The sequence below is a fragment of the Stenotrophomonas sp. As-7 genome (genome assembly GCF_030291015.1).
GTDB classification, from domain to species: Bacteria; Pseudomonadota; Gammaproteobacteria; order Xanthomonadales; family Xanthomonadaceae; genus Stenotrophomonas; species Stenotrophomonas lactitubi.
Genome location: NZ_CP127405.1, coordinates 4407788 through 4638473 on the forward strand (window position 1 = coordinate 4407788; position 230686 = coordinate 4638473).

201 protein-coding genes, 2 tRNA genes and 2 pseudogenes (2 of these 205 cut by a window edge) are annotated in these 230686 nt (G+C 66.9%); 83 read left to right on the forward strand and 122 right to left on the reverse strand.

All coding sequences use genetic code 11. The features are described 5' to 3' along the window. The 3 genes and pseudogenes from QP457_RS20140 to QP457_RS20150 all read left to right on the forward strand — a co-directional run. Positions 1-1343: pseudogene (locus QP457_RS20140) on the forward strand (YifB family Mg chelatase-like AAA ATPase) (it extends 165 nt beyond the left edge of the window). A gap of 99 nt (positions 1344-1442) precedes the next feature. Then, positions 1443-1895 (forward strand): hypothetical protein, encoded by a 453-nt coding sequence (locus QP457_RS20145; protein ID WP_205405247.1) that lies wholly within the window; start codon positions 1443-1445, stop codon positions 1893-1895. Positions 1896-1931: 36 nt separating this feature from the next. Continuing rightward, positions 1932-6275 carry an AAA domain-containing protein gene (locus QP457_RS20150; RefSeq protein WP_205405248.1) on the forward strand — a complete coding sequence of 1448 codons (4344 nt, stop codon included), beginning with the start codon at positions 1932-1934 and terminating at the stop codon, positions 6273-6275. A 39-nt stretch (positions 6276-6314) separates the two neighbouring features. Here QP457_RS20150 and QP457_RS20155 read toward each other — a convergent pair whose 3' ends face one another. The 3 genes from QP457_RS20155 to yidA form a co-directional block, all read right to left on the reverse strand. Continuing rightward, on the reverse strand, positions 6315-6623 hold the full coding sequence (locus tag QP457_RS20155) for a hypothetical protein (RefSeq protein ID WP_286040901.1): 309 nt from the start codon (positions 6621-6623) through the stop codon (positions 6315-6317). A 192-nt stretch (positions 6624-6815) separates the two neighbouring features. Continuing rightward, the gene (locus QP457_RS20160) at positions 6816-9131 is read right to left on the reverse strand and encodes a TonB-dependent receptor (RefSeq protein WP_205405250.1); all 2316 of its coding nucleotides are present in this window, start codon (positions 9129-9131) and stop codon (positions 6816-6818) included. Between the two features lie 363 nt (positions 9132-9494). Next, positions 9495-10328 carry a sugar-phosphatase gene (gene yidA / locus QP457_RS20165; protein ID WP_180165142.1) on the reverse strand — a complete coding sequence of 278 codons (834 nt, stop codon included), beginning with the start codon at positions 10326-10328 and terminating at the stop codon, positions 9495-9497. A gap of 172 nt (positions 10329-10500) precedes the next feature. On the opposite strand from yidA, the gene QP457_RS20170 reads away from it, so the two are divergent. Then, a complete protein-coding gene (locus tag QP457_RS20170; protein ID WP_025877405.1) occupies positions 10501-11163 on the forward strand; it encodes an exopolysaccharide biosynthesis protein in 663 nt (220 codons plus the stop codon). Positions 11164-11276: 113 nt separating this feature from the next. Here the strand turns inward: QP457_RS20170 and QP457_RS20175 are convergent, their stop codons facing one another. Continuing rightward, entirely contained in the window at positions 11277-12587 is a 1311-nt protein-coding gene (locus QP457_RS20175; RefSeq protein WP_205405251.1) for a sorbosone dehydrogenase family protein, read from the reverse strand. Next, positions 12580-13020, reverse strand: a complete 441-nt coding sequence (locus QP457_RS20180; RefSeq protein WP_089237509.1) for a DUF2231 domain-containing protein — start codon at positions 13018-13020, stop codon at positions 12580-12582. Before QP457_RS20180 ends, QP457_RS20175 begins: the two co-directional genes overlap by 8 nt. A gap of 317 nt (positions 13021-13337) precedes the next feature. Here QP457_RS20180 and QP457_RS20185 point away from each other — a divergent pair, with 317 nt between their 5' ends. Then, positions 13338-15104, forward strand: a complete 1767-nt coding sequence (locus QP457_RS20185; protein ID WP_205405252.1) for a S8 family serine peptidase — start codon at positions 13338-13340, stop codon at positions 15102-15104. Then, positions 15104-15685, forward strand: a complete 582-nt coding sequence (locus QP457_RS20190) for a DNA breaking-rejoining protein (RefSeq protein WP_205405253.1) — start codon at positions 15104-15106, stop codon at positions 15683-15685. The genes QP457_RS20185 and QP457_RS20190 overlap by 1 nt, the downstream gene beginning before the upstream one ends. 182 nt (positions 15686-15867) lie before the next feature. On the opposite strand, the gene QP457_RS20195 is transcribed toward QP457_RS20190, so the two are convergent. From QP457_RS20195 to cyoA, 5 genes are all read right to left on the reverse strand, one after another. Then, positions 15868-16554: an SCO family protein gene (locus QP457_RS20195; RefSeq protein WP_180165138.1), complete on the reverse strand. Its 687-nt coding sequence runs from the start codon at positions 16552-16554 to the stop codon at positions 15868-15870. A gap of 114 nt (positions 16555-16668) precedes the next feature. Further along, on the reverse strand, positions 16669-17001 hold the full coding sequence (gene cyoD / locus QP457_RS20200; RefSeq protein WP_025877422.1) for a cytochrome o ubiquinol oxidase subunit IV: 333 nt from the start codon (positions 16999-17001) through the stop codon (positions 16669-16671). A 1-nt stretch (position 17002) separates the two neighbouring features. Further along, entirely contained in the window at positions 17003-17638 is a 636-nt protein-coding gene (gene cyoC, locus QP457_RS20205) for a cytochrome o ubiquinol oxidase subunit III (protein WP_205405254.1), read from the reverse strand. Continuing rightward, positions 17635-19611 carry a cytochrome o ubiquinol oxidase subunit I gene (gene cyoB / locus QP457_RS20210; RefSeq protein WP_191077671.1) on the reverse strand — a complete coding sequence of 659 codons (1977 nt, stop codon included), beginning with the start codon at positions 19609-19611 and terminating at the stop codon, positions 17635-17637. The genes cyoC and cyoB overlap by 4 nt, the downstream gene beginning before the upstream one ends. Positions 19612-19616: 5 nt before the next feature. Next, a complete protein-coding gene (cyoA, locus tag QP457_RS20215; RefSeq protein WP_205405255.1) occupies positions 19617-20522 on the reverse strand; it encodes a ubiquinol oxidase subunit II in 906 nt (301 codons plus the stop codon). Between the two features lie 183 nt (positions 20523-20705). On the opposite strand from cyoA, the gene QP457_RS20220 reads away from it, so the two are divergent. The 4 genes from QP457_RS20220 to QP457_RS20235 all read left to right on the forward strand — a co-directional run bounded on the left by QP457_RS20220 (position 20706) and on the right by QP457_RS20235 (position 24595). After that, complete coding sequence (locus QP457_RS20220) at positions 20706-22121, forward strand: PLP-dependent aminotransferase family protein (RefSeq protein WP_180165133.1); 1416 nt, start codon at positions 20706-20708, stop codon at positions 22119-22121. 72 nt (positions 22122-22193) lie between these two features. Further along, on the forward strand, positions 22194-22454 hold the full coding sequence (locus tag QP457_RS20225) for a hypothetical protein (RefSeq protein WP_205405256.1): 261 nt from the start codon (positions 22194-22196) through the stop codon (positions 22452-22454). Continuing rightward, complete coding sequence (locus tag QP457_RS20230) at positions 22454-23056, forward strand: DUF6436 domain-containing protein (RefSeq protein WP_100462102.1); 603 nt, start codon at positions 22454-22456, stop codon at positions 23054-23056. Before QP457_RS20225 ends, QP457_RS20230 begins: the two co-directional genes overlap by 1 nt. A gap of 9 nt (positions 23057-23065) precedes the next feature. After that, entirely contained in the window at positions 23066-24595 is a 1530-nt protein-coding gene (locus QP457_RS20235) for a PLP-dependent aminotransferase family protein (protein WP_205405257.1), read from the forward strand. A 142-nt stretch (positions 24596-24737) separates the two neighbouring features. On the opposite strand, the gene QP457_RS20240 is transcribed toward QP457_RS20235, so the two are convergent. The 3 genes from QP457_RS20240 to QP457_RS20250 form a co-directional block, all read right to left on the reverse strand. Next, complete coding sequence (locus QP457_RS20240; RefSeq protein ID WP_205405258.1) at positions 24738-26039, reverse strand: aminotransferase class V-fold PLP-dependent enzyme; 1302 nt, start codon at positions 26037-26039, stop codon at positions 24738-24740. Beyond that, positions 26039-28444, reverse strand: a complete 2406-nt coding sequence (locus QP457_RS20245; protein WP_205405259.1) for a TonB-dependent receptor — start codon at positions 28442-28444, stop codon at positions 26039-26041. Before QP457_RS20245 ends, QP457_RS20240 begins: the two co-directional genes overlap by 1 nt. Before the next feature lie 142 nt (positions 28445-28586). After that, positions 28587-29189 (reverse strand): hypothetical protein, encoded by a 603-nt coding sequence (locus QP457_RS20250; protein ID WP_240196541.1) that lies wholly within the window; start codon positions 29187-29189, stop codon positions 28587-28589. Here QP457_RS20250 and QP457_RS20255 point away from each other — a divergent pair. From QP457_RS20255 to QP457_RS20265, 3 genes are all read left to right on the forward strand, one after another. After that, positions 29158-29985: an AraC family transcriptional regulator gene (locus QP457_RS20255; RefSeq protein ID WP_205405260.1), complete on the forward strand. Its 828-nt coding sequence runs from the start codon at positions 29158-29160 to the stop codon at positions 29983-29985. The genes QP457_RS20250 and QP457_RS20255 overlap by 32 nt on opposite strands. Before the next feature lie 16 nt (positions 29986-30001). Continuing rightward, positions 30002-31081 (forward strand): alpha/beta fold hydrolase, encoded by a 1080-nt coding sequence (locus tag QP457_RS20260; RefSeq protein ID WP_205405261.1) that lies wholly within the window; start codon positions 30002-30004, stop codon positions 31079-31081. A 118-nt stretch (positions 31082-31199) separates the two neighbouring features. Next, the gene (locus tag QP457_RS20265) at positions 31200-31871 is read left to right on the forward strand and encodes a VOC family protein (RefSeq protein ID WP_205405262.1); all 672 of its coding nucleotides are present in this window, start codon (positions 31200-31202) and stop codon (positions 31869-31871) included. Position 31872: 1 nt separating this feature from the next. Here the strand turns inward: QP457_RS20265 and QP457_RS20270 are convergent, their stop codons facing one another. The 3 genes from QP457_RS20270 to QP457_RS20280 form a co-directional block, all read right to left on the reverse strand. Beyond that, a complete protein-coding gene (locus QP457_RS20270) occupies positions 31873-33285 on the reverse strand; it encodes a TPM domain-containing protein (RefSeq protein ID WP_205405263.1) in 1413 nt (470 codons plus the stop codon). Then, entirely contained in the window at positions 33282-35120 is a 1839-nt protein-coding gene (locus tag QP457_RS20275; RefSeq protein WP_205405264.1) for a M3 family metallopeptidase, read from the reverse strand. Before QP457_RS20275 ends, QP457_RS20270 begins: the two co-directional genes overlap by 4 nt. Before the next feature lie 72 nt (positions 35121-35192). Next, complete coding sequence (locus QP457_RS20280) at positions 35193-35705, reverse strand: hypothetical protein (protein WP_205405265.1); 513 nt, start codon at positions 35703-35705, stop codon at positions 35193-35195. 81 nt (positions 35706-35786) lie between these two features. On the opposite strand from QP457_RS20280, the gene QP457_RS20285 reads away from it, so the two are divergent. Continuing rightward, positions 35787-36413: a YiiX/YebB-like N1pC/P60 family cysteine hydrolase gene (locus QP457_RS20285; protein WP_205405266.1), complete on the forward strand. Its 627-nt coding sequence runs from the start codon at positions 35787-35789 to the stop codon at positions 36411-36413. Positions 36414-36467: 54 nt separating this feature from the next. On the opposite strand, the gene QP457_RS20290 is transcribed toward QP457_RS20285, so the two are convergent. Then, the gene (locus tag QP457_RS20290; protein ID WP_165378361.1) at positions 36468-36629 is read right to left on the reverse strand and encodes a hypothetical protein; all 162 of its coding nucleotides are present in this window, start codon (positions 36627-36629) and stop codon (positions 36468-36470) included. A gap of 308 nt (positions 36630-36937) precedes the next feature. Here QP457_RS20290 and QP457_RS20295 point away from each other — a divergent pair, with 308 nt between their 5' ends. Continuing rightward, complete coding sequence (locus QP457_RS20295; RefSeq protein ID WP_205405267.1) at positions 36938-38602, forward strand: AMP-binding protein; 1665 nt, start codon at positions 36938-36940, stop codon at positions 38600-38602. 76 nt (positions 38603-38678) lie between these two features. Here QP457_RS20295 and QP457_RS20300 read toward each other — a convergent pair whose 3' ends face one another. Continuing rightward, positions 38679-40103 (reverse strand): TIGR00366 family protein, encoded by a 1425-nt coding sequence (locus tag QP457_RS20300; protein ID WP_205405268.1) that lies wholly within the window; start codon positions 40101-40103, stop codon positions 38679-38681. Between the two features lie 170 nt (positions 40104-40273). Next, complete coding sequence (gene ubiA / locus QP457_RS20305; protein WP_080149621.1) at positions 40274-41167, reverse strand: 4-hydroxybenzoate octaprenyltransferase; 894 nt, start codon at positions 41165-41167, stop codon at positions 40274-40276. Positions 41168-41316: 149 nt separating this feature from the next. Here ubiA and QP457_RS20310 point away from each other — a divergent pair. Then, a tRNA-Arg gene (locus QP457_RS20310) sits at positions 41317-41393 on the forward strand. 57 nt (positions 41394-41450) lie between these two features. Here QP457_RS20310 and QP457_RS20315 read toward each other — a convergent pair. The 10 genes and pseudogenes from QP457_RS20315 to QP457_RS20360 form a co-directional block, all read right to left on the reverse strand. Continuing rightward, on the reverse strand, positions 41451-41942 hold the full coding sequence (locus tag QP457_RS20315) for an adhesin (RefSeq protein WP_205405269.1): 492 nt from the start codon (positions 41940-41942) through the stop codon (positions 41451-41453). Positions 41943-42042: 100 nt separating this feature from the next. Continuing rightward, the gene (locus tag QP457_RS20320; protein ID WP_240196542.1) at positions 42043-42672 is read right to left on the reverse strand and encodes a hypothetical protein; all 630 of its coding nucleotides are present in this window, start codon (positions 42670-42672) and stop codon (positions 42043-42045) included. 32 nt (positions 42673-42704) lie between these two features. Beyond that, on the reverse strand, positions 42705-43073 hold the full coding sequence (locus QP457_RS20325) for a hypothetical protein (RefSeq protein ID WP_205405270.1): 369 nt from the start codon (positions 43071-43073) through the stop codon (positions 42705-42707). Continuing rightward, positions 43063-43440 (reverse strand): hypothetical protein, encoded by a 378-nt coding sequence (locus QP457_RS20330; protein WP_205405271.1) that lies wholly within the window; start codon positions 43438-43440, stop codon positions 43063-43065. Before QP457_RS20330 ends, QP457_RS20325 begins: the two co-directional genes overlap by 11 nt. Before the next feature lie 423 nt (positions 43441-43863). Further along, a complete protein-coding gene (locus QP457_RS20335) occupies positions 43864-44229 on the reverse strand; it encodes a hypothetical protein (RefSeq protein WP_205405272.1) in 366 nt (121 codons plus the stop codon). Between the two features lie 469 nt (positions 44230-44698). Beyond that, positions 44699-45562: pseudogene (locus QP457_RS20340) on the reverse strand (RHS repeat-associated core domain-containing protein); the annotation flags it as partial. Between the two features lie 705 nt (positions 45563-46267). Continuing rightward, positions 46268-50971 (reverse strand): RHS repeat-associated core domain-containing protein, encoded by a 4704-nt coding sequence (locus QP457_RS20345; protein WP_286040907.1) that lies wholly within the window; start codon positions 50969-50971, stop codon positions 46268-46270. Positions 50972-51253: 282 nt separating this feature from the next. Next, a complete protein-coding gene (locus QP457_RS20350) occupies positions 51254-52609 on the reverse strand; it encodes a Gfo/Idh/MocA family oxidoreductase (protein ID WP_205404478.1) in 1356 nt (451 codons plus the stop codon). A 64-nt stretch (positions 52610-52673) separates the two neighbouring features. Next, positions 52674-55649 (reverse strand): TonB-dependent receptor, encoded by a 2976-nt coding sequence (locus QP457_RS20355; RefSeq protein ID WP_205404479.1) that lies wholly within the window; start codon positions 55647-55649, stop codon positions 52674-52676. A 132-nt stretch (positions 55650-55781) separates the two neighbouring features. After that, on the reverse strand, positions 55782-59141 hold the full coding sequence (locus QP457_RS20360; RefSeq protein ID WP_205404480.1) for a TIM-barrel domain-containing protein: 3360 nt from the start codon (positions 59139-59141) through the stop codon (positions 55782-55784). 321 nt (positions 59142-59462) lie between these two features. On the opposite strand from QP457_RS20360, the gene QP457_RS20365 reads away from it, so the two are divergent. The 6 genes from QP457_RS20365 (at position 59463) to QP457_RS20390 (ending at position 66803) form a co-directional block, all read left to right on the forward strand. Then, complete coding sequence (locus tag QP457_RS20365) at positions 59463-60617, forward strand: SIS domain-containing protein (RefSeq protein ID WP_205404481.1); 1155 nt, start codon at positions 59463-59465, stop codon at positions 60615-60617. Then, entirely contained in the window at positions 60610-61548 is a 939-nt protein-coding gene (locus tag QP457_RS20370; protein ID WP_180165097.1) for an ROK family protein, read from the forward strand. The genes QP457_RS20365 and QP457_RS20370 overlap by 8 nt, the downstream gene beginning before the upstream one ends. A 17-nt stretch (positions 61549-61565) precedes the next feature. Then, positions 61566-62900 (forward strand): D-tagatose-bisphosphate aldolase, class II, non-catalytic subunit, encoded by a 1335-nt coding sequence (locus QP457_RS20375; RefSeq protein ID WP_205404482.1) that lies wholly within the window; start codon positions 61566-61568, stop codon positions 62898-62900. A 33-nt stretch (positions 62901-62933) separates the two neighbouring features. Further along, positions 62934-63710, forward strand: coding sequence for a DeoR family transcriptional regulator (locus tag QP457_RS20380; protein ID WP_099819958.1), 777 nt, complete (start codon positions 62934-62936; stop codon positions 63708-63710). Then, complete coding sequence (locus QP457_RS20385; RefSeq protein ID WP_108265764.1) at positions 63707-64822, forward strand: amidohydrolase family protein; 1116 nt, start codon at positions 63707-63709, stop codon at positions 64820-64822. Before QP457_RS20380 ends, QP457_RS20385 begins: the two co-directional genes overlap by 4 nt. Positions 64823-64991: 169 nt before the next feature. After that, the gene (locus QP457_RS20390) at positions 64992-66803 is read left to right on the forward strand and encodes an MFS transporter (RefSeq protein ID WP_205404483.1); all 1812 of its coding nucleotides are present in this window, start codon (positions 64992-64994) and stop codon (positions 66801-66803) included. A 1-nt stretch (position 66804) separates the two neighbouring features. On the opposite strand, the gene QP457_RS20395 is transcribed toward QP457_RS20390, so the two are convergent. From QP457_RS20395 to QP457_RS20410, 4 genes are all read right to left on the reverse strand, one after another. Next, on the reverse strand, positions 66805-67299 hold the full coding sequence (locus QP457_RS20395) for a hypothetical protein (protein ID WP_205404484.1): 495 nt from the start codon (positions 67297-67299) through the stop codon (positions 66805-66807). Then, positions 67299-67850: an HdeD family acid-resistance protein gene (locus tag QP457_RS20400; RefSeq protein WP_180165087.1), complete on the reverse strand. Its 552-nt coding sequence runs from the start codon at positions 67848-67850 to the stop codon at positions 67299-67301. Before QP457_RS20400 ends, QP457_RS20395 begins: the two co-directional genes overlap by 1 nt. Positions 67851-67908: 58 nt before the next feature. Next, on the reverse strand, positions 67909-68604 hold the full coding sequence (locus QP457_RS20405; protein ID WP_205404485.1) for a ComF family protein: 696 nt from the start codon (positions 68602-68604) through the stop codon (positions 67909-67911). Positions 68605-68854: 250 nt separating this feature from the next. Beyond that, positions 68855-69145 (reverse strand): hypothetical protein, encoded by a 291-nt coding sequence (locus QP457_RS20410; RefSeq protein ID WP_205404486.1) that lies wholly within the window; start codon positions 69143-69145, stop codon positions 68855-68857. A 101-nt stretch (positions 69146-69246) separates the two neighbouring features. Here QP457_RS20410 and QP457_RS20415 point away from each other — a divergent pair, with 101 nt between their 5' ends. After that, positions 69247-69726 carry an H-NS histone family protein gene (locus tag QP457_RS20415; protein ID WP_286041639.1) on the forward strand — a complete coding sequence of 160 codons (480 nt, stop codon included), beginning with the start codon at positions 69247-69249 and terminating at the stop codon, positions 69724-69726. Positions 69727-69901: 175 nt separating this feature from the next. Beyond that, entirely contained in the window at positions 69902-70465 is a 564-nt protein-coding gene (locus tag QP457_RS20420; RefSeq protein WP_100553928.1) for a fasciclin domain-containing protein, read from the forward strand. 115 nt (positions 70466-70580) lie between these two features. Here QP457_RS20420 and QP457_RS20425 read toward each other — a convergent pair whose 3' ends face one another. Then, positions 70581-71201: a hypothetical protein gene (locus QP457_RS20425; protein ID WP_205404487.1), complete on the reverse strand. Its 621-nt coding sequence runs from the start codon at positions 71199-71201 to the stop codon at positions 70581-70583. A gap of 20 nt (positions 71202-71221) precedes the next feature. Continuing rightward, positions 71222-71650 carry a hypothetical protein gene (locus QP457_RS20430; protein WP_205404488.1) on the reverse strand — a complete coding sequence of 143 codons (429 nt, stop codon included), beginning with the start codon at positions 71648-71650 and terminating at the stop codon, positions 71222-71224. 131 nt (positions 71651-71781) lie between these two features. Here QP457_RS20430 and bioB point away from each other — a divergent pair, with 131 nt between their 5' ends. The 5 genes from bioB (at position 71782) to bioC (ending at position 76621) form a co-directional block, all read left to right on the forward strand. Further along, entirely contained in the window at positions 71782-72825 is a 1044-nt protein-coding gene (bioB, locus tag QP457_RS20435) for a biotin synthase BioB (RefSeq protein WP_205404489.1), read from the forward strand. Positions 72826-72892: 67 nt separating this feature from the next. Then, the gene (gene bioF / locus QP457_RS20440) at positions 72893-74116 is read left to right on the forward strand and encodes an 8-amino-7-oxononanoate synthase (protein ID WP_100553932.1); all 1224 of its coding nucleotides are present in this window, start codon (positions 72893-72895) and stop codon (positions 74114-74116) included. A 19-nt stretch (positions 74117-74135) separates the two neighbouring features. Further along, the gene (gene bioH / locus QP457_RS20445; RefSeq protein WP_205404490.1) at positions 74136-74915 is read left to right on the forward strand and encodes a pimeloyl-ACP methyl ester esterase BioH; all 780 of its coding nucleotides are present in this window, start codon (positions 74136-74138) and stop codon (positions 74913-74915) included. 29 nt (positions 74916-74944) lie between these two features. After that, on the forward strand, positions 74945-75724 hold the full coding sequence (locus QP457_RS20450) for an SDR family oxidoreductase (RefSeq protein ID WP_205404491.1): 780 nt from the start codon (positions 74945-74947) through the stop codon (positions 75722-75724). Between the two features lie 12 nt (positions 75725-75736). Further along, on the forward strand, positions 75737-76621 hold the full coding sequence (gene bioC, locus QP457_RS20455) for a malonyl-ACP O-methyltransferase BioC (protein ID WP_099819814.1): 885 nt from the start codon (positions 75737-75739) through the stop codon (positions 76619-76621). A gap of 143 nt (positions 76622-76764) precedes the next feature. Here the strand turns inward: bioC and QP457_RS20460 are convergent, their stop codons facing one another. Together QP457_RS20460 and QP457_RS20465 are read right to left on the reverse strand one after the other, a co-directional pair. Next, positions 76765-77397: a YdcF family protein gene (locus QP457_RS20460; RefSeq protein WP_180165076.1), complete on the reverse strand. Its 633-nt coding sequence runs from the start codon at positions 77395-77397 to the stop codon at positions 76765-76767. Next, positions 77394-78356 carry a pyridoxal-phosphate dependent enzyme gene (locus QP457_RS20465; protein WP_205404492.1) on the reverse strand — a complete coding sequence of 321 codons (963 nt, stop codon included), beginning with the start codon at positions 78354-78356 and terminating at the stop codon, positions 77394-77396. Before QP457_RS20465 ends, QP457_RS20460 begins: the two co-directional genes overlap by 4 nt. 159 nt (positions 78357-78515) lie before the next feature. On the opposite strand from QP457_RS20465, the gene QP457_RS20470 reads away from it, so the two are divergent. The 9 genes from QP457_RS20470 to QP457_RS20510 all read left to right on the forward strand — a co-directional run bounded on the left by QP457_RS20470 (position 78516) and on the right by QP457_RS20510 (position 89100). Beyond that, positions 78516-78998 (forward strand): hypothetical protein, encoded by a 483-nt coding sequence (locus QP457_RS20470; protein WP_180165072.1) that lies wholly within the window; start codon positions 78516-78518, stop codon positions 78996-78998. 628 nt (positions 78999-79626) lie between these two features. Beyond that, entirely contained in the window at positions 79627-81516 is a 1890-nt protein-coding gene (mnmG, locus tag QP457_RS20475) for a tRNA uridine-5-carboxymethylaminomethyl(34) synthesis enzyme MnmG (protein ID WP_205404493.1), read from the forward strand. A gap of 176 nt (positions 81517-81692) precedes the next feature. Next, positions 81693-82223: a gamma carbonic anhydrase family protein gene (locus tag QP457_RS20480; protein ID WP_205404494.1), complete on the forward strand. Its 531-nt coding sequence runs from the start codon at positions 81693-81695 to the stop codon at positions 82221-82223. 124 nt (positions 82224-82347) lie between these two features. After that, entirely contained in the window at positions 82348-83037 is a 690-nt protein-coding gene (locus tag QP457_RS20485) for an RDD family protein (protein WP_205404495.1), read from the forward strand. Beyond that, a complete protein-coding gene (locus QP457_RS20490) occupies positions 83034-84026 on the forward strand; it encodes a stage II sporulation protein M (RefSeq protein ID WP_099819820.1) in 993 nt (330 codons plus the stop codon). The genes QP457_RS20485 and QP457_RS20490 overlap by 4 nt, the downstream gene beginning before the upstream one ends. Further along, positions 84016-85641 carry a DUF4129 domain-containing protein gene (locus QP457_RS20495; protein ID WP_205404496.1) on the forward strand — a complete coding sequence of 542 codons (1626 nt, stop codon included), beginning with the start codon at positions 84016-84018 and terminating at the stop codon, positions 85639-85641. The genes QP457_RS20490 and QP457_RS20495 overlap by 11 nt, the downstream gene beginning before the upstream one ends. Next, positions 85638-86822, forward strand: coding sequence for a DUF4350 domain-containing protein (locus QP457_RS20500; RefSeq protein WP_205404497.1), 1185 nt, complete (start codon positions 85638-85640; stop codon positions 86820-86822). The genes QP457_RS20495 and QP457_RS20500 overlap by 4 nt, the downstream gene beginning before the upstream one ends. Further along, a complete protein-coding gene (locus QP457_RS20505) occupies positions 86819-87805 on the forward strand; it encodes a MoxR family ATPase (protein WP_100553942.1) in 987 nt (328 codons plus the stop codon). Before QP457_RS20500 ends, QP457_RS20505 begins: the two co-directional genes overlap by 4 nt. Next, the gene (locus QP457_RS20510) at positions 87802-89100 is read left to right on the forward strand and encodes a DUF58 domain-containing protein (RefSeq protein WP_205404498.1); all 1299 of its coding nucleotides are present in this window, start codon (positions 87802-87804) and stop codon (positions 89098-89100) included. Before QP457_RS20505 ends, QP457_RS20510 begins: the two co-directional genes overlap by 4 nt. A gap of 129 nt (positions 89101-89229) precedes the next feature. Here the strand turns inward: QP457_RS20510 and QP457_RS20515 are convergent, their stop codons facing one another. The 3 genes from QP457_RS20515 to QP457_RS20525 are packed head-to-tail and all read right to left on the reverse strand — an operon-like array spanning position 89230 to position 91632. Next, entirely contained in the window at positions 89230-89877 is a 648-nt protein-coding gene (locus tag QP457_RS20515; protein ID WP_205404499.1) for a hypothetical protein, read from the reverse strand. Continuing rightward, a complete protein-coding gene (locus QP457_RS20520) occupies positions 89877-91055 on the reverse strand; it encodes a glutathionylspermidine synthase family protein (protein ID WP_205404500.1) in 1179 nt (392 codons plus the stop codon). The genes QP457_RS20515 and QP457_RS20520 overlap by 1 nt, the downstream gene beginning before the upstream one ends. A gap of 7 nt (positions 91056-91062) precedes the next feature. Beyond that, positions 91063-91632, reverse strand: a complete 570-nt coding sequence (locus QP457_RS20525) for a DUF1190 domain-containing protein (protein WP_032976852.1) — start codon at positions 91630-91632, stop codon at positions 91063-91065. 497 nt (positions 91633-92129) lie between these two features. Here QP457_RS20525 and ilvD point away from each other — a divergent pair, with 497 nt between their 5' ends. Further along, the gene (gene ilvD, locus QP457_RS20530) at positions 92130-93968 is read left to right on the forward strand and encodes a dihydroxy-acid dehydratase (protein ID WP_180165054.1); all 1839 of its coding nucleotides are present in this window, start codon (positions 92130-92132) and stop codon (positions 93966-93968) included. Between the two features lie 100 nt (positions 93969-94068). Continuing rightward, entirely contained in the window at positions 94069-94668 is a 600-nt protein-coding gene (locus QP457_RS20535; protein WP_205404501.1) for a hypothetical protein, read from the forward strand. A 21-nt stretch (positions 94669-94689) separates the two neighbouring features. Here QP457_RS20535 and dinG read toward each other — a convergent pair whose 3' ends face one another. The 3 genes from dinG to aroE form a co-directional block, all read right to left on the reverse strand. Next, on the reverse strand, positions 94690-96792 hold the full coding sequence (gene dinG / locus QP457_RS20540) for an ATP-dependent DNA helicase DinG (RefSeq protein WP_108265743.1): 2103 nt from the start codon (positions 96790-96792) through the stop codon (positions 94690-94692). Between the two features lie 152 nt (positions 96793-96944). Next, on the reverse strand, positions 96945-97295 hold the full coding sequence (locus QP457_RS20545; protein WP_108265742.1) for a hypothetical protein: 351 nt from the start codon (positions 97293-97295) through the stop codon (positions 96945-96947). A gap of 3 nt (positions 97296-97298) precedes the next feature. Continuing rightward, entirely contained in the window at positions 97299-98144 is an 846-nt protein-coding gene (gene aroE, locus QP457_RS20550; protein ID WP_205404502.1) for a shikimate dehydrogenase, read from the reverse strand. 48 nt (positions 98145-98192) lie between these two features. Between aroE and QP457_RS20555 the strand changes: the two genes are divergently transcribed. Further along, positions 98193-99056, forward strand: coding sequence for a PD40 domain-containing protein (locus tag QP457_RS20555; RefSeq protein WP_205404503.1), 864 nt, complete (start codon positions 98193-98195; stop codon positions 99054-99056). Between the two features lie 121 nt (positions 99057-99177). Here the strand turns inward: QP457_RS20555 and QP457_RS20560 are convergent, their stop codons facing one another. The 4 genes from QP457_RS20560 to QP457_RS20575 form a co-directional block, all read right to left on the reverse strand. Beyond that, positions 99178-99447 carry an SHOCT domain-containing protein gene (locus tag QP457_RS20560; protein WP_205404504.1) on the reverse strand — a complete coding sequence of 90 codons (270 nt, stop codon included), beginning with the start codon at positions 99445-99447 and terminating at the stop codon, positions 99178-99180. Between the two features lie 33 nt (positions 99448-99480). Continuing rightward, entirely contained in the window at positions 99481-100470 is a 990-nt protein-coding gene (gene hemB / locus QP457_RS20565) for a porphobilinogen synthase (RefSeq protein WP_025877543.1), read from the reverse strand. Between the two features lie 19 nt (positions 100471-100489). Continuing rightward, a complete protein-coding gene (locus tag QP457_RS20570; protein ID WP_100462056.1) occupies positions 100490-101407 on the reverse strand; it encodes a bestrophin family ion channel in 918 nt (305 codons plus the stop codon). Between the two features lie 123 nt (positions 101408-101530). After that, positions 101531-101779 (reverse strand): hypothetical protein, encoded by a 249-nt coding sequence (locus QP457_RS20575; protein ID WP_032952021.1) that lies wholly within the window; start codon positions 101777-101779, stop codon positions 101531-101533. A gap of 182 nt (positions 101780-101961) precedes the next feature. Here QP457_RS20575 and QP457_RS20580 point away from each other — a divergent pair, with 182 nt between their 5' ends. Continuing rightward, positions 101962-102426, forward strand: coding sequence for a hypothetical protein (locus tag QP457_RS20580; RefSeq protein WP_089237661.1), 465 nt, complete (start codon positions 101962-101964; stop codon positions 102424-102426). A gap of 83 nt (positions 102427-102509) precedes the next feature. Here QP457_RS20580 and QP457_RS20585 read toward each other — a convergent pair whose 3' ends face one another. From QP457_RS20585 to QP457_RS20600, 4 genes are all read right to left on the reverse strand, one after another. Beyond that, on the reverse strand, positions 102510-104312 hold the full coding sequence (locus QP457_RS20585; RefSeq protein WP_205404505.1) for a DUF885 domain-containing protein: 1803 nt from the start codon (positions 104310-104312) through the stop codon (positions 102510-102512). A 76-nt stretch (positions 104313-104388) separates the two neighbouring features. Beyond that, positions 104389-104904 carry a cytochrome c oxidase assembly factor Coa1 family protein gene (locus QP457_RS20590; protein ID WP_100553952.1) on the reverse strand — a complete coding sequence of 172 codons (516 nt, stop codon included), beginning with the start codon at positions 104902-104904 and terminating at the stop codon, positions 104389-104391. A 25-nt stretch (positions 104905-104929) separates the two neighbouring features. Continuing rightward, complete coding sequence (locus QP457_RS20595; RefSeq protein ID WP_205404506.1) at positions 104930-107155, reverse strand: DPP IV N-terminal domain-containing protein; 2226 nt, start codon at positions 107153-107155, stop codon at positions 104930-104932. A 210-nt stretch (positions 107156-107365) separates the two neighbouring features. Further along, the gene (locus QP457_RS20600) at positions 107366-108055 is read right to left on the reverse strand and encodes a glutathione binding-like protein (RefSeq protein ID WP_180165037.1); all 690 of its coding nucleotides are present in this window, start codon (positions 108053-108055) and stop codon (positions 107366-107368) included. 113 nt (positions 108056-108168) lie between these two features. Here QP457_RS20600 and QP457_RS20605 point away from each other — a divergent pair, with 113 nt between their 5' ends. Beyond that, positions 108169-108798 (forward strand): TIGR00645 family protein, encoded by a 630-nt coding sequence (locus QP457_RS20605; protein WP_100553955.1) that lies wholly within the window; start codon positions 108169-108171, stop codon positions 108796-108798. Between the two features lie 200 nt (positions 108799-108998). Further along, entirely contained in the window at positions 108999-110006 is a 1008-nt protein-coding gene (locus QP457_RS20610) for an energy transducer TonB (RefSeq protein ID WP_180165035.1), read from the forward strand. Positions 110007-110080: 74 nt separating this feature from the next. On the opposite strand, the gene QP457_RS20615 is transcribed toward QP457_RS20610, so the two are convergent. Further along, entirely contained in the window at positions 110081-110335 is a 255-nt protein-coding gene (locus QP457_RS20615; RefSeq protein WP_180165033.1) for a hypothetical protein, read from the reverse strand. A 75-nt stretch (positions 110336-110410) separates the two neighbouring features. Between QP457_RS20615 and QP457_RS20620 the strand changes: the two genes are divergently transcribed. Then, positions 110411-111214 carry a helix-turn-helix transcriptional regulator gene (locus QP457_RS20620; protein WP_205404507.1) on the forward strand — a complete coding sequence of 268 codons (804 nt, stop codon included), beginning with the start codon at positions 110411-110413 and terminating at the stop codon, positions 111212-111214. Between the two features lie 74 nt (positions 111215-111288). Here QP457_RS20620 and QP457_RS20625 read toward each other — a convergent pair whose 3' ends face one another. The 4 genes from QP457_RS20625 to QP457_RS20640 form a co-directional block, all read right to left on the reverse strand. Next, positions 111289-112473, reverse strand: a complete 1185-nt coding sequence (locus QP457_RS20625) for an ABC transporter permease (RefSeq protein ID WP_100553959.1) — start codon at positions 112471-112473, stop codon at positions 111289-111291. Then, the gene (locus QP457_RS20630) at positions 112470-113216 is read right to left on the reverse strand and encodes an ATP-binding cassette domain-containing protein (protein ID WP_100462046.1); all 747 of its coding nucleotides are present in this window, start codon (positions 113214-113216) and stop codon (positions 112470-112472) included. The genes QP457_RS20625 and QP457_RS20630 overlap by 4 nt, the downstream gene beginning before the upstream one ends. Beyond that, positions 113213-114739 (reverse strand): alpha/beta hydrolase, encoded by a 1527-nt coding sequence (locus QP457_RS20635; RefSeq protein WP_205404508.1) that lies wholly within the window; start codon positions 114737-114739, stop codon positions 113213-113215. Before QP457_RS20635 ends, QP457_RS20630 begins: the two co-directional genes overlap by 4 nt. A 119-nt stretch (positions 114740-114858) precedes the next feature. After that, complete coding sequence (locus QP457_RS20640) at positions 114859-116022, reverse strand: GGDEF domain-containing protein (protein ID WP_205404577.1); 1164 nt, start codon at positions 116020-116022, stop codon at positions 114859-114861. A gap of 165 nt (positions 116023-116187) precedes the next feature. Here QP457_RS20640 and QP457_RS20645 point away from each other — a divergent pair, with 165 nt between their 5' ends. From QP457_RS20645 to QP457_RS20660, 4 genes are all read left to right on the forward strand, one after another. Next, entirely contained in the window at positions 116188-116673 is a 486-nt protein-coding gene (locus QP457_RS20645) for a DUF1203 domain-containing protein (protein WP_205404509.1), read from the forward strand. A gap of 236 nt (positions 116674-116909) precedes the next feature. Next, on the forward strand, positions 116910-118079 hold the full coding sequence (locus QP457_RS20650; protein ID WP_205404510.1) for a lytic polysaccharide monooxygenase: 1170 nt from the start codon (positions 116910-116912) through the stop codon (positions 118077-118079). 216 nt (positions 118080-118295) lie between these two features. After that, entirely contained in the window at positions 118296-119450 is a 1155-nt protein-coding gene (locus QP457_RS20655) for a lytic polysaccharide monooxygenase (protein ID WP_205404511.1), read from the forward strand. An 81-nt stretch (positions 119451-119531) separates the two neighbouring features. Then, entirely contained in the window at positions 119532-119819 is a 288-nt protein-coding gene (locus QP457_RS20660; RefSeq protein WP_205404512.1) for a DUF1883 domain-containing protein, read from the forward strand. Between the two features lie 17 nt (positions 119820-119836). Here the strand turns inward: QP457_RS20660 and QP457_RS20665 are convergent, their stop codons facing one another. Further along, the gene (locus QP457_RS20665) at positions 119837-120586 is read right to left on the reverse strand and encodes a ferredoxin--NADP reductase (RefSeq protein WP_089237690.1); all 750 of its coding nucleotides are present in this window, start codon (positions 120584-120586) and stop codon (positions 119837-119839) included. Between the two features lie 84 nt (positions 120587-120670). Here QP457_RS20665 and QP457_RS20670 point away from each other — a divergent pair, with 84 nt between their 5' ends. From QP457_RS20670 to QP457_RS20685, 4 genes are all read left to right on the forward strand, one after another. Beyond that, a complete protein-coding gene (locus QP457_RS20670) occupies positions 120671-121639 on the forward strand; it encodes an ABC transporter ATP-binding protein (protein WP_162291996.1) in 969 nt (322 codons plus the stop codon). Next, positions 121636-122436, forward strand: a complete 801-nt coding sequence (locus QP457_RS20675; protein WP_099819852.1) for an ABC transporter permease — start codon at positions 121636-121638, stop codon at positions 122434-122436. The genes QP457_RS20670 and QP457_RS20675 overlap by 4 nt, the downstream gene beginning before the upstream one ends. A gap of 664 nt (positions 122437-123100) precedes the next feature. Further along, the gene (gene panE, locus QP457_RS20680; protein WP_180165021.1) at positions 123101-124039 is read left to right on the forward strand and encodes a 2-dehydropantoate 2-reductase; all 939 of its coding nucleotides are present in this window, start codon (positions 123101-123103) and stop codon (positions 124037-124039) included. Positions 124040-124043: 4 nt separating this feature from the next. Then, positions 124044-124967, forward strand: coding sequence for an NAD-dependent epimerase/dehydratase family protein (locus tag QP457_RS20685; RefSeq protein ID WP_205404513.1), 924 nt, complete (start codon positions 124044-124046; stop codon positions 124965-124967). Positions 124968-124980: 13 nt separating this feature from the next. On the opposite strand, the gene QP457_RS20690 is transcribed toward QP457_RS20685, so the two are convergent. After that, entirely contained in the window at positions 124981-125778 is a 798-nt protein-coding gene (locus tag QP457_RS20690; protein WP_205404514.1) for a TatD family hydrolase, read from the reverse strand. A 68-nt stretch (positions 125779-125846) separates the two neighbouring features. Here QP457_RS20690 and hrpB point away from each other — a divergent pair, with 68 nt between their 5' ends. Both hrpB and QP457_RS20700 read left to right on the forward strand, forming a co-directional pair. Further along, on the forward strand, positions 125847-128354 hold the full coding sequence (gene hrpB, locus QP457_RS20695; RefSeq protein ID WP_205404515.1) for an ATP-dependent helicase HrpB: 2508 nt from the start codon (positions 125847-125849) through the stop codon (positions 128352-128354). A gap of 128 nt (positions 128355-128482) precedes the next feature. Next, a complete protein-coding gene (locus QP457_RS20700; RefSeq protein WP_093819471.1) occupies positions 128483-128872 on the forward strand; it encodes a hypothetical protein in 390 nt (129 codons plus the stop codon). A gap of 105 nt (positions 128873-128977) precedes the next feature. On the opposite strand, the gene QP457_RS20705 is transcribed toward QP457_RS20700, so the two are convergent. Continuing rightward, the gene (locus QP457_RS20705) at positions 128978-129517 is read right to left on the reverse strand and encodes a pseudouridine synthase (RefSeq protein WP_180165013.1); all 540 of its coding nucleotides are present in this window, start codon (positions 129515-129517) and stop codon (positions 128978-128980) included. A 176-nt stretch (positions 129518-129693) separates the two neighbouring features. Beyond that, a complete protein-coding gene (locus tag QP457_RS20710; protein WP_205404516.1) occupies positions 129694-130551 on the reverse strand; it encodes a class I SAM-dependent methyltransferase in 858 nt (285 codons plus the stop codon). A 169-nt stretch (positions 130552-130720) separates the two neighbouring features. On the opposite strand from QP457_RS20710, the gene QP457_RS20715 reads away from it, so the two are divergent. After that, a complete protein-coding gene (locus tag QP457_RS20715) occupies positions 130721-131677 on the forward strand; it encodes an aldo/keto reductase (protein ID WP_099819859.1) in 957 nt (318 codons plus the stop codon). 66 nt (positions 131678-131743) lie between these two features. Here the strand turns inward: QP457_RS20715 and QP457_RS20720 are convergent, their stop codons facing one another. Together QP457_RS20720 and QP457_RS20725 are read right to left on the reverse strand one after the other, a co-directional pair. Further along, on the reverse strand, positions 131744-132649 hold the full coding sequence (locus tag QP457_RS20720; RefSeq protein WP_205404517.1) for an NAD(P)/FAD-dependent oxidoreductase: 906 nt from the start codon (positions 132647-132649) through the stop codon (positions 131744-131746). Further along, the gene (locus QP457_RS20725) at positions 132639-133094 is read right to left on the reverse strand and encodes an Rrf2 family transcriptional regulator (protein WP_100553970.1); all 456 of its coding nucleotides are present in this window, start codon (positions 133092-133094) and stop codon (positions 132639-132641) included. Before QP457_RS20725 ends, QP457_RS20720 begins: the two co-directional genes overlap by 11 nt. A gap of 183 nt (positions 133095-133277) precedes the next feature. On the opposite strand from QP457_RS20725, the gene QP457_RS20730 reads away from it, so the two are divergent. Then, a complete protein-coding gene (locus QP457_RS20730) occupies positions 133278-135398 on the forward strand; it encodes a methyl-accepting chemotaxis protein (RefSeq protein ID WP_205404518.1) in 2121 nt (706 codons plus the stop codon). A gap of 91 nt (positions 135399-135489) precedes the next feature. On the opposite strand, the gene QP457_RS20735 is transcribed toward QP457_RS20730, so the two are convergent. Beyond that, entirely contained in the window at positions 135490-136392 is a 903-nt protein-coding gene (locus QP457_RS20735) for a LysR family transcriptional regulator (RefSeq protein ID WP_205404519.1), read from the reverse strand. 105 nt (positions 136393-136497) lie between these two features. On the opposite strand from QP457_RS20735, the gene QP457_RS20740 reads away from it, so the two are divergent. Together QP457_RS20740 and dkgB are read left to right on the forward strand one after the other, a co-directional pair. Next, on the forward strand, positions 136498-137712 hold the full coding sequence (locus QP457_RS20740; RefSeq protein WP_205404520.1) for an MFS transporter: 1215 nt from the start codon (positions 136498-136500) through the stop codon (positions 137710-137712). An 85-nt stretch (positions 137713-137797) separates the two neighbouring features. Then, the gene (gene dkgB, locus QP457_RS20745; protein WP_099819865.1) at positions 137798-138607 is read left to right on the forward strand and encodes a 2,5-didehydrogluconate reductase DkgB; all 810 of its coding nucleotides are present in this window, start codon (positions 137798-137800) and stop codon (positions 138605-138607) included. Between the two features lie 116 nt (positions 138608-138723). Here the strand turns inward: dkgB and QP457_RS20750 are convergent, their stop codons facing one another. Beyond that, positions 138724-139431, reverse strand: coding sequence for an alpha/beta hydrolase (locus QP457_RS20750; protein WP_180165000.1), 708 nt, complete (start codon positions 139429-139431; stop codon positions 138724-138726). 45 nt (positions 139432-139476) lie between these two features. Between QP457_RS20750 and QP457_RS20755 the strand changes: the two genes are divergently transcribed. After that, a complete protein-coding gene (locus QP457_RS20755) occupies positions 139477-139857 on the forward strand; it encodes a YbjQ family protein (RefSeq protein WP_205404521.1) in 381 nt (126 codons plus the stop codon). A gap of 48 nt (positions 139858-139905) precedes the next feature. Here QP457_RS20755 and QP457_RS20760 read toward each other — a convergent pair whose 3' ends face one another. Next, positions 139906-142632 carry a bifunctional acetate--CoA ligase family protein/GNAT family N-acetyltransferase gene (locus tag QP457_RS20760; protein WP_205404522.1) on the reverse strand — a complete coding sequence of 909 codons (2727 nt, stop codon included), beginning with the start codon at positions 142630-142632 and terminating at the stop codon, positions 139906-139908. 123 nt (positions 142633-142755) lie between these two features. After that, the gene (mgtE, locus tag QP457_RS20765; RefSeq protein ID WP_025877611.1) at positions 142756-144126 is read right to left on the reverse strand and encodes a magnesium transporter; all 1371 of its coding nucleotides are present in this window, start codon (positions 144124-144126) and stop codon (positions 142756-142758) included. Positions 144127-144470: 344 nt separating this feature from the next. On the opposite strand from mgtE, the gene QP457_RS20770 reads away from it, so the two are divergent. Further along, positions 144471-146249, forward strand: coding sequence for a monovalent cation:proton antiporter-2 (CPA2) family protein (locus QP457_RS20770; RefSeq protein WP_180164995.1), 1779 nt, complete (start codon positions 144471-144473; stop codon positions 146247-146249). 119 nt (positions 146250-146368) lie between these two features. Here the strand turns inward: QP457_RS20770 and QP457_RS20775 are convergent, their stop codons facing one another. The 26 genes from QP457_RS20775 to QP457_RS20900 form a co-directional block, all read right to left on the reverse strand. Beyond that, on the reverse strand, positions 146369-149707 hold the full coding sequence (locus QP457_RS20775) for an ankyrin repeat domain-containing protein (RefSeq protein ID WP_205404523.1): 3339 nt from the start codon (positions 149705-149707) through the stop codon (positions 146369-146371). After that, entirely contained in the window at positions 149700-149960 is a 261-nt protein-coding gene (locus QP457_RS20780) for a YcgL domain-containing protein (RefSeq protein WP_165378427.1), read from the reverse strand. The genes QP457_RS20775 and QP457_RS20780 overlap by 8 nt, the downstream gene beginning before the upstream one ends. A gap of 159 nt (positions 149961-150119) precedes the next feature. After that, entirely contained in the window at positions 150120-150560 is a 441-nt protein-coding gene (locus tag QP457_RS20785) for a hypothetical protein (RefSeq protein ID WP_025877987.1), read from the reverse strand. A gap of 37 nt (positions 150561-150597) precedes the next feature. Beyond that, complete coding sequence (locus QP457_RS20790) at positions 150598-151836, reverse strand: beta-ketoacyl-ACP synthase (RefSeq protein WP_205404524.1); 1239 nt, start codon at positions 151834-151836, stop codon at positions 150598-150600. Further along, on the reverse strand, positions 151836-152567 hold the full coding sequence (locus QP457_RS20795; protein WP_205404525.1) for a 3-ketoacyl-ACP reductase FabG2: 732 nt from the start codon (positions 152565-152567) through the stop codon (positions 151836-151838). Before QP457_RS20795 ends, QP457_RS20790 begins: the two co-directional genes overlap by 1 nt. Next, a complete protein-coding gene (locus QP457_RS20800; RefSeq protein ID WP_205404526.1) occupies positions 152564-153022 on the reverse strand; it encodes a hotdog family protein in 459 nt (152 codons plus the stop codon). Before QP457_RS20800 ends, QP457_RS20795 begins: the two co-directional genes overlap by 4 nt. Beyond that, on the reverse strand, positions 153019-154206 hold the full coding sequence (locus QP457_RS20805) for a beta-ketoacyl-[acyl-carrier-protein] synthase family protein (protein ID WP_205404527.1): 1188 nt from the start codon (positions 154204-154206) through the stop codon (positions 153019-153021). Before QP457_RS20805 ends, QP457_RS20800 begins: the two co-directional genes overlap by 4 nt. Next, the gene (locus QP457_RS20810) at positions 154203-154757 is read right to left on the reverse strand and encodes a DUF3261 domain-containing protein (protein ID WP_180164983.1); all 555 of its coding nucleotides are present in this window, start codon (positions 154755-154757) and stop codon (positions 154203-154205) included. Before QP457_RS20810 ends, QP457_RS20805 begins: the two co-directional genes overlap by 4 nt. Continuing rightward, positions 154745-156019, reverse strand: coding sequence for an NAD(P)/FAD-dependent oxidoreductase (locus QP457_RS20815; protein ID WP_180164981.1), 1275 nt, complete (start codon positions 156017-156019; stop codon positions 154745-154747). Before QP457_RS20815 ends, QP457_RS20810 begins: the two co-directional genes overlap by 13 nt. Positions 156020-156081: 62 nt before the next feature. Continuing rightward, on the reverse strand, positions 156082-158427 hold the full coding sequence (locus QP457_RS20820; protein WP_205404528.1) for a hypothetical protein: 2346 nt from the start codon (positions 158425-158427) through the stop codon (positions 156082-156084). Continuing rightward, positions 158420-159049, reverse strand: a complete 630-nt coding sequence (locus tag QP457_RS20825) for an outer membrane lipoprotein carrier protein LolA (protein WP_205404529.1) — start codon at positions 159047-159049, stop codon at positions 158420-158422. Before QP457_RS20825 ends, QP457_RS20820 begins: the two co-directional genes overlap by 8 nt. Beyond that, positions 159046-159477 carry an acyl-CoA thioesterase gene (locus tag QP457_RS20830; protein WP_033832524.1) on the reverse strand — a complete coding sequence of 144 codons (432 nt, stop codon included), beginning with the start codon at positions 159475-159477 and terminating at the stop codon, positions 159046-159048. The genes QP457_RS20825 and QP457_RS20830 overlap by 4 nt, the downstream gene beginning before the upstream one ends. After that, positions 159464-161014, reverse strand: a complete 1551-nt coding sequence (locus QP457_RS20835; RefSeq protein ID WP_180164976.1) for an aromatic amino acid ammonia-lyase — start codon at positions 161012-161014, stop codon at positions 159464-159466. Before QP457_RS20835 ends, QP457_RS20830 begins: the two co-directional genes overlap by 14 nt. Continuing rightward, positions 161004-161945: an acyltransferase gene (locus QP457_RS20840; protein WP_205404530.1), complete on the reverse strand. Its 942-nt coding sequence runs from the start codon at positions 161943-161945 to the stop codon at positions 161004-161006. Before QP457_RS20840 ends, QP457_RS20835 begins: the two co-directional genes overlap by 11 nt. A 1-nt stretch (position 161946) precedes the next feature. Next, complete coding sequence (locus tag QP457_RS20845; RefSeq protein WP_205404531.1) at positions 161947-162717, reverse strand: glycosyltransferase family 2 protein; 771 nt, start codon at positions 162715-162717, stop codon at positions 161947-161949. Continuing rightward, complete coding sequence (locus QP457_RS20850; RefSeq protein ID WP_205404532.1) at positions 162707-164392, reverse strand: AMP-binding protein; 1686 nt, start codon at positions 164390-164392, stop codon at positions 162707-162709. The genes QP457_RS20845 and QP457_RS20850 overlap by 11 nt, the downstream gene beginning before the upstream one ends. Further along, entirely contained in the window at positions 164385-164936 is a 552-nt protein-coding gene (locus tag QP457_RS20855) for a hypothetical protein (protein ID WP_099819884.1), read from the reverse strand. The genes QP457_RS20850 and QP457_RS20855 overlap by 8 nt, the downstream gene beginning before the upstream one ends. Positions 164937-164958: 22 nt before the next feature. Continuing rightward, a complete protein-coding gene (locus tag QP457_RS20860; RefSeq protein ID WP_025878014.1) occupies positions 164959-165216 on the reverse strand; it encodes an acyl carrier protein in 258 nt (85 codons plus the stop codon). Between the two features lie 16 nt (positions 165217-165232). After that, a complete protein-coding gene (locus tag QP457_RS20865) occupies positions 165233-165490 on the reverse strand; it encodes a phosphopantetheine-binding protein (protein WP_005411610.1) in 258 nt (85 codons plus the stop codon). Further along, on the reverse strand, positions 165477-166274 hold the full coding sequence (locus QP457_RS20870; RefSeq protein ID WP_205404533.1) for a lysophospholipid acyltransferase family protein: 798 nt from the start codon (positions 166272-166274) through the stop codon (positions 165477-165479). Before QP457_RS20870 ends, QP457_RS20865 begins: the two co-directional genes overlap by 14 nt. Further along, entirely contained in the window at positions 166267-167013 is a 747-nt protein-coding gene (locus QP457_RS20875) for a beta-ketoacyl synthase chain length factor (RefSeq protein ID WP_205404534.1), read from the reverse strand. The genes QP457_RS20870 and QP457_RS20875 overlap by 8 nt, the downstream gene beginning before the upstream one ends. 230 nt (positions 167014-167243) lie before the next feature. Next, positions 167244-168257 (reverse strand): cytochrome d ubiquinol oxidase subunit II, encoded by a 1014-nt coding sequence (gene cydB, locus QP457_RS20880; RefSeq protein WP_205404535.1) that lies wholly within the window; start codon positions 168255-168257, stop codon positions 167244-167246. Between the two features lies 1 nt (position 168258). Beyond that, complete coding sequence (locus tag QP457_RS20885) at positions 168259-169656, reverse strand: cytochrome ubiquinol oxidase subunit I (protein WP_180164962.1); 1398 nt, start codon at positions 169654-169656, stop codon at positions 168259-168261. A gap of 246 nt (positions 169657-169902) precedes the next feature. Next, on the reverse strand, positions 169903-170118 hold the full coding sequence (locus tag QP457_RS20890) for a hypothetical protein (protein ID WP_100462005.1): 216 nt from the start codon (positions 170116-170118) through the stop codon (positions 169903-169905). Continuing rightward, positions 170115-170768, reverse strand: a complete 654-nt coding sequence (locus QP457_RS20895; protein WP_205404536.1) for a sigma-70 family RNA polymerase sigma factor — start codon at positions 170766-170768, stop codon at positions 170115-170117. Before QP457_RS20895 ends, QP457_RS20890 begins: the two co-directional genes overlap by 4 nt. Before the next feature lie 37 nt (positions 170769-170805). Further along, a complete protein-coding gene (locus tag QP457_RS20900) occupies positions 170806-171135 on the reverse strand; it encodes a hypothetical protein (RefSeq protein WP_100554000.1) in 330 nt (109 codons plus the stop codon). A 167-nt stretch (positions 171136-171302) separates the two neighbouring features. Here QP457_RS20900 and QP457_RS20905 point away from each other — a divergent pair, with 167 nt between their 5' ends. The 7 genes from QP457_RS20905 (at position 171303) to QP457_RS20935 (ending at position 180187) form a co-directional block, all read left to right on the forward strand. Beyond that, complete coding sequence (locus QP457_RS20905) at positions 171303-173675, forward strand: S9 family peptidase (protein WP_205404537.1); 2373 nt, start codon at positions 171303-171305, stop codon at positions 173673-173675. Beyond that, a complete protein-coding gene (locus tag QP457_RS20910) occupies positions 173672-174091 on the forward strand; it encodes an NUDIX domain-containing protein (protein WP_180164950.1) in 420 nt (139 codons plus the stop codon). Before QP457_RS20905 ends, QP457_RS20910 begins: the two co-directional genes overlap by 4 nt. A gap of 30 nt (positions 174092-174121) precedes the next feature. After that, entirely contained in the window at positions 174122-174685 is a 564-nt protein-coding gene (locus QP457_RS20915) for a hypothetical protein (RefSeq protein ID WP_205404538.1), read from the forward strand. A 34-nt stretch (positions 174686-174719) separates the two neighbouring features. Further along, positions 174720-175865: a hypothetical protein gene (locus QP457_RS20920; protein WP_205404539.1), complete on the forward strand. Its 1146-nt coding sequence runs from the start codon at positions 174720-174722 to the stop codon at positions 175863-175865. Further along, positions 175765-177606: a hypothetical protein gene (locus tag QP457_RS20925; protein WP_205404540.1), complete on the forward strand. Its 1842-nt coding sequence runs from the start codon at positions 175765-175767 to the stop codon at positions 177604-177606. The genes QP457_RS20920 and QP457_RS20925 overlap by 101 nt, the downstream gene beginning before the upstream one ends. Before the next feature lie 40 nt (positions 177607-177646). Beyond that, positions 177647-178543 carry an oxygen-dependent coproporphyrinogen oxidase gene (hemF, locus tag QP457_RS20930; protein WP_180164942.1) on the forward strand — a complete coding sequence of 299 codons (897 nt, stop codon included), beginning with the start codon at positions 177647-177649 and terminating at the stop codon, positions 178541-178543. Between the two features lie 123 nt (positions 178544-178666). Further along, complete coding sequence (locus QP457_RS20935) at positions 178667-180187, forward strand: hypothetical protein (protein ID WP_205404541.1); 1521 nt, start codon at positions 178667-178669, stop codon at positions 180185-180187. A 55-nt stretch (positions 180188-180242) separates the two neighbouring features. Here the strand turns inward: QP457_RS20935 and QP457_RS20940 are convergent, their stop codons facing one another. Together QP457_RS20940 and polA are read right to left on the reverse strand one after the other, a co-directional pair. Next, positions 180243-180725, reverse strand: a complete 483-nt coding sequence (locus QP457_RS20940) for a YetF domain-containing protein (RefSeq protein WP_089237785.1) — start codon at positions 180723-180725, stop codon at positions 180243-180245. Between the two features lie 315 nt (positions 180726-181040). Continuing rightward, positions 181041-183815 carry a DNA polymerase I gene (gene polA / locus QP457_RS20945; protein WP_205404542.1) on the reverse strand — a complete coding sequence of 925 codons (2775 nt, stop codon included), beginning with the start codon at positions 183813-183815 and terminating at the stop codon, positions 181041-181043. A gap of 97 nt (positions 183816-183912) precedes the next feature. Between polA and QP457_RS20950 the strand changes: the two genes are divergently transcribed. Beyond that, a complete protein-coding gene (locus QP457_RS20950; RefSeq protein WP_099819903.1) occupies positions 183913-184197 on the forward strand; it encodes a DUF2782 domain-containing protein in 285 nt (94 codons plus the stop codon). A gap of 211 nt (positions 184198-184408) precedes the next feature. On the opposite strand, the gene QP457_RS20955 is transcribed toward QP457_RS20950, so the two are convergent. The 5 genes from QP457_RS20955 to QP457_RS20975 all read right to left on the reverse strand — a co-directional run bounded on the left by QP457_RS20955 (position 184409) and on the right by QP457_RS20975 (position 189477). After that, positions 184409-184855 carry a universal stress protein gene (locus tag QP457_RS20955; protein WP_025878044.1) on the reverse strand — a complete coding sequence of 149 codons (447 nt, stop codon included), beginning with the start codon at positions 184853-184855 and terminating at the stop codon, positions 184409-184411. A 219-nt stretch (positions 184856-185074) separates the two neighbouring features. Further along, on the reverse strand, positions 185075-186091 hold the full coding sequence (rtcA, locus tag QP457_RS20960; RefSeq protein ID WP_205404543.1) for an RNA 3'-terminal phosphate cyclase: 1017 nt from the start codon (positions 186089-186091) through the stop codon (positions 185075-185077). 82 nt (positions 186092-186173) lie between these two features. Continuing rightward, positions 186174-187400, reverse strand: a complete 1227-nt coding sequence (locus QP457_RS20965; RefSeq protein ID WP_032976791.1) for an RtcB family protein — start codon at positions 187398-187400, stop codon at positions 186174-186176. An 83-nt stretch (positions 187401-187483) separates the two neighbouring features. Then, positions 187484-187626 (reverse strand) — tRNA-OTHER (locus tag QP457_RS20970). A 303-nt stretch (positions 187627-187929) separates the two neighbouring features. Beyond that, positions 187930-189477 (reverse strand): RNA-binding protein, encoded by a 1548-nt coding sequence (locus tag QP457_RS20975; RefSeq protein WP_205404544.1) that lies wholly within the window; start codon positions 189475-189477, stop codon positions 187930-187932. Between the two features lie 187 nt (positions 189478-189664). Between QP457_RS20975 and rtcR the strand changes: the two genes are divergently transcribed. Together rtcR and QP457_RS20985 are read left to right on the forward strand one after the other, a co-directional pair. Then, positions 189665-191260 (forward strand): RNA repair transcriptional activator RtcR, encoded by a 1596-nt coding sequence (rtcR, locus tag QP457_RS20980; protein ID WP_205404545.1) that lies wholly within the window; start codon positions 189665-189667, stop codon positions 191258-191260. Positions 191261-191335: 75 nt separating this feature from the next. Then, positions 191336-191482, forward strand: a complete 147-nt coding sequence (locus tag QP457_RS20985; RefSeq protein ID WP_205404546.1) for a hypothetical protein — start codon at positions 191336-191338, stop codon at positions 191480-191482. 94 nt (positions 191483-191576) lie between these two features. Here QP457_RS20985 and QP457_RS20990 read toward each other — a convergent pair whose 3' ends face one another. Both QP457_RS20990 and QP457_RS20995 read right to left on the reverse strand, forming a co-directional pair. Next, entirely contained in the window at positions 191577-192131 is a 555-nt protein-coding gene (locus QP457_RS20990) for a hypothetical protein (RefSeq protein WP_205404547.1), read from the reverse strand. 105 nt (positions 192132-192236) lie between these two features. Continuing rightward, positions 192237-192563: a low molecular weight protein tyrosine phosphatase family protein gene (locus tag QP457_RS20995; protein WP_100461988.1), complete on the reverse strand. Its 327-nt coding sequence runs from the start codon at positions 192561-192563 to the stop codon at positions 192237-192239. A gap of 135 nt (positions 192564-192698) precedes the next feature. Between QP457_RS20995 and QP457_RS21000 the strand changes: the two genes are divergently transcribed. Beyond that, entirely contained in the window at positions 192699-193409 is a 711-nt protein-coding gene (locus QP457_RS21000; protein WP_180164926.1) for a hypothetical protein, read from the forward strand. Between the two features lie 107 nt (positions 193410-193516). Here QP457_RS21000 and uvrD read toward each other — a convergent pair whose 3' ends face one another. From uvrD to dnaQ, 6 genes are all read right to left on the reverse strand, one after another. Then, a complete protein-coding gene (gene uvrD / locus QP457_RS21005; protein WP_205404548.1) occupies positions 193517-195709 on the reverse strand; it encodes a DNA helicase II in 2193 nt (730 codons plus the stop codon). A gap of 9 nt (positions 195710-195718) precedes the next feature. Beyond that, on the reverse strand, positions 195719-197140 hold the full coding sequence (locus tag QP457_RS21010) for an FAD/NAD(P)-binding protein (protein WP_205404549.1): 1422 nt from the start codon (positions 197138-197140) through the stop codon (positions 195719-195721). Between the two features lie 24 nt (positions 197141-197164). Next, a complete protein-coding gene (gene cls / locus QP457_RS21015; RefSeq protein ID WP_205404550.1) occupies positions 197165-198583 on the reverse strand; it encodes a cardiolipin synthase in 1419 nt (472 codons plus the stop codon). Between the two features lie 205 nt (positions 198584-198788). Further along, a complete protein-coding gene (gene rpmG / locus QP457_RS21020) occupies positions 198789-198956 on the reverse strand; it encodes a 50S ribosomal protein L33 (RefSeq protein WP_170272460.1) in 168 nt (55 codons plus the stop codon). Between the two features lie 10 nt (positions 198957-198966). After that, positions 198967-199203, reverse strand: coding sequence for a 50S ribosomal protein L28 (gene rpmB / locus QP457_RS21025; protein WP_005411638.1), 237 nt, complete (start codon positions 199201-199203; stop codon positions 198967-198969). Between the two features lie 238 nt (positions 199204-199441). Continuing rightward, the gene (gene dnaQ / locus QP457_RS21030) at positions 199442-199951 is read right to left on the reverse strand and encodes a DNA polymerase III subunit epsilon (RefSeq protein WP_205404551.1); all 510 of its coding nucleotides are present in this window, start codon (positions 199949-199951) and stop codon (positions 199442-199444) included. A gap of 203 nt (positions 199952-200154) precedes the next feature. On the opposite strand from dnaQ, the gene QP457_RS21035 reads away from it, so the two are divergent. After that, complete coding sequence (locus tag QP457_RS21035; protein ID WP_205404552.1) at positions 200155-201387, forward strand: glycosyltransferase; 1233 nt, start codon at positions 200155-200157, stop codon at positions 201385-201387. On the opposite strand, the gene QP457_RS21040 is transcribed toward QP457_RS21035, so the two are convergent. Beyond that, positions 201356-202249, reverse strand: a complete 894-nt coding sequence (locus QP457_RS21040) for a LysR family transcriptional regulator (protein ID WP_205404553.1) — start codon at positions 202247-202249, stop codon at positions 201356-201358. The two genes, QP457_RS21035 and QP457_RS21040, sit on opposite strands and share 32 nt — an antisense overlap. A gap of 110 nt (positions 202250-202359) precedes the next feature. Between QP457_RS21040 and QP457_RS21045 the strand changes: the two genes are divergently transcribed. From QP457_RS21045 to QP457_RS21065, 5 genes are all read left to right on the forward strand, one after another. Continuing rightward, entirely contained in the window at positions 202360-202758 is a 399-nt protein-coding gene (locus QP457_RS21045) for a RidA family protein (protein WP_205404554.1), read from the forward strand. A 284-nt stretch (positions 202759-203042) separates the two neighbouring features. Further along, positions 203043-203387 (forward strand): hypothetical protein, encoded by a 345-nt coding sequence (locus QP457_RS21050; RefSeq protein ID WP_205404555.1) that lies wholly within the window; start codon positions 203043-203045, stop codon positions 203385-203387. A 56-nt stretch (positions 203388-203443) separates the two neighbouring features. Then, positions 203444-204697, forward strand: coding sequence for a TolC family protein (locus QP457_RS21055; protein WP_205404556.1), 1254 nt, complete (start codon positions 203444-203446; stop codon positions 204695-204697). Further along, positions 204694-205893, forward strand: coding sequence for an efflux RND transporter periplasmic adaptor subunit (locus tag QP457_RS21060; RefSeq protein WP_205404557.1), 1200 nt, complete (start codon positions 204694-204696; stop codon positions 205891-205893). Before QP457_RS21055 ends, QP457_RS21060 begins: the two co-directional genes overlap by 4 nt. Before the next feature lie 9 nt (positions 205894-205902). Further along, a complete protein-coding gene (locus QP457_RS21065) occupies positions 205903-209112 on the forward strand; it encodes a CusA/CzcA family heavy metal efflux RND transporter (RefSeq protein WP_205404558.1) in 3210 nt (1069 codons plus the stop codon). Positions 209113-209213: 101 nt separating this feature from the next. Here QP457_RS21065 and QP457_RS21070 read toward each other — a convergent pair whose 3' ends face one another. The 9 genes from QP457_RS21070 to QP457_RS21110 all read right to left on the reverse strand — a co-directional run bounded on the left by QP457_RS21070 (position 209214) and on the right by QP457_RS21110 (position 217525). Continuing rightward, a complete protein-coding gene (locus QP457_RS21070; RefSeq protein ID WP_205404559.1) occupies positions 209214-210986 on the reverse strand; it encodes a DUF885 family protein in 1773 nt (590 codons plus the stop codon). Between the two features lie 371 nt (positions 210987-211357). Then, positions 211358-211705 (reverse strand): lipid-A-disaccharide synthase N-terminal domain-containing protein, encoded by a 348-nt coding sequence (locus QP457_RS21075; RefSeq protein ID WP_032973852.1) that lies wholly within the window; start codon positions 211703-211705, stop codon positions 211358-211360. Continuing rightward, complete coding sequence (locus QP457_RS21080; protein WP_180164907.1) at positions 211705-212427, reverse strand: glycosyltransferase family 2 protein; 723 nt, start codon at positions 212425-212427, stop codon at positions 211705-211707. Before QP457_RS21080 ends, QP457_RS21075 begins: the two co-directional genes overlap by 1 nt. 90 nt (positions 212428-212517) lie before the next feature. Next, positions 212518-213483 carry an NAD-dependent epimerase/dehydratase family protein gene (locus QP457_RS21085; protein ID WP_205404560.1) on the reverse strand — a complete coding sequence of 322 codons (966 nt, stop codon included), beginning with the start codon at positions 213481-213483 and terminating at the stop codon, positions 212518-212520. A 64-nt stretch (positions 213484-213547) separates the two neighbouring features. Beyond that, positions 213548-214273: a suppressor of fused domain protein gene (locus QP457_RS21090; RefSeq protein ID WP_205404561.1), complete on the reverse strand. Its 726-nt coding sequence runs from the start codon at positions 214271-214273 to the stop codon at positions 213548-213550. A 144-nt stretch (positions 214274-214417) separates the two neighbouring features. Further along, the gene (locus tag QP457_RS21095; protein ID WP_089237881.1) at positions 214418-215338 is read right to left on the reverse strand and encodes a ParB/RepB/Spo0J family partition protein; all 921 of its coding nucleotides are present in this window, start codon (positions 215336-215338) and stop codon (positions 214418-214420) included. Continuing rightward, positions 215338-216135: a ParA family protein gene (locus QP457_RS21100; RefSeq protein WP_205404562.1), complete on the reverse strand. Its 798-nt coding sequence runs from the start codon at positions 216133-216135 to the stop codon at positions 215338-215340. Before QP457_RS21100 ends, QP457_RS21095 begins: the two co-directional genes overlap by 1 nt. Before the next feature lie 112 nt (positions 216136-216247). Beyond that, positions 216248-216886 (reverse strand): 16S rRNA (guanine(527)-N(7))-methyltransferase RsmG, encoded by a 639-nt coding sequence (gene rsmG, locus QP457_RS21105; RefSeq protein WP_033832551.1) that lies wholly within the window; start codon positions 216884-216886, stop codon positions 216248-216250. Positions 216887-216925: 39 nt separating this feature from the next. Beyond that, a complete protein-coding gene (locus QP457_RS21110) occupies positions 216926-217525 on the reverse strand; it encodes a 4'-phosphopantetheinyl transferase superfamily protein (RefSeq protein ID WP_089237883.1) in 600 nt (199 codons plus the stop codon). Positions 217526-217609: 84 nt separating this feature from the next. Between QP457_RS21110 and QP457_RS21115 the strand changes: the two genes are divergently transcribed. Continuing rightward, positions 217610-217861, forward strand: coding sequence for a GlsB/YeaQ/YmgE family stress response membrane protein (locus QP457_RS21115; RefSeq protein ID WP_025878785.1), 252 nt, complete (start codon positions 217610-217612; stop codon positions 217859-217861). A gap of 50 nt (positions 217862-217911) precedes the next feature. Here QP457_RS21115 and xth read toward each other — a convergent pair whose 3' ends face one another. The 4 genes from xth to QP457_RS21135 all read right to left on the reverse strand — a co-directional run bounded on the left by xth (position 217912) and on the right by QP457_RS21135 (position 223718). Next, complete coding sequence (gene xth / locus QP457_RS21120) at positions 217912-218679, reverse strand: exodeoxyribonuclease III (RefSeq protein WP_205404563.1); 768 nt, start codon at positions 218677-218679, stop codon at positions 217912-217914. A 173-nt stretch (positions 218680-218852) separates the two neighbouring features. Next, positions 218853-220259: a coniferyl aldehyde dehydrogenase gene (locus tag QP457_RS21125; protein WP_205404564.1), complete on the reverse strand. Its 1407-nt coding sequence runs from the start codon at positions 220257-220259 to the stop codon at positions 218853-218855. Between the two features lie 270 nt (positions 220260-220529). Further along, the gene (locus QP457_RS21130) at positions 220530-222185 is read right to left on the reverse strand and encodes an MFS transporter (RefSeq protein WP_205404565.1); all 1656 of its coding nucleotides are present in this window, start codon (positions 222183-222185) and stop codon (positions 220530-220532) included. A gap of 111 nt (positions 222186-222296) precedes the next feature. Then, entirely contained in the window at positions 222297-223718 is a 1422-nt protein-coding gene (locus QP457_RS21135) for a DcaP family trimeric outer membrane transporter (RefSeq protein WP_205404566.1), read from the reverse strand. Between the two features lie 245 nt (positions 223719-223963). Between QP457_RS21135 and acs the strand changes: the two genes are divergently transcribed. The 4 genes from acs to QP457_RS21155 all read left to right on the forward strand — a co-directional run bounded on the left by acs (position 223964) and on the right by QP457_RS21155 (position 228283). Then, on the forward strand, positions 223964-225907 hold the full coding sequence (acs, locus tag QP457_RS21140) for an acetate--CoA ligase (RefSeq protein ID WP_205404567.1): 1944 nt from the start codon (positions 223964-223966) through the stop codon (positions 225905-225907). Positions 225908-226028: 121 nt separating this feature from the next. After that, positions 226029-226694: a response regulator transcription factor gene (locus QP457_RS21145; protein ID WP_006477308.1), complete on the forward strand. Its 666-nt coding sequence runs from the start codon at positions 226029-226031 to the stop codon at positions 226692-226694. 260 nt (positions 226695-226954) lie between these two features. After that, entirely contained in the window at positions 226955-227347 is a 393-nt protein-coding gene (locus QP457_RS21150) for a hypothetical protein (RefSeq protein ID WP_205404568.1), read from the forward strand. A gap of 360 nt (positions 227348-227707) precedes the next feature. Next, positions 227708-228283, forward strand: coding sequence for a manganese efflux pump MntP family protein (locus tag QP457_RS21155; protein ID WP_205404569.1), 576 nt, complete (start codon positions 227708-227710; stop codon positions 228281-228283). Between the two features lie 78 nt (positions 228284-228361). Here QP457_RS21155 and QP457_RS21160 read toward each other — a convergent pair whose 3' ends face one another. Continuing rightward, positions 228362-230686 carry the 3' portion of a PAS domain-containing hybrid sensor histidine kinase/response regulator gene (locus tag QP457_RS21160; protein ID WP_205404570.1) on the reverse strand. 1128 nt of this gene lie beyond the right edge of the window, so the window shows 2325 of its 3453 coding nt (coding positions 1129-3453); the start codon falls outside the window, past its right edge; the stop codon is at positions 228362-228364.

Consider the following 230686-nt stretch of genomic DNA (forward strand, 5'->3'; position numbering starts at 1 on the left):
GCGCGCTTCGACTTCCCGCAGCGGCGCATCACCTTGAACCTCGCGCCCGCCGACCTGCCCAAGGAAGGCGGTCGCTATGACCTGGCGATTGCCTTGGGTATCCTCGCCGCCAGTGGCCAAGTCGATCCGCAGTCGCTGCTGCAATACGAGTTCCTCGGCGAGCTGGGCCTGACCGGCGAGCTGCGCCCGGTATCCGGCGCGCTGCCCGCCGCCATCGCCGCCGCCGAAGCCGGGCGCATCCTGATCGTGCCGCCGGGTAACGCTGCCGAAGCCGCCCTCGCCCAGCACGCCGATGTGCGGGTGGCGCGCACCCTGCTGGAATGCTGTGCGGGGCTGGGCAACCCGCGCCTGCTGCCACAGGTGGAACGCGTGGACACCACACCTTTGCCGCTGCCCGATCTGGCAGACGTGCGCGGGCAGGCGCTCGCACGCCGGGCACTGGAAGTGGCGGCGGCCGGTGGTCACCATCTGTTGCTGATCGGCAGCCCCGGCTGCGGCAAGACCCTGCTGGCCTCGCGCCTGCCCAGCCTGCTGCCGGATAGCGAGGAGATCGATGCCCTGCAGTTGGCGGCAATCACCTCGGTCAGCGGCGAAGGACTGGACCCGAAGCGCTGGCGACAGCGGCCGTTCCGCGCCCCGCACACCACAGCGCGAGTGCAGCGGCGCTGGTGGGTGGCGGTAATCCGCCCTGCCCTGGCGAAATCTCGCTGGCGCACCATGGCGTGTTGTTCCTGGATGAACTGCCGGAGTGGAACCGCAGCGCGCTGGAAACTCTGCGCGAGCCGCTGGAATCGGGCCATATCCGCATCTCCCGCGCGGCGCGAAGCGTTGTCTATCCCGCGCGCTTCCAACTGGTGGCGGCGATGAACCCGTGCCCCTGCGGCTGGGCGGGCGATCGCAGCAACCGCTGCCTGTGCAGTGACGAGCGAATCACCCGCTACCGCGCGCGGGTATCGGGCCCGTTGCTGGACCGCATCGACCTGCACATCAACGTGAGTCGCCTGGATGCGGTGGAGCTGCGCGAGAGCACACCGCTGGGCGAGCCCAGCGCCAGCGTACGTTCGAGGGTGGAAGCGGCGCACGCGCGGCAACAGGCGCGTGGTGGCCTCAACGCGCACCTGCCGCCTGCCGCCCTGCGTGCGTGCACGCGCTTGAGCGAAGCCGATCAGGACCTGCTGGAGCAGGCGATCGAGCGACTGCAGCTGTCGGCGCGGGCCATGCATCGCATCCTGCGCGTGGCACGCACGATCGCTGACCTGGCCGAAAGTGGAACCATCCAGACCGCGCACCTGGCCGAGGCCATTGGCTACCGGCAGCTGGATCGGGGCAAGCCAGGTACCTAGCACGCTGCTGCATGCACGAAGGAATCAGATTCATCTGATATCTGCCATGCCACCTGCGCCCTGACCATTTCCGCGAGCCCATACACAAGGAGACGCGGTTTGCTCAGGATGCTCATCATGGGCGGGCAGGAGGCCGCCCGTCAGCGGATATCACGGACGATAGGACGGCGCGGCCTCATCCGCATGGAATCGATCTACAGCGTGGACAGCGGCCTGTCGGTGCTGGAGTGGCGCAACTACGACCTGGTGGGAACGTTCCTGGCGGCTGGCCTCGGCACGCGCCTGCAGGAGTCGTTCGTGCTGCGCGATGCGAAGGTACAGCTGGTGCTGTTCGGTATGGGGCTGAGCGAAGAAGTGGCCAGCATCCGCCTGCGCCTGCGCGCGCAGGGCCTGCCGTCGCCAATTCTGGTCCGGACGGACTTTGACAGCTACGACGAGTCGCTGTTCTGGCGATCGCTGACGGCGCACATGATCCTGCCGTCGGTGCAGGAGGGCGCTGTCCCCCTCCCCGCCACGGGCGACGCGTGCGACCATGCAGGGCCCAGTCCCTAGCGGTGCCTGCCTCGCCAGGTGCCCGCCCAGTCATTCATGAGCACTCCCCAGCCGCCGCACCTGCCGACCTCCGATGCATCCACCCCGCTGACACCTGCGGCAACCGGCGGCGGGCCACTGGGTGAAACGAAGATGCGCGAAATCGCGGTGCGGATCTCGCAGTACTTCCGCGATTTCCTCGAGTCCGATTTCAAGCGCGCGCAGGCCCCGCGGCGCCGCATCGTGCTCACCAGCGATTCCGGCTTCCGCGCGGGCATGCGCACCGCGCCCTACCCGGCGTTGGACAAGGAGCTGTGGAAGCTGCTCAGCCGGCCCTCCGGCGAGGAGCTGTCGTTCACCATCGGCCCGCGCAGCTATACCCGGCCCATCAGCGCGACGCTGCGCCGGATTGTCGAAGAGCAGGTCAACGCCATCAGCGAGACCGCCATCGCCACGGTGCGCGTGGCCGTGCTCGACAAGGCGCGCGCCAGCATGGCCGGTGCACTGGAAGACCCGGAAGCCTGGGTGGAATCGGTGCAGGGCAGCCTGGTGGATGCGATGTGCGTTCAGGTCGTGCGGCCGCTGATCGCGCATCTGGCCGGCCCGCTGCAGGGCCAGGCGTACTGGGTGATGGATTCGCTGCACGCGGCGGAATCGGACCTGGTCACCCGTTCCGTTGTCGATCTGTACCAGACGCTGCCGGAAGTGCTGGCACGCCAGCTGGCCACCGGTGATGAGCTGCCGCTGCAGCAGGCCTGCGAGCACCAGTTGACCCGCGACGGCACGATCAGCGCGCTGATGGCCTTCTTCGAGAACTTCGTGGCGGCGGACGCCTTTCATGAGTTCCGCGACCTGGAAACCTATGTCGCCACCGGTGATGGCCTGCAGCTGTATCTCTACGTGGGCACGCTCAAGTACGCGGGCGTGCAGTACCCGGTGTTCTACCTGCCGCTGGACGTGGTGCGGGCCAAGGATGGGTCCGGTTACACCCTGACGCTCAGCAACCGTCTGTTCGCCAACCGCCGTGCGATCGACTTCGTGCTGCAGGAGCTGGCGGTGGGCATGGCGCGCGAGTGGGTATCGCCGATCCAGGAGCGCATCCAGTACCTCGACCCGGCACAAAGCCTGTTTGAAGTGGCGGCATCTCTGTTCCGCCAGGTGGCCAATGCGGTGGATCTGGGCGGTGAAGTCTCGCTGTCCTCGTCCGCCAGCGAGGCGTCCACCGCCACCGTGGCGCTGTCGCCTGCGCTGCACCTGGCTGCGTTCGAGCGCGCCGACGAGGCGCTGCTGAACGATTTCGAAGAGATCATCGACCAGGCCCGCAATGGCGGGTCGAAGCTGGTGGATCTGTTCCACGGCATGGTGGAAGGCGTGCTGATGCGCAACCCCGAGCCCATCGGGGAGCGGGTGGAATCGGCCTGGAATGCGCTGCCGCTGGTGGAGCGCATGGTGTTCGATTCGCCCATCCCGTTGAATGAAGAGCAGCGCAAGATCCTGCTGGCCGTGCGCGAGCCGCAGGGGCGGATCGTGGTGGTCGAAGGCCCACCCGGCACCGGCAAGTCGCACACCATTACCGCCATTGCCGCCGACTGTGCGTTCAACAAGAAGAGCTGCCTGGTGCTGTCGGACAAGACAGAAGCGCTGGACGTGGTGTACGACAAGCTGTCCGATGCGATGAGCCGGGTCCGCCATGATCGCGATTTCCCCAACCCCATCCTGCGGCTGGGCCAGCAGGCAGCGAACTTCAAGCGCCTGACCTCCACCGGCACCATCAGCCAGATTTCGGCCTTCGCCAAGGCCATGAAGGCCAACCAGCCCGCTCTTGAGAGCGAGCGCCAGGACACCGCACAGACCCTGCGGCAGGCCATCTCCAGCACCGTGCAGACGCTGGGGCGCGTCTCGCTTGCCGCCGTGAAGACCATGCACGAGCAGGAAGCGGAGCTGGGCGAACGCGCGCCTGCGGTGCTACAGCAGGTGCACGCGGTGATGGATGCCAACGTGCTGACCGAGCTGGAAGCGGTGACCGCACAGGCGGACGTGCTTGAGGCCTATCTTGCCGATCTGTTCGGCAGTACCGATTACACCCCGGCGTCGCTGGACGAGCGCATCCGTCGCGATGCGGTGACAACGGCCTTCCTTGCCGACCGACCGGTCGACGGCTGGGACCTGTTCGAGTCGTTGGATGCCGAGCAGGTGCGGCTGCTGGGCACGCTGCTGCTGCAATACCAGCAGCTGAAAATGCCGGTGCTGGGCTATCTGCTGCGCGGCAATGCGGTACGCGGGCTGGAACTGCAGCTCAACCAGCTGGGCACCACACGGCCGCTGCTGCTCAAGCACGATGCAGCCGCCCTGCAGGCCACCGTGCAGGGCGCAAACGCACTGCGCATGAAACTGGAGGCCGAAGACCTGGGCGCACAGCTGCCGGCCAGCTACCGGCAGATCGCCCACGGCGCCGCGCCGGGACCGGGTGCGGCGGTTGCACGGCAGGCAATGACCCTGCTGGCGCGGCTCAATCCGGCCATCGTCGAGACCCTGCTGGCCGAGCCGAAGGACGACCCTGCGCTGTGGGCGCTGACCCTGCGCTTCCTGCAGGGCTGGATGGCCACGCGCAAGGCCTTCGTCGATGCACCGCAGTACGACTATGTCGGCACCAAGACCAAGCTGGAACGCCTGAACACCTCGGTGATGAATGCCCACGTGGATGGGCGCCTGATCAGCTTCATGGATCATCACCGTGCCGACGCGCGGGCATTGGCGGGCGTGATCGCCAACCGGCAGAAATTCCCGGTGGACAAGTTCGAGAGCGTGCGCGAGTCGTTCCCGGTGATGATCGCCAGCATCCGCGAGTTCGGCGAGTACATGCCGCTGGCACCGGACCTGTTCGACGTGCTGGTGATCGATGAAGGCTCGCAGGTCTCGGTGGCGCAGGCACTGCCGGCGCTGCTGCGCGCGCGCAAGGTGGTGGTGCTGGGTGACTCCAAGCAGTTCTCCAACGTCAAGGCCGCCAACGCCAGCATCGCGCTGAACGACAAGTACCGCTCGGATCTGGTCAACTACTTCCGCGCCAACGTCAGCCAGCAGGCCGACGTGCTGGAACGGTTGGCCATGTTCGATGTGAAGCGCTCGGTGCTGGAGTTCTGCTCGCTCTCGGCCTCGTACTCGGTGATGCTGCGCAAGCACTTCCGCAGCTATGCGGAACTGATTGGTTTCTCGTCCTCCACCTTCTACAACCACCAGCTGCAGGCACTGAAGATCCGCAGCCGGCCGCTGCAGGAGGTGATCCGCTTCAGCCAGGTCGATGCCAGCGGGCACCGTACCAGCCGCAGCACCAACGACGCCGAAGCGGCGTTCATTGCCGAGCGCCTGGCCGAACTGCTGGATACGGAGGCGCCGCCCACGGTGGGCATCATCACGCCTTTCCGCGAGCAGCAGACGTTGTTGTCCAAGGCATTGTTCAACCATCCGCGCGGCCGCGAGTTCGAAGAGCGGCTTCGCCTGAAGGTGATGACGGTCGACTCCTGCCAGGGTGAGGAGCGCGGGCTGATCTTCTATTCGATGGTGGCGACCGCCGGCCAGGATGCGCTGAACTACATCTTCCCGGTCAGCCTGACTGGCGCGGTGGATGCGGTAGAGGACAAGCTGAAAGTGCAGCGCCTGAATGTCGGCTTCTCCCGTGCGCAGGAGGCGATCTGGTTCGTCCATTCGATGCCGGTCGATGCGTTCCGCGGTGCGATCGGCAATGCGCTGCGTTACTACGCCAGCCAGTTGGATCGCCCCGCGCCCGACGCCGCGCAGACCGACGCGCGCAGCCCGATGGAATCGAAGGTGCTGCAGTGGCTGCAGCAGACGCCCTTCGTGCTTGCACATGGCGACGCGGTGGAAATCATTCCGCAGTTCCCGGTGGGCGACTACCTGCGCCAGCTCGACCCGACCTACCAGCACCCGGCGTGGCGCGTGGACTTCCTGGTGACCGTGCAGACCGTGCGCGGCGCGCTGCAGATCGTGATCGAGTACGACGGCTTCGAGTTCCATTTCCGCCGCGACAAGCCGGTGCATGTGGGCAACCACGAGCGCTATCTGGTGGAGGCCGATGTCGAGCGCCAGCTCACGCTGGAGAGCTACGGCTATCGCTTCCTGCGCATCAACCGCTTCAATCTCGGCAGCGACCCGGTGCAGACCCTGTCCGACCGGCTCTATCGCCTGATTGAAGTGGCCGGCACCGAGATTCGCTCGGCAGCGGTCGATCAGGTGATCGAGCAGGTGCAGGGGCTGGAATCGAAGGAGAAGAAGGTCTGTAGCCGCTGCGGGCAGATCCGCAGCCAGGAGGAATTCTTTGACCCTGACCTGCGCGCAGGTGCTGGCGGCGTGGGACGGATCTGCATGCCCTGCAAGGTCAGCTGACGGAGACGATGTCGCGCGTGGTGGGTGATGCGGGACGGATCAGGGCGCCGTCCTGCGGAAAGAATCCTGGCCGCGTACCGCCACCGCCGCCAGCCTGCGGCTGGCCAGCGCGTAGAGTTCTTCCAGTTCGGCCGCCCGCGCGTCGGTGATGTTGGTACCGAACAGCACGCGTGACAGCGCGAGCTTGTGGGTGTCGGCGGGATAGCGCGCCCGCGCCCGGTACACGGACTGCAGCACCAGCCAGGCCAGGCGGAACCCGCCCCCGGGCAAGGGGCGGACCACGCGGTCATAGACCTGCCAGAACTGGTACTCGGCCTCCAGATCGACCGTCGGTGCGGCGAACGGCACCGGACGCGGACGTCCATGGGCGCGCCTGCGGACTGGAGGAAAACGGGGGTTCTGCTGTGCCATGCGTACAGGATGACCCAGCAACATTGTGGGAACCTTGCGCTGGTGCCACGAAATCAGTGCAGATCGTGCAAACAGCGGGTGGGGTCGGAACCCTTTGCGTGGCAGAGGGATCCGACCCCGGTCCGCAGTTCAGAACGACATCGAGGTGCTGAACATCACCTGCCGTGGTGCGCTGCGCTGCAGGGTCTGGTAATCCCCCGAGAACGACGAACCGGCGATGGTGGCGGTGCCGATGTTGTTGCGGTTGAACAGGTTGCTCACGTCCAGCCGCAGCTCCAGCCCCGGCACCAGGCTGTCCGGCCCCAGCTTGTAGGCCGTGTATGCGTTGACCTGCCAGAACGTCGGCACGCGGATGTCGTTTTCATAGGTGAAGGGCTGGCGCAGGTACGAGGTGCTGGTGGCACCGAAACGCCAACCGCCGAAGTGCGCGGACAGGTCGCTGACCAGCGACAGCTGCGGATAGCCCGGCTGTGCGTTGCCCTTGATCGGGTACACGGTATCACCCACCACGAAATCGCTGTCGTAGTACGAGCGCGCAAGCGCGATGCCCTGGTAGAACTGCAGGTGATCGGTGAGGTCGGCGGTGATGCCGAGGTCGGCGCCGATCACGTGCATCTTCGGCATCAACCGCACCGTGTTGATCTGTGCGAACTGGGTGCCGATCGCCGCCGACAGCAGCCGGTTGCGGATGTCGTTGTAGAACACGTCCGCCGTCACCGTCAGCCGGTCGAAGCGATGGCTGGCACCGACGGTCAGGTTCCAGTTCTTCTCCGGCCGCAGGGTGCCGGCCACGCGGTCGAACTCTTCCTGGTCGGTGATGGTCCAGGCCGAGGCGGTGTAGCCGATGTTGCCGCGCTGGGCCACGCGATAGCCGTTCATGGTGTTGGCCAGGTCGATGAAGGCATCGGTCTTTTCTGTCGGGCTCCAGTACAGCGATACATGCGGCAGGAAGTTGCTCTTGGCACGCAGCGCGCCGTTCACCGGCCGCTCCGGCGCATCGCCGATGCCACCCCCGGTGGTACTGAAGTCCACCGCCTTGAAGCCCAGCCCCAGCACCAGCGTGTCGGTGACAGCGTAGTTGTCATGCAGGTAGAACTGCCGTGAACGGGTCACCCAGCTTGATGCATTGTCGGTCTGGAACGCCGGCCCATACACATCGAACGGCCCGGTGGCCTTCAGTGGTTTGCCCTCCCCCAGCAGCGGCTGCTGGTACCACTCGGTCTTCGCCGCCGCCTTGCTCTTTTCCTGCCAGAAACCGGTGGTGATGGTGTGCGCACCGGCCTCGAACTGCAGGTTGAACATGCCGCCCAAGCGGTTGAGGTGCGGCGTCTGCACCTGTTCGGAGAAGGGCGCACCGTTGGGTGACGGCACGGTCGGGTCGGTCAAGGTGGCCTGGGTGTGGCTGTTGGCGTTGTACAGCTGCACGTTGCCACTGAGCGCGGGCGTGATCTGGAAACGGTGGTTGATCGAGGCGACGCGGTCGCGGGTTACCTGGCCGGTGTCGTACGGAATCAGTTCGGACAGCTCACCGCAGGTGTAGGCGCCGCAGGATTTGTCAGCGTTCTCCGGCGAGGCCACGTAGTACGCCCACGCATAGTCCGGATAGAAGCTGTCGGCCTTCCAGCCCAGCTTGCGGATCATGTCGAAGGAGATGTTGTTGTAGCCCCACACCGCGGCCTTGCTGTCGGACAGGAACACGGTGAAGTCACCCCACGCCACATCCTGCTGCGCCTTGAGGTCGCCGCGCAGGAACTTCTGCGTGCCCGCGCCCTGGTACTTGTCGGCCGACACGCGCTGCAGGTCGACCAGCAGCTTCGGGCCGTGCTCGCCCAACTGGCCGCTCTGGCCCGAGACCGTGGTGACCAGCGTGTTGTTGCTGCCCACGCCCTGCTTGATGCGCAGGCTGGGCGTGTCCTGCAGCTCTGCCAGACGGTACTCGAGGCTGCCGCCATTGACGCTGCTGGAGAACACGCTGACTGGCGCACCGCCCGGGCTGACCGTGATCGAGCCGATGCCATCGGGCACGCCGACATTGACCACGCTGGTGCCGGTAAGCGAGAGGAAGCCGTTGTCGTTCAGCGGCACGCCTTCGAAGGTGATGCCCATTTCATTCATGCGGAAACCGCGTACGAACAGGCTGGTGGCGGAGATGTCCAGACCGAGACCGTCGGTGGCGGTGTAGCTGGCGCCCGGCACATTCTTCAGCATCGACAGGCCGTTGTTGCCGGACACCATGGCGTCCAGGTCGGTGGCGTTGATGACGTAGCGGTTGGGGCCGACCACCTGGGTGGGGGCGACAGCAGCACCGCGCGGCGTGGCGATGACCTGCAGCGCGTTCAGGGTGGTGGGGGTCTCATGGGCGGCGTCGGTCGATTCGGCAGCGTGCAGTGGTGCAACGAGAGCGGTGCCGATCGCCAGGGCAAGAAGCGTAGGTGGAGTGTTCATGGCCAGATCCAGGGTGCAGGGGAAAAGTGGCGCAGGCGCACGCCCAGCGCGATGCAGCGCCGGTGTACGGCGCGCTGGCTGGCGGCGATTGCGATGAAGGAATGACGGCGCGGTGCGCGCCGGTCAGAGGCGGATGGAAGCGGTGGTCTTCCGGGTGATGCGGCGGGGTGATTTCGACGTGCGGAATTCTTGCATCGCACTGCTGCATACGCCATTGCACCGTGGTACAGCGCCAATGGCGATAGGGATGGCCGGGCTATACGTGGGTATAGCCCTGGCGTGGTAGAGGCCGACCTTGGTCGGCGCTTGCCGTCTGCGTGTGCCAACCAAGGTTGGCAACTACCTGGGCAGATCGACGTGCGGTTACTGCAGGACGAAGCGCTCGATCGCCTTGGCCACGCCTTCATCGGCGTTGGTCGCGGTCTCGAAACGCGCGGTCGCCTTCACCGCATCGATGGCATTGCCCATCGCCACGCTGGTACCGGCGTACTGCAGCATGGTCAGGTCGTTTTCCTGGTCGCCGATGGCCATCACGTTGGCGCGGTCGATGCCCAGGTGCTCGGCCAGCTTCTGCAGGCTCGGCCCCTTGCCGGCCTGGCGGTCGAATACTTCCAGGAAGAACGGCGCGCTCTTCAGCACCGCGAAACGCTCGGTCAATGCGGTTGGCAGGCGCGCGATGGCAGCGTCCAGCACCTCTGGTTCGTCGATCATCATCAGCTTGATGAAGGACATGCCCGGGTCCATGTCGGCCACGCGGCGGTACGACAGTGGCATGCGCGAAAGATGCGAGTCGGCCACGGTGTAGATGCTGATGTCCTGGTTGGGCGTGTACATGCGCTGCGCGTCCAGTGCCTGGAAATGTACGCCGATCTCGCGGGCGACCTGTTCGCAGTACACGAAGTCGTCGAAGCTGAGCGGGTACTCGACCACTGTCTCGCGCGGGCCGATGCGCTGCACCAGGCCACCGTTACAGGCGATGCAGTAGTCATCGTCGCCCTCGATGCCAAGTTCATGCAGGAACGGCGCCAGCCCCGGCACCGGACGGCCGCTGGTCAGCACGATGTGCACGCCCAGCGCGCGCGCCTCGGCGATGGCCTGTTTTACCCGCGGAGTAAGCTTGTGGGCGGGGTCCAGCAGGGTGCCATCCATATCGATGGCGACCAGTTCGATGGTCGATTGCCTGCGACCCATGTCCATCATCTTCAACCATTGCGGGGGACGCCCATTTTAGGCCAGGCTGCGGGGCACTGCCGGCCTCATGCCCGGTTCACCTCCGCGCCGCGCTGGCCGGAGATACTCATGGGGCCTGTGCGTCCCCCACCGCAGGACGGCCCTATCGACCGCCCTTCCCTGGACACTTCTTCGACGCATGACCTACCAAGCGCCTGACGCCACCGACACCGCCCCGCTTGCCCAGCAGATTGAAGACCTGATTGACGGGCTGCCCGGCGACCATATCCGCGTTGGCACTCTGCTGCATGCACTGGGCGACGAGGGCCTGATGCTCGTGGTGATCCTGCTGTCGGCGATCTTCCTGATTCCGGTGTCGATTCCCGGGCTGAGCACGGTATTCGGTGCGTCCATCCTGCTGATCGGCCTGAGCCGCGTGCGCGACCGTCCGTTGTGGGTGCCGCAGCGCTTGGCCGACAAACAGATCGCCACCGACAAGCTGAAGGCCAATCTGGGCCGTGCCCTGAAATGGGTGCACCGGATGGAGCGTCTGTCTCGGCCGATGCGGCTGGCAGCGATGGTGCGCTCGAAGAAGATGATGCGGTTGAACAATCTGGCGCTGGTGTTCGCCACGATCCTGCTGATGCTGCCGGCCGGGCCGATTCCCTTCAGCAACACGCTGCCGGCGCTGGCGTTGATGTCCTTTGCGATCGGCTTCATCCAGCGCGATGGCGCCGCGGTGGCGGCCGGCTACGGCTTCGTGGTGGCGTCGGTGGTGTACTTCGGCGTGCTGCTGGGCGGTGTGGGCTTTGCGGCCGAATCGGTGTTCAGTGGCTTCCGCAGCGGGTCGTCGGCGCTGTAGAGCCGAGCCCATGCTCGGCTGCTCTTCCATCTGGGCGTGGAAACTCCGCGCTGCGCACGTCAGCCGAGCATGGGCTCGGCTCTACAGAAAGCCTGCGAAGTGCGGACGGCCGGCTACTTCGCCGACACCCGCCACACCATGTCGCCCACATCGTCGGCGACCAGCAACGCGCCTTCGGCATCGATGGCCATGCCGACCGGCGCGCCCATCAGCGTCTTCTCATCCTTGGACGCGAACCCGCTCACCACCGCTTCCGGGCGGCCGGCCGGCTTGCCGTCCTTGAACGGCACGTACACCACTTCGTAGCCGCTCAACGGCGAGCGGTCCCAGCTGCCGTGCTCGCCGATGAAGGCACCGCCGTGGTACTTCGCCGGCAACGCCTGGCCGGTGTAGAACAGCAGGCCCAGCGGTGCCACGTGCGAGCCGATGGCGAAGTCCGGGCGGATCGCCTTGGCCACCAGGTCCGGCCGCTGCGGCTGCACGCGCTCGTCCACGTGCTGGCCGTAGTAGCTGTAGGGCCAGCCGTAGAACCCATGCTCCTGCACCGAGGTGAGGTAGTCCGGCACCAGGTCGGCACCGATCTCATCGCGCTCGTTCACCACTGCCCACAGCTTGCCGGTGCTCGGCTCCCAGTCCAGGCCGGTGGGATTGCGCAGGCCCGAGGCGTAGATGCGGCTGCCGCTGGTGGCCACGTCCACTTCCAGTACCACCGCACGGCGGTACTCGACGGCCAGGCCGTTCTCAGTGATGTTGCTGTTGGAGCCCACGCCCACGTACAGCTTGCTCCCATCGCGGCTGGCCAGCAGTTCCTTGGTCCAGTGGTGGTTGATGGTGCTTGGCAGGTCGGTGAACTCGCTGCCCTTGTCGGACATGCGGGTTTCGCCGGGCACGTAGTGGTACTTCATGATGTTGCCGGTGTTGGCCACATACAGCGTGTCACCGATCAGCTGGATGCCGAACGGCGAGTGCAGGTTCTCGATGTACACATGCTGGGTCCAGGCGTTGGTACCCGGCGTGCGCCGCAGCAGGGTGACCCGGTTGCCGCCCTTGCCGGCCTTGCCCGAGCGCGCCTTCACCTTGCCGGCGATCCACTGCTTGGGCGTGGTGACCGGCTCTTCGCCCGGGCCATTGCCTTCCACCACCAGCACATCGCCATTGGGCAGCGACAGCAGCCGGCGCGGATGCTGCAGGTTGGCGGCGATGCGTTCGATCTTCAGGCCATCGGCTACCGACGGTGACTGGCCCTCGGCCCAGCCCACGCCCTTGGGCACCTGCATCGGTGGCATCAGGTAGTTCTGCGGCGCAGGCAGCGGTGGCTGCGCACCGGATTGATCGGCCGGGTGGTACTCGGCTTTGCCGGCACAGGCGGCCAGCGCCAATGCCAGCGAGAGCACGCCCACGACGGGCAGGATGCGCTTAGCCATGACGGGCTCCTTGCAGCACCGGCTGCTGCAGCGAAAGCAGGATGAAACCGAGCGCGATCAGTGCCACCGTCAGCGCGGAAAGGAGGGTGCCCGGTACGGCCGCCGCATAGGCGTCGCGGCTGTGCACGAAGGCGTTCCAGATGGCCAGCACGATGGCGACCAGGTTGAGCAGGAAATCGAGGCGGTCGGTGCCGGTGGCGGTGCCGTTGCGGCGCCAGACCGCGAACAGGTTGATCAGGCGTGGCAGGATCGCGATCAGCAGGCCGAACGTGATCAGCCACGCCGCCGACTTGCCCCACATCACCTCGGCGGTGTTGAGGTAGAGGATGTCGAAGATGAGGCCGGCCACGAAGAAGCCGAACGGTATCGGGTTCAACAGGCTGAAGAGTGTAGTGCCGAGGCCGCGGTGGGCCTGGGCGACAGGGTTGACCATGGTCGTGCTCCGTACGGGGAAGGGCTGCACGGGTTGTAGTAGCACAGGGGGGTGGGAGGGGGTGCGATGACCTCGTAGATCCACACCATGCGTGGATGCCTGGTGCCAACCAAGGTTGGCAACTACCGAAGCTCAGGCTAGAGCGGCGCAGTCGTGATTACCAGGCGGCATAAGTGTTTGTGACGCAATTGGCACATCAGCACATTGCCGGCGTGAAGAGGTAGGGGGTTGTTCGTTGTGTCGCGTTTGGCTCGTTGCGATGGGGCAGATCCGCCCCGCCGTCCTGCCATGCCGATTCACAACAGAAGGATTCGTGTATGAAGCGACACACGCAACGCTCCGCGCCACCGCGCTCTGCGCGCCTGGCCCTGGCCACTGCCCTGGTACTGGGCAGCCTGGCCCTTACCGCCCAGGCGCAACAGGCCGACCCGCTGGCGGGTATCCAGTGGCATCTGCTCAATACCGGGCAGACGGTGCCGGCCGATACGCTGCCGGTGGCCGGCAACGATCTCAATGTCGATGGCCTGTTCCGCAATGGTATCCGTGGCCAGGGCGTGGTGATCGGCATTGTCGATGACGGCCTGCAGATCGCCCACCCGGACCTGGCCGGGAACGTGGCGGCGGTGGCCGGCAAGAACTTCGCCAATGGCTCCAACAACCCCACGCCTTCCAATCCCGATGCCGACAACCACGGCACGATGGTGGGCGGCATCGCCGGTGCCGTGGGCGCCAACAACCTGGGCGTGCGCGGCGTAGCCCCGGCGGCGACGCTGAAGGGCTTCAACGTGCTGGCGTCCAATGCGCAGGGCAACCAGCAGAGCAACATCGAATACGCCTGGTGGGATGGCGCAGAGTCGGCCGATGTGCAGGTGTTCAACAACAGCTGGGGCGCAGGCCCTGGCAACCCCAACCTGCCGGTTGCCTACAGCCAGAATACGGTGAGCTCGTACGAGCAGGCACTGTCGGGTACCCGCGGTGGCCGCGGCGGCATCTACGTGAAGTCGGCCGGCAACAACTTCAACAACGCCTCGATCAGCCAGACCCAGGACGTCTGCACCACCGATACCAAGAACCGCAACACGGGCTGCGTGCCGGCCGGCCGCGATCCGCGCAACAACCTGTTCAACGTGATCACCGTGGGTGCAGTGCGCGCCGACGGCGTGCGCTCGTCGTACTCGTCCACCGGTTCGGCACTGTGGGTGTCGGCCTTTGGCGGCGAGTATGGCCTGCAGGCGCAGTACGCGCCGAACCTGGTGGCACGTGCGTACGATCCGGCCATCGTCACCACCGACGTGACCGGCTGCACCCAGGGCAGCAACAAGAACACCAACCGCCAGAACACACTGGACAGCAACCTGTCGGCGATCGACAGCACCTGCAACTACACCGCGAAGATGAACGGTACGTCGGCGTCGGCGCCGATGGTATCGGGCGTGGCAGCACTGGTGCTGGAAGCGAATCCGAACCTGTCCTACCGCGATGTGAAGTACATCCTGGCCACCACCGCTACCCGCAATCACCCGAACCAGCCGGCAGTGACGCTGGCCGACGGTCGCACGCTGGTGCCGGGCTGGACGGTGAACGCTGCCAACCGCGCGTACAGCAACTGGTACGGCTTCGGTGTGGTCAACGCGGCGCGTGCGGTGCAGGTCGCCGAGACCTTCCAGTCGCTGGGGCCGCTGCTGGACACCGGCTGGCGCACCACCACGCGCACCGTTGCCATCGGCAACACCACCAACGCTGCCGCGCGGTTGACCTTCCAGGTGGCCAATGGCGCACGCAACATCGAGTCGGTGCAGCTGGGCTTCCGGGTCAACCACAGCAACACCCGCCAGCTGCAGTTCGTGCTGGTTTCGCCCAGTGGCACGCGCAGCGTGGTGCAACCGGCGTTCACCGCCATCGGCTCGGGTACAGGTGGCGTGCAGCGCAACTTCACCAACTGGGATCTGCTGTCCAGCAATGCCTTCCTGGATGAAAGCGCCACCGGCACCTGGACGCTGGAAGTAACCGACATGGGGCAGGCCGCGAACGCTGCATCGCGCGGCAACCTCGAATTCTTCAAGATCCGCGTTCTGGGGCACTGATGATGAAGACGACCATTCTGTTGAGCACGCTCGCCTTCGCGGCGATGACCTCCCCTGCCTGGGCACAGAGCTCGGGGCAGACCCCACCGGCCAGGAGCCTGTCCACCGTGGATGCGCAGGAACTGAAAGCCTCCGCCACCGGCCGATCGTTCGATGTGGGCGGCGCGCGTTTCCAGCTGTCTCCTTCGACCACCGTGAAGCAGGCCGCCGGCGGTCAGTTCACGATCACCCCGCAGGCGGCGGCGAGCACGACCGGCGCGCGCAGCAAGCGTTCGCTGGATGGTGCAGCAGCAGGCGGCGCTGATGCCGGTGCCGGCAAGTTCGCGGCGGCGGTATCCAATGATGGTGCGCCGGTGGTGGCGACCTCGCGGGTGAAGGTGTTCTTTACCGATGCGGCGTCTGCACAGCGCGCGGCGAAGGCCACTGGTGGCACCGTGGTGAAGGTCTCCAAGGCCGCAGGCCTGGCCATCGTGGAGTACCCGTCGGTGAACGCGGCGCTGGATGCGAGCACCCGGCTGCTGTCGACCGCGGGCGTCAAGGCGGCCGAGCCGGACGTGGTGCAGTGGGAAGAAACCAAGTAAGGCGTTGAGTGGTGCCCCGGCCGGTTGGCTCTCCTGGCCGGCCGGGGGATTGGCGCATGGGTGATCGTGTCGACCAAGGTCGACACCTACCAGAGCGAACATCGTGTCGACCAAGGTCGACACCTACCAGAGCGGGCATCACCCACCGGAGCGGGCATCACCCACCGGAGCGGACGCGTCGCTCAGCGGGCGGCGATGCTGGTGTTGTGCGGCAGTTTGCATGCGGCCAGTGCTTCGCTGCCGGCAGCCGGATGTTCCGGCTCCAGCAGCAACCGCTGCACGTCCGAGAACAGCTGTTCCACCGGCATGCCATAGGGTGCGAACAGGCGCAGGCGGCCCTGGCGGTCGAACACGTAGCCACCCGCGATGTGGCTCATCGTGTAGGTATCCGGCAGCTGCCCGGGCTCTTTCTCGTAGAACGCCTTGAAGTCACTGGCCATCGCCGAGAGCTGCGCTTCATCACCCACCAGCGCGATCGCCTTCGGATCGAACGCGTGCACGTAGGTGTGTGCGACTTCGGGTGTATCGCGCGCCGGGTCCACGCTGACGAACACCACCTGCAGCTGGTCGGCATCCTTGCCCATCAGGTGCTTGACCTGGCTCAGTTCGACCATGGTGGTCGGGCACACGTCGGGGCAGCTGGTGAAGCCGAAGAACAGGTAGGTCACCTGCCCCTGCAGGTCCTTCGGGCCACGCAGGGTGCCGGCGCTGTCGGGCATGGTCCAGTGCTGGCCCAGTTCCTCGCAGGCGATGTCCTTGGAATAGAAATCCATGCGCGACTGCGCGCTGCAGCCGGCCAGCAGGCCGAGTGCCAGGCCTGCGGCAAGCAGCGGCAGGCGAAGGGAACGAACAACGGAAGCAACACGCATCACGGGTACCACCAACACGAGGTGGGCGCGGTCTCGGTCAGGCCTGCCCTGGGGGGAGTGAGGGCTGAGGTGCCAGGGCGATCGCGCACTCCTTGCCGATCGCCCCGGCCACGGTCAGTTGATCATCATGTGGTAGTGCATGCTCCAGATGATCCAGATCGACAATGCGACCACGATGAACAGGATCACCAGGGTGAACACGAAGCTGGCGAGGTTCCAGCCACCTTCGGACTTGCGGTCCATGTGCAGGAAGTACACCAGCTGCACCAGGATCTGCGCGACGGCGAAGCCGACCAGCAGGAACAGCGTCACCGGCCGCGAGAGCACCGGGTTCATCACCAGAGCGAACGGCACCACCGTCAGCAGCGCGCACAGCACGAAGCCGATCAGGTAGGACTTGGTGGAACCGTGCGCATTGCCGGCGCGCGAGGTTTCGACGTGGGCCATGTCAGAAGGCTCCGATCAGGTAGACGAAGGTGAAGACGCAGATCCACACCAGGTCCAGGAAGTGCCAGAACAGGCTCAGGCAGGACACGCGGGTGATGTTGGTCGGGGTCAGGCCACGGCGATACACCTGGTGCATCACCACCGCCATCCAGATCAGGCCGCTGGCCACGTGCAGGCCGTGGGTGGCGACCAGGGCGAAGAACGCCGACAGGTAGGCACTGGTGCTGGGGCCGGCACCTTCATGGATCAGGTGCGAGAACTCGTACAGCTCCATGCCGATGAATGAGGCACCGAGCACGAAGGTCACGCCCAGCCAGCGCAGCACCGCGGCCTTGTCCAGGCGGTGCATGGCCAGCACGGCCTGGCCGTAGGTGATGCTGGACACCAGCAGGATGAAGGTCTCGGCCATCACGAACGGCAGCGAGAACAGCTCCTTGCCGGTGGGGCCGCCGGCGTAGGCGGTGCTGAGCACCGCGTACGAGGCGAACAGCGAGCCGAACAGCACCAGGTCGGACATGAGGTACACCCACATACCGAACACTTTCATGCCGCCCTGTTCGTGGGCATGGTCGTGCTCATGTTGGTCGTCGTGGACCAGCGCATCGCTGTCCAGCTGCGGACGGGTCAACAGGTTCATGCGCGTGCCTCCTGCAGCTTGGCGTGGTTGGCCGCTTCGGTACGCGCCACCTCCTCGGAGCTGACGTAGTAATCCACGTCCTCGTTGTAGGAGCGCGCGATCAGGGTGACGATCATCGCGATGAAGCTGGCACCGGCCATCCACCAGATGTGCCAGACCAGGGCGAAGCACAGCACCAGGATCCAGACGTTGAGGATCAACGGCACGCCGGTGTTCTTCGGCATGTGGATGGGTGCGTACTTCTTCGGCGGCGGCGGCAGGCCGCGCTTCTTCGCTTCGTGGAAGGCATCCAGCTCATCGGCCTTGGGCACCACGGCGAAGTTGTAGAACGGCGGCGGCGACGGCGTGGCCCATTCCAGCGTGCGTGCATTCCACGGGTCGCCGGTGAGGTCGAGGTTGCGCTTGCGGTCACGCACGCTGACGTAGATCTGCACCAGCATCAGGATGATGCCTGCGAACACGAACAGCGCACCAATGAACGCAGCGATCAGGTACGGCGTCCACGCCGGGTTGTCGTACTGGTTCATGCGTCGGGTCATACCCATGAAGCCGAGCATGTACAACGGCATGAAAGCCAGGTAGAAGCCGATCACCCAGCAGGCGAAGGACCACTTGCCCAGGCGCTCGTTGAGGGTGAAGCCGAACACCTTCGGGAACCAGTAGACGAAGCCGGCCAGGTAGCCGAACAGCGCGCCGCCGATGATGGTGTTGTGGAAGTGGGCCACCAGGAACAGGCTGTTGTGCAGCAGGAAGTCCGCGCCCGGGATGGCCAGCAGCACGCCGGTCATGCCACCGATGGTGAAGGTGACCAGGAAGGCGATGGTCCACAGCATCGGCACGCTGAACTCCACGCGGCCTCCGTACATGGTGAACAGCCAGGTGAAGATCTTCACGCCGGTGGGGATGGCGATGATCATCGTCATGATGCCGAAGAAGGCATTGACGCTGGCACCGGAACCCATGGTGAAGAAGTGGTGCAGCCACACGATGAAGGACAGGATACCGATCGCCAGGGTGGCGCCGACCATCGACTTGTAGCCGAACAGCTTCTTGCGCGAGAACGTGGCGGTCACTTCAGAGAAGATGCCGAACGCCGGCAGCACCAGGATGTACACCTCCGGGTGGCCCCAGGCCCACACCAGGTTCACGTACATCATCGGGTTGCCACCCAAGGTGTTGGTGTAGAAGTTGAAGTCCAGGTAGCGGTCCAGGGTGAGCGCACCCAGGGCCACGGTCAGGATCGGGAAGGCGGCGATGATGATCACGCTGGTGACCAGCACGGTCCAGGTGAACACCGGCATCTTCATCAACGTCATGCCCGGCGCACGCATGCGCAGGATGGTGATGAACAGGTTGACGCCGGTCAGCAACGTACCGATGCCGGACGCCTGCAACGCCCAGATGTAGTAATCGACACCCACGCCTGGACTGAACTCGATGCCCGACAGCGGCGGATAGGCGACCCAGCCGGTCATGGCGAATTCGCCAACGCCCAGCGAGATCATCATCAGCGCAGCGCCGACCACGAAGATCCAGAAGCTGAAGGCGTTGAGGAACGGGAACGCCATGTCGCGCGCGCCGATCTGCAGCGGCACGATGATGTTCATCAGGCCGACCACGAACGGGGTGGCCACGAAGAAGATCATGATCACGCCGTGCGCGGTGAAGATCTGATCGTAGTGCTCCGGTGGCAGGAAGCCATCACTGCCCGGCCCGGCCGCCGCCAGCTGTGCGCGCATCATCAACGCATCGGCGAAGCCGCGCACCAGCATGACCAGCGCGACGACCACGTACATGATGCCGATCTTCTTGTGGTCCACGGTGGTGAACCAGTCGCGCCACAGCACGCCCCACAGCTTGAAATACGTCACCGCGCCGAGCAGCGCGAGGCCACCCAGCACCATGGCCGCCAGCGTGACCACCACGATCGGCTCGTGCAGCGGCACGGCCTCCCACGTCAATTTACCCAACATGTTCGTTACTCCTGGGAAACCTGGGCACCGGCGGCCGTACCGGCCGGGGCCGCAGCAGCGGTGTTCTCACCGACGCCGATGAACTGGTCGATGACTTTCTTGAACAGCAGCGGTTCAACGCTGGAGAAGTGCTGCACCGGCGCATTCTTCGACGGTGCGGCGAGCGCCTTGAACTGTTCGAAGCTGAGCGCATCCGGCGCGCTGCGCACTTCGGCCACCCAGCGATCAAAGTCTTCGTTGCTGCTGGCGGTGGCCATGAACTTCATGTTCGAGAAGCCATGGCCGCTGTAGTTGCCGGACATGCCACGGAACTGGCCGGGCTCGTTGGCGATCAGGTGCAGCTGCGTGCGCATGCCGGCCATCGCGTAGATCTGCCCACCCAGCTGCGGGATGAAGAAGGTGTTCATCGTCGAGTTGGAGGTGATGTTGAACGCCAGCGCGCGGTTGGCCGGGAAGTTGAGCTGGTTGACCGTGGCGATGCCCAGGTCCGGGTACACGAACACCCACTTCCAGTCGGTGGCGATCACGTCCACGTGCAGCGGCTCGCCGGCCACGTCCAGCGGCTTGTACGGATCAAGCTCGTGGGTCGACTTCCACACGATGACTGCCAGCACCGCGATGATGATCAACGGCACGCCCCAGACCACCACTTCCACCTTGGTGGAGTGCGACCAGTCCGGCGTGTACTTCGCTTTGGTATTACCGGCGCGGAAGCGCCAGGCGAACACGAAGGTCAGCACGATGGCCGGCACGACGACGATCAGCATCAGGCCGATGCAGATCAGGATCAGGTCGCGTTGGGCGATCCCGACCATGCCTTTCGAATCCAGCAGCACCCAATCACAGCCCGTCAGGGCGATGCAGGCCAGGGCGACCAGCGCCAGGCGGATGCGGTTCCAGCAGATATTCATTGGAGGTCAACCCTGTTGAAGATGCGCGCTTGACCGGCTCGCCTGCGCGCAGCGCCCGGGCGTGGAGCGGCTACACTGTGGGTACGAGGTCGCCTACAAACAGGCGAGCCACTCCAATCAAGCCCATACAAGATACAGCATTGTATGGACTTGTGCATCTGCACGTATGGAAAAATCCGACCGATGACGCCTCCTGCTGCCGGCCGCCGCCTGAAACACCCCAACCGGACCTGGGTTCGCCCCTTCCGCGATGGCGCAGGACCGCTGTACCTGCAGATCGCCCAGCAGGTGCGCGAGGCGGTGGACGATGGCGTGCTGCGCCCGGGCGACCGCCTGCCACCGCAGCGCGATCTGGCCCAGCAGGTGGGCGTGGACCTGACCACGGTCACCCGCGCCTTCGCCGAACTGCGCCAGGCCGGGCTGCTGGATGCACAGGGGGCCGGCGGCACCTTCATCGCGATGTCCGCCGGCAACCGCAGCACCTCGGTCGACCTGAGCATGAACATCCCGCCGCTGCTGGGCAGCGCGCCGTTCGCGCAGGGCATGGAGGCCGGTTTCCAGCACCTGGGCCAGCAGCTGGGCCAGGGCGAGCTGATGAGCTACCACGTCGGCGCCGGCAGCCGCGACGACCGTGCTGCGGCCGTGCAATGGCTGGCGCCGATCCTCGGCCCGGTGGGCGCCGAGCGGGTGGTGATCTGCCCCGGTGCGCAGACCGCGCTGTGCGCGCTGATCCTGGCCCGCACCCAGCCGGGCGAACTGATCGCCGCCGAACAGCTGACCTACCCGGGCCTGCTGGCCGCCGCGCGGGTGCTGCAGCGGGGCGTGGTGCCGGTGGCGATGGACGCCGAGGGCATGCTGCCCGATGCCTTGGAAGAGGCCTGCCAGCTGCGTCGGCCGCGCCTGCTGTATCTGGTGCCGACCATCCAGAACCCGACCACGGCGACGATGTCGGCACAGCGCCGGCAGGCCCTGCTGGCGGTGGCGCGGCGGCACGAACTGACCGTGGTCGAGGACGATCCCTACTGGCTGCTGGCCGGCGATGCCGCCCCGCCACTGGCGGCGCTGGCCGACGGGGGCTGCCCGGTCTATTACATCTCCACCCTGTCCAAGTGCCTGGCCCCCGGCCTGCGCACGGCCTACCTGGTGGTGCCGGCCGGGCAGCCGATGGAGCCGGTGCTGGACGCCCTGCGCGCGATCGCGCTGATGCCCACCCAGTCGATGGTGGCCGTGGCCTCGCACTGGATCCGCACCGGCCAGGCGCAGGCGATGGTGCAGCGCTTCCAGCAGGAACTGCGCGAGCGCCAGGCCATCGCCGCCCGCTACCTGCCCGCCCGCCGCCAGGCCCATCCGGCCGGCCTGCATGTGTGGCTGCCCTTGCCGCCGCGGCTGGACCAGTACCGCTTGATCCAGGCCGCGCAGGAACAGGGCCTGGGCATCGCCAGCTCCGACGCCTTCAGCGTGGAGGAACCGCCACCGGGCAATGCCATCCGCCTGTCGCTGGGCGGTGCCGTGGACCAGGAGGCCTTGGCCGGCGCGCTGGCCAAGCTGAACGAGATTCTGTCCGAGGCACCCGACGCGCGGCATTCGGCGATCGTCTGAGCCCCCCTGTGAGCCATAACCATACAAGATGATATCTTGTATGCACTGTATGGACCGAGGGACGTGCCGCCGATGGCCGCCGACAAACTGAAGTTCCACCTGGTGATGGCCGGCTGCGGCGGCTTCGTCGTGCTGATGCTGGCTGCCCTGGCCTGGGTCTGCCTGCAACCGCAGACCGTGGATGTGCAGGCCGCCGAGCGCCACGCCATCGAACAGTGCCTGCAACGCAGCGAGGACGCGGCGCGCAGCGAGATCCAGCGCCGCGCCCAGGCCGATTCGTGCCGCGAGATGCGCAAGCAGTACGTGCACAAGTTCGGCGAGGACGACTCCTGATGGGCGCAGCCGCGCCGCGTCCACGCCGTTCGATGCTGCCGGTGATGATCGCCCTCGCCTGCCTGTTCATGGCCGGCGTGGCGGCGGCACTGTGGCAGTACTTCGGCTATGGCGAGCAGTCCACGTTCGCCGAACAGGCCATCGTCTTCGATGACTCGCAGCTGCGGTTGCCGGCGGAACTGGCCGGCGACACCGGCCGCATCCGCGTGGTGCATTTCTGGGACCCGGCCTGCGGCGTGTGCAACCGCGAAACCGGTGCGCACCTCAGCTACCTGATCAGCATGTACCGCCGCGCCGGTATCGACTTCTATGCGATCCGTCGCCCCGGCACCCAAGGTGAACTACCCGAGCCGCTGCGCAACAAGGTGATCACCCTGCCGACCATCGACGGCATCGAGAACATTCCGGCCAGCCCGGCGGTGGCGATCTGGGACCGCCAGGGCCACCTGGCCTATGCCGGCCCGTACAGCATCGGCATGGTCTGCAATTCGGCCAACAGCTTTGTCGAACCGTTGCTGGACAAACTGGTGCGCGGGGAAACCGTGCGCCCGAAAGGACTGCTTGCCGTGGGCTGCTACTGCCCGTGGCAGGCCAAGCGCTGAGGACGCGCGATGACATCACCGATGCTGGCCGGCGCAGCCGCCACAAACAACAACGGCGGTCACCTGTCCGAACCGACCGATGGTTATGGACAGGCTCCCGCCGTTGGAAGCAACGATACGCCCCGACATCCTCCGTACATGCCGCGACCCGATGTCGCAGGGCCTGGCGTCGCAGGGCTGGGCTGGGTGCAGGACGTGCATGTGCACAGCGGCCCGATCTACCTGCGCATCGTCAACACGCTGGAACGCACCATCAATCGCGGCGGCCTGGCGCCCGGGCAACGGCTGCCCTCGCAGCGCGCGTTGGCGCAGCAGCTGGGCGTGGACCTGACCACGGTAACCCGTGCGTTCGATGAAGCACGCAAGCGTGGACTGATCGAAGCACGTGGGCCACAGGGCAGCTTCATCGCACCGCCCAAGGCCGGTTTTGATCAGGCCGTCGATCTCAGCATGAACGTGCCGCCGGTACCCGACGCCGATGCACTGGCGGACATGCTGCGTCGAGGCGCAGCGGCGGTGCTCGCGCGCAGCAATGCGCCGAACCTGATGACCTATCACGTGGGTGGTGGCAATCCGACCGACCGCCACGCGGCGGCGCGCTGGCTGCAGCCGATGCTGGGCACGGTGGACGACGCACGCCTGCTGCTGACCGAGGGCGCGCAGGTGGCGCTGGCGGCGATCCTGGTCAGCCAGGGGCGCGAGGGCGATGCGATCCTCTGCGACCGCTTGGTGTATCCGGGCCTGCTGCAGGCGGCCGCGGCACTGGGGCGGCGGCTGGTCACGGTGGAGGGCGACGAACAGGGCATGTGCCCGGAGGCGCTGGCACGCCAGGCGCGGGAGTGTGGCGCGCGCCTGGTCTATCTCAACCCCACCTGCCAGAACCCGACGGCGCTGACCGTGCCCACCTCGCGGCGCGAGGCGCTGGCGCGGGTGCTGGAGCGCGAAGGCCTGCTGGCAATCGAGGACGACCCGTACTGGCATCTGGCCGTCACCGCGCCCATTGCGCTGGCGACGCTGGCACCTCGACATGTGTTCCATGTAGCCACCCTGTCCAAGGTGATCAGCCCCGGCCTGCGTACCGCGTTCGTGCAATGCCCAAGCGCCGCCCACGCCGAGGCGATGGCTGCCGCACTGCGTGCCACGCGGTTGATGGGCCATCCGCTGGTATCCGCGCTGGCCAGCCAGCTGCTGCTGGATGGTTCGGCGCAGGCGCTGCTGGTGCAGGTGCGCGAGGAAGCACGCGAGCGCACGCGGATGGCACGGTATCTGCTGGCGCCTTCATTGCTGGAGCGCGCCGATGGGCTGCATGCGTGGTGCCGGGTGCCCGCACCCTGGACCGATGCCACGCTGGTGCGTACGGCACAGCTGCAGGGCCTGGCGATCGCACCTTCATCGGCATTCTGTCCGCCGGGCGCAGCGTTCGCGAGTGGGGTGCGGCTGTCGTTGGGATTGGCTGCGGACCGGCGTCAACTGGAGAACGCGCTGCGGCGGATCGATCGGTTGTTGTTGTCCGATGCGTTGCCGGCGATTGAGCGGTAGGCGGAAAACATCCACGCATGGCGTGGATCTGCTCGACCTGTTTCGGTATTCGGTAGATGCCAACCTTGGTTGGCAATGCCCGTTCATGCCATGCGTGGATGCGGTGCCAACCAAGGTTGGCATCTACCAACGCGGTGGGCGTTCAGGCCAGCGCCGCCAGCGCCTGCACCAGCGCATCGATCTGCGCGGGGCGGGTGAACACCGATGGCGTCACCCGCACGCAGGCACCGGAGTCCAGACCATCGCGATGCGTGGTGAATATCCGGTGCTCATCCAGCAGCCGTTTCTGCAGCGCCACGTTGTCTTCCACCGAGGTATGGCCGCGCAGGCGGAAGCTGGCCAATGCACTGGCCAACGCCGCATCCGGCGACGACAGCACCTCGATATGCGCCATCTGCCGCGCTGGCACCGTCCACCGCTCGCGCAGATAGCGCAGGCGCGCCTGCTTGTTGGCTGCTCCGATGCGCTGGTGCAAGGCGATGGCCTCGGGCAGCGCCAGATAGGCAGCGAAGTTGACCGTGCCGGTGTGCACGCGGCTACCCACGCGACCGTCGTCGGTCTCGCCCATGTAAGGATCCAGGTCGGCCACGCGCCCCTTGCGTACGTACATCGCACCCACGCCCACCGGTGCGCCGATCCACTTGTGCAGGTTGATGCCAACGAAATCGGCCTTCAACTGCGGTACCACGTAGTCGATCTGGCCGAATCCATGTGCGGCATCGACAATCACATCGATGCCGCGCGCATGCGCACGCTCGGCGATCTCCGCTACCGGCAGCACCAGCCCATGGCGGTGACTGACCTGGGTCAGCAACACCAGTTTCAGGCGTGGCAGGCGCGCGAACGCCGCGTCGTAGGCCTGCAGGATCTGTTCGCGATCGGGAACGACCGGCAATGCGATGCGCTCGACCTGAACGCCACGGCGCTGCTGCAGCCAACGCATGGCGTTGATCATGCTGTCGTAGTCGATATCGGCGTACAGCACCTGGTCGCCGGGCTGCAGGCGGTTGTAGCCGCCGATCAGCGCCAGCATCGCTTCGGTGGCGCCGCGGGTCAGTGCGATCTCGTCCGCGCCAACACCGAGCATGTCGGCCACCTGCCGGTGCACGGCCATGTACTGCGCCGGGAATGCATGGCGGCCGTACCAGGCGTTGCCGCGATTCACTTCGGCGGTGTGCCGCTGGTAGCTGGCCAGGGTCTCCCGGCCCATCGCGCCCCAGTAGCCATTCTCCAGGTGGTTCACTTCATCGGTGATGTCGAAATGGCTGGCGACGGCGGACCAGTACGACTCGTCACGGGCCAGCACGTCCGGCGTCGTGGAAGGTGCGGGAATGTCCATCGGCACAGCGTAGCGCGCGGCTGCCGGGGCAGCCAGCGCGGCCAGCGCCGCACTGGCCGGCAGCAGCGCACCCGCGCGCAGCAGGGAACGACGGCGGCTGTCCATCAGAAGGTCAGCCGGTACTGCGCGTACACATTGGCGCCGTCGGTGTCATACGGGGCGTTGCGCGAATAGATCAGGCCGCGGCTGGCCTGGAACGTGGCTTCATCCGGGTAACGATCAAACACGTTGTCGGCACCCACGCGCAGGCTGTGGTGTTCGTTGATGCGATAGCCCACCGCGAGGTCGAGGAAGGTCATCGCACCGAACTGCTGGTAGATGTCGCCCGTAGCGTTGCCGGTGGAATCGGTCCACTTGCCGTAGTAGCGCACGCGCGCCATCAACGACCACGCGCCGACGTCCCAGCTGCCGGTGAAGCTACCCTTATGCTCGGGCAGGCGGTCTTCGAACAGCACGCGCTGGGTCTCGTTGGTCGCCACCGAGGTGCTGCCGTTGTCGACGCGGGTCTGGTTGTAGTTGTAGGCCAGGATCAGCGTCATGCGCCCGGCGCCGAGATCGCGCAGGTAGTTGCCGACCACGTCCACGCCGGTGGTGGTGGTGTCGAAATCGTTGGTGAAGTAGTTCACCGAGGTATAGCCCAGCGGGTTGGGCGTGCCGGCCGGAATGGCGAAGCTGGCCGACTGGCTGAAGCGGTCGCTGAGCGTGATCCGGTAGACATCCACCGAACCGGACAGGCCAATGTCCGTGCGCCAGGCCAGCCCCAGCGAGGCGGTGCGCGATTCTTCCGGGGTGAGCGGCTTGGCACCGAGCAGCTGCGCCAACGGATCGGTCGGCGACAGGCGGCCGCTGGTGAAGATCTGCAGCGTGCGCGTGTCCAGGCCCTGGGTGGTGCTGGTGGTGTTGAGCTGGGCCGGGGTGGGCGCGCGGAAGCCGGTGGACAGGGTGCCACGCAGGGCCACGTCCGGGGTGATCGCAAAGCGCGCCGACAGCTTGCCGTCCACCGTGCTGCCGAAGCTGGAGAAGTCTTCATAGCGACCGGCCGCGCCGATGCTCCAGCGTTCGCCCAGCGGCACTTCCATGTCCACGTAGGCGGCCTTGCTGCGCTGGCTCCACTGCCCGGCCTGGCTGGCCGAAAAACCCGGCGCGCCGTTGGAATTCGCTTCCAGACCCGCCGCCGCACCACGGCCCACCGCATACGAGGCAGGGTCACCGGCGCGCACCTGGTAGGTCTCCTGGCGGAACTCGGCACCGAAGGCGACGTTGATCGGCTTGGACAGCGCAGCCACGTCCCATTCGTAGTTGAAGTCCGCATTGGCGTTCTTCTCGGTCTGGGTCAGCCGGCCGAGGTCGAAGGAGGTCGGGCTGTCCGGGCCCAGCGATGCGTTGATCGAGTTGTCCAGGCTGTAGTCGATGGCATTGCGGCCATACGAGGCGCTCAGGTCCCAGCGCAGCTTGGGGGTGATTTCACCGCGCAGGCCCGCGACCAGCTGCAGGTCGTTCTGCGTGTTGCCGTACTGCGGGCTGAAGCCCACCGGGTAGATCGAACGCAGGTTCCAGCCGGGGAAGATGTTGGTGGTGCGATAGGCGCCGGTGGTGGTATCCGGGTTGCGCCAGTTGAAATCGCTGACACCGTCGCTGTGGCTGTACAGGCCGAAGGCATACAGCTCCAGGGTGTCGCTGGCATTGGCCTTCAGGTTGAAGCCCACGCGGCGGCTTTCCAGCTCCGGCTGGCCCCAGCGCTGCACCGGGTTGGGCACGTCCAGCTCTGGATGCGCGGCCTGGAAGGCGATGGCGTCGGGACGCTGGCGGGTGCGCGAGGTCGCATCGGAGTTGGATGATTCGGCGAACAGGGCCAGGCTGCCGTAGTCCCCCAGCGCCCAGCCGGTGCGTGCACTGAAGTCACGCGAGGCGCCATCGCCCTGCGCGTACTGCGAATAACCGGCGGTGATCTCGGTGCCCGGGCTGTCTTCCAGGATGATGTTGATGACGCCGGCAATGGCATCCGAACCGTACTGCGCCGACGCACCATCGCGCAGTACTTCGATGCGCTTGATGGCACTGGTCGGGATCTGCGCCAGGTCGGCGGCCTGTGCTCCGCGGTTGCCAAGCAAGGCACTGCGATGGAAGCGGCGGCCGTTGACCAGCACCAGCGTCTGGTCCGGCGACAGGCCGCGCAGCGTGGCCGGGCGCACGAACACCTGGCCATCGGCCATCGGCAGGCGCTGCACCACGAACGACGGCACCAGCTGCGCCAGCACGTCCTTCAGATCGGTGGAGTCGACCGACTGGATGTCCTGCTTGGTGAACACGTCCACCGGCGCCAGGGTTTCAAACTGGGTGCGGTTGGAGGCACGGGTACCGGTAACCAGCATCGCGTCAAGCTGGGTGGGTGCGGCGTGGCTGCCACTGCTGCTGGTGTCTGCCGTTCCGGCATCTGCTGCGATCGCGCCTCCTGCGCTGACCAGACCAATGGCGAGGAGGATGGAACGCGACAGCTTCGAACGATGCACGGCAGGACTCCGGGAAGGCACGACAGGGCCAGGTGGGACCTGGACAAGGCGCGCAGTCTCGGGCTGCGATGTGAAGCAGCGATGACGTGGAGACGACAGTTGCAGCGGTTACGGTGCGGGTGCCGCCCGTACCGGGCGTGCGCTACCCGGCAGCGTCATCGTCGAAGCCGAAGGTGGCTGGACGCGCCGTGCGCAGCGGGATGAACAGCGCGATCGCGAAGACGAACAGGAAAGGCGCGGAGAGGATGGCAGTGTCCTCGGTTCCGAAGGCAATCAGGTTCACCTGCAGTTGGCCGATCCACTCAAGGTCCATGAGTACCAGCACAAGGCCGCCGATGGTGGGGCACGGCAGGCCGCCATGGCCTGCCATCAACAGCGTGGGCGCCAGCAGTGCTGCCAGCAATGAGAACATCACACGGTACAGCCAGGGGTCCCCGCGCCAGCGCGGCGCCCGCCGCCACATGATCACCAGCAGCGCCAGTGGCAGCAGCGCCGGCAGCAGGGCAATCGCAATGATCATCACCATGCGTCGATCTGCGCGGCCTGGCTGATAGCGGTGACTTCCGGCATGTCCCTGGCCTCCATCGTGTCCATGAAGGCCGCATTGTTGCCGGTACAACGGCAAACGCAAAGCCCCGCCACCGCAAGAACTGCTAAGCGCCCCACCCTGTCGATCCGTTACGCTGCCCGGCATTCGAACAAGGAACAGCGCGATGAGCGCGGCAGGCAAAGCGTTGTGGTACATCGAAAGCCATGCGGACAAGCCGCTGGCGCTGGCCGACATCGCGGCTGCCGCCGGACTGTCGCCGTTCCATCTGTCGCGCCTGTTCCAGGCCCGCACCGGTACGTCGGTGGTGCGCTACCTGCGCGGACGCCGCCTGACCACCGCTGCACAGCAGCTGGCCAACGGTGCCGGCGACATCCTGCAGGTAGCTCTGGCGACGGGCTACAGCACACATGCCGCGTTCACCCGTGCCTTCTGCGAGCAGTTCGGGCAGACCCCGGAGCGCGTGCGCGAGCAGGGCCTGCAGGAGCTGGCACTGGTGCACGCGATCCGTCTCGACGATGCACCACAGGCCTGCAGCGAGGCGCCCAGGCTGATCGACTGCACACCGTTCCAGGTGGCTGGCATCGGCATGCGCCACACCCGCGACAGCGGTGGTGCGATTCCGGGGCAGTGGGCACAGCTCAATCGCGAATGGCCAACGCCGGCACCGCTCAGTTTCGGTGTGTGCTGCAACAGCGACGACGAGGGTGGTTTCGATTACATCGCAGCGCTGCCGGTGAATGCACTGCCATCGGTACCGGTACACTGGCAGCGGGTGGATGTGCCTGCGCGCCGTTACCTGGTGGCCTGGCATGGCGGCCATATCTCCACCATCCGCTCGACCTGGTTCTGGCTGCTGGACCAATATCTGCCCGCCAACCGCCTCAACCTGGCCAACGCGCCGGACCTTGAACGCTACGACACCCGATTCGACGAGCATAGCGGCCACGGTGGCGTGGAAATCTGGCTGCCGGTCGATCAACGCACTGCCTGACCCGGAGAGAGTGATGATGCATGCGACGCGATGGATGCTGGCCCTGCTGTTGGCTTCGCTGGCGCCGCTGGCGATGGCGGCAGCGCCCATCACCGCCGGTGAACGCCACGGCGTGACAACGCTGGAAAGCGCGGCGATACGCGATGGCGCGCACCGCGATGTGCTGCGCTTCACCGTGTGGTACCCGGCAAGCCCTGGCAGCCAGGAAACGCCGCTGACCATCGGGCCAGCGGATGCGCCACTGTTCGAGGTGGGGCGCGCCGCGAAGGACGCCCCCATCACCGGAGGGCGCCTGCCGACGCTCTTGCTGTCGCATGGCAATGGCGGCACCGCGCGCATGATGGGGTGGCTGGGCACCGCGCTGGCACGTACCGGTTACCTGGTGATCGCCGTGGACCACCCGGGCAACAACGGCGCCGATGAGATGACGCTGGCCGGCAGCGTGCTGACCTGGCTGCGCGCCGACGACCTGAAGGCCGCGCTGGCCGCAGTGCAGGCCGACCCGCAGTTGGGGCCACACATTGATGCGTCGCGGCTGGGCGTGGTCGGCTATTCCGCCGGTGGCTTCACCGCACTGCTCAGCGCCGGCGCGCGGCCGGACATGACGCGGCTGCTGGCGTTCTGCAAGGCGCACGCGGACGACGGCGTGTGCAGACCGCAGCAGGAAGCGGCCACGCATACGATGGAGGTGCGTCTTGCTGCAGCAGCATCGCCGCAACTGCAGCCCTACGTGCAGCACGCACAGGGTGATCGCTCGATTCCCGGTGTCCGCGCCGTGTTCGTGCTGGCGCCGGCCATCGTGCAGGCATTCACACCGGAGCAGCTGAAGGCGCTGCAGCAGCCGGTGGCGATCGTACTGGGCGCTGCTGATGACGTTGCGCCACCAGCGACCAATGGTGATGTGGCGGCGGCGCTGATTCCGAAGGCAACGCTTCACGCGCTGCCGGGTGTTGGCCACTACGATTTCCTGTCCGGGTGCACACCGCTGGCGAAGGAGCGGCTGCCGGCACTGTGCGTGACGGCGGTGCCGAAGGAACAGACGCATGCCGTGGCGGTGGAAGACGCGCTGCGCTTCTTCGGTGATGCACTGCGGTAGAAGCTGTCGAGCACGGCTCGACGCTGCGGCTGGCAGTAACGATTCGTTGCGCAGGTGATGACGCGGCGCGAAGGTGCGCGGGACTACACTGCACCCAGCGTTACACGGAGGATCGACCATGCGCCTGCTGCACCTCACCCTGCCTGTATCCGACGTCACCCGCGTTGCCAGTTATTTCCGCGACGTGCTGCAACTGGAGGTGGCCGGTGACCAGGTCCGCATCGGCTGGAGCACGATCCAGTTGCAACCTGCCGGCGACCACCCTGTCGGCGGCGTGCACCTGGCCTTCAATGTGCCGGACAACCGCTTCGCCGAGGCCATGACCTGGCTGCGTGCACGCACGCCCTTCCAACGCAACCCGGAAGGCCTCGATTACTTCGCACTGGAAAGCAGTTGGCAATCGCAGTCGGTGTACTTCACCGGACCCGATGGCCTGATCCTGGAACTGATCGGCCGCAGGCGCTTGCCGGCCAGCGACCGCAGTGGCGCCTTCCATGGCAGCGAGTTGACCTGCCTGAGCGAGGTTGGCCTGCCCAGCCACGATGTCGATGCGGTGCGCGAACAGTCCAGCCAGCGCTTCGGCCTGCAGCCGATCAGCCCGCCGTCGCCGCAGTTCGCGCCGATGGGCGATGACGAGGGCCTGCTGATCGTGGTCACTGCCGATCGTCGTTGGTTCCCCGAGCTGAAGGACCTGCCCAACGCGCAGGGACTGCAGCTGCAGGTGAGCGATGTGAGCGGCAGCGGCGAACTGCACGATGCCGCGCTGGGCTGGCGGGTGCAGGCGGCCTGAGCTACCAGCTGCCCGAGGCGCCACCGCCGCCGCTGCGGCCACCCCCACCGGACCAGTCGCTGGAACTGCTCGAGGACGAACTGGACGACGAAGTGCTGGAGGAGGAACGGTAGCCTCGGGACGAACCGCGGCCGCCGCGGGCTTTCTCGCCGGGCAGCAGGGTGAAAACCCAGATGAAATACAGGAACAGCGTGCCCACGCTGGACACGATCGTCGCCAGCACGCGGGCGCTCTCATCGCCGGCACGGTCGATGGCCAGCAGTGCGCCCAGCGCATAGCCAGCGGTCAGCAGCACCAGCACCACCAGGCGCACGGCGAAGCTGTTGCGGTTCTTCCGCCAACGCGCGCGACCGGCCTGCACCAGGAAGAACACCAGCATGGCGGCGATGCCGACCGCCAGGTTCAGCAGCGTGTGCAGCGCAAGGCTGGGCGGCAACTGGCCACGCACCAGCATCACCGCGAAGAAGCCGGTGCTGACGGCCAGCATGCCGTACAGCACGATGCGTACGCCGCGGCTGCGATGCCAGCACCAGCCCAGCAGGGTTGCCACCGGTACGGCGGGCAGCAGCACGAAGGACAGCGCCGGCAGCACGTGGCGCGGCAACAGCAGCGTCGCAGACAGCAGTCCCGCAGCAATCACCGCCGTCACCAGCAGCGGCCGGCCCCAGGCAGGTAAGGTCGGCCACGTCGGCCTGGGCATCGCCGCATTGGCTGCCAATGCCTTGCGCCGCCGCTCGCGGCGGTTACCGGTGAAATCGGCTTCGGTGCGGGTCGCCAGCAGACGCGGTGGCGATCGCCACAGACCGGCCAGGAAGCCCGCCAGCAACGTCAGCGCAACGACCGAATCCCCCGCGCGCCAATCCGGCGGCAATACGTTGCGTGCCGATGAATCTTCCCAGGCCGGCAGTTGCTCGCCATCGACCAGCGCCACCAGCACCGCGGTGCCGTCCAGCACGCCCTGGTCCAGGTCTCCCTCGCGCAACCGCGGCACGATCGCCTTGTCGATGATGCGTGCGGCATACGCATCAGGAATGGTGCCTTCCAGGCCATAGCCGGTCTGGATGCGTACGCGCCGATCCTGCACCGCCACCAGCAGCAGCACGCCATCATCGATACCGGCGCGGCCCAGCTGCCATTGGTCGAAGACGCGCTGCGCATAGGCTTCGATGCCTTCCTCGCCAACGCTCGGCACCACCAGCACCTGCAGCTGCGCGCCCTTGCGTGCCTGCAGCTGCAAGGCCTGCTCGCGCAGCGTGGCGCGGGTGCTGGCCGACAGTGCATCTGCGGTGTCCACCACCGGATCATTCAACGCAGGGATCGGGGCTGCCGCCAACGCCAGCAGCGGCAGCAGGCAGAGCAGCAGCGCAAGCCACTCCCACGGCCTGGCAATGCGCGCCTGCCGCACCCGGCTCATGTGCCCTGCCCTGCCTCGATCTGCGCATACAGCGCCTGCAGCCGGGCAGCGTTCTGCGCGAACACCTGCAGATCGGCGTCGACCAGTGCCGGCCAGTCCGGTGCATGACCCAGCAACTGCGCCACCTGTTCCTGCGGGGCGCGGTCGAAGCCCTCACCCAGTACGGTCAGATAGCGCTGGCGGAAGCCCTCCGGATCCTGCTGGTCCTGCACATACAGCTGCACCGCCAGCAATCCGGCATAGAGATAATTGACCAGATACTGCGGGTCGTCATACATCAGGCGCTTGCCGATCCAGGTGCTGCGCAGCTGCGGGTAGCGCTGCGGCTGCTGGCCGTAGCGCGCCAGCACCTGGCCGGTGAGCGCGTCCAGATCATCGGCGGTGCCCAATGTATTGCTGGCCACGCCCTGGTAGATCGACTGCTCCAGCTGTGCTTCCTCGGAGGAGGTGAACAGCTGCAACACCATGTCGTCGAGCAGCGACTTCAGGTAGTACGCCTTGGCGCGCGGGTCCTGCGCCTGCCGGTACAACTGGTCACGGAAGCGCAGCTCGTTGTAGATGGCGAACGCCTCGGTCATCCACGCACTGCCATTGAGATGCAATGGCGAGGCATGCCCGCGCAGCATCCACTGCCCATGCATGGCGTGACCTGCTTCATGGGCGATCTCCACATCGCTTTCCAGATCGCCGCTGCGCAGCCCCACGAACAGCAGCGCCGGCGTGTCCGGTGCGAACACATGGAACGCGTCCTGGCTGCGACTGCCCAGCACGGTGGCCAGGTCCATGCGCTTGTGCGCAGGATCCAGCAGCGCGCGCAGCTCGGCGACATACTCCGGCCCCAGCGGCTGCATGGCGTCGGCCGCGGTATCGCGCAGCTGTTCCAGGGTCAGCACCGGTGGCGTGTAGCCGGCATCCGGCACGGTGGTATCCCACAGCTGCGGCGACACCACACCGCTGCGCCCGGCATGCTGCAGCAGCATGTCCTGGTAGTCACGACGGTCTTCGGCGTGGCGCTCGATCGCCGCCAGCGTCGCGTCTACCGTTTTCGTATCCATGCCCATGCGTCGATAGCCGCGTGCGGTGGCCGAGCCGTCGCCCTGCAGACGCGCGGCGGCATCATTCACCTGTACCAGGCCCAGCAGTACCGACGCCATCGGCTCGCGGCGCGACTGCATGCCCTGCCAGTATCCCTTCCAGCCGGCCTCACGCAGCGCGCGGTCCGGATGCTGGGCCAGGGCCTGCTTGTCGGCGCCGGTATCCCAGCTGCGGCCAGCACCCTCGATACGCGGGTATTCCGCGCTGTGCATGATCTGCCGACGCAGGCGCGCGAAAGTATCCAGCGCCGGATCGGCCAGTACATCCACGGCATCATCCAGCTGCGCATTGGCCGGCGCCGCGCCTTCCTGCAGCGCGCGGGCGCGCAGGAATCCATAGGGCGTCAACCAGGTGGCGTCCACCGGCGCCTCACGCAGGGCGGCCCTGCCGGTACGGGCGATACGGCTGCACAGCCCCATCACCTGGTCCAGCGCCTGCGCCGGGCGACGATCGCGTGCGTTGCGCGCGGCCTGCAGATGCAGAAACGCATGGTGACGCATGCACTGTGCCTGCAGCGCTTCGGCCTGGCGGAAGCGCGTGGCCGGCTCGCCCGCCGTGGCGCTCTGCAATGCCTCAACGCGCTCGCCCAAGGTGACCCGTGCCGCCTGTTCGGCGGCGGCGCTGGGGAAGTAAGCGCGGTCATCGGCGTGCAGCGACTGTGCATGGGCGCCGAGGGAGGTGCTCATCGCCCACAGCGTGGCGATGACGACGGTAGTGGTGCGCATCCTGCGGGCCTGCATCGGCGTCTCCGTGCCTTGATCGGGCTTTGAGCCTAGCAGCCGCCGACGGTCCGCGCCTGTCCCGATCTGGCCTCAGATCGACTCGTCTTCACGCTTGACCAGTGTCCAGCACGGCTTCTGCGCGAAGGTGTAGGTCTGCTGGTCGCTGCTGTCCGGCGTGCGGATCTGCACCTGCATCTGCCCATCGGCCACCGCCGTCACCTGCATTTCCCGGCCCTGCCCGGCCAGCCCGGCTGGATCGGGCATCACCGGCCATTCGACATCGGCCAATGCAACCGGGCGTTCCACTGTGCGCGGCTCAGGCTCGGCGCCAGCGTCAACGTAGCTGTCCAGCAGCGGATCGGCGGTGGCCTTTTCCTGCAGGGTGATCTCGTTGCCGAAATGCTTCAGGAAGGTATCGAACGCGGGATGGGGGCACGCCGCGGTCGCCACTGCGGGCGCGGGTTCCACCGCCGTCGCTGTGCTGGCAGGTGCCGCTGCAGGGGCCGGGGCTTCAGCAGGCGCTGGCTGCGGCGCAGGCGTGCAGGCGGACAGCGCAAGGCCAAGGGCGGGTGCCAGCAGCGCAAGGGAACGGCGGGGCTTCATGGGATCGTCCTGATTCCGGTCTGGTCGCGCCATCCTATCCTGCCGCCTACAATCGCGCCTTCCCGCCTGTTCGAGATGCCCATGCGCCGCCTCCTGCTCCTGATCGGCCTGCTGCTGCCCGCCCTGTGGCCAGCCTTGGCGATGGCCATCGAGGTCCGTGAAGGCGACCTGCTGTTCGTCACCGCGGGTCACGGTGGCCTGAGCGCGGCCATCGACGATGCGACGGGAAAGCAAGGGGCGTCCAGCTTCGACCATGTCGCGCTGGTGGCGTCGGCACCGCAGGGCTGGGAGGTGCTGCACGCCGATGAGAAGGGCTCGCGCCGGCAGACGCTGGACCAGTTCCGCGAAGCTGCGCGTGGCAAGCAGCGGCAGGTCGTGGTCTATCGCCTGCGCGCGCCGCCAGGGAATGCCATCACCGATGCCGTGACCACCGCACGCACGATGCTGGGCAAGCCGTACAACACCGCCTATGTGTTGAACGACGAAAGCTACTACTGCTCGGACTTCATCGAACGCGCATTCCGTGCGCACCATGTGTTCGCGCTGCAGCCGATGAACTTCCGCAACCCGCAGACCGGTGAGATCTCCCAGCATTGGGTTGATCTGTATCGCGGCATGGGCCTGGACGTACCGCAGGGCCTGCCCGGTACCAACCCCAACGACATGGCCGCAGCGACGGTGCTGCAGCGGATCGGCGTGCTCGAATAAGCGAAGCCCCGCACGGGGCGGGGCTTCGTCGGTGATGGATGGCGGCTGCCAGGATCACTCTTCCTCGTCCTGCCCGCCCTGCTGCTGGTTCTGGTTGCGCTTCTGCTGTTCCTGCTGCTGTTGCTGCTGCTGGTCGCGGCCGCGTTCCTGCTGCTGATCCTGCTGGTTCTGCTGGCCCTGCTGCTTCTGGTTCGGGTTCTGGTTCTGCTGTGCCATGTCCGATCTCCAAATGCCACGCGCGGAATGCGGTGGACGGGGCCATCGTCGGCAGCGATTGGTTAACCATGCGTTGTGAGCGGGCTACACCGATGTGTACACGCGTGAATGAACCGGCGCCAGCCCTTGCGGCACAAGCCACTGAAGGATTCATGCGGGTTTGGCATGTAGTCATGCTGCAGCCGGAAAAGAACGCATTCAGCGGCCTGCACTGCCGGGGGTGCGCAGCGGCCGCCTACGCCTATGGTCCCATTTGCAGCATGCGGGGGCGCCGCCTATCGTCGGGTGACATCACCCCGGAGATGCGCATGGCCCGCGACACTGCAGCACGCCCCACCTACGAACAGGCACTGGCCGGCTTCAGCATCGAGCACGGGCAACGGCAGCTGCATGGCGACCTGCAGGCCGGCATCAATGCCTGCGTGGAGTGCTGCGACCGTCACTGCGGCCGCAATGCGCTGGCGCTGCGCTGGGTGGATGCCCACGGCGCCCTGCACCGGTACACCTTCGAGGACCTGCGCGACGCCTCCGCGCGTGTTGCCCAGGTGCTGACCGCGCAGGGCATCGGCAGGGGCGATGTGGTGGCCGGCCTGCTGCCGCGTACGCCCGACCTGCTGGCGACCATCCTCGGCACCTGGCGGGTGGGCGCGATCTACCAGCCGCTGTTCACCGCGTTCGGCCCCAAGGCCATCGAAACCCGGTTGAACACCGGACGCACCGCACTGGTGGTGACCGACAGCGCAAACCGCAGCAAGCTGGACGAGGTCGATGGCTGCCCGCAGGTTGCCACGATCCTGGCATCCGGACAGGCGCTGCGTGCCGGCGACATCGACTGGAGCGCACGCAGCGCCGATGCCAGGCCCGACTTCGCGCCGGTGATGCTGCGCGGCGATGCGTTGATGGCACTGCTGTCCACCTCCGGCACCACTGGTAGTCCCAAGGGCGTGCCGGTGCCGCTGCGCGCATTGCTGGCCTTTGCCAGTTACATGCAGTTGGCCGTGGACCTGCGCGCAGACGATGTGTTCTGGAACATCGCCGATCCCGGCTGGGCCTACGGGCTGTACTACGCGGTGATCGGCCCACTGCTGCTGGGCCAGGCCACCACCTTCAGCGAAGCCGGTTTCAGCGTGCAGGGACTGAACGACATCGTCGCGCGGTTGGGCGTCACCAATCTTGCCGGCTCGCCCACTGCCTACCGGCAGATCATCGCCGCCGGCCCCGAGGCCAGCGCTGCCATCAAGGGACAGCTGCGGGTGGTGAGCAGCGCGGGCGAACCGCTGAACCCGGAGATCGCGCGCTGGTTCGCTGCCCATCTGGGCACCACGGTGCTCGACCACTATGGTCAGACCGAGACCGGCATGGTGGTCAACAACCACCACGCGCTGGAGCATGCGGTGCGGCCGGGGTCATCGGGCGTTGCGATGCCCGGTTACCGCGTGGCGGTACTGGACGATGCCGGCAACGAACTGCCACCGCGCACGCCGGGCATCCTCGCCGTGGACCTGCGGCAGTCGCCGATCATGTGGTTCACCGGCTACTACGGTGCCGACACACCGGCGCTGGGTGATCGCTACTACCTCACCGGCGATTCGGTGGAATGCGAGGACGATGGCTCGATCAGTTTCATCGGCCGCTCGGACGACCTGATCACCTCGTCGGGCTATCGCATTGGTCCATTCGATGTGGAGAGCGTACTGATGGAACACCCTGCGGTGGCGGAGACGGCGGTGATCGGCGTGCCGGATCCGGAACGCACCGAGATCGTCAAAGCACTTGTGATCCTGTGCGATGGCTTCATCGGCAGCGACACGCTGGCGCAGGAACTGCAGCAGCATGTGCGGCGCCGGTTGTCCGCCCATGCCTACCCACGGCAGGTGGAATTCGTGTCGGAACTACCGAAGACACCCAGCGGCAAGCTGCAGCGCTTCCTGCTGCGCAAGGCGGAGATCGACAAGCAGGCGGCGGCTGGCTGAGGGTGTCTGGGGTCAGAGCCCTTCCTTCGGAGGGATCTGACCCCGGGCTCTGACCCCACATGACCCCGTGTTTGCGCTACGGCATCACCGGCGGCACGTACGCCAGCGTCATCCCCAGCAGCCACAGCAACCCCAGCACCAGCGGGATATGCACCAGCAGCTGGATGAAGGTGAAGCCGACGATGTCGCGGGCCTTCAGGCCGAGCACGCCCAGCAGCGGCAGCATCCAGAACGGATTGATCAGGTTCGGCAGCGCTTCGGCCGCGTTGTAGACCTGCACCGCCCAGCCCAGGTGCGCCTTCAACTCGTTCGCGGCCTGCATCACGTACGGCGCTTCGATGATCCACTTGCCGCCACCGGACGGCACGAAGAAGCCCAGCACTGCCGAGTACACGCCCATCACCAGCGCGAACGTATCGGTGCTGGCCACGTGCACGAACAGGCTCGACAGCCGATGCGCCAGCGTCTCACCGTCGCCACCAGCAGCGTGGGTGAGGATCATCGCGATGCCGCCGTACAGCGGGAACTGGATCAGCACACCGGTGGTGCTCGGCACCGCCTTGGCCACCGCGTTGAGGAAACTGCGCGGGCGCCAGTGCAGCAGCAGGCCCAGCGAGATGAACATGAAGTTGTAGGTGTTGAGGTTGGCGATGGCGCTGACCAACGGCTTGTTGGCGAACTCGTTGAACAGCCAGCCGAAGGCCAGCAGCGAAAGCAGCACGGTCAACAACGGGCTGTATTCCAGCCACTCACCCGGGCGGGTGCGGCGCTGCAGCGGTTCCGGTTCGGCCTGGGCGGCGCCGGGGAAATCTTCGGCGGTGCGGGCACTGCCAGCGGCCGGTGCGGTCAGCCAGGCGATCAGCAACGAGACCAGAATCAACACGGCAGTCAGCACAATCGACTGCCACAGGAAGATGGTTTCGGTGAACGGCAGTACGCCGGTGATCTCCACCAGCCCTGGCGGCATGCTGGCCGGATTGGCCTGCAGCTGTGCAGCCGACGAACTCAGGCCCATCGCCCATACCGCGCCCAGCCCCAGATAGGCCGAGGCACCGGCAGCACGGTAGTCCATGCGCAGCTCGGTGCGGCGGGCCAGCGCACGCACCAGCAGACCACCGAACACCAGCGAGAAGCCCCAGCTGAGCAGCGAGGCCAACATGCTGACCAGACCGACGTACACCACTGCGCCGCGACCGGTGCGCGGCACGCGGGCGAGGAAGTCGATGAAGCGCGCGACCACCGGCGCAGTGGCCAAGGCATAGCCACCGATGACCACGAAGGCCATCTGCATGGTGAAGGGAATCAGGCTCCAGAATCCGTCGCCGAAGGCGCTGGCGGTGGCCTGCGGGGTGGCACCGAAGCCCATCGCCGCCACGGCGACGATGACCACGCCGAGCACCGCGAACACGTAGGCATCGGGGAACCACTTTTCCGCCCAGGCGGCCGAGCGCAACGCGGCGCGCGCCATCCAGCCGTCCTGTACTGCTGCCGTCGACGCCATCACCTACTCTCCCAGGTTCGATGGCCTGATTCTGGGCGGTGGGGTGCGGGCTGTCAGCCACCTATTGGTCGTAGGTGGCGGGCATGACGGTAGTGCCGGCCGCTGGCCGGCAACCTCGGGATCGCATACGGGTGCAGCCGGCCAGCGGCCGGCTCTACCATGCCTTGGGCTCAACGCAGCGCCAGATCCACGGCGATGCCGGCAAACAGCGCGGCACCCACCCAGTTGTTGTGCAGGAAGGCCTTGAAGCACGGCCCACGCTCGCGGTTGCGGCAGATCCAGAATTCGTACACTACCAGCAGCGTCGCCACCGCAACGCCGGCCAGGTAGTACCCGCCCAGCCCACCGCGCACGCCGACCAGCGCCATCGTGGCCAGGAACAACGCGTACAGCACGCCCTGGATGACCAGGTCCAGATCGCCGAACAGGATCGCAGTGGAGTGCGAACCCATCTTCAGGTCATCCTCGCGGTCGACCATGGCGTACCAGGTATCGTAGGCCGTAGACCACAGGATGTTGCCGGCATACAGCAGCCAGCCCAGCATCGGCACTTCGCCCTGCACGGCGGCAAAGGCCATCGGGATGCCCCAGCCGAACGACATGCCCAGGTAGACCTGCGGCAGGTGGGTGTAGCGCTTCAGGTAGGGATAGCTGGCGGCCAGGAACACGCCGATGAAGCTGAGGGCGATGGTCAGGCCGTTCAGGGTCAGCACCAGGCCGAAGGCCACCAGCATCAGCACCGCGAACAGCGCCAGCGCTGCCCGGCCGCTGATCGCACCGGTCGCAAGCGGCCGCGCCTTGGTGCGCTCCACATGCGGGTCGAGCCAGCGGTCGGCATAGTCGTTGATGACGCAGCCGGCCGAGCGGGTCAGCCAGACGCCGGCGGTGAACACGAACAGGGTCCACAGCGGCGGCAGGCCGCCCGCAGCCAGCCACAACGCCCACCAGGTGGGCCACAGCAGCAGCAGCGTGCCGATCGGGCGATCGGCGCGCATCAGACTCCAGTAATGACGCCAGCGCGGCGTCGGCGCCGGATGCGGCGCGGAAAGAGGGGTATCAGCCATGACACTAGGATACTCCTGTGCCTTCTGACCGACTTTGCCGGCGGGGGGAGATTTGTGCGGCGAAACTGGATAGAATGCCCATCCCGCACCGCCTCATTGCGTTGCGATGCCCGCCCCGGCCCTGGCCGACGGCGCGGCGGTTCCACCACGCGCTCGTAGCTCAGCCGGATAGAGTAGTGGCTTCCGAAGCCATTGGTCGGGGGTTCGAATCCCTCCGGGCGCGCCATCTTCCCTCAGTCTTCGCCCGCGCCTGCCACCACGGCGTGGCGCGCTGGTCGTGGATTCATTCGGCTTCCCGATCCCCCGCTGCGGCTCCGTTGACGCCAGGCCGGAAGGGAACCGAGCGGTGGGCGCAGCCCTGCACGTCGCGGACGATGATCGAGAATTCCTCCCCAGCGCTGATCGCGCCGGGCATAAACGCGCCGTCGCCGTCGAACAGCACCGTCATTGCCTCGCCAGGGGCGATCGACAACCGTGCCGCCGGAGGCGCAACTTCTTCGAGGATGACATTGAAGGACCGCCACGCCTGTTCGCCAATCCGGCGAACCTCTGCGGTGGCTGCCCTGGCATACAGGCGTCTGTCGGCGCTGGCCAGCAACAGCTGCAGTGGCCGAGAACCATGCGGATTGATCTGGAAGCGGCCGTAGGTCATGCCATCCACCCGTGCGATGCCGGCATAGGTGATGACGACTGTCGGGCATGAGTCCGCGCGTGGTTCTTGGGCGGCGCATGCGGTCAGGCCAATGGCCAGACAGAGGACGAGATGCTTGGTCACGCTGCAGATCCTCCATTGATGTTCCGCGTGCCGCCTACCGGATGATCCGGCAGCGACGGCAGGGCACCTGCACCCTGCCGCTGCTCGACTCTTCAACGCACTACAGCGCTGCCGAGCATCTGCCGAACACGTTGGCGGGCTTATCCCGCAGGCTCACGGCGACCACCCGGTGCTTCTGCTCGCCGCAGCCCCCCATGACCCCATACATGATGAGAAGTCCCTTGTCGTTGACGTAGCCGATGAACTTGCCATTACCTTCATCCGAAGCGGCCCTGACGAAATAGACGATCTCCCCGGGTGCTGGCTTCACGCCACTCAACGGCATTGAACCGATCTTCCCTTCAATCTCTGATGCCGATACCACGACCAGTGAATTCTTCCACATCCACTCCGCAATGGCGGCTTCACTATCCGGATCAAGTGTGGAAATGCGGTCAAGCGGCAGAGTCGTTGAATTGCCAGGGAAAATCGCGTCGGATGAAACATCTACCCAATCCGATCTCCATTCCGTATGTTGAAATTTGTTGATGCTGCACCCGCCCAGCATTGGCAAGAGAAGCAATGCTGCGCGCAACATGCCAGCCATCGGCATTGTGATGCCGTTCCTTCCTGGGGCACCCGGGATCTTCCTGCGCTTGCCGCGCCACAGACCGATCAGATACCCACTGGTAGCTGGTCCCACCTCATCGGGATCGCTGGCTGATGCCCGGGCACCGGACGCCTCACTCATACCGTTCCACTCCCAGCTTTCTACATCGGCCGTCACTGCGGATCGACTCGCCAGCCCATGGCCAGGATGTCGAGCGAACTGCCGGTGGTGCAGATTTCGATGCGGAAGCACTGAAGTACTGGCAGCAACACCCCCGAGGCCGCCCAGCGCTGTCTGCAGTCGGCCAGTACCTCGCTTCCATCATCGACATACGCACGCTCGATCGTGTCCTCACCCAGCACTCCGAAGTTGAGCGCCAATCGAGCGCCGCGGCATTCAACGAAGATCACCTGCTCGTTACGTCCGTCGGGCCAGCGCACGTGGACCACTACTTCATCCTGATTACCCGGTTTGCTGCGATCAACGGACACCGCAACCAAGGTGGCGTCCGACCAGGGCAGTTCGTTGAACTCAAGGATCATGCGTGGAGGCCTGCTTCTTGGCACGTACGTAGCTTCGATCTGGATCCACCTTGTCACGGCAGATCGTTCCTCGCGCATGCATCGCCATCGCTGGTACGTGGCATAGCAGAAGCGCGGCTACCCAGAGCGCGGCCATCGCCATCCACTGCTGCTCCATGTAGGCCCATATCAGCGGCAAGCCCGCGATCAGCCCGATGAATTGCGTGTATAGCAAGAATAGAAGATACACGCCGATTGATGGGTGTGAACGAAGCACGATCCCACAGCCTCGACAGAGCTTTTTCGGCCGACGCGCGAGTGCCGAAAGGATCGAAAAGCGCTGCCGATCGGCGGCGCACATGGGGCAGGCAAAGGTGAACAAGCGCATCAGACGCCCTCCATTGGCTTCCGGCATTCACCTGCCATCCCACCTTCAATTGAAACCACCCACATGCAACTTTCTTGCAACGCGCAGGGCAATCGAGCACACGGTGGTACCAATGGCATTACTGCGCCTGAACCAGTCGGCAGTCTTCAGAATCGAACGCCATGAGCTGGCGCATGGCAATACGATAGCGCTGGAAGAACGTGAGGATATCCACCGCCGTCCCCCGCCGTCGTAGACCGTAATCTACACATCGCCACCAGCCGAGGTGCGCAGCACGCGCTCGCCGCGGTGGTTGTAGCTACAGCTCTCCATCGCAGCTTCCGAAGAGATGGGTTCCACTTCGCCAGATTCTCCGGGCCGTCTATTCCAACTTCCTCATGGGCGACCAAGTAGTCATCCACGTTTGTACTTCACGGTCCCGTCTCACATCTTGGCCGATAGCTCCCCCCCCTCCCAAGCGCCATCCATGAGAAGCGCAACTTCCGCGCCAACTGATGCCTCAATAAAAACCATACTATCGCCATCATCAATCTCGCGGGGATTCGATGAGTCTATCCCAAGAAGGAAACAGCATCTCTGAAACTCGAAAGACGCCTCGCGCTTGCTGAAAATCTTCAATTCAAACACTATGTTCTGCATCGCAAAACCGTCAACGACGATCCGCTTTACTCGCCTGAAGCCCAGATCAAAGCCTTGAGAAACAGATCCATCAAATAGAGAAACAACTACACCCGAATCCCTCTCGACGCGAATTCCAGTCAACTCGAAATCGTGGACATCAACACTCATGGCATCACCTCTTCGGCCAGTCACTTACAGGAACCCCGGGTTTTCTGACGCCGCTCTCCCACTCATGAACGTGCGGATTTCCCTGGCCATGATCATGCCCTCTATCAATATCGAATTTTGGCCTTCCATCATCTCCATAGTAACGGGATTGCTTCCCTGTCGGATGATCTGACCAAGTGTTCGGCTCGGCACTCCCTGGCAAGCCACGCTGCCCGGGTGTAGGGCATGCAGCGCCATCCTTCCCTTGATTCATCATCAACCAAGGGAAGACAAGATCCAACCTAGCTTTCGACATCATTGCAAGCGCATTGGCCAACAACTCGCCAGAAATTCTCTCTGGATATATGTACAGCCCTGGTGATTCATTCTTCCCATAGTTTGGAAGATCTGGGTTGTACTGTTGATGATCGCCATCTTCGCCACCGTAGTAGCCTGGTGGCGGCGGACCAATGGTTCGAACTATCGAAGATTGCAATCCATGAGGGTCTATGAGTGAACTAGCGTTGGATTGTGCATATGCGTAGCTGTTTATCCCTCCCTCCAAACCAATCGGATCGCTCTGCGTGTACCGCCCCACCGCCGGCTCGTACTCCCGCTGGTAGTTGTAGAAAAACCCACTCGCATCCGTCGCCTGCTGGCCTGGGAAGCGCAGTGCCAGATCAAACGCCACACCGTCCCCGTCCGGGTCATTGACCGGCGCCTGATCGCCAAACACCTCACTCTTGTTGCTCCACTCCCAGATCGCGACATCGCGCACGGGGTCGATCACTACTCGCGGCGTACCCAAGTGATCGGGCTGGATGTACGCCAGCTCCGGCACGCCCGTGGCTGGTGTCTGGATCAACGCCACCGGGTAGTTGTCCAGCCAGATCGCCTGCTGCTGCGCCTGCCCGGTCGCCGAATAGTTGCCAACCCACTGCCCGGCTTCGTCATAGACCGTGACCTGCGCATCGCCACTGGCCGGCGCGCGCAGCACGCGCTCACCGCGATGGTTGTAGCCGTAACTCTCCACCACAGCAGAGCCCTGCTTCACCGCATTCATGCGGTTGGCGTCGTTGTAGGCAAACGTCTTGCTGCCAATGCTGGTGGTATTGCCAGCGGCATCCTGGTTGCGTGCCTGACCATCCACGGCAATCAGGCGATGGCTGTCAGCCGGATAGGTGTAGCTTGCGGTTCCGGCCGACGTGGTCAGTGAGGTACGGTTGCCGGTGGCGTCATAGCCGTAGGTTTCAATCGGAGTACCCGTGGCGCCATCCTGGGTCTGGGTCAGGCGGCCGAGCGGGTCATAGGCGAATCTGGCCAGCACCTCGGAACCTGCACCATTCTTCAGCTCGACGGTCGAAGCAGCAGGTCGGATGCTGCTTTCCTACTCATGGACGTTGGGATGTCCTTGACCATGATCACTCCCACGATCTGCGCCGAATTCTGGCACCCCATCACCCCAGAACTTCATTTCTTATACCGCAATAAAAGTGCATCCACATTTTGCCAACGCACATGCAAGAGCTCGCAAGAATGCCGCTTATATTGCAACACCAAACCTACCCCCCACGCCACGTAGAACCAGCGGATATTTGCATTGATCCACATACTGACGGCGATACGGGAAACAGCTTAAAACCACTATTTGCATATTTCTCTCGCTCTGGCGAGAACGGCAGCACTTGCCCGTCCGACCTCGAGCTTCCGTACCAAGTCGGAACATTCGGGGTGGTCTCCAGTCTTCGCTCCATAGATCAGGAGTTCACCAGCCCTATCTACTCCATCCAAGTAGAGCACTGCGCAATCACCAGCTACCGTACCAATGCGCACCGCACGAACACTCTCAGCGCTCATGCCTGGGCCCGCTTCACCTTCGCACATCCCACCGTAGTACGAACTGCTCAGATCCGCATAAATGGGCTTTAGCTGCAGCTCCCCTAAACGGTCACCCTTGCATCCACTGAGAGCGAACGCACAGCCGAATGCGAGAAAAATAGATCGCATGAGGATGTTCTCGACACCTAGATAACGCCCGCGAAAATCCTGTTCTCGCCCATTACCTTCCATCACCCCCTCCCAGAATCGCAGGTGGAATGACACCACCTTTTGGTATGAAGTAGTACTTTGCACCTTCCATAAGATATGCATCCTGGAAAACACGACCAGGAAGGATTGATCTATTCTTTATGGCATCGATCGAAATTAACGAATCTGCGACCGCGGTTGCACAGTTGTGTGATTTCACGTTGTAATTCTTGGAGTTTTGCGACTTCATGACGCTCTCCATAAGTGCTTCCTGCGCAGCGGAAGTTTCGAACTCCACAATTTCTACGCTTCTATTTGTCAGCTGGGACTGGATATATTCACCAACCGACGAACCATAAGCGTGCGATGTTCCGTAGCTATATAGACCCGACTCGGTTGCAAGAGCAATGTGGCCGAACGGATTGTCACCAAACAGTGGGATACCTCCTTGCTCGGAAGCGGATAGAATTGCCAGACTCTTCCGCAGCCCCAGCGGATCTGTGGCCAAGGTTGGCGCACTGTTCACATAAGCGTACGCAGATATACCCCCCTCCAACCCAATCGGATCACTCTGCGAGTACCGCCCCACCTCCGGGTCGTACTCCCGCTGGTAGTTGTAGAACAAGCCACTCGCATCCGTCGCCTGCTGCCCCGGGAAGCGCAGCGCCAGATCAAACATCACGCCATCCCCATCGGGATCATTGGCCGGTGCCTGATCGCCAAACACCTCACTCTTGTTGCTCCACTCCCAGATCGCGACATCGCGCACGGGGTCGATCACCACACGCGGCGTACCCAGGTGATCGGGCTGGATGTACGCCAGCTCCGGCACGCCCGTGGCTGGTGTCTGGATCAACGCCACCGGGTAGTTGTCCAGCCAGATCGCCTGCTGCTGCGCCTGCCCGGTCGCCGAATAGTTGCCAACCCACTGCCCGGCTTCGTCATAGACCGTGACCTGCGCATCGCCACTGGCCGGCGCGCGCAGCACGCGCTCACCGCGATGGTTGTAGCCGTAACTCTCCACCACAGCAGAGCCCTGCTTCACCGCATTCATGCGGTTGGCGTCGTTGTAGGCAAACGTCTTGCTGCCAATGCTGGTGGTATTGCCAGCGGCATCCGGGTTGCGTGCCTGACCATCCACGGCAATCAGGCGATGGCTGTCAGCCGGATAGGTATAGCTTGCGGTCCCGGCCGACGTGGTCAGCGACGTGCGGTTGCCGGTGGCGTCGTAGCCGTAGGTTTCAATCGGCGTACCCGTGGCGCCATCCTGGGTCTGGATCAGGCGGCCGAGTGTGTCGTAGGCGTATTTGGCCAGCACCTCGGAACCTGCGCCGTTCTTCAGCTCGGTGATCGAACCAACGGGATCGTAGCCGTAGCCCAGTGACAGACCGCCTGCCGCGGGGTCATGCACCGCCTGCGGCCGGTAGTCCAGATCCAGTGGGCGCTGCAGTTGGCGCCCATTGCCGTAGGTCCAGCCGGTCGCCGGCCCGAAGGCTGCATAGGTCACGTTGTTGACCACCACCTGCCGGGCCTGTCCCGGGCGAGTCAGCCCAATCTGGCTGATACGACCCAGGGCGTCGCGTGCGTAGTCCGCCACACTTCCGTCCGGGTAGGTCAATGCGGTCAGGCGACCAGATTTACTGTACGCATAGCGCAGTGTGCTGGCCACGCCATTGATCGTCTGCACCTTGCGGGTGACCTGGCCGAAGCGGTCATGGCAGTACACGGTGCTGCCATTGGCGTGCAGCACCTGACCCAGGCGCCCCTTGGCGAAGCGCTCGTCGCTGGCACATACCGCTGGTGCGGTGTCGTAGTGATAGCCCACGTCGAGGTTGGGGTCCGGATAGGCGATACCGGCCAGCCGATTGAGCGCGTCGTAGCTGTAGGTGGCAGTCACGCCCCGCGCGTCGGTGCGGGTCTTGCGATTGCCAGCAGTATCAACAGTGAAAGTAGCACTCCCGCTGTCCGGGCTGACCTGCCCGGTCAGATCACCAAAACCATTGTAGGCGTACGTGGTGTGCAGTCCCTTCGGGTCGGTCACCTGGATGACCTGATCGAGCGCGTTGTAGCTGGAGCGGATCTCCGCAGCGACACCGCCCACGTCCTGCAGGGTCTGCGCCAGGCGGTTCAGCGGATCGTACTGCTGGCTCGTCACCCGCTGCAGGGCATCGGTGACCGACTGCGGATTGCCATTGGCGTCGTACGCAAAGCCGGTGGCGTTGTTGCCGGCATCCTTGAGCGTGGTCAGCTGCCCGAGCGTGTTGTAGACACGCGCCAGTGTGCGGCGCAGCGTGCCCCCTGCATCGACCGTATTCTCCTGCAGACGGTTGCCGGCGTTGTCCAGGGTGTAGTGAATGGTGTTGCCGGCACTGTCGGCAATGTCCGTCAGCCGCTGGGCCGCGTCGTAGACATAGGTGACGCTGCTGCCGTCGGGCTCGGTGACCTGCTGCACGTGGCCGGTGGGCCAATAGCTCAGTTGGGTGCTTCGGTCTTCGGCAGTAGTGGCGCCACGCACGGTGATCGACGTCGGCCAGCCACGCGGATGATAGGTGTAGTCGGTCACCACGCCATTGGCATCACGCACCGACAGCGGGCGCCCGAAGGCATCGTAAGCGAGTGTTTCAACGGTATGGCCCAATGCACTGGTGATGCTGCGAAGATCACCCTTGCGGAACGCGCAGGCACCGTTGGTCGCACATCCCGCATCATCGGCGGTGTACCAGGCATAGGTCACGGTATCGGTAACGTCCGTGCGGGGACCGTCGATGCTTCGCAGCAGGCCCACCTGTGGGCAGTCTGGACCTTCGGCCTCGCAGTAGTTCTGCGTGGTCACGCGGGTCTGGTTGGTCGTGGTATCCCGCACGGTGACGCTGGTCGGCTGCAGGCGCGCGTTACGGGTGATGCGGGTCTCCTGGTTGCCGACGGTCTGCTGCACCAAGCGATTGCTGTCGAGCGCGACACGCATCTCACTGACGCGCTGCTGGGGTGTTCCAGCCGCTTCGGTGGTGGTTGTCACGGTCACCGCACCGGCGGTTGGGTCGCTGGCCTCGGCGTAGGCGTACTGGGTAACCACGCCGCGTCTGTCGGTGGAGGACTGCAGGCGACGGCGGAAGTCCGTGCCCTCTGGGAGGTAGGTACGACCAGCGGTGCCGTTGCTGTCGGTGATGCCGTTGACCTTGCGTGGCAGACCACTGCTGCCACTCGCGGTAAGCGCGTACGTGCTCTGCTTGCCGAGTGCATCGGTGACGATGACCGGGCCGGCAGTCGTGTAATCCAGCCGTACCCCATCAATGCCGACATCCGCTTGTGTGCAGTCACCCGAATGGCGGCTATAGGTCACCCGCCCCTTGGCGTCGTAGCCATACCAGCTGTAGCGACGGCTATCCTCGGCGGTAACGCCTGTCAGGTATCCGGGGAAGCGGGCATCTTCGTAGTGATAGGTCCTTAACCCACCGTCGACATAGGTGACTGTGGTCAGTTCGCCTGTCGCGGAATACCCGTACGCCGCCACGACCTGACCGGCCACCGAAATCGTCGAAATCAGTGCATCGTCGCCAGGCGCAGCGTACTGGATATCCAAACGACGGCCGGTGGAATGGGTGATGCTGAGCAGCCGGCCACGAGCGTCGCGCGCATAGACCAACCACGTTCCATCCTCGAAATCGCGTCGCTGCATCAGTCCATCCGCGTTGAACAGGATGCGTTCCTGCGCACGCGACAGCAGCCAGCCACTGCCCTGCGGTGCCGCGCGATCCCCCCTTCCATCCATGGCCTCGTACTGGCCCCCCACCTTCTGGAATGCGATCTGCCCGCCACCTCCTTCGATCAGGCCTACTTTCAACTCCGAACTTGGAGGGAAGGTGGAGTTGTCCACAGCCGCTGTAAGGCGCAGGTTGTGTGAGTGCGTCCACCCCGTACCCAAGGCCCCTCCGGCGGTACTGGTAAGGGAATGGTAGTGGCGACGAAAGCTTACCCATCCAAAATCGAAATCGAGCTCCGGCTGGGATTTATCGCCAGTAGTCGGATCACAGGGATTGCCAACCGGGCACTCTTGAGGTGGCAATGGTGTACTTGTGTATGAAAGCATCGGAGCCATCGCTGACTCGTCCTGCTGGATCAGCGAGCACATCTGGATGGCGTCGTTCCATAGCATGCCGGACCGATTCGGGCACACTGCCGTTCGGTCGCGGAAGGCAGTTTGCCAACCCTGCCTCGCGCTGCACGTCTGCGTGCCGGCGAAGAAGTCATTGATCGTATAGTGGAATTTCTTTTCCTCGTGCGTGACGCTTCCATCGTCGCCATGGCCAAGACTGGGAATATCGGTCCACTCGTCCTCGACCAGCGTGGTTGCCGGACACTCCGGATCGCTCGCAAGCTTGGCAAGGATGGCAAGACGAGTACCGTCCTCGGACGTGTATTCCTGGCCGGAGAACTTGTAGACCCAGTCAGTGCTGACAATCGCCTCGGGCTTTGCCCGATAGTCATATACGACCTTGTTTGCCTGGACATGCTGTCGCTTTACCTCCCAGGCAAAGGGTTTGTCGTCCTCGTAGTGGGCGAAGAATGACTTGATGTCGTTCTGGACGGCGGCCTCGGTGGCACGCGGCTGGCCCATCGACAGATAGCTATCCCACCGCTTCTTCACCTCCTGCGCCTGCACCGCAGTAGTCCCCATGCACCCCAGCGCGGCCATCGCCAGCGCTGCGCGCGAAAGATCCTTCAATCGTTTCAACATCCCTGTTCTCCTTCCTGGGCGGTTACCGCACCGGGAGGAACGAAGGCGCTCGGGCAGCCATTGCCCTTTCCCGCCCTGCTTCGGATCGTCCCTGTTCCGGATTGCGGCGTGGCCGCATGGGGACGTTATCTCCGATGTGGGTTACGTATTCAAGTCAGAAACTGTGGAACCGGTTGAATTTCAGAGTTTTCTGATAGTCGCCAGCCACCGATAACGGGCGGCAGAAACAAAAACGCCGGGCAATGCCCGGCGTTTCCGTCACAGCGTGGAAGGGTGTAAGCCTCAATATTTTCCGTCAAACGCGAAAATCGGCTTGCGCTTCTGCCACAGCCCCGCCGTGAAATCCGGGAACTCCAGCGTCTGGAAGCTGTTGGCGATGGACTGCTCGCTCAACGGGGTAATCGCACTCCACGTCACCGCGTCGTAAATATCGATCGGCATCGGCGCCTTGGCCTTCAGCGCTTCCACGAACGCATGGATCACGAACCAGTCCATGCCACCGTGACCTGCACTCGCAGCAGTGTCGGCATTCTGCTTCCACAGCGGATGTTCGTACTGGTCCTGGTACGTCTTGAACTCTTCCCACTGGTGCGGCGGGCTGCGGCCTTCGATGTGGATCGAATGGTTCACGTCCATCCACAGGCCCTTGGTGCCCTGCACGCGGAAGCCCATCGAATACGGTCGCGGCAGCGAGGTGTCGTGCTGCAGCAGGATGGTCTCGCCGTTCTCGCAGGCCAGCGTGGTGGTGACGATGTCGCCCAGCTTGAACTTCACCTTGGTGCTCGGGTGGGTAGTGCCACCACTCTTGGCCACGGTGTATTCGTGCAGGCCGCGTGCCTTGGTGGCGAACGCATTGATGTGGGTGAAGCGGTTGCCGCGGTTGATGCCGGTATACATCGCGCACGGGCCGATACCGTGGCTGGGGTACAGCTCGCCATTACGCTCCACCGAATGCTCGGTGCGCCAGCGTGCTTCGCTCCAGCCCTTGGGGCCGAATTCCACGCCGCTGTCGTAGGGCTGGTTCGGGTCGCCGGAGTTGAACTTCACCCCGCGCAGGTCGTGCTGGTAGCCGGCCTGCAGGTGTACCAGCTCGCCGAACAGGCCTTGGCGCACCATCTGCAGGGCGGCCATCACGTCGCGGCGGTAGCAGACGTTTTCCAGCAGCATGTACGGGGTGCCGGTGCTCAGCTGGGTCTTCAGCACATCCCAGTGGTCCTGCAGGGTGATGCCCGCCACAACCTCACAGCCCACGGCCACGCCGGCCTGCATCGCGGCAATCGCCATCGGTGCGTGGTATTCCCACGGCGTGGCGATGATCACGCCGTCGACGCCCTTCTGCTCCAGCAGGCGCTTCCACGCGTTGATGTCGCGGTCCTGGCCGTAGGTCTTCGGCGCAGGCTTGCCCGCCTTGCTGACCATCTCGACCGCGCGACCGAGCATGATTGGCTCGATATCGCACAGGGCAACGACTTCCACGTCGTCGCGACGCACCAGTTCCTTCAGCAGCACCAGGCCACGCATGCCGGTGCCAATCACGGCCAGGCGCACCTTGCGGCCACGTGCCCATGCCGGGGTCTGCGGCAGCAGGCTGCTGGCGGCGACAGCGGCGCTGGCCGCGATGAATTCCCTACGCTTCATGGCAAACACTCTCCTCTTGAAGGCGCGCCAGCCTTGGCCGGCGCGCCTGGTCACGCAAACGGAATTACTTGAACCGGTAGCCGATGGTCACACTGTAACCACGACCGAAGATGGTGGCGTAGTCACTGGAGTCACCCAGGAAGCTGTTCGGATCGTAGAACGGCAGGCGGTTGAACAGGTTCTTGACGGTGAAACTCAGGTTCCAGGCATCGTCCGGGCGCCAGGTGACGCTCATGTTGGCCGTCCACCACGACGGTGCACCATCGCACTTGCTCTTCTGCAGTGCCAGGTAGCCGCCGGTGCAGGTTTCCTTGTTGTTGCTCACTTCGTCGACCTGGTCGGTGGCCCACTTGGTGCCACCCACGTAGTTGACGAACATGCTGGTGGTGACCTGCTTGTAGGTCCAGTCGGCATTCAGCGTCGCGCGCAGGCGTGGGTTGTTGTAGTAGCCCACCACGTCGCCGTAGAACCAGCCGTTCTGTTCGTCCATGTAGAAGCGGTTGCGGTTGGCGATGGTCGCGGCCAGGCCGATGTTCAGCCCGCCCCATTCACCCAGCGAGAAACGGCTGCGCGCGTCGATGTCGAAGCCATCGATCAGGGTCTTGCCGCGGTTCTTGTACTGGCCCACCACGCTGGCCACGTTGCCGGCCGAGTAGCCCGGCAGCGTTCCCGGGCAGCTGACGCCGCTGGCCGGGTCGGCGCACATCGCCGCCAGCTGCGCCAGGTTGGCGCGGTCGCTGTCGGTGATCGGCGAGCGCGACGAGGAGATGATGTCTTCAGCGCGGCGGTAGTCCGGGGCCACGATTTCGTTGTCGCGGTAGATGAACCAGTAGTCGGCCGACACCGACAGCCAGCTGGCCGGCTCGTAGACGAAGCCCAGCGTGGCGATCTTCGCCTTCTCCGGCTTCAGGTTCTGGTTCGGCTGGGTCATGCGCGCCACGGTGCGGCTGCAATCCACATTGAGCAGGCTCTTGCCCAGGTCGACATCACCGCCGCGCTGCGATTTCAGCAGCAGGTTGGCGATGGCGTTGGTCTCGGCGCAGCGCAGTTCATCACGGTAGCCGCCCAGCTGCGCGTACACGCCGCCGTTGCCGGACTCGGCCAGGCTGGGGGCGCGGAAGCCGGTGGAATAGGTGCCGCGCAGCATCAGCTGGTCGAAAGCCTGGTACTTGAAACCGATCTTCGGCGCGACGTTGGCGCTGAAGTTCGGGTACTTGTCCACGCGCACGGCGGCATCCAGCTCCAGCTTCTCGGTGATCGGCGCCACCGTTTCGGCGAACAGCGCATAGGTGTTGCGCGCGCCATCGAACCACGAGCCACCCTGCTGGGTGATCAGGCCGGCCGCCGCGTCGGCGTTGCCGGGGGTGTAGAAGGTTTCGCGGCTGGCGTTGAAGCCGAACGCGGCGCGCATGTCACCGGCCGGCAGCTTGAACAGCGGGCCTTCGATCTTGCCGTCCAGGGTATGCAGGCGCGTCCACGACTGGATGTCGAAGGTCGGGAACGCTTCGCGGATCAGTGCGCCGTTGGCCTCGCTGATCTCACCGAACTTGTACGCCGGATGATCGGAAATGATCACCCGGCCCGTGCCCGGGTCGATGCTGTACGGGCCGAAGGCCTTCTCGAAGCCCTTCACGTTGACGTTGATCGTCTGGTAAGTGGTCGAGTGCGTGCCGGCAGTGGCGAACGCGGTTTCCCAGTTCCAGTCACCGACGTTGCCACGCGCGCCGGTCAGCACGCGGTAGCTCTTGTCGGTGTTGCGCTGGCCGAAGTAGTTGGCGCCCGCGTCCTGCAGCAGGTACTGCAGGCCGACCACGCCACCCATCATGGCCTTCAGCTGGGGACTGGCGTGGTTGTACTCGTTGTTCGGGCCCAGGAACGGATACAGGAACTGGTTGACGTTGTTGCCGGTATCGCGCGAGAACCAGCTGGTCGGGTTGCCGGTGGTGGTGCCGTAGCTGCGCGGCGTACCGCCGTTGGCACGCAGGTCGATATCGGTATAGGTGGCCTCGGCGAAGATCTCGGTGCTGTCGCCCACCAGGAAGGTGCCGTTGAGGTAAGCGGTGTTGCGCTCGGATTTGGCGCCGGCGTCGATCTCGTTGTTCATCCAGGTTTCCCAGACGCAACGCGGGCCGGCCGCTTCACTGGTCAGCACGTTCTTGCAGCCCGGCGCGGCTTCCTGCACGCGGCGGCCGGTCACCGGATCGAACGCGAAATAGCTGCCCGGGTTGAACTCACCCGGCTTGCTGCCCACGCCCAGGCGCAGGTTGTTCAGGTAGTTGGGATTGTTGACGTAGTACTGGTCCGGGCGCTTGTCATAGAAGTCGGCCAGCGGGATCGCGTCGCGGCGGTACATGTTCACCGCGCCGTAGATGTTGAAGCGGTTCTCGGTGAGGTCACCGAAGCCGGCGGTGATGCTGGCCTGGCGCTCGCCGTAGGAATCGATGCGCGAGGAGGTGTCATTGGTGAAGCTGATCTCCGCGCCCTGGAAGTTGCGCTTGGTGATCACGTTGATCACGCCGGCCACTGCGTCGGTGCCGTACACGGCCGAGGCGCCGTCGGTCAGCACTTCCATGCGTTCGATGGCGGCGGCGGGAATCGCATCGATGTTGACGAACTGGGTCTGGAAGCCCGCCGGCGCGCCGTAGTACGACAGGCGACGGCCATTCAACAGCACCAGCGTGCCCTGTGCGCCGAGGCCGCGCAGGTTGGCCTGCGATGCGCCGTCCGAGCCGGTGAACAGCGAGCGCGAATCCTGCTGCGCTGGCCGTGCGGCCGGCAGGTTGTCGAGCACCTGCAGCAGCGTGCGCGCACCCATGTTCTGGATGTCCTGCTTGCTGATCACCTGCACCGGCGAGGCGGTTTCAACGTCGGTGCGGCGGATGTTGGAACCGGTGACCTCGATGCGGGCCAGGTCGGTGGCCTTGTCCTTGCTCTCCTGGGCGAAGGCAGGAACGGTGACCGACAGCAGCACGCCGGCAATGGCCAGCGACAGCGGTGCGATCGAGCGACAGGGGGGGCGGTGGTGGCGGGCGGGCAACATCGGGGTTCTCTCCTGGCAGGGGTGCGGCGCGAATGGTGGATCGGCGGGCAAAACGCTCCCGGGCCACGGCCCCCACAGTCGTGGTGAAGCCGTAGTCGGAATGGGCGGGGGAGGAGCGGTGTTACGTGGCGGTCATGGGGCGACGATGCTGGCGGAGTCGCCCTCCTGGCCGATCAGCACGGCGTTGGCCCAGTTGGCGCAGACCTGGGCGGGTTGGCTGCCCTGCGCACCCAGCGTGCGCAGGCTCAGGGTGGAAAGGCCACGGATATCCAGCTCCGGCTTGACCACACCGGGCGCCTTCACCAGGCCGCTGTCGTACAGCAGGTGGTTGTCACCCCAGACCTGGAACTGCAGGCCGCCGGCAGTCCGACAGGCGTCGTCGATGCCGAGGTCGGCACGCAGCAGGCGCCAACCCCCCTGCAGGCGCAGGTCGATGCGGCTGCTGGCGGCTACGCCGAGGCCCCGGCGGAACTGCAGGCCGTTCATGCGCATGCCGGCGTCACCCGTGAACGCCTTGTCGGCGCGCACCTGGCTGGCCAGCGCGGCCGGCACCGGCAGCTCGGAGAGATAGCGCTGCCGGGCCGGTCGCTCCGGTTCCTGGTGTTCGAGGATGTGGAAGGTGGACAGGGCAATCGGGCCGACGTCGCGCGGTTGCAGCGCATCGAAAGCACGCGCACTGCCCTGCGCGGCAGTCACCATCGGATCGGTACTGCTGGCGCCATCACCTTCGGGGTTCTGCACGCTCAGCACGCGGAAGCGCAGCAGGCGGCCGGCGTGGGCCGGGAAGTCGATGCGCTGCACGCCTTCCTTCAGCTGCAGGTGGCCGCGGGCGATGGGCCCGCCCCACTCGCCATTGCTGTCACCCAGGTACACCTCGTAGTCGCGTACCTGGCCGTGCTTCCAGTTCTTGTCGTTGCGCGGCGCGATGTCGATGCCATCGATCATCTTCCGTTCGCCGAAGCCGATCACCCACTCATGGGCGCCGGTGCGCACGGCCTGGTTGCGCACGCTGCGGAACCAGGTGGCCGGATCATCATCGAAGGCATTTTCCAGCGCATGGCCGGGTTCTTCCGCCGGGCGGTTGACCACCAGCAGGCTGTCGGCCGGCAGTTCGCGGCCCAGCACCGGTGCGGCCGGGTAGGCATCGTCAGTGGCCGCTGCGGCGACGGCGAAGTCCAGCTGCAGCTGCAGCGGCTGGCGGATGTCCTGCGCAGCAGTGCGCACATGCACGGTGCCGCGACGCTCCTTGGCGTCGAAGTACCAGCCCTCGTTGGCGCTGTTGAACGCGGTCGCATCGGCCAGCGCAGACAGCGTACGGCCAGCGGCCTGCACCGCGCGCGGCGCCTGCCGGCTGAGCACGCGCAGGCCATAGCGGCGCTGCGCCAGCTGGCCGTTGTACTGGCCCTGCACCGCATCGATCTGCACCTGCACCGGGCCACTGCCCTGCGCCGGCGCCTGCACGGTGATCTTCTGCGTGCTCGACTCACCCTGCTGGTAGCGGCGCGTGTTGCCATCGTCTTCGTACAGCGTGTACTGCGACTCTCCCTGCGGGTACAGGTCGAAGGTCACTTCATCCAAGGGCTTCTCACCGTCGAACAGCATCGACGGGTACATCGGCAGGATCGCACCGGCACGCACGAACACCGGCAGCGTGGCCAGGTCCACCTGGCGGTCCAGCTGGCGACCATCTGCGCCGGCCTGCACGCGGCGGCCATCCCAGTAGTCGATCCAGCCGCCGGCCGGCAGGTGGATGTCGCGGCGCCAGCCACGGCTGGCGGCCTGGCTGCGGTACACCGGCGCGACCAGCAGGTCGCGGCCGAGCAGGAACTGGTACTTGTAGGTTTCATCCTGCGCGTGCGGATCGCGCGGGTTGTCCCACATCAGGCCACGCACCGGCGGTGCACCGGTCTGCGCGGCCTCGTGCACCAGCCCGTACATGTACGGGGTCAGGCGCATCTTCAGCTTCAGGTAATCGCGGTTGATGCTGCGGTAGGGCTCGTCGTACCACCACGGGTGCTTGCGGGCGTTCGACGACCAGCCACTCATGCCCATCAGCACGGGAGTGAATGCCTTCCACTGCAGGTCGCGGGTGAAGGTCTCGGCGCTGCCGCCGAAGATCGCGTCCACATCGCCACTGGCGTAGGCCATGCCGGACAGGCCCGAACCCACCAGGGTCGGCACGTGCCAGCGGATGTAGTCCCAGCTGCTGCTCTGGTCGCCGGTCCAGGCCACGGCATAGCGCTGGATGCCGGCCCAGCCCATCACCGTCCACAGGAACGGGCGCGAATCGGAATTGTCGAGGATGCCGTTGAATGCCTGGCGGTTGGCATCCATCGCGAACTGGTAGCCCTTGCCGGTCCAGGCCACGTCCAGTTTCTGCACGCGGCTGCCGGCCTTGCCCACTTCCCAGGCGATCTTGTCGACGCCGTTCTCGGTCCACAGGCCGGTGCGGAAGCCATATCCGGCCAGGCCCTTCACGGTTTCCGGCAACTGCTTGTAGCCGCAGCCGTAGCCATCGTTGGGCAGGATCCAGCCGCCGGGCATGTCGTTGGCGCGGTACTGCTTGGCCACGCTGTCGATCACATCGGGGGTGGTGCCGGTCGGGCCGTCGCTCCATCCTTCGGGCACGGTACCGGGCTTCTTGCTGTTGTCGCCGTCGTTGTAGCAATCGGCATCGCCATAGGACAGCGCCCAGCGCGCGACCATGTTCGGGCGGCCGGTCAGCTGGGTGTAGCGCTCGATCAGCTTCGGCAGATCGGCGCCAACGAAGTAGTAGGCATCAAAGCGGTCTTCGCGATGCAGCAGGGTGGCCTGGTCGCTCTGACGCAGGTCGTAGCTGCCGTCACTCCATGTGTTGCGCAGCATGCCCCAGCCACGGCTGCTCAGCAGCATCGGTGCCGGGCTCGGGCGATCGCCCTCTTCCCAGCCGCCCGAGTACGAGACTTCCAGCTCGCGGCCCTTGAACTGGTAGCGGCCGTTCTGCTGGCCACCACCGTAATAGCCTTCATCGGCCTGCGAGGACAACACCTGCACGCTCTGCGCGGCATCCAGGTCCAACGGCTGCAGTTCCTGCCACAGCGCGGTGGGCTTGCCGTTGTCCAGGCGCTCCAGGCGCAGGCGCAGCGGCTGCCGCTGTACATGCAGCACGAGTGCAGCGGTACGCACGCGGATCTCCTGCGCGTCTTCTTCCAGCTGCGCCTGCACGTTGGCCTTGGGCTGCGGCAGCACGATGGGCGCGGCCTTGTCGCCGGCGCCGGTCAGTTTGCCGTTGCGGCCGGCCTGCACGCGGATGATGTCGGTGGCCGGCAGTTCGATGCGGATGCGCGTGCCGTTGTCGGTCTGCAGGTCCCAGCCACTTACACCGTCGGCGCTGGCACTGGCGCTGACCGAGCGCAGGTTGCCGACCGGTGCGGCCTGGGCCGACAGGGACGCCGACAGCAATGCCGGCAACAGGGCCAGCAGCAGTGGCGAACGACGAACGCAGATTTCCACACGGACTCCCAACCCGTTCACCGGGCGTTTCGAAAGCGGTTGGGCCGACTCTAGGGCAGCGATTCGAAAGATGTCAACAAATTGAAAGGAAAAAGGAAGATATATTTATATGAAACGAAAGTTGTTGCGCTGCAATACTTTGTGTAAGCGCTTGCAGGCCCCTGTTAAGCATTGTGCGATACGGCATCTGGCGGTTTCTTTCGTTTCCGGCGGCACGCCGCGTCGGAAAAGTCGGCACGGCAATATCTTTCTTTTTACTTTCGGTATTTGACATTTCGAAAGAAAACGAAGATGGTGCGCTGGCCCAACTGGAACCTCCGAATGGACGTCACCCTGCTTTCTGATGTGTCCGCCTGGCAGCGCCGCGGCGGAGCCGATACCGCTACCGAAATCGCCCAGCAGCCGGCGCTGTGGGAAGTCCTTGCACAGGATCTGTCGCGTGCCCGCGACCGCCTGCAGGCCTTCCTCGGCGACAGCCTCGATGATCCCAACCAGCGCGTGCTGTTCACCGGCGCCGGCAGTTCCGGCTTCATCGCCGAAATGGTGGCCGATGCCATCAATGCGCAGTGGCCGGCCGACGTACGCGTGGTGCATACCACCAGCCTGCTCACCCACCCTGCGCTGTACCTGCAGCGCGACCGTCCGACCCTGCTGGTGTCGTTCGGCCGCAGCGGCTCCAGCCCCGAAAGCGTTGCCGCCGTCGATCGCGTGCGCAGCGACGTGGATGATGCGCGCTTCCTCGACATCACCTGCAATGCCGATGGCGAACTGGCCCGTCGCGGCGCCGGCCGTGCCGACACCTGCACCCTGCTGATGCCGTCGGCCAGCTGCGACCGCGCCTTCGCCATGACCAGCAGCCTGACCTGCATGCTGCTGGCCGCGCTGACCGTGTTCGACCGTTCGCCGTGGGATGCGCGCATCGCGCGCCTGAAGCAGATTGCCGGTCTCGCCCGCGAAGGCCAGGCGCAGTGGGACGCACCGGTGGCCGCGCTGGCGCAGCGCCCGTTCAACCGGGTGATCTACCTTGGCAGCGGCCCGCTGGAAGCACTCGCACGCGAAGCCGCGTTGAAGGTGCTGGAGCTGACCGCCGGCCGCGTGCTGGCGCTGGCCAACACCCCGCTCGGCTTCCGCCACGGCCCGAAATCCACGCTGGACGGCACCACCCTGGTGGTCGTGCTGCGCAGCGGGCAGCCGCTGGCGCGCCGCTATGAACAGGATCTGCTGGAAGAACTGCGCCGTGACGGCGTGGCGGGCGAGGTGCTGTCGATCGGCCCGCATTCGGATATCGGCGCCGACGATGACTACACCCTCACCGTGCCTGCCCTGGATGACCCGTGGCTGGCGCCGGTGTGGCTGGGCTTTGCGCAGCTGTACGCGCTGCAGCGTTCGGCCGCACTCGGCCTGACCCCCGACAATCCGTTCCCGGACGGCACCGTCAACCGCGTGGTCAAGGGTGTCACCATCCACCATGGCTGAGCTGATCGCCAACGCCTGCTACGGCATCGACATCGGCGGCACCAAGATCGAGCTGGTGGTGTGCGATGCGGCGATGCAGGTCACCTGGCGGCGCCGCGTGGCCACCCCGCAGGGTGACTACGACGGTTTCCTGCAGGCGGTGGTGACACTGGTCGCTGAGGCCGATGCCGCGCTCGGTCGCAGCGATGCGGCCATCGGCATCGCCCTGCCCGGCGTGCGGGATCGTCGCAGCGGCCGCCAGCTCAGCGCGAATGTTCCTGCGCTGACCGGCCAATGCGTGGCGAGCGATCTGCAGGCACGCCTGCAGCGCCCGCTGCATTTCGGCAACGACCTGCAGTGTTTCGCGCTCTCTGAAGCGCATGGCGGCGCCGCCGATGGCTACCCCAGCATGTTCGGCGCCATCCTCGGCACCGGTGCCGGTGGCGGCTTCTGCCTGCAGGGACGCCTGCTGTCCGGCTTCAACGGCCTGGCCGGCGAATGGGGCCACTGGAGCGTGCCAGGGCACCTGCTGCAGCGCCATGGCCTGCCGTTGATCGATTGCGCCTGTGGCCTGCAAGGCTGCGTGGAACGCTACGTGTCCGGTAGTGGCCTGGCGATGATCGAGCGCCACCTCGGTGGCAGCGCTGCCGATGCCAGCGTGGTGATCGCCCTGGCCGAAGCCGGCGACGCGCGTGCACGACAGGCGCTCGACATCCACCGCGACCTGCTCGGCCACAGCCTCGCCGCACTGGTGCTGGCCCTGGACCCGCACGTGATCGTGCTCGGTGGTGGCCTTTCCCAGTACGCACCGCTGTACCAGCTGCTGCCTGCGGCCATCGCCGCGCATCTGTTCAACGGCGTGCAGGTGCCGCCCATCGTGCCACCGCGCTTCGGTGATGCCGGTGGCGCACGCGGTGCCGCCCTGCTGGCCTGCCAACCCTCGTTTTCCTGATTGACCGGAGCTTGACCATGTCCCCGTTGCAGACCCTGCTTGCCTCCCACCGCGCCGGTGCCAACGTCGGCCTGTACAGCGTCTGCTGCAGCAATGAACAGGTGCTGCGTGCGGCCATGCACGTGGCGTTGGCGCACGATACCGTGCTGCTGATCGAAGCCACCTCCAACCAGGTCGACCAGTTCGGCGGCTACACCGGCATGACCCCGCCGCAGTACCGCGACTACGTCGGCACCTTGGCCGATGAAGAAGGCTTCCCGCGCGAGCGCCTGATCCTCGGCGGCGACCACCTCGGCCCGAATGCCTGGCAGAAACGCCCGGCTGCGGAAGCGATGACCCATGCGCGCGTGCTGATCGAGGCCTATGTCGCCGCCGGTTTCCACAAGATCCACCTGGACTGCAGCATGTCCTGCGCCGATGACCCGGTGCCGCTGCCCGATGCCATCGTCGCTGCACGTTCGGCCGAACTGGCTGAAATCGCCGAACGCACCGCCGCCGAACACGGCCTGCCGCCGCCGGTCTATGTGATCGGCACCGAAGTGCCGATTCCCGGTGGCGAAGCCTCGCTGGCCGGTGGCCTGCAGGTGACCACGCCGGCCGCCGCCGCACAGACCCTGGCCATCCACCAGCAGGCCTTCGATACCCCGCAGCTGCGTGATGCGTGGCAGCGCGTGCTGGCCATGGTGGTGCAGCCGGGCGTGGACTTCGATCACAGCAGCGTGCACGAGTACGACGCTGCCGCCGCCAGCGAGCTGGCCGACTTCCTCGAACAGCAGCCGCGCATCGTGTTCGAAGCGCATTCCACCGACTACCAGCGCGAAAGTGGCCTGCATGCCCTGGTGCGCGACCATTTCGCTATCCTCAAGGTCGGCCCCGCGGCCACCTTCGCCTACCGCGAAGCGCTGTTCGCGCTGGCTGCCATCGAAGCCGAGCTGCTGCCGGCCGCACAGTGCTCGCGCCTGCCGCAGGTGCTGGACGAAGTGATGGTGGCCCAGCCGAAGTCCTGGCAGTCCTACTACCAGGGCGACGAAGCGACCCTGCGCCTGCTGCGCAGCTATTCCTTCAGCGACCGCTGCCGCTACTACTGGGGCGAGCCGGCGCTGCTGCAGGCCGTGCAGACCCTGTTCGCCAACCTGGAACAGCACGCACCGCCGCTGGTGCTGCTCAGCCAGTATCTGCCGGAGCAGTACCGCGCCGTGCGCGAGGGCACCCTGGCCAATACGCCTACCGCCCTGGTGCAGCATCGCATCGGCCTGTGCCTGGGCGAATACGCCCGCGCCTGCAGCGCCAACCAGGCCGGATCCCGCAAGCAAAACGCAAGTCCGGCTGCCGCCGCACTTGCGAACGGCTAATCTCTACCTTTCCCTGCGAAACCGAGAATGGCCATGCGCAACACCCGCTCCCGCCGGCAACAGATCCTGCAGCTGCTGATCGAGCACGGCTCGGTGCAGGTGGCCGATCTGGTCGAGCGCTTCGGCGTGTCGGCGGTGACCATCCGTGCCGATCTGACCCACTTCGAAGCGCAGGGGCTGGCCACGCGTACCCACGGTGGTGCCACCCTGGTGCGAACGCCGCCGCAGGAACAGGACATCCATGAAAAGGATGCGCTGAACCTGCCGCTGAAGGATTCCATCGGCACCGCGGCTGCGCGCCTGGTACAGGCCGGTGACAACATCATCATCGACTCCGGCTCCACCACGATGACGTTGGCCCGCCACCTGCGCGAACACCGCGATGTGACGGTGATGACCAATGGCCTGAACATCGCCTGGGAACTGGCCAACGCCGCCGGCATCACCGTGCTGCTGACCGGTGGCCTGTTGCGCCAGCAATCGCTGTCGCTGCAGGGCAGCCAGGCCGAAGCCAGCCTCAACTCCTACAGTTTCGACACGCTGTTCCTGGGTGTGGATGGCCTGGACCTGCAGTTCGGCCTGACCACGCACGACGAAGCCGAAGCCCGCCTCAACCACCGCATGGTCGAACGCGCGCGGCGCATCGTGGTGCTCACCGACGCCTCCAAGTTCGGCCGCGTCAGCCTGCACCGCATCGCCCGCCTCGATCAGATCCACGCCATCATCACCGACGCCGGCATCGACGAGGCAACCCGCGAAGGGCTGCAGCGGCTGGGCATCGAAGTGATCATCGCCGAGCCCCCCGCATGACCGACACCCGCTCCCTGCACGGCCGCATCCTCACCCCACTGGGCTGGCGGCGTGGCCAGGTCCAGTTCGATTCGCACGTGCGCCAGCTGCAGGTGGACGACCACAGCGGCGGCGATGACCCGCAACTGCCGGTGATCCTGCCCGGTTTCATCGACCTGCACGTGCATGGCGCGGCCGGCGTGGACCTGATGCAGGGCGGCGACGTAGCCCGCACCATCGCCCGCACCCATGCGCGCTTCGGCACCACCACCCTGCTGGCGACCACCATGACCGCCGGCCTGGACGAGATCGAATACGCGCTGCAGGGCGTTGCGGCAACGATGGCCGCGCCCGATGCCGACGCGGCCTGCATCGCCGGCGTGCACCTGGAAGGCCCCTTCATCAGCCCGCAGCGGCTGGGCGCGCAGCCCAACCGCACGATCGAGGCGACGATGGCGCTGGTGCAGCAGCTGCACGCACTGGCACCGATCCGGGTGATGACGCTGGCGCCTGAGATCGGCGAGCACACCGCACTGATTCCCGCGCTGTCCGCACTCGGCATCCGCGTGCAGCTCGGCCATAGCGCCGGCACCTACGAGGAAGGCGTGGCCGCTTTGCAGGCCGGTGCTTCCGGCTTCACCCATCTGTTCAACGGCATGACCGGCGTCGACCACTACCGGCCTGGCATCGCCGCGGCTGCCCTGGCGCACGCGCAGTACGCCGAGATCATTCCCGACCTGCAGCACATCCACCCCGGCGTGATCCGTCTGGCCGCACGCGCGATTCCGCGGCTGTATGCAGTGACCGATGCGACCGCCGCCACCGGCATGCCCGATGGTGAGTACGCGCTGGGCGAGCAGCGCGTGCACAAGTGCGGCGGCTGCGTGCGCCTGGCCACCGGCTCGCTGGCCGGCAGTGCGCTGACCATGGACCAGGCGCTGCGCAATCTGGTACAGGTGGGATTGGAACTGGCAGACGCGTCGCAACGCGTGTCCACCTTCCCCGCCGATTACCTGGGCTTGAGCGATCGCGGCCGCATTGCGCCCGACGCCCGCGCCGACCTGGTGGTACTGGATGCGGAACTGCGTCTGCAGCAGGTGGTGGTCGGTGGCCGCGTGATCGACCTGCACTAAGCGACGCACGTCTGTAGAGCCGAGCCATGCTCGGCTGCTTTTCGCACCGACATCGACGACGTCCGCGCCGCGCTTCGCGCGGCAAGCCGAGCATGGCTCGGCTCTACATGAAGCGCGCAAGCGCATTGCATCAGCCACGCACCATCCCCGTTATTCCAGGAATACGCCGATGACCGCAGCCACTGCACCTGCCGTACCCGCTTCCACCGCCCCGCGCTGGCCCGTACGCTATCTGCTGTTCATCGGCGGCCTCGGTGGCCTGCTGTACGGCATCGACATCGGCATCATCGCCGGCGCCCTGCCCTATCTTGAAGCCACCGCCAGCCACGCCTGGCAGCTCAGCAGCCAGCAGCTCGGTTTCGTCGTCGCTGCGGTGCTGCTGGGCAGCGTACTGTCCTCGTTGTTCGCCGGCATGATCGCCGACCTCATCGGCCGTCGCGGTGCGATGCTGCTGGCCGGCATCCTGTTCACCACCAGCATTCCGATCATGGCGCTGGCGTCGGGCTACACCCCGCTGCTGCTGGGACGCCTGCTGCAGGGTGTCAGCGGTGGCCTGATCGGCGTGGTCATTCCCCTGTACCTGGCTGAAGTGCTCAGCCCCGAGCGGCGCGGTCGCGGCGCGGCGATGTTCCAGCTGCTGCTGACCGTCGGCCTGGTGCTGGCCGCGTTGATCGGGCTGTACCACGCGCATGCCGTGGACGCCGCCGCGGAAGCGGTGCGCTCGCTGCCGGTCGCACAGCAGGCGCAGGAACTGTTCGCGGTGAAGGACCACGCCTGGCGCACCATCTTCTGGACCTGCCTGGCACCAGGCCTGCTGTTCTGCGCCGGCATCTTCTGGCTGTCCGAATCGCCGCGCTGGCTGGTGCGCCGTGGCCGTATCGATGACGCCCGCCGCAGCCTGCAACGCGTGCTGCCCGCTGCCGACGTCGAGCCCACGCTGGCGCAGATCCAGGCGCCGGAGTCGAGCAGCAGCAGCGGCAAGCGCGACCCGCTGCTCAGCCGTCGCTACGTGGTGCCGTTCGTGTTGGCCTGCGTGGTGCTGGCCTGCACCCAGGCCACCGGCATCAACTCGGTGCTGGCCTATGCGGTGAACATCCTCAACCAGGCAGGCCTGTCCGGCTCGGTCGCCAACGGCGCCGACGTGGCGATCAAGCTGCTCAACGCGGTGATGACCGTGGTCGCGCTGCTGCTGGTCGACCGCAAGGGCCGCAAGTTCCTGCTGATGCTGGGCAGCGGTGGCATCTGCGTTGCCTTGCTGGCCGCAGCAACGCTGTTCTTCCAGGCCGAACGAGGCCGCGCCGACGTACAGCCGCAGCTGCAGGCCGCGGTAAGTGGCGACGGCCTGCAACTGGTACTCGACGACGCGCAGTGGCAACGCCTTGCCGTCGGCGTCGACCGCGAAGGCCGCCCACTGCAGCTGACGGTGTCCTATGCGTATGGCGACTTCACCAACGTACGCGCCCTGCGCAGCGACAACCTGACCGACCGCGAGCTGCGCATCGAACGCGCCGGCACCGTGCAGCCGGACAGCGTCATCGGCGCGTTCTTCCGCACCCTGCACCTGAATCCGTTCGCCGACCCCGCCAGTGCCGCGCAGGCACCGCTGCGCATCGAGCAGGCACGCATCGGCCCGATCCCGCCGCCCGCGCATGGCTGGGCCGTCGCCGCCTGCATCCTGGTGTTCGTGGCGTTCTTCGCCGTCGGCCCCGGTGTGTGCGTATGGCTGGCGCTGTCCGAGCTGATGCCCAACCGCATCCGCTCCAACGGCATGAGCATCGCACTGCTGATCAACCAGTTCGTGTCCACCACCATCGCCGCGATCTTCCTGCCCACGGTGGGGCACTACGGCTACGCCAGCATGTTCCTGTTCTGGGCGGGCTGCACGTTCGTGTTCTTCCTGGTGGCCGCGTTGTGGCTGCCGGAAACCAAGGGACGCTCGCTGGAAGAGATCGAAGCCGGGTTTGCAGGAAAGCAGCGCTGATTTAGCGCTGCTGTGACGGCGCAGGGCCACCGTGGACGATGTAGCGCGCCATGTCGTGCACTTCGGCCACGCTCATGTCCGTACCAACCACCTGCATGGACTCGCCAAAAGGGCCCGCTATGGTGGCCACGGACAGCACGTGGTCATCGACGGTAAGGGCGACCTGCTTGCCCACCAGGGCCTCGGTCGCGTGCAGCAACCGGCCGGCGGACTCCTTGCGGAACGTCAGTTCGAGCACGGGCTGGTGGGCGGCGTTCAGCTCCGCTCGCACGTCGAGGATATCGGCACTGGTGAGCATCGGCGGCTCTTTCACGGCGATGCTGCGCCCTTGCCACTGCAGGGTGGCGCGGCCATCGGGATCGACCACACGCATCTGTACCTGCACACCCTGCCGCGGCGGATGCCGTGTCTCCGCAGGAAGCACCCGGTTGCAGCCTACCAGCAGCAACACCGCGAGGCCATTGCCGAGCAGCGCCCATCTGCTCCAGCCCCGCATCAACGCAGCTTCCTCAGCTTGAACGCCACCAGCACCTGCAGCACGCCGTACAGCAGGCTGCCGATGCCGATCCACAACGTGGTTACCGCCACGCCGGCATAGGGGTTGGCTGCAAACAGCAGGCCCAGCACGATGGCGAGCACGCCGCTGAGGATCAGCAGCCACTCCCCCTGGATCTGCTTGCGTACGCGTAGGGCGAAGACGATGCGGTAGATACCCGCCACCAGCAGCCATGCCGCCAGGAACAGCACCAGCACGCTGGCAGTGGCGAGCGGATTGATCACGGCCAGGATGCCGAAGCCCAGCGAGGCGACGACGTAGAGCAGCAGCCAGCCGCGCGAGGCGCCGCTGCTACCCGTGACCAGCGCCAGCAGGCTGATGACACCCTCGACGATGGCCATCACGCCCAGCGTCCACGCCAGCGCGATGGCCGCCGACATCGGCCAGCCGATCGCGATGATGCCGAAGCCCAGCGCGACCAGACCGTACAGCAGCAGGATCCACCAGCTGCGTCCAACGGCCGACAACAGGGGAGACAAGGGGGAATTCATGACCACTCCTTCGATCCGGGCTCGTGATCATCCTAGCCCCTGTCGATGAAAGGAGCGATCACGGCACGCGAGCGCAGACCCATGCACGCACCTCCCCTGCACCCACCAAACGCAGCGTCTCTGCAATCTCCAGCACGGTGCTGCCGGTGGTCATCACGTCGTCGACGATGGTCAGCCGCGCCGGTACGGTGCCTCGCACGTCGAAGGCGTCGAACAGGTTGTCACGACGCTGCTCGGCACTGCGTTCGGACTGCGGCGCGGTGTGGCGACGACGATACAGCCCGCGCCACGTCGGCAACTGCAGCAGGCGGCACAGTTCAGCGGCCTGGTCGTAGCCACGTTGACGCAGGCGCTTGCGGTGCAGCGGCACGGGTACCAGCGGCGCGCACGACCACGGCGGCGGATTGCGCAGCATCAACTGCGCAAGCAGGCGTCCGGCAGCCAGGTCCTGGTGGAACTTGTAGCGGACCAGCAGCTGATCGACCGGCGGCAGGTACAGCAGGCTGGCATGGGTTGCGGTCTGCGCTGGCGGCTCATCGCGGCAGGTCCCGCAGATGGGCAGGGCTTCATCCGGTAGCGGCAGCGCGCAGCGAAGGCAGGCGCGACCGGCCCACGGCAGCTCGGCGAGGCAGGCGGGGCAGAGATCGAGGGTGTCATGGCCGCGCTCGCTGCAGACCAGGCAGCGCAGGGGCAGCAGCAGGCGGAAGGCAGCCTGCAATGGTTCACCAAGGACAGAAGGCAGTGGGAGGCGCATGCCGCAGCATCGCCCTGCAGGCGCAGGCTGCCCATCGGCATATCCAGCGTATTCGCGTCAGGGAAGAGACTGATCCGTCTCTCCCACTTACTGGCTGGAGTCCTGAAAGTGACGGCAGTGTTTCCGTTTTCGCTTGGGAAACCGGTCCGTATCCACAGGCCCCTAGTTCCTCACCGTGCCGCTCGGTCTTCTGCAGCTAGGGCTATGCACATCGACCAGCGCCGTGCACGAAGCTCCGAACGGATCGACGTCAGGCACGCGCAAGCGCGATCCACCGGTAGCCGCAGTAAACGGCCCCTGCGGCCACGGGCGCCAGACTTATCCAGAGCGGCAGCCCGAGCACGAAAAACATCAGCGTGGCGGCAGCAAGCGCGAGGATCGACAGCCCGATCACCCTGATATCAAACAGCGCGATGTCCGCGGCGTCTTCTTTCCAGGTGTTTTGCGCCCGGCCCCTGCTGGCGCGCTGCCGACGCAGCAGCCATACATCGGAGACGAAGCTGGCTATCCCTTCCAACAGATCACCGATGAAGCCAGACATGGACGATCCCTGACGGCCGGATTGAAGGGGTAGATCTTCATGGCACGCGCGTTGGCCCGTCAAGCGATCGTTCCCGGGGCCCGGGGAGCCTATCCAGCTTGGTGGATCGTGGCATGCGCTGCTTGACAGGCAACCGGGATGTCCTGACTCTCCGCAGCATGACTATCGACGTTGAACACCTGAGCCTGCGCGAACTGAACGCCCTTGTGACTGCTGCCGAGCAGCGGAGGGCGCTGGTCGCCAGCCGCCGCCCGGTGGCCGTTGTCCGCCGCAAGCTGATCGCCTTCGCTGCGCAATGCGGTTACACGATCGAGGAACTGATCGGCACCGCGCCCGCCGAGGCCACGGCGCCGGCGAGAAAACCTGCCGCACGGCGCAAGCCCGGCAAGGTAGCCGCCAAGTACCGCGATCCGGACAACAAGCGCAACACGTGGTCGGGCCGCGGCCGGATGCCGCGCTGGCTTGCCGAGAAGACCAAGCATGGCCGCAGCCCCGCTGATTTCCTGATTCCCGGGCTGGGCCGGTCCGCCGCTCGCAAGACCAGCACGATCGGCCAGCGAACGGTCTTCAAACAAGGCTGACTGTAGACGCTGGACGCCCGGAGCGGACGCTGGCCGGCCGCTCACGGCGGCGTCTCATCGCTGAACCGTGCAGCCAGCGCACACGTTTCCGGGTCGGGCGGTGCATCCGCTGGTCTGCCTGCTGCGTACCTTCCATGCCCCCATGCCGGGGGCGGAAGTACTCAGGAGACGCACCATGCACGCTCTTCTTCAACGTATCGCCCTCACCGCCAGCCTTGCTGTGCTCTGCGGCACCGCCTCGGTCAGCTTTGCCGCTGACACGGTGATGGTCGGTGGCGCTGCGATGTACCCGAACAAAACCATCGTTGAGAACGCCCTCAACTCGAAGGATCACACCACGCTGGTCGCAGCCGTGAAGGCCGCCGGGCTGGTGGACACGCTCAATGGCAAAGGCCCGTTCACGGTCTTTGCGCCCACCAACGAGGCATTCGCCAAGTTGCCCGCAGGCACGGTCGACACCCTGGTCAAGCCGGAGCACAAGGCAGACCTGACGAAGATCCTGACCTACCACGTGGTTGCCGGTACCCACACCTCGCAGCAGCTGATGGCCGATGCAAAGAAACACGGCGGCACGGTGTCGCTGAAAACTGTGGAAGGCGAGCCGCTGACCGTGAAGCTGCACGACGGCGCGCTATGGGTGGTTGATGCCAAGGGCGGCAAGGCCGCTATCAGCATTGCCGATGTCAGGCAGTCCAATGGCGTGATCCACGTCGTGGACACGGTGCTGATGCCGAAGTGATCTGATGCGCCGGGCGGGCATTCAACGCAATGCCCCGCTCGGTGCATGGCTCGTGCACGCTGGCCGCTCTACTGCATCGTAGCGACAGCAGTTACCTGCAACGCGATCCAGCCGCTCACTCCTCGCCCAGTGCCACCGGCAACGGCACCTTGCGGATCAACTTGAGCGCGCGTCCTTTCAGCACGTAGAAGAACGCGAAGTTGCCGGTCCTTGCGTAGTTGTCGTCGAACTCCCCGCCCTCGGCCACTACCAGCGCGCTGTGCGGATCAACCTTGACCACCATCGGGCCGAGCTCTCCGCCCAGCGATGGCGTAGCCAGCTTGCCGCTGCGCTTGCTGATGAAGGTCATCGAAACACAACTGGTTCCGCAACCCCAGCCCACCAGCGTGTACTCGCCGGCAAAGCCGACCTCTCCGTCCTTCAGGGCTGCAGACAGGCGCGTCCTGAACATGCGGGCGCGTGGATCGCTGAGATCCAGCGATGCGGTTGGCCCGCTGTAGATCTTTGTCACGGGGTAGTCGGCGAACCTGGGATTGCCGCCTTCACCATTGAAGATCGCCTCGCGGATGCGTGCGTTTTCTGCGACCTGTGCGGCTGTCGGGCCAATGGAACTTGCGGCATCCGTGGTATCCGGGGCGCTTGTCTGCATCGCCTCCACCTGCATCGCCAAGCAAAGAGCCAGTCCTGCGCCGGCCATGGCCAGCAGGACGGTCAGCGATGTGCGACTTCTGAACATGCTCATCTCCTCAAGACACCCTATTGCTCTGCACATGCTTCAGCGGCAAGCGAACAGACTTGCACGACAGCGGCGACCTGCGGCGTTTCTTCCGCATGCCTGCAGTCCTGCAACCAGATCAATACGTGCTGCCCCACCTTGAGGTCGGTCTCCTCGATACCGCCGCCATAGACCGTCCACAGACCAGTGCCATCGTTGACGATAGTGCGGTGAACCAAGCCGGCTTTGGTCTGGACCGTCAGCCGGTGATTGTGGATCTTCACGATCTTCCCCGTCACCGAGGGCGGCGAGGGAGGAATGTCATCGCCATCGGCAGCCGGGAGCACGCACTGCGTCGTCGCCAGGGCGATGCCGGGAATGGGGGTCAGCATCAAGGCAGTGGCAATGGCCGTCGCCTGCAGCGCGTTCGCCGCCACGGCCTTCAGTACGGCGATCAATGGGTTGTTCATGGCAATCCTTTGCGTGAGCGCCCAGTCTAAACCTCGGATGCAATGTAAACTTATCAATATCCGTACCAGTTGACAGCTCGCCACGAGCCACCCAGACTGCGCCCTCGCTCCAGCCCTTCCAAGGTCCCGCCATGGCAACCGCCATCCGCCACGACTGGCACCACGACGAACTGCAGGCGCTGTTCGACCTGCCCTTCCCGGAACTGCTGTTCCGAGCCGCCGCGGTCCACCGCGAGCACTTCGACCCAGCCCAGGTACAGGTCTCCACGCTGCTGTCGGTGAAGACCGGTGGCTGCCCGGAAGACTGCGCGTACTGCCCGCAGGCGCAGCGCTACAGCACCGGAGTCAACGCGCAGAAGCTGATGGAGACCGACGCGGTACTGGCCAAGGCACGCCAGGCGAAGGCGGCCGGTGCTTCGCGTTTCTGCATGGGTGCGGCCTGGCGTTCGCCGAAGGACCGCGACATTCCCAAAGTGGCTGCGATGATCGCCGGAGTGAAGGCGCTGGGCCTGGAAACCTGCGCCACGCTGGGCATGCTCAGTGGCGAACAGGCGCGCGCGTTGAAGGACGCCGGCCTGGACTACTACAACCACAACCTCGATACCGCGCCGGACTACTACGACTCGATCATCCACACCCGGCAGTATCAGGATCGCCTGGATACGCTGGGCCATGTGCGCGATGCGGGGCTGAAGACCTGCTGCGGCGGCATCGTCGGCATGGGCGAAACGCGCGCGCAGCGGGTCGGCCTGCTGCTGGCGCTGGCCACCTTGCCGGCACATCCCGATTCGGTGCCGATCAACAAGCTGGTGCAGGTCGCCGGCACGCCGCTGCATGGCAGTGCCGAGCTGGACCCGTTCGAGTTCGTGCGCATGATCGCCGTGGCGCGCATCGCCATGCCGCGTTCGATGGTGCGGCTGTCGGCCGGCCGCGAAGCGATGAGTGACGAACTGCAGGCGCTGTGCTTCCTGGCCGGCGCCAACTCCATCTTCTATGGCGACACGCTGCTGACTACCGGCAACCCGGAGAGCGAGCGCGACATGGCCCTGTTCGCACGGTTGGGCCTGCAGCCGATGGCGGTGCAGGTAGACGCCGACGGTCACGACCATGGCGGCACCGTGCATGCCGATATCAGCGCCGATGCCCCCGGCTGCGGCTGCGCCCACGCGGCCTGAGCCGGCGGCCAAGCAGGCGTCGCGGCAACGCGCTACCCTAGCCGCCCCGTCGCCGCATCCAGCCGCCATGGCACGCCCCGACCTGACCGCCCGCCTCCAAGCCCAGCGCGCGTTGCGCGATGCACAAGGCCGTCGCCGCCCGCGGCGCACGGTCACCCGTCGCGATGGTGTGCGCCTGGAAGTCGATGGGCGCTGGCTGACCGGCTTCTGCAGCAACGATTACCTGGGCCTGGCCCAGCAGTTCAGTGTGGTCAACGCACTGCAGGATGCCGCCGCGCGCGAAGGTGCTGGCGCCGGTGCTTCGCACCTGGTCTGCGGCCACCACGCGCTGCATGACGCATTGGAGCGCGAAGTGGCCGAGTGGCTCGGTTACCCGCGTGCGCTGCTGTTCGGCAGTGGCTTCGCCGCCAACCTGGCCGTACAGCAGGCGCTGCTGAGCGAAGAGAACGATGTCTGCGTGCAGGACAAGCTCAACCACGCCAGTCTGCTCGATGCCACGCGGCTGGCCGGCGCGCGCCTACGCCGCTACCCGCACCTGGACGCGGAAGGTGCGATGCGCCAGCTCAAGCATGCGCCCGATGGCGCGGCGATGCTGGCCACCGATGGTGTCTTCAGCATGGATGGCGATATCGCGCCGCTGCGTGCGCTGTCGCTGGTCGCGCGCCTGCAGCAGGCGTTGTTCTACGTGGACGATGCGCATGGCGTGGGCGTGCTTGGCGATGGCCGTGGCGCGGTCGCCACCGCCGGCCTGGGCGTGGACGATGTGCCGCTGCAGCTGGTCACCCTGGGCAAGGCGCTCGGCGGTTCCGGCGCGCTGGTGCTCGGCCGCGAAGACCTGATCGAGCATCTGGCCGAAACCGCACGCCCCTACATCTACACCACCGCCATGGCGCCGGCATTGGCGGCATCCGCGCTGGAAGCGGTGCGGCTGGCCCGACGCGATCATTGGCGGCGCGCGAAGCTGGCCGATCTGATTGCACTGTTCCGCGGCGAAGCGCGCCGTCACGGGCTGGATCTGATGGCATCGGAAACGCCGATCCAGCCGTTGCTCTGTGGCGACGACCACACCGCCGTGGCGATGTCGCAGGCGCTGGAGCAGGCCGGCTGGCTGGTCGGCGCGATCCGCCCACCGACCGTGCCGGAGGGCAAGGCGCGCCTGCGCGTCACCTTGTCCGCCCTGCACACCACCGAACAGGTGCGCGGTCTGGTCGAAGCCATCGCCGTTGCACGCGACCGCGTGGCCTTTGCCGCGCGCGAAGTACTGCCACCGTCGTTGCCGGCGCTGGCCTGAGTGATTGCGTAGTTCCCCCATGCATATCGAAGTGACCGGCCATGGGCCGGACCTGGTACTGATTCACGGCTGGGCCCTGCAGGGCGGCGTATTTGCGCCGCTGGTGCAGCGTCTGGCCGATCGGTTCACGCTGCATCTGGTCGACCTGCCCGGCCACGGCCACAGCCGAGACGACAGCACGCCGCTGCGTCTGCCGTTCGTGGTCAACGCCATTGCCGCGGTCACGCCGCCAGCGGTGTGGTGCGGCTGGTCACTGGGCGGCCTGTTCGCACTGCACGCGGCGGCCACGCTGCCGAAGGTTCGTGGTCTGGCGATGATCGCCGCCACGCCGCGCTTCGTGCGCGCTGATGACTGGCCGCCCGCCGTGGAGCCATCGGTGTTCGAGCAGTTCGGTCGTGACCTCGCGCAGGACTTCAGTGGCACCCTGGAACGTTTCCTGGCACTGGACGTGATGGGTTCGGCGCATGCCCGCGAGGAACTGCGCACCCTGCGCCAGCGTCTGGTCGAACGCGGTGCGCCTACCGAGCGCGCACTTCGCGAGGGCCTGCAGCTGCTGGAGAACACCGACCTGCGCGGCGCCCTGCCCGCACTGGGCAAGCCCAGCCTGTGGATTGCCGGCCAGCGTGACCGCCTGGTCTCTCCCGCTGCCATGCAGGCCGCTGCCGCGCTGGCACCGGGCGGGCAGTCGCTGACCGTCGCCCACGGCGGCCACGCCCCCTTCCTCGGCCATGCCGACGAAGTGGCAGCCGCCCTGCAACACTTCGTTGCCGGCCTGTCACCGGCCGATGGCGGACAATGAGCCTCCCAACGTTTCTGCAGGACTGACGCATGGATCTGGGCATTTCCGGCCGCTGGGCACTGGTCTGCGGCGCCAGCAAGGGGCTTGGCCTGGGCTGCGCGCGTGCGCTGGTGCGCGAAGGCGTGAACGTGGTCATCGTCGCCCGCGGCGACGCTGCGCTGCAGGCTGCGGCTGAAGAACTGCGCACGCTGCCCGGTGCCGCTGAAGTACGCGCGATTGCTGCCGACGTCACCACCGAGGCGGGCCGCGCCCACGCGCTGGCCGCCTGCCCGCAGGTCGACATCCTGGTGACCAACGCCGGTGGCCCGCCGCCGGGCGACTTCCGCACGTTTGAGCGCGAGGACTGGATCGCTGCGCTGGACGCCAACATGCTGGCGCCGATCGCGCTGATCCGCGCCACCGTGGACGCGATGATCGAACGCGGCTTCGGCCGCATCGTCAACATCACCTCGTCATCGGTGAAGGCACCCATCGATACGCTGGCCCTGTCCAACGGCGCGCGCAGCGGCCTGACCGGCTTCGTCGCCGGGCTGGCGCGGCGCACCGTCGCCCACAACGTCACCATCAACAATCTGCTGCCCGGCCAGTTCGATACCGACCGCCTGCGCGCCAACTTCGCCCACGCCGCGGGGCAGGATGGTGATGCGCAGGCTGTGGCCGAACGCCGCCGCCAGCAGATCCCCGCCGGCCGCTTCGGTACGCCGGACGAATTCGGCGCCGCCTGCGCCTTCCTGTGCAGTGCGCAGGCGGCTTACCTCACCGGACAGAACCTGCTGATCGATGGCGGCGCCTACCCTGGTACGTTCTAAGAGACTTCTGCAATGCCGTCCCATTTCGATGCCCGCCATGTCCGTCGCGCTTTTGCCCGCGCCGCCAGCAGCTACGATGCTGCCGCCGCCCTGCAGCGCGAGGTGCAGTCGCGGCTGCTGGAATCGCTGGATTACCTGGAGGCGCGCAAGCCGGAGGTGGTGCTGGATATCGGCGCCGGCACCGGCCATGCCAGCGCGCTGATGAAGAAGCGCTGGCCGAAGGCGCAGGTGATCGCGCTGGACGTGGCACTGCCGATGCTGGACCAGGCCAAGCGCCAGGCTGGCTGGTGGAAGCCGTTCCAGCGCCTGGCCGCCGATGCCACCGCCCTGCCGTTGGCCGACAACAGCGTCGATGTGATCTTCAGCAACCTGTGCCTGCAGTGGGTGGACGACCTGCCGGCGGTGTTCGCCGGTTTCCGCCGCGTGCTCAAGCCCGGTGGGCTGCTGCTGTGTTCAACCTTCGGGCCGGACACGCTGGTCGAGCTCAATGAAGCCTTCGCCGCCGCCGATGACCGCCCGCATGTCAGCCGCTTCGCGCAGATCGCCCAGTTCGGCGATGCGCTGATGATGGCCGGCTTCCGCGACCCGGTACTCGACCGCGACCTGTTCACCCTCACCTACGACGATCTGCCTTCGTTGATGCGCGAGCTGCGTGCGATGGGCGCGACCAACGCGCGGGTCGATCGCCGCCATACGTTGACCGGTCGCGGTCGGTTTGCAGCGGCAGCAGCGGCGTACGAACCGATGCGCCGTGACGATGGCAAGCTGCCCAGCAGCTGGGAAGTGATCTACGCCCATGCCTGGGCACCCGACCCGGGCGCACCGATCCGCGAAGGCGGCCATGACATTGCTTCGGTGCCGGTGTCGGCGATCCCGATCCGGCGCAAGCAGACCTGATCGAGCGGCCGCAGGTCATGCGCCGACCAAGGTCGGCGACTACCGATTCATGCACGGAATCTGCTCTGGTAGGTGCCAACCTTGGTCGGCGCTGTACTTCCCGTGCCGACCAGGGTCGGCAACTACCAACAGCAGGTCCGTGCTCAGGTATTGGCCGGTGAACTCAGCGGCGGCCGCACAAGATCACGGTGGAAGAAGTAGATCTCCTGCACCAGGAAGCGCCAGCTGGTATGGAAGCTGCGGAAGCGCGTGCTCGGCGTGGACGACGCCAACGCCTGGATGCCCAGCGCCTTGCTCAGGCGCAGCGCGCGCGCCATGTGCAGCGGGTCGCTGACGATGATCACCGAATGCAGCTTGCGCTGGTCCATCAGCCGCTTGGCCTCGACCAGGTTCTGCACGGTATTGCGCGAGGCGGTCTCGATGAGGATCGCGTCATCGGGAATGCCGTGCTTGAGCGCATAGCGGCGGGCCACCTGCGATTCCGAGAAGCGCGCGCCGCTGCCGCCATAGCCACCGGTGAAGATCAGCAGTGGCGCGTAGCCGGCGTCGTACAGATCCAGGCCGTGGCGGATGCGTTCTTCAAATACCGGCGACGGCTTGGCATCGTAGGCCGCCGCGCCAAGCACGATGATCGCGTCCGCCTTGGCCGCCTGGTCGCGTTCGCCGACCCAGACGATCCAGGCGGTCACGCCCAGCAGCCAGATCACCAGCAATACGAACAACCGCCACAACCAACCGAGCAGGCCGGTGCGTTCGCGATGGCGGCCGCGGCTCATGACGCTCCCCAACGCAGGGCAGGCAGATCGACATTGCCACCGGACAGCACCAGCCCCACGCGCAGGCCGGCGAAGCGCGCAGGCTGCGCAAGCACCGCCGCCAGCACGATCGCCGAGGACGGTTCGACCACCTGCTTGAGCACGTCCCACAGCAGGCGCATCGCCGCCACGGTGGCGGCATCGTCAACCACGATGACCTCCGCGCCCGCAGATTGCAGCAGCGCGAAGTTGGGTGCGCCGATCAGCGTACGCAGTCCGTCGCAGATCGTGTCCGGGGTAAATGCCTCCTGCCGCTTGCCAGCCGCCAGCGAACGGGCGGTGTCGTCGGCACCGGCCGGTTCGGCCAGCACCAGCCGGGTGCCCGGACTGGCGTGCTGCAGGGCCAACGCGGTGCCACTGGCCAGGCCACCGCCGCCCACCGGCACCACCAGCACGTCGAACGGACCCTCGCTGTGCAGCAGCTCCAGCGCCGCCGTGCCCTGCCCGGCCATCACCGCGGGATTCGTATAGGGATGGACCAGAGTGGCGCCGGTATCAGCCTGCACCTTGGCGCAGGTGGCCTCGCGGTCAGCGATGGTCGCCGGGCAGCGCCAGAGGGTGGCGCCATGCCGGGCAATGTTGGCCAGCTTGGCGGCCACCGCCCCTTCGGGCACCACCACGTGGCAGGGAATGCCCCGTGTGCGGGCAGCCAGCGCCAAGGCGGCGCCGTGGTTGCCGGAGGAATGGGTCACCACACCGGCACTGGCGTGATCGGCATCCAGCGACCACACCGCATTGCAGGCGCCACGGAACTTGAACGCGCCACCCCGCTGCAGGTGCTCGGCCTTGAACGCCAGTCGCGCACCAGCCAATGCGTCCAGCGTGCGCGAGCGCAGCACCGGGGTCACGCTGGCATGGGGCGCTATCCGCGCAGCGGCGGCAAGGACGTCATCAGCGCGGGGCAACAGTGAATCGCTCATGACGCAAGATTAACGTATGCCTCCGCGCTGGCGAGGGCGCCATCGGTCATGCCAGCATGCTGGCGTACACCGCCATTCATCCTGAGCGGTGGAGTTAAGGGCTGATTCAACGCTGGCGGCTGAAGCTGCCTGCATACCCGTCCTCTGGGGGGACCCATCATGAAAACGCGCCTGATGCTTGCCGGTGGCCTGTTGCTGGCCCTGACCGGTTGCACCACTTACGACTATGTCGGTGGCCGCAGCGGTGGTTACTACCACGGTGCGCCGTCGGTGGAGTACCGCTACCCCAATGGTTACCCCTATGACGCCGGCTACCCGTATTACGGTGGCTATGGCGGCTACGGCGGTGGCTATTACGGCTACGGCGGCCCGTACTACCAGCGGCCGATCTACCGCCCGCCGCACAACAACCACCGCCCGCCGCCGCGTCCGGGCAATGGCGGCGAGAACCGTCCGCCACCGCCGCCGCGCCAGAACAATGGCGGCTCGCCCTGGCGCAACATGGATTCAATGCGTCGTCCGGCGCAGCCCGCGCAGCGGGTAGAGCGCCCGTCGCCGCCGCCGCAGGCACGACCGGCTCCGGCTCCGCGTGCGCCGAGGATGAACAGTTCCCCCTGGCGTGCGATGGATCAAGAGAGATAGCTCACAGTTGCGGCTGTTCCGTCTTGCATTTCACACGGTCCAAGCCTCAATCTACGCAGGTGGTGACGGCCCGCGTCACAAAGTGACAAAAACGTTAAGGGCACGTCCCAAACAGCTCTGCGTCGATATCCGACAGGAACATCTGGATCCCCCCTGTTCCGGCCCTGTCGGATGTCGGCACCTTTGAAGACGAACGGCCCCGCACTGCGGGGCCGTTTGTTGTTGGGGACGCCGCAACGGCATCCACGCATGGCGTGGATCTACCTGGACACTGCGCGCGGGGGCCGTTTTCACGCCATGTCTGGTCGCAGCCCGGGACAGTAGATCCACGCCATGCGTGGATGACGCTTTCCCGGAAGCCAAAAAAACAGGGCCGGACAGTCCCCCGACTGCCGGCCCCTCTGCTTCCCCACCGTGCGCCTGTACCGGCCCCTGTTCCAATTCCGGTCACCAGCGCCTGCGGCGCCAGCCACGGTGGGTGCTATTGGGTTATCTGCAAATATCCTGCCAACTTTAGGGTTGATTTCGACTCCAGCCGACCGGCGCCGACGCCCCTGCCCCGATTGGCGCTAAAATCGCCACCCCGGCACGGCCCCCGGCCGCGCCTGCCCCTTGCTGAACAGCCTCCATGATCGATTCCTTCCATCGTTACGACGTCATCGTCATCGGCGGCGGCCACGCCGGCACCGAGGCCGCGCTGGCTGCGGCCCGTACCGGCGTGCGCACCCTGTTGCTGACCCACAACATCGAAACGGTGGGGGCGATGAGCTGCAACCCGGCCATCGGTGGCATCGGCAAGGGCCATCTGGTCAAGGAAATCGACGCCCTTGGCGGTGCGATGGCGCATGCCGCCGACCGCGCCGGCATCCAGTGGCGCACGCTCAATGCCTCCAAGGGCCCGGCCGTGCGCGCCACCCGCTGCCAGGCCGACCGCAACCTGTACCGCATGGCGATACGCGCCATCGTCGAAGGCCAGGCCAACCTGACCGTGTTCCAGGCGGCGGTGGATGACCTGGTCATCGAGGGCGACCACGTGCGCGGGGTCATCACCCAGACCGGCCTGCGTTTCGACGCCGAGGCCGTGGTGCTGACCGCCGGCACCTTCCTGGCCGGCAAGATCCATGTCGGCCCGACCCAGTACGCCGCTGGCCGCATGGGCGACCCGCCGGCCACCACGCTGGCCGCGCGCCTGCGCGAGAGGCCGTTCCAGGTGGACCGCCTGAAGACCGGCACGCCGCCGCGCATCGACGGCCGTTCGCTGGACTACAGCGTGATGGACGAACAGCCCGGCGACACGCCGCGCCCGGTGATGTCCTTCCTTGGCTCGGTGGATGAGCATCCGCAGCAGGTCAGCTGCTGGATCACCCACACCAGCGAGCAGACCCACCAGATCATCCGCGATGCCCTGCACCGCTCGCCGCTGTACAGCGGCCAGATCGAAGGCATCGGCCCGCGCTACTGCCCGTCCATCGAAGACAAGGTGGTGCGCTTCGCCGAGAAGGCCAGCCACCAGATCTTCGTCGAGCCGGAAGGCCTGGGCATCGTCGAGATCTATCCCAACGGCATTTCCACCTCGCTGCCGTTCGACGTGCAGCTGGAGATGGTGCGCAGTATCCGCGGCTTCCAGAACGCGCACATCACCCGCCCCGGCTATGCCATCGAGTACGACTTCTTCGATCCACGCGGGCTGAAGGCCTCGCTGGAAACCAAGCTGGTCAACGGCCTGTTCTTCGCCGGACAGATCAACGGCACCACCGGTTACGAAGAGGCTGCCGCACAGGGCCTGCTGGCCGGCCTCAATGCCGCTCGCCAGGTGCGTGGCCTGGAGGGCTGGTGCCCGCGTCGCGACGAAGCCTACCTCGGCGTGCTGGTGGATGACCTGATCACCCACGGCACCAACGAGCCGTACCGCATGTTCACCAGCCGCGCCGAATACCGCCTGCAGCTGCGCGAAGACAATGCCGACCAGCGCCTGACCCCGGCCGGCCGCGACATGGGCCTGGTGGATGACCGCCGCTGGCGTGCCTTCGAGACCAAGCAGGCCGCCGTGGCCGCCGAGCGCACCCGCCTGGGCGCGCTGTGGGCCACGCCGGCCAATGCGCTGGGCCGCGAAGTACAGGAAACGCTCGGCGTGGCAGTCAGCCGCGAAACCAACGTGCTGGACCTGATCAAGCGCCCGGAACTGGATTACGCGCAGCTGATGCAGGTGCCCTCGCTCGGCCCGGCCGTGGCCGATGGCAAGGTGGCCGAGCAGGTGGAGATCGGGGTGAAGTACGCCGGTTACCTGGATCGCCAGCGCGAGGAGATCGAGCGCCAGCAGCGGCATGAAGCAACGCCGATTGCCGGCGATTTCGACTACGCCATCGTGCGTGGGTTGTCGGCTGAAGCGCTGCAGAAGCTGGAACGCGTGCGACCGCAGACCATCGGCCAGGCACAGCGCATTCCCGGCATGACCCCGGCAGCGATCTCGCTGCTGCTGGTGCACCTGGAACGCGCGCGGCGCGGACGCGTGGCGTAACGCGGGATCGGCAAATGCCATCCACGCATGGCGTGGATCTACTCGCGGTCCGATCTGGTAGGTGTCGACCTTGGTCGACACGGATGCATGAAGCATCCCGGTCGCTGCAGGTGCCCGCAGGGTCGGCATCGGCAGAGCGCGTATCATCGTCGTGTCAGCCCCACCTGGAGACACCAATGACCCCGCTGCGCCCTTTCCGCGACAAGATGCCGGTACTCGGCCAGCGCGTGTATGTCGATCCGGCCTGCACCATCATCGGTGATGTCGAGCTGGCCGATGACGTGTCGGTCTGGCCGGGCACGGTCATCCGCGGCGACGTCAATTTCGTCCGCATCGGTGCACGCACCAATGTGCAGGACGGCACCATCATCCACGTCAGCCACCACAGCCCGTACAACAAGGCGGGCTACCCGACCCTGATCGGCGAAGGCGTGACTGTCGGCCATGGTTGCATCATCCATGCCTGCAGCATCGGCGATTACAGCCTGATCGGCATGGGCGCGTGCATCCTCGACGGTGCCCGGGTCGAGCGCCATGGCTTCGTCGGTGCCGGCGCCGTGGTCGGCCCCGGCAAGGTGGTGGGCGAAGGCGAACTGTGGGTGGGCAACCCCGCCCGTCCGGCGCGCACGCTCAGCGACAAGGAGATCGAGGCGCTGCATTATTCGGCCGACCACTACGTGCGGCTGAAGGACGAGTACCTGGGCTGAGCCCGCATCGCCAATGGCCGGGCTCTGCTAAAGTCTGGGCCCGACCAGGAACCGTCGAGACCCCCATGCCCGTGGCTGCACGCCGGAGAGGACTCCAGCGCCCACTTCGGCGGCCATCGCGCTGATGGCCGCGCCGATGCTCGATACCTACCGCGAGGTGGTAACGCCGGAAGGCGTGCCGCTGCAGTTGCCTGCGGCCGGACCGATGCCGCGCGCCCTGGCCTGGCTGGTCGACCTGGCAGTCCGCTTCGGCGCGCTGACCGCGCTGTCCATTCCACTGGCCCTGCTGGATGAGTTCGGCCGCGGCCTGTACATGGCGCTGATGTTCCTGCTGATGTGGGCCTACCCCATCGTCTGCGAAGCGCTGTGGGGGCGCACCCTCGGCAAACGTGTTCTTGGCCTGCGGGTGCTGGCACAGGATGGCGCACCGGTGGGCTGGATGGCATCGATCACCCGCAACCTGCTGCGCACCGTGGACATGCTGCCCTTTGGCTACGCGCTGGGCCTGATCAGCAGCCTGTTCGATCCGCATGGCCGCCGCCTGGGCGATCTGGTTGCCGGCACGATGGTGGTGCATTCGCCACCGCATTACCTGCCGCCGCTGGCCACCATCGACAGCGTGTTGGCGCCGCCGCAACCGCTACGGCCGGAAGAACAAGCGGCAGTGATGGCCTTCGCCGAACGCGCGCCACGCCTGTCTCCCGCGCGCCAGCAGGAACTCGCCAGCATCGCCGAGCCGTTGACCAGTGCGTCCGGCCAGGTCGGCGTGCTGCGCCTGTATGCGATGGCCAACTGGTTGCTGGGACGACGATGAAGCAGGAACAGTTCGTCGCCCGCCATCAACAGGAATGGCATGACCTGGAGCAGTGGCTGCAGCATCGCGCAGGCGCCTCGCGTCGGCGTCGGCGCAGGCCGGGCGCAGAGGAGGCTGGCGATGTCAGTTTCCCGCAGCGTTACCGACGGCTGTGCCAGCAGCTGGCGCTGGCCCGTGAACGCGGCTACAGCCCGCAGCTGGTGCAGCGCCTGCAGCAGCTGATGCAGCACGGCCATGGCGTGCTGTACCGCACGCCACCCACCCGCTGGCGGCGCGCATTGGAATTCCTGGTCGCTGATTTCCCGCTGCTGGTACGCAGCCAGGCGCGCAGCATGTGGGCCGCGCTGGCGATGTTTGCCGTGCCGGCGCTGGCCTGCTTCGTGCTGGTGCAGGTATACCCGGACAGCATCCACCTGCTGATGGACAACGGCCAGATCGCCGAGATGGAACGCATGTACGATCCATCCGCCGAGCGCCTGGGCCGCGACAGCGGCACCGACTGGATGATGTTCGGCTACTACATCATGAACAACATCAGCATCGCTCTGCGCACCTTCGCCAGCGGCCTGCTGGCGGGGTTGGGCACGCTGCTGGTGCTGGTGTTCAACGGCATCACCATCGGCGCGGTGGCGGGCCATCTGCAGCACATCGGCCACGGTGGCCCGTTCTGGCGCTTCGTGGTTGGCCACGGCGCGTTCGAACTGACCGCCATCGTGATCGCTGGCGGTGCCGGACTGCAGCTGGGCATGAAACTGCTGGCGCCCGGGCGGCGCCGCCGCCTGGATGCGCTGGTCGAAGGGGGACGCATCGGCGCGCGGCTGTGCCTGGGCGTGGCCTTCATGCTGCTGCTGGCAGCGTTCGTGGAAGCGTTCTGGTCGTCCATCGCCGAAATCCCGGCTGCAGTGAAGTTCAGCGTGGCCGGTGTGCTGTGGGCCGGCGTGCTGCTGTGGCTGTGGCGCGGTGGACGCGGAGGCAGCCATGCGGATTGACCACCTGGACGTGGTGCTGCGCGCGCGCAGCAGCTGGGAAGCAATGGAGCTGGGCACCGCGCTGGCCCGCCGCCATGCACGCGGCGTGTGGGGCAGCTGGCTGCTGGCCAGTGCGCCGTTGTTCGTGCTGTTCAATGCGCTGGCCTGGTGGCTGGATGGCTTCGGCTGGGCCTGGCTGGCGATGTGGTGGTGCAAGCCCTTGTTCGAGCGCGCGCCGCTGTACGTACTTTCGCGCGGCATCTTCGGCGAGCGGGTTGGTCCGCGCGCTGCACTGCGCGCGCAGCGGCAGTGGGGTGGCAGTGGCTTCTGGGGCTACCTGGGCTGGCGCCGTTTCAGCGGTCTGCGCAGCCTGTGCCTGCCGGTCAATCTGCTGGAGGGCAATGCGCCCGCACAGCGCGGTGCTCGCCGGCGAGCGGTCGCTGCCGGCGCCGCGGGCCCTGCACTGGTGCTGGCGATGATCTGCCTGGCCTTCGAGCTGGTGCTGGTGGTGGGCGCGATCGCAACCATCTTCATCTTCATTCCCCTGGAACTGCTGCCCGAATCCTGGCGCGCGGCGTGGGCGATGGTCAGCGTGGAAGCGCCTGCGTGGGCCAAGCTTGGCCTCAACCTGCTGTGCTGGCTGGCAGCGGCGCTGATCGGCCCGTTCTACGTGGGCGCCGGCTTCGGCCTGTACTTGAACCGGCGCACGCAGATGGAAGCCTGGGACGTGGAAATCGCCCTGCGCCGCCTGCGCGAACGCTTGCTGCCCATCGCCTCTTCGTTGGTGCTGCTGCTGTGCCTGGCGCTGCCGTTGGCGCCCGTGCACGCGCAGGACGCCGACACGCCGGACGCCGCGCAGACCGCTGCGGCCAACGCCGATGAAGACGAAGACGCAGAAGAAGCCGATGAAGTGGCCACTGCGGAAAACGATCCGGCCAATACACCGGCGCTGATCTTCGGCGACAAGCCGGTCGATACCGCTGGCTTCCGCCAGGCCGTGAACCGTGCCTATGAAGATCCGCTGCAGCGGCCGACGCGGCAGGTCAGCCGCTGGAAGCCGATCGAAGACGCGGCCGAAAAGAACAAAGACAAGAAGGATCTGCAGAAGGACAGCAGCAGCGACGCAGACCGCAAGGCGCGCAGGAGCGGCCAGCTGTGGCTGGCACGGATCGCAGAATGGGGCCTGTGGGGGCTGCTGGGTGTCCTGCTGCTGGTGCTGCTGTTGACCGCGCGGCTGTGGCTGCCGTGGTTGCGCGGTTCCGGCCGCCGCAAAGAAAAGCAGGCAGCGCAGATCACCGAAGAACAGGTGGTAATGCCGGTGGTGCTGCCACCGGATGTAGCGACCCAGGCCGGCGTGCTGTGGGACCAGGGACGCCCGCGGCAGGCGCTGGCCCTGCTGTATCGCGCCAGCGTACGCACGCTGGTGGAGCGCACGGGTATCGCGTTGCCGCCCGGTGCGACCGAAGCGCAGTGCCTGCGTGCCTCGCGGCGCATGACCGACAGCACCGACCGTGAACTGTTCGCGCGCATCGTGCGCATGTGGCAGTACGCCGCCTACGGTGGGCGCCTGCCCAGCCGCAGCGATTTCGACGCGTTGGCCAGCACGCTGCGCCAGCAGTACGGGTGGCAGGCATGAATCCGCGCCTGTTCTGGTCATTGCTGCTGGGCGCGCTGGTCCTGTTCGGGGTACCGCTGACGATCCTGTTCCTGCGCACGCACGAAAAGGTGACCGAGACCGTCGTGCTGCCGCCACAGGGCGAAGCCAGCTACAACCCGCTGTATGTGCTGGGCCAGGCCCTGCGCGCCGACGGCATCGAGGTGCAGTCCCGGCAGCGGCTGGATCTGGCACAGATGCCCCTGGCCGCCACCGATACGCTGGTGCTGCTGCAGGACACCGCCGACATGCCGCCGCGCACTGCGCAGGCCCTGCTGGACTGGGTGGATACCGGTGGCCATCTGCTGCTGCGTACGCAGCCTCCGGCCGAGGACGATGCCAGCAGCACGCAGGGCCCTTTGCTGGACAGGATCGGCGTGGACAGCCTGTTCCATGGCAGCGACTGCCAGCCCTTCCACGTGGTCGATGATCCGAGCCACGTCGAGTTCTGCGGCGGCCGGCGCTTCAGCCTGGGCTTCCAGGCCAACGCCACGGCCGAGCGCCGCTGGGGCGGCAACGACGGACTGGTGTTCGCGCGCCTGCCGCACGGCAAGGGCCGCATCGACGTGCTGGCGGACATGGATGTCATGCGTGGTGAAGGACCGAACGCGTCCACGCGCCGCCGCCCTGTAGATGCTGTTGCCCGCGATGGCCTGCATGACCTCTCGCACCGCGACCTGACACGCTACCTGCTCGATCCCAACTATGGCCGCGGCACGGTGTGGCTGGTGTACGGCAGCCGCCCGCCCTCGCTGGGCGCGCGCATCTTCTACCAGGGCTGGCCGCTGTGGGTGCCGCTGCTGCTGGCGATCCTCGGCTGGCTGTGGTCACGCGCGCAACGCTTCGGCAGTGCCCTGCCCGCACCGGTGATCGAGCGCCGTTCGCTGCTGGAACACGTCCGCGCCAGTGGCGAACTGCTGCTGCGCTTCGGGCATGGCGCGCGCCTTTACCAGGCCGTGCAGGCGCTGTTCCTGCATCGCCTGCGCCTGCGTGCACCCGTGGCTGCCGCACTCGACGGTGCCGCGCGTGACCAGGCCATCGCTGCGGTGCTGCAATGGCCGGTCAGTCGTGTCACCAGCGCACTCACGCCGCCTTCGCCGCATGATTCCTCCGCCCTGCGCGAGCGCATCCGCTTGCTGCTCCAGATGAGATCCCTGCTATGACCGATGCCCCTGAACTTCCGGCGGCCGCCACCGCCCGCCTGATCGAACGCGTCGACGCCATCCGTCAGGCCGTCGGCCATGCCTTCATCGGCCAGGCCGATGTGCTCGACCAGATCCTGGTCGCCCTGCTGGCCGGTGGCCACGTGCTGATCGAAGGCGTGCCCGGCCTCGGCAAGACCCTGCTGGTGCGCGCGCTGGCGCAGGCGCTGGAGCTGGACTATGGCCGCGTGCAGTTCACCCCCGACCTGATGCCCAGCGACGTCAGCGGGCATGCGGTGTATGACCCGAAGAGCGAGAGCTTCAAGATCCGTCGCGGCCCGGTGTTCACCAACCTGCTGCTGGCCGACGAGATCAACCGTGCCCCGGCCAAGACCCAGTCCGCCTTGCTGGAAGTGATGCAGGAAGGCCAGGTCACCATCGAAGGCAAGGCCTTCACCCTGGCGCCGCCGTTCATGGCGCTAGCCACGCAGAACCCGCTGGAACAGGAAGGCACCTATCCGCTGCCGGAAGCGCAGCTGGATCGTTTCCTGCTGAAGGTACTGATCGACTATCCGCAGCTGGAAGACGAGAAGCGCATGGTCGCGGCGATCACCAGCGGCCGTGCCGCCAGCGATTTCGACCTGAGCCAGGTGCCGCGCGTACTCGGTGCCGGTGAACTGTTGGCGTTGCAGCAGGCGACCGCGGCGATCACCGTCGATGACGAAGTGATCGACTACGCGGTGCGCATCGTGGCCGCCACCCGGCAGTGGCCCGGCATCGCCGTTGGTGCCGGACCGCGCGGCAGCATCGCCCTGGTACGTGCCTCGCGCGCGCAGGCGGTGCTGGCCGCGCGTGATTTCGTCACCCCCGATGATGTCCGCGACATCGCCCGCCCTGCCCTGCGCCACCGCATTGCACTGGCACCGGAGCTGCAGATCGAAGGCCAGGATGCCGACGATGTCCTGGGTGCGCTGCTGGCCAAGGTCGAAGCGCCGCGCCGATGAGGCCTGCGCCGCTGCTGCTGGCGTTGCTGCTGGCCTGGGCCGTGCTGGGCGGCATGGTGCTGGGCGGGCTGCTGCCGCGCTGGAGCTGGGCGCTGGCCGGCGCATTGATTGCGGTGCTGGCACTGGTTGATCTGTGGCGACAACGGCGACGGCCGTCGCCCAGCGTCGAACGCGACGTGCCCGAGGCGCTGGCACTGGGCGTGCGTCGCGAGATCGGCCTGCGCCTGCACAGCGAACAGAACATGCACGTGCACGTGTTCGATCTGGTGCCGGGCGGTTGGCCACTGGAGTCGCTGCCACAGCGCGTGCCGTTGCGGGCCGGCCATGTCAGCTCCCTGCATTACCACGTGCAGCCGCAGCAGCGCGGGCGCTTTGCCTTTGAAGGCGTGCAGCTGCGCATCCGCTCGCCGTGGCGGCTGTGGTGGCAGCAACGCACGCTGCCACCGGCGCTGGAGGTACGGGTCTATCCCAACTTCGTGCCGCTCACCCGCTTCGCGCTGTTCAGTGCCGACCAGGCCTCACGCCTGGTCGGCGCCCATGTGAAACGGCGGCGTGGCGAGGGCACCGACTTCCACCAGATGCGCGAGTACCGCATCGGCGACAGCCTGCGCCAGCTCGACTGGAAGGCCACCGCACGCGCGCGCAAGCTGATCTCGCGCGAGTACCAGGACGAGAAGAACCAGCAGCTGCTGCTGATGCTCGACAGCGGCCGGCGCATGCTGGCCAGCGAAGGCGGGCTCTCGCATTTCGACCATGCCTTGAACGCCTCGCTGGTGGTGGCTTACCTCGCGCTGCGCCAGGGCGATGCCGCCGGCCTGTTCGCGGTGGGCGGCGAGCGCCGCTGGGTGGCGCCGCAGCGCGGCATGGGCACGGTGCAGCACCTGTTGCGTGCCAGCTACGACCTGCAGCCGCAGGCGGTGGCTACCGATTACCTGGCCGCTGCCACCGAAGTATCACTGCGCCAGCGTCGGCGTGCGCTGGTGATGCTGGTCAGCAACGTGCGCGATGAAGACATCGAAGACCTGCTTGCGGCCGTGCGCCTGCTGCAGCGCCGCCACCTGGTGTGCGTGGCCAGCCTGCGCGAGCGCGAGCTGGATGCCGCGCTGGAGGGCGAGGTGCATACGGTCGAGGATGCCGCGCAGGCCGGTGCCGCCGCGCTGTACCTGCAGCAGCGCGCGCAGGCGCACGACGCGCTGCGCGCCGAACGGGTGATGGTGCTGGACGTGACCGCCGATGCGCTGCCCGCAGCGCTGGTGGAACGCTACCTGGCGGTGAAACGCGAAGGGTTGCTGTAACCGGTAATGCCGGCCGCTGGCGGGCGGATCACCGTGGGTACCGGGCATGGCCCGGCGCTACCGGCCCGTTGCTCTGGTAGCTGCCAACCTTGGTTGGCGCACAATCAACGGCGCCGACCAAGGCCGGCACTACCCCTGCAGCAAGCGCTTCTGCAACCGCTCCACCGCGCGCTGCAGCAGCACGCGATGCCGCGCCAATTTCATCCACTGCGGCAGCCGCGAGAACATCGAGCGATGATGCCCTTTGGTTTCACGCAGTGTCGCGACGGCGTACTGATGAAGCGCCTGCAGATGCTCGGCGTTGTAGGCCCAAAGCAGACCTGCGCGGGTCGGCTCGACCAGATGCAGCGGAAGGCCGAAGTGCGGATCAGCCGGCTCGGCATCGCGCAGCGGGGTGGCCGACACGTCGACATCGCTGCTGCGCCCACATTGCCCACATCGCGCGGGAAAGGTGGCCGGCAAACGAACACCCGACGCGATCCGGCGATGCACGTACAGCCATTGGTGCCCGCAGTACCCGCACGGCCGACGCCCCTGCATGCACACCGCGCCCACCCAGTCGCCACTGTCCAGCGCAACGCTGCAGCCGGTGCAGCGGAAACGCACCGTCCAACGGTAGGGCTGCCAGCTCGCCAGCACCCAGCCCGGCGTATCGCAGCGGTGGCAGCGCACCGCGATGCGGTCGGCGAACGCATTCAGGCCGCGACCATCGTCGAAATGACGGCCCGGCACGGGAGCAGGACGCCCGCGCCGACCGGGCGGGCGTTGCACCACCATCAGACGTAGATCCGCGTCGGCGCTTCGTCGATGATCGCGTGCGGCACGAAGCGCGCACTGTCGCGGGTGATCGCGCTGTCGTCCTCGCGGATGCCGATGCCGCAGGCGTGGTCGCCGATCACCCAGCTGCCGATCAGCGGGTAACCGCCTTCGAAGCGGGTGAGCGGGTGCGCACGCTGGAGGATCGCCGGGCCGTCGTAGGGGCCATCGCTGCGCTGCGTGCTGCCGTCGGCCAGGTGCATCTCGATGTTGGCGCCTTCGCGCGAGAACAACGGCTTGCGCACCCAGCCCGAGGCCAGCGCGCTGCCGTCATCGAAATGCGCTTCCAGCAGGTTCGGATGGCCAACGTTGCGCTGCCACAGCAGCGGCAGGATGCCCTTGTTGCTGAGCACCGCCTTCCATGCCGGTTCCAGCAGCTGCACGCCCGAGCCCGGCAACGCACGGCCGAATTCCTCGGCCATCAGGTCTTCCAGCGGGTACAGCTTGAACAGCGTGCCGATCACCGTATCGTCCAGCGCGGTGAAGCGCCCGTCTTCGGAAAGGCCGATGTCCTCGATGGCGATGGCCTGCCCATGCAGGCCCGTCTGCGAAGCGCAGTCGCGCAGGTAATCGACCGTACCGCGGTCTTCGTCCGAGCTGCCCACCGCACTGAAGTACAGCGGCGGCGGCAGCTGCGTGGCCAGTTCGCCGAAGCGTTCGACCAGGGCTTCATGGATCGCATTGAACTGGTCGGCATGCTGCGGCAGGCGGCCGGCATTGCGCTGGTCCTCCAGCCATTGCCACTGGAAGAAGCTGGCTTCGAACAGCGAGGTCGGCGTGTCGTAGTTCAGCTCGTACAGCTTGGCCGGGCCGGTGCCGTCGTAGGCCAGGTCCAGGCGCCCGTACAGGTGCAGCTGGCGCTGGCGCCAGCTGTCGGCGATCCAGTCGCGGTAGTGCGCGGGGATCGCCAGCTGGTCCATCAGGCGCTCGCTGCCGATGACATCGCCGACCAGGTCCATCGCCATCTGGTGCAGTTCGGCGCTGGGGTCTTCGATGTCCTGTTCGATCTGGCGCAGGGTGAAGGCGTAATACGCGCTTTCATCCCAGTACGGCTGGCCTTCGATGGTGTGGAAGCGGAAACCGGCTTCCTCCGCGCGCGCCCGCCACTGGGCGCGCTCGGCAATACGGATACGTTGCATGGATTGATCAGCCGCCGACGCTGCTGCCGCTACGGCGCGCACTGGTGCTGCCGAAGCCGCTGCGGCTGGCGGTCACCGCACGGTTCGGTTCGCTGCTGACCGGGGCCAGCCCGGCCTTGCCCGCGCCGATGCCGCTGGCAGTGTTCAGGCCGCCGCTGCCACCCGGGGCAGGACGCGCCCAACCGGCACTCTTGTCCTGGTAGGCCGGCGCCGAAGCAGGTGCCTGCGGGGCCAGGCCACCGCGGTTGCTCAGCATCTGCGACATGAAGAAGCCCATCATCATCGGGCCGATGAACGACGTACCGGCCGAGGTGTGCTGCTGCACGCACTGCTCAGGCTTGTAGTCCTGTTCGCAGGCTTCCTTGGTCGCGTACTTCGGCGCTGCATCGGCGGACTTCTTCTGCGCCTCGGCAAATGCATTGCGGCAGGCCGAAGGATCAGCGGTAGCCGTGGTGCAGGCCTCCACCGAGGTATACAGGCCTTCCTGCACCTGCACCTGCTCTTCCTTCTGGCAGGCAGTGAACAGCAGCGGCGCAGCGCTCATCAGCAGCAGCGCGGTGGTGCGGGAACGTTTCATGGCCTCATGCCTTCAAGTCGGAACAATGCCCCATCATGCCAAATCCCGGCCAACAACCGGAATCGGCAAAGTGGGAAAGATGAACGATCTTTCATTTTCGTCGTTCCTCCCGAGTTCCCTCCACGCATGGCGTGGATCCACGTGTCGACCCAGGTCGACACCCACCAACAGCAAGAATCGGGTCAGAGCCCGCTGCGCAGCAACGGGATCCGACCCTGTCAGATCGCGGACAACTGTCGAAGGCGGGGTGGGTCCGGTGGCGGGGGTGTCCGCGGCATGGATGCCGCGGCCAAGCCCCCAAGGACGGGTTTACGGCGTCCCCCGCCACCGGACCCACCCCGCCATCCCATGGAATGCACGCTGTTGCCGTTGCCGTTGATTCGGCAGGTGCAGGGCGCAGCCCTGCCGGACCACCTCCGGTGGTTGCAGCAGCAACCGAAAAAATTGGCCATGATCAACCGACCCCCACGTCGTACGGCCCGCCCGTTCCGCCAGCCATGCCTGAATACCGCTCCCGCACCTCCACCGCTGGCCGCAACATGGCCGGCGCCCGCGCCCTGTGGCGTGCCACCGGCATGAAGGATGGCGACTTCCACAAGCCGATCATCGCCATCGCCAACTCCTTCACCCAGTTCGTGCCCGGCCACGTGCACCTGAAGGACCTTGGCCAGCTGGTCGCGCGCGAGATCGAACAGGTCGGCGGCGTCGCCAAGGAATTCAATACGATCGCCGTGGACGACGGCATCGCCATGGGCCACGACGGCATGCTGTACTCGCTGCCCAGCCGCGAGATCATCGCCGACTCGGTGGAGTACATGGTCAACGCCCACTGCGCCGACGCGCTGGTGTGCATCAGCAACTGCGACAAGATCACCCCCGGCATGCTGATGGCCGCACTGCGCCTGGATATTCCGGTGGTGTTCGTGTCCGGCGGACCGATGGAAGCCGGCAAGACCAAGCTGTCCGAGCACAAGCTGGACCTGGTTGATGCCATGGTCGTCGCCGCCGATGACAGCGCCTCGGATGAGAAGGTTGCCGAGTACGAGCGCAGCGCCTGCCCCACCTGTGGCTCGTGCTCGGGAATGTTCACCGCCAACTCGATGAACTGCCTGACCGAAGCCCTGGGCCTGTCGCTGCCCGGCAACGGCACCACCCTGGCCACGCATGCCGACCGCGAAGCGCTGTTCCGCCGTGCCGGCCGCCTGATCGTCGAGCTCTGCCACCGCTGGTATGGCGGCGAGGATCCGCGCGCACTGCCGCGTGGCATCGCCACCCAGGCCGCGTTCGCCAACGCGATGACCCTGGACATCGCCATGGGCGGGTCCACCAATACCATCCTGCATCTGCTGGCTGCCGCGCAGGAAGCGGAGGTCGACTTCGACCTGTCCCACATCGACGCACTGTCGCGGCGCGTGCCACAACTGTGCAAGGTGGCGCCGAACTCGCCCAAGTACCACGTCGAAGATGTGCATCGCGCCGGTGGTGTGTTCGGCATCCTCGGGGAGCTGGACCGCGCCGGGCTGCTGGATACCTCCGTGCCCACCGTGCACAGCGCCACGCTCGGCGAAGCACTGGATCGCTGGGACGTGATGCGCAGCGACAACGACACCCTGCACACGTTCTTCAAGGCCGGCCCGGCCGGCATTCCCACCCAGGAAGCCTTCAGCCAGGCCACACGCTGGCCGTCGCTGGATGTTGACCGCGCCGAAGGCTGCATCCGTGCGCTGGAGCATGCCTATTCGCAGGAAGGTGGGCTGGCCGTGCTGCGCGGCAACCTCGCCGTCGACGGCTGCGTGGTGAAGACTGCGGGCGTGGACGAATCGATCCACGTGTTCGAAGGCAATGCGCGCGTGTTCGAAAGCCAGGACGCGGCGGTGGCCGGCATCCTCGCCGATGAAGTGAAGCCCGGCGACGTGGTGGTGATCCGCTACGAAGGCCCGAAGGGTGGCCCGGGCATGCAGGAAATGCTGTATCCGACCAGTTACCTGAAGTCGAAGGGGCTGGGCAAGCACTGTGCGCTGCTGACCGATGGTCGCTTCTCGGGCGGCACCTCGGGCCTGTCGATCGGCCACGTCTCGCCGGAAGCGGCCAGCGGCGGTGTGATCGGCCTGGTGGAGGATGGTGACCGCATCCGCATCGACATCCCGGCGCGGCGCATCGATCTGCTGCTGGACGACGCCACGCTGGCACAACGCCGCGCCGACGCCGATGCGCGTGGCTGGAAGCCGCGCGCGCCGCGCCCACGCAAGGTCACCAGCGCGCTGAAGGCCTACGCCTTGCTGGCCACCAGCGCCGACAAGGGCGCCGTGCGCAACACGGCCCTGCTCGGCGATTGAAGACGGGTAGTGCCGGCCGCTGGCCGGCAGTGCCCCTTCAGCACGCGGCACTACCCGCCCGCGGGGTGCATCATGTGCGGCCCCACACATGGACGTCCTGATGCGCCGTTTCCTCAGCCTGATATCGCTGGCACTGGCCACTGCGACCGCGTCGGCGTCCGCCGACGAATGCCGCTTCGACAATCGTGCCGAACTGCTGGCGATGTCACCGGAAGCATTCGACCACGGCCCCGGCGAGGGTTGGGACGCGCTGGTCCGGCGCGCCGGCTGCCAGTTGGAACTGGCTGACCTGTTCGCCGCATACCGGCGCCAGGCCAAGGCAAGCGGCCACCCACAGTTGGCCTGGCACGAGGCGCAGCTGCGTGCCTATGAGGGGCAACGCGATCCCGCCAGCGCGCTGATGCGGTTGACGTACAAGCCTGCCGGCGCCGACCCGGAGGGGTGGAACCTCTACGTGGATGCGACCATCGCCTTTCTGGATGATGACCTGCCGGCACTACGACGTGCTCGCGCGCGCTTGGCCGCCCTGCCGCTGCCACCCGGTACCACGCTCAAGGAAGGGATGGTCGAGATGCGTAACGCACAGGGCCTGCAGCACGTCGCATGGCCACCGCGGCTGAAGACGGTGGACGACCTGATCCGCTGCATGTACCAGCCCTACGCACTGGCGTCCGAGTCATGTCCGCAATCGCAATACTGAAACGCGGAACCAGCCGGCACCTCAGCCGATGGTGCGCTTGAACGGCGGCAGCGCGTCGATGATGCGCTTGCCGTAACGACGGGTCAGCAGACGCGAGTCGAGGATGATCACGCGCCCGGTGTCGGTGGAGGTGCGGATCAGGCGGCCGGCGAACTGGGTCAGCGTGCGCAACGCATGCGGAATCGCAATCAGGTTGAACGCATTGAGGCCACGTGCTTCCACCCACTCGCTCAGCGTGGCGGTCTGCGGATCGGTCGGCACCGCGAACGGTACCTGGGTGATCACCACCGTGGTGCAGGCCTCACCGGGAAGATCCAGGCCTTCGCCGAACGAGTTCAGCCCGAACAGCACCGAGCCCTCGCCGGCAGCCACCCGGCGCAGATGTTCGTCGATCATGCGCGTCTTCGACATCTCGCCCTGCACCAGCACCTGCTTGCGCTTGGCGGCCGGCATCAGGCCAGCCACCTTCTCCATCTTCCAGCGCGAGGTGAACAGCACCATCGAGCCCTTCGTCCAGTCCAGTTCCTTGCCGATGTAGCGCGCCACTTCACGCGGATGGCCTTCGCGGTCATCGGGCGTGACCGGGAACGGCGGCACGATCAGCTCGGCCTGGTTGGGCAGGTCGAACGGGGAAGACAACGAGACCATCTCGGCGGTTTCAGGGATGCCGTTGTCGATCGCCAGCGCCTGGAAATCGCCGCCGCCGGTCAGCGTCGCCGAGGTCAGCACCACCGAATCCACTTCATCCCACAACAGCTTGCGCAGCACGTGCGCGGCCGACACCGGCGAGCCATGCAGCACCAGGTCGCCATCACGGGTAGCGGTCACCCAGCGCGCCATCGGCGGCGCGCCTTCCTTGTCCTCGCGGCGCCAGACCTGCCACAGGTTGTACTGCTGCTCGATCATCTCCAGGGCCATGCCCAGGTTGCGCTGCAGGCGCTCGCGTGCCGGATCGTCCGGCTTGCCCTTGGCGACCTGCGCGGTGGCCGCGTGCGCCCAGTTGTAGAGGCTGCGGGTATCGTCGGCCAGCGCCTCGATCGGCTCGCGCCAGGCCTCGGGCAGGCGCCCGTTGGCCGCGCGCCACATTGGTTCCTCATCGGCCGGCGCCGGCATCCACACCGCTTCCACGTGGTCGCGGAACATGCGCAGGCCCTTGGCCACGTTGCTGGCCGCGTCGATGGCTTCGTTCGGCAGCAGGTTGCCGAGGCGGTCCTTGTCGACCGCGCGGTAGGCGCCGGCGATCAGGATCTGCAGGCGGCCGGTGCGCTTGGCCATTTCATCCAATGCGAGGCTGGCGGCGCCCTGATCGATGGCCACATTGCCAACGTGGTGGCCTTCGTCGAGCACCAGCAGCATGTCCGACGGCGCGGCGATCATCGGCTGCCCGTTGTCGCTGTCACCAATGGACAGCGCCGACAGCAGCAGCGCGTGGTTGGTGACCACGATCTGCGCGTCACGCACGGTGTTGCGCGAACGCAGCACCGCGCACTGCGCCGAGTATGCACAGCGCCGCCCCGCACAGCCCGAGGCCGGCGTGGTGATGCGCCCGCGCAGACCGGGGCTGATGGTTTCCGGTGCGTTGTCGATGTCGCCGTCCCAGCTGCCGTTGCTGAAGGCCACGGTGAGGCGCTTGGCGATGTCCATCTCGATCGGCGCCAGCGGGCGGTCGAACAGCGGCTGCTCGTCGTCGAACATGCCGTTCTGCGCGCCCTCGCCATGTGCTTCGGCGGCGTTGCGCGTGCACAGGTAGCGGGTACGGCCCTTGGCCAGGGCGATGGTCGCCTCCAGGCCGGTTGCCTTGAGGAAGTTCGGGATATCGCGCTCGACCAGCTGCGACTGCAGCGCCACGGTACCGGTGCTGATCACCAGCTTCTTCTTGCTGGCCAGCGCAATCGGCACGCCGGCGGTCAGGTAGCCCAGGCTCTTGCCAACGCCGGTCGGCGCCTCGACCACGCCCACGCCACCGCTGGTGGACAGCGCACGCGACACCACGCCGATCATCTGGCTCTGCGAGCGGCGGGTGGAGAAGCCGGGGGTATTGGCCTGCAGCGTCGTGTACGCCTTGCGGATCGCGTCCTTCAAGGTGTCATCGAGCTTGCGTGGGGCGGCGACGGTTTCGGTCACGCCAGAACTACCGTAGCGGGGTCAGGCCGGTCATTGTCGCATGGCCGGCCACGGGCTCCGATGCGCGGGCGCTGAACGGGGTCAGCCGCGTCGCGCCATGGCTGGATGAGCGCCCCGCAACGCCACCGACGCGGCCAAGGCCGCCATCGGGGTCAGGGCGTCGCAGCGCGCTGCCGCAGCAGCCGTACCAATGCCCAGACCAGCAGTACCGTGCCGACGGCATCCAGCATGGCCAGGCCGAAGTGGACCACGCCCAGCACGGTGCTCAGCTGCGAGATCGCACTGAAGTCACCCTTGCTGACCATCCACATCGGCACCAGGTTGGCCAGCAGGCTGCCCATGCTGGACGCCAGCAACAGCAGCAGGCCGGTCAGCGCGCCGGTGCGTGCCGGATCGCGCGGCGCGCCCATCACCCAGACCAGGCCGACGCACAGGGCGATCAGCACCGGCAGGCGCACGCCGACCATGGTCAGCAGGGAGACCATCAGAGCCTGGCTGTCCATCGATCAGTCCTGCCCGGCGAAGGCACCGGCTCCGGCGCGCAGCTGCTGGTAGACCGCGTCGGTCTGCGGGCGTACGGCGTGCCACTGCAGGAAGCTCTCGGCCGCCTGCTCGACCAGCATGCCCAGGCCATCGACCGTGTTGCGGCACTGCGCAGCGCGCGCCCAGGCCAGGAAGGCAATGGCAGCCTCGCCGTAGTTCAGGTCGACCGCCGTGGTCATCGAATTGACCAGCGACAGCGGCAGCTTGAACTCGGCGTCGCGATCGCGGCCGGCCGAAGTGGCGTTGAGGATCAGCTCGAAATCCCCGAGGTCGCGCAGATCGTCCCAGTAACGGCTGAGCGCGCGGCCCGGCTCGCCCATGGCATCGATCAGTTCGTCGGCGCGTTCCGGCGTGCGGTTGACCACCACCAGTTCGGTGATGCCGGCATCCAGCAGCGCCGGCGCAACGCTGCGCGCCGAACCACCGGCGCCCAGCAGCAGCACGCGGCGGCCGCGCAGGTCCAGGCCGTGGCGGTCGGTGAGGTCGCGCACCAGACCGATGCCATCGGTGGTGTCACCGTGCCAGCGGTCGCCCTTGCGCAGCAGAGTGTTGACCGAGCCGGCGCGGCGCGCGCGTGCGGTCAGCGTGGTGCACACGGAGAATGCCGCTTCCTTGTGCGGTGAGGTGACGTTGGCACCGACACCGCCCTCGGCGGCGAACGCCTCCAGCCCGGCCAGGAATGCGTCCGGGGCGAGATCGATGCTGCGGTAGTCGAGGGAGATGCCTTCCTGGCGACCGAACGCAGCATGGATCTGCGGCGACTTCGAGTGGGCGACGGGGTGTCCGAAGACGGCGTAACGATCGGTCATGGAATCCTCAAGCTGGCTAGACTGGTGCTCTTTCGTGCATGGACCTGGATGATGCGTATCGCCCCGACCCTGCTGGTGCTCGCCGCCAGTCTACTCTCTGCCCCGGTGGCGATGGCGTTGAACGAGTACGGCATCGAGGGCATGGGCGTGGTCTCCACCCGCGCCGATGAGGGCCGGGCCACGATCAGCGCCGATGGCCAGCGCATCGTCTTCGCCCGTCGTGGCGAGGCCGGCTGGGGGCTGTGGCAGGCGCGCGTGGTCGACGGCCGCTGGCAGCAGGCGCAGGCCTTGCCGCTGGCGGTGTCCGGCGAGGTGCGTGATCCGTATTTCAGCCGCGACGGCCGCTGGCTGCTGTTCGCCGCAGGTCGCGAGGGCCGGCTGGCGCTGTACCGGGCGGCGATTGCCGCCGATGGCGGCTTGGGCACCCCACAACCGTTGGCCGGCGATGGCGGTCGCCATGAGGAGCGCGGCCCGGCATTGAGCGCGGACGGGCGGCGGCTGCTGTTTGCCCGCCAGCAGGGCCGTGGTGCCGGCTGGGACCTGTTCGTGGCCACGCTGGACGCGCAGGGCGCGCGAGGGCCGGCGACGGCGCTGCAGGCATTGAACAGCGCTGCCGATGAAACCGATGGGGACTGGCTGGGCATCGAGGGCGCCGTGGCCTTCAGCCGCGACAGCGGTGACGCCGCGCAGGTCTGGACCAGCGGTTGCGCGTGGACGGGCGCTGCGTTGCAGCCGTTGGGGTTGTCATTCAACCAGGGAAGCGGCTGGACCGGCGCGCCGGTCGTCGACAACGCCAAGCCGGGCGAAATGATGGTGGCCAGCAGCGCGGCGAAGTCGCCACGCGCCGGTGGCGTGGACGTGTACCGGCTGGCCGTGCCGAAGGTGGTGGCAGTGGCGGAGTGCGTGCGGTAGATCCACGCCATGCGTGGATGATGGTTCGGTGGAGGCCGACCGCCCCCTCCGGTAGGTGCCGACCTTGGTCGGCGCAGAAACAGAACCGCCAACCAAGGTTGGCGACTACCAGAACATCAGATCAGCGCGACAGCACCTTCGCGCGCTGCTGCTCGTATTCCACTTCGCTGAGCTGGCCGTTGTCCTTGCGCCGGTTCAGTGCGGCCAGTTCGGCCTGCACGCTCTCCGGCAGGGACTGCTCGCGGGCAACCTGCGCGGCAGCGGAGAGCTGCTCGGGCGGGCGCCGTGCGGCACGCCAGGCAGCGACGAACACGCCGACGATGATGGCCCCGAACACCAGCGTACCGGTGCCCCAGATCAACCATTGCATCCAACCCATTTCAGGTCCCATCGCGTGTTCCTCCGTCCGTCGTGGGCGCTATTGTCAGCGCTCGCGCAGCCAACGCGCCACCTGCGGCGCGAAATAGGTCAGCACGCCATCGGCGCCGGCACGCTTGAAGCCCAGCAGCGATTCCAGCACGCAGGCGCGCTCGTCCAGCCAGCCGTTGGCGAACGCCGCCTTCATCATCGCGTACTCGCCGCTGACCTGGTAGGCGAAGGTCGGCACACCGAAGGTTTCCTTCACCCGCCGCACCAGGTCCAGGTACGGCATGCCCGGCTTGACCATCACCATGTCCGCGCCCTCCTCCAGGTCCAGCGCGATCTCGCGCATCGCCTCGTCACCGTTGGCCGGGTCCATCTGGTAGGTCTTCTTGTCGGCCTTGCCGAGGCTGGCCGCGCTGCCCACCGCGTCACGGAACGGGCCGTAGAACGCAGACGCGTACTTGGCCGAGTAGGCCATGATGCGTACGTTGAGGTGGTGGTCGGCATCCAGCGCACGACGGATCGCACCGATACGGCCATCCATCATGTCCGAGGGCGAAATGATGTCCGCGCCCGCCTCGGCGTGCGACAGCGACTGCTTGACCAGCGCTTCAACGGTGATGTCGTTGAGCACGTAGCCCTTGTCATCGATGATGCCGTCCTGGCCGTGCGTGGTGTACGGATCCAGGGCAACGTCGGTCATCACCCCCAGTTCCGGGAAACGCGACTTCAGCGCGCGGATCGCACGCTGCGCCAGGCCGTCCTCGGCCCAGGCCGCGGATGCGTCCAACGACTTCTGCGAGGCGTCCAGCACCGGGAACAGGTCGATCACCGGGATGCCCAGTTCCAGCGCTTCCTCGGCCACCTTCAGCAGTTCTTCGATCGACAGCCGCTCCACGCCCGGCATCGACGGCACCGCAACGCGGCCAGCCGGTTCGTGCACGAACACCGGATAGATCAGGTCGTCGGTGGTCAGCGTGTTCTCGCGCATCAGGCGGCGCGAGAATTCGTCATGGCGCATGCGCCGCGGGCGGTAATGGGGATGAGGCATGGCAGGCTCCGGGGAGTGGCTATTGCAACAGGTAGCCCTGCGGCAGCAGGGGTTCGGGCAACGGGCGTTCGCCGAGGGCATCGAGCTGGTCGATCTCGATGGTGCGCACCAGCGCGTCCAACGGCAGGTCGTTCGGCTCCAGGCCGAACGGGTCTTCCATTTCTTCACCCAGCTGGTCCAGGCCGAAGAAGGCATAGGCCAGCACCGCCGAAAGCACCGGCGTGGCCCAGCCCAGCGAGCTGGCCAGGCCGAACGGCAGCAGTACGCAGAACATCCATGCGCAGCGGTGCAGCAGCAGGGTGTAGGCGAACGGCAGCGGGGTGGTAAGGATGCGCTCGCAGCCGGCCTGGATCGAGGACATCGCGTGCAGGCGCTCTTCCAGCTGGACGTAAAGAATGGAATCGAGCGTGCCTTCGCGACGGGCCTGGGCCAGTTCGGCGGCGATCATCGCCAGCAGCGCATCGGGCACGTTCTCGCGCTGGGCGAGCTGCCCGCGCTGTTCCTCGTCCAGCCAGGGCACCGCGGCCAGCGCCACGTCGCGGGCGCGCAGGCGCGCGGCCAGTGCATAGGCAAAAGCGGTGGTCAGGTAGCTGATGCGCTGGCGGCGTGGCGCATCGTCGGCCAGCAGTACCTGTACCTGCCGCGCCAGCGAACGCGATTCGAACACCAGTTGGCCCCACAGCTTGCGGCCCTCCCACCAGCGGTCGTAGCAGGCGCTGTTGCGGAAGCTGAGGAAGATCGACAGGACCAGGCCGAGCAGGGTGAACGGGGTGACCGAGACGCGCTCGATGCCGACCGGCGGCGCCAGTTCCACCACCGCGGCGACCGCGATGGAGAGGGTGAGGATGGCCAGCACCTTGGGCGCGATCGCCGGGACGATGGAGCCACGCAGGATGTACAGCAGTTGCCAGCCGTGGGGACGGGAACGAATGATCATGGGAGCAGCCGCGCGGCGCGCGGTTCGACAGGCACGCGGGGGGCTCGCGCAGCCGCCCATTCTACTCCCTGCCCGGCCAGCGGCCGTGTCCCTGCGACGCCCTGTCGCACCGGCCGTACTGCCTCAGATGACGCCGCCGCCGAGCCCCAGGCGCAGGATGCCGACCACCACCACGATGCCGTTCAGGATCAGCCCGGTCCAGGCCCGGCCACGCTTGCTGGGGTGGGTGAACAGGATGCCGAGCGCGGCAATGATCGCGCCGACCGCGGCAAAGGGGATCAGGAACCAGTTGCCCCAGCCCAGCAGCGGTATCAACGCCAGGATCATCCACAACAGCGCCAGTACGCCCCACAACAGACTGATCACACCCATAGCGCGCTCCCGTGGTTGTTCTTGCTCCCAACCATAGCCGTTCCCGGCAGCGCCGCCTACCGCCGTTGCCGTCAACCTCACCGGTGCCGTGCTAGCGTGCCGCCATGGGTCGAGCCCCGATGTTGGCGCCGATTCAGAGTGCCCGGCTGATGATCCGAACCAGTCCTACAGGGGTATACGCCATGAACATCCGTTGGGTCGCCTTGGCGGCCATGCTGCTGACCGTTGCCGGTTGCGCCAGCACCTCCAAGGTCATGCTGGGCCGCGCTCGTGCGCCGATCGATCCGGCCCAGGTGCAGATCTATTCGACGCCGCCCGCCGGTTCGCAGGAAATTGCCCAGCTGGAGTCGTCTTCGGCGGTGGGCTTCGGCACGCAGGGCCAGACCGATGCCGCCGTGGCTCGCCTGAAGCGCGAAGCAGCTGCGCTGGGTGCCAACGGCGTGATCCTGATGGGCGTGGGCAGCAGTGGCTCACCGGTCGGCATGTCGGTGGGTGCCGGCAGCTACGGTTCACACGTGGGCGGTGGCGTGGGCATCGGCATACCGACCACGCAGAAACGCGCGGCCGGCGTGGCGATCTGGGTGCCGAATCCGGCGCCGCCGGCACGCCTGCCGACGCAGACGATCACCCCGCAACCGCAGCGGTGACCCGCACGGGTCACCGCGGGTAGCGCCGGGCCATGCCCGGCGTCTCTTCCGCTGCGCTCGCCGGGCATGGCCCGGCGCTACCGTTACTTCTTCTGGTACTTCGGCACGAACACCTGGTTCACCGCTTCGGCCAGCTGGTCCGGCGGCAACAGGCCCTGGTCGAGCAGGAAGTTGTTGAACGCCAGGCGGTCGAACTTCGCGCCCAGTGCCAGCTCGGTCTGCATGCGCAGTTCGAGGATGCGGGTGTAGCCGTAGAAGTAGCTGCCCGCCTGGCCCGGCATGCGCACCATGTAGCGGTCCAGTTCCTGGGTGGCCATCGCCTTGGACAGACCCACCTGCTCGATCAGCACGCGTTCGCCGTTGGCACGGTCGGTCAGGCCGAGATTGAGCATCGGGTCGAGCATCGCGCGGGCGGCACGCAGCAGGCGGAACTGCAGCGCGATCATCTGCCCGTCCAGCGGCTCGTACGGCACCATCTCCGCTTCGGCGTACAGCGCCCAGCCTTCCACGTTCACCGAATTGAACGCGAACATCGTGCGCGCCAGCGACACGCCGCGCTCGACCATCGCGGTGAACTGCAGTTCGTGGCCCGGGCGGCCTTCATGCGCGCTCAGCGTCCAGGCCGCCGAACCGAAGTTGAAGTCGTCGTACTGCGCACCCGCGCCGGCGGCCGGGTTGCCCAGCGGCAGCACGAAGGTGCCCTGCTGCCCGGTGTTGTTGACCAGCGGCGCGGGCAGGAAGTGCGGTGCCGGGCTGGCAGCGCTCTCTGCGGCCGAGCCCAGGCGCATCTGCATCGCACGCTGCGGCACATCGACAATGCGATGTTCGCGGATCAGCGGATCGATGGCATCGATCACCTTGCGGTAGTGGCCTTCAAGCTGGTCATCGGCGATCTTCTCGCCCTTCAGCGCGCGGATCACCGCCACCGGGTCGCTCGGATCACTGACCTTCAGGCCCTTATCTTTCGCCACCAGCGGGGCCAGCTGGCGCATCGCCGAGCGCGTTTCCATGAACTCCAGCTGCGCGCGCTGCATCAGCAGCTTCGGGTCGATATCAATACCGACCTGCTTGAGCTGGTAGGCGTACAGCGGGGCCGGCAGGCGCGCATCGGCACGTGCCTTCGGCAGCACCTCCTTGCGGGTCCATGCGGCGTAGTCCTTCATCTGTGCGGCGAGCGCCTTCATCGCCTCGTCGGCACCGGCGACCTGGTACTTCTTCAGCAGTGACTCGATACCGGTGATGTAGGTCTCGACGTTGTCCAGCGACTGCTGCACTTCGATCTTCGTCGGCTGCAGCAGCGTGCTGTCCTTCAGGCGCTCTTCGTAGCGCTGACGGGCCAGCGTGGTGAACGCGGTGCCACCCGGCTGCAGGCCCGCGTATGCCTTGAGGCGATCGACCGCCTTGGCCCGGCGCTCGGCCGGCACCTGGTCGGACAGCAGCAGGTTGAGGCCGCTGAACACGCTCTGCGGCGCATCCCGCCACGGCAGCAGGTACTTCTGGTTGAGTTCGCTGCCTTCGATGTTCTGGTTGGCGGCGGCGATCATGATCTCCAGATCCTGGCGGACGTTGGGATCCTTCTCAGTGGCCAGTTTGGCCTTCAGTTCGTCGCGGGCCTTGGCCATCGCGGCGCGGTAGCGCTGGTCGTTGTCCGGGCCGAGGTCGGCGACCTTGTCGTCGTAGCCGGGCACGCCGAAGAAGCCGGTTTCCTCGGGCTGGAACGGGCCCTGGGCATCCAGCAGGATCTGCGCCAGCGCGTTGCTGCGCGCGACCCAGGCCGGGCTGGCCGGCGTAGAAGCCTTGGCGGCCGGTGCGGCCAGGGCCGGTGGGGCTGACAGCAGCGGGGCGGCGGTCAGGGCCAGGGCGATGGCAAGCGCGATCGGCTTCATGGAGCACTCCAGGACAGGGTTGCCCGCACCCTACGCGCTCATGGCGGTGGCGACAATCGGCCGGAGGTCACGCCCTCTACAGCGCGGCCGTCAGCGCACAGTCTCCGCGCGCGCGACAGGCCTGCAGTTCGCATTCGCCGGCCGCTTCGGCATCATCCAGCGCGCTCAGGTCGAAGGTCTGCTTGTCTTCGGCCAGCACGTACATCACCGGGTAATCCCACACGTCGTCGCTGCGGGTGCCCTTCACGAACAGGCGGCCGTGCGCATGCGGTCCTTCCAGCGCCACGGTCAGGCCGACATCGCGCTCGCCGTTGATGGCGGTCTGCATGCTGCCCAGCGGCAGTGTGCCGGCCTGCAGCGGCTCGCCGAACACCTGCACCAGTTCGACGCTGCAGCCGGCGCGACGCATCGCCTCGCGCATCGGCGCACTGTCATGCGCGGCCTGGGTCCAGCGCAGCACGCTCCAGGCGATAGCGCCGCCCAGCGCCGCCAGGAACAGCAGCACCGCCAACGGCATCGCCCAGCGCCAATGCCGGCACCACCAGCCGGAGGCCAGGTTGGAGGGAGCAGGAATCGGCGGCGGCAGGGTCATGGGCGGGCTCCTTCCCGGATGATGATCAAGGCTTCAGGCAACGTCCCAGGAAGGCTTCGGCAACGCGGTAGCGATGCAGTGCGTCGGCACCGGACAGGCCGTGCTTGGCACCCGGATAGGTCATCAGTTCAAACGGCTGGCCACGCTTCTGCAGCGCGCTCATCAGGCTGGTCGAATTGGTGAACAGCACGTTGTCGTCGGCCATGCCGTGGATCAGCAGCAGCGGCGAACGCAGGCCCTCGATGTGGGTCAGCACGCGTGCTTCGCGGTAGCCGGCATCGTTGCGCGCCGGCAGGTCCATGTAGCGCTCGGTGTAGTGGCTGTCGTACAGGCCCCAATCGGTGACCGGTGCACCGGCCACACCGCAGGCGTAGCTGTCCGACGCCTTGGCCAGCAGCATCAGGGTCATGTAGCCGCCGTTGGACCAGCCCTGCACGCCGATGCGCGCCGGGTCCACCCACGGCTGCTGCTTCAACCACGCCACGCCACGCAGCTGGTCGGCCACTTCCACCGTGCCCTGCCTGCCATACAGCGCGCCACCGAAGTCACGGCCACGGCGCGGGGTGCCGCGGTTGTCCAGCGAGAACACCACGTAGCCCTGCTGGGCCAGATACTGGTTGAACAGATGGTCGCCACGGCCGGGCCAGCTGTCGGTGACGGTCTGGCTGGCCGGGCCGCCATACACGTACACCGCCACCGGGTAGCGCTTGGCCGGATCGAAGCCGGCCGGCTTGATCACGCTGTAGTTCAGCGGCGTCTTGCCGTCGGCGGCAGTCAGCGTGCCGAATTCGACCGGGCGCTGCGCGTCGCGGTAGCGCGCGTAGGGATGCTTGGGATCGGCCAGATCGTTCTCGACCAGGGTGGCGATCTTCTCGCCATTGGCGCGGAACAGTTCGATCTGCGGCGGGGTGCTGTTGTTGGACCAGCTGTCGACGTACACGCTGGCGTTGCGCGCGAAACTGGCGCTGTGCATGCCGGGCGACTTCGACAGGCGCTGCGGCTGGCCGCCCTGCAGCGGGACGGCGTAGATCTGGCTTTCGCGCGCCGATTCGATGCCGGCACGGAAATACGCCAGGCCGGCCTTTTCATCGACCGCCAGCAGTTCATCGACCGACCAGTTGCCGTGGGTCAGCGCGGTGGCCTTGCCCTTGCTGTCGATGCGGTACAGATGCTGGAAACCGGTGCGCTCGGACGACCACAGGATGCTGCCGTCGTCGAGGAAACGCAGGCTGTTGTGCAGCGGCACCCAGGTCGGGCTGGTTTCGTGGGCCAGCACCCGCTGCTGGTTCGAGGCCAGGGTGACTTCCACCAGGTCCAGCTTCTTCTGGTCGCGCGACTGGCGCTGGAAACTCAGGTGCTGCGGATCGCGCCAATCGACGCGGGCCAGGTAGATATCCTGCTCCTTGCCGAGGTCGATCCACTGCGTCTGCGCCTGTTCCGCCGGCGAGATCACGCCGAGCTTCACCTGCACGTTGGCATCGCCCGCGGCCGGATAGCGCTGTTCGATCACATCGGTGCGGTCGGCATAGACTTCATAGCGCTTCTGCACCGGCACCGGGCTTTCATCGATGCGGGCGTAGGCGATGGCCGAATCGTCCGGCGCCCACCAGTAGCCCGTATGGCGGTCCATCTCCTCGTCGGCGACGAATTCGGCGATACCGTTGCCGATGGTGGTGCTGCCATCAGCGGTCAGCTGCGTCTGCCTGCCGCTGGCCAGGTCGATCACCCACAGGTTGCGGCCGCGGATGAAGCTGACGAAGCCGCCCTTGGGCGACAGCTTGGCGTCGGTGGCAAAGCCTTCGCCGTGGGTCAGCTGGCGCACTGCCGCCTTGCCTTCCTGCTTGAGGTCGTACAGGTACAGCTCGCCGCCCAGCGGGAACAGCAGGCGCTGCGCGTCCGGCGACCACTGGTAATCGACGATGCCGGTCATCGCGGCGATGCGCTGGCGCTCGCGGCGGGCCTTTTCTTCGTCACTGAGGGTTTCGGTGCCCGGCAGCACCACCTTCGAATCCACCAGCAGTCGGGTCTGGCCGCTGCCGATGTCGTAGCTCCACAGGTCCAGCTGGTTGCGGTCGCTGTCCTTGCCGCGCAGGAAGGTCACGCGCGAGCCGTCCGGCGCCACCTTCGGCTTCATCAGGGTCGGGCCGGACAACGGCAATGGGCCGGTGATGGCTTCCAGAGTGAGTTTTTCAGCGTGGGCGACGGTAGCGGTGGCGAGCATGAGGGCGAGCGAGGCGAACAGATGGCGCATGGAGGATCCCGGCAAACGGCAGGTCCGTCACCGCGGCGGGCGCGGGACGGTCAGCCTCCATCCTAACCAAGCCGGTGCGGGAAGACAGCATGACCTTCTGCCCATGGCGGTCGCGCGCGGCACATCCGCCGGGCATGGCCCGGCGCTACCGTTGGCGGGCTGGGTAGCGCCGGGCCATGCCCGGCGAGCGCAGCGGCCTGCGCTGAATCCTCAGCGCTTGCCGAACAGGTGCTTGCGCTCTTCGTCGCTGAGCGGCTTGCCAGCGTCCGGGTTCACCTGCGTGCGCAGCGCATAGGCGCGCTGGGTGGCCGGACGGGCGGCGATGGCCTGGTGCCAGCGCTTGAGGTTCGGGAACGCGTCGAAGTCGGCCGGCAGCTTGTCGTAGGCGCCAACCCACGGGTAGCTGGCCATGTCGGCGATGGTGTAGTCCGCGCCGGCCAGGAAGGCGTGCTCGGCCAAGCGCTTGTCCATCACCCCGTGCAGGCGGCGCACTTCATTGTCGTAGCGCTCGATCGCGTACGGAATCTTCTCCGGCGCGTACACGTTGAAATGGCCCATCTGCCCGCTCATCGGGCCCAGCCCGGCCATCTGCCAGAACAGCCATTCCAGGGTGGTGACGCGGCCACGCGGATCGGCCGGCAGGAAGCGGCCGGTCTTCTCGGCCAGGTACAGCAGGATCGCGCCGGACTCGAACACGCTCTGCGGGGCGCCGCCGTCGGCCGGGGCGTGGTCAACGATGGCCGGCATCTTGTTGTTGGGGGAAATGGCCAGGAATTCCGGCTTGAACTGGTCGCCCGAGCCGATGTTGACCGGGTGGATGCGGTACTCCAGGCCAGCTTCTTCCAGCAGCAGGGTCACTTTGTGGCCGTTCGGGGTAGGCCAGTAATACAGGTCGATCATGGCGGCGGCTCTGGGGTACGGAAAGGAACCTGAAGTCTAGTGCGTGCGTTGGCTTGGCACCGTCATGGCGGGCCGGTAACCTCGCCTCTCCCCCGAAACGCAGCATCCTCCGCATGAGTGCAAACCGTCCGCTACTGTCCCCGCTGTCCAGCCTGATCTTCGCTACCCGCTGGCTGCAGCTGCCGCTGTACCTGGGTTTGATCGTTGCCCAGTGCGTTTACGTGTTCCTGTTCGGCAAGGAACTGTGGCACCTGATCTCGCACTCGGTGTCGATGGGCGAGCAGCAGATCATGCTGATCGTGCTGGGCCTGATCGACGTGGTGATGATCTCCAACCTGCTGGTGATGGTGATCGTCGGCGGCTATGAAACCTTCGTCTCGCGCCTGCGACTGGAGGGCCACCCGGACCAGCCGGAATGGCTGAGCCACGTCAACGCCAGCGTGCTGAAGGTGAAGCTGGCGATGGCGATCATCGGCATCTCCTCGATCCACCTGTTGAAGACGTTCATTGCAGCCAGCCCGCTGAACGGCCTGCCGCTGTGCAAGCCGGAACAATGGGCGGCGGCGGCTTCGTCGGCATCGGCCAGCTTCTACAACGCCGGCCCCGATACCTGCACGACCCTGACCCCCGATGGCGTGCTGTGGCAGACCATCATCCACTGCGTGTTCATCCTGTCGGCGATCGGCATTGCCTGGACCGACAAGCTGATGTCCAACAGCCATAGCAAGGCTGCCGCGCACTGACGCCAACGCCGGTGGCGGCACGACTGCCGCCGCCGGCTCCGTTCCCGGCCCTTGTACGCATGGGTGGCCGGGATGCTAGATTGCACCCTCGCTGCAGGCGACGGTGACGCTGGGAAACGTCCCCCGCCACGCCCGGACCTTCGGTCCCGGCCATGCGTATCTACGTTTTTCGTAACGTCGTCTTCTTAGAGGGGAGCAGGATGTCGCACGTCGCAATGATCGCTGCCGCGCGCCGGTGGATGCCGGTCGCTCTGGCATTGGCCCTGGCTGCCTGCTCGGGCAAGGAAGAAACACCGGCTCCGGCCGCGCCGGGTGCCGCCGCCCCCGTCGCTGCGGCGCCAGCCGCACCGGCCGTGGCCGCCAAGGTGCAGTCGATGGGCACCGAACAGCTGCGCGAATCGGCCAGCCAGGCACTGCGCGAGAACCGCATGTACGCCCCGGCCGGCGACAACGCCATCGAGTATTACCTGGCACTGCGCGACAAGACCCCGGACGACGCCTCGGTGAAGAGCGCGCTGACCGACCTGCTGCCCTACACCCTGATCGCCGCCGAGCAGCACCTGGGCCGCGAAGATTTCGCCGAAGCGCAGCGGCTGGTCGCCCTGATCGAAAAGGTCGACGCCTCGGCTCCGGCCCTGCCGCGCCTGAAGGAAGGCCTGAGCAAGGGCGTGCAGGTTGCGGCCAAGCGCACCGAAGACGAGACCGAGAAGGTCAAGAAGGACGCTGAAGACCGCACCAAGCAGCTGGCCGAGCAGCAGCGCCTGACCGAACAGCGCGCCAAGGAAGCCGAGGCGGCCAAGCAGATTGCCGCGCAGCAGGATGTTGCCCGTCGTGACAGCGAGCGCCAGGAAGCCGAGCGCCAGGCCGCCGCCCGCCGCGATGCCGAGCAGAAGCAGCAGCAGGCCGCGGCGCAGCAGGCCAACGCCGCCCGCCAGGCAGCGACCGCCGCCGCGCCAAGCCTGCGCCCGGTCAGCACGCCGGCACCGCGTTACCCTGCCGACGCGCTGCGTTCGGGCACTTCCGGCGAAGTACTTGTGGAAATCACCGTCGGCACCGACGGCTCGGTGACCAATGCGCGCGTGCTGCGTGCAACGCCCTCGCGCGTCTTTGATCGCGAAGCACTCAACGCGGTCAAGCGCTGGCGCTTTGAGCCGGTCAATGCCCCGGTCACCACCCGCCGCACGCTGGTGTTCGCACCGGGCGGCTGATGCCCAAGGCGGTAGCGCCGGGCCGCGCCCGGCGGTTCTGGAGCAAGGCCCGGCATGTCCGGGCTTTGTTCGTTTCAGGCTGCGCCGTCGATCAACCGTTGCAGCGTCGGATCGCGTGCCGCCAGCACCTGGAACAGACCCAATGCGTGCAGTCCGGGCAGCAGACTGCGCAGATCGGCTTCGGCAGCGGCACGGGTGGCGGAGTCACCGGCCGGATCCTGCCAGTCGCGGACGCTGGCGAGGAAGGCGCCGACACTGCCCTTGCGCACGGTGAGACCGTTCACCTGCACGTCGTTCTGGTGATCGGGAAGGATGTCCTGCGGTTGCATGGCGTGCTCCTGGGGAATGGACGACCAGTGTCGACGCTCGCTTCCGGCCGTTCTGCCGTATAACTGCCAATCGATATGGCAGAACAGACAGTCCAGACACCCCTGATCGATCCTGCACTGGCTGATGCCAGCGCGGGGCCCGCCCTGCTCGGCACGCAGTTGGCGATGCCGGGTTCACGCCGCACCGCCCGCCACCAGCACGCGCGCGGGCAACTGCTGGGCGCCCACACGGGCCTGCTGCGGATCGAGGCGGGCGACATCCACTGGCTGCTTCCGGCCGGACACGTGGCATGGCTGCCGCCGCAGCACCCGCATGCGCTGTCCAGCATCGGCAGCTTCGATGGCTGGAGCTTGTACTTCAGCAGGGAAGCCTGCGCAGGCTTGCCCACCACACCACGCATCTTCCAGCCCAGCGACCTGCTGCAGGTGGCAGTGCCGCGGGCACTGCGGTGGTCCGGGCAGGCGTTGGATGCGGTGCAGCAGCGCCTGGCCGGTGTGATCATCGATGAGATCGCCGCCGGCACGCCTTTGCCGCTGGCCCTGCAGCAACCCAGCGATCGCCGCCTGCGTCGCATCGCCTCGGCCCTGGCGCGCGCGCCGCATGACACCCGCAGCGTCGAGGGCTGGGCCGCAGCGAGCGGCCTGTCCAGTCGCAGCCTCGCCCGCCGCTGGCAGGCCGAGACCAACATGACCCTGACCCACTGGCGGCAGCGCCTGCGCGTGCTGGTGGCGCTGCCGCGATTGCTGGCCGGTGAGCCGGTCACCACCATCGCACTGTCATTGGGCTACGACACGCCCAGCTCTTTCATCGCCGTGTTCAAGCGCGAGATGGGAGTGACGCCGGCACGGTATGGGGACGGAAACGCCTCACTGCGCTGACATGAACAAGGCCCGGGGGATGACCGGGCCTCGTTCTGCATCCGCCGGGCATGGCCCGGCGCTACCGGTTACGCTCAGCCGGAAATCGCCAGGCGTTCGTTGTGGTAACGACGCACGGCAGCAAACCACAGCACTGCGGCCAGACCCAGGCTTGCGCCGAGGTAGACCGCCCAGATGGTCGGGCTGATCGCCTCGTGGCGGATCACCTTCAACAGCATCTGGTTCTGCGACAGGAACGGCACTGCGTACTGCCACAGCTCGCTCTTCACCGGGTAGGCCATCAGCGCGTAGCCGGGCAGCATCGGCAGCAGCACCAGCCAGGTCATGTGGCTCTGCGCTTCCTTCATGCTCTTGGCCGCGGCCGAGAGGAAGGTCAGCAGCGAGGTGCCGATCAGCAGCATCGGCACCATCACCAGCAGCATCTGCAACATCGAGCCGATGTTCATGTTGAGCTGCCGGCCGACATTGCCGGGCGCGATCTGCGCACTGGCCTTGAACGCGATCAACGTCAGCAGCAACGAGGCGAAGCCGACCACGCAGGCGGCGGCGATCTTGCCGCTGACGATGGCGCTGCGCGAGCCCGGGGTCGCCAGCAGCGGCTCCAGCGATTGCCGCTCGCGCTCACCGGCGGTGGCATCCATCACCAGATAGGCGCCACCAATGAACGAGGTCAGCGTCAGCAGCACCGGCAGCAGCATCGACAGCATCATGCCGCGCTTGGCCTCGGCGCTGGCCATGTCCTGGGTAGCCACCTCCAGCGGCCGCGCCACCTGTGCGTCGACGCCACGTGCCATCAGCCGGAGCGCACCGACCTGGCCGTTGTAGGTCGCCAGGGCCGCCTGCAGGCGGGCGCTGGGTACCTCGGCGGCGCGCCGGGTACTGTCACGGATCACTTCCACCAGCGCGGGCTTGCCGTCGGCCCAGTCCTTGCTGAAATCGGGGCTGATGCGCAGCGCGACGTCGATCTCCTGCGAGCGGATCGCCTCGGCCAGATCCTTGGGCGCCGGCGCGGTGTTCAGCCCCTGCGCGGCCAGGAAACGCACCAGGTTCGGCGCATTCTCGGCACCGATGGTCGGGATCTGCAGTGGCTGTTCAATCTGGATGCGCACACGGCTTTCGGCCAGCTTGCCCATGCCCAGGATCAGCAGCGGGTACAGCAAGGGACCAAACAGCAGGGTCAGCATCAGGGTGCGGCGGTCACGCGAGAGGTCGCGCAGTTCCTTGCGCATCACCGTCATCATGGTCGACATCATGCTCATGCGTGCAGGCCCTCTTCGCTGCCGATCAGTTTCACGAACGCATCTTCCAGGTTGGGTTCGCCGGACTGCGCACGCAGTTCATCGGCGCTGCCGGCGGCCATCACCGTGCCCTTGGCGATGATCACGATGTGGTCACACAGCGCACCGACCTCCTGCATGATGTGGCTGGACAGGATCACGCAGCGCCCTTCCTCGCGCAGGCCCAGCAGGAAGCGGCGAAGTGCGCGGGTGGTCATCACGTCCAGGCCGTTGGTGGGTTCGTCGAGGATCACGTTGCGCGGATCGTGCACCAGCGCGCGGGCAATGGCGGTCTTGGTGCGCTGGCCCTGCGAGAAGCCATCGGTCTGGCGGTCGAGGATGTCGCCCATGTCCAGCGCATGCGACAGCACTTCGATGCGTTCGCGGATGCGCGACGCGGACAGGCCATGCAGCTCGCCGAAGTAAGCGATGTTCTCGCGCGCGGTCAGTCGCTTGTAGACGCCACGCGCGTCGGGCAGTACGCCGAGATGACGACGTACTTCCACCGGATTGCGGGCGGCATCGATGCCATCGACGGTGATGCTGCCTTCATCCGGCGTCATCAGCGTGTACAGCATGCGCATGGTGGTGGTCTTGCCAGCCCCGTTCGGCCCGAGCAGGCCGGTGATGCGGCCATCCTCGGCGCGGAAGCCGACATCGGCCACCGCCTGGATACGGCCAGTGCGGGTGTTGAAGGCCTTGTGCAGGTTGTCGGCGACGATCATGGGGCCCATCCGTTGAACGAGGTGAACGCCGGCACGTAGCTCAGCGTGTCCAGGCAGCTGGCATCCAGCGCCTTGGCATCGGTGGTGTCGATGAACTGGCCGAGCAGGCGCGGCATGCAACCGGCGGTCAGGGTGCCGTGGCCTTGCCCGCGGGCGACCAGCGCGCGTCCCTTCGGCAGCCCCTTGAGCACCTGTTCGGCGTAACGCGGCGGCGTCACCGGGTCCAGTTCGCCGGACAGCAGCAGCACCGGCAGATCGCTGCGCAGTGGCGCTGCCGCATCAGCCGGCGCCGGCTGATGCGGCCACACCGGGCAGGCGGCGAAGAACGCACGCGCCGCTTCCGGCCCGAACAGCGCGTCTCCGCTTTCCGCCGGCGCCTGGTAGCGCGGTGCATCTTCGCTGCAGATCACCGACCACTGCATGCCACGGTTGATCTGGAAATCCATGCTGCGGGTCGCACCGCGTACCAGCGAGGCCAGTGGCGCGTAACGCCCCTGCGCGGCCTCGTCCAGCACCAGTGGCAGCAGCGAGGAATACTGCGGTACGTAGGAGAAGGCGAACGCCAGGCCGACCACGCTGTCCGGGGTCAACACATCCTTCCGCGGCGCATTCGTGCCCGGATCGCGGTACTCGACGGTAACCGGCGTGCGGCGCAGGGTGTCCGCAACGCTGCGCAGCTGTGCGCGGGTATCGACCGGGAAGCGCTTGCTGCAGGCAACATCCTTGCGGCACTGCGCCGACTGCAGGGTGATGGCGTTGTCGAAGGTATTGGCGAATTCGCCCCCGACCACCAGATCGTTCGGCACCACGCCGTCGATGACGATGCTGCGGGTGTGCTGCGGATAGGCCGCAGCGTAGCGCTGGGCAACGCGGGTGCCGTACGAGCCGCCAACCAGGTTGAGCGTATCGGCGCCGAGCGCCTGGCGTACCGCGTCCAGATCGGCGATGGCCTCGGCGGTGGTATAGAAGCGCGGGTCGGCACGGCCCTTCAGCGACGCGGCGCAGCGCTCCGCGTACTCGCGCAGCAGCGCCTCGCTGGGCGCAGCGTCTTCATCCATCGGCAGCTCCTTGCCATCCGCGCCCAGGCAGCTGAGCGGGTTGGAGCCACCGGTGCCACGCTGGTCGATCAGGAAGATGTCGCGCTGCTTGCGCACCTGGCGCAGTGCCGTATCGACGATGACGGCGACCTCGCTGGCCGCCTGGCCAGGGCCACCGGCCAGGAAGAACACCGGGTCCGGCAGGCCGGAACCGCTGTTGCCCGACTCCAGCCAAGCCACGCGCAGATCAATCCTGCGACCCTCCGGCTTGCTCCGGTCTTCCGGCACCTGGAATGTCGCGCACTGCGCCTCGACGTTCGCGCTGGCGCCTTCGGTGGCCAGCGTACAGGGACGGAAATCGATCTGGCCGTAGCGGCGGCTGGGCGTATCGCCTGCGCCGTCGGACCCTGCCTGCGGCGGTGCGCTGCAGCCGGCAATCAGCATGCTGGCCAGCAACCCGGCCCGCGCGAAATGGTGTCGTTGCATCGTGCGTGATTCCCCTGGGAATGTTCCTGTCCACCACGACGGTGTGCCGCGGCAGATGTGACCAAACAGATGTGACCCAACTTACACGCGCCGGGCGCTGGCGGCGACAGGCGGATGTCCTAGGCCGGCGTCGGCACCGCCACCAGGCGGTTGCGGCCCTCGGCCTTGGCCCGGTACAGGGCGCTGTCGGCCAGCGCGATCAAGCCGGAAAGATCGGTCCGGCCGTCGTCCAGCACCAGCCCGATGCTGGCGGTCACCGCCACCGGACCGGTATCGAGCAGGGCGGGACGCTGCTGCAGGCCGTGGCGGATCGCGTCGGCCAGCGCCGTCGCCTCATTGCCACTGCTGCCAGGCAGCAGCAACAGGAACTCCTCGCCGCCATAGCGGCTGAGCAGATGCACGCGGCCGATCGCGCAGCGCTGCAGCATCGCGGTGAAGTGCTGCAGCACGTGGTCACCCGCCAGATGACCCCAGCGATCGTTGACCTGCTTGAAATGATCCACATCCAGCAACAGCAGCGCCAACGGCGTACCGTGCCGGCGCGCCTGTTCCAGCTGCAGCTGCCCATCCGCCAGCACCGCGCTGCGATTGAGCAGGCCGGTAAGACCATCGATCCGCGCCGCCCGACGCAGTTCCACCAGCATGCGTTCGACCAGCAGCAGCACCAGAGCGAAGCAACGGGCCAGCTCCAGCATCACCCCGGCCAGGTAGGTCACGAACATCGGCGTGCCGGTACGCATGATGTCCTCGCCGGCGTCGGCAGCCACCGGTAGGAACAGGCGCACCACGTACAGCAGGCCCTCGGCGAGGAACACCGCAGCGGCCAGCCTGCAGCTGGTGCGCTGCTGTGGCGGGGCGTGGCGCAGCAGCAGCCAGGCGATCCAGCCGTCGATGATCGCGGCGAACACACTGAATACATGCAGGCGCACCACCAGGTTCGGCCACGGCACCAGGAACAGGAAGATGCCGGTCATGAACGCGGCCACCAGCAACAGCGGTCGCCATGCCGGCAGCGGTTGGCCCAGATGCAGGGCCATGCCGCGAAGCAACAGCACCGCGCAGGCGGCCATCGCCGCGTTGCCGGCCAGAATCGCTGGCACCTGCGGCAGGTAGGGACGCAGCGCCAGCAAGGTCACCCCCAGCGTCAGGGCCCACAGGCTCAGCGTCCACAGCCGCAACACCGGTTGCCCGCGCAGCACCACCAGCAGCAACGAGAACCCCAGCGCGATGCCCACGCAGAGCAGGAAGCCAAGCACGGCGACGGTGGGGAAATCCAGGGACATGCGGCGCTGGAAGGAAGGCGGCGCGCGCATCTTAGCGCCTTGTGGCGGCCGCACGGACCGTCGCACTTGGGCAGGGGCAGGCGCGCCATCGAATCCGGTGGCGGAAAATGGCGAGCACGCAGCCCGTGTCGCCGACAGAATGCGCGGAAAACCGGGAGACACTCCATGCATTCGTGGCAACTCAGTGGCATCGACCACCAGCCGTTCGAAGCGCTTTTCGAAACCAACGACGACGCCTTGGCCGCACAGGGAATCGTGCGGCGACGCGCCGGCGACAGCGGCGGCTACCCCTGCAGGGTCAGCCTGACCGACGCGCCTGCGGGTGCGGAAGTGCTTCTGCTGCCATACACACACCTGGCCTCGCAGTCGCCCTACCGCGCCTCGGGCCCGATCTTCGTGCAGCGTGGTGCCATCCGCTGCGTGCTGCCGGCAGGCGTGGTACCTGCCTACGTGCACCGTCGGCTGATGTCAGTGCGTGCCTATGACAGCGCGGACTTCATGCTGAGCGGCCTGGTCTGCCAGGGCACCGAGGTTGCTGCGCACCTGGACCGGTTGTTCGCCGATGCGACGGTGGCCTTCGTGCAACTGCACAACGCAGGGCATGGATGCTTTTCGTGCCAGGTGGATCGGGCCGGCAATCAACGGTCATGACGGTGCGCACGAACGTGATCGTTGCCGCGCTGCAGGCGTGACCGCCAACGCATTCGTTCAGTGTGGCGTGAAGCCTGCGGGAAAGGCTTCACACACGTAGTCACGGATCGGCGTTGACGTGGTTTCCCGCGGTGCATTGCCGCTCGATACTCGCGGCGGTACCGCCCACTGTCCGTCGCGTGGCACAGCGCGGCTGCTGCGGTCACCGCTCCCTTCGACGATCACAAGGATGCGCCATGTCTCTGCGATACACCCCCTTGCTGCTGGCTACCGCCTTCGTTGGCGCCGGTGTTGGCGTTGCCGGCAACGCGGCCGCACACGGCACGATGATCACCCCGGTCAGCCGCGTCTATGCCTGTTTTCAGGGCAACCCGGAAAACCCCACCAACCCGGCCTGCGCGGCCGCCAAGGCAGTGGCCGGCTCGCAGGCGTTCTACGACTGGAACGGCATCAACCAGGCCAACGCCAACGGCAACCACCAGGCCGTGGTGCCCGACGGCAAGCTGTGCAGCGGCAACAACCCGACTTTCCGCGGCCTGGACCTGGATCGCAGCGACTGGCAGACCACGCCGATCCAGCCGGATGCGAACGGCAGGTTCACCTTCGTGTTCAAGGCCACCGCCCCGCATGCCACGCGTGACTGGAAGTTCTTCGTCACCCGCGCCGGCTGGCAGCCCGGCAGCCCGCTGCGCTGGGCCGACCTGCAGGAATTCTGCTCGCTGGGCAATACGCCGCTGTCGGCCGATGGCACCTACAAGCTGCAATGCACGCTGCCGCAGCGCAGCGGCCAGCATGTGATCTACAACACCTGGCAGCGCTCGGATTCGACCGAAGCGTTCTACACCTGCATGGATGTGCGCTTTGAAGGCGGCGGCGCTACCACGCCGGTGCCGCAGTGGCAGGATGCCGGGCCGGTCACCGCGCGTACCGAGCTGCCGGTCGGCACCACGTTGGCGCTGCGTGTGTTCAATGCCAACGGCAACGATGTGGAACGTGTGGAAGCCACGCTCGCCGCAGGCCAGACCGCGCCAGCGCAGTGGCCGCTGGCGCTGGCCCGCAAGGTCAATGCCAGTGCCCAGCATGCGCGCGTGGGGGTGCTCAGCAACGGCGCGATCACGCCGATCGCCTCGGCCACCGACAACCGCGTGTACCTGAAGGACGGCAACCGCTTCCAGCTGGACACGAAGGTGCCGGACCCGGGCACGCCGTCGCCCGGCGGCGACTTCGACCATGTGTATCCGGCCGGCATCGGCAGCTACGTACCCGGGCAGACCGTGGTGAAGAGCAGCGACGGCAAGCTCTACGCCTGCCGCCCGTTCCCGGAAGGTGCGTGGTGCAACGTCAATGCCGAGGCGTACCGGCCGGGCGTGGGCTCGGCGTGGCGCGATGCCTGGGTGCCGTACTGAGTGAGTGAGAGATGGAGCGGGAGCGGCGCGCACGTGCCGCCCCGCTTCTGCAATCGGGCAGATGCAGACCCGCGGGTACAACATGAAGTGTTAACCCGTTCGCGCAGGCAATGCACATTGCGTCGCAACCTGCAGCTTTTCGGAATCGTTGAATGGATGGCGCTGTGCATCGTGTGGAGACTCGCTGGTCCTTCCACCGTTCACGGGATCCCCACCATGCAACCGCTCAATCGACTTGCTCTCGCGGTGGCTGCCATCGCCAGCCTGGGCGCCTCTGCCAGCGCGCTGGCACACGGCACCATGTCCAAACCCAGCAGCCGGGTCTATGCCTGCTACCAGGGCAATCCGGAGAACCCGACCAATCCGGCGTGCGCCGCCGCAAAAGCGATCGGCGGTGCACAGCCCTTCTATGACTGGTCCGGCATCAACCAGGCCAATGCCAACGGCAATCACCAGGCCGTGGTGCCGGACGGACAGTTGTGCAGCGGTGGCAACAGCAAGTACCGCGGCCTGGATCTGGATCGGTCCGACTGGTCGACCACGCCGATCCGCGCCGATGGCAACGGCCGCTACACCTTTGAATTCCTTGCGCCCGCCCCGCATGCCACCCGTGACTGGAAGTTCTATGTGACGCGCGAAGGATGGCAGCCGGGTTCGCCCGTGGGCTGGTCGGATCTGCAGGAGTTCTGCACCTTGGGCAACGTGCCGCTGTCGGAAGGTGGTGTCTACAAGCTGGATTGCCCGTTGCCCCAGCGCACCGGCCAGCATCTGATCTACAACACCTGGCAGCGCTCGGATTCGGCCGAGGCGTTCTACACCTGCATGGACGTGCGTTTCGAGGGGGGCGGTGTGACGCCGCCGCCGCAATGGCACGATGCCGGCCCTGTCACCGCGCGCGGAGCCCTGGACGCGGGTACGACCCTCACCCTGCGCGTGTTCAACGCGAACGGCAATGATCTGGAACGCATCGACACCACGCTGACCACTGGCCAGACGCTGCCAACGCAGTGGCCGCTGACGTTGGCCCGTGCGGTCAATGCAGGTGCGCGGCATGCCCGCATCGGCCTGCTGGAGAACGGTGTGATCACGCCGATTGCCTCAGCAACGGCGAACCGCGTCTACCTGGCGCAGGGGCATCGGTTCCAGCTGGATACGAAGGTGCCCGATCCGGTGCAGCCGCCGGGCGACTTCGATTTCATCTATCCGGCCGGCATCGGCAGCTACGTGCCCGGGCAGACCGTGGTGAAGAGCAGCGACGGCAAGCTCTACGCCTGCCGCCCGTTCCCGGAAGGCGCGTGGTGCAACGTCAATGCCGAGGCGTACCGGCCGGGCGTGGGCTCGGCCTGGCGCGATGCCTGGGTGCCGTACTGACCGGGAAGGAGCCGGGGGCAGCCGCTGGCTGCCTCCACTGATCACAGCGGCCTGCACTCGCAACGGCCATCCAGAAGGCAGATGCAGATGAACTACGTGAAATGGGACCTTGGAATCCTGCAGGCGGGTGACGTGATTGAAATCACCCTGACCCGCGCCGCCAATGTCCGCTTGATGACACCAAGCAATCTGGCCAGTTACCGGAATGGGCGGCGGCATCAGTTCCACGGCGGACTGGTCAACACGTCACCCTTCCACCTCACGGTCCCTTCTTCGGGCCCATGGCATCTGACCATAGACACGGCCGGACTGGCGGGCAGCACCCAAGCCTCGGTGCAGGTACTGCCGCGCCCCTTGCCACCGGCCTGATCCCGGCGGCAGCGGGCTTACTTGCTGCTGACGTACTTCTCGCGGCGGATCTGCGGATTGCCCAGGCCCGCCGCCTTCAGCGCTTCGGCGCAGGCGTCGACCATGTCCGGGTTGCCGCACAGGTAGGCGATGTCGGTGGCCGGGTCCGGTGTGAATTCCGCCAGCGCCTGCTGCACGTAGCCATGGTGTACATCCGGGTGCGGCTCGGCCGGCAGTTCCCGCGACAGGCACGGCACATACCGGAAGTTCGGGTGCTTTTCGGCGAAGCTGTAGAAGTCTTCGCTGTACAGCAGCTCGCCCGGGCTGCGTGCACCCTGCAGCAGGACCACCTGCACGCCGCGCTCGGCCATCGCCGTTGCCAGCAACGGCAGCATCGAGCGGTACGGGGTGACGCCGGTGCCGGTGGCGATCAGCAGGTAGCGGCCGTTGTGGTCGCCCGGATTCAGGCAGAACCGGCCGTAGGGGCCGGACGCGCTGACCTGGCCGCCAATGTCCAGCGCCTCGAACAGCGCCGTGGCGGCGCCGCCGGGGACGAAGCTGACCGCGATATCCACCGCCTCGCCTGGCCCCAGCGCGTGGTCGTGGATGGTCGCCAGCGAATAGCTGCGCTTGGTTTCGGTGCCATCGGCGTAGCTGAAATGGACCTGGATGAACTGGCCGGGCTGGAAATCCAGCGGCTGGCCGTCGTCACGCACGAACTGGTAATGGCCGATGGAGGGCGCCAGCATGCGGCGGTCGACCAGTTTGATGGGGAATTGGACAGGCACGACTTTTCGGGACAGTGTGTAGCCGGGGCAAGCCCTCGGGGTCTTCTATAATAGACCTTCCCCGCCCCTCTCCAGCGCCAGCCCATGGGCGCGAAGGCTTCGAGCTTGGCTTCCCAGAACGATACGGCGCCCGCCCTGCGCGTGCGCGACCTGCGTAAAACCTATGACAACGGCACCCAGGCCCTGAAAGGGGTCTCGCTGGAAGTGGCCCCGGGCGACTTCTTCGCCCTGCTGGGCCCGAACGGCGCCGGCAAGTCCACCCTGATCGGCATCATCAGCTCCCTGGTCAACCTCAGCGAGGGCCAGGTGGAGGTGTTCGGCAGCGACCTGGTGCGCAACCGCAGCGCCACCATGCGCCTGATCGGGCTGGTGCCGCAGGAGATCAACTTCAACCTGTTCGAAAAGCCCTTCGACATCCTGGTGAACTACGCCGGCTTCTACGGCGTGCCGCGCGCGGAAGCCGAGCAGATGGCCGAGGTCGAGCTCAAGCGCGCCCACCTGTGGGAGAAGGCGCAGGTGATGAGCCGCACCCTGTCCGGTGGCATGAAGCGCCGGCTGATGATCGCCCGCGCGATGATGACCCGCCCGCGCCTGCTGATCCTGGACGAACCGACCGCCGGCGTTGACATCGAGATCCGCCGCGACATGTGGCGGGTGCTGAAGGAGATCAACGCCGCCGGCACCACGATCATCCTGACCACCCACTACCTGGAAGAGGCCGAGCATCTGTGCCGCAACCTGGCCATCATCGACCATGGCCAGATCGTCACCCAGGGCCCGATGCGCGAACTGCTGGCCAAGCTTGATGTGGAAGGCTTCCTGCTGGACATCGACGGCGCCCTGCCGGCCCAGCTGCCGGTGATCGAGGGTGCGACCCTTATCGCCACCGACAGCCACACGCTGGACATCGACATGCCGCGCGCGATGGATCTGAACCGCGTGTTCGAGGCACTGAACGCAGCGGGCATCCGCGTGCGTTCGATGCGTACCAAGAGCAACCGCCTGGAGGAACTGTTCGTGCGCCTCACCGGCAACCAGGAGACATCCGCATGAGCAGCACCCCGACCCCGGTCCTGACCGACGGCCAGCGCAACCGCATCGCACTGATGACCATCGTGCGCCGCGAAGTCGCCCGCATCATGCGCATCTGGGGCCAGACCCTGGTGCCGCCGGCGATCACCATGACCCTGTACTTCCTGATCTTCGGCGGCCTGATCGGCTCGCGCGTGGGCGACATGGGCGGCTACACCTACATGCAGTTCATCGTGCCGGGCCTGGTGATGATGAGCGTGATCCAGAACAGTTACGGCAACATCAGTTCGTCGTTCTTCGGCGCCAAGTTCGGTCGCCACGTGGAAGAACTGCTGGTCAGCCCGATGCCGAACTGGGTGATCCTGTGGGGCTACGTGGCCGGTGCGGTGCTGCGCGGGCTGATGGTCGGCGTGATCGTGCTGATCATCGCGATGTTCTTCACCCCGGTGCGCATTCCGCATCCGCTGGTGACGCTGACCACGGTGATCCTGGGCGCGACGATCTTCTCGCTGGCCGGCTTCATCAACGCGGTGTATGCGAAGAAGTTCGACGACGTGGCAATCGTGCCGACCTTCATCCTGACCCCGCTGACCTACCTGGGCGGCGTGTTCTATTCGGTGAAGCTGCTGCCGCCATGGGCGGAGGCGGCCACGCACGCGAACCCGATCTTCTACATGGTCAACGCGTTCCGCTATGGCCTGCTGGGCAGCAGCGATGTGCCGGTGGTGGTGGCGTATGCGCTGATGATCGGTTTCGTGGTGGTGCTGACGGCGCTGGCGCTGTGGTTGTTGAAGCGTGGCGTAGGCATGCGCAGCTGAGGATGTCCTGCAGGGCCTGCGGCCCTGCACCCGCGGTGGTAGTGCCGGCCGCTGGCCGGCAACGTCAACGTCAAAAGCGAGCTATCCGTGGGATGGCGGGGTGGGTCCGGTGGCGGGGGACGCCGTGAACCCATCCATGGGGGCTTGGCCGCGGCATCCATGCCGCGGACACCCCCGCCACCGGACCCACCCCGCCTTTGACAGTTTCCCGATGCTGTTGGAACGGCGGTCTTTGCTGCTGTTGGTGGGTGTCGACCTTGGTCGACACGGCAGATCCACGCCATGCGTGGATGGCTGGAGATCATGTAGAGCCGAGCCAATGCTCGGCTCTTTTTGTTTGCGATCTGATGGATGTGGATCCACGGGAAAGATGATCGAGAGAACCGAGCGGAGCGACCCGCTGTTGCTTTTGATTTTCTTCTTTGTTTTCCGCGGTGGACGCACACGGAAACCGTCAGGGGTCGGGCGGGGTGGGCTCGCGGGGGTGTCCGCCGCATGGATGCGGCGGCCAAGCCTACAGGGACGTATTCACGGCGTCCCCGCGAGCCCACCCCGCCCGACCCAAACACGGCTTATGCTTCAAACCACCACGAGGGGCGCAGCCGTTGGCCGCGAACTCCGGCACAATCACGGCAGTGAATTCCCCAACTGCGGTGAGCGTGCAATGCGTATCCTGATCCTCGGCGCCGGCGGTACCGGCGGTTACTTCGGTGGTCGCCTGGCCCAGGCGGGCGTGGACGTGACCTTCCTCGTGCGCCCGGCCCGCGCCGCGCAACTGGATCGTGATGGCCTGGTGCTGCGCAGCCCGGTGGGTGACGCCACGTTCCCGGTGCAGCATGTCACCGCTGAAGCTCTGCCTGCGCTGGCTGCGGAACAACCGTTCGATCTGGTGATCCTCAGCTGCAAGGCCTACGACCTGGACAGCTCGATCGATGCCATCGCACCGGCCGTGGGTGCGGGTACCACCGTGCTGCCGATCCTCAACGGCCTGCATCACTACAACGCGCTCGACGCACGCTTCGGTCGCGATGCAGTGCTCGGTGGGCTGTGCTTCATCAGTGCCACCAAGGCGCCCGATGGTGCCGTGCTGCACCTGGGCAAGCCGGCCAAGCTGACCTTCGGCGAACGCGATGGCGGTGCGGTCTCCGCGCGCGTGCAGGCATTCGCTGCAGCCTGTGCACAGGCGAATCTCGATCATCTGGCCAGCGAACACATCGGCCAGGAACAGTGGATCAAGTACACGTTCCTCACCGCGCTGGCGGCGGCTACCTGCCTGCTGCGCGCGGACATCGGCACCATCATGGCCACCGACGACGGCGACGCCATCGTGCGTGGGCTCTACGACGAATGCCTGGCGGTGGCCGAAGCCGCGGGCGAACCGGTGCCGCAGGCTGCGCAGGACACCGCGCGCGGCACCCTGACCCAGGCGGGTTCGGCGTTGAAGGCGTCGATGCTGCGCGACCTGGAAGCGGGCCAGCAGGTGGAAGCCGCGCAGATCGTTGGCGACATGCTGGCGCGTGCGCGCGCCGCGGGCCAGGAAGCGTTGCTGCTGCAGGTGGCCTACAGCAGCCTGCAGGCCTATCAGGCCCAGCGCGCGGCGTGATCCGATGAACCTGCCTGGCCCGTTGCCGAAGCGCGTACTGATCCTCGGCATGGGCTGGAGTGGGCGCGTGTTGGCTGCGCACCTTCAGGCCCAAGGCGTGCGGGTGGAAGGCACGGTGCGCGATCCGGCGTCAGCACCTGACGATGGCCTGCAGCGCCATCAGCTGCAGGCCGACGCTGCGCTCTCACCCGCCCTGCTCGCTGCCATCGCACACGCCGACGCGGTGCTGTGCAGCGTGCCACCCGATGCCGAGGGCGACCCGGCACTGCGACTGCTGCATGCCGCGCTGCGCGACAGCGCGTCACTGCGATGGCTCGGCTACCTGTCATCGACCTCGGTCTATGGTGATCGCGACGGTGGCTGGATCGACGCGAGCAGCGTTGCCGATGCCACAGAACCCGTGGGCATGCAGCGTCAACTCGCCGAATCGCAGTGGCGTGCGCTGGCGGAGGCGCGCGGCATCGCCTCGGCCGTGTTCCGCCTGCCTGGCCTCTATGGCCCAGGGCGTAATGCGCTGCTGCAGTTGGCGCAGGGCCGCGCGCGGCACGTGGTGCGGCCAGGGCTCGTGTTCAATCGCCTGCATGTCGAAGACCTGGCAACGGTGGTGATCGCCGCGATGCGCCGCCCCATGGCCAATGCGCTGTATCTGCCGAGCGATGACGAGCCGGCGCCGTCGCAGGATGTACTGGCCTTCGCCGCGCAGCTGGGGGGCTTTGCCCTGCCGCCCGCAGTGGCCTGGGATGATCCATCGCTCAGTGCGACGTTGCGGCGCTTCTACCAGAGCAACAAGCGCATCGACAGCCGCGGCACGCGCGAGGCGCTGGAGTGGACACCGCGGTTTCCGAGCTATCGCGAAGGACTGACGGATCTTGCCGCTTCGCTCGCCGGGCATGGCCCGGCGCTACCGGATCCGGGCGTTCCCGGCTGACGGGTAGTGCCGGTCAGGCAGCGTCGGGCAGGCGGAAGAACGCACGCGTGGCGGCCGTGGCGTTCGCCGCCGTGGTCTGCACATCCTCGCCACGGTCCCGCGCCAGCTCTTCCACGATGTGCGACAGGAACACCGGTTCGTTGCGGCGGTCCTTCGGCATCGGCTTCAAGGTGCGCGGCAGCAGGTAGGGCGCATCAGTCTCGATCATCAGGCGATTGGCCGGAATGTTCTTCACCAGCTCGCGCAGGTGGCCACCGCGGCGCTCGTCGCACAGCCAGCCGGTGATGCCGATGTACCAGTCCTGGTCCAGGTAATCGAACAGCTCCTGCCGCTCGCCGGTGAAGCAATGCACCACGGCCGGACCGATGCGGCCTTCGAAGTTCTTCATCTGCGCCATGAAATCGGCATGCGCATCGCGCTGGTGCAGGAACAACGACTTGCCGTTGTCCGCAGCCAGCTGCAGCTGGCGCTCGAACGCGCGGTGCTGCGCCGGGCGCGGCGAGAAGTCGCGGAAATAGTCCAGCCCGCACTCGCCCACCGCCACGACTTCAGCGTGGGCATGCAGCGCGCGCATCTCCGCATCGCACTCGTCGGTGTACTCCACCGCGTGGTGCGGATGCACGCCGGCGGTGGCGTACAGGAAGCCGGGGTGCTGCTGCGCCAGCTGCAGGGCCAGCGGCGAATGCTCGCGACTGGCACCGGTAATGATCATCTGCACCACACCGGCCTGCCGAGCGCGGTCCAGCACGGCCTCGCGGTCGCGGTCGAAGGAGTCGTGGGTCAGGTTGGCGCCGATATCGATCAGATGCATGGGGGCAGCAGGGGCAGGAAAACCCGCGCATTGTACCCGTGCCCGCCATGGCCCCTTATCCTTTGCACATGAACGCCCCGCAATTCCCGATTTCCCCGCTGCTGCCGCAGATCCAGCAGCACCTGGCCGCGCACCCGCGGCTGGTGCTGGAAGCCCCGCCCGGCGCCGGCAAGACCACCCAGGTGCCGTTGGCGCTGCTCGATGCGCCCTGGCTGCAGGGCCGCAGGATCATCCTGCTGGAACCGCGCCGGGTGGCCGCGCGCAGTGCCGCGATGTTCATGGCGCGCCAGCTCGGCGAGGAGCTCGGCGGCACCGTCGGCTACCGCATCCGCTTCGAGAACAAGGTATCGGCACGCACGCGCATCGAAGTGGTCACCGAAGGCATCCTGACCCGGATGCTGCAGGACGACCCGATGCTGGAAACGGTGGGCGCGATCCTGTTCGATGAATTCCACGAACGCCACCTCAGTGGCGATCTGGGCCTGGCGCTGGCCCTGGACGTGCAATCGCAGCTGCGCGACGACCTGCGTTTGCTGGTGATGTCGGCGACGCTGGACGGTGAGCGCCTGGCCCGCTTCCTCGATGCACCACGGTTGAGCAGCGAGGGCCGCAGCTATCCGGTGGCGATCAGCCACTTCCCGGCGCGGCGTGACGAGGCGCTGGAACTGCAGGTGCGGCGCGCAGTACAGCAGGCGCTGGCCGAGCACCCGGGTGACCTGCTGGTGTTCCTGCCCGGCCAGCGTGAGATCGCACGCGTGCAGGCCGGCCTGCAGGACAGTCTTGATGGCGCTGCGGTGGACGTGCTGGCCCTGCACGGTGAACTGCCGGTGGAACAGCAGGCGCGCGTGTTGCAGGCCTCCAACGATGGCCGCCGCCGCGTGGTGTTGGCCACCAACGTGGCCGAGTCCTCGGTGACCCTGCCCGGCGTGCGTGTAGTCATCGACAGCGGCCAGGCGCGCGAGCCACGCTACGACCCCAACAGTGGCTTCACCCGCCTGGATGTGGTCGCCATCGCGCAGGCCTCGGCCGACCAGCGTGCCGGCCGTGCCGGGCGTGTGGCCGAGGGCGTGGCGTGGCGGCTGTGGCCGCAGTCGCAACGGCTGGAGCCGCAGCGTCGCGCCGAGATCGACCAGGTTGAACTGGCCGGCCTTGCGCTGGAGCTGGCCGCCTGGGGCAGCAGTGACCTGCGCTTCCTCGACCCGCCACCGAGCGGGCCGATGGCCGCCGCACGCGAACTGCTGCAGCGCCTGGGTGCGTTGTCCAGCAGTGGCGCGATCACCGCACTCGGCCGTCGCGTGCTGGCGCTGGGCACCCATCCGCGGATGGCCGCGATGCTGCTGGCCGCACCCGATGCGCGCGCACAGGCCTTGGCCGCCGATCTTGCTGCCTTGCTGGAAGCCCGCGACCCGTTGCGCCAGGGCGGTGATGCATTGGCCGCGCGCTGGCGTGCACTGGCGGCCTTCCGCAATGGCCGTGCGCCCGCCGATGCCAATCGCAGTGGCCTGGCCGCCATCGACGCTGCTGCCAAGCAATGGCGCCGTCGCCTGCGCTGTGAGGCCGCGCCACCGGCCAGCATCGAAGCGCACGAACTGGGCGACCTGCTGGCGCACGCCTTCCCCGACCGCATTGCCTTCCAGCATCCGAACGACCCGCTGCGTTACCTGCTGGCCAACGGCCGCAGCGCCCGCCTGCATGAACTGAGCGACCTGCGTGGCGAACCGTGGCTGGTGGCCAGCGAACTGCGCTTCGAAGCACGCGACGCACTGCTGCTGCGCGCCGCACCGGTGGATGAAAGCTATCTGCGCAGGTGCTGGCCCGACCGCTTCGTGACCGAAGACGCGGTGCGCTGGGATGACGCACGCCGCGCCCTGGTCGCGCTGCGCGAAACACGCTTCGACCGCATCGTGATGGACAGTCGTTCGGCGGGCCGGGTTGATCCGCAACTGGCGGCGCAGGCACTCACCGATGCCGTTGCCGAGCTCGGCCTGCAGGCGCTGCCGTGGACCGAGGGCCTGCGCCAGTGGCAGGCACGCGTGGAATCGCTGCGGCGCTGGATGCCGGAGCTGGGCCTGCCCGACTGCAGCGACGTCGCATTGCTGGCCAACCGTGCGCAGTGGCTGCAGCCGACATTCGCTGGCAGGACACGTTTGGATGCGCTGGACGAGGCCAGTTTCGGCGAAGCGCTGAAGTCGCCACTGGAGTGGTCGCAGCGGCAGCTGGTCGAACGTCACGCGCCCACCCGGATCACCGTACCGTCGGGGCTGGAGCGGCCGATCACCTACGCGCTGGACGGCGAAAGCGGCGAGCCGCTGCCGCCCGTGCTGGCGGTGAAGCTGCAGGAGTTGTTCGGGCTGGCCGACACGCCGCGCATCGCCGATGGCCGGGTGCCGCTGACCTTGCACCTGCTGTCACCGGGCGGCCGGCCGTTGCAGGTGACCCAGGATCTGCGCAATTTCTGGGAGAACACCTACGCCGAGGTGAAGAAGGAAATGAAGGGCCGTTACCCGCGCCACCCCTGGCCGGACGATCCGTGGACGGCCACGGCGACCCACCGGGCCAAGCCGCGCGGGACGTGACGCGCGCCGACACCCCGCCCGTTCCTGAATGGCTGCGGTAGAGTCACACCACGCGCCCGCCTGACTGACATACCGTTTACGGGCAACAGGCGACACTGGACTTCGACCCGAGGCAAGGACACCCCCGCATGAGCAAGCTGACCGTAATCACCGACCGCGCCCTGGAGCGCGCCCTCGACCTGGCCCATACCGCAGGCGATGGCCTGAAGAGCGCTGGCGGCAGCCTGCGTCACCTCGGCCCGCAGGCCAGCGACTGGATCAAGACCGGCGCCGCGCTTGGCGCGGTGAAGACCGGCGGCAAAGTCGCCACCAGGTTCGCCCGCCGCAATCCGGCGGTGACCATCGCGGCAGCTGCGGTGGGCGTGGGCCTGCTGGGCTATGCGCTGTACCGCAAACAGCAGAAGAAGAAGGCCGCCAATGGCCATGTGGTCAACGGCCAGGCCCAGCGCATCAATGCGCGCGATCGCCGCAACGACACCGTGGTCGATGAGCACAGCGATATCGGCAGCGACGCCTGATTGGCCGGGGTCGGATCCCTTCCGCAGGAAGGGCTCTGACCCCATGACGCTGCACCAGGGTCGGACGCCGCAAGGCCTCCGGCCTTTTTTCTTTCAGCTTTTCTTTCAGCCGATCTGCCGCCACTGGCCCGGCTGCAGGTCATCCAGCCGGTACGGCCCCATCGCAGCGCGCACCAGGCGCAGCGTCGGCAGGTTCACCGCAGCAGTCATCCGCCGCACCTGGCGGTTGCGACCTTCGCGGATCGTGATCGCCAGCCAGCTGTCGGGCACCGTCTTGCGGAAGCGCACCGGTGGATCGCGGGGCCACAGCTCAGGCGCGGGATCGAGGCGCTCGATCTTCGCCGGCAGCGTCGGACCATCATTGAGCACCACGCCATCGCGCAGCTGCTGCAGCTGCTCGTCACTGGGCGTGCCTTCCACCTGCACCCAGTAGAGCTTGTCCGCCTTGTGCTTCGGGTCGGTCAGCTTGTGCGCCAGCGTGCCGTTGTCGGTCAGCAGCAGCAGGCCTTCGCTGTCGTGGTCGAGGCGGCCAGCAGCGTAGACCCGCGGCGGCAAGCCGAAGCCGGCCAATGTCGGCCGCGGCGGCATGCTGCGGTCGGTGAACTGGCAGAGCACGTTGAACGGCTTGTTGAAGGCAATCAGCATTACGGGTACGGCAGGCGGCGGGCAAGGCATTGTCCCACGCCGCGCGTCGTGCAACCGACCTGTAGAGCCGAGCCGATGCTCGGCTGCTGTTGCGTTCCGTCGCGCTGTGCGCGATGAGCCGAGCATGGGCTCGGCTCTACAGCGGGGAATCCGTGCTGGCAGTACGACGTGCCGGCTTACGGCTTCACGAAACGCAGGGTCATGCGGTCGCTTTCACCGATGGCCTGGTACTTGGCGTCATCCGCCTTGTCATGCTGGTTGGTCGGCGGCAGGGTCCAGACGCCATTCGGATGGTCCTTGGTATCGCGCGGGTTGGCATTGACCTCGGTACGCGCATCCAGCTTGAAACCGGCGGCCTCGGCCATCGCGATCACCTGCTGCTGGCCCACATAACCGGTGTCGTCAGCGTCGGCCACGTCGGCCTTGGCGCGGTGCTCGACCACGCCGAGCACGCCGCCCGGCTTGAGCACGTTGAAGAAGCCCTGGAACATGCCCTGCGCCTGGCCGGCCTTGCGCCAGTTGTGCACGTTGCGGAACGTCAGCACCACATCGGCCGAGTTGGCCGCGCCGAACACCGGCTTGGCCGGGTCGTAGGCGACCACGGTGGTCTTGTCGAACTGTGCCGGTGCGGCGGCGTACTTCTTTTCCAGGCTGTCGCGGCTACGCTGCTGGTAGTCGCGGCCGCGGCCTTCCGCCACGGCCTGCGGATCGACCACCGCAGCGATGTAATGGCCCTTGTCGCGCAGCAGCGGCGCCAGGATTTCCGAGTACCAGCCATTGCCGGGCGTGATCTCGATGACGGTCTTTTCCGGCGCCACGCCGAAGAAGCCCAGCGTCTGCGCAGGATGACGGAAACCGTCGCGCTTGACGTTGGCCGCGTCGCGGGTCGACGCCTTGACCGCCGCATCGATCGCCGGCGACACCTGGATCTTTGCCGGTGCGACCGTGGCCGGTGCAGCGAATGCGGGAACGGCGACCAGCAGCGCCGAGGCAAGCAGCACGCGGCAACCACGCAGGGATGAGGCAGCAATCATCGGGGCGACTCCAGCGGAAGATGCGGCGAGACTAGCAGCCGCGGCGCCGCAGGTGTTCACAAAACGTTAGCCGCGTGCACGTCGCGGAACACAGTTTTGTGGTCAGCGCCGCAGCGCGGTCACACATCGCGCTCTATCCTGAAGGACTTCCCCCAAGGAGTCCGTGCCCATGACGGCAATCCGCGAACTGGGCCGTTCCGGCCTGCATGTAGCTCCGCTCGCCTTCGGTGGCAACGTATTCGGCTGGAGCGCCGATGAGAAGGCCAGCTTTGCGCTGCTGGATGCCTTCGTCGATGCCGGCTTCAACCTGGTCGACACCGCCGATGTGTATTCAGCGTGGGTGCCGGGCAACCAGGGTGGCGAGTCGGAGACCCTGCTCGGCAAGTGGTTCGCGCGCAGCGGCAAGCGCGACAAGGTGGTGCTGGCGACCAAGGTGGCCAAATGGGCCGAGCGGCCCGGCCTGACCCCGGACAACATCAATGCAGCGGTGGAAGATTCGCTGCGTCGGCTGCAGACCGATGTCATCGATCTGTACCAGGCTCACGAGGACGATGAATCCACGCCGCTGGAAGCCACCCTGGCTGCGTTCGGTCGCCTGATCGAGGCAGGCAAGGTGCGCGCCATCGGTGCATCCAACTACAGCGCCACGCGCCTGGCCGAAGCGCTGAAGGTGTCCACCGACTACAAGCTGCCGCGTTACGAAACCCTGCAGCCGGAGTACAACCTGTACGACCGCGCCGGCTACGAGAAGGAGCTGGAGCCGCTGGTGCAGCGCGAGCAGATCGGCGTGATCAATTACTACGCACTGGCCAGTGGCTTCCTCAGTGGCAAGTACCGCACACCGGACGATGCCGGCAAGAGCAGCGCGCGTGGCGCCACCGTGGTCAAGCGCTATCTGAACCCGCGCGGCCTGCGCATCCTGCAGGCGCTGGATGATGTGGCCAGCAAGCACAACGCCACTGCCGCGCAGATCGCGCTGGCCTGGCAGATTGCACGGCCATCGATCACCGCACCGATTGTCAGCGCCACCAGCGTGGAACAGCTGCACGACCTGCTGGCGGCGGCGAACGTCGCGTTGAGCGTGCAGGACGTGGCGCAGCTGGATGCGGCCAGCGTGGAAGGGTGAGGATGGACGGTGCCGACCAACGTCGGCACCATTCAGTAGATCCACGCCACGCGTGGATGCAGCAGCTCAACGCGGCAGGCTGTCTTCGCCGACCAGCGCATGGTGCACGCCGATACCCGCACGCACCCCTTCGGCCATGGCCAGGGTGATGTTGCCGACCGTGGTCGCATCACCGGCCGCATGGACGTTCGGCACCGAGGTCTGCTTCATCATGTCCACCTCGATCAGCACGCCCAGCGGACTTTCCACCAACGCGCAGCCCAGTTGCTGCACCAGCGGCGTGGCCATCGCCTGCCCGGCAGGTACGAACAGTGCACGCTGGGCGATACAGCGGCCATCGGCCAGCTCGACCTCCAGCCAGGTGGTCTGTTCGCCGTGCACGCCGACCACCGGTGTGGTTTCGATCTGCACGCCGCGCTGCTGCATGGCGGCCAGCTCCTCGTCGCTGATCGGCAGGCCCTGGCTGAAGAAGGTCACGTTGCCCCAATCGGCGAACAGCGGCGCCTTGCCGGCCGACATCGGATGGCCGCCGAGCAGGCCAATCGAACCGCCACCCACTTCGTAACCGTGGCAGTACGGGCAGTGCAGCACGGTGCTGCCCCAGCGTTCGGCCATGCCGGGCAGTTCGGGCAGCTGGTCGGCGATGCCTGTGGCCAGCAGCAGCTTGCGCGCGGTCAGCACCTGACCGTCGGCGGTATGCACCTCCACACCCTCGGCGCTGGCCGAGGCCCGCACGGCTTCGGCATTCAGCCAACGCACGGCCGGGTAGTCCAGCAGTTGCTGGCGTGCGTTCTTCAGCAACTCGGCGCCACTGATCCCGTCCATGCCCAGTACGCCGTGCGAATGGCTGGCAAAGCGGTTGCGCGGCGAACCCGCGTCGATGATCGTGACCGGCCGACGCGCACGCGCCAGGATCAGTCCGGCGGCGATGCCGGCGTAGCTGCCGCCGACGATGAGGACATCAGGATTCATGGTGAGCTTCCAGGGAACGGTGATGGGCAAGATGGCGGGCGAAGTCGGCGCCAAGCTGGTCGAGGGTGGTTGCCTGCAGCCGCTGCTCGAGCAGGCGCTGCGCTTCGCGGGCGCTCTCCAGCAGGGCCTGGTTGACCAGCTGCTGGATCGGGCAGCCGCCCCTGCCTTCGCGGGTACCCACCTGGACCATCGGCGGCGCGCCGATGGCCTGGTAGACGTCGTGCAGGGTGATCGTCGCCGCATCGCGGGCGAGCTGGCTGCCACCACCGTGGCCGCGCGTGCTGCGGACCAGGCCGGCCTTGTGCATCTGCGCCAGCAGGCGGCGGATCACCACCGGATGGGTTGGCAGGCAGGTGGCCAGCTGTTCGGAGGTTCGCGGCCCGGGCTGGCCGACCAGATGGGCCATCACGTGCAGGGCATCGGAGAGCGGATTCGCGGATTTCATGTAACTACGATAGTTACATTTAAACCAGCTGTCGAGGGTCTGCTTTCGTTCCATATGGACACATTTGTCCTATTAAACACACCCTTCACATCACTAAACAGAACGGGAATGTGACACGCATCGCACTTCAGAGACCTAAAGGATGGTCGATACCGCATCGCACCCCTTCCGAGATCTCGTCCCATGAAAGCCTCTTCCCATGCGCCGCGGCTGCAGTCGAAGCTGCTCGGCGCCGTTTCTGTTGGTCTGGCCGTTGTCCTGGTATGCGCCCTGGCGGGCCTGGCGTCTGCCTGGTTGAAGCTGTCCACCGAAGTCCCTCCGGAGGTCGCCCACAGCCGCGACGCCGAGCGCCTGCAGCGTGAGTTCCGCGGGCAGGTGCAGGAATGGAAGAACGTGCTGCTGCGCGGTCACGATGACGCGTTGCGCCAGCACCACCTGCAGGCCTTCGACAGCGAAGGCCGCCTCGTTGCCGAACTGGCCAAAGGCCTGGCCGCCAGCCCCGATGCGCGCACGCGTGAACTGGCGCAGGCGTTTTCCGGCCTGCATGCTCAATTGCAGCTGGATTACCACGCGGCGCTGCAGGCCTTCGCTGACGCCGACTATGATCCTGCGGCCGGCGATTCGCTGGTGCGTGGCAAAGACCGTCCGGCGGCCAGCGCGCTGGATGCCCTGAGCACGCGTGCCACCGCGGTTGCCGAGACCGCAGTGACCGCGCGCTCGCAGCAGGCACGGCAGACGCTGCTGCTGTGCGCCGCACTGACCATTGGCGCGGCCGTGCTGCTGTTGATGGGCCTGGGCTGGTGGCTGCGGCGTGCCGTGGTGCAGCCGGTGCTGGCCGTGGAAGCGGCCGCACGTGCGGTCGCTGCCGGCGATCTCGACTACCGCGTGCAGGTGCGCAGCCGCGACGAGATCGGTCGCCTGGCGCAGGCGATGCAGGCCGTGCAGAGCACTCTGCGTGGCGTGCTCGACGCGCAGACTGCGATGGCCAAGGCTCACGACGCCGGCACGATCAGCCACCGCATGGACAGCAGCGCCTTCCCCGGCGCCTACGGCACGATGGTGGCCGATACCAACACCCTGGTCGATGCACACATCCAGGTGAAGATGCGCGCGATCGCGATCATGGGCCGCTATGCGGTGGGCGACCTCAGCCTGGACATGGAGCGCCTGCCGGGCGAAAAAGCCGTGATCACCCAGGCGCTGGATGCGGTCAAATCCAACCTCGGTGCGATCAATGGCGAGATCCGCCGCCTGGCCGAAGCCGCTGCCGCAGGCGACTTCAGCCAGCGCGGCGACAGCGCGCGCTTCGAGCATGATTTCCGCGCGATGGTCGATGGCCTGAACCGGTTGATGCAGACCACCGAACACAACCTCGGCGAGGTCTCGACGATGCTGCGTGCCATTGCCGATGGTCGCCTGGGCGCACGCATGCACGGCGATTTCCAGGGCGTGTTCGCCCGCATTGCCGGCGATGCCAACACTACGGCGGCACAGCTGGCCACGATCGTCACCGACATCAAGCACGCCTCGGGCAACATCCACACCGCCGCGGCCGAGATTGCCGCCGGCAACAACGACCTGTCGCGCCGCACCGAACAGCAGGCGGCGAACCTGGAAGAAACCGCTGCATCGATGGAAGAACTGACCTCCACCGTGCGCCAGAACGCCGAGCATGCGCGGCAGGCGAACCAGCTGGCGATCGGTGCGCACAGCGTGGCCTCGCAGGGCGGTGAAGTGGTCGGCCAGGTCGTGGCGACGATGGATGCGATCGAAGGCTCCTCGCGGCAGATCGCCGACATCATCAGTGTGATCGACGGCATCGCATTCCAGACCAACATCCTGGCGCTGAACGCGGCGGTGGAAGCGGCACGTGCCGGCGAGCAGGGCCGCGGCTTCGCAGTGGTCGCCAGTGAAGTGCGCACGCTGGCGCAGCGCTCGGCGGCAGCGGCCAAGGAAATCAAATCGCTGATCGAGGCATCGGTGGAACAGGTGGGCCACGGTGCGCAGCGTGTGCGCCAGGCCGGCGACACCATGGCCGAGATCGTCGCTTCGGTACAGCGCGTGACCGACATCATGGCTGAGATTTCGGCTGCCTCGCAGGAGCAGTCGGCCGGCATCGAGCAGGTCAGCCAGACCATCATCCAGATGGATGGCACCACCCAGCAGAATGCCGCGCTGGTGGAAGAAGCGAGTGCGGCGGCGCGCAGCCTGGAGCAGCAGGCGAACCGCTTGATCGACTCGGTGGATGTGTTTGATCTGTCGACAACGGCGGCGGCGAAGGGTGCCTTGGCGCGCGCGGCGTGATCCTTTGCAGGCAGCCGAGCATGGGCTTGGCTCTACACCGGGCCGTCGATCGTTCCGGGCTCTGTAGAGCCGAGCCTACGCTCGGCTCACATCAGCGCAGGTAATCCGATGCGGACATCGCTTCACCCAGGTAATCCAGGAACGAGCTGATCCGTGCCGATACGGCCGTGTTGCGGTAGTACACCGCGTGGATCGGCTGATACACGTCCAGCGTCTGTGCGGCCAGCACCGGCACCAGCGTGCCGGCCGCACGATCGCGTTCGGTCACGAAGTCGGACAGGCAGGTGATGCCCACGCCTTCCACCGCCAGCGTGCGCAGCGTCTCGCCGCTGGATACCGCGATATCCGGGCGCACCAGCAACTGCCCGTCGGCATCGCCCGGCAGCGGCCAGCGGTTCAGCGATTCCGGTTCGTTGAAGCTGAGCAGCGTGTGCTGGCCCAGCGCCGCCACGCTGGTCGGCTCGCCGTGCGCGGCCAGGTAGCCCGGGCTGGCCAGCACCTGCAGCCGGCAGCGTCCCAGCGGCCGTGCATGCAGCGTGGAATCAGCCAGCGGGCCGATGCGGATCGCCAGGTCGGTACGCCGTTCCAGCAGGTCGATGTAGCGCTCGGAACTGTTCAACTCCAGCTGCACGTCCGGATAGCGCGCGCGGTAGCCAGCCACCAGCGGCGCGATCACGTGCAGCACGAACGGCATCGCCGCATCCACCCGCAGCCTTCCGGCCGGACGCTCGCGGCGCGCAGCCATCTGTTCCTCGGCCGATTCCACTGCATCGATGATCGCGCGCGCATGACGCAGGTAGGCCTCGCCCTCGGCGGTCAGGTGCAGGCGGCGGGTGGTGCGGGTCAGCAGGGTGGTGCCCAGCTTGTCCTCCAGCCGGCCCAGCGCGCGGCTCACGCCTGAAGGCGTCTGCCCCAGCTGCTCGGCGGCGGCGCTGATCGAACCGCTGTCGATCACCGCCAGGAAGGCCTGCATTTCGTCGAGGGTGGTTTTCATGCCGCCATTATTGACCACGCGGCAAGAGTGATTGGCGTGAAGACCGGTTTTTCGGCAAAGGTCGGCCGCGCACACTGCGCCCCTTCCTTCGCTCTGGACACTGTCATGATCCGTGGCATTCCGCTCGCCCTGCTGGCGCTGACCCTCGGCGCCTTCGCCATCGGCACCACCGAGTTCGTCATCGTCGGCCTGATCCCGACCATCGCCGCCGACCTGCAGGTCAGCCTGCCGTCGGCCGGCCTGCTGGTGTCCCTGTACGCGCTCGGCGTGGCCGTCGGCGCACCGGTGCTGACCGCACTCACCGGCCGTGTGCCGCGCAAGACCCTGCTGGTCGCGCTGATGGTGCTGTTCACCCTCGGCAACGTCATCGCGTGGATGGCACCGGGCTACACCTCGCTGATCGTCGCCCGCATCCTCACCGGCCTGGCCCACGGGGTGTTCTTCTCCATCGGCTCGATCATCGCCACCGCCGTGGTGCCCAAGGAGAAGGCCGCCAGTGCCATCGCCATCATGTTCACCGGCCTGACCGTGGCGCTGGTGACCGGCGTACCGCTGGGTACCTTCATCGGCCAGCACCTGGGCTGGCGCGCCACGTTCCTGGCCGTAGCCGGGCTGGGCGTGATCGCGCTGCTGGGCGCTCTGCTGTTCGTGCCGCGCGGCCTGGCACAGAGCGCGCCGTCCACCTTCCGCCAGCAGCTGGGCGTGCTTGCGCAGCCGCGCCTGCTGATGGTCTACGCCATCACTGCACTCGGCTACGGCGGCACCTTCCTGTCCTTCACCTACCTGACGCCGATCCTGCAGGACGTCACCGGCTTCTCGGCCAACGCGGTCAGCCTGGTGCTGCTGGTGTATGGCGTGTCGGTGGCGATCGGCAACCTGTGGGGTGGCCGCATGGCCGACCGCATGGGCCCGGTGCCCGCGCTGAAGCGCATCTTCGCGCTGCTGGCCGTGGTGCTGCTGGTGATGACCTTCACCGCCCACAGCACCTGGTTGATGCTGCTGACCGTACTGGCATTGGGCGCGGTGGCATTCGGCAACGTGCCCGGCCTGCAGGTGTATGTGGTCAAGCAGGCACAGCGCTACGCACCGCAGGCCACCGATGTGGCCTCGGGCCTGAACATCGCCGCGTTCAACATCGGCATCGCGCTGGGTGCATCGCTGGGCGGCCTGGTGGTCGAACACATCGGCCTGATGCACACGCCGTGGCTGGGCGCGCTGGTGGTGGTCGGCGCGTATGGCCTGACCGTGCTGAGCGGTCGCCTGGACCGTCGCGACGGCATCGATGATCGCGCCGAAGGCATCACCATTGCGGCGCATTGATGAGCGCAATGCACCGTTGCCGGCATGCACACGGCCCCTGCCCTACCCTTTGCAATCACCTCCTTCCCCCGCTTTGGAGTTCCCCATGACTGTCCCCGCTTTCGGTCTCGGCACCTTCCGCCTGAAAGACCAGACCGTGATCGACTCGGTGCGCAACGCACTGGACGTCGGCTACCGCGCCATCGACACCGCGCAGATCTACGGCAACGAAGCCGAGGTCGGCCAGGCCATCGCCGAGTCCGGCGTGCCGCGTGACGAGATCTACCTGACCACCAAGGTGTGGATCACCGAGTTCAAGCGCGACGCACTGCTGGCGAGCCTGCGCACCAGCCTGGAAAAGCTGCGCACCGACCATGTCGACCTGGCGCTGATCCACTGGCCGTCGCCGAACGACAAGGTCGATACGCCGATGGAGGAGTACCTGACCGCGCTGGCTGAAGCCAAGGCGCAGGGGCTGACCCGCGAAATCGGCATCTCCAACTTCACCATCGCCCAGACCCGCAAGGCGATTGAGATCCTCGGTGCCGATGCGATCGCCACCAACCAGGTCGAGATCCACCCGTACCTGCAGAACCGCCTGCTGGTGAAGTTCCTGCAGGACAACGGCATCCGCGTCACCGCGTACATGAGCCTGGCCTATGGCGAGGTGATCAAGGACCCGGTGATCCAGGCCATCGCCGGCCGCCATCAGGCCAGCCCGGCGCAGATCGCACTGGCGTGGGCGCTGCAGCAGGACTACGCGGTCATTCCGTCGTCGACCAAGCGCGAGAACCTGGCCAGCAACCTGGAAGCGGCAGCGATCCGCCTGACCGAGGACGACATGGCGCAGATCGCCAAGCTGGACCGCGGCCATCGCCTGGCCAATCCGGAAGGCATTGCGCCGGCCTGGGATTGATCCCAGCGTCGCGCACGGGCAGGTTTTGGTAGATGCCGACCTTGGTCGGCGCTTGCCTCTGGTCGATCGATGAAACACCGTGCCGACCAAGGTCGGCACCTACCAGAAGCGTGGGTTCAGCCCTCGCCCTGCAACAACCACCCGCGCATCGCCGCACTCACCTCATCCGGCTTCTCCATCGGTGCCAGGTGCCCGCAGTCGGGCACCACCACCAGCTGCGAATGCGGCACCAGCGCGTGTATCTCTTCGCTCACCGCCAAGGGCGTGATGCGGTCGTTCGCACCACAGACGATCAGCAGCGGATCGCGGTAGCTGGCCAGCACGTCGTGGCCGTCGCTCCGTTCCAGCGCGCTCTGCCGCAGGAACACCTCCGCACCCAACCGCGCGGTCATGTCGCGCACGCGCTGCACCAGCACGTAGTCGTCCAGCCGCGAGGCGTCGATGTAGCTGCGCATCAGCACATCGCCAAAGCCATGGAATTTTCCCGGCAGGCGCACGCTGGCACGCTGGCTGCGACGTTGTTCGGCACGTTCGGGAGAGTCGGCATGGATCGAGGTGTCGATCAGGGCCAGCTGCAGGACGCGCTCCGGCGCGGTGCGCAGGATCTGCTGGGCGACGAAGCCACCCAGTGAGAAACCGGCCAGCGCGAATCGCGCGGGCGCCTGCGCCAGCACGTCCTCGGCCACCGCCTGCAAGGTCTCGCCCCGGGTCTGGTCGCCCACGGTGCAGTCGGCGATATCGGCCAGGTCGGCCAGCTGCGCGCGCCAGAGTTCGGCATCGTTGAGCAGGCCCGGGAGGAGGAGCAGGGGAATACGGTCGGTCATGGCGGTATTGTGGCGCCTTCAAACCCACAAGACGACCAGACACCCATGGCCGATCCCTACAACAGTGGCACTCCCACCACCTCCCCAGCGCGCTTCGATGATTCGATGGTGACCACCGCCTTCGAGCTGCCCGGCTACCGCATCGAGCGCAACCTGGGCGTGGTGCGCGGCATCACCGTGCGCTCGCGCTCGATCGTGGGCAACTTCCTTGGCGGCATCCAGACCATCTTCGGCGGCAACATCACCATCTACACCGAGCTGTGCGAGCAGGCACGCGAGGAAACCTATCGCGACATGGTCAAGCATGCGCGGCAGCTGGGCGCCAACGCGATCATCGGCATGCGCTACGACGCCACCGATGTGATGACCGGGCTGACCGAGGTGCTGTGCTATGGCACGGCGGTGGTGGTCGAGCCGCTGCGTTGAATCCGATGTTCCGCCGGGCATGGCCCGGCGCTACCGACAGGGTGACGGTCACGCCACCGGCGGCACTTCGGGCACTTCCACCTGCTGCACCGGCAACGTCACCATCATCACCGTCGGGTCGTCCGGGTCCAGCCGGGTCTTGAAGCCCAGGCTCTGGCACATCGCCAGCATGGTGCTGTTCTCGCGCAGCACCTGGCCTTCCACCACGTCCAGGCCCAGCCATTTGGCGTACTCGATCATGATCGCCATCAGGCGCCAGCCGATGCCGTGGCCCTTCAGGTCCGAACGGATCAGGATGCCGTACTCGCCGCGGTGGTAGTCCGCATCGGCATGCAGTCGCACCGCACCCAGCATCTCGCCGCTGCGCGGCTCAATAGCCACCAAGGCGATCGAGCGCGCGTAGTCCAGCTGGGTCAGGCGGGCGATGAACTCGTGGCTGAAGTGCTTGACCGACTGGAAGAAGCGCAGGCGCAGATCCTCATCGCTGACGCGCGCGAAGAACGCGCGGAACAACGCGTCATCTTCCGGCCGCACCGGGCGTACGAAGGCGCGACCGCCGTCGGACAGTTCGATGGTGCGTTCCCATTCCTTCGGATACGGGAAGACGGCGAAGCGCGGATGGCCACGGCCCTTGTGCAGGATGCGCGACGGCGCAACCGCCACGCGCGCGTCCAGCGCCAGGATGCCCTTGCTGTCGACCAGCAGCGGGTTGATGTCCAGCGTGCGTACTTCGGGAATATCTGCTGCCAGCTGCGCCAGCTTGACCAGCGCCAGCGCCAGCGCGCGCTCGTCGGCCGCTGGCACATCGCCGTAGGCCTTGAGGATGCGCGAGGCGCGGGTCTGGCCGATCAGCTCGTGGGCCAGGCGCAGGTCCAGCGGGGGCAGCGCCAAGGCCTTGTCATTGATGACTTCCACCGCCGTGCCACCACGACCGACTACGATCACCGGGCCGAACGTGGCATCGTCGGCGATGCCGACGATGAGCTCGCGCGCCTTCGGGCGGACGATGGTCGGCTGCACCAGCAGGCCGTCGATGCGGGCGTCCGGCCGCAGCTGCCGTGCACGGGCAAGGATCGCCTTGGCCGCGCTCTGCACCGCAGGCAGCGTTGCCAGATTGAGGCGCACGCCATCCACTTCGGATTTGTGCGGAATATCGGGCGACAGGATCTTCAGCGCGACGGTCGCACCACGCTCCAGCAGCGGCTGCGCCAGGTCCATCGCCTCGTGCGCATCGCGCGCGTGCATCACCGGCGCAGAGGGGATGCCGTAGGCCTTCAGCAGTTCATGGGTGGCCAGCGGATCCAGCCAGCCTTGACCGTTGGCCAGCGCGGCCTCGACCAGCGCACGTGCACGCACGGTGTCCACGCTGAAGTCCTGCGGCAGGCTGGGTGGCGTTTCCATCAACGCGTTCTGTGCTTCGCGGTAACGCACCAGATGCTGGAAACCGCGTACGGCTTCGGCTTCGGTGGGATAGGTCGGCACGCGTGCCGCATTGAGCGTGGCGGTGGCCTGGTCGTCGTTGCCCAGCCACACCGCGAACACCGGCTTGTCACGATGATGGCGCGGGCGCAGGCCGAGCGTGCGGGTCAGCGCCTGCGCGGCGTCGGCCGAGGAGGTGAACGCCGTGGGCACGTTGACCACCAGCACCGCGTCGTTCTCGTTGTCGGCCAGCAGCGCCTCGATGGCCGTGGCATAGCGATCACCATCGGCATCGACCACGATGTCGACCGGGTTGCTGCGCGACCAGCCCTGCGGCAGTACCGCATCGAGCTTCTGTACGGTGCTGTCGGACAGCTGCGCCAACGTGCCATGCAGGGCGATCAGCTGGTCCACCGCCAGGTGGCCGACACCGCCGCCGTTGCTGAGGATGGCCAGGCGACGCCCGGGGAAGGTACCCAGGCGGCCCAGCGACTCGGCCGCGGTGAACAGTTCGTCCAGCGCGCTCACCCGCAGCAGGCCGGCACGATTGAATGCCGCGCCATAGACATCATCGGCGCGCGCCAGTGCCTGCACATGGGTATCGGCGCTGCCCGGCTGTACCCGCTCGGCGCGGCCGGACTTCACCACCACCACAGGCTTGGCACGCGCAGCGGCACGTGCGGCCGACATGAATTTGCGGGCGTCCTTGATCTGCTCGACGTAGAGCAGGATGGCGCGCGTGCGGTAGTCGGTGGCGAAATAGTCCAGCAGGTCGCCGAAGTCCACGTCCATGGTGTCGCCCAGCGAAACCACGGCGGAGAACCCCACCGAACGTGCCACGCCCCACTCCACCAGGGCGGCGGCGATCGCCGAGGATTCGGAGATCAGCGCGAGATCGCCGGCCTGCGGGAAATGCGCGGCGATGCTGGCATTGAGCCGTGCATGCGGTGCGATCACGCCCAGGCAGTGCGGGCCGAGGATACGCAGGCCATGCGCGCGCGCGGCAGCCTCCACCTGTACCCACGGCGAGCCTGGGCCTTCACCCAGATGCGCGGTGAGGATGATCGCGGCCTGCACGCCACGTTCGGCGGCGGTGCGTACCACCTGCGGCACGATCGCCGCCGGCGCGGTGATCACCACCAGCTCCGGCACCCAGTCCAGGTCCTTCAACCGCTTTACCGTGCGGATGCCGTCGATCTCGGCGTGGCGCGGATTGATCCATGCCACCTTGCCGGGGAAGCCGGTGCCACGCAGGTTGCGCATCACTGCGCGGCCGGCCGAGCGCTCACGCGGGCTGCCGCCGATCACCGCGACCGACTGCGGACGGAACACGGACTGCAGGTGGTAGGTACTCATGTGCCTACGTTACACGGACCGGCGCTGCGGCGGCATGATCGTGCGCAGGAACCTGGCATCGCATCCACGCATGGCGTGCGGCCAGGACCAGTAGATCCACGCCATGCGTGGATGATGCACCCGTTACAGCAGGGTGCCGTGCAGAATCATCGCAGCGATGCTGAAATAGATCACCAGGCCTGTCACATCCACCAGGGTGGCGACGAACGGGGCCGAGGCGCTGGCCGGGTCGAAGCCCAGCCGCTTGAGGATGAAGGGCAGCATCGACCCGGACAGCGAGCCGAAGGTAACGATACCCACCAGCGCAGCGCCGATGGTGATCGCCAGCAGGATCCAGTGCTCGCCGTAGTCATGGAAGCCACCAAGCTGCCAGATCACGATGCGTACGATGGCCAGGCAGCCGAGGATGGCGCCGAGCACCATGCCGGTGGGCACTTCGCGCAGGGCCACCTTCCACCAGTCGCGCAGGCGCAGCTCGCGCAGGGCCAGGCTGCGGATCAGCAGCGAAGTGGCCTGCGAACCGGAGTTGCCACCCGAGCTCATGATCAACGGGATGAACAGGGTCAGCACCACCGCGCGCGCCAGTTCGTCCTCGTAGTGCTGCATCGCGCTGGCGGTCAGCATCTCGCCCACGAACAGCACGCTCAGCCAGCCGGCGCGCTTGCGCAGCATCTCGAAAAAGCCGATCTGCATGTACGGCTTGTCCAGCGCTTCCATGCCGCCGAACTTGTGCGCGTCTTCGGTGGACTCTTCGATCAGTGCATCGAGGATGTCATCGACGGTGACGATGCCGAGCATGTGCTGCTGCGCGTCCACCACCGGGATCGCCAGCAGATCGTGGCGGCGGATCAGCCGTGCCACGTCTTCCTGGTCCATCTGCGCATCCACCATCACCGGCGGGTTGACCTGGGCCACGTCCAGGATCGATTCCTCCGGCAGGCCGGTGATCAGCCGGCGCATGGTCACCACCTGCTGCAGCTGCTGGTTGGCCGGGTCGAGGACGTAGATCGCATACACGGTCTCGCGCGTGCGCTCGACCTGGCGGATGTGCTGCAGGGTCTGGGCCACGGTCCAGGTGGCGGGCACGGCGACGAACTCGGTGGTCATCAGCGCACCGGCGGTGTTCGGCGGGTAGCTCAGCAGCTTCTGGATGGTCTGCCGGGCTTCGTTGCCCAGCAGCGGAATCAGCCGCGCGCGTTCCTCTTCATCCAGCTCGTGGACGATGTCGGTGGCACGGTCGTCGGCCATCAACCCCAGCAGCGCGGCGGCGCGTGCCGGCGGCAGCGCGGCAACCAGTTCGCCACTGCGGTGCAGCTCCGGCGCCTCCAGCATCTTCACTGCACGCGGCAACGACAGCGCGGCCAGCGTCTCGGCGGCGCGCTGCAGTTCGAGCGTGTTGAGGAATTCCACCGCGTCGGCGGTGTTGTAGTTCGCCAGCGGTGCCGACAATGCTGCGGCATCGGCCACCGGACGCAGCAATTGCTTCTGGTTCATTGTGATTCGCCTTCATGGGGTGCGACATCGCGCAACGCCAACGCAGGCAAACCGTCCCGATGTCAGGCGGTGGCCATCGCTGGCGTCGACCGAGGTCGACTTCTACTGTCGCTGGACATGGGTTGGGGACTCCGGAAGGGTGTACTGACGGACATGCCGGCAGCGGCGGGCAGTCTGGACCTGCGGTCGATGCAGGTCAACCCGCCGCCGGTGACCGGGCAAGGGGCCCGCTGCCGTTCTCGTGCGTACACAGCCGCGCGCGCATAATGGCCAGGTGGCATCCGCCGCGCTTCCCCCCCCGCCGAACGGACGCACAGCCGGCCTCCCGATGACCAGGTATTCCCATGCATAGCGGTGGTCTGGAACTGGCATTGGTGCTGCTGCTGGCCGCGGTGATCGCGGTGCCGGTGTTCAAGAAGTTCGGCTTCGGCGCGGTGCTGGGCTACCTGGCGGCCGGCGTGGTGCTGGGGCCGGATGGCCTCGGCTTCGTGCAGGATGCCGACCGCATCCTCGGCGCGGCCGAGATCGGCGTGGTGATGCTGCTGTTCGTGATCGGGCTGGAGCTGTCCCCTGCCCGGCTGAAGGTGATGCGGCGTTCGGTATTCGGTGCCGGTGCGGCGCAGGTGGCGCTGTCCGGGCTGGTGCTGGGCGGCCTGCTGCTGCTCGATCACTTCCAGTGGAAGAGCGCGCTGGTGGTGGGCGTGGCGCTGGCGCTGTCGTCGACCGCGGTCGGCCTGCAGCTGCTGTCCGAGCACAAGGCGATCAACAGCGACCACGGCCGGCTGGGGTTTGCCATCCTGCTGTTCCAGGACCTGATTGCCATTCCGCTGCTGGCCGCGATTCCGCTGCTGGGCGGGGTCAAGAACGAGACGCTGCGCTGGGAAGATGCCGCCGTCGCGCTGGGCGCGCTGGCGGTGGTGATCCTGTGTGGACGGCCGGTGCTGCGCCGCCTGTTCGGCATCATCGCGCGCACCCGCAGCCCGGAAGTGTTCACCGCTACGGCGCTGCTGGTGGTGCTGGGCACCGCCTGGTTCATGCAGGAAGCCGGCCTGAGTCCCAGCCTGGGGGCGTTCCTGGCCGGCGTGCTGCTGTCCGATTCGGAATTCCGGCACGAGCTGGAATCGCAGATCGAGCCGTTCAAGGGTTTGCTGCTGGGCCTGTTCTTCATCGCGGTGGGCATGGGCATCGACCTGGACCGCATCGCCGCCGAGCCGTGGATGATCGCTGCCGGCGTGGCGATCCTGCTGGTGGTGAAGTTCAGCCTGCTGTACGCCATCGGCCGCATCGCCAAGCTCAGTTCGCGGCAGTCGCTGCTGCTGGGCAGCGTGCTGTGGCTGGGCGGCGAATTCGCCTTCGTGGTGTTCAACGAAGCGCAGCGCGCGCACCTGCTGGGCAATGCCAACCATGACCGGCTGGTGGCGATCGTCGGCCTGTCGATGGCGATCACCCCGTTGCTGATGATTGCCCTGATGCGCCTGCTCGGCGAGGAGAAGGCCGCGCCACGCCAAGCGGCGGAGGCCGACAAGGTGGCGCCGGACAATCGCCCGAAGGTGCTGATTGCCGGCATGGGCCGCTTCGGCCAGGTGATCGCGCGCCTGCTGACCGCGCAGAAGGTGCCGTTCGTGGCGCTGGAAGCGAACCCGGACACCGTGGCCGACCTGCGCCGCTTCGGCAACCAGCTGTACTACGGCGACCCGACCCGGCCGGAGATGCTGCGCGCCGCCGGTGGCGAGCACATCGACGTGTTCGTGATCACCGTGGACGACCCGGAGACCAACCTGCGCGCGGTGCGCATGGTGCGCCGCCTGTACCCGGATGCGACGGTGCTGGCACGCGCACGCAACCGCCAGCATGCGTGGCGGTTGATGGACATGTCGGCCGAACCGTTCCGCGAAGTGTTCGGTACCAGCCTGGAAATGAGCGGGCGCGTGCTGACCGCGCTGGGCGTGGCCCCGAACGTGGCCGAGCGTCATGTGCAGCAGTTCCGCGAACACGACGAGAAGCTGCTGCGCGATCAGTACCTGGTCTACGACGACGAGGCGGCGGTGATCCAGACCTCGCGTGATGCGCGCAACGACCTGATGCACCTGTTCGAAGCGGACGCGGAAAGCGACGACAAGTAGATCCACGCCATGCGTGGATGTTGTTGTTTCCGTGCGCGGCGATCATCCACGCATGGCGTGGATCTACTGAAGGCATCCTGCCGACCAACGGTCGGCACCCACCCTATGGAGTGCGACCTTCAGCCGTTGTCGCGCAGGAACCTGGCCATCGACGATACGCCCGGCACGCGCGGCTCGAACTCGGCGGCGACGTCGATGAAGCCGCGCATCACCGCGATCTCGCGCGGGCTGCGGTTCAAGCCATCGCGCGCTTCCGGATCGGCACCGGCGCGCAGCAGGCGCTGCACCAGCAGCGGCAACCCGTGCAGGGCGGCCAGGTGCAACGGGCCGAAGCCGCGCGGATCGCGCACATCCAGGCTGACGTCTTCATCCAGCAGGCGCTCGACAGCGGCCATCACCACCTGCTCGTCGCAGGCGGTGCCCGGTTCGGCGCGCGCACCCATCAGCAGCAGCAGTGGCGTGACCGCACCGGCGGCGGCCTGGTCCGGTTCTGCACCGGCCAGCAGCAGGGTGTCGAGCAGCGCCAGCAGGCGCGAACGGTCGCGCGCACTGAAGCCATACAGGGCGGCGCAGTGCAGCGGTGCCAGCTGCTGGGCATCGCCGGCATGCACGTTGGCACCGGCGGTGAGCAGGCGCGCCACGATGTCCGGCAGGCCCAGCGCCGAGGCCAGCATCAGCACGGTGACGCCGCCTGGCAGGCGGTGTTCGAGCTGCGCACCAGCATCAAGCAGGGCCGAGACGATCTCGACCTGGCGCATGCTGACCGCCGCCGACAACGGCGTCGCACCACTGGCAGCGGCATGCTGCGGATCAGCACCGCGCGCCAGCAGCAGGTCGACCACGGCCAGATGGCCACCGCCGGCAGCACGCAGCAGCGCGGTGCAGCCCTGCGCATCGACGGCGTCGACGGCAAAGCCCAGATCATTCAAACGACGCACGGCATCGACATCACCGGCCATCGCGGCGGCCGGCAGATCGCCTTCGCGCAGGGTCCTGCGCGGCAGCGGCCAGACCCGCCAGTCCAGCCAGTCGGCCAGATCGCGACGACCGATCGACAGCGCCACGCCCAGCGGCGTCTGCCCATCGGCAGCACGCGCTTCGGGCGAGGCGCCGTGCTGCACCAGCAGCTTCAGGGCACTTTCGCGCGCCAGTGCGGTGGCCAGATGCAGCGCGGTCATGCCATGGCTGTCGCGTGCTTCGCGGTCCACGCCAGTGGTGAGCAGGGCCTGCTGCAGGCGCAGCCAGCCCAGGCGCACGGCCAGTGACAACGGCGGATCACCGGCCGGCGAGGCAGCAAACGGATCGGCGCCGCGTTCCAGCAGCTCCAGCGCCAGCTGTTCCAGGCCACGCGCCGCCTGGTCGTGCTGCGCACAGGCGGCCAGGAAACGTGCCAGGCCACCACGGCCGGCCGGCGACAGGCCATGCTGCAGCATCACCTGCAGGGCCGGCACGGCATCGATGCCACGCGACAGCAGCGCGAACATCGGTGTATCGGCACAGGCGTCACGCACGTACGGATCGGCACCGTGGGCGAGCAGCCAGTCGACCGCGCGCGGCTCCAGTGCCAGCTCCGGATCGAGCAGCAGACCACCCAGTTCTTCCGGCTGGCACAGCCTGGCCAGTGCGGCCATGCCATCGGTATTGCCGAACCCCAGCGCCTCGCGCAGCAGGGTCAGCGGCGGGCGATCGGGCAGCAGGCCGCTGGCACTGGCCGTCTCACCGCGCTCGGCCAGGCCATCGCTGACGGCGGCGGGCAACGGGTAAGACGGATCCAGCAGGGCGACGATCGCCCAGCGACCGGCTTCGGCGGCGTAGTCCACCGCGCGTCGACCTGCCGGATCGCTGCCATCGGCGGCGATGCCCAGTTCCAGCAGGCGCTTGATCAACAGCGGCGAAACGTCCTCGGCCATCGTTGCCAGCAGCACCGCGTTGCGGCCATCGTTGTCGACTGCAACCAGATCGGGCTTGTGCGGCAGCAGGTGCTCGACCACGGCGGCGCGGCCGGCACGTGCAGCTTCCAGCCACGGGGTACGGCCGAGCGCATCGCGCGCTTCCAGGTTGGCACCGGCGGCAAGCAGCACGCCGATGATGTCCACGTGGCCGGCCAGTGCCGCTTCGTGCAGCGCGCTGCGGCGCTGGCGGTCACGCGCGTCGGCACGTGCCTTGTGCTTGAGCAGCAGCTGCACGCCGGCTGGATCATCGTCTTCGGTAGCGGCCGCGGCCAGCAGCACCGGGGTGCCGTCAGCCGGTTCGCTGCGGGCGCCGCGCTCCAGCAGGAAGCGCGCGAGGCGCCAGTTGCCGACCTGGCAGGCCACCGCCAACGGCGACCAGCCATCACGGTTCAGTGCGTCGACTTCAGCCGCTGCATCGCGCAGCAGCGCGGCCACGCCCGGGTCGGAACTGCGCGCGGCGTGATGCAGGGGCGTGTTGCCCTCGCTGTCGGTGGCGCGCGAATCGGCACCGTTGGCCAGCAGGGTCATCACCGCTTCCGGACGCCCATGCCAGCTGTCGCGGGTGGCGGCCAGCAGCGGGGTCATGCCGCGATGCGGCGCGTTCACATCGACGCCGCGGCCGATCAGTTCACGCAGCAGGCGCAGGTCCGGCAGGACGGCGGCGAGCACCGCCAGGCTGCGCTGGTCGCGCCAGTTCGGGTCAGGCAGGGAATACGGATCGGCGCCGGCCTGCAGCAGTTGCAGCGCACGATCGATGCGGCCGTGGCGCGCGGCTTCGTACAGGGCCGGGGTCAGCTCCTGCGGCGCCAGAGCTTCCAGCGGCGTGGTGTCCACGACCGCGCTGAACAGCGTTTCGCGATCGACTGGCAGTTCCGCGCCAAGCGGGCTGCGCAACGAGACCAGCGGCGCCGGTGCAATGCGCTGCAGCAGCAGGTGCAGCAGCGGCGACAGCAGCAGCACCGCCAGTGCCGACGGCCAACGTGCGCTTTCCGGCAGCAGGTCCGGCCAGGTCGGCAGTACCACCAGTGCCGCCAGGGCCATCACCAGTGCTGCCGCGCCAAGGCCACGCCAGGCGCTGAGGTCACGACCGGCCAACGCCTGCCAATGCTGGGCCAGGCCACCATCGAGACGCTCGACATCGTTCCACAGCGGCCAGGTGCGCCAGGCCGCCAGCAGGCCGGCGCTGACCAGCACGCTCAGGCCCAGCACCGCGGCAAGACTGCCGCTGTCGCGCAGCGCGGCCAGCGGCCAGGCCAGCAGCAGGGCCAGCAGCAACGGCGCGGCGGTCCACAGCGCCAGCAGTGCCGGCAGGTCCTGGCGGGCGATCACCTTCGGCGGCAGCAGCGCGCGGCTGCGCCGCCACCACGAGATTCCCAGTGCGAACGCCGGTTGCGCCAGGGCCGCCAGTACCGCACCGGGCAGGCCACCCAGCGCCGATCCCAGCGCCAGCAAGGCACCGAGGGTGAAGGCCAGCGGCAGAGCGCGGGAGCGGGAAAGCTCAGTCATAGTGGCGCAGCATCATGCTGCTCACCGACGGCGGCACCTGCAGGTAGAACCCGCGCTCGGTCAGTTCGCTGCGCACCTTGGCCGGATCGGCCTGGGCCAGCCGGCGCTGCGCGTCCAGGGTCACTTCCAGCACGAAGACGAGCGCACCCAACGACGCCGACAGCGGCGCAGGCAAAGCGCTGAAGTCATCGCGTCGGGCGAGATAGACGTAGGTGTCCGGCTTGAGTTGGCTTTTATAGACGTAGGCGTGCATGTCCACGGGACGATAACCCGGGAAGAGCCGTGATTGTGTCGGAAAGCCGACACCGGGGAAAGCCGTCACGCGACGATGGCGGCGTGATCGACGGCGTTTCCCCGGTGAGGTTCAGCAATGTGGCGGCGCCGTTCAGCCAGCGCCACCGGTCCGCCGCGCTTACTTGACCTTGGCGTAGGTGCCCTTCAAGGCCACGCCGGCGACGAAGGTGCCGGCCCAGCACTCGTAGTTGGTCGCGCTCTTGAACTCGTTCTTCTTGTAGTAGCTGACGATGTCGACCACGGCGTTGGCGCCGCGCGACTTGGCACCGTCCTGCAGCGCCAGCAGCGCCGACAGGGCCACCCAGTTGCAGGCCTCGACGTCGCTCTTGTTGGCGGCGTTGGTCTTCTTGTTGGTCACGTCTTCGCCCAGGCGCTGCTGCACGCTGACCGGCTGGCCGGCCAGGTAGAAGCGCACGCTGCCGTCGATGCCGGCATCTTTGGCGGCCTGCGAACTGATCAACTCGCGCAGGGACTGCTCGACGCGGGTATCGCGCGCCGAAGCGGTGGAAGTCAGGGCCAGCAGCGCGGTGGCAGTGGCGATCAGCAGGGTGCGGCGCATCGGAACGTCTCCTTGTTGAGGTGCGGGTACGGCGGGATCACGCGCTCCAGCGGCGGAACACCAGCGAGGTGTTGATGCCGCCGAAGGCGAAGTTGTTGCTCATCACGTACTCGGCCTGCAGCTCGCGGCCCTGCCCGGTGATGAAGTCGAGCTGGCCGCAGCGCGGGTCCACCTCGACCAGGTTCAGGGTCGGCGCGAACCAGCCGGCGCGCATCATCTCGATGCTCATCCAGGCTTCGAACGCACCGCAACCGCCCAGCATGTGGCCGACGTAGCTCTTCAGCGAGCTGATCGGCACGCGGCTGCCGAACACCTGGGCGGTGGCCTGGGTCTCGGCGATGTCACCGTGGTCGGTGGCCGTGCCGTGGGCGTTCACGTAGTCGATCTGCGCCGGCTGCAGGCCGGCGTCTTCCAATGCCAGGCGCATGGCCTGGGCCATGGTGTCGGCGCTGGGCTGGGTGACGTGCTGGCCGTCGCTGTTGGTGCCGTAGCCCACGATCTCGGCAAGGATGGTCGCGCCGCGTGCCTGTGCGTGCTCCAGATCCTCCAGGATCAGCGTGCAGGCGCCCTCGCCCAGCACCAGGCCATCGCGGCCGGCATCGAACGGACGTGGGGTGGTGTGCGGCGCGTCGTTGCGCGTGCTGGTGGCGAACAGGGTGTCGAACACTGCCGCAGCGGTGGCGTCGAGCTGTTCGGCGCCACCGGCCACCATCACCGTCTGCTTGCCGCTGCGGATCGCTTCGTAGCCGGCGCCCACGCCCTGGCTGCCCGACGTACAGGCACTGGAGGTGGTGTAGACACGCCCGGACAAGCCGAAGAACACACCGATATTGACCGGCGCGGTGTGGCTCATCATCTTCAGGTAGGTAGTGGCGCTGATGCCGTCGGTGGTGAACTCATGCAGCATGCGACCGAATTCGCCGGTGGCCTCGTGGCTGCCCGACGACGAGCCGTAGGCCACGCCGGTACGGCCGCTGCGCAGCACCGGGTGCTCGAGCAAGCCTGCCTCACGCAGGGCGACCTCGGTGGCGCGCACCGACATGATCGCCACCTTGCCCATCGAGCGGGTGGTCTTGCGGTTGTAGTTCGGCGGCAGCTCATAGTCCTGCGCCGGCGCGGCCAGCTTGGTGTTCAGGCCCGCATACACATCCCATTCCGGCATCGAACGCACCGCGTTGCGGCAGCTGCGCAGATGGGCCTGGATGGTCGGCCAGTCATGGCCGAGCGGACTGATGGCGGCGGCACCGGTGACCACCACGCGACGATCGGCGGCCATCAGATCATCCCCCCGTTGACCGAGATCACCTGGCGGGTGATGTACCCGGCCGGCTCGGACAGCAGGAACGCGACCGTCGCCGCCACTTCCTCGGGACGGCCGACGCGGCCGGCCGGAATCAGCTTCAATGCGTGTTCGACCACTTCTTCGTTGAGCATGTCGGTCTCGATCAGGCCAGGGGCCACGCAGTTGACGGTGATCTGGCGGCTGGCCAGCTCCAGCGCCAATGCCTTGCTGGCGCCGATGATGCCGGCCTTGGCAGCACTGTAATTGACCTGGCCACGGTTGCCGGCCACGCCGGACACCGAGGACAGAGTGACGATGCGGCCGGGCTTGCGCCGCCGCACCATCGGCATGATCAGCGGATGCAGCACGTTGTAGAAGCCGTCCAGATTGGTATGGATCACCTGGTCCCAGTCATCCTCGGACAGCGCCGGGAAGGCGCCGTCACGGGCGATGCCGGCATTGCACACCACGCCGTAGTAGGCGCCATGTGCTTCCACATCCGCTTCCAGCGCGGCACGTGCGGCGGCACGGTCGGCCACGTCGAACGCCAGCACGCGGGCCTGCTGGCCCAGTGCCTGGATCTCGTCGGCCACCGCCTGTGCTTCCTCCACACGGCTGCGGCAATGCACCACCACGTCGAAGCCATCGCGCGCGATACGCAGCGCAATGGCCCGGCCGATTCCCCGGCTCGCGCCGGTCACCAGCACGCATCGATTTCCTGTCATGCCTGTCCACTCTCCAGATAGGCCATCGAGTCGGCCGGTTCGAACACCGACACGTTGGCAACCGCCCATTCTTCTTCGCCTGCCAGGATGCGGCAGGCAAACATCCCCAATCCATTGTCGCCCAACAGCTCGCAACGCGCCTGTACCTGCAGGCGGGTGCCGCTGGGGAAGCTGCTGCGCGTGCTGGCATAGCGCCGGCTGCCGAGCAGGAAGCCCAGCTGCGGCGGGTTGCCGGCCGTACGCGCACGGCAGCCGGCCCAGGCGGCGATGGCCTGGGCCATGTATTCGATGCCGACCCAGGCCGGGACCGCGCCGTCTTCGATGAACAGGCCGGCCTCGGGCACCACCAGTTCCGCCTCGATGCTGTCCTGGTCCCAGCGCAGGATGCGGTCCAGCAGGCACATGTCCTGGCGGTGCGGCACCACTTCTTCGATGGCATACAGCGGCAGGCTCATCGGCGCTCCAGTGCCAGCACGGCATTGCTGCCGCCGAAGGCGAACGAATTGCTCAGCACCCGCCGCGGCAGCTGCGGCAGGAAGGTCGCCGGGGCGACCAGCGGCAACGCCGGCAGCGCCGGATCGGCCACGCCGTCCCACCAGTGCGGCGGCAGCTGCTGCTGCGGATTCTCGGCCAGCAGGATCCAGCACAGCGCCGCTTCGATCGCACCGGACGCACCCAGCGTGTGGCCGGTCAGTGGCTTGGTCGAGCTGGCCGGCACATCGGTGCCCAGCACCTGCGCCACCGCCAGGCTTTCCATCGCGTCGTTGTGGCCGGTCGCAGTGCCATGCAGATTCACGTAATCCACTTCCGAAGGCGCCCAGCCGGCACGCTGCAACGCCTGCTGCAGGGCATCGATGGCGCCCAGGCCCTGCGGGTCCGGTGCGGACATATGGTGCGCGTCGGCTGACTCACCCCAACCGGCCAGGCTGACCGGACCGGGTTCGCGGGTCAGCAGGAACAGCGCGGCGCCCTCGCCGATGTTGATCCCGCAGCGATGCTGCGAGAACGGATTGCAGCGCACGGCGGAGACCGATTCGAGCGCGCTGAATCCGGCGACGGTGAACCGGCACAGGGAATCGGCACCACCGGCGATGACCGCATCGACGATGCCCGAACGCAGCATGCGCGCAGCCGACATCAACGCCTTGGCGCTGGACGAACAGGCCGTGGACAGCGTCCAGGCTGGGCCCAGCGCGCCACTGCGCTCCCGCACGAACTGCGCGGCGGTACCCATTTCCTGCTGCGCGTAGTCGAAGCCTTCGGGCCAATGGCCGTGCTCGGCGCGGGTACGCAGTGCCTGTTCGGATTCACCGATGCCCGAGGTACTGGTGCCCAGCACCACGGCCACGCGCTCGGCACCGTAACGGCTGATGACATCGGCAACGGCCGGCGCGATCTGCGCCAGGGCCACGTCCAGCAGCGCGTTGTTGCGGCCACGCAGGGACACCGGCAGTGCTTCCAGCGTCGGCAACGGGCTGTGCACTTCGCCCAGCGCCAGGGTGCGTCCTGGCAGCAGGGTGGCGTTGTCGCTCAGCCCGCCGGGCACGTCGGCAAACAGCGCAGCCGCCACCGCAGCGCGGCCGTCACCCAACGCGCAGACCACGCCGAGGTCGTTGAGGAAAATGGGCGCGCTCTTCATTGCTGGCCGGCCATGTCGATCGATTCGATGCGCAGGGTGTAGCCCTCGGCGCGGTTGTCCAGTTGCACGCTGCCATCGGCCAGGCGCTGCAGTTGCAGCCACACGGTGCCGTCGCGCGACAGGCTGCGCTGGCGGCCGTCATCGCTCACCTGCCAGCCGGCCGGCAGCGCGGCGGCAATGGCGTCGGTTGGCCACAGCGCGAACTGCAGGTCGTCCAGCACGCGTTCGGCGCGCACCTGCGGCGGCAGCCACGGTGCACGCTGCTGGGTCAGCTGCTGGCCATCCCACTGCAGGCGCACGCCGGTCTGGCCCATCGCCTGCACGGCCAGCCGCACCTGCTGCGCGTCGGCCTCCAGCAGCGCATCCAGATCACGCTCGTGGCTGCCGAAGCGGAAGTGCAGCTGCTGCTGCAGAGCCAACGGCGCCGGCAGGCTGGACGGTGCCAGCCGCAACGGCGGCAGCTCGACCAGCGGCCGCGGCATGCGGCTGGCACAGGCGGCCAGCAGCAGGCACAGCAGGACCGCAGAGAGGCGGGCAATCAGGCGCTGCACAGTTCCTCCAGCACACGCATGCGGCGGCCGCTGTCGTCGGCCACATACGGATTGTTGGTGTCCCAGGCGTAGCCGGCCAGGATGGAGCTGATCATGTCGCGCACCTGCGGCTGCTGGTCGGGGTGGTAGATGATCTTCTGGAAGCCGCCCTGGTACCAGCTTTCGACGAAGCGGCGGAAGGTTTTCACACCGGCACGCAGCGGAATCGAGAAGTCGCTTTCCCAGTCAACGGTCTCGCCCGCGTAGCGGCGCTTCAGGCATTCGCTGGCCAGCTGCGCGGATTTGAACGCGATGGTGACGCCGGAGGAGAACACCGGATCCAGGAATTCGCCGGCGTTGCCCAGCAGCGCATAGCCCGGGCCCCACAGCGAGCTGACGTTGGCCGAGTAGCCGGTGATGCGGCGCACCGGCAGCACGGCCCATTCGGCGTTGGCCAGCAGCGAGGTCAGGTTCGGGTCCTCGCCGACGATGGCCTGCAGCTTCTGCAGGTCGTCGCCTTCGTAGCGCTCGAAGAATGACGGCTCGGCCACCACGCCCAGCGAGCAGCAGCCGTTGGAGAACGGGATCGTCCAGTACCAGACGTCGATGTGCTCGGGATGGGTGGTGATCAGGATCTTGTTGCGGTCGAAATCCGCTTCGGCCGGGATGTTGTCACGCACGTGGCAGAAGATCGCGCCACGCACCGGGAAATTGGACGGCGATTCCAGGTCGAGCAGGCGCGGCAGCAGCCGCGCGAAGCCGGAAGCGTCGAGGATGAAATCGGCTTCGATGCGGTACTCGCTGCCATCCGGACGGCGCACGTTCACCACCGGCTGTTCGCCAGGCTCGACCGCCAGCACTTCGTCGCCGAAACGCAGGGTCGCGCCCATGCGCTCGGCGCCGCGCGCCAGCACGTTGTCGAAGTCGGCGCGCTGCACCTGGTAGGTGGTGCCCCAGCCCGGCGAGAACTTCTTCCTGAAGTCGAACGCGGTGCGCGCTTCCCCGTGCACGAAGGCCGCGCCGTTCTTGTACTGGAAGCCCGCCTCGACCACGTCCTGCAGCAGGCCCGCCGCCTCGATGTATTCCATGCTCTGCGGCAGCAGGCTCTCGCCGATGGAAAAGCGCGGGAACTGCTGGCGCTCCAGCATCAGCACCTTGCGGCCCTGCTGGCGCAGCATCGCCGCGGCCACCGAACCGGCCGGGCCGGCACCGATGATCAGGATTTCGGTACGTTCCACGTCTTCGTGGCCGGAAGAATCAGCGGCATCCACAGCAGTAGTCATCGGTGCGTCCTTGTTGCTCGATCAGGTGGAAAAGCGGAGGAATCGGAATGAAGCGTGTCCGTTCAGGCCGGCGGCACGTCATGCGGTGGCGGCCGGAACAGCGGCGAGATCAGCCAGACCAGGCCGATGCCGAACAGCAGGGTGAGCCCGAACGCGCGCAGCGCCGGTGTCTGCGAAAGACCCAGCAGGCCGAACGACAGCCACGTGCTGGCGGCACCCACGCACACCGCCAGCCAGGCACTGGCGTCGCCGCGGTGCTCGATCAGGAAGATGCCGTAGTCGATGCCCATGCCCAGCAGCAACATCAGTGCCAGCACGTTGAACAGCTGTAGCGGCTGGCCGAACAGGCCGAGCAGGCCCAGGGTGAGCGCACCGGCCACCAGTGTGGGTGCGAATACGCGCCAGGCCTGGCGCCGATAGCGCAGCCACAGGGCGCCGAACACCAGCACGATGCCAACCAGCAGCAGGCCGCCCATCAGCTTGCGGTAATGGCCCAGCAGCTGCGAGAAATCAGCGGTGCGGTCGACCCAGCGCACGCCGTCCAGGCCTTCGGCAGCGCCACGCAGGGTGGCCAGCGCATCGGCACGCGACAGGTCATCAACCATCACCACGCTGATCATCTGCCCGCCTACGTTGCCGACCCACAGGTGGCGGAACGGCTGCGACGCCGGCGAAGCGAGGAAGGCCTCTGCGCTCAGCGGCGCCGCCGCGAATGCAGGGCGCTGCAAGGGCTCACCCACCGCTTCGCCCACCGCGGCCAGCACACCCGGTTCCACCCGGGCGGTCAGCGCCGCATCGGCCTGCTGCCGCGCAGGCGACGGCAGCCAGTCGCTGATCGCGCGGTAACCGCCGATGCGCTTGTCGCTGGTCAGTTCACGCAGGCGCGTGGTCAGCGCTTCTTCGCGCTGCAGCAGTTGTGCGGCATCGCGGCCCTGCACCAGGTAGAACTGCGCCGGGCTGGGCATGCCCAGAAGCTGGCTGAGGCGGATCTGCTGGGCCATCAGCGCCGGCGGCGACGACTGCAGGCTGCGCAGGTCGTCATTGCTCTGCAGGCGGGCGATGCCGATGGCCGACACCAACGCGGCCATGCCGAGGAAGATCGCCACCGGGCGACGCCCATGCAGGCGCGGGAAGCGCTCGAGCGTATTGCCCAGCCACTGCGCGAAGCGGGTGCTACGGATCTCGCCACCGTCCAGCCACGGGAACCAGAAGATCACCGTGAGGAAGGCCGCAGCCAGACCGACCACCGAGAACAACGCCATCTGCCGCAGCCCGGGGAACGGCGCCAGGCCCAGTGCCAGGTAGGCCAGCGCACTGGTCAGCAGGGCAAGCCACAGGCCCGGCAGCAGATGCCGCAGCAGCTTCCAGCGGCGGTCGGCCGGCTCGGCCTGGCGCGAAGCAAACCAGTGGATGCCGTAGTCCTCGGCCACGCCGACCAGCGAGGCACCAAACACCAGGGTAAGCACATGCACCTTGTCGAACACCAGCACGGTGACCGCCAGCGCCACGCCACAACCGATCAGCAGCGAGGCGGCGACCAGCAGGATCGGCCGCAGCGAGCGGAACGCCAGCCACACCAGCAGCAGCACCGCCGCCAGCGAACCCCAGCCGATGGTGTTGATCTCCTGGTTGGCCTGCACGGCGGCCGCTTCGGCATGCAACGGCACGCCGGCATGCAGGATCTCCAGATCCGGCGCAGCGGCCTTGGCCGCCTCTCCGGCGCGCTCGAGCAGACCGTCGAGATGGCGCTCGCCATCAAGCCTGAAGGCCGAGCCCGGCGTATCGAACTGCAATGCCGCCCAATGCTTGCCCTCGGCCTCAAGCAGACCGTCATCGCCCAGGCGCAGCCCGGAGCCCTGGGCCTGCTGCTGCCACCACTGCGGCCACAGCGACAGCGGATCCTGCCGCCACTCGGTCAGGCGCGGCGCGCCCATCGGTCCGTACAGCGCGCCCAGCGCCTGTTCGGCCAGCGCAGCGGTTTCGGCCTGTTGCAGCTGCTCGCGCTGGGCCGGGGTCAGCAGGCGGTCGCGGTACGGTGCGTAGAACGCTCGCGCGTCATCGAACCAGCCTTCGATCGAACCACTCGGCACCAGCAGCGCGCTGTCGGCATCGCTGGCCATCGCCGCAGCGAACGCCGCCTGCGCGCGCTTGGCAGCGGCTCCGTCGGTGCTGCCGAGCAGCACCACCACCTGCCGCGAGCTGCCATCGGCGATGCGCCGGGTAACGTCGCTGAGCAGGCGGTCGTGCGCGTCCTGCGGCAACAGGGCGAGGATGTCGGTGTCGATCCGCGACTCCTGGCTCCACAGGCGCCACTGCTGCGCGCCCAGCACCAGCAACAGCAGCAGCCAGGCGATGCCCAGCCAGTGCCACCAGCGGCGCAGGCGATCCGGTGCGGCGCTGTCACTCAAAGCGGCGCGCCTCGTCGGCGTTCAGCGTGGCCGGCGCTTCGCTCAGCGCGGTGAACTGGATGCGGGTGCGATCCTGGTTGGCTTCGATGATCTCGACCTGACGCACGTAACGATCGCCCTGCAGTGTCAGCGACTGGAAGGCCTTGGCCAGCATCGCCGACTTCGGCGTCAGTTTCAGGCGCCAGCCCTGCCCTTCACGCGTGGCCAGGACGTTGAACTGGCTGGACAGTGCCTGCACGTCACCGCTCATCAACGCGAACATGATCGCGTTGACCGAGCGCATCGCCGGCTGCTGACGCGCGTCCAGTTCGACGCGGTTGCTGCCATCGCGCTGGCGGCTGAGGATGCGGTCGGCGGTGACCACCACCTCGGACGGGAACGGCTTGAGCGTGGACCAGATCACCCCATGCTTGCGCGCGACCACGAACTGGCCCTGCGATCGCAGCGGGTTCTTGAAGCCGCTGACCTGCTTTTCCTGGGTGAACTGCCCGCGCAGCACGTCCGGCCGGGCGACGGCCTGGGTGATGGCATCGACGGCGGGATCTGCCGCCTGCACCAACGGCGCGGCAACCAGCAGCAGCGCGCACAGCAGCACGCGCGGGAGACGAAGGGATCGGATCACGGGGCAGGCACTCCAAGACGCTGCCACAGCACCGGCGGGCACTGGTACAGCATTTCCTTGCTGGCCGCGTCGACCGCGACCTGGATGGTCATTGCGCGGGTCAGCACCTGGCCGCTTTCCGCATCGAGGATCTCGTATTCGATCTTCAGCCGGTTCTCCCACTCGACGATGCGCGAGCGCACGCGCAGCGCCTGCCCGAACAGCAAAGGCCGCACGTACTTCACCCGCGCATCGACCACCGGCCACAGGTAGCCCGATTCGAGCATCTGCGGATAGTCGTAGTCGTAACGCTTCAGCAACGCGCAGCGCGCGATCTCGAAGTACTTGAAGTAATTGCCATGCCAGACCACGTTCATCGGATCGCAGTCATGGAATGCGGGGGCCAACTCGATTTCGCCGACCAGTTCGTTGCCTTCATTCACCGACATACAGCTCCCAGCGTTGCGCGCGGATCTCCACCAGCAGTTCCCGCAGTTCGCGATCCAGCGCGCGGTCTTCTTCGACCAGGGCGATGCGCTGCCCCAGGTCGGCGTACATGTCGGCCAGACTGCCATGCAGCTGCGCGTTCATGCCAACCCGTTCGCGCAACGCCAGCCCCTGGCGAGCGGCGATCAGCATGGCCGCCACCACCTGTTCAGTCAGCTCGATCACGCGCAGGCAGTCGCGCGCGGCGATGGTGCCCATGCTGACCTTGTCCTGGTTGTGGCATTCGGTGGAACGCGAGAACACCGAGGCCGGCATGGTCTGCTTCAGAGCTTCGGCCGTCCATGCCGAAACGCTGATCTGCAGCGCCTTCAGGCCATGGTTGATCGCCGCGCGCGGGCCGGTGGCCGCCGACAGGTTGGCCGGCAGGCCGTGGTTGTAGCGGGCATCGACCACCAGCGCCAGCTGCCGGTCGAGCAGGTCGGCGATGTTGGCCACGGTGTTCTTCAGCGTATCCATCGCCAGCGCGATGTGGCCGCCGTAGAAGTGGCCGCCGTGCAGGATGCGCTCGCCGTCGGCATCGATCAGCGGGTTGTCGTTGGCGCTGTTCAGCTCGGTTTCGATCAGCTGGCGCAGGAACGGCAGCGTGTCTTCCAGCACGCCGATCACGTGCGGCGCGCAGCGCAGCGAGTAGCGGTCCTGCAGGCGCTGCTCGTTGCGCGGCGGGCGCTCGCTGTGCAGGTCGCTGCGCAGGCGCGCGGCAATGCGCGACTGCCCCGGGTGCGGCTTGGCGGCGAACAGGGTTTCATCGAAGTGGTGTGCGTTGCCGTCGCTGGACAGCACGTTGAACGCGGTCAGGCGCGTGGCCATGCGTGCCAGGTAGTCGGCGCGCTGCCAGGCCAGGCAGGCCAGGCCGGTCATCACCGCCGTGCCGTTCATGATCGCCAGGCCTTCCTTCGGCCGCAGCTTCAGCGGGGTCATGCCGACCTTCGCCAGCACCTCGGCCGCCGGCTGCACGCGGCCGTCGTGCAGTACCTCGCGCTCACCGCACAGCACCGCCGCCACGTACGACAGCGGGGTCAGGTCGCCACTGGCGCCCACCGAACCTTCGGCGGGAATCAACGGCAGCACATCGTGCTGCAGCAGCGTGGCCAGGCCTTCCAGCAACGGCACGCTGACGCCGGACATGCCACGCACCAGCGAGGCCAGGCGCGCGGCGAGCACGGCGCGGGTCTCGGCCGGGTCCAGGTAACGGCCCAGGCCGCAGCCATGGTAGGTGTACAGGTGGTGCGGCAGCTCAGCGACCAGTGCCGGTGGAATGTTCACCGTGCACGAATCGCCGTAGCCGGTGGTCACGCCATAGATCACGCCATCCTCGCGCAGCAGGCGGTCGAGGAAGTCGGCACCACGCTGGATATGGGCGCGGAATGCCGGCACATCGCTCAGCGCGGCCTCGCACCTGCGCTGGGCCAGGGCGACCACGTCTTCGATGGTCAGCGGTGCATCGCCGAAACGGCACACGGGTACGGCGTCAATCGTCATGAGGAGCCTGATCCCAGAAGGGGAAGAAATTGAACCAGTCCAGCGGGGACTGGATGACCTGGAGTTCCAGCCAGTGCGCGAAGCGCTGCGCCTGTTCGGCCAGTGCGGCATCGCGCGAACCGCGCGGCAGCACCACGCGCTCGGCGAACTGTTCGAAGGCCACCCGATAGCCGTCGCCCTGGTGCAGGCACGACATCGTGTAGACCGGGCAGCCCAGCGCGGCCGCCAGCACGTAAGCGCCGATCGGGAACGGCGCACGGTGGCCGAGGAAATCGGCGGTGACACTGCGGCCGCCCTGTACTGGCGTGCGGTCGCCAACGATGGCAACGAAGCCACCGGCGGCGACCTTTTCGGCGAGCATCACAGCCGTGGCCGGGCCCATTTCGGTGACCTGCACCAGCTCCACCGCCGCCAGCGGATCCAGCCGCTGCAGCAGGCGGTTGAAGCGCTGCGCATGCGCGGTATGCACCAGCACGGTAATGCGGAACCCCGGCACCTGCTCGGCCAGCACCTGGCACAGTTCCAGGCAGCCGATGTGCGCGGTGAGGATCAGGCCGCCTTCGCGGCGCGCGATCTTGCCCAGCACCAGGTCGCGCTGCAGGCGGATGCGCTCGGGCGGATAGCGGCCGCCAAGGCCCAGAATCTTGTCCAGCATCGTGTCGGCGAAGCTGAAGAAATGGCGCAGGCTGTCGCGCCGGGTCGGCGCATGGCCAATCGCCCCGGTATGCGCCTGCAAGCGCTGCAGATACTGCATCGAGGCCTGGCGGCCGACGCGGTTGGCCAGCCAATGGCAGGCGACCACCGGCCACACGCACAGGCGGAACGGCCAGCGCCCGAACCAGCGGTGCACCCAGCACAGGAACAGTACGCCGGCCACCGAGGTGGACTCGCCGATATCGGCCCAGTGCGGGGCGTTCTGCGCGCGGCGCATCTCAGCCCTGCCCCTGCAGCCGGCGCCACAGCAGGCGCGGCGCACGCCAGAGCATGCCGAAGAACAGCCGGGTATGCATGCGGCTGATGCGCACGTTGTCGCGCCACACATCGAAATGCGAAACCCCGTCGGCCGGATAGGTCACGCGCGTGGCCAGGTGCTCGACCGGTACCTGCCGCCAGTACAGGCGCACCATCACTTCGGTGTCGAAATCCATGCGCCGGCCGATGGTTTCCTCACCAATCAGGCGCAGCACTGGCGGCAGCGGATACACGCGGAATCCGCACATGGTGTCGCGCAGGTGCAGCGACAGCGTGTTGATCCACACCCAGATGTGGGTGGCGTAGCGACCGTACAGGCGGGCCTTCGGCACGCTGGCATCGTAGGCGGGAATGCCGCAGATCACCGCGTCCGGGCGGGTACGTGCGGCATCGATGAAACGCGACAGGTCGCCGGTATCGTGCTGGCCGTCGGCATCGATCTGCAGCACGTGGGTGTAGCCACGACGCTGCGCTTCGGCGAAACCGGCCAGCATCGCACCGCCCTTGCCCTGGTTCACGTTCAGCCGCAGCAGGTCGACGCCCGATCGCTGTGCCAGTTCCCGCAGCACCCGCGTGCAGGAGGACTGCGAGCCATCGTCGACCAGCAGGCAGGGCAGGCCCGCGGCCTGCACGCCGTCGACCACCGCGCCGATGGCGTGTTCGTGGTCGTACACGGGAATGACCACCAGCGGCGCGAACGCGCCGCCAGCGGTGGCTGGCTCAATGCGCATCGGCGAAGACCACCCTGCCGCTGGCGTGCACGCCATGCACGGAGGTGTAGCGGAAGGTCAGCACGCCGCGTTCGGCGTCCCACTGCAGTTGCAGGGTCAGCTCGTCGCCGGGGCGGGCCACGCGCTGGAACTTCACTGCATCCATGCGCTGGAAACCGGTCGGCAGCACGAAGGCCTGCCGACCGAAGCGCACCGCCCAGTCCAGCTGGGCCACGCCGGGCAGGATCGCCGCCTGCGGGAAATGGCCCTGGAACGCGCGCAGCGCAGGGTCCAGCATCATCCGCAGGGTGGCCGCGGCCTCTTCGCGACAGTCCCAGACCGGCACCGGCAGCAGCGGCTGGAACAGCGCGACCAGCGCCGCTTGGGTGACCTTGCCCTGGGCATTGATCGGCAGCGATTCGACCAGGCGCCAGCGGCGCGGCCGGGTGACCGCGTCATGGCCCTGCGCCAGCCGCGTGCCCAATCGCTGCCCCAGCGCGCGCCGTGCGCTGTCGCCGGCACGTGCCAGCGCCGGATCGGCCGGCACCACTACGGCCGCCAGCTGCTCGCGCTGGCCCTGAAGCACAAGTACGCGCGCGTCCTCGACCTCGGGATCTTCGCGCAGGGCGCGCTCCAGTGCGTCCAGCGAAACGCGCCGTTCTTCGATCTTGACGATGCGGTCGGCGCGGCCCAGCAGGCGGAAGCGGCCCTCGGCCAGTGCTTGCACGCGATCCTGGGTGCGCCACCAGTCCGACGTCTCCAGGTGCGGTGAAGCGACTGCGAGGCAGTCCTCCTCGATCCGCCACTGCACGCCCGGCAGCGGCTGCCACGGCGGCGCATCGGTGTCCCAGCGCCGCCAGGCGATACCGCCGGTTTCACTGCTGCCATAAACCTCGGTAGGCGCCACGCCCAACCACTGGCGGACCTGGCGCGCTGCGTCCTCCGGCAGCGGGCCGCCGGAAGAGAACACCGCGCGCAGGCGACCGTGCAGGCTGGCCCAGTCGAGCTGCTCGGGCAGGCGCTTGAGATGGGCCGGGGTGGCGACCAGCACCGTATCGGTTCCGGCAAGCGCGCCCACCAGGTCTTCGTGGAAGAAGCGCCGGGGCTGGATCGCACGACCGGCCGCCAGCGGCCACAGCACGCGGAACAGCAGGCCATAGATGTGCTGGTGGGAGACGGTGCCATGCACCTGGGCGCCATCGAGCTGAGCGCCGAACGCGGCCTGCAGGGCATCGACCTCGCGCGCCAGCTGGTCCAGCCGCTTGCTGATCGCGCTGGGCTGGCCGGTGCTGCCGGAGGTGAACACGCACAGTTCGCAGGCGCGCTCGTCCAACGGCTCCAGCGGCGCATCGTCGGCGACGGCGGTCGCCTGCAACGGCTGGTAATCGGCCGACAGGTCACCTGCAAAACCACTCACCTGCGGCTGCAGCGCCTGCAATGTCGCGGGCAGGTTGTCGGCGGCCAGGAACACCCGCTTGCCGGCATGCCAGGCACCGAACAACGCTGCAGCGAAGGCCACGGTGTCATCGAAGTAGAGCGCCCAGTCACGGCCTTCGGCAGTGCTGAAAGCGTCACGCCAGGCCAGTACGCGCAGGCGGAAGCCAGCGTGGTCGACGGCAACGCCATCACAGACACCAATGTCGCGACCGGGCTGCGCCGTAGTCAGCAGCCGATCCAGGGCGATCCAGTCAGCCATGCGCGTGCGCTGCCTTGACCCGACGCCGTACCAGCCATTCGCCCCCGAACAACAATCCCATCATCACGTACGCCAACAATCCGTTGTAGAGCATCCAGACCCGGTCCGACGCATACAGCGCGGTGAGCAGGGCGAGACCACCATTGAGAACGAAAAAGCCACACCACACCTGGGTGACGCGACGGGTATAGGTCACCGCGAACGGTGGCAGGTCCGGCTCCTGCAGGCGCGCCAGGCGTTCCACCAGCGGCGGACCGAAGCGCAGGCTGGTGGCGAACACCGTCAACATCACCACGTTCACCAGCGCCGGGTACAGCTTCAGCGGCAGCGCCTGGTTGAGCACGGTGGCCAGCCCGGCCAGCAGGCCTGCGCCGGCGGCGGCGGCCCACCACAAGGGCTGGCGGGTGCTCAGCGCGCGCAGCAGCGCCAGCGCGAACAGCAGCAGCGCCAGCCAGCGCGGCTCGAAGCGGCCCATCGCCACGTAGACCAGCACCGGATAGGCAAGCGAAATCGCTGCCACCACGACCATGCGTGCCCGTGCCATGGTCGCGGCGTCCGTGCTGCTGTCAGGCAGCGGCCTGACCGGGCAGCAGGCCATGCACGACATCAACGATGTCCTGCACGGTGCGCACGGCCTTGAACGCTTCAGGCTGCAGGTTGCGGCCGAGCAGCGGCTTGAGCTGCACGATCAGGTCCACGGCATCGATGCTGTCGATGTCCAGGTCGTCGTACAGGCGCGATTCCGGGCTGATCCGCGCCGGCTCGATCTCGAAGCTGTCGGTCAGGATGCGGACGATGCGCTCGAACAATTCATTCTTGGTCATGGCAGTTCCTGGCGCCTTACGACTGGCGGGCGGCGACGAACTCGCCGAGCGCGCGCACGCTGGAGAAATGGCGACGGGTTTCTTCCGAGTCGGCCGAGAGGCTGACACCGTACTTCTTCTGCAGCGCCAGGCCCAGTTCCAGCGCATCGATCGAGTCCAGGCCGAGGCCTTCCACGAACAGCGGCGCGGTCGGATCGATGTCCTCCGGGGTGATGTCCTCCAGTGAAAGCGAGGAAATGATCAATTCCTTGATCTCGTGCTCAAGTGCTTGCACGGGTCGGATCTCCAGACAGGTCGAAATAACGAGTGAGGTGGTCGGTGACGCGACGGGCCGCCAGGGCATCCCCCCTTGGCGAGTCATCTTCGGCCAGAAACGGCGCGATCGGGATATCTTCGCCGATCTGCAGCTGAACGTGAAAACGACGTGAGGGCACACGATACCACTTCTGGCCCTTGGTCAACGTCGGCGGGGTGCAGGTGATGCGCACCGGGGTGATGTCCAGGCGCCCGCGCACGGCGATGTTGGCCGCGCCGCGCTGCAGCCGCAGCGGCTGCCCAGGCACGCTGCGGGTGCCCTCCGGGAAGATGACCAGGGTGCCGCCGGCATGCACGGCCGCCGCGCAGTCATCGACCAGGCCAGCGCCGTCATCATTGGAGATGTAGCCCGCCGCGCGCACCGGGCCGCGCATGAACGGGTTGCAGGCCACCGCCCGCTTGACCACGCAGTCAGCGTTGGGCAGCAGGGCGATCAGGCAGACCACGTCGATCAGCGTCGGGTGGTTGGCCAGCACCAGCAGGCCCTCGCGCTGCAGGCGTTCGCGCCCTTCGACCTGCAGGGTCATCACCCCCAGCCGGCACATCAGCCACACATGGCTGGCGAAGGCGCGCTGGACCATCCGGCGGGCCCGGCGCCGACGCGCCACCGGGTCGCGCATCAGCAACAGCACCGGCATCACCAGCACGCCCAGCAGCAGTCCACCCACGCCGAACGCGGCAAAGCTCAGACCGGTGCCGAACACCCGCCAGGCATGATCGAGGCGGCGCAGCGCCTCAGCCACGGCGGCGCCAGGACCAGCGCTGGCCTTGGGTCACGTGCTGCAGCACCGGATCTGCGGCCAGCAGGAAGCGGTGCAGGTCCAGCGCATGCGGCAACAGGCCCGGCGCGGTCGGATCGACGTCGTCGGCGACCTGCCAAGACAGCGAAAGATCGGTGCCACCGGCGGTGCCGACGGGTGCCAGACGCCAGCACCAGGCAAAGAACGGGTCGGGTTCGTCGGCGAATTCGGCGTAAACGTCGGGCAATGGCGACTCATACACCACGATCCGCACCTCACGCGCACCATCACCGAGCAGGCCGACGGCCTCCAGGCACGCCGCTTCCACCGTCGACTGGCCGGCGGACAACGCCAGGTAGTTGCCACGGTGGCCGCGGGCGATCGAGTACAGCGCGGCAATGGCGTTGTGCACCGACAGGCCGAAGCCGGTGGGTGACAGCGGCTGATCGGCCACCAGCGAGCCCAGCAGGTCCATCGAACGGGCAACATCGCCATGGCGGCTGGCGAACACCAGCGGCACCTGGCTGTCGGCGCCCTGCCCGTCCTCGCACCAGCACGCCGCCTGGATCGCCATGCGGCCCAGGCGCTCGATACGGCGGCGCTGCATGGCCGGAATCTCGGCCAGCGCCGGCGTGTCCTCGCCCTGCGGCAGGAACGGCGACCCGGCCCAGCCCATCCATTGGCTACGCTCGGTCAGGCCAGGCGCCCAGGCGGCCCAGTCGACAACGGAAAATTCGATCATTACCGGTAATGTTTCGATGGGCGAACGAGAGTCTCGAGCCATTACGGCGACACGCGGCTGCCCCCCATTCCTGCAGCCATGCATCCGTCCAGGACGTCGCCGGCTGCCCCCCTGGCTGCCGGAAAGGAGCGCACGCTAGCACGTCCGACACAGGGATGACATGTTTCACAAAACACAACGGGGAGCGGTCAGCGACCGCCCCCCGCGTGGACTGATACCAGCGAACGGATTCAGTGATAACCGGCGTCGGCGCGCACCTTGCCGCGGAACACCCGGTACGACCACGCCGTGTAGCCCAGGATCACCGGCAGCAGAAGCACCAGCCCGACCAGGGTGAAGCTGAGCGAAGAGGCCGGCGCGGCGGCCTGCCACAGCGTCATCGACGGCGGCAGCAGGTACGGCCACATGCCCAGCACCAGACCGGCGAAGCCGAGCACGAACAAGGCCAGGCTGAGCAGGAACGGCGGCAGGTCGCGACGCGGATGGGCGGCACTGCGCCACAGCGCGATGGCCACCGCCAGGGTCAGCAGCGGCACTGGCGACAACCACCAGAAGTTGCCGTCGCTGAACCAGCGGTCCATCAGCCGCGACTGCAGGAACGGCAGCCAGCTGCTGACCAGGCCCATCGCCGCGATCACCGCCACCACCAGCGGGCGGGTCATCTGCCGGGCCAGCGCCTGCACGCGCCCTTCCGTCTTCAGGATCAACCAGGTGCTGCCCAACAATGCGTAGCCGGCCACCAGCGCGGCACCGGTCAGCATGGCGAACGGGCTGAACCAGCCGAAGGCACCGCCCTGGTACACGCCATCGACCAGTGGCAGGCCCTGCACCAGCGTACCGAGGATCACACCCTGGGCGAAGGTGGCCAGCAGCGAACCGAGGCCGAACGCCACGCTCCACAGCCGCCGCGAGCGGTGCGCCTTGAAACGGAACTCGAAGGCCACGCCACGGAACACCAGCGCCACCACCAGCAGCAGCACCGGCAGGTACAGCGCCGACAGCAGCACCGCGTAGGCCTTCGGGAACGCCGCCATCAGGCCGGCGCCGCCGAGCACCAGCCAGGTCTCGTTGCCGTCCCAGATCGGCGCGGCGGTGTTCATCATCAGGTCCAGCTGTTCCTCGTCCTCGGCGAACGGAGCGAGGATGCCGATGCCGAGCACGAAGCCATCCAGCACCACGTACATCAGCACGCCGAAGCCGATCACCGCGAACCATGCCACCGGCAGCCAGGTCATCAGGTCCATGTCAGCGCTCCTCCAGCGGTTCGTCGGCGGCCGACAGCGGCCGCGCCGGGGTGTGGCTGCCATGGTCCAGCGACGGCCCTGCGTCGTACGGCTGTGGGCCATGGCGCAGGATCTTCACCAGGTACCAGATGCCCCAGCCGAACACGAAGGCGTAGCCGACCACGTACACCGTCAGCGACAGTGCGGTCATCCATGCACTCTGCGGGCCGACCGCATCGGCGGTGCGCAGCACACCGTAGACGACCCACGGCTGCCGTCCCATCTCGGTGACGAACCAGCCCGATATCAGCGCGATGAAGCCACTGGGCAGCATCCAGTTCCAGCCGCGCAGCAGCCACGGCGAATCCAGCAGCTTCTTCCGCCACAGCTGGATGGCCGAGACCCAGGCCAGCACCAGCATCAGCGTGCCCAGCCCGACCATGATGCGGAAGGCAAAGAACACCGGCGTCACCGGCGGCCGCTCGCTGGCCGGCACCGAGGTCAGCGGATCGAACGTACCGTCCAGGGTGTGGGTCAGGATCACGCTGCCGAGCTTGGGAATGGCCACTTCGAAATCGTTGCGCTCTTCCTTCTCGTTGGGCAGTGCGAATACCACCAGCGGCACGCCCTCGCCCTCCTTGGTCTCATGCCAGTGCGCTTCCATCGCCGCGATCTTCATCGGCTGGTGCTTGAGCGTGTTCAGGCCGTGCATGTCGCCGACGAAGATCTGCAGCGGCACGGTCAGCGCGGCGAACGCGACGGCGGCGATCAGCATGCGGCGGCCGGCCTCGACGTGGGTTCCCCTGCGCAGGTACCACGCACCGACGCCACCGATCACGAAACAGGTGGTGATGAACGAACCCAGCGCCATATGCGCCAACCGGTACGGGAAGGACGGGTTGAACACCACCTGCCACCAGTCGACGGGGTGGACGATGCCGTTGACCATCTCGTAGCCGGCCGGCGTGTGCAGCCAGCTGTTGGACGAGAGGATCCAGAAGGTAGAGAACAGCGTGCCCAGCGCCACCATGCAGGTGGACAGGAAATGCAGGCGCGGCGAGACCCGGCCCCAGCCGAACATCATCACGCCGAGGAAGCTGGCTTCCAGGAAGAACGCGGTCAGCACTTCGTAGGTCAGCAGCGGGCCGATCACCGTGCCGGCCACTTCGCTCAGCCGCGGCCAGTTGGTGCCGAACTGGAAGGCCATGACGATGCCGCTGACCACGCCCATGCCGAACGAGACCGCGAAGATCTTCTGCCAGAAGAAATACAGTTCGCGCCATACGGGCAGCTTCGTGCGCAGCCAGCGCCATTCGATGAAGGCCAGCCAGCTGGCCGTGCCGATGGTGAAGGCCGGGAACAGTACGTGGAAACTGATGACGAATCCGAACTGGATCCGCGACAACAACAACGCGTCCAAGGGACGCCTCCTGCCAGGAGCCGGTCGGATACCAGACCACTTTAGGGGGATATCGTTAAGCCGGGATGCGACCGGGTGACGCGCTGCTTCACTTTGTCGCAGGTGGAGAAGGCGCAGCCGACATGGCGCGGCGCTACCGTTCAGCCGCTCTGGTAGCTGCCAACCTTGGTTGGCACACACCCAAGCGCCGACCAGGGTCGGCATCTACCAACAGCGATTGGAGCGGCCCATCACCCGGCGGGCGCCTCAGCGCCAGAAATACCAGACGCCCCCTGCCACCAGCGCCCCCAGCAGCAGCACCTGCACCACCACATAGCCCACGCCGCTGTCGCGCGATTCGGAGACAATGCGCTTCCGCAGCGCCTCACTCACATCCGGCGTCTGTTCCTGCTGCGCCTGCTCACGCAACGCCTGTGCCAGCGCGCGCTCTTCCGCATCGCGGGAATCGGTCGGTCGGTTCACAGCAGCTCTCCGGCGGTGGCGTGCCGCACCAGTTCCTGCTTCAGGACCTGGCGCGCACGGTACAGGTGGCTCTTGATGGTACCGCGGGCCAGGCCGGTCACCTGTTCGATCTCGGCCAGATCGAAATCCTCCAGATAATGCAGGCCTACGATCAGGCGCTGCGGCGCACTCAATCGTTCCAGCGCCGCCCCGAGGTGGCGGCCGGCCTGCAATGTCTCGCTGAGTTCCGCCGGGCCCGGCCCGTCGTCACCAACGCCCAGTTCCTCGGGCGCTTGCACCGCCACCATCCACTGCGCTTCCAGCCGCCGCCGCCGCAGATACTGCAGCGCGGTGGTGTAGGCCACGCGCGAAATCCAGGTGCGCAGCGAGGATTCGAAACGGAACCGGTGCAGCTGGCGGAATACCGCCAGGAACGTTTCCTGCAGCAGGTCGGCCACCTGGTCACGGTCGCCGACCATGCGGCCGATCACATGCGCGCAGGTGCGCTGATGTGTTTCCACCAGCTGCGCGAAGGCCGGCTGCGAGCCGTCGATGATCGCGCGCACCAATACCTGGTCCGCATCCAGCGGCTCGGCAGGGGTGGTCGCGGCCGCGGCATCCTGTCGATGCCGCCTCCGCAACGCGGCCAGCGCTTCCCCCAGCAGGCTCATGCGTGGGGCTCCTCCTGTGCCCGCAGCATGCGCCGGCTCAGCCCTTGCGCACTGCGGGGCGGGTGAAGTGCCAGGCCAGCAGCTGACCCAGGCCGGCGCTGCCGACCATCGCGGCGGCGGCTCCGAACGTCAGGTCGCGTGCACCGATCGCCTCCAGCAGCGCCATGGCCAGTGCCAGGCACACCAGGCTGATGCCCCAGCGCAGCGCGCCCTGGCGGCGGCGCTCCTCTTCCAATACCGCCAGCGAGCGGATCACCTCTTCCGGCACGTGCGGCGCCACCAGCTTGCTGCGCGCACGCGCATCGGCGATGGCATGGATCGCATAGGCGGTGCAGATGAAGAGGGTGATCGGGATGAGTTCCTGCATGGTCGTGCTCCTGTCCGCTGGATGATGCGGGTTCAGGAGATTGGATGCGCGACCCTGCCGACCGGTTGCATCGCTTTGCCGATCCCGCTGCCATGACCTGTGGCCCCTTCCCCCGGCCCTTGCGGCTGCTACGCTTGCCCGGTTTCCTCTTCTGGTGCTGTCCGCCCATGTCCCGAGTGCTGCCCCTGTCCCTCCTGCTGTCTGCCGTGCTGGCCGCTCCGGCCGCCCAGGCCGCGCCGACGCCGATCACCATCGAACAGGCCATGGCCGATCCGGACTGGATCGGTCCGCCGGTGGAGAAGGCCTGGTGGTCGTGGAACAGCCAGCAGGTGGAATACCAGCTCAAGCGCAACGGCAGCCCGGTGCGCGACACCTTCCGCCAGCCGGTGGCCGGTGGCGTGGCCGCACAGGTGGCCGATGACCAGCGCGGCAGCCTCGACGTGGCCGATCCGGTCTATGACCGCAGCCGCAGCCGCAGCGCCTTCGTGCGCAACGGCGACGTGTTCGTCCGCGACCTGCGCAGCGGCGCGCTGACCCAGCTGACCCGCAGCAACGAACGCGCCGCCGGTGTGAACTTCGCCGCCGACAACGGCGTGATCTGGCGCGTCGGCCAGAACTGGTTCCACTGGACCGCCGCCAGCGGCGTGCAGCAGGTGGCCAGCCTGAAGGCCGACAAGGATCCGAGCACGCCGCCGAAGGCCGACGTGCTGCGCGACCAGCAGCTGCGCACGCTGGAAACCCTGCGCCGCGACCGCGAGCAGCGCGAGGCGCTGAAGGACCAGGACCAGCGCTGGCGCCAGGCCGACCCGACCCGCGCACCGGGCCCGGTGTTCCTGGGTGCCGACGTCGAGATCGTCGACAGCGTGCTGTCGCCGGACCTGGGCCACCTGATCGTGACCACCAAGCCGAAGGACTTCGATGACGGCCGCGGCGGCAAGATGCCGCTGTACGTGACCGAGTCGGGCTACGAAGAAACCGAGGACACCCGTCCCCGCGTCGGCCGCAACGGCTTCGAGCCGCACACCCTGTGGTTCGTGGATGTACGCAGCGGCAAGGCCGAGAAGCTGTCGCTGTCCAGCCTGCCGGGCATCGGCACCGATCCGCTGGCCGAGCTGCGCCGCAAGGCCGGCAAGGACGCGCTGAAGGGCGACCGCAGCGTGCAGGTGATGAGCGACTTCATGGGCGGTGGCATCCGCTGGAGCGCCGATGGCCAGCAGGCCGCGGTGATGCTGCGCGCCAACGACAACAAGGACCGCTGGATCGTCAGTGTTGCCGCTGCCGACGGCCGCGTGCAGAACCGCCACCGGCTGACTGACAACGCCTGGATCAACTGGGGCTTCAACGATTTCGGCTGGATGGCCGATGGCCGCACGCTGTGGCTGTTGTCCGAGGAATCCGGCTTCTCGCACCTGTACACCCAGGCCGGCGGCGGCAAGCCGCAGGCGCTGACCAGTGGCAAGTGGGAAACCTCGGCGCCGGTGCTGTCGGCCGACGGCAAGGGCTTCTACTTCCTGTGCAACCAGCAGGCCCCGCATGACTACGAAGTCTGCGCGGTCGATACCAGTGCCCGCCAGGTGCGCGAGCTGACCAGCCTCAACGGCGTGGAAGATTTCTCGCTGTCGCCGGACGGCCAGCAGCTGCTGGTGCGCTATTCCGGCGCCTACCTGCCGGCGCAGCTGGCAGTGGTGCCCAGTACCGGTTCTGGCCAGGCGCGCGTGCTGACCGACACCCGCACCGCCGACTACAAGGCGCGCCAGTGGGTCCAGCCGAAGCTGGTGGCGGTGCCGTCCAAGCACGGCGCCGGCGTGGTCTGGGCCAAGTACTACGAGCCGGAAAACAAGGAACCGGGGAAGAAGTACCCGATCGTGATGTTCGTGCACGGTGCCGGCTACCTGCAGAACGTGCACCAGCGCTACCCGGCCTACTTCCGCGAGCAGATGTTCCATAACCTGCTGGTGCAGAAGGGTTACATCGTGCTGGACATGGACTACCGCGGCAGCGAGGGCTATGGCCGCGACTGGCGCACGGCCATCTACCGCAACATGGGCCACCCGGAACTGGAAGACTACAAGGACGGCCTGGACTGGCTGGTCGACACCCAGCAGGGCGATCGTGACCATGCCGGCATCTACGGCGGTTCCTATGGCGGCTTCATGACCTTCATGGCGCTGTTCCGCTCGCCGGGCACGTTCAAGGCCGGCGCCGCGCTGCGCCCGGTGGTCGACTGGCACCAGTACAACCACGGCTACACCAGCAACATCCTCAACACCCCGGACATCGATCCGGAGGCGTACCGCGTGTCGTCGCCCATCGAGTACGCACAGAACCTGCAGGACAACCTGCTGATCGCCCACGGCATGATGGACGACAACGTGTTCTTCCAGGATTCGGTGAACCTGACCCAGCGCCTGATCGAGCTGCACAAGGACAACTGGTCGATCGCGCCGTACCCGCTGGAGCGCCACGGCTACGTACGTGCCGACTCCTGGCTGGACCAGTACAAGCGCATCCTCAAGCTGTTCGAGCAGAACCTGAAGTGAGTGCTGCCGCGGCCACGATCCACATCGTGGCCGCGGTCATCCTCGATGATCGCGGCCGGGCGCTGGTGGTGCGCAAGCACGGTGCCAGCCGTTTCATCCAGCCGGGTGGCAAGCCCGACCCGGGCGAGGAGCCGCTGCAGGCACTGGCACGCGAACTGCACGAGGAACTGGGCGTGCGGTTGGATGCCGCCTCGGCGCTGCCGTTGGGCACGTTCGAGGACTGGGCAGTGAACGAGCCTGGCCACCGCGTGCAGGCACAGGCCTGGCGGGTGTGGATCGAAGGTGAGCCGTGCGCGCGTGCGGAGATCGCCGAACTGGCCTGGGTGCCGCTGCAGCCGCCGCACGGCCGGCCCTTGGCACCCTTGAGCGAACACCATATCCTGCCGGCGGTCGCTGCCCTGGCGACGGCTCGCTGACGAGGCGGGCATTGCTCACCCGGACAACGGATGTCAGCCTCGATTCCCCCGATTCCCGCGCCCACCCCACCGCCACCCAACAACTGGGTCGCCGCGGTGGCGCAGGGCTCGTTCTGGCTGAGCCTGCTGGTCACCCTCTACTTCGTCGCGCAGGCGCTGATGGCCGCAGTACTGGCCCGCACCGGGTTCTGGACCACGCTGGTGACACTGGCGTGGGAGCAGCAGCTCGACGGCAGCTTGTGGTGGATGCTGAAACACCCAGCGGCCACCTCGCTGCTTGTTGCCCTGCTCTGCCTGGTCTCGACCCTGGCCAGCTGGGGCCTGTGGCGCGGTCGCCGGTGGGGCCTGTGGGCCTATGTGTGGATGCTGGGCCTGAGCGCGCTGGCCAACTTCGTGATCGCCTGGTGGATGGACCGCCTGCTGCTGGTGTTGATCGCGCTGCTCGCCAGCGACCCGTCGGCGCAGCATGAGCTGCAGGTGCAGCGCGTGCTGTTCACCCTGACACTGGTCGGCACCTCGGTGCTGTTCGCGGGCCTGCAGGGCTGGCTGGGCTGGCGCCTGCTGCGGCCGGATATCCGCGCGCGCTTCCACTGAGTTGCATCCGTTCCCGCACGACAAGGATCGTCGCATGCGTTTATTGAACTTCCTGCCCACCTTGTTCCTGCTCATCGCACTGCCTGCCGGTGCCGACGCGCTGCGGTGTGGCGAATACCGCAGTACCGATGGCGGCATGGCGCTCGTGTTCACCACCTCCAACACCGGCTACCGCCACAACGACATCAGTGAGCCGGAGCCGCTGTGGGTCGATCGCAGTGCGGCACGGACCCGCCTGGTCATGCTCGACGATGGCGTGGCGGAGTCGATCCGGATCAGTGCCGATGGGCAGCGCATCGAGGACGACGTCGTCGTGGTCTACACCCTGCGCCAGCCTCGCGCCTGCGCCATCGAACCCAGCGCGATGGACGGCAGCTGCCGCGCCGCCGGCAGCCACTGCATCGCGCAGCTGCCCACGGCCTCGCCCGGCCAGGCCAAACGCGCGTGCAACGAAGGCGTTGGCGCGGGCTGCTCGACGCTGCTGCGACAGCTGCGCGATGCAGTGACTACGGTGGGAAGCGACGACATCGGCCCCGCGCGCTTCGAGCGCCCGCCCGTCTGCCGCGAACACACGCCCGGACATGACACAGCAGCCTGCGAGGCGCTGACCGACGATGCGCTGGCTGCCGCCATGCAGCGGGTGGGTGAACGTCTGCAACGGGAAGACGAAGACACACTGGATTCGCGCCTTACGGCCGCTGCACGCGATCACCTGCAGCAGCTGTGCCTGCAGCACCGCAGTGGCCGCTTCTGCGTCGAAGTGGCCGAACAACAGTTGATTGCGCTGGAACCTGCGTTGGCGGTGCAGGCCCTGCAGGTGGTCTGCGATGCGGGCCGCGTCAGCGCCTGCGAACGTACCGCACCATTGCGTGAACTCGGTGCCGATCTACGCCTGGTGCCGCTCTTGCAGGTGCCGTGCGGCCGCTATCAGGCCGATGGTGGCAGCCTGGACACGCTCACGTTCGACGATGCCGGGCGGGCCAGGGTCGATACGCAGGACGTGCGCGCGCTGCTGCTGGACGGCACCCTTCACATACGCCACGACAATGGCGCCGATTACGTGCTGGGCCTGCTGGCCAATGGCGATCTGCTGGGGCTGGACGCATTTACCGGGTACCAGCGTTACCGGCGACGGCCGGGCGCCCCGCAGTTTTGTCGCGAACGACCCGCCCGGCGCTGAAGCCGCGACGGCAGGTCCTGCGTTCTGGCGGATTTTATTGCGGATCGGGATGGGCTGGCTATCGTGGCCCGCGTCTTTCTGCTGTGGCCTCGACATGTCTGCTTACGCTCCGCGCAACCTGCTTCCGCGCTGCATCGCGTTGCTGTCCCTGCTGCTTTGCGCCCAACAGGCCGCCGCATCCGGCCTGCCACGCTGCGGCGTTTTCGAGGCCGAAGGCGGCGGCAACCAGCTGCGCGTGGATGGGCCTGACCGCGGGGTCGAGAAAGGCAGCTACATCTCCGATCGGCCCTTCGTTGTCCAGCGCAGCGAAGGCACCCTCAATCTGGTTGATCTCACCTTCGGCCTCGTCTCTGAACTGGAGGTCCAGCGCGATGGTCGCGCCCTGCATAGGGACGGCAAACGCTACCGCCTGATCCAGCCGGCCGCGTGCCTGCCCCCGGTCGAACATACGCCCGGCAGCTGCCTGGCCGACGCCCGGCAGTGCCTCTACAACCACCATGAGCTGAGCCTTCCGGCACTGGAATCGGGCTGCGCCGAAGGCGTTCCGCAACTCTGCCAGCGCCTGCCCGATCGCTATCGCAAGGCCGACCAGGCCCCCGGCAGCGATACGCCGACCGAAGCACAGATCGCGGTGATACAGGCCACCATGGAAAAGGCGATGGCCGAGATGGATTTCCCTCGCCAGTGCCGCGACGATGACCCTGCTGCCGACACCGAGGCCTGCATGGCCATTCTGGAAGACCGGCCCGAGCTCGTCGAGGCAGTCGACACCGCCATTCGCACGGCCTCGACGGCGGCCAGCATGGTTGAAGTGTTTTCGCCTGCAGTCAAGCCCACACTGTCGGATACTCGGCTGCAACGCCTGCAGGGGCTCTGCACGAAGGTGGGCGAAAGTGGCTTCTGCGAGGATGTCGCCAAGCTGCAGTGGACCGCCGGCAATTTTCAGCAAGGTCGGGCGGCCTTGCAGGTGGCCTGCGACGGCGGCGACGAGCGATCGTGCCGTCAGGCGTCCGCGTTGCTGCAGCTGGGCGAAGCGCTGGTGCAGCACCCCGCCGCCGCCGTGCCCTGTGGCCACTATGCGGCCTCCGGCGGGCTGATGGACGAACTGACTTTCGGCGACGGTGGCATGGTGGAGGTTGGCTTCGGCTCGCGAGTACGCGCGCGCGTACAGGACGGCCAGATCCGCATGCGCCACGAGCGTGGGGCTGACTATGTACTGCAGCCGTTGGCCAACGGCGACTTGCTGGGGCTGGACGATTCGACGCGTTTCCAGCGGTTCCAGCGGCAACCGGGCAATGCACAGTGCAGCGCGCCACTGGTGTTCGACGAAACTCCGTTCCCGCAGGACTGCCCGCGCGCGCCCATCGACGGTGAAGCCGAAGCCTGCTGCGCCGCCGGCAGGATGCAGGGCTGCCACGTGCTGGGCAGTCGCGCCGCGCTGAACGGGAAGTGGGTGGAGGCCAGCCAGCATTACCAGAAGGTCTGCCAGGCCGGTATCCGCGAGGGCTGTGAGAACCTGGTCAGCGTCATGGAGAACAGCAGCAGGGTAGACGCCCGCCCCATGCTTGAGGCCATCTGCGAGGCCGATGGTAGTGGCCGCCACGTGGCGTGCGACGTGCTGGCGACCCGCAACTGGGGGTTGCTTGAGTTCGGGCAGGCCTTGGAGCGCGCTGTCCAGGAGCAGTCGGCGGACGAGGATCGGACCAGACCGGCCCCACGCACCCCCAACCACAAGCAGTAAGGGAGCTTGCCCGGCCAGGCCCTGCGGTAAAGTACGCGCCATGAACGAATTCGAGCGCGTTCGCGCCTACCTCACCGACCTGCAGGATCGCATCTGTGCGGCGATCGAGTCCGCCGATGGCCGCGCACGCTTCCAGGAAGACCTGTGGCAGCGTGCCGAGGGCGGCGGTGGCCGCACCCGCGTGCTGCGCGATGGCGCGGTGTTCGAACAGGCCGGCATCGGCTTTTCCGATGTGGCGGGCAGCCGCCTGCCGCCGTCTGCCTCGGCAAACCGGCCGGAACTGGCCGGCGCCTCGTGGCGCGCCACCGGTGTGTCGCTGGTGTTCCACCCGCTCAATCCCTACGTGCCGACCACCCACGCCAACGTGCGCTTCTTCCAGGCGCAGCGCGATGGCGAAGTGGTGGCCAGCTGGTTCGGCGGTGGCTTCGACCTGACCCCGTTCTACCCGTTCGACGAGGACGTGCAGCGCTGGCATCGGGTGGCACGCGATCTGTGCGCGCCGTTCGGTGAAGAACGCTACGCCGCGCACAAGCGCTGGTGCGATGAGTATTTCTTCCTGCGCCATCGCAACGAAACACGCGGCGTGGGCGGTCTGTTCTTCGACGATCTGCACGGCGATTTCGAGCGTGACTTCGCCTACCTGCGCGCGGTCGGCGATGGTTTCCTCGATGCGTATCTGCCGATCGTGCAGCAGCGCAGGGACACGCCGTACGGCGAGCGCGAACGCGAGTTCCAGCTGTACCGCCGTGGCCGCTACGTCGAGTTCAACCTGGTCTACGACCGCGGCACGCTGTTCGGCCTGCAGAGCGGTGGCCGCAGCGAGAGCATCCTGATGAGCCTGCCCCCGCGCGTGCGCTGGGAGTACGGCTTTACCCCGGAAGACGGCAGCGCCGAAGCGCGCCTGGCCGATTACCTGGTGCCACGCGACTGGCTGTAGGCGCTTCCGGTACCGGACGCTGCACGCGTTGCAGCTGCGCGAACCGCCGCCCGCGCGGCGGTGGCCGCGCTGCGGCGCGCTCCGCTTCATTCCCCCTCTTGTCTTGAATCAAGGAAGACCGTGATGCCCGTTGTTGTTTCCCCACGCCGCCGGATGGCCACCTGGCGCCTCATGCTGCTGCTCGCGCTGGCCGTGCCCAGCCTGCCGGTGGCCGCGCAGTCGATGGCCTGCGGCACCTACCTGCAGGACGATGGCAACGCCAGCCTGACCATCGAAAGCGAAGCCCACGGCTTCCTTTCGGGCCCCTACCAGGCCACGGAGCGGCTGCGGCTGGTACGCCAGGACAACCTGCTGGGCACCGGCAACCTGTCCACCGGCCGCCTGGAGAACTGGGAGTTCAGCGACAACGACCGCACGGTCACCGGCGGGTACCACACGTTCCACCTGAAAGCAGCGGCCGCCTGCAAGCCGGTACCGGAGATGGTCGAAGGCAGCTGCATGGCCGACACCAGCGACTGCCTGGAGGCACTGCCTGAGGCCGCGCCCTTGCAGCTGCACGCCTGGTGCCGCGAGGGCGTGGAGGTGGCCTGCACCCAACTGCAGGAGACCTACCAGCGCCAGGCCACGGAGGCGCAACCGCAGCGTGCCCGGGCCGAGCCGCAGATGCCGCCCTACTGCCGCGATGACGCATCGCCCGAGGACGGGGAAGCCTGCATGGCCGTCATGAAGGCCATGGCCGGCGAGCTGATGGGCAGGGCGGTGATGGGCCTGGAGCAGACCCTGGACGCACCGCTGCCAGCAGCGCAGCTGGATGAACTGGCGGCGCTGTGCGCGCAGCAGCAGGGCGAGGCGTTCTGCAGCAACGTGGCCGAGGCGCTGTGGAACGGCGGACGCCTGCAGCAGGCGCAGCAGGCCCTGCAGCGCTCATGCACGCAGCGCGAGGGCACCTACGCCTGCGGCCCGGCCAAGGGCCTGGCGATGCTGACCCCGCTCGCGTCGTCGGCGCTGACCCCGGTCGCAGCTACCGCGCTTCCCTGCGGCCGCTTCGAGGCCGAGCTTGGCCTGCTGTCGTCGCTGCGGTTCCTGGATGCCGGCCTGGTCGAAGTGGAGGGTGTCGGCACCCGCCTGCGCGCACGCGTGCAGGACGGCAGGATCCTGATCCGTCGTGACGTCGGCAGCGATTTCGTACTGCAGCCACTGAGCAACGGAACCCTGGCCGGGATGGACAAGGACAACCGCTACGGCTACTACCAGCGCATGGACAAGTCCGCGACGAGCTGCCGGCCGCCGCCGGCATTCGTGGAGATCCCGCAGCCGCTGGATTGCCCGATCCTGGCCCGCAAGGGCGGCGCCGCATCATGCTGCAACGACGGCAAGCTGCTCGGCTGCAAGGTCGCCGGTGAGGAACTGCACAGCGCGGAGAAGTGGGCGCAGGCCCAGCCCTATTTCATCAAGCTGTGCAGCGCCGGCGTGCGCGATGGCTGCCTGGGGCTCGCCGCAGGCTATGCGCATACCGCCGACCCCAAGGTTCCGCAGACGATGGCGGCGATCTGCGCCAAGGATGGCAAGGGCACCCATGTAGCCTGCGATGTGGACGCCACACGTGACTGGGCGGGCATGAAGGCGCAGGCGGCCGAACAGTAAACCGTAGTGCCGTGGGCCGGAGGAATACTGCCTTCGGCCCACGCTGTGGCGCGCCTCAATCGTCCTTGCGCTTGGGAATGATGGTGATGTGGCCGTTGGTTTCCAGCAGTGCCAGTTCCACCTCTTCCACGCCGATGCAGCTCTGCTGGCGCATGGCGACCTCGAAATCGGCGCGGCTGACCAGCTCGCGCCGCAGCACGCTGTCGAAGAGCTTGCCGTTGCGCGCGATCACCACCGGTTCGCCCTCGATCAGCCGTTCCATGCGGCGGCTGCGGGCGGTGATCCAGCCCACGCCGTAGTTCAGCAGGATCAGCGTGGCGGCCAGCAGCAGGCCGCCGGCCAGCGACGTATCGGTGCCCAGCAACGCGTTCTGCACCGCGTTGCCGAGCAATACGATCAGCAGCACATCAAACGGCGTGACCTGCCCCAGCGCGCGCTTGCCACTGAGCCGGACCATGCCCAGCACCACGGCATAGACCACCACCGCGCGCAGGATGAATTCCCACCACGGCATCGCCAGGGCGAACAGATCGGGCATTGCGGGTTCCCCTGCTGAGCGATGGCCCAGCGTGGCGCAGCAGCGCACAAATAAAAAGCCCCGCTGACCAGGGGGAGGTCAACGGGGCCGGGGAACGGGTGCTTGGGGAGGAGCCCCCGTTCCGAGATCTGCTCCAGGGGATGGGAGAGATCCACAACAGGCGTTGCGCCTGTCGGGAGTTATAGAAGCACTCCGAACACTAACGGTTCGTGAAGGGGCCCAATTTAATAAGCACCCCCCAGGGAAACATTCATGTTCGAGTCAGAAATATCACGCAAATGAACGAATTCACGGCGTTTTCGGCCTGAATGCGACTCAGTGCGCCTCATCCCAGTTACTGCCGGTGCCGGTATCAACCACCAGCGGCACGCGCAATTGTGCTGCTTGCGACATGTGCTGCACGACATTGCTGCGCAGCTCTTCAATGAATCCGGTCTCGGCTTCGAATACCAGTTCATCGTGCACCTGCAGGATCATCCGCGCCGGGGCACCGCTGTCACGCAGCCACTGATCCACCGCGACCATGGCGCGCTTGATGATGTCGGCGGCCGTGCCCTGCATCGGGGCATTGATCGCCGCACGCTCGGCACCGGCGCGCAGGCCCTGGTTACGTGCATGAATGTCGTTCAGGTACAGGCGGCGGCCGAACAGGGTTTCCACATAGCCCTGGTCACGCGCCTGCTGGCGCATGCGCTCCATGAAGTCGCGCACGCCCGGGTAGCGGCTGAAGTACAGCGCCACGTAGTCCTGCGCCTGGCCGCGGTCGATGCCCAGGTTGCGGGCCAGGCCGAAGGCGCTCATGCCGTACATCAGGCCGAAGTTGATGGCCTTGGCGGCACGGCGCTCGTTGGCGGTCACCTCGTCCAGCGCGCGCCCGAACACCTCGGCGGCGGTGGCGCGGTGCACGTCGGCGCCCTGTTCGAAGGCACGCACCAGGCCTGGGTCCTCGGACAGGTGGGCCATGATCCGCAGCTCGATCTGCGAATAGTCGGCCGCCAGCAACTGCATGCCTTCCGGGGCGATGAACGCGCGGCGGATGCGGCGGCCATCCTCGGTGCGGATCGGGATGTTCTGCAGGTTCGGATCGGACGAGGACAGGCGGCCGGTCGCAGCACCGGACTGGTGGTAGCTGGTGTGTACGCGGCCGGTGTCCGGGTTGACCATTTCCGGCAGCTTGTCGGTGTAGGTGCTGCGCAGCTTGGCCAGGCCGCGGTACTCCAGGATCACCCGCGGCAGTTCGTGCTGGTCGGCAATCGCCTCCAGTGCCTCTTCATTGGTGCTGGGCTGGCCCTTGGGGGTCTTCACCACCGCCGGCAGCTTCAGCTCATCGAACAGCACCGCCTGCAGCTGCTTGGGCGAATCCAGGTTGAAGCTGCGTCCGGCCAGTTCGGTGGCCTTCTGCTGCGCGGCCAGCATGCGCGAGGACAGGTCCTGGCTCTGCCGGCGCAGTTCGTCGGTGTCGATCCGTACGCCGTTGGCTTCGATGCTGGTCAGCACCGGCACCAGCGGCATCTCGATGCTGCGGTACACGCTGTCCAGGGTCGGTTCGGCCCGCAGCTGCGGCTGCAGCGCATGGTGCAGGCGCAGGGTGATGTCGGCGTCTTCGGCGGCGTAGCGGCTGGCCTCGTCAATGCCCACCTGCGAGAACGAGATCTGCTTGGCGCCCTTGCCGGCCACCTCCTCGAACTTGATGGTGTTGTAGCCCAGGTAACGCAGGGCCAGCGAATCCATGTCGTGGCGGGTGGCGGTGGAATTGAGCACGAAGCTCTCGAGCATGGTGTCGTCGTGGTAGCCCTGCACGTCCACGCCATGGCGGCGCAGCACGTGCAGGTCGTACTTGCCATGCTGGCCCAGCTTCTTCTTCGCCGGGTCCTGCAGCACCGGCCGCAGCGCGTCGAGCACCTGTGCCAGCGGCAGCTGTGCCGGCGCGCCCGGATAGTCATGGCCGACCGGGATGTAGGCGGCCTTGCCCGGTTCCACCGCCAGGCTGATGCCCACCAGTCGCGCACGCATCGCATCCAGCGCGTCGGTCTCGGTATCGAAGCTGATCAGATCGGCCTGCTGCACACGTGCGACCCAGGCCTGCAGCTGCTCGGTGGTCAGCACGGTCTCGTACTCGCCGGGCGCCGACAGCGCCGGATCGAGTTCGCCCGCCGGCGGCGCTTCCGCGCTGCCACGGGCAAAGCCGGCCGCGGTGCCACGCAGGCTGGGCGTCGCGTCGTTGGCCACCGCAGGCGCTGGTACCGGCCCACCCAGTTCCTTCAATGCCTGGGTGAAGCCGTAACGCAGGTACAGCTCGCCCAGCGTGGGCACGTCCGGATCACGCAGGGCCAGCGTGGTCGGGCTGGCGTCCAGCGCGACGTCGGTGCGGATGGTCACCAGTTCCTTGTTCAGCGGCAGCCGCTCCAGCGCGGCGCGCAGGTTCTCGCCGATCTTGCCCTTCATGGTTGGCGCGGCCGCGATCACACCGTCCAGATGCTGGTATTCGGCCAGCCACTTGGCCGCCGTCTTCGGCCCGCACTTCTCGACCCCGGGCACGTTGTCCACGGTGTCGCCCATCAGCGCCAGCAGGTCGACGATCTGGTCGGCACGCACGCCGAACTTGTCCATCACCGCCGCATCCGAATCCATGCGGCTGCCGGTCATGGTGTTGACCAGTTCGATGCCCGGCCGGACCAGCTGGGCGAAATCCTTGTCGCCGGTCGAGATGGTGACCTTCAGGTCCTGTGCGACGCCCTGCAGGGCCAGGGTGCCGATAACATCGTCGGCCTCCACGCCATCAATGCGCAGGATGCTGATGCCCAGCGCTTCGACGATGCGGCACATCGGCTCGACCTGGCTGCGCAGTTCGTCGGGCATCGGCGGGCGGTTGGCCTTGTACTGGTCGTACAGGTCGTCGCGGAAGGTCTTGCCGGGGGCATCGACGACGAACGCGACGTAGGCCGGGCGCTCCTTCAGCGTCGAGCGCAGCATGTTGACCACGCCGAACAGCGCGCCGGTGGGCTCACCCTGTGCATTGGACAGGGGCGGCAGCGCGTGGAACGCGCGGTACAGGTAACTGGACCCGTCGATCAGGACTAATCTGCTCATGCGACGATTCTACGCGCCCACGCCTGCACCGAGGCGACACGGCAGTGACGCGACGATGGGGCATAATCAAGGCTCTTTCCAGGCAAAGGCCCCGCCGATGAAAACCCTGATGCTGGCTTCCGTGCTCCTGCTCGCTGGCTGCGCCAGCATGGGCGGCGCCGGCGCGCCCCCGGTGGACGTCAAGGGCGCCGATGTCTCCAAACGCACGATGGACAATGGTGACACCATCGAGGAGTACCGGGTGTCCGGCCAGCTGCGCATGGTCAAGGTGACGCCGGCACGCGGCGCGCCGTTCTACATGTACGACAAGAACGGCGATGGCCGCTTCGACAACGACAAGGATGGTGTGTCGCCGGTGTACTGGAAGCTGTACAGCTGGTGATGCGACCGGGGTCGGATCCCTTTCCGCAGGAAAGGGCTCTGACCCCATCAAGGCGATCGGCAAGGCCCATCCACGCATGGCGTGGATCTACTGGGTCCTATCCACGGATGGCCTGGACCGTTGACGGTGGCTCTACCGGGCTCCGGAAAAAACAACGCCGGCGCGCATCCTGCGGCCGGCGTCGGGTCCCCTCCCCGGGAACGCTTCTGTATCAGCGGATGACCAGCACCGGCAGCGTGCTGCGCGCCAGCACCTCGGCGGTCTGGCTGCCCAGCAGCACGCGGGTGACGCCGCGGCGGCCGTGCGAGGTCATCACGATCAAGTCGCTGTTGCGCTGGCCCGCCGTCTCGATGATGCCGTCGGCCGCATAGCGGTCCAGCACATGCACCGGATTGGCGGTGATGCCCTGCTCGGCCGCCTTGGCCAGCGCAGGCTGCAGCACCTTCTGCGCGCCTTCCTCGCGGTCGGCCTTGTACTCCGGGCTGTTCATGTAACCCACGCTCCAGCCCATGGCGTCGTACATGCCGACGGCCCATGGCTCGGAGACGGTGACGATGTCGACCTCGGCGTTGAGGTCCTTGGCCAGCTCCAGGCCCTTGGCCAGGCCCTTGTCGGCCAGCTCCGAACCGTCGGTGGCGATCAGGATGCGCTTGTACATGGTGGGGCTCCGCGATGATCTACCCAGTGGGAACGACACCATTACATACCCGATGTGGAGATCGTGCCTTGCGCAGGATCAATCCGGCAGCGCGCAGCGATGCCTGCGCAGCGCGGGTTGACCGGGCGATGCGCGGCCTGGCATCGCCCGGCGCAACATGCCCAGGATCGACACGCGGCTGCGATGCTCCGGTAGCGCCGGGCCATGCCCGGCGGGCACTCAGGCCTGCACCTTCACCCGCCAGCCACCCTCGTGCGGTTGCCAGTCGAATTCCACCGGCAGGAACTTCTCGATCAACCGCGCATTGCTGACCAGGTGATCGCTCAGCACGTGGGTGGTGAACGCACCGCCGCCCGCCAGCGCCATCGGCAGCAGCAACTGGTCGGACAGGTACTCGCCAACGGCACCCGCCCCGTCCAGATACTGCTTCACCTGCCCGGCCAGGCGCGCGCCGACCTGCTCGGCGGAGACACTGCGCTCGCCATGCCCGCTGAACACCTCCACGTGGTCGCCATGCCGCACGCGCACCAGGGCAACGTTGCCCGGTCCCAGCGCCGGCCGTATCGACTGCACGTTGCGCGGATGCGGGTCCACGCCCAGCGTCTCAGCCAATACCTGCAGTTCGCGCAGGCCGATGCCGGTGGACAGTCCGGACATCAGCACCTGTGCCTCGATTCCCTGCAATGGCGCACGCACCTCCAGCGACGGCGGCTGCAGCGCTGCGCACGGCTGCACCTGCACCTCCATCACGCCACCGCCTGCCGGGTGAAAGCCGTGCTGCAGCAGCTGCATCGACGCCTGCACGCCCATCCGTTGCAGCGCCGGCAGATAGCTTTCGGCGATGAAGTCCGCACTGGGCGCCAGTGGGTTGTGGGTACCGCCTTCCAGGCGCAGCTGCGACGCTCCCTGCGCGCGCCACAGTGCCGGCAGCACGGTCTGCAGCACCAGCGTTGCCGAGCCGCTGCTGCCGGTCGCGAAATGATAGTCGCCAGCGCTCACCGCCCCCGGCTCGAAGCGCAGCGAGGTAGCGCCCAGTTCCGCACCGTGCACACACGCGTTGCCGACCCGCGCCGCGGCGTTCACCGCGGTCAGGTGCTGGCGCATCAATCCCGGCTTGCGCCGGATCGCGCGGATGTTGTGCAGCGTGAAGCCGGTGCCGGTGCACAGGCTCAATGTCAGTGCCGAGCGCAGCAGCTGTCCGCCACCCTGCCCGCCATCCAGTTCAATCATGTCCATCTGTCTGTTCCTCCATGCCCGTTGTGTCGATGCCGGGCCCTGCTGCCGTGCGCGGCGCAGTGTACGCCGCGCACGGGTTGCCTCATCCCTTCACGCACACCACCTGGCGCAGCGTGTGCACGATCTCGACCAGATCGCGCTGGGCCTCCATTACCGCCTCGATCGGCTTGTAGGCCGCCGGCGATTCATCCACCACCTCCGCATCCTTGCGGCATTCCACGTGCGCGGTAGCCTTGGCGTGGTCATCCACGGTGATCAGCTTGCGCGCCTGGGTACGGCTCATCACGCGGCCGGCACCGTGGCTGCAGCTGTGGAAGCTGTCCTCGTTGCCGAGGCCACGCACGATGAAGCTCTTGGCTCCCATGCTGCCCGGAATGATGCCCAGTTCGCCCTTACGCGCACTCACCGCGCCCTTGCGGGTCAGCATCACCTCCTTGCCAAAGTGGGTCTCGCGGTTCACGTAGTTGTGGTGGCAGTTCACCGCCTCGGCCTCGGCCTCGAACGGCTTGCTGATCACCGTGCGCACTGCAGCCACCACGTTGCGCATCATCACCTCGCGGTTCATGCGTGCGAAACGCTGCGCCCAGTCCACTGCGAACACGTAGTCGCCGTAGTGCTGGCTGCCCTCGGGCAGGTAGGCCAGGTCCTGGTCGGGCAGGTTGATCATCCAGCGGCGCATTTCCTGCTTGGCCAGCTCGATGAAGTAGGTGCCGATGGCATTGCCCACGCCACGCGAACCGGAGTGCAGCATGAACCACACGCGCTGCTCCTGGTCCAGGCAGACCTCGACGAAGTGGTTGCCGGTACCCAGCGTCCCCAGGTGCTTGAGGTTGTTGGTGTTCTTCAGGCGCGGGTGACGCTCGCAGATCAATGCGAAGTCGTCCACCAGCTGCGCCCAGCCTTCCACCGCCAGTTCGGGCGGCGTGTCCCAGCTGCCCTTGTCGCGGCCACCGCGGGTGACGCTGCGGCCATGCGGCACCGCCCGTTCAATCGCGCTGCGCACAGCGGACAGATTGTCCGGCAGGTCGCTGGCAACCAGCGTGGTGCGCACCGCGATCATGCCGCAGCCGATGTCCACGCCCACTGCCGCTGGAATGATCGCGCCGATGGTCGGCACCACCGAACCCACGGTCGCGCCCTTGCCCAGGTGCACGTCGGGCATCACCGAAATCCACTTGTGGATGAAAGGCAGCCTGGCGATGTTCTGCAGCTGCTCGCGCGCCTGGTCTTCCAGCGGCACGCCGCGGGTCCACAGCTTGATCGGTGCAGCACCCGGCTGCTGGATCACGTCGTAATTGAGAGTGGTCATGGTGATGTTTCCTTTCATCCAAAGCAAAAACAAAGAAGGTGCGGTGACAAAGGTGGTGGAACATTCCGTCGTCCACGTTGCCGTGGATGACGGCCGGGACTTGAACCCGACCCCGAAGGGCTTCCGATGTAGTTCCACCTGCATTCCCCGCGCAACGAAAGCGAAGGTGCCGGCAGCACGACAAGAATCTGGAGGAACATCCTGCTCTACCACTGAGCTACCGCCGCGTTGCCGCGGCAGGCGGGAGTCGAACCCGCGACCTGGAGCTTAAGAGGCTGTAGTTCCTCCGGCATTCGCGCTGCCGGCGGTGAAGCATCGGCGCCGTTGCCGGTGCCGTTCGAAAAGGTGCGGTGACAAGGGAAGTGGAACGTCTGCTTCCTCACGACAGGCAGGAAACGCGGGACTCGAACCCGACCCCGAAGGGACAACCAATGTAGTTCCACCAGCATTCACCGCAAAAACGAACTCCTGGCCCTGCCCGGCTGGCCCCATTGCCAGCCGGGCGGTCCGTGGCGACATCCTTGCCGCCTTACAACGCCATGTCCTGGATGCGCTGGACCCAGCTGCTGCCGTCCTCGGCCGCAGCGGCGTACTGCGCGATCAGGTCGAACACCGCATCGCTGAAGCCTCCGATGTGCAGCACGTCACCGCGCTGCACGGTCTGGCTGCTGGCCACCGGCTGCAGGTCGATGCACACCAGCCGCGCCTGCGGGCAGCGACGCTTCAGTGCATCCCACTGCAGCATCGTGGCCGTCTGCCCACCCTGGCGGGTGTCGCGCCAACTCTCGTTGTCCGACACCATCACCACCAGGTCCACCGGCTCGCGCTTCAGGTTGAGGTACTGCAGCGGTGCGCTGACCGACGTACCGCCACCGTTGATCGCCAGCTGGCGGGCCAACGTCATCACGCTGTCGCGCGGGTTCAACCGCACGTGGCGCACTTCGGTATCGAACGGCAATACCTTGGCCTGCGGCTGCCCGCGCAGCACGCAGGCTGCAACCAGCGCCGCCACGTCCACACAGCGTGCCGCGGTACTGGCGCCCTTGCGGTAGCCGGTTACCGGCGACTGCATGGAACCGGACACGTCCACCGCCACCACCACCCGCCCCGGCAATGCCGGCGCCGACGCCGTCGCGATCTCCATCGCATCCTGCAGCGCTTCCAGGATCGGCGACGGCAAGCCAGCACCCGCGTGGAAGGCCATCAGCAGCTGGTACGGCAGTACACGGGCACGACGCACCTGCTGCGGATCACGCAGGCGATCTGCGATCACCTGCACCATCGCCGGATCATCGAACACGCCGTTGCGGGCGAACGTGTTGAGGTTCATCCGCATCGACTGCCACGATGCATTGCGGGCCAGTGCCGACCACTGCGCCGCATCCAGCGGCAGCGTGCTGTAGTACTGGAACGGCAGGTCCGGCGGCAGTCCGCGCGGATCGCGCTTGAAGGCTTCGTAGGCCTGCACGACCGCCGGCAGCTGCGCCTCGTCGTACGCACGACCGATGATCCAGGCATACAGCGCCTTGCGCTCGGCGTTGGCCGGCTTCGGATGCACCATGCGGATCACATCGGCCAGCGACGGCTGCTGGCCGATCGCCGCACGCACCAGCGTTTCCGCCGACGCCTGCTGGATCCACTCACGCACCCTGCGCTTGGGCAGCGAGCCCAGCGAACGACGCCCCACCTGGCCGCTGCGCATGATCTGCACGAAGGTGCGCAGTTGGCGGCCGTTGTCGATCACCCGCGGAAACGCCAGAGCGAACGCCTCCGGGTCACGCAGGCTGAGCACCGCCAGCAGCAGCGCCGGCATGTCCTTCATATGTGCGACCTGGCGGGCGTACAGGGCAGTGCGGGCGATGAAGCGCGGCTCGACCTGCGCGGTCAGCGCCAGCACCTGCTGCAGCTGCGCTTCGGCGTCGCTGTAGAAAGTGTTGTTCAGGCACCCGGTGGCCGCATACAGCGCCAGCGCTGCACGCGGGTCGCGGCGGTAGGCCAGGCCACCGGCTTCATTGACGGTGTCTGCCTGCGGCGGCTGCGGCGTGCGCATCCAGGAGAAGAGCGAAAGGTTGGCCATGCTGATGTCCTCGGCGGGAACAGCCCGCGTCGTGTCTTGCTGGATATAGAGCAATGGCCGTGCCAACTTTTCTCGCAAGTATCCATGCGATTGATTTTCATGGAATTTCTCTTGAATCGAGCTATCTTGATCAGCGAGACGCGGCGAAACGATATATATTTCTGGCGCATCTTTTATAGGAATGGATATGGCGCGTCGGCAGGTGGTCTTTGGCATGCTCGGCACCCAGCTCGACGCGGGCGAGGGCCCGGGGCGCTGGCAGAAGTGGCGCCCGACGGTGTCGCTGGGCATGCATGAGGATTTCCTGCCCGACCGCATCGAGCTGCTGCTGGATGAGCGCCGCTACAGCAAGCTGGCGCGGGTGGTCTGCGAGGATCTGGTGCAGGCGGCGCCGGGCATCAGCGTGCAGCGGCACGACACCTACCTGGCAGATCCGTGGGAATTCGAGGGGGTCTACGCCACCCTGCATGACTTCCTCGCCAGCTATCCGTTCCAGCCGGAGGAGGAGGACTACTACGTCCACATCACCACCGGCACGCACGTCGCGCAGATCTGCTGGTTCCTGCTGACCGAGAGCCGGCACTTCCCCGGGCGCCTGCTGCAGACCTCGCCGCCGCGCAAGCAGGACGGCGCCGCCGGCACGTACGCGGTCATCGACCTCGATCTATCGCGTTACGACCACATCGCCCAGCGTTTTGCCCAGCAGCAGCTGCAGGACCGCGACCTGCTGAAGGGCGGCATCGCCACCCGCAACGCGGCCTTCAATCGCATGATCGAGCAGATCGAAACGGTGGCTACCCGCTCGCGCGCGCCGATGCTGCTGATGGGGCCGACCGGTGCAGGCAAGAGCCAGCTGGCCAAGCGTGTGTTCGAGCTGAAGAAGCTCAAGCACCAGTTGCCGGGTCGCTTCGTCGAGGTGAACTGCGCGACCCTGCGCGGCGACGGTGCGATGAGCACCCTGTTCGGCCATACCAAGGGCGCCTATACCGGTGCTTCCAGCGACCGTGCCGGCCTGCTGCGCTCAGCCCACCAAGGCCTGCTGTTCCTGGACGAGATCGGCGAACTCGGCCAGGACGAACAGGCGATGCTGCTGCGGGCGCTGGAAGAGAAGCGGTTCCTGCCGGTCGGCAGCGACCGCGAAGTGGAGAGCGACTTCCAGCTGATCGCCGGCACCAACCGCGACCTGCAGCAGTCGGTGCTGGAAGGCCGCTTCCGCGAAGACCTGCTGGCCCGCCTCAACCTGTGGACCTATCGCCTGCCGGGTCTGGCCCAGCGCATGGAAGACATCGAACCGAACATCGAGTTCGAGCTGGAACGCTGGTCGCAGGACCAGCATGCGCGGGTACGTTTCAACGTCGAGGCACGCACGCGCTATCTGGCATTCGCCACCAGCCCGGAAGCCGCGTGGCGCGGCAACTTCCGCGATCTGGGCGCGTCGATCATGCGCCTGGCCACCTTGGCGAGTGCCGGGCGCATCCAGATCGAGGGCGTGGAAGACGAGATCGTGCGCCTGCGGGCGCAGTGGCGCGGCGGCGATGCGCCTTCACCGCTGGATGCACTGTTGGGCGATGCCGTGGACACGCTGGACCGTTTCGATCGCGTGCAGCTGGAAGAAGTGGTGCGGGTCTGTGCGCGCTCGAAATCGCTGTCCGCTGCGGGTCGCGAGCTGTTTGCGGTCTCGCGCACGCAGCGCGCCAGCACCAACGACGCCGACCGCCTGCGCAAATACCTGGCCAAGTTCGGGCTGGACTGGGAGCAGGTGCGGGGTCCGGTCACACCGTAGCGCCGGGCTTGCCCGGCTGCCACGCACGGCGCATGCTGGGCGCGCGGCACGCTGCCGCCATCGGGGAGCACGCGCATGCAGGACCGCAAGCCGACATCACAGATCACCCCACGGGCCATTCTTCTGGCCGTGGCCGCCGCGTTCGTGCTGTTCTATGGCGGCTACCAGCTGGGCAAGCACCTTGCCCTGCGCGAGAACGCGCAGCAGGCCGCAAGTCGGTAACGCTCTTCTGTAGAGCCGAGCCATGCTCGGCTGCTCTCCGCGACCGACGACATCGTGCCAACCAAGGTTGGCACCTACCGGTAGAGGCCTATGCTCAGGCGATCTGCACCACGCGTGCGTTCTGGCACAGCGGGTAGCTGCTGACGAATTCAGCGATCGCCTCACGCATCGCCTCGAACGACTGGCCATACATGTACAGCGCGGTCTCGCTCGGCCCCTGCCACCAGCTGCAGATCTCGCCCAGGCCATCGATGCGCTCGGACAGCTGTTCGAACACATGGTTCGAATCGCACTGCTCGTATACCTCGTCCGGCAGGGTGAGGCCATCGAGGTAGATGCCCAGGCCCTCGGTCACGCCGAAGCTGCGATCGGCCTCGCCTGCGCCCTGTATCTGCGAGCCCTTCGGTGCACCCAGCTGCTCCAGCAGGTCGATCAGCTTCGGCACGCCCGCGGCATCGACCAGTGCCACTTCGATATCGCCGTATTCGACTTCGCCTTCGTCGGACATCGCGGTACCGCCTCCGGTGATCCCACCCAGCTCGGCCGCCTGCAGCAGCGCATCCAGCGGATCCTCGAACAGCTCATGGCGATGCTCGGGCTGCAGCCTGGCGTTCAATTTCACGGTGACATGCAGCGTGGGCTCGGTCATGAGGGCATTCCTGGGAGATGTGGCCGCTATTGTAGAGCCGCGCCTGCTCGACTGGCTTTGCTGCGGAAAGCAGCCGAGCATGGGCTCGGCTCTACAAGACCGCGCTCAGCGCAGGAACGGCGGCACTTTCCGTTTCAGCAGCTCCACCAGCACCGGGTCCATGTACTCGTAGTCATCCGGGATATCCAGGCAGATCACGCGCTTGCCCTTCAGCCACGGCTTGTAGCGGCTGGACAGCCGGTTGCGATGCGCCCGCTCCATCACGAACACCAGGTCGGCCCACTGCAACAGCTCGGGGCTGAGGATCTCTTCGGCGTCGGCGAGCAGCCCGGCCGAGGCGGTCTCGATGCCCGGCCACTCGGCGAACACCTGCTCGGCCGTCGGGCTGCGCAGGCGGTTCTGGCTGCAGAGGAAGAGAACCTTGCGGGTCATGACCGCAGCGTATCGGGGTCGGATCCCTTTTCCAACGGAAAAGGGCTCTGGCCCTACGCAGTACCTTCAGAGACGTTGCATGGCCGCCGCAGGCTTCATCAGCGATCATTGGGCTATCGCATCTTGGACACGCCCATGATTACCAGAGATGACCTGTTGCAGGAGTTCGGGGAGGTAACCGAGGTCCACGGCTGCTACTTCGCCAAGTACACCGTGGCGACATTCGATCTTCATTGCTGTTTGAGGATCACCGATGGCCAGGATCTGATGGTTGTCTCAAAGAACATCAACGACCCGGAACTCGCCTCCAGCGTTGCACTGGAAGCGCCGCGCCATCTGTCTCACGACAGGCCAACGATCTTCACTATTTCTTCCAATGCTTATGGGTTCACCCACGCAATGGCGGTGCCCAGCACGTATCACGGGTTCCTCAACCAGATTGAGGGTCGTGCGAACCTGTTCCTGTGCGTGCCGATCTTCCAGTGCGAGTTCAGCGGCGAGGAATCAGCAGAGGAGTTCCGGCTGGCCACGACGCATGTCGTTTCGATCTACGAGTGGGACAGAACCGTGCAACCCAAGGTCAGCGTGTACTTCGACAACCCCCGCACCGGCGGCGGCACAGACGAGTCCGGCGCCCTCGTGCCGTTGCGGGTACTCCTGGCTGAAATCGACAATCTGAGCGGCGTAGGCGACGGCTTCATCGAGATCACCAATTATCGCGACGAGGTGATCGAGGTGTTGTCACCGGAAGAAGGCAGCTATGTGTTGATCCGCAACCGGCAGGATGAGGAAATGATGGAGCGCGTGCGGCTGGTGGCAGCAGTGGAGACGTTCACCACCAAGTGACGCCCAGCCGTTTTTTGTAGAGCCGAGCCCATGCTCGGCTGAATTTTCCGGCCAACCGCGGCCGAGCATGGCTCGGCTCTACAGATGTCCCGGCCCCCTGACAGCGATCAGATCACCGTCAGGTTGGCATATGCCATCACCAGCCACTTGCTGCCGGCGTCGGCGAACTCGATCTGCACACGTGCGTGGGCGCCGTTGCCTTCGTAGTCGGTCACCATGCCTTCGCCGAACTTGGGATGGTTGACCAGCGCGCCCAGCTTGATCGGCGGCGCTTCGATGGCGGCGTGACCCATCACCCGGCTTGCGCCCATCGAGGCCGGTCGCGAGACCTGCACCTTCGGCCGTACTTCGTGCAGCAGCTCGCGCGGGATCTCGCGCAGGAAGCGCGACGGCAGGCTGTAGTTGTCCTGGCCGTGGATGCGCCGCGATTCGGCGTAGCTCAGCACCAGCTTCTGTCGCGCACGGGTGATGCCAACGTAGGCCAGTCGACGTTCTTCTTCCAGCCGCCCGCTTTCCTCCAGCGACCGTGCGCTGGGGAACAGGCCCTCTTCCACGCCGGCCAGGAACACCAGCGGGAATTCCAGGCCCTTGGCCGAGTGCAGCGTCATCAGCTGCACGCCCTCCTCGCCCGCCTGCGCCTGGCCTTCACCAGCTTCCAGCGCGGCATAGGCCAGGAACGCGACCAGCTCGTCCATGTCCTCGCCCACTTCCTCGATGTCGTCGGCACGCCGCACGAAGCGCGAGGCCACCGACACCAGTTCGTCGAGGTTGTCGGTGCGCGATTCCGAATCCAGCGCGTTGCGGCTTTCCTTGCTCCAGTGTTCGCGCAGCTGCGAACGCACCAGCACATGGTCCACGCGCTCGGCCAGGGTCATCTGCTGGGTCTGCGCCTGCAGTTCATTGACCAGCACCAGGAAGCCGGCCAGCGCGTTGCGCGCACGCGCCGCCAATGCACTGCCCTGGGTCACCAGCATGGTGGCTTCCCACAGCGAGATGCCCTGGGTGCGTGCTTCGCGGCGCACTTCGTCCAGCGTGCGGTCACCGATGCCACGCGTGGGCGTGTTCACCGCGCGCTCGAATGCAGCGTCGTCGTTGCGGTTGGACAGCAGGCGCAGGTACGCCAGCGCATCCTTCACTTCGGCGCGCTCGAAGAAGCGCATGCCCCCGTACACGCGGTACGGCACCTGTTCGCTCAGCAGCGCTTCTTCCAGCGCGCGTGACTGCGCGTTGCTGCGGTAGAGCACGGCCACTTCGGTATAGCTGCCACCGTCGCGCACCCACTGCCGCGCGCGCTCGACGATGTAGCGCGCCTCGTCCATCTCGTTGTACGCCGCGTACAGGTCGATCGGATCGCCGTCGCCGCTGTCGGTCCACAGCTGCTTGCCGATGCGGTCCGGGTTGTGCGCGATCACCGCGTTGGCGGCGTTGAGGATGTTGGCGGTGGAACGGTAGTTCTGTTCCAGGCGGATGGTCTGCGCGCCCGGGAAATCGCGCAGGAAGCCCTGCACGTTCTCGACCTTGGCACCGCGCCAGCCATAGATGGCCTGGTCATCGTCACCGACCACGAACACGTGGCCCTCATGCCCGGCCAGCACGCGCACGAAGGCGTACTGGATGGCGTTGGTATCCTGGAATTCGTCGACCAGGATCTCGCGGAACCGCGCGCGGTAATGCGACAGCAACGGCGGATTGTCGCGCAGCAGTTCGTGCGCGCGCAGCAGCAGCTCGGCGAAATCGACCAGGCCGGCGCGGTCGCAGCGCGCCTGGTACTCGGCATAGGCCTGGCGCATGGTTTCCAGCCACGCGTCGTTCGGCTCGGGCTGGATGTGCTGCGGGCGGCGGCCTTCATCCTTCTGCGCGTTGATCCACCAGGCAATCTGCTTGGGCGGGTACTTGCCGTCATCCAGCTCCAGCGCCTGTACCACGCGCTTGACCAGCCGCAGCTGATCGTCCGAATCCATCACCTGGAAGCTTTCCGGCAGCTTGGCGTCCTGCCAGTGCAGGCGCAGCAGGCGGTTGGCCAAGCCGTGGAAGGTGCCGATCCACATGCCGCGGCTGCCATGCGGCAGCTGTGCGTCGATGCGATGGCGCATCTCGCCAGCGGCCTTGTTGGTGAAGGTCACCGCGAAAATGCCGTGCGTCGGCACGCCTTCGACTTCATGCAGCCAGGCAATGCGGTGGGTGAGTACGCGCGTCTTGCCCGACCCGGCACCGGCCAGCACCAGGTGGTGACCGAGGGGAGCGGAGACGGCTTCGCGCTGGGCCGGGTTCAGGCCATCAAGCAAGTGGGAGACATCCATGCCTCCATTTTACGGCATCGACGTCGCAGCTCCTGCGACCACCTGCACGGCCAGGGCCTGCGCCTGCTGACGCAGTTCAGGCACCGCCAGGCTTTCCCACAGGCTGCCGATGCGCAGGCTGCCGAGTACGCCCAAGCGCGCCTGCGGCTGGCCGCCCGCTGCGCACAGCCGGTCGCCCGGCACACTGCTGTCCAGGCCCAGCCCATGCGGGCCGGGACGGGCCAGGCCGTCGACCTGCAGCTGCTGCAGCAAGGGGTTGCGCAGCGCCGAGGCACGGGTTTCCACGCCCGTGGCATTGACCACCGCACCGATCGTCCACTGCACGTTGCCGCCGCCCGCCTCGCGACCCGACAGCTGCAGGGCATCCCCGTCGCGCCACACGCGTTGCAGGCGGGCGCGGTGAACCCGCAGCTGGCCGCTGGCCTGCAACGCCTGCAACTGCTGGGCCACCGGCTCAGCGATGCGATGACGGTGTACGTCCCAGTAGCGCACCACGTGGCGCAGGAAGCGACGCTGGTCGGCCTCGCCCAGACTGAGCCAAAGTGCCTGGCCGTGCGGACGGATGCGGTCCATCACGCCCTGCCACGGGATGCCATCGACCTGAGCCTGCCGTGCGTGCTGGCGCAGTGCGCGCAGGCGCTGGCGCAGGGTCATCGGCAGCAGCTCCTGCGGGTCGAACGCCGGCTGGCCACCATGTGCATGCGGCAACGGCAGCAAGCCATGGCGCGAGATCACGTGCAGCGGCCCGCTGTGACCTGCGGCCGCCAGCGCCAGTACGGTGTCGGCCATGCTCAGCCCGGAGCCGACGATGGCCAGTGCATGGCCACCGGCCAGCGTGCGCACGCCGTCGTAATCCCAGGCTTCGACCACGTCATCGGCGAGCAGCGCATCGGCGCCGTCCACCGGCAGCGGCCGCATGCTGTTGCCTGTAGCGATCACCGCCTGCGCTGCATGCAGCGTTGTGCCATCGCCCAGCTGCAGCTGGTAACCGTGGTCATCGGCATGCAGCGCCAGCACCGGTTGGGCGATGACCTGCAATCGCGCCGCGCTGGTCGCTTCGGCCTCGCGCAGGCGTTGCTGCAGATAGGCGGCGAAGTAATGGCGGCACACGTAACGTTCACCCAGCACCTCGCGCGCCTCACCCGGGTAGGCGTTGGCCGCCTGCAGGTAATCGAGGAAGTCGCCAGGCTGGTCGGGGAAGGCGCTCATCTTCGCCGCCGGTACGTTCAGCAGATGCTCCGGCCATGGCGTGGCATAAGCGATGCCCTGTGCCAGCTGCGAGGCGGGTTCGAAGATGGCCAGCGTCAGTGGGGCCTGAGCCTGGCGCAGCATCTGGATCGCTACCAGCACCCCGGCCGCACCACCACCGATGATCGCCAGGTCCAGTTCGCCATTACGCGGTGAATCAGTCATGCGCCGATTGTAGGCCATCGGCCCTGCCGGGCTGGCGCCGGCCTACATCAAGGCATCGGCCAGGCGCGCGATGCCTTCGCGGCTGCGCAGCCACGCGGGGCGCTTGCGCCATTGCTCCAGGTCCAGCAGGCGCGACTGGCGCAGATAGTCGTCCTCGATGGCGCACAACTGTGTGACCAGTTGTCGGTCGTAGCAGATCAGGCCGATTTCGGCGTTCAGCGCGAACGAACGGATGTCCATGTTGATCGAGCCGAGCACGGCGATGTCCTCGTCCACGCTCATGTGCTTGGCATGCAGGAACTGCGGCTCGTACAGCGCGATCTGCACTCCGCAGCGCAGCAGCTCGTCGTAGTAGGCCTCCTGTGCCCACGAGGTCAGCCGCTGGTTGTTGCTGGCCGACAATATCAACTGCACCTGCACGCCGGACAGTGCGGCGATGCGCAGTGCACTCAGCGTTGCTTCGTCGGGCACGAAGTACGGCGTCACCATCACCAGCCGGCGCCGGGCAAGATGGATCAGCGCGGCCACCGCATCGCGCGCGTTGCTGTAGGGGTACGCCGGGCCGCTGGGCAGCAGCTGGGTGGCGATGTCCTCGCTGCACACCGGCACATCGGCGATGACGTCCAGGCGCTGCCCGGTTTCGATGTACCAGTCGCTGGCGAACACCGCCTCCAGGTGCGCCACTGCTGGCCCGCGTACGCGCGCCACCAGTTCGCGGTTGGGGTGCCCCGCAACGAATTCAGGCCGCGCCAGGTTCTGCGAACCGACGTAGCCCACTTCGTTGTCGATCACTGCGATCTTGCGATGGTTGCGCAGGTCCATGCGTCCGCTGCGGCGCCAGCGCAGGCCGCCGGGCAGCATCGCGCGCACTTCGACGTCACGTGACCGCAGCCGCTTGCTGTACGCACGCAGGCCGCGCTTGGCGCCCACCGCATCCAGCAGCACGCGGCACTGCACGCCGCGCGCGGCGGCACGCTGCAGGGCTTCGACGATGGCCTCGCCCACCGTGTCATCGAACATCAGGTAGTACAGCAGGTGCACCCGGTCCTGGGCCTGGTCGATGTCGGCGATCAGGTTGTGCAGGGATTCGTCGTAGTCGGTCAGCAGGTCGACCGCGTTGCCATGCACCGGCATGAAATCGCCCTGGCGCTGCACCAGCGGCACCACTTCGGCACTGGCCGAGTCGGGCTGTGGCGTCCAGCGCAGTCGGCGCTGCAGCGCCTGCTCCTCGCGGATCACCTGCGAGGCCTCGGCCTGCCGGCGGATGCGTTCGCGCGACAGCCACGGGTGGCCAAACAGCAGGTACAGCGGCAGGCCCAGCAGCGGCACGAAGCCGACCAGCAGCAGCCAGCTGCGCGCCGCGCCCGGCGTGGTGCGGGTGGGGATCCAGCACAGCGCCACCAGCCGGATCAGCCAGTCGATCAGCAGCAGATACGAACCCAGCAACCACTCGAACAGCATCAGGCGCGCCCGTCGGGAGGGTGATGGGCCATTCTGCCCAGCGGGGTGGGTGGAGTCGAGCCGCGCCAAGCGTGCCGACCAACGGTCGGCACCCACCGGGGTCGGAACGTGTCGACCGAGGTCGACACCTACCGGGGGCGGGGGGCCACAAAAAAACCCGCCACGAGGGCGGGTTTCTTCGGAGGCAATCAGCAATCCTTGCGGATTACTTGATCTTGCCTTCCTTGTACGGGACGTGCTTGCGCACGACCGGATCGTACTTGGAGAATTCCATCTTCCCCGGGGTGTTCTTCTTGTTCTTGTCGGTCGTGTAGAAGTGACCGGTACCAGCGGTCGAAATCATACGGACCTTATCGCGCTTGCCTGCCATGATCGTCTACTCCTCAGACCTTTTCGCCGCGCGCACGCAGCTCAGCCAGAACGGAATCGATACCGTTCTTGTCGATGGTGCGCAGTGCATGCGCGGAAACACGAAGCTTCACCCAGCGGTTCTCGCTGGCAACCCAGAAGCGGCGCTCGTGCAGATTCGGCAGGAAACGACGACGGGTCTTGTTGTTGGCGTGCGAGACGTTGTTACCCGTCTGCACTCGCTTGCCGGAAACCTGGCATACGCGGGACATGGCGCACCTCGATAGTAAGTTGTGTCAGCCCGTAGCCCGGGAGACGGCGGCCTCGATGGTTGCCCACCACACGTCAAGAGAATCAAAGGGTTACGCTGGCGTTGGGCGGCCGGGGACGTGCTCCCGGGGGCGCCGCCCGATAGAAAACCGGACACAGCGAGCCGCGCATTATGCACGGGTTCAAGCACTTGCGCAAGTTACCCACAGGGCAAGGCTGAACACGGCGACGGGGGCCAGCTCAGCGCAGGTGTGGAATGACCTGGGCCAGCAGATGGGCGTCCTTCAGCGCGCCGTGCAGGCCACGATTACCGGGAATGCGCAGGCGCTGCAGCACATCGTCCAGCTTGTTGCCCTGGCCGGGCCAGCGCCCCCGCGCCAGCTTCAGGCTGCAGGTCACGCGGCAGTGCTGGGCCAGCCCATCGGCGATGCCGGCCAAGCGCAGCTCGTTGTCGAGGAAGCCGACGTCGAAGGTAGCGTTGTGCGCGACCATCTCGCTGCCACGCAGGAACTCCAGCAGCTCGGCGGCCTTGCTCGCGAACAGCGGCTTGCCCACCAGCATCGCATCGCTGATGCCGTGCACGCGCTGCGCGCCCCAGTCCACTTTGCGCTGCGGCTGCAGATAGGTGTGGAACTGGCGGCCGCTGAGCTGACCATCGATCAGTTCCACCGCCCCGATTTCAATCACCCGGTGGCCCAGACGATGCGAGATGCCGGTGGTTTCGGTGTCCAGCGCGACGATGCGGCTCATGCCGCACACCTGTGAGCAGCAACGCGCAGGCAGGAGACAACGGACGGTAGTGAAGGGAGTGCGGTCATGCGGTGCTGGATCCTGGTGCGCGCGCCCGTGCAGCGTGGGCAGGTGATGCGGGATTGTCCCATGCGGCGCGCCAACGGGTAGGCGGGACGAACACTGCGATACCGGCATACTGCCGCCTCACTGCGGAGGCTCCAATGCGATTGCTGGCCCTCACCTACGGCACCGAAGGCGATACACGCCCGCTGGTCATGCTCTGCCACGGGCTGATCGCGGCCGGCCACGACGTCATGCTGCTGGCCGACGGCGGCACCCTGGGCAGCGCGAAAGCAATGGGCGTCCGGCACGCGGCGCTGGAAGGCGACATCCACGATGAAGTGGTGGCGCTGGTCTCACGCGGCAACGGCGTGGCCGCCGCCAGCACCGGGCTGGCACGGATGGCGCTGCAGCACGTCGCCGGCTGGATGCGCCAGGCCGATGCTGCAGCCGAGGGCTGCGATGCGATCCTGACCGGCGGCCTGGCGGCGTTCGTCGGCATGAGCGTGGGCGAACGTCGTGGTCTTCCGGTGATCGGCGCCGGCATGATTCCGCTGACGCCGACGCGCGCATTCCGCTCGCCCTTCCTGCCACCCGGGCGCTCGCCGGGATGGTTGAACCGGGCCAGCTACGGACTGGTCAACGGTCTGATCTGGCGGCAGTTCCGTGGCCCGATCAACGCTGCCCGCCAGCACGCCGGGCAGCCGCCACGACGCTCGCTGTGGACCGGCCTGCCGATGCTGTACGGCATCTCGCCGCAGCTGCTGGCACCGCCTTTGGACTGGCCGGCCGACCATGTCGTGTGTGGCCAATGGTCGGCACCTGCTGCGCCGTGGCAACCGTCGGCGGAACTGCAGGCCTTCCTCGATGCCGGGCCACCGCCGGTCTACCTGGGCTTCGGCAGCATGACCGGCTTCGACCGCGAACGTGTGCTGCCGGCGCTGTTGTCGGCGCTGGCACCGCGCCGCGTGCTGCTGTTTCCCGGTTGGGTCGGCGTGCCCGACATGGCGTTGCCCGACACGGTATTTGTGATCGGCCCCACCCCGCATGAAGCCTTGCTGCCGCGCTGCGCGCTGGCGATCCATCATGGTGGCAGCGGCACCACGCATTCGGCCTGTCGTGCCGGCATACCGTCGATGGTGATGCCGTTTGCCGCCGACCAGTTCTTCTGGGCCGATCGCCTGCAGCGGCTGGGTGTAGCGCCTGCGCCGCTGTCACCGAAACGGTTGCAGCCGCAGGCGTTGGCCGATGCACTGGCGTTCGCCGAGCAGGCGGCTACGCGCGCGCGTGCAGCCGCGCTGGGCGCTGCAATGGCGAACGAGGACGGAGTGGCATGCGGCGTAGCGGCGATCGAGCGGTGGCTCAGCCCAACGTCTCCACCACCCACTCAATGAACACCCGCAGCCGCTGGCTCATGTGCCGGTTCGGCGGGAACATCACGTGCATCGGCATCGGCGGCAGGCGCCAGTCCTGCAGCACCGGCAGCAGCTCGCCGCGCGCCACATGCGGTTCGGCCATGTAGCTGGGCAGCGCGACCACGCCGAGGCCGGCCAGACCCGCCGCCAGATAGGCGTTGCCATCATCGAAGCCGATTGAATAGCGCCCCTGCACCTCGATGCGCTCGGCACCGCGCTGCGCGGTGAACACGCGGGCGCGGCCACTGCGCGGGCTGAGGAAACCGACCGTGTGGTGGTCCGGCCCTTGCATCGCGCGCGGGTGTTCCGGCATACCGAACTGCTGCACATAGCCAGGGCTGGCATGAAAGCCGATCGGCAGGCTCGCCAGCGGACGCGCCACCAACGCCGGGTCGGCCGGAGTTCCGCCGCGGATCACGCAGTCGACGTTGTCGGCGATGACATCAACCTCGCGGTCGCTGACCCCCACCTCCAGCTGGATCTCCGGATAGCGCGCCTGGAAACCGGGCAGCGCCGGCACCAGCCGCAGCCGCGCATACGGTCCGGGCACATCGATGCGCAGGCGACCGCGCGGTTGTGCGGCGGCATCGCCCAGGCCGCCCTCCACCTCTTCCAGCTCGGCCAGCAGACGCACGATGCGCGGGTAATACGCCGCGCCATCGGCGGTGACACTGACCCGGCGCGTGGTGCGGTTGAGCAGCCGCAACCGCAGATGCGCTTCCAGCTGCTGTACCAGCTGGGTGACCGTGGTGCGGCTGAGCTGCAGCGTATGCGCGGCGCGGGTGAAGCTGCCGGTCTCCACCACCCGGGCAAACGCCCGCATCGCCTCGAAGCGGTCCATGTCAGCGGCTCTGATTATTTGGAATTACCAATCAATCTAGGCGCATCATCGCGGTTTATCTAGACAGCGGCAGCGGGGAGGATGGTCTCCTCCCGTCTGGAATCCCCCGTATGTCCCACCGTGATGTCGTCTTTCCCGCCGGCCGGCAGGCGCTGTACGAGCGCAACCGTTACTCGCCGGCGATCCGGTCCAATGGCTTCCTGTTCGTCTCCGGCCAGGTCGGCAGCCGCGAGGACGGTTCGCCCGAACCGGACTTCGAGACCCAGGTGCGTCGCGCCTTCGACAATCTCAACGCGGTGCTGGCCGCGGCTGGCTGCACGTTCGACAACGTGATCGACGTGACCGTGTTCCTGGTCGACCCGGAAACCAACTTCGAAAAGGCCTGGGCGATCGTGCCGGAGTACTGGGGCGAAGCGCCGTACCCGACCCTGACCGGCATCGGCGTGACCTGGCTGTATGGGTTCCAGTTCGAGATCAAGGTGATCGCGAAGCTGCCCGCCGACCGGTAGTGCCGGCCGCTGGCCGGCAATGTGTCGGGGGTCAAAAAGCGTGTCGACCAAGGTCGACACCTACCGGGGCAGCTGGTCGCGCGACAGCAGCCGAGCATGGGCTCGGCTCTACAGAAGCGCATCCCGGTGTCCCACCCCACGGACCGAAAGGCGTGCCGACCAAGATCGGCACCTACCAGAGCAGCAGTCCCGTGCGCGGCGCAGCTGAACGGGAGGTTCCGACGAATTCCCGAGGTGGCCATTGATATTGTATCCACCGAAAACCGCTTGCTAGCCTCCCCTCCATGCGCCGGATCGCCCGCCACCTTCGTTCGTACCTGCTGATGCTGCTGATGGCGGCGTTCGTGGTCGTGCCGGTGGCCGATGTTCTGGCGTGTGCGGTGGAACCGCACGACAGCACGGTGGTGCATGTGGAGTCGGCTGCCGAAGAGCCCGACGGTGGCAATGACAGTGACGGCAAGCACACCGCTGCCTGCAGTCATAACCACTGCCACCACTCCAACCTGAGCCTGCCGGCGAGCACCTTCGCCGCCTTTGGTACGCCGCAACCGGCGCGCTGGATGAATGCAGGCGACGCGGCGACCTATGCGGTCGCCCAGGACGAACTGGCACGTCCTCCCCGGGCGTGAGTTGAGCGCGTCCCGCAATCGCGGGCTCCCGTTTCACTCACAACCGGAATCCCCCTATGTCGATCCTGACACGTCGGTCGCCGCGCGCGGCCGGGCTGGTCGTCGCCGTGCTGCTGGGCCTGATCCCCGCCGCACAGGTCGCCGCACAAGCCGCACCTTCGTACGACACCCTGCTTGAACGTCTCGACCAGCTGCCCGGCGCCCGCGTCGGCGCGGCATTGGCCGAGGCGGCCGACGCCCGCGCCGACCAGGCCCGGGCGCTGCCCAACCCCTCCCTTTCCTGGTCCGCCGAAAACGCCTGGGGCACGGGCTCCTACGGCGGCATGGGCAGGGCCGACACCGTGCTTACCCTGTCCCAGCCTTTGGAGGTCTGGGGCCAGCGTGGCGCGCGCGTCCGCGCCGCCCGCGCCGAGGCACAGGCCGCTGCCCTGCGTGGTTCGCAGAGCCGCAGTGATGTCGCCAGCCAGCTGGCGGCGATCTACGCACAGGCGGAAAGCGCCCTGCGTCGTTACACCCTGGCCGACGAAGCGCTGACCCTCACCCGCGACGATGCGGCGGCGGTCACCGCCATGGTCAAGCATGGCCGCGAGCCGCAGTTGCGCGCGGTGCAGGCACAAAGCGAAGTGGCCAATGCCAGCGCCGCGCTGGATGAGGCGCAGGCCTTCCGCGATGCTGCACTGGCCCGCCTGGCCGGTGCGGCCCTGCTGGATGCACCGGTGCAGACCATCGACGACAGCCTGCTCGACCGCGCACCGCCGACACCGCGCGGCGCCACCGATGTGGCACTGGCCGTGCGCGTCGCCGAAGCCGAGGTGGATGCAGCCGGTCGCCTGGTCGATGTGGAGCGCAAGCGTGCCCTGCCCGACCTCAGCGTCACGGCCGCGCAGACGCGTTTCCGCGAGGACCGTGAGCAGGCCTACACGCTCGGCGTCAGCCTCTCGATCCCGTTGTTCGACCGCAACCGTGGTGGCATCCGCGCCGCCAGTGCCGAACAGCGCGCGGCCGAGGCGCGGCTGGACCAGCAGCGCCGTGACAGCGAAGCGGAACGGTTGTCGGCGGTGGCGGGGCTGAAAGCTGCCGGCAGCCGCACCCGTGCCGCCGATGAAAGCGTCGTGGCCGCCGAGGAGGCCTATCGCCTGGCCCGCGTCGGCTTCGACGCCGGACGCATCTCGCAGCTGGAACTGCGCAGTACCCGCAGTGCCCTCATCGCCGCCCGCGGCACCGCTGTGGACGCGCGTCTGTCGCGCGTCGGCGCGGAAATCGATCTCGCCCGCCTCGAAGGGCGCGCACCTTTTGTGGAGGCCCGATGAACCTGTCCCGCTCTTTCCCCCTGGTGGGTGGCCTGCTGCTGACCGTATTCCTGGCCGGCTGCTCCGGCAACGCACAGACCCCGGACGCGTCGGATGCCGCCAGCAAGGCAGCGGCCGACGACGGCCATGGTCATGCCGCTGACAGCACCGAAGCCAAGGCCGAAACAAGCAAGGTGCCCGACGCCGATGAAGGCGTGGTGCAGCTGACGCCCGAGCAGATCAAGGCCTCCGGCATCGACGTGGTTGCCGTCGGCCGCGGCGGCGGCGGTTCAACGCGGCTGTCCGGCCGGGTGGAGCCATCGATCGGTGCGCGTGCATCGGTCGCCTCCACCGTAACCGGGCGCGTGGAGCGCGTGCTGGTCGCACCGGGCACGGCAGTGAAGCAGAACCAGGCGCTGGCGATCGTGGTCAGCGGCGAGGCGGCGGTGTTCCGCGCCAATGCGGTTGCCGCTGCTGCGGAAGCCGAGGCGGCGCGCCTGGCCCATGGCCGTGACAAGGCGCTGGTCGAACAGGGCGTGGTCGCCCGCCAGGAACTGGAAACCTCACGTGCGCGCTCGCTGGCGGCACAGGCGCAGGCTGCGGCCGCACAGGCACAGGCCGCCGCCAACGGTTCACCCGACAGCAGCGGCCGCGTGCGCATCACCAGCCCGGTGGCCGGCATCGTCGGCAACGTGCAGGTGACGCCCGGTGGCGTGGTGGCAGCCGGCAGCCCGGTGGCCGACGTCGCCGATCCGTCGATGAACGAGCTGGTGTTCACCGCACCGCCAGCGCTGGCCGCACAGGTCAGCCCGGGCATGACGCTGGAAGTGACCGTGCCGGGCGGCAGCTTCAGTGCCACCGTCACCGGTTCTGCCGCCGATGTGCGCCAGCAGGGTGGCGTGGCGGTGATCCGTGCCACGCCGGTCAATGCGGCATTGCCGCCCGCCGGTTCGCCGGTGTCGGCGGTGGTGGTCACCGACGGCAAGGACGGCGCGTTGAGCGTGCCGGCCGATGCCGTGCAGAACGTGGATGGCAGCAGCGCGGTGTTCGTCGCCGTCGAGGGCGGCTTCAAGGTGCAACCGGTGCTGGCTGGCCGACGCGCCGGCGACCGCATTGAGATCCTCGGTGGCCTGAGCGGCAGCGAACGCATCGTCGGCGCCAACGCCTTCCTGCTCAAGGCCGAACTGGCCAAGGGCGAAGCCGAGCACGGGCACTGAGGACCATCCATGTTCAAGCTCATCATTGAAACCGCGGTACGCCACCGCTGGCTGGTCGTAGCCCTGGCTGCACTCATTGCCGCCGTGGGCCTGTTCCAGCTCGGCAAGCTGCCGATCGATGCGGTACCGGACATCACCAACCGCCAGGTGCAGATCAACACCGTGGCGCCGGCACTGACGCCCGAACAGATCGAGCGGCAGGTGACCTATCCGCTGGAAACCGCGCTGGCCGGCATCCCCGGCCTGACCACCACCCGTTCGCTGTCGCGCAATGGCTTCTCGCAGGTCACCGCGATCTTCACCGATGCCACCGACATCTACTTCGCCCGCCAGCAGGTGGCCGAACGCATGCGCGAAGCATCGGAAGACCTGCCCGATGGTGCATCGCCGATGCTGTCGCCGGTCACCACCGGCCTCGGCGAGGTGCTGATGTGGACGGTGGACTTCACCGCGTTCGACCCTGCGAAGCTGGCCAAGCCCGGTGAAGCCGGCTGGCAGGCCGGCGAGGTCTACCGCACGCCGGAAGGCAACCTGCTGCGCACGCCGGAAGAACGCGCCACCTACCTGCGCACTGTGCAGGACTGGATCATCGCGCCGCAGATGCGCTCCAGCCCCGGGCTGGCGGGCGTGGACACCGTCGGTGGCTACGTCAAGGAATACGGCGTGCATCCGGACAGCGCGCGGTTGGCCGCGCATGGCCTGGGCCTGGCCGATCTGGTGACGGCCCTGCAGCGCTCCAACGTGCAGGCCGGTGCCGGCTTCGTGCAGCGTGCCGGCGAAGGCCTGGTGGTGCGTGCCGATGGCCTGGCGCTGACCACCGACGATCTGGCACAAGCGCCGGTGGCCACCCGCAACGGCGTGGTGGTACGGGTGTCCGATGTGGCCGAGGTCGAACTGAGCCGCGCACCGCGCCTGGGTGCGGCCAGCCGCAACGGCCATGAAGCCGTGCTGGGTACCGCGCTGATGATCGCCGGTGGCAACAGCCGCACCGTGGCCCAGGCCGCCGCCGCGCGCCTGGAACAAGTGAACAAATCGCTGCCGGCCGACATCGTGGCAGCGCCGGTGCTGGACCGCAGCGTGCTGGTCAATTCCACCATCAAGACCGTGGCCAAGAACCTCACCGAGGGCGCCCTGCTGGTGGTGGTGGTGCTGTTCCTGCTGCTCGGCAACCTGCGCGCGGCGGCGATCACCGCACTGGTGATCCCGCTGTCGTTCCTGTTCGCAGTGATCGGCATGAACCGCTTCGGCATCAGCGGCAACCTGATGAGTCTGGGTGCGCTGGACTTCGGCATCCTGGTGGACGGTGCGGTGATCGTGATCGAATCAACGCTGCTGATGCTGGGCCAGCGGCGCGCCGAACTGGGCCGTGCATTGACCGCGATGGAACGCCTGCGTGTAGCGGCCGATTCGGCGCGCAGGATGGCGCGACCGGCAGCGTTCGGCCAGCTGATCATCCTGCTGGTGTTCGCGCCGATCCTCACCCTGGAAGGCGTGGAGGGCAAGACGTTCCACCCGATGGCGGCGACCTTCATGCTGGCCCTGGTCGGTGCCTTCATCTTCTCCTTCACCTTCGTGCCGGCGATGGCCGCACTGATGGTGCGCGAGCCGAAGCTGAAGGAAGGCGAGGCACACAGCGATGATGGCGAGCACGAAACGAAGCTGATCCGCGTGCTGCGTGGGCGCATCGAGCCGATCATCCGCCAGGCCGTCGCGCGGCCGCGGTCAGTGGTGGCGGGTGCGGGCTTGATGCTGCTGGTGGGTATTGGTTCGTTCGGCCTGCTCGGCCGCGAGTTCATGCCGACACTGGATGAAGGCAACGTGGCAATGCAGGCACTGCGCGTGCCGTCCACCTCACTGGAGCAATCGCTGGCGATGCAGCTGGCGCTGGAAAAGGCGATTGCCAAGCAACCGGAAGTGGAAACGGTGTTCTCGCGTACCGGTACCGCTGAAGCGGCGATCGATCCGATGCCGACCAACATTTCCGACAGCGTGATCGTGCTCAAGCCACGTGCGGACTGGCCCGATCCGAAGCTGGGCAAGGAAGCGCTGGTGGCCCGCTTCGAAAAGCTGGCCGGCCAGCAGCTGGGCAACAGCTTCGAGTTCAGCCAGCCGATCGAGCTGCGCTTCAACGAGCTGATTTCCGGCGTGCGGACCGATCTGGCGGTGATGATCTTCGGCGATGACTTCAGCCAGCTGCAGAAGGTGGCCGACCAGGTGGCGCTGAAACTGCGTGCGGTGGAAGGTGCGGCCGATGTGCGCGTGGAGCAGATTTCCGGCCTGCCCACGCTCAACGTCAAGATCGACCATGTGGCAGCGGCGCAGTACGGATTGACCGCCGCGGACGTCAGCGATGCGCTGTCCACCGGCATCGGCGGCACGGCGGCCGGCAAGATCTTCGAGGGCGACCGTCGCTTTGACGTGGTGGTCCGGCTGGACGACAGCGCACGCAACGACCCGGATCAGCTGGCCTCGCTGCCGATCGCAACACCGGCCGGTGTGGTGATTCCGCTGTCCTCGGTCGCGCGCATCAGCGTCAGCGAAGGGCCGAACCAGATCAGCCGCAACAACGGCAGCCGCCGCGTGGTGGTGCAGGCCAACGTGCGTGGCCGCGATCTCGGCGGCTTCGTTGGTGAGGCGCAGACCGCCGTCGCCGAGGTGGCGCTGCCGCCCGGTGCGTACCTGACCTGGGGTGGCCAGTTCGAGAACCTGCAGCGCGCGGAAAAGCGCCTGGCCACAGTGGTGCCGGTGGTGTTCCTGCTGATCGGCAGCCTGCTGTTCATGGCCCTGCGCAGCGGCAAGGAAGCGGTACTGGTGTTCAGCTGCGTGCCGCTGGCGCTGGTCGGCGGCATCCTCGCCCTGCTGCTGCGCGGCATGCCGTTCTCGGTGTCGGCAGCGGTGGGCTTCATCGCAGTGTCCGGCGTGGCCACGCTCAACGGCCTGGTTTTGATGCAGGCGATCCGTGAGCGCCTGAACGCCGGTGACGTGCCGATGATGGCCGCAATCAATGGTGCGTCCAGCCGTATCCGCGCGGTGCTGACCACCGCGCTGGTGGCCATCGTCGGCTTCATTCCGATGGCGATCGCCAGTGGTTCCGGTGCGGAAGTGCAGAAGCCGCTGGCAACAGTGGTGATCGGCGGCTTGATCACCGCCACGGTGCTGACCCTGCTGGTGCTGCCGACCTTTGCTGCGCGCGTGGCGAAGGTGCGGGCGGTAGGGTGAGGTGAGAGGGGGTCGGAGCCCTTTCCGCGGGAAAGGGATCCGACCCCGCGCCCGGGTCGGACCCCCGCCACCGTCGGGGCTCCGACCCGACCACACGGCGGTCAGGCCTTCTTGCGTTCGGCGATGTACGCCTGGATCTGCTGTTCCAGTACCGGCAACGGCACCGAGCCCTGCTTCAGCAGCGTGTCGTGGAAGCCTTTGATGTCGAACTTGTCACCCAGCTCCTTCTCCGCCTGCGCACGCAGGCGCACGATGGCGATCTCGCCGAGCTTGTAGCTCAACGCCTGGCCCGGCCAGGAAATGTAGCGGTCCACTTCGGTGGTCACTTCGTGCTCGCTCAGCGCCGTGTGGTCACGCAGGTAGGCCAGCGCCTGCTCGCGGCTCCAGCCCTTGCTGTGCACGCCGGTGTCGATCACCAGGCGCGTGGCGCGCCACATCTCGTAGGTCAGGCGACCGAAATCCTCGTACGGGGTTTCGTAGATGCCCATTTCCACGCCCAGCTTCTCGCAGTACAGCGCCCAGCCTTCGCCATAGGCGGAGATGTAGGCATTGCGGCGGAACTCCGGCAGGTTCTTCTGCTCGGCGGCGATGGCACCCTGCAGTGCATGGCCCGGATCGGATTCGTGCAGGGTCAGCGCCGGCAGGTTGTACAGCGGGCGCGACGGCAGGTTGTAGGTGTTGAGCCAATAGGTGCCCATGCCACCCCGGCCGGCGGTCCAGAACGGCGCGATGTCCGGCGGCACCGGCACGATGGTGAAGCGCGCACGCGGCAATGTCATGTACTTGCCGAGCTGGCCATCGGCCCGCTTGGAGATCCATGCGGCACGCGACAGCAGTTCTTCCGGCGTCTTGGCATAGAACTGCGGGTCGGTACGCAGGAAGGTCAGGAACTCGGCAAAGCTGCCCTTGAACTTCACCTGCTTGATGATGTCGTTCATTTCCTTCTGGATGCGTGCCACTTCATCCAGGCCGATGCGGTGGATCTCGTCCGGCGACAGGTCCAGCGTGGTGTATTCGTGGATCTGCTGCTTGTAGTACGCCTTGCCGCCGGGCATCGCTTCGGCGGCGAGGGTGGTACGCGCCTGCGGAACGTATTCGTTGACGAAGAACGTGCGCAGCTGCTGGAACGCCGGCACCACCTTGCCGCTGATCGCCGCGCGGGCCTGTGCCTGCAGCTTGGCCTGCTCGGCAGCCGGGACGGTGTTGGGCAGCTTCTTGAACGGCGCGTACAACGGCGATTCGGTTGGATCCTTCAGTTCGGCGACGGTGGCGATGGACACCTCGCGGCCATCGAGCACCGCACGCGGCACGCTGAAGCCGCGCTTCAGGCCGGCGCGCATGTTTTCGGTCTGCTGGTCGAAGTAGCGCGGCACATCATTCAGGCGCGCGATGTAGTTCTGGTAGTCCTGCACGGTCTTCATCTCGCGCCGGGCCATGAAGGACAGATTGGACCAGAACGAGGAGTCGGCGTTGAACGGCATCTCGTAGCCGCGCAGGCGTACTTCTTCGGCCAGGTTGAACACCTGGTCGCGGTAGATCGCGTAGTTGACCTGGTTGTCGGGCGACAGGGTCTTCGGGTCGATCTTCTTCAGCGCGGCCAGGGTTTCGTCCCATACCTTCAGGCGTGCCTGCTGCGCGGCCGCACCGACGTCGGGCATGCGGGTGGCGTTGGCCGGGGCGTCTTCGTCCTCGCTGGCCTCGCCACCGCCGTCCTGGCGCCACTTCCATTCCTTTTCGTACAGCGCGCGGAAGGCGGCATCGGCGGGCGATTCAGTGGCCACGCTGGCCGGCGCGGTGGCGGTGGGCGGGGCGGCCAGGGCCACGGCAGGGGCAGACAGAGCGATCAGCAGGGCTACGGCAAGACGGGTTTTCACGAGCACAGGTTCCCGGGAAGGCAGACCCCGATCATGGCACCCCGCACCGCGCATGGCATGGGACGAAGGTCCTGCCTGCAACGCAGGCAGGACCGGGAACGGCCGCAGGCCGGGACCCCAGCGCCGAAGGCTGGTCGGCTGCTCTTGCGCTCGATGCGTGGAAAAATCCACGCCTCGCATGGCATGGAACAGAGCCCGGCCTCAGTAGATCCACGCCATGCGTGGATGCCCCTGGCGCTGGGCACACCTGCGCCGACCAAGGTCGGCGTCTACCGGAGCACCGAGGCGCCAGCATTGCCGCTCTGGTAGTGGCCAACCTTGGTTGGCCCCCTAAAACCCAGTGCCGACCAAGGTCGGCATCTACCAACGCTTCAGTGGCTGGCCTTGTCCCGCTTCCAGCCGCGGTGCTTGATGTCCAGCTGCAGGCTGTACAACGCGGTGAACGCCGGGAACAGGTTCTGCAGCACGCCCACCGAGTCCTGCTTGGCCGAGAACAGGAAGTAGCTCAGCGTCATCAGGCTGCCGACCACGCTCATGTACCAGAACAGGCGCGGGATCACCGGCTTGCCGGCGCGCTTGGAAGCAACGAACTGGACCAGCCAGCGGCCGCCAAACATCAACGCACCGGTGTAGCCGATCAGCTTCCAACCGGTCACATGTAGGCCGGTCCAGTACAACCAGGTCAGCGGCTGGTCCAGCCAGTGCAGCGCCAGGCCCATCATCGCTCTTCCACCGCGGTGCGCTTGCTGCGGGTGATCAGCCAGGCCACGCCGCGCAGGTCGCGGATGCCGACCAGCGCGCGGCCGAGATTGTTGTACTTGGACACGCCTGCAGTGCGGTGGCGATGGTTGACCGGCACGCTGACGGTCTTCCAGCCGGCACGCTGCATCAGCGCCGGCAGGTAGCGATGCATGTGATCGAAGTACGGCAGATCGAGGAAGGCATTGCGCTCGAACAGTTTGATGCCGCAGCCGGTATCGGGGGTGTCATCGCGCAGCATGCGCGCGCGGATGGCGTTGGCCCACTTGCTGGCCCAGCGCTTGCTGCCGCTGTCCTGGCGGTTGACGCGCCAGCCGGCGAACAGCTTCACCTGGGCATCGGCGGCACCGCGGGCCTGCAGCAGCTTGGGGATGTCGGCCGGATCGTTCTGGCCATCACCGTCGAGGGTGGCGATCCACGGTGCACGCGCATGCTTGACGCCGGTACGTACCGCGGTGCTCTGCCCGCTCTGCGAAACGTGGTGCAGCACCCGCAGTTCCGGCGTGGTGGCCTTCAGGCCCTGCAGCACGGCCAGGGTGTCATCGCGCGAATGATCGTCGATGTAGACGATCTCGAACGGCAGCCGGCCGCGCAGTGCAGCGGTGATTTCGGCCACCAGGGGCGCGACGTTGTCGCGCTCGTTGAATACTGGGACGACGACGGACAGCTCGGGTTGGCTCATGGGGGGACTCGGCCAAGGAGGGACAAAGACCGCGCATTTTCCGACGCCGAGGTTATCCGAAGATGAATCCGGCAGTGTGAGGATGCGTTCTCACGCGCGATCAGCAAAATACTCGCGGCACCACTGCACCACCGGTGGCAGGCCCTGTTCGATGGGCATGGCCGGTTCGTAGCCAAATGCGTCATGTGCGCGCCGGGTATCGGCCATCGTGCGCACCATGTCGCCCGGCTGCATCGGCTTGTAGACCTTCTGCGCGGGGCGACCGGCGGCCTGCTCGATCACGCCGATGAAGCGCTCCAGCTCGACCGGCGTGTGGTTGCCGAGGTTGAACACCCGGTGCGGCACCGGACCATCAGCCGGGTGCGCGAGGGCGCCGAGAATACCGGCCACGATGTCGGAGACATGTGTGAAGTCGCGCTGCATGCGGCCTTCGTTGAACACATCGATGGAACGACCGGCCAGCACCGCGCGCGAGAACAGCAGCGGTGCCATGTCCGGCCGACCCCACGGGCCGTACACGGTGAAGAAGCGCAGGCCGGTGGCATGCAGGCCATACAGCTGCGCGTAGGTGTAGGCCATCAGTTCATTGGCGGCCTTGGTTGCGGCGTACAGCGAGCGCGGCTGGTCCACGCGCTGGTCTTCGGAAAACGGCGGCGTAGCCGAATCGCCGTACACCGAGCTGCTGGACGCATACACCAGGTGCTGCACGCCACGGTGGCGGCACAGCTCGAGCATGTTGACGAAGCCGACCAGGTTGCTGTCGACGTAGGCGTGCGGGTTTTCCAGCGAATAGCGCACGCCGGCCTGCGCGGCCAGGTGGATCACCGCCGTCGGCTGTATTTCGTCGAACAGTGCGGCCAGTCCGTCGCGGTCGGTCAGGTCCAGGGTGCGCAGGTCCAGCGTCGGGCACAGCGCGGCCACGCGGTCACGCTTGATCTGCGGGTCGTAGTAATCGTTGAAGTTGTCCAGGCCGACCACGGACCGGCCCGCATCAAGCAGGGCACGCGCGGTGTAGGCGCCGATGAAGCCGGCTGCGCCGGTAAGCAGGATGGTCATTGCGGTGGGCCTGGAATTCAGCGGTCGATTCAACGGTTACAGAGTCTGATGGTACGCGCAGGGCCTAGAACAGGCCGAAACGCTTCTTGGCCACATTGGTGCGCCCCGGCTGGATGACATCCTGGATGTTCTTCGCATCGAAGCGGTCCAGCAGGGTTTCCGAATCCTTCTTCAGCTTCAGGTCCATCTCTTCCGGGTACAGCGGCACGATCGCCATGAACTCAATGGTGGTGCCGTCTTCCAGCGCCAACGTGCCGAAGTCGTCCGGGGTGGTGACCGGCGGCAGCACGATGGCGCCATCGAATCCCACGCCCGGTGCATAGGGCTCGGACGGATGGCCGTTGGGAATGGTGTGGCCGAAACCCAGCCAGGTGTCGTACTCGTGCGGCAACCGCGCCAGGGTCTTCAGCAAGCGCACCGGCCAGTAGTTGCGCTCGTCCTTGAAGGCGTCATCGCTGATCGGCCAGTCGGCCGGCAGGGTCACCATCAGTTCCATGTGCCGGGGGGCGTCCACCTCCTCGGGCACGGACATCGGCAGATCACTCATGCCCGAGGTCACCAGGCGCAGGTACGGACATTCATCGGTAGCCGGCACGACGTGCACGTCGATGTGCACGATATCGGAGATGATTTCGTGGAAGACGCCGGAGATCGGTCCCAGATGGCGCTCGATGTACGCGCTGATCGCCTCGATGTGTTCTTCGCCGTGGGCCGGGGTGAAGTCCTTCTCGCGGCTGTGCACGAGGATCGGGCTGCCGCCCGGGCTGACGTCGTCTACTTCAATGGCCATGTCCTGCTCCCTGGATGAGCCACGGGGCGGAGCGGGCCCACCCGCGAGTGGACGATACGACCTCCGGCACGCGCGGCGGTGCGTTCCCTGCAATCGACGGAGCACGGCAGGAACAGGCCGTACTCCCATGAAACTGCGCCGGGGTCAGCCCTGGCGCGTGCGCAGCCGCTCCAGCACGCCATCGAGCGTGTCCAGGTTGGCGTAATGGATGATCAGCTTGCCCTTGCCACCGCGGCCATGGTTGATCGCAACGGAGGTGCCCAGCACTTCGGACAGCTCGGTCTCCAGCGAGGCGATATCGGCCTGCTGCACCTTGGCCACCGGCTGCGGACGGTTGCTCGGCACCTTGCCGGCGGCGAACGCCTGCGCACGACGCTCAACCTCGCGCACCGACCAGCCCTCATCGGCCGCTTCCTGGGCCAGCTTGCTGGCCAGTTCCGGGGCCAGGGTCAGCAGCGCGCGGGCGTGCCCCATCTCCAGCCGGCGCGTTTCCAGCAGCAGGCGGATGGCGATCGGCAGCTCCAGCAGGCGCAGCAGGTTGGACACCGCCGCGCGCGAGCGGCCGACGGCCTCGGCGGCCTCGGCATGGGTCAGGGTGAATTCGCTGATGAGGCGCTGCAGTGCTTCGGCTTCTTCCAGCGGGTTGAGGTCTTCGCGCTGGATGTTCTCGATCAGCGCCATCGCGATGACGGTGCGGTCTTCCAGCTCGCGCACCACCACCGGCACTTCGTCCAGGCCGGCCAGCTGCGAGGCGCGCCAGCGACGTTCACCGGCGACGATTTCGAAGTTGCCTGCCGGCAGCTGGCGCACCAGGATCGGCTGGATCACGCCCTGCGACTTGATCGAGTCGGCCAGTTCGGACAGCTTGCCCTGGTCCATCTCGCGACGCGGCTGGTACTTGCCCGGCTGCAGCTGGCCTACCGGCAGCTTGCGCAGCACTTCACCGGGCAGCGGCTCGATCACCGCCGTGCTGGCCTGCACCTGGCTGACCGCGCCCTTGGGCCCCAGCAGGGCGTCCAGGCCGCGGCCGAGGCCACGCTTCTTGGCGGCAGGCTTGCTGGTCATCAGACGGTCTCCACGGCCTTGATGGCCTTGTTGCGTTCGTTGTTGCGGCGGATGATCTCGCCGGCCAGGCCGAGGTAGGCCACGCCGCCACGCGAAGTACGATCGTAGCCGACGATGCTCTGGCCATGGCTGGGCGCCTCGGCCAGGCGCACGTTGCGCGGCACGATGGTGCGGAACACGCGGTCACCGAAATGCTCGGTGAGCTCGGCCGACACGGCATTGGCCAGGTTGTTGCGCACATCGAACATGGTGCGCAGCACGCCTTCGATCTCCAGCGCCGGGTTGAGGTTGGCGCGCAGCGCTTCGATGGTTTCCACCAGCGCGCTCAGGCCTTCCAGCGCGTAGTACTCGCACTGCATCGGCACGATCACCGAATCGGCGGCGGCCAGGGCGTTCAAGGTCAGCAGCGAAAGTGCCGGCGGGCAGTCGATCAGGATGTAGTCGTACTCGTCGCGGATCGGCGCCAGCGCGCGCTTCAGGCGCTGCTCGCGCTCGCTCTGCGCCATCAGCTGGATCTCGGCCGCGGTCAGGTCGATGTTGCCCGGCAACAGGTCGTAGCCTTCGGCGGTCTGCACGCGCACGTCGGCAGCGCTGGACTCGCCCAGCAGCAGATCGTAGGTGGAGGAGACCAGCTCGCGCTTGTCCACGCCACTGCCCATGGTCGCGTTGCCCTGGGAATCCAGGTCGACCAACAGCACGCGCTTGGGTGCGTTGGCCAGGGAAGCGGCCAGGTTGACGGCGGTCGTGGTCTTGCCGACGCCACCCTTCTGGTTGGCGATGGCGATGATGCGGGCCATGCGGGTGTGCCTCGTCGACGTGTGCTGGGACCGGTCATTATGCGTACAACCGGGCCCGTGCGGAAATCGTGGATCGCCAACCGCCTGTTCCACAAGGGGCTGGCGGCGGGGTTCAGGGGCCTGTGACGGTGACCAGATGGCGTTCGCCGGCCAGGCCGGGCACGCTCAGCGGGACCACCTCGCGCACCTGCCAACCGGCCGGCAGCGCTGCGATCTCTTCATGTGGGTAGACGCCCTTCATGGCCAGCAGCACGCCACCGGGTCGCAGCAGGTGGCCACCGACGCGGACGATGCCGGCCAAGGTGTCCATCGCGCGCGCGGTCAGCTGATCGTAGCTGCCCGGCTCGGCCAGCGCTTCGGCGCGCGACTCGGCCACGCGGGCATTGCCCAGGCCCAGCTGGCGCACGGCCTCGCGCATGAAGCGGGCCTTCTTGCCGTTGCTTTCCACCAGGGTGACCTGCAGGCCCGGGCAGGCGATCGCCAGCGGGATGCCCGGCAACCCGGGGCCGGTACCGAGGTCGGCCAGGCTGCCATCGGCCACGAACGGCTGCATCGCCAGCGAATCAAGCAGATGGCGGGTGACCATTTCCTGCGGATCGCGGATGGCGGTGAGGTTGTAGGTGCCGTTCCAGCGGTGCAGCAACGCCAGGTAGCGCAGCAGCGGCGGGGCCAGCTCGGCAGCCAGGCCCATGCTGGCCAGGCCCTGCTGCAGCGTGGTCGCTACGCCGGCGGGAAGATCGTGTTCGCTCATGCCGACATTATCGCCGGTTTTCACTGCAGATTCGGCGATTCACTGCGGATACCAGGCCAATGCGGCGCGGAACTGGCCACTGGCCTGCCACTCGTGCAGGTGCCAGCGCGCCGCCTCGCCCAGTTCCGGGTCGCACCAGCGCAGGTGCAGCGCGCCATCGGCGGCCGGGGCCAGCTGCAGGCGGTGCAGGCCAAAGGAAATGCCCTGCCCGTGCGCCTTCAGCATGGCTTCCTTGGCGCACCACACGCGGAAGAACCAATGCTCGCGGTCGGCCTCGTCCAGGCCCTGCAGCCAGACCACTTCGTCGGGATGGAAGAAGCGCTGGATGATTTCCAGCATGCGAGGGCGCGGCCGCAGCAGTTCCAGGTCCACGCCCAACCGCACGCCTTCGCCCAGCGCCACCAGCAGCACCTCGCCGCTGTGGCTCCAGCCGGTGCCGTAGTGGGCCAGCGCGCCGCTCAGCTCGGGCCGGCCCTTGTCATCGCGCAGCAGCGGCAGCGCATCCGGCTCGCCGCCCAGGGCCTGTGCCAGTACCTGCCGGGCCTGCGGCTCACCGCGCTGACCGGGCACGTGCGGGCAGCGCCAGACGGTGACCGGACCAAACCGCCAGGGGCCGTCGAGGGTGGCTGGCAGGCTCATGCGCACGCGGCCGTCACGGGATTGCACAGCGGGTTCACGGCACTGCGCGTCAACTGGACACGGTTATCCACCGGAGAGTCGATCATGGGCATCATCATCTGGCTGATCGTCGGCGGCATCGTCGGCTGGCTGGCAAGCATCATCATGAAGCGCGATGGCCAGCAGGGCATCATCCTCAACATCGTGGTGGGCATCGTTGGCGCATTGATTTCCGGCTGGCTGTTCGGCGGCGGCATCAACGAAGCGATCACCCTGCGCACGTTCCTGTTCTCGCTGATCGGCGCGGTGATCCTGCTGGCGATCGTCAACCTGTTCACCCGCAAGAGCATACGCTGACGCGGAATACTGCTTGAACACGGGCCCGGCCATCGCCGGGCCTCGTTGTTTCAGCCCAGCTGCACCCACGCCGGTGCATGGTCGCTGGGACGTTCCCAGGTGCGCGGCTCGCGGTCGATGCCCGAGGCCACCACATTCCCCTTCAGTGCATCGGAGACCAGATTCAGGTCGATGCGCAGGCCGAGGTTGCGGCGGAAACCCGCTGCGCGGTAATCCCACCAGCTGAACGTGCCGGCCTCGTCGTTGTGCAGGCGGAAGCCATCGTGCAGTCCCAGCTGCAGCAGTTTGGTCAGCGCGCCGCGCTCGGCGGTCGAGGTGAGGATGTGGTTCTCGTTCCAGACCTCGGGGTCGTGCACGTCGCGCGCATCGGGGGCGATGTTGAAGTCGCCCATCACGATCAGCTTCGGATGCCGCTGCAGTTCTTCGGCGATCCACGCGTGCACCGCCTCCAGCCAGCGCAGCTTGTACTCGTACTTGTCGGTGCCGATGTCCTGGCCGTTGACCACATACAGGTTGATCACCCGCAGGTCGCCGAAGGTGCCGGCGATGACCCGCTTCTGCTCGTCCTCGAAGCCGGGAATGCCGATCTGCACGTCCTGCGCCGGCTCGCGCGACACCAGCGCCACGCCGTTATAGGTCTTCTGGCCGGCGAACACGCTGCGGTAACCGGCGGCGATCAACGCCGAGTCCGGGAACTTGTGGTCCTCCAGCTTGGTTTCCTGGATGCCGACGATGTCCGGACCGAAGTCCTTGAGCCACTGCTCCAGGTGCGGCAGGCGGACATTGAGCGAATTGACGTTCCACGAGGCGATCTTCATGCGGGCATTCTACCCGGCCCAGCTTTGGTAGACGCCAACCTTGGTTGGCGCTGGGGGGCCCGTATGTCCCGGTAGAGGCCGACCTTGGTCGGCGCTTGGGGTCCACGTGTGCCAACCAAGGTTGGCACGTAGCAGAACCCGGTCCCGTCAGTAGAGCCACGCCATGCGTGGCTTCACCGCAGCAGCAACCTCAACAACCCCGCAATCTTCGAATACGGTGGCCGCAGCCGGTCACTGGCCGCCCAGCGCGACTGCCACAACACCGGCAGTAGCTTGCTCATGGCATCGAACCCGGCCTGTCCGTGATACGCACCCATGCCACTGGCGCCCACCCCACCAAAGGGCAAGCCATCGGCGGCGAAGTGCAGCAGCGTGTCATTCACCGTCACCCCGCCCGCCACCACCTGGCCGAGGATGCGCTCCACCGTGGTCGTGTCATGGCTGAAGGGATACAGCGCCAGCGGCCGGTCGCGGGACACGATGTTGGCCAGCGCCGCATCCAGGTCCGGATAGGCGCGCACCGGCAGGATCGGGCCGAAGATCTCCTCGCGCATCAGATCCAGATCGTCCGGCGGGTCCAGCACCACCGTCGGCACCAGCAGCCGCTCGCGATCAGCGCGCGCCTCATCCACCTGCGCCAACGGAATCACCGGCACACCGCGTTCGCGCGCCTGCGCCAGATAGCCCTGCAGGCGCCGGTACTGGCCGTCGTTGATGATGCGGGTGTAGTCGCCGGCATCGCTGAAATCGCCGTAGCGCTCGCGCACCTGCTGCTGCAGGGCCTGCACGAACTCACGCTGGCGCGCGGTGTCGATCAGCACGTAGTCCGGGGCGATGCAGGTCTGGCCGGCGTTGAACCACTTGCCGGTGGCCAGCCGCGCGGCGGCTTTTTCCAGCGGGAAATCGCGGCAGACGATGGCAGGTGACTTGCCGCCCAGCTCCAGCGTGAGCGGCACCAGATGTTCCGCCGCCGCCGCCATCACCTTGCGGCCGACCGCGGTGGAACCGGTGAACACGAGATGATCCAGCGGCAGCGCGGACACTGCCGCTGCAACATCGGCCCCGCCCTGCACCACCGCCACGCGATCGGACGGGAACACGCTGGCCAGCAGATCGGCCAGGAAAGCGCTGGTGCGCGGTGTGTGCTCGGAAGGCTTCAGCAGCACATGGTTGCCAGCGGCAATCGCGGTGGCCAGCGGCACCAACGCCAACGTGACCGGATAGTTCCACGGCGAGATCACCCCGACCACACCCAGCGGCGTCGGCCGCAGCTGCGCGCGGGCTGGCCATAGCTTCCAGCCGGCAGACGCATGACGCGGCTTCGACCAGCGCCGCAGGTGGCGGCGCAGGTGATCGATGGCCGACAGCACGCTCATGCCATCGGCCAGTTTCGATTCAACGTGGGCGCGGTGGCCGAAGTCCTCGGCAATGGCCGCAGCCATTTCGTCCATGCGTTCCTTCAGCGCCGCGCGCAGGCGACGCAGATCGGCTTCGCGCTGGTCGAGCGAGGGGCGCTGCGACTGCCAGGCACTGCGCAGGGTGTGCAGGATGGCGGGGAGGTCGGCGGCTGAGATGCTCATTCCGCGACTATACGGCGTGCGCACGTGAGGCGGCGGTCTCGATGGGGTCAGATCCCTTTCGCGTGCGAAAGGGATCTGACCCCGGGCGCGCGAGGGCGTGCGGCTTCGGATGCTTGTCAACCGCGATGGCGGCATTGAGCGCTGTCTGTTCGCGTCTGCGGAGTTTTGTGCCGCGCGTTGCGCGGTCGCCGAGCATGGCTCGGCGCTACAGGGAAACGAAAAGGCCGTGGTCTGCACCACGGCCTCTCCTTCATCCAATGAACATCATTCTTACTTGGTGATATCCACGTTCTTCGTCTCGCGCAGGAACAGGCCGCCAATCACCACCGACATCAGCGCGATGATGATCGGATACCACAGGCCGTAGTACAGGTTGCCGGTACCGGCCACCAGCGCGAACGAGATCGCCGGCAGGAAGCCACCGAACCAGCCGTTGCCGATGTGGTACGGCAGCGACATCGAGGTGTAGCGGATGCGGGTCGGGAACAGTTCGACCAGATAGGCGGCGATCGGGCCGTAGACCATGGTCACGTACAGCACCAGCAGCCACAGCATCAGGATTGTGCCGGCGTAGTTGATGCGTGCGCCGTCTGCCTTGGCCGGGTAGCCGGCGGTGCTCAGCGCGGTCTTCAGCTCGGCACCGAACGCATCGGCCTTGGCCTTGCCTTCTTCCTTGGTCAGGCCGGCGGCTTCATACGAGATGACGCTGGCACTGCCCACGTTGACCATCGCCAGCGAGCCAGCAGCGGCCGGCTGCACGTCATACGGCACACCGGCCTTGGTCAGCGCAGCGGTAGCCACGTCACAGGAGCTGGTGAACTTGCGCAGGCCAACCGGATCGAACTGGAACGAGCAGGTGTTCGGATCGGCAACCACGAGCGCCGGCGAGCTGCTGCGGGCTTCTTCGATGGCCGGATTGGCGAAGTGGGTCAGGCCCTTGAAGATCGGGATGTAGGTGACGGCGGCCAGCAGGCAGCCGGCGAGGATGATCTTCTTGCGGCCGATTCGGTCGGACAGCCAGCCGAAGAAGATGAAGAACGGCACGCCCAGTGCAAGCGCGGCGGCGATCAGCAGGTAGGAGGTGGTGGCATCGACCTTCAGCATGCTGCTGAGGAAGAACAGCGCGTAGAACTGGCCGCCATACCAGACCACCGCCTGGCCTGCGGCAGCACCGAGCAGCACCAGCAGCATCAGCTTCAGGTTGCCGCCCTTCAGGCTGTCACGGAACGGCGTCTTGGAACCCTTGCCTTCCGACTTCATCTGCTGGAACAGCGGCGACTCGCTCAGCTGCAGGCGGATCCACACCGACACGCCCAGCAGCACGATCGAGACCAGGAACGGAATGCGCCAGCCCCAGGCTTCGAAGGCTTCGTTGCCGAGGAAATAGCGGCAGGCCAGGATGATCAGCAGCGACATGAACAGGCCAAGGGTGGCCGTGCACTGGATGAAGCTGGTGTACAGGCCACGCTTGTCGTCCGGTGCGTGTTCGGCTACATAGGTCGCCGCACCACCGTACTCGCCGCCCATCGCCAGGCCCTGGGCCAGGCGCAGGATGATCAGGATCACCGGCGCGGCGAAGCCGATCGAGGCGTAGTTGGGCAGCACACCGACCAGGAAGGTCGAGATGCCCATGATCAGGATGGTGACCAGGAAGGTGTACTTGCGGCCGATACGGTCGCCGAGGCTGCCGAAGAAGGCCGCGCCGAACGGTCGCACGAAGAAGCCGGCCGCGAAGGCCAGCAGGGCGAAGATCATGCCCGTGGTTTCATTGACGCCGCTGAAGAACTGCTTGGCGATGATCGCCGCAAGCGAGCCATACAGGAAGAAGTCGTACCACTCGAAAACGGTGCCCAGGCTGGACGCGAAGATGACCTTCTTGTGTCCCTGGGTAAGTTGGGCTTTCGCCGGTGCGGGTGTTGTGGACATGGGACGCTTTCCCTCTGTAGGTGCCAACCTTGGTCGGCACGCAGTCTAGGTAGATACCGACCATGGTCGGCACTCAATCTCGGCAGGTGCCGACCGTTGGTCGGCACTCGATCAGAAGCTGTATTTCGTAGTGAACTGCAGACGGGTGATGTCGCCCTTGTTGCCGTTCTCGATCTCGCGCTTGCCGTACATCAGCTCGGCACCAACATCGACCTTGGGCAGCGGCGAATAGAAGATGTTGCCGCGGATGCTCTGCACGCTCTTGGTCACCAGCGGGCCGAGGATGCTGTCGTTGTCGTAGTCGCTGCGCGCGTAGATCAGGTTGGTGCGCAGCTTCGGCGAGAACGCATGGCGCCAGCCGACGTAGCCGGCGATCACACCGGTCGGGTTGAGTTCGTCGCGCGCCACGTCATAGGCCGAATCGGCGGTGATGCCGAGGCCGATGTAGCGGGCGATGCCCTCGCCACCGGTGAGCTGGTAGTGCAGCGAATCGCTGTCACCCATCACCCACTTGCCGCCCAGGGTGAGGCCACCGGCCACCTTGTCAGCCTTGGCACCGGTGGTCTGGTTGTCGACCTTCAGCTGACGGACGATGCCGCCCACACCGAAGGTGCCCCAGTCTCCCTTCCAGCCGTAACGCAGGGTCAGGTCCGGCAGGCTGCCGCGATCGGAGTTGGCGCTGGCGTTGGTCCAGGCGCCGGTGACCGGATTGCGCGTGCCGGTGAGGGTGGTGGTTTCCGGATTCTCCAGCGCGACGCTGAAGCCGCCCTTGGTGTAGCGAACCTGGGCCTGGCGCACGAAGATCACACCGTCGGTGGGGCCGACGAAGTCGACCGCTTCCGGCAGCGACGCCGCATCCATGAAGTTCGACCAGGTCTGGCCGGCCATCCAGTTGTTCCAGTACATGTACGCATGGCGCAGGGTCACGCCATAGGTGTTGGTGGCAGTCTGGTTGCCCAGCGAATTGCCGAAGAAATCCATCTCGAAGAACGCGCCGGCCTTGTTGCCCGACTCGCTGACGTTGTCGATGCCCAGGTTGAAGCGCGAGAACTTGGCGTGAGCGTTGTAGTCCACGTCCGAGCGCTTGCCGCTGCCGCCGGCACCTTCCACCGGGGTCTGCCCGGGCAGGTACAGCGCGCGGCCGGTGGCATCGTCGGCCAGCTGGCCATCGCTGGTCTGGGTGGCCAGGAAATCGGCCTTGATGAAGCCGCCGATCTTGACCGTGGTGCCCGGCGCCGCACCGGGGGTGATAGTGGTGACCTGGATCGGCTGCTTGCCCGCAGGCACCGCCGGCTTCTGTTCGGCCTGCAGCGTGCGGACGTCGGTGACCGCCTGCTGGGTCTGCACGATCTGGGTCTGTTGCTGCTGCTGTGACGACAGCAGCGCCTGTACCTGCCGCTCCAGTTCGGCAACGCGTGCTTCCAGTGCCTTCTCTTTGGCGGTCTCGGCGAACGCCATGCCCGGTGCGACCAGGGCGACCAACAAGCAGGCCGCCAAAGGTTTGCGCACGGCTTTCAACGTACGGTGGCTCATGTTGCCCTCTCTCCCAAGTGGCAAGGTGATGCCGCGCGTGGGGCACGGTCGAGCCGAGACTGCGGGGCGTTTGCACGCACCGGCTATTGGCCATTGGTCGAACCCGGGCCTGAAGGGGCCCGACTTTCGACCAAGGTCTAACCGAAGTGGTGACGCGACCGGGGGTGGATGGGGCAAACTGAGGGGGAACGGCTGCTGCAATGCTGCGGCTGCACACACAAAGTCAACGTGCAAGTGAGGGTGCCATGGCTGATCTCTACCCCGTCGATCCGCAGTTCGCCGCCAAGGCGCGTATCGACAAGAATTCTTACGAACAGCAGTACCAGGCCTCGGTGTCCGATCCGGATGCGTTCTGGGGCAAGGCCGCCGAGCGGCTGGACTGGTCGCGCAAGCCGACCAGGATCAAGAACGTCAGCTACGACCTGGCCGACTTCCACATCAAGTGGTTCGAAGATGGCGAGCTCAACGCCAGCGTGAACTGCCTGGACCGCCAGCTGGAAAAGCGTGGCGACAAGACCGCCCTGCTGTTCGAGCCGGACAGCCCGGATTCGCCGGCCCAGCACGTGACCTATCGCGAGCTGTACGAGCGCACCTGCCGTCTCGGCAACGCGCTGCGCAACCTCGGCGTCAAGAAGGGCGACCGGGTCACCATCTACCTGCCGATGATCGTCGACGCTGCCGTGGCCATGCTGGCCTGCGCACGCATCGGCGCGATCCACTCGGTGGTGTTCGGTGGCTTCGCACCGAACTCGATCGCCGACCGTGTCAGCGACTGCCAGAGCAAGCTGATCATCACCGCCGACGAAGGCCTGCGTGGTGGCCGGAAGATTCCGCTGAAGGCCAACGTCGATGCGGCGCTGAAGCTGCCCGGCACCAATACCGTGGAAACCGTGCTGGTGGTGCGCCATACCGGCGGCGCGGTGGACATGCAGGCCCCGCGCGACCGCTGGTTCCATGATGTAGTCGACAGCCAGCCGGCCAGCTGCGAGCCGGAGCCGATGAACGCCGAGGATCCGCTGTTCATCCTCTACACCTCCGGTTCGACCGGCAAGCCGAAGGGCGTGCTGCACACCACCGCCGGTTACCTGCTGTACGCGGCCTACACCCATGAAGCGGTGTTCGACCTGCGCGAGGACGACATCTACTGGTGCACCGCCGACGTTGGCTGGGTCACCGGCCACAGCTACATCGTGTACGGCCCGCTGGCCAATGGCGCGACCTCGCTGATGTTCGAGGGCGTACCGAACTACCCCGATACCTCGCGCTTCTGGAACGTGATCGACAAGCACAAGGTGTCGATCTTCTACACCGCCCCCACCGCCATCCGCGCGTTGATGCGCGAAGGCGAGGAGCCGGTGAAGAAGACCTCGCGCGCGTCGCTGCGCCTGCTTGGCAGCGTCGGCGAACCGATCAATCCGGAAGCCTGGCGCTGGTACTACGAGGTGGTCGGCGACAGCCGTTGCCCGATCGTCGATACCTGGTGGCAGACCGAGACCGGCGGCATCCTGATCTCGCCGCTGGCCGGTGCGATGGATCTGAAACCGGGTTCGGCCACCCTGCCCTTCTTCGGCGTACAGCCAGCCCTGGTCAACGCCGATGGCGAGATCAAGGACGGCCCGACCGAAGGCAACCTGATCATCCGCGATTCCTGGCCGGGCCAGATGCGCACGGTGTATGGCGACCACCAGCGCTTCATCGATACCTACTTCCGCACCTATCCGGGCAGCTACTTCACCGGTGACGGCAGCCGCCGCGATGAAGACGGCTACTACTGGATCACCGGCCGCGTGGACGATGTGATCAACGTGTCCGGCCACCGCATCGGTACCGCCGAAGTGGAAAGCGCGCTGGTCTCGCATCCGAAGGTGGCCGAGGCCGCCGTGGTCGGCTTCCCGCACGACGTGAAGGGCCAGGGCATCTATGCCTACGTCACCCTGGTGGCTGAGGAAGCGCCGAGCGACGAACTGCAGAAGGAACTGGTCGCCTGGGTGCGCAAGGAAATCGGCCCGATCGCTACGCCAGATCATCTGCAGTGGGCGCCGGGCCTGCCGAAGACCCGTTCGGGCAAGATCATGCGCCGCATCCTGCGCAAGATCGCCGAGAACGCGCCGGACCAGCTGGGCGACACCTCGACCCTGGCCGATCCGTCGGTCGTGGCCTCGCTGGTGGACGAACGCAAGGTCCGTTGATGACGTGAGCGCGGGCACAGGACGCGCCACGAACGTGGCCGGGAGGAGGGACCCGGCCATGTTCAACCCGTCCTGTGCCAGCCATCACACCGCCCTTTTTCCTGATCGATAAGCTCGACCCATGACCACCCTCCTGATTGCCGATGACCATCCGTTGTTCCGCGAAGCCCTGCGGGGTGCCGTGCAACGGGTCATTCCGGGCGTTCAACTGTTCGAGGCCGACAGCGTGGAAGCGTTGTATGCGCTGGCCGACCAGCACAACGACGCCGACTTGGTCCTGATGGATCTCAACATGCCCGGCGCACAGGGCTTCAACGCGCTGGTGCACATGCGCTCGCTGCATCCGCACCTGCCGGTGGTGGTGGTCTCCGCACGCGAAGAAGCCACGGTGATGCGTCGCGCACTCGACCACGGCGCACTGGGTTTCATTCCGAAGTCCGCTGATTCGGACACGATCGGCCATGCGCTCGGCACCATCCTCGATGGCGAGACCTGGGCGCCGCCGGAAGCACACAACGTGCCGCCGACCGGCAGCGAAGAACGCGAAGTCGGCCAGCGTCTGCGCGAGCTGACCCCGCAGCAGTTCCGCGTGCTGCAGATGCTCGGCGCGGGCCGCTTGAACAAGCAGATCGCCTACGACCTCAACGTCTCCGAAGCAACGATCAAGGCGCACGTCACCGCGATCCTGCGCAAGCTGGGCGTGACCAACCGCACCCAGGCGGTGCTGATGGCCGGCAAGCTGGCGATCGACGACGACGCCATCGTGCTGCCGCCGGAAGAAGATTGATGGTAGTGCCGGCCGCTGGCCGGCAATCTCTCGACACCGCCTGAAACCGCTCTGGTAGGTGCCAAGCTTGCTTGGCACGGTGTATCCGCGGCACCCGCCAGCGCATGAATTATGGCCAATGCCCGGCGATTGGTTCCACGCGTATGGCGGTGCGCCCGATGTGTGTCGGACCTCTCTGCTGTCCAAGACGACGCTTTTGGCTCTATGGCTGCCACTACTGCAATTGCATACTGCCGCTGCATGGCGACTTGGGCTCGGAAATGAACACTCCGCTCGACACACCTAGGGATGAGTCGCAGCTTCGACCGGAAGAACGGGTAGCTATCCGTATGCTGGTTGCCTTCCTCCGCGAAGGCTGTCCGGATGGCCCCAGTCCGCCGGGCTTCCCCATTGATCGCAAGGAGGATTTTCGGCGTGCAGCGCTCGAGTACTTCTCCGATCCGCCCGATCCTGCCAATCACTTTCGGATTGATGTTCCCAGCGATGAATACATCCGCACCCAGGCGCACATATACAAGCGCCCATCGGGTGTCCAGGTGGAACTGGAGCTGTTCGCCGATGGCGAGCGATGCGACCTGACCGCCACCTTCGACCTTGATCGTGAGAGCACGGTATTCGGTGGGCCCAGTCTGTACGGCATGCACGTGATGTAGTCGGTACGGGGGCTGAAGCTCTGCCGGCAAGCGGCTGGCACTATCAGTGCGCCACTGCGCTCGCCGGGCATGGCCCGGCGCTACCATTCCCGGTGATATAGCCATCGCTATAAAAACCAGCCCTGCCTGCGCGTTTCGCTGGAAATGCGCCACGCGCGAATCGCGGTGCTAAGCTTCGCGTCCCCCTTGGGGAGTAGCCGGATTCCTGCGCAGGAATCGTCCACGTCAACATACTCGGCCAGTGCGCCGTGGCGTGGACAACCATGATGGTTGGCGAGACCAGCGGCCCGCGCGCGCAACGTCAGGTTGGGCGCGAGCGCAGGCCGTGCGTCCGTCCTAGCCCGACCTCAGCAGCCGCCCATGTCCCCCATTTCGATCCTCCTGATCGGCTTTGCCATGTCCACCGATGCCTTCGCCGCTGCAATCGGCAAGGGCGCGGCCATGCGCAAGCCGGTGTTCCGTGATGCGCTGCGCGCCGGCATCATCTTCGGCGTCATCGAGGCGATCACGCCCATCATCGGTTGGCTGCTTGGCCGTGCCGCTCTGCAGTACGTGGAGGCGTTCGACCATTGGATCGCCTTCGGCCTGCTCGGCGCGCTGGGCATCCACATGATCTACAACGGGCTGCGTCCGGATAACGGCGAGGACGACGAAGATCCTGCGCAGCACCATGGTTTCTGGAAACTCGCACTGACCGGTTTCGCCACCAGCATCGACGCGATGGCGGTGGGCATCGGCCTGGCCTTCATGGACGTGCATATCGGGGTGATGGCCGCAGTCATCGGCCTGTGCACGCTGACCATGGTCACCGCCGGCATCATGCTGGGCCGCATGCTCGGCAGCATGGTCGGCAAGCGCGCCGAAATCATCGGTGGTGTGATCCTGGTGATCATCGGTGCGACGATCCTGTACGAACACTTGCACGGCGTCGCGTAAGGCGTCGGTTGTCGGCGATCATGAAGTTGCCGGCCAGCGGCCGGCACTACCCGCGCGTCATCCGCGTATGGCGTGGATTCAGTCGTTGTTGCGGGTATCCCGCAACGCGCCCAGGAACGCACGCAGCGACGCCGGCTTGATCGGCTTGGTCAACAGGCGATAGCCACGCTCGCGCGCCATCCGCTTCAGTTCATCACGACCATCCGCGGTCAGCAGCGCACCGGGCAGCGGATAGCCTGCGGCCTCGCGCAATGCCACCAGCGCGTCCAGGCCATCCATGCGATCGTGCAGGTGGTAGTCCACCAGCATCACCTGCGGACGCTCGGCGATCTTCTGCAGCGCCTGGTCCACCGTCGATGCAGTGATCACCTGCACCTGCCAACGCCCCAGCAGCGCGCGCATGCCGTCGAGGATCTCCTCGTCGTTGTCAACGCACAGCACGCGCAGGCCCGCCAGCGAATCACTGCGGACCGGCGGCGCTGTCGCCGCCAGGGTGACCGCTTCGGTATAGCCCGGCAACGGCGCCACCCGCGGCAGGATGATCGAGAACATCGAGCCACTGCCAACCCGGCTGCGCGCGTTCAAGCGATGGTCGAGCAGGCGCGAGATGCGCTGGCAGATCGACAGGCCTAGGCCCAGGCCCTGCTCGCCCCAGTCGAACGGCTGCTGGTAGCGGTGGAACTCATCGAAGATCTGCCGCATGTGATGCTCGGGAATGCCGGGACCGGTATCCCACACCTGCAGTTCCACTTCGTCGCCGCGCTGGCGCACCGCCAGCACGATGCGCCCCTGCCGCGTGTAGCGCAGCGCATTGGCAAGGAAGTTCTGCAGCACGCGACGCAGCAGGCGACGGTCGCTGCGCACCCAGGTGGTACGCGCGAACAGATCCAGGCGCAGCCCACGGCCGGCCGCAACCGGCGTGTACTGCGCGGCCAGTTCGCGCATCAGCGCACTGACATCGAACTCGCCGATCACCGGGTGCAGGCCGCCGGCATCCAGCCGCGACACGTCCAGCAGGCCATCCAGCAGCTCCTCGGCGGCGCGCAGCGATGCATCCACGCGCTCGGCCAGGTGCTTCTGCTCGTCGCTGACATGGTCGCTGTCGCGCAACGCCGATGCGAACAGCCGCGCCGCGTTCAACGGCTGCAGCACGTCATGGCTGATCGCGGCCAGGAAACGGGTCTTCGACTGCTGCGCGACTTCCGCAACATGCGAGCGCTCGGCCACGCGCTGCTCCAGCGTTTCGTTGGCTTCCAGCAGCGCGCGTTCGGCGTGCTTGTAGTCGGTGATGTCGTTGTAGCTGGTGACGTAGCCGCCGCCGGGCAGTGCCTGGCCACGCATTTCGATCACCTTGCCATCGCTGCGGGTACGCTCGAACACATGCGGCGAACCGGCGCGCATATAGCCGATGCGACGGTTGATCTGCACTTCGATATCGCCCTCGCCCAGCTCACCACGCTCGGCGTTGTAGCGGATCAGGTCGGCCACCGGGCGCCCCACGTAGAGCATGCCATCGGGATAACCGAACATGTCCTGGTAGCGCCGGTTCCAGGCGGTCAGGCGCATGTCCGGGTCGACCACACTGACCCCGGCGCTGATGTTTTCCAGGGTGGTCGACAGGATCTCGCGATTGAAGCGCAGTTCCTGTCCTGCTTCGTCCAGCACCGCCACCACTTCACCCAGGTCCATGCCCGAACCGCGCAGCAGGCTGGTGAGCAGCAGGCGCGCGGAGGCCGCGCCGATCGACGCCGCCAGCAGGCGTTCGGTGAACTGCACCCAGGGCCGGTCAGCCGGTGCCGAGGACTGCAGCTCGCGCCCCAACGACTGCGCCTGTTCGAAGAACGAGCGCCGCGCATGACGTTCGCCGACCACGCGCGAGGCCAGTGCCAGCAGGTCACCCACATGCACGTGGCCCGGCCATCCCCCCGCCACTGAAGGCCGCTCGGCATAGGGATCGAGGAAGGGTGCAGCACGCAGGCGCTCATCCACGCCCGGACGCCAACGCGCCGATACCAGCATCATCGTCGCCGCGTTGACCAGCAGCGACCAGAACGTGCCGTGGGTCAGCGGGTCCCAGCCGGTCATGCCGAACAGCTGCTGCGGGCGCAGCCAATCGATGCCGAACGGACCATGCTGCACCCAGCCCGCATCCATCCAGCCGGCCATGGTCATCGCCGGCAGCAGCAGGGTGTACAGCCAGGTGGCGAAGCCGAGCAGCATGCCGGTCTCCACGCCACGACGGCTGGCGCCGCGCCAGTACAGGCCACCGATCAGGCCCGGCGCGAACTGCGCTACCGCGGCGAAGGCCATCAATCCATACGAGGCCAGCGTGCTGTCGTTGCTGCTGCTGCGGTAGTAGCTGTAGGCCATCAGCGCCAGCAGCAGAATCGCCAGGCGGCGGAT

Excerpts from the sequence above, each read along its gene's own strand:
- QP457_RS20150 (WP_205405248.1), top strand. The coding sequence starts at position 1,932 with ATGAGCACTCCCCAGCCGCCGCACCTGCCGACCTCCGATGCATCCACC.
- QP457_RS20160 (WP_205405250.1), bottom strand. The coding sequence starts at position 9,131 with ATGAACACTCCACCTACGCTTCTTGCCCTGGCGATCGGCACCGCTCTC.
- yidA (WP_180165142.1), bottom strand. The coding sequence starts at position 10,328 with ATGGACATGGGTCGCAGGCAATCGACCATCGAACTGGTCGCCATCGAT.
- QP457_RS20170 (WP_025877405.1), top strand. The coding sequence starts at position 10,501 with ATGACCTACCAAGCGCCTGACGCCACCGACACCGCCCCGCTTGCCCAG.
- QP457_RS20175 (WP_205405251.1), bottom strand. The coding sequence starts at position 12,587 with ATGGCTAAGCGCATCCTGCCCGTCGTGGGCGTGCTCTCGCTGGCATTG.
- QP457_RS20180 (WP_089237509.1), bottom strand. The coding sequence starts at position 13,020 with ATGGTCAACCCTGTCGCCCAGGCCCACCGCGGCCTCGGCACTACACTC.
- QP457_RS20185 (WP_205405252.1), top strand. The coding sequence starts at position 13,338 with ATGAAGCGACACACGCAACGCTCCGCGCCACCGCGCTCTGCGCGCCTG.
- QP457_RS20190 (WP_205405253.1), top strand. The coding sequence starts at position 15,104 with ATGATGAAGACGACCATTCTGTTGAGCACGCTCGCCTTCGCGGCGATG.
- QP457_RS20195 (WP_180165138.1), bottom strand. The coding sequence starts at position 16,554 with ATGCGTGTTGCTTCCGTTGTTCGTTCCCTTCGCCTGCCGCTGCTTGCC.
- cyoD (WP_025877422.1), bottom strand. The coding sequence starts at position 17,001 with ATGGCCCACGTCGAAACCTCGCGCGCCGGCAATGCGCACGGTTCCACC.
- cyoC (WP_205405254.1), bottom strand. The coding sequence starts at position 17,638 with ATGAACCTGTTGACCCGTCCGCAGCTGGACAGCGATGCGCTGGTCCAC.
- cyoB (WP_191077671.1), bottom strand. The coding sequence starts at position 19,611 with ATGTTGGGTAAATTGACGTGGGAGGCCGTGCCGCTGCACGAGCCGATC.
- cyoA (WP_205405255.1), bottom strand. The coding sequence starts at position 20,522 with ATGAATATCTGCTGGAACCGCATCCGCCTGGCGCTGGTCGCCCTGGCC.
- QP457_RS20220 (WP_180165133.1), top strand. The coding sequence starts at position 20,706 with ATGACGCCTCCTGCTGCCGGCCGCCGCCTGAAACACCCCAACCGGACC.
- QP457_RS20225 (WP_205405256.1), top strand. The coding sequence starts at position 22,194 with ATGGCCGCCGACAAACTGAAGTTCCACCTGGTGATGGCCGGCTGCGGC.
- QP457_RS20230 (WP_100462102.1), top strand. The coding sequence starts at position 22,454 with ATGGGCGCAGCCGCGCCGCGTCCACGCCGTTCGATGCTGCCGGTGATG.
- QP457_RS20235 (WP_205405257.1), top strand. The coding sequence starts at position 23,066 with ATGACATCACCGATGCTGGCCGGCGCAGCCGCCACAAACAACAACGGC.
- QP457_RS20240 (WP_205405258.1), bottom strand. The coding sequence starts at position 26,039 with ATGGACAGCCGCCGTCGTTCCCTGCTGCGCGCGGGTGCGCTGCTGCCG.
- QP457_RS20255 (WP_205405260.1), top strand. The coding sequence starts at position 29,158 with ATGAGCGCGGCAGGCAAAGCGTTGTGGTACATCGAAAGCCATGCGGAC.
- QP457_RS20250 (WP_240196541.1), bottom strand. The coding sequence starts at position 29,189 with ATGTACCACAACGCTTTGCCTGCCGCGCTCATCGCGCTGTTCCTTGTT.
- QP457_RS20260 (WP_205405261.1), top strand. The coding sequence starts at position 30,002 with ATGCATGCGACGCGATGGATGCTGGCCCTGCTGTTGGCTTCGCTGGCG.
- QP457_RS20265 (WP_205405262.1), top strand. The coding sequence starts at position 31,200 with ATGCGCCTGCTGCACCTCACCCTGCCTGTATCCGACGTCACCCGCGTT.
- QP457_RS20270 (WP_205405263.1), bottom strand. The coding sequence starts at position 33,285 with ATGAGCCGGGTGCGGCAGGCGCGCATTGCCAGGCCGTGGGAGTGGCTT.
- QP457_RS20275 (WP_205405264.1), bottom strand. The coding sequence starts at position 35,120 with ATGCAGGCCCGCAGGATGCGCACCACTACCGTCGTCATCGCCACGCTG.
- QP457_RS20280 (WP_205405265.1), bottom strand. The coding sequence starts at position 35,705 with ATGAAGCCCCGCCGTTCCCTTGCGCTGCTGGCACCCGCCCTTGGCCTT.
- QP457_RS20285 (WP_205405266.1), top strand. The coding sequence starts at position 35,787 with ATGCGCCGCCTCCTGCTCCTGATCGGCCTGCTGCTGCCCGCCCTGTGG.
- QP457_RS20290 (WP_165378361.1), bottom strand. The coding sequence starts at position 36,629 with ATGGCACAGCAGAACCAGAACCCGAACCAGAAGCAGCAGGGCCAGCAG.
- QP457_RS20295 (WP_205405267.1), top strand. The coding sequence starts at position 36,938 with ATGGCCCGCGACACTGCAGCACGCCCCACCTACGAACAGGCACTGGCC.
- QP457_RS20300 (WP_205405268.1), bottom strand. The coding sequence starts at position 40,103 with ATGGCGTCGACGGCAGCAGTACAGGACGGCTGGATGGCGCGCGCCGCG.
- ubiA (WP_080149621.1), bottom strand. The coding sequence starts at position 41,167 with ATGGCTGATACCCCTCTTTCCGCGCCGCATCCGGCGCCGACGCCGCGC.
- QP457_RS20320 (WP_240196542.1), bottom strand. The coding sequence starts at position 42,672 with ATGAGTGAGGCGTCCGGTGCCCGGGCATCAGCCAGCGATCCCGATGAG.
- QP457_RS20325 (WP_205405270.1), bottom strand. The coding sequence starts at position 43,073 with ATGATCCTTGAGTTCAACGAACTGCCCTGGTCGGACGCCACCTTGGTT.
- QP457_RS20330 (WP_205405271.1), bottom strand. The coding sequence starts at position 43,440 with ATGCGCTTGTTCACCTTTGCCTGCCCCATGTGCGCCGCCGATCGGCAG.
- QP457_RS20335 (WP_205405272.1), bottom strand. The coding sequence starts at position 44,229 with ATGAGTGTTGATGTCCACGATTTCGAGTTGACTGGAATTCGCGTCGAG.
- QP457_RS20345 (WP_286040907.1), bottom strand. The coding sequence starts at position 50,971 with ATGTTGAAACGATTGAAGGATCTTTCGCGCGCAGCGCTGGCGATGGCC.
- QP457_RS20350 (WP_205404478.1), bottom strand. The coding sequence starts at position 52,609 with ATGAAGCGTAGGGAATTCATCGCGGCCAGCGCCGCTGTCGCCGCCAGC.
- QP457_RS20355 (WP_205404479.1), bottom strand. The coding sequence starts at position 55,649 with ATGTTGCCCGCCCGCCACCACCGCCCCCCCTGTCGCTCGATCGCACCG.
- QP457_RS20365 (WP_205404481.1), top strand. The coding sequence starts at position 59,463 with ATGGACGTCACCCTGCTTTCTGATGTGTCCGCCTGGCAGCGCCGCGGC.
- QP457_RS20370 (WP_180165097.1), top strand. The coding sequence starts at position 60,610 with ATGGCTGAGCTGATCGCCAACGCCTGCTACGGCATCGACATCGGCGGC.
- QP457_RS20375 (WP_205404482.1), top strand. The coding sequence starts at position 61,566 with ATGTCCCCGTTGCAGACCCTGCTTGCCTCCCACCGCGCCGGTGCCAAC.
- QP457_RS20380 (WP_099819958.1), top strand. The coding sequence starts at position 62,934 with ATGCGCAACACCCGCTCCCGCCGGCAACAGATCCTGCAGCTGCTGATC.
- QP457_RS20385 (WP_108265764.1), top strand. The coding sequence starts at position 63,707 with ATGACCGACACCCGCTCCCTGCACGGCCGCATCCTCACCCCACTGGGC.
- QP457_RS20390 (WP_205404483.1), top strand. The coding sequence starts at position 64,992 with ATGACCGCAGCCACTGCACCTGCCGTACCCGCTTCCACCGCCCCGCGC.
- QP457_RS20395 (WP_205404484.1), bottom strand. The coding sequence starts at position 67,299 with ATGCGGGGCTGGAGCAGATGGGCGCTGCTCGGCAATGGCCTCGCGGTG.
- QP457_RS20400 (WP_180165087.1), bottom strand. The coding sequence starts at position 67,850 with ATGAATTCCCCCTTGTCTCCCCTGTTGTCGGCCGTTGGACGCAGCTGG.
- QP457_RS20405 (WP_205404485.1), bottom strand. The coding sequence starts at position 68,604 with ATGCGCCTCCCACTGCCTTCTGTCCTTGGTGAACCATTGCAGGCTGCC.
- QP457_RS20410 (WP_205404486.1), bottom strand. The coding sequence starts at position 69,145 with ATGTCTGGCTTCATCGGTGATCTGTTGGAAGGGATAGCCAGCTTCGTC.
- QP457_RS20420 (WP_100553928.1), top strand. The coding sequence starts at position 69,902 with ATGCACGCTCTTCTTCAACGTATCGCCCTCACCGCCAGCCTTGCTGTG.
- QP457_RS20425 (WP_205404487.1), bottom strand. The coding sequence starts at position 71,201 with ATGTTCAGAAGTCGCACATCGCTGACCGTCCTGCTGGCCATGGCCGGC.
- QP457_RS20430 (WP_205404488.1), bottom strand. The coding sequence starts at position 71,650 with ATGAACAACCCATTGATCGCCGTACTGAAGGCCGTGGCGGCGAACGCG.
- bioB (WP_205404489.1), top strand. The coding sequence starts at position 71,782 with ATGGCAACCGCCATCCGCCACGACTGGCACCACGACGAACTGCAGGCG.
- bioF (WP_100553932.1), top strand. The coding sequence starts at position 72,893 with ATGGCACGCCCCGACCTGACCGCCCGCCTCCAAGCCCAGCGCGCGTTG.
- bioH (WP_205404490.1), top strand. The coding sequence starts at position 74,136 with ATGCATATCGAAGTGACCGGCCATGGGCCGGACCTGGTACTGATTCAC.
- QP457_RS20450 (WP_205404491.1), top strand. The coding sequence starts at position 74,945 with ATGGATCTGGGCATTTCCGGCCGCTGGGCACTGGTCTGCGGCGCCAGC.
- bioC (WP_099819814.1), top strand. The coding sequence starts at position 75,737 with ATGCCGTCCCATTTCGATGCCCGCCATGTCCGTCGCGCTTTTGCCCGC.
- QP457_RS20460 (WP_180165076.1), bottom strand. The coding sequence starts at position 77,397 with ATGAGCCGCGGCCGCCATCGCGAACGCACCGGCCTGCTCGGTTGGTTG.
- QP457_RS20465 (WP_205404492.1), bottom strand. The coding sequence starts at position 78,356 with ATGAGCGATTCACTGTTGCCCCGCGCTGATGACGTCCTTGCCGCCGCT.
- QP457_RS20470 (WP_180165072.1), top strand. The coding sequence starts at position 78,516 with ATGAAAACGCGCCTGATGCTTGCCGGTGGCCTGTTGCTGGCCCTGACC.
- mnmG (WP_205404493.1), top strand. The coding sequence starts at position 79,627 with ATGATCGATTCCTTCCATCGTTACGACGTCATCGTCATCGGCGGCGGC.
- QP457_RS20480 (WP_205404494.1), top strand. The coding sequence starts at position 81,693 with ATGACCCCGCTGCGCCCTTTCCGCGACAAGATGCCGGTACTCGGCCAG.
- QP457_RS20485 (WP_205404495.1), top strand. The coding sequence starts at position 82,348 with ATGGCCGCGCCGATGCTCGATACCTACCGCGAGGTGGTAACGCCGGAA.
- QP457_RS20490 (WP_099819820.1), top strand. The coding sequence starts at position 83,034 with ATGAAGCAGGAACAGTTCGTCGCCCGCCATCAACAGGAATGGCATGAC.
- QP457_RS20495 (WP_205404496.1), top strand. The coding sequence starts at position 84,016 with ATGCGGATTGACCACCTGGACGTGGTGCTGCGCGCGCGCAGCAGCTGG.
- QP457_RS20500 (WP_205404497.1), top strand. The coding sequence starts at position 85,638 with ATGAATCCGCGCCTGTTCTGGTCATTGCTGCTGGGCGCGCTGGTCCTG.
- QP457_RS20505 (WP_100553942.1), top strand. The coding sequence starts at position 86,819 with ATGACCGATGCCCCTGAACTTCCGGCGGCCGCCACCGCCCGCCTGATC.
- QP457_RS20510 (WP_205404498.1), top strand. The coding sequence starts at position 87,802 with ATGAGGCCTGCGCCGCTGCTGCTGGCGTTGCTGCTGGCCTGGGCCGTG.
- QP457_RS20515 (WP_205404499.1), bottom strand. The coding sequence starts at position 89,877 with ATGGTGGTGCAACGCCCGCCCGGTCGGCGCGGGCGTCCTGCTCCCGTG.
- QP457_RS20520 (WP_205404500.1), bottom strand. The coding sequence starts at position 91,055 with ATGCAACGTATCCGTATTGCCGAGCGCGCCCAGTGGCGGGCGCGCGCG.
- QP457_RS20525 (WP_032976852.1), bottom strand. The coding sequence starts at position 91,632 with ATGAAACGTTCCCGCACCACCGCGCTGCTGCTGATGAGCGCTGCGCCG.
- ilvD (WP_180165054.1), top strand. The coding sequence starts at position 92,130 with ATGCCTGAATACCGCTCCCGCACCTCCACCGCTGGCCGCAACATGGCC.
- QP457_RS20535 (WP_205404501.1), top strand. The coding sequence starts at position 94,069 with ATGCGCCGTTTCCTCAGCCTGATATCGCTGGCACTGGCCACTGCGACC.
- QP457_RS20545 (WP_108265742.1), bottom strand. The coding sequence starts at position 97,295 with ATGGACAGCCAGGCTCTGATGGTCTCCCTGCTGACCATGGTCGGCGTG.
- aroE (WP_205404502.1), bottom strand. The coding sequence starts at position 98,144 with ATGACCGATCGTTACGCCGTCTTCGGACACCCCGTCGCCCACTCGAAG.
- QP457_RS20555 (WP_205404503.1), top strand. The coding sequence starts at position 98,193 with ATGATGCGTATCGCCCCGACCCTGCTGGTGCTCGCCGCCAGTCTACTC.
- QP457_RS20560 (WP_205404504.1), bottom strand. The coding sequence starts at position 99,447 with ATGGGACCTGAAATGGGTTGGATGCAATGGTTGATCTGGGGCACCGGT.
- hemB (WP_025877543.1), bottom strand. The coding sequence starts at position 100,470 with ATGCCTCATCCCCATTACCGCCCGCGGCGCATGCGCCATGACGAATTC.
- QP457_RS20570 (WP_100462056.1), bottom strand. The coding sequence starts at position 101,407 with ATGATCATTCGTTCCCGTCCCCACGGCTGGCAACTGCTGTACATCCTG.
- QP457_RS20575 (WP_032952021.1), bottom strand. The coding sequence starts at position 101,779 with ATGGGTGTGATCAGTCTGTTGTGGGGCGTACTGGCGCTGTTGTGGATG.
- QP457_RS20580 (WP_089237661.1), top strand. The coding sequence starts at position 101,962 with ATGAACATCCGTTGGGTCGCCTTGGCGGCCATGCTGCTGACCGTTGCC.
- QP457_RS20585 (WP_205404505.1), bottom strand. The coding sequence starts at position 104,312 with ATGAAGCCGATCGCGCTTGCCATCGCCCTGGCCCTGACCGCCGCCCCG.
- QP457_RS20590 (WP_100553952.1), bottom strand. The coding sequence starts at position 104,904 with ATGACCCTGCCGCCGCCGATTCCTGCTCCCTCCAACCTGGCCTCCGGC.
- QP457_RS20595 (WP_205404506.1), bottom strand. The coding sequence starts at position 107,155 with ATGCGCCATCTGTTCGCCTCGCTCGCCCTCATGCTCGCCACCGCTACC.
- QP457_RS20600 (WP_180165037.1), bottom strand. The coding sequence starts at position 108,055 with ATGATCGACCTGTATTACTGGCCTACCCCGAACGGCCACAAAGTGACC.
- QP457_RS20605 (WP_100553955.1), top strand. The coding sequence starts at position 108,169 with ATGAGTGCAAACCGTCCGCTACTGTCCCCGCTGTCCAGCCTGATCTTC.
- QP457_RS20610 (WP_180165035.1), top strand. The coding sequence starts at position 108,999 with ATGTCGCACGTCGCAATGATCGCTGCCGCGCGCCGGTGGATGCCGGTC.
- QP457_RS20615 (WP_180165033.1), bottom strand. The coding sequence starts at position 110,335 with ATGCAACCGCAGGACATCCTTCCCGATCACCAGAACGACGTGCAGGTG.
- QP457_RS20620 (WP_205404507.1), top strand. The coding sequence starts at position 110,411 with ATGGCAGAACAGACAGTCCAGACACCCCTGATCGATCCTGCACTGGCT.
- QP457_RS20625 (WP_100553959.1), bottom strand. The coding sequence starts at position 112,473 with ATGAGCATGATGTCGACCATGATGACGGTGATGCGCAAGGAACTGCGC.
- QP457_RS20630 (WP_100462046.1), bottom strand. The coding sequence starts at position 113,216 with ATGATCGTCGCCGACAACCTGCACAAGGCCTTCAACACCCGCACTGGC.
- QP457_RS20635 (WP_205404508.1), bottom strand. The coding sequence starts at position 114,739 with ATGCAACGACACCATTTCGCGCGGGCCGGGTTGCTGGCCAGCATGCTG.
- QP457_RS20640 (WP_205404577.1), bottom strand. The coding sequence starts at position 116,022 with ATGTCCCTGGATTTCCCCACCGTCGCCGTGCTTGGCTTCCTGCTCTGC.
- QP457_RS20645 (WP_205404509.1), top strand. The coding sequence starts at position 116,188 with ATGCATTCGTGGCAACTCAGTGGCATCGACCACCAGCCGTTCGAAGCG.
- QP457_RS20650 (WP_205404510.1), top strand. The coding sequence starts at position 116,910 with ATGTCTCTGCGATACACCCCCTTGCTGCTGGCTACCGCCTTCGTTGGC.
- QP457_RS20655 (WP_205404511.1), top strand. The coding sequence starts at position 118,296 with ATGCAACCGCTCAATCGACTTGCTCTCGCGGTGGCTGCCATCGCCAGC.
- QP457_RS20660 (WP_205404512.1), top strand. The coding sequence starts at position 119,532 with ATGCAGATGAACTACGTGAAATGGGACCTTGGAATCCTGCAGGCGGGT.
- QP457_RS20670 (WP_162291996.1), top strand. The coding sequence starts at position 120,671 with ATGGGCGCGAAGGCTTCGAGCTTGGCTTCCCAGAACGATACGGCGCCC.
- QP457_RS20675 (WP_099819852.1), top strand. The coding sequence starts at position 121,636 with ATGAGCAGCACCCCGACCCCGGTCCTGACCGACGGCCAGCGCAACCGC.
- panE (WP_180165021.1), top strand. The coding sequence starts at position 123,101 with ATGCGTATCCTGATCCTCGGCGCCGGCGGTACCGGCGGTTACTTCGGT.
- QP457_RS20685 (WP_205404513.1), top strand. The coding sequence starts at position 124,044 with ATGAACCTGCCTGGCCCGTTGCCGAAGCGCGTACTGATCCTCGGCATG.
- QP457_RS20690 (WP_205404514.1), bottom strand. The coding sequence starts at position 125,778 with ATGCATCTGATCGATATCGGCGCCAACCTGACCCACGACTCCTTCGAC.
- hrpB (WP_205404515.1), top strand. The coding sequence starts at position 125,847 with ATGAACGCCCCGCAATTCCCGATTTCCCCGCTGCTGCCGCAGATCCAG.
- QP457_RS20700 (WP_093819471.1), top strand. The coding sequence starts at position 128,483 with ATGAGCAAGCTGACCGTAATCACCGACCGCGCCCTGGAGCGCGCCCTC.
- QP457_RS20705 (WP_180165013.1), bottom strand. The coding sequence starts at position 129,517 with ATGCTGATTGCCTTCAACAAGCCGTTCAACGTGCTCTGCCAGTTCACC.
- QP457_RS20710 (WP_205404516.1), bottom strand. The coding sequence starts at position 130,551 with ATGATTGCTGCCTCATCCCTGCGTGGTTGCCGCGTGCTGCTTGCCTCG.
- QP457_RS20715 (WP_099819859.1), top strand. The coding sequence starts at position 130,721 with ATGACGGCAATCCGCGAACTGGGCCGTTCCGGCCTGCATGTAGCTCCG.
- QP457_RS20720 (WP_205404517.1), bottom strand. The coding sequence starts at position 132,649 with ATGAATCCTGATGTCCTCATCGTCGGCGGCAGCTACGCCGGCATCGCC.
- QP457_RS20725 (WP_100553970.1), bottom strand. The coding sequence starts at position 133,094 with ATGAAATCCGCGAATCCGCTCTCCGATGCCCTGCACGTGATGGCCCAT.
- QP457_RS20730 (WP_205404518.1), top strand. The coding sequence starts at position 133,278 with ATGAAAGCCTCTTCCCATGCGCCGCGGCTGCAGTCGAAGCTGCTCGGC.
- QP457_RS20735 (WP_205404519.1), bottom strand. The coding sequence starts at position 136,392 with ATGAAAACCACCCTCGACGAAATGCAGGCCTTCCTGGCGGTGATCGAC.
- QP457_RS20740 (WP_205404520.1), top strand. The coding sequence starts at position 136,498 with ATGATCCGTGGCATTCCGCTCGCCCTGCTGGCGCTGACCCTCGGCGCC.
- dkgB (WP_099819865.1), top strand. The coding sequence starts at position 137,798 with ATGACTGTCCCCGCTTTCGGTCTCGGCACCTTCCGCCTGAAAGACCAG.
- QP457_RS20750 (WP_180165000.1), bottom strand. The coding sequence starts at position 139,431 with ATGACCGACCGTATTCCCCTGCTCCTCCTCCCGGGCCTGCTCAACGAT.
- QP457_RS20755 (WP_205404521.1), top strand. The coding sequence starts at position 139,477 with ATGGCCGATCCCTACAACAGTGGCACTCCCACCACCTCCCCAGCGCGC.
- QP457_RS20760 (WP_205404522.1), bottom strand. The coding sequence starts at position 142,632 with ATGAGTACCTACCACCTGCAGTCCGTGTTCCGTCCGCAGTCGGTCGCG.
- mgtE (WP_025877611.1), bottom strand. The coding sequence starts at position 144,126 with ATGAACCAGAAGCAATTGCTGCGTCCGGTGGCCGATGCCGCAGCATTG.
- QP457_RS20770 (WP_180164995.1), top strand. The coding sequence starts at position 144,471 with ATGCATAGCGGTGGTCTGGAACTGGCATTGGTGCTGCTGCTGGCCGCG.
- QP457_RS20775 (WP_205404523.1), bottom strand. The coding sequence starts at position 149,707 with ATGACTGAGCTTTCCCGCTCCCGCGCTCTGCCGCTGGCCTTCACCCTC.
- QP457_RS20780 (WP_165378427.1), bottom strand. The coding sequence starts at position 149,960 with ATGCACGCCTACGTCTATAAAAGCCAACTCAAGCCGGACACCTACGTC.
- QP457_RS20785 (WP_025877987.1), bottom strand. The coding sequence starts at position 150,560 with ATGCGCCGCACCCTGCTGATCGCCACTGCCACCGCGCTGCTGGCCCTG.
- QP457_RS20790 (WP_205404524.1), bottom strand. The coding sequence starts at position 151,836 with ATGGCCGCCGATCGTCGCGTGGTGGTCACCGGTGCCGCCGCCATCAGT.
- QP457_RS20795 (WP_205404525.1), bottom strand. The coding sequence starts at position 152,567 with ATGACAGGAAATCGATGCGTGCTGGTGACCGGCGCGAGCCGGGGAATC.
- QP457_RS20800 (WP_205404526.1), bottom strand. The coding sequence starts at position 153,022 with ATGAGCCTGCCGCTGTATGCCATCGAAGAAGTGGTGCCGCACCGCCAG.
- QP457_RS20805 (WP_205404527.1), bottom strand. The coding sequence starts at position 154,206 with ATGAAGAGCGCGCCCATTTTCCTCAACGACCTCGGCGTGGTCTGCGCG.
- QP457_RS20815 (WP_180164981.1), bottom strand. The coding sequence starts at position 156,019 with ATGACTACTGCTGTGGATGCCGCTGATTCTTCCGGCCACGAAGACGTG.
- QP457_RS20830 (WP_033832524.1), bottom strand. The coding sequence starts at position 159,477 with ATGTCGGTGAATGAAGGCAACGAACTGGTCGGCGAAATCGAGTTGGCC.
- QP457_RS20835 (WP_180164976.1), bottom strand. The coding sequence starts at position 161,014 with ATGACGATTGACGCCGTACCCGTGTGCCGTTTCGGCGATGCACCGCTG.
- QP457_RS20840 (WP_205404530.1), bottom strand. The coding sequence starts at position 161,945 with ATGCGCCGCGCGCAGAACGCCCCGCACTGGGCCGATATCGGCGAGTCC.
- QP457_RS20845 (WP_205404531.1), bottom strand. The coding sequence starts at position 162,717 with ATGCGCATTGAGCCAGCCACCGCTGGCGGCGCGTTCGCGCCGCTGGTG.
- QP457_RS20850 (WP_205404532.1), bottom strand. The coding sequence starts at position 164,392 with ATGGCTGACTGGATCGCCCTGGATCGGCTGCTGACTACGGCGCAGCCC.
- QP457_RS20855 (WP_099819884.1), bottom strand. The coding sequence starts at position 164,936 with ATGGCACGGGCACGCATGGTCGTGGTGGCAGCGATTTCGCTTGCCTAT.
- QP457_RS20860 (WP_025878014.1), bottom strand. The coding sequence starts at position 165,216 with ATGACCAAGAATGAATTGTTCGAGCGCATCGTCCGCATCCTGACCGAC.
- QP457_RS20875 (WP_205404534.1), bottom strand. The coding sequence starts at position 167,013 with ATGATCGAATTTTCCGTTGTCGACTGGGCCGCCTGGGCGCCTGGCCTG.
- cydB (WP_205404535.1), bottom strand. The coding sequence starts at position 168,257 with ATGGACCTGATGACCTGGCTGCCGGTGGCATGGTTCGCGGTGATCGGC.
- QP457_RS20895 (WP_205404536.1), bottom strand. The coding sequence starts at position 170,768 with ATGAGCCTGCTGGGGGAAGCGCTGGCCGCGTTGCGGAGGCGGCATCGA.
- QP457_RS20900 (WP_100554000.1), bottom strand. The coding sequence starts at position 171,135 with ATGCAGGAACTCATCCCGATCACCCTCTTCATCTGCACCGCCTATGCG.
- QP457_RS20905 (WP_205404537.1), top strand. The coding sequence starts at position 171,303 with ATGTCCCGAGTGCTGCCCCTGTCCCTCCTGCTGTCTGCCGTGCTGGCC.
- QP457_RS20915 (WP_205404538.1), top strand. The coding sequence starts at position 174,122 with ATGTCAGCCTCGATTCCCCCGATTCCCGCGCCCACCCCACCGCCACCC.
- QP457_RS20920 (WP_205404539.1), top strand. The coding sequence starts at position 174,720 with ATGCGTTTATTGAACTTCCTGCCCACCTTGTTCCTGCTCATCGCACTG.
- QP457_RS20925 (WP_205404540.1), top strand. The coding sequence starts at position 175,765 with ATGGCGATCTGCTGGGGCTGGACGCATTTACCGGGTACCAGCGTTACC.
- hemF (WP_180164942.1), top strand. The coding sequence starts at position 177,647 with ATGAACGAATTCGAGCGCGTTCGCGCCTACCTCACCGACCTGCAGGAT.
- QP457_RS20935 (WP_205404541.1), top strand. The coding sequence starts at position 178,667 with ATGCCCGTTGTTGTTTCCCCACGCCGCCGGATGGCCACCTGGCGCCTC.
- QP457_RS20940 (WP_089237785.1), bottom strand. The coding sequence starts at position 180,725 with ATGCCCGATCTGTTCGCCCTGGCGATGCCGTGGTGGGAATTCATCCTG.
- polA (WP_205404542.1), bottom strand. The coding sequence starts at position 183,815 with ATGAGCAGATTAGTCCTGATCGACGGGTCCAGTTACCTGTACCGCGCG.
- QP457_RS20950 (WP_099819903.1), top strand. The coding sequence starts at position 183,913 with ATGAAAACCCTGATGCTGGCTTCCGTGCTCCTGCTCGCTGGCTGCGCC.
- QP457_RS20955 (WP_025878044.1), bottom strand. The coding sequence starts at position 184,855 with ATGTACAAGCGCATCCTGATCGCCACCGACGGTTCGGAGCTGGCCGAC.
- rtcA (WP_205404543.1), bottom strand. The coding sequence starts at position 186,091 with ATGGACATGATTGAACTGGATGGCGGGCAGGGTGGCGGACAGCTGCTG.
- QP457_RS20965 (WP_032976791.1), bottom strand. The coding sequence starts at position 187,400 with ATGACCACTCTCAATTACGACGTGATCCAGCAGCCGGGTGCTGCACCG.
- QP457_RS20975 (WP_205404544.1), bottom strand. The coding sequence starts at position 189,477 with ATGGCCAACCTTTCGCTCTTCTCCTGGATGCGCACGCCGCAGCCGCCG.
- rtcR (WP_205404545.1), top strand. The coding sequence starts at position 189,665 with ATGGCGCGTCGGCAGGTGGTCTTTGGCATGCTCGGCACCCAGCTCGAC.
- QP457_RS20985 (WP_205404546.1), top strand. The coding sequence starts at position 191,336 with ATGCAGGACCGCAAGCCGACATCACAGATCACCCCACGGGCCATTCTT.
- QP457_RS20990 (WP_205404547.1), bottom strand. The coding sequence starts at position 192,131 with ATGACCGAGCCCACGCTGCATGTCACCGTGAAATTGAACGCCAGGCTG.
- QP457_RS20995 (WP_100461988.1), bottom strand. The coding sequence starts at position 192,563 with ATGACCCGCAAGGTTCTCTTCCTCTGCAGCCAGAACCGCCTGCGCAGC.
- QP457_RS21000 (WP_180164926.1), top strand. The coding sequence starts at position 192,699 with ATGATTACCAGAGATGACCTGTTGCAGGAGTTCGGGGAGGTAACCGAG.
- uvrD (WP_205404548.1), bottom strand. The coding sequence starts at position 195,709 with ATGGATGTCTCCCACTTGCTTGATGGCCTGAACCCGGCCCAGCGCGAA.
- QP457_RS21010 (WP_205404549.1), bottom strand. The coding sequence starts at position 197,140 with ATGGCCTACAATCGGCGCATGACTGATTCACCGCGTAATGGCGAACTG.
- cls (WP_205404550.1), bottom strand. The coding sequence starts at position 198,583 with ATGCTGTTCGAGTGGTTGCTGGGTTCGTATCTGCTGCTGATCGACTGG.
- rpmB (WP_005411638.1), bottom strand. The coding sequence starts at position 199,203 with ATGTCCCGCGTATGCCAGGTTTCCGGCAAGCGAGTGCAGACGGGTAAC.
- dnaQ (WP_205404551.1), bottom strand. The coding sequence starts at position 199,951 with ATGAGCCGCATCGTCGCGCTGGACACCGAAACCACCGGCATCTCGCAT.
- QP457_RS21035 (WP_205404552.1), top strand. The coding sequence starts at position 200,155 with ATGCGATTGCTGGCCCTCACCTACGGCACCGAAGGCGATACACGCCCG.
- QP457_RS21040 (WP_205404553.1), bottom strand. The coding sequence starts at position 202,249 with ATGGACCGCTTCGAGGCGATGCGGGCGTTTGCCCGGGTGGTGGAGACC.
- QP457_RS21045 (WP_205404554.1), top strand. The coding sequence starts at position 202,360 with ATGTCCCACCGTGATGTCGTCTTTCCCGCCGGCCGGCAGGCGCTGTAC.
- QP457_RS21050 (WP_205404555.1), top strand. The coding sequence starts at position 203,043 with ATGCGCCGGATCGCCCGCCACCTTCGTTCGTACCTGCTGATGCTGCTG.
- QP457_RS21055 (WP_205404556.1), top strand. The coding sequence starts at position 203,444 with ATGTCGATCCTGACACGTCGGTCGCCGCGCGCGGCCGGGCTGGTCGTC.
- QP457_RS21060 (WP_205404557.1), top strand. The coding sequence starts at position 204,694 with ATGAACCTGTCCCGCTCTTTCCCCCTGGTGGGTGGCCTGCTGCTGACC.
- QP457_RS21065 (WP_205404558.1), top strand. The coding sequence starts at position 205,903 with ATGTTCAAGCTCATCATTGAAACCGCGGTACGCCACCGCTGGCTGGTC.
- QP457_RS21075 (WP_032973852.1), bottom strand. The coding sequence starts at position 211,705 with ATGGGCCTGGCGCTGCACTGGCTGGACCAGCCGCTGACCTGGTTGTAC.
- QP457_RS21080 (WP_180164907.1), bottom strand. The coding sequence starts at position 212,427 with ATGAGCCAACCCGAGCTGTCCGTCGTCGTCCCAGTATTCAACGAGCGC.
- QP457_RS21085 (WP_205404560.1), bottom strand. The coding sequence starts at position 213,483 with ATGACCATCCTGCTTACCGGCGCAGCCGGCTTCATCGGCGCCTACACC.
- QP457_RS21090 (WP_205404561.1), bottom strand. The coding sequence starts at position 214,273 with ATGGCCATTGAAGTAGACGACGTCAGCCCGGGCGGCAGCCCGATCCTC.
- QP457_RS21095 (WP_089237881.1), bottom strand. The coding sequence starts at position 215,338 with ATGACCAGCAAGCCTGCCGCCAAGAAGCGTGGCCTCGGCCGCGGCCTG.
- QP457_RS21100 (WP_205404562.1), bottom strand. The coding sequence starts at position 216,135 with ATGGCCCGCATCATCGCCATCGCCAACCAGAAGGGTGGCGTCGGCAAG.
- rsmG (WP_033832551.1), bottom strand. The coding sequence starts at position 216,886 with ATGAGCGAACACGATCTTCCCGCCGGCGTAGCGACCACGCTGCAGCAG.
- QP457_RS21110 (WP_089237883.1), bottom strand. The coding sequence starts at position 217,525 with ATGAGCCTGCCAGCCACCCTCGACGGCCCCTGGCGGTTTGGTCCGGTC.
- QP457_RS21115 (WP_025878785.1), top strand. The coding sequence starts at position 217,610 with ATGGGCATCATCATCTGGCTGATCGTCGGCGGCATCGTCGGCTGGCTG.
- xth (WP_205404563.1), bottom strand. The coding sequence starts at position 218,679 with ATGAAGATCGCCTCGTGGAACGTCAATTCGCTCAATGTCCGCCTGCCG.
- QP457_RS21125 (WP_205404564.1), bottom strand. The coding sequence starts at position 220,259 with ATGAGCATCTCAGCCGCCGACCTCCCCGCCATCCTGCACACCCTGCGC.
- QP457_RS21130 (WP_205404565.1), bottom strand. The coding sequence starts at position 222,185 with ATGTCCACAACACCCGCACCGGCGAAAGCCCAACTTACCCAGGGACAC.
- QP457_RS21135 (WP_205404566.1), bottom strand. The coding sequence starts at position 223,718 with ATGAGCCACCGTACGTTGAAAGCCGTGCGCAAACCTTTGGCGGCCTGC.
- acs (WP_205404567.1), top strand. The coding sequence starts at position 223,964 with ATGGCTGATCTCTACCCCGTCGATCCGCAGTTCGCCGCCAAGGCGCGT.
- QP457_RS21145 (WP_006477308.1), top strand. The coding sequence starts at position 226,029 with ATGACCACCCTCCTGATTGCCGATGACCATCCGTTGTTCCGCGAAGCC.
- QP457_RS21150 (WP_205404568.1), top strand. The coding sequence starts at position 226,955 with ATGAACACTCCGCTCGACACACCTAGGGATGAGTCGCAGCTTCGACCG.
- QP457_RS21155 (WP_205404569.1), top strand. The coding sequence starts at position 227,708 with ATGTCCCCCATTTCGATCCTCCTGATCGGCTTTGCCATGTCCACCGAT.